Here is a 230,686-nt window from a genome sequence, read left to right on the forward strand (position 1 = left end):
GCTGCTGCTTGTTTTTCCATAGTAATTGTAGGTCTTTGCTTAAAGCCAAGTTTTTTTGAGCCAACCCCAATCGCACCTGAAGTAACCAATACAACTTCTTTTCCTTGATTTTTCAAATCAGCTAAAACCCAAGCTAACTTATTAATTAATCCTAAGTTTAAATTACCATTTTCATAAGTTAGAGTTGATGTGCCAACTTTGATTACAATTCTTTTGCTATCTTTTAAATTAATTTTTAAATTCTCATTCATATTTTCCCCTTATTTAGAAGAATATTAAATACTTTAAATTAATGCTTAAATATAAAAATTACAAATGAGAATTTAAAATGATTAGAATATAAAATAATAATATTTTACCCCTAATATTAGGGGTAAATTTTAGTAAAATATTATATGAACTTTTTGACTTCCATGAACTCCAAAAACGGTTACAAGCTCAATATCAGATGTTCTACTAGGACCTGCAATATATAAAATATTAGTAGGTAAAATCTCATTTTCAGCCTTTATTCTAGCAAGACCACTAGCAAGTGAAGGCTCAATTTTTGTTTTATCAAGTAGCATAATGCAAAGCATTGGAGCAAGGCTTAACATTCTTGGTTGATTTGCACTTGATTTTACACAAGCAACCCCATGTGAGCTAATAGCAAATTCTACATCAATCACTGAAAAATCACTATGAAAAACTTCACTTCTTAATTCTTCTACGCTTTTATCAAAACAAACTTTTTTACTTGCATTTATTTTTTCTACATCAGCACTTAGGCTTTTTGGATAAATTAAAGATGAATATCCATAAGAGCTTGTGATTTTGTTTATTTCATCATAAACATTCTCTAAGCCACTAACTTCATGAACTTCAAATTTGTTTTCACTCATTTTGGTTTTAGTTTCTTCTAAAGGATTATCGCTTTGTTTTATATGCACACTTGGGTCTATACTTTTATCATTTAACTCATGTCTTACACCACATTCAATTGCGTTTAAAATCTGATTTCTTGAGCGATTGCTTATCTCTTCAATTCTCTTATTCATAAGAAACTCCTTCTAAGTTTTCTAATTCTTTATAAATATTTCCTTTAAGTTCAGGTAAGTCTTTATAAGTAGCCCAATTTTTAAGCACAGGTAGGCTTGTTCCTAGACTTTGTAATAGCCAGTTAAACTTACTTGCGTTACCAATAGCAACTCTCCACATTTTTGGACTTGTAGCAATATCAGCAAACTTAGCAAATCCATAGCTTTCCATTGCACTATGCTCTAATTCATTTGCACCTAGTGGAGCATTGTCCCCAGCTTCGCCTATCTTATCACGGCGTAATTTTCTAATCATACTATCAAGTGGGATTTTTACAGGGCAAACTTCAGAGCAACGACCACATAAAGAACATAAACTTAAAATATCTCCATGCTCTTTCATACCGAATAATTGCGGAGATATAACTTCTCCAATTGGCCCAGGATAAACAGCATCATAACTATGACCGCCGATTTTATCATATACAGGACAAAAGTTCATACAAGCACCACATCTAATGCAGCGTAATGCTTCATAATAATCTTCGTTACTTAAAATATTTGTTCTATGGTTGTTAAATAATATTATATGCACTTCTTTAGGACCATCTAGCTCATCAGCTTTTCTAGGGCCTGTAATAATATTATTATACGCAGGGATAAATTGTCCTGTAGCAGATGGAGTTAATAATGTATCAGTTGTAGCTGCATCAGTAAAACTCTCTACTATTTTTTCAATTCCACAAATTGCTACATGAATAGTTGGAGCAGTTGTACACATTCTACCATTGCCTTCGTTTTCAATCAGCCAAATAGCACCTTCACTTGAAATTGCAAAATTTACCCCGCTAATTCCCATCTCTAAACCTTCAAATTCATTTCTTAAATGAGTTCTAGCAATTGCATTTAATTTTTCAGGCTCACTTTCTTTAGCTACGCCTAATTTTTCGCTAAATAATTCTCCTATTTCATAACGATTTTTATGAATTGCAGGAACAACTATATGAACAGGAGTTTCATTACCTAATTGTAAAATCAGCTCTCCTAAATCAGTCTCAATTGCATTTAAGCCTTTGTGTTCTAAATAGTGATTTAAGCCTATTTCTTCACTAGCCATTGATTTGCCTTTTAAGACTTTACTGATTTTCTTTTCCATCATTAGCTCATAAATTATCTCACAAGCATCTTCTTTAGTATTTGCAAAATGCACTTTCATTCCATTTTTTGTGGCATTTTTTTCAAATTCTAATACCCTATCTTTTAAGGTATATAAAGCATTATTTTTAGCTTTTTGTGCTTTTGTTCTAAGCCCTTGCCAATCTTGAAATTTTGCATTTATTAGGTTTTTTCTTCTATCTTGTAAGGCGTGCATTGCAGAGCTTACATTTTCTCTCATTTGTTTATCAGCTAATTTAGTTTTAATTAATTCACTATGATTTTTCATATCTTTTCTCCTTGCATTCTAGCAGCTAAAAAGTCATATAAATGATAAGTTTTGATATCAAGACCCATTTTTGCAATAGTTCCACGAATGTTTAATAAACACCCACCATCAGCTGAAATTATAACCTTTGCTCCACTTTCAACTATATCATTTACTTTTGCAGTTGCCATAGCGTTTGAGATTTCAGGCTCTTTTACACTAAAAGTCCCACCAAATCCGCAACATTCTTCTTCATATTTAAGCTCAACTAATTCAACATTTTTAAGACTTCTTAATAAATTTTTAGAAGCTTCAATGCTTTTTTGCACTCTTAAAGCATGGCAATTGCTATGCCAAGTAACCTTAATAGGCTCTCCTTTATCTTCTATCTTAAATCCGATTTGTTCTAAATATTGACTAAGTTCTATTACTTTTGAGCTAAATTTTTTAATTTTTTCATAATTTGCGTCATCTTTAAAAAGCTCAACATAATCATGGCTCATCATACCACCGCAACTTCCACTAGGAATTACTACTGGTAAATCTTCACTAAATAATTCGGCATTATATAAAGCTACTTTTTTAGTATCTTTAAAATATCCTGTGTTATAACTTGGCTGACCGCAACAGGTTTGATCTTTTTTAAAAATCACTTCAACTCCAGCACTTCTTAAAAGCTTAATAGAGTTTAAAATAGTATTCTGCATAGCAGCACTTGCTAGACAGGTCGCATAAAAATATACTTTTTTTTGCATTTTTAACCCTTTTTAATAAAATGATAATTTATTATATAACTTTAAAAATATTAAAGGGTTAAAATGGTTTTTTATGCGATTATTTTTTTAAATGTGTTGATTTATTTACTTGAATTTTTATTTGGTAAATCTGTATTTATAAATAACTTTGCACTTTATTATGGAAGTGATTTTTATACATTTTTTACCTACTCGTTTTTGCACGGAGATTTTGAGCATATTTTTATGAATATGGTAATGCTTTTTATGCTATCTCAAATTCTTAGATTTTTAAATATCAAACACTTACTAATTGTATATTTTGTAGGTGCAATTATTTCATCTTTGGGGTATTATTATTTAATGATAAATATGGGATATTATAATTTCATTTTACTTGGAGCTAGTGGAGCTATTAGTGCTTTGATGGGTTATGCTGCAATTATTTTAAGACAAAATGGATTTTTAATAGCTATTGTAGTAACTAGTATAATTTCTGCTGTGATTTTTCAAAATATTGCTTGGCAGGCTCATATTTTTGGTGCTATTTTTGGCATAATCTATGCTTATGGAATTTATTTTTTTAAGGAGATAGAATGAAAAATTTTTTAAAAGGTTTTAGCTTATGCTTTAGTTTATTTATATTCTTTATATTAGGATTAATATCTACTAAAATTTATGAGTATTTAATAAATAAAGATGAAATTGTTATTGAGCAAACAATAGAAGTAGAAAAAAGATTAAATTATGATTCTTATATTTCAAATCCAAAATTTACTATGACAAAACAACTTAGTGTAAAAGAAAATCTAAATGAAAATGAAAAGAATGAAATAGAAGAATTATTCTCTAAGGTATTAGAAAGAGTAAAAGAAAGTAATTTATGTGAAGGTGGAAGCTATATATTACAACCTAATATAGCCTATCAAGATGGAATGAATATTCCAAATGGTTATAAATTTGATTCTGCTTTAAGATGCGAGTTTAAAAAAGAAGAATATCAAAACTATAAGAATTTATTAAAAGATATAGATAACATACTAGCTAATAATGAGTATATTACAATTAATTCTCCTGCCTTAAATCTATCAGTTAGTAAAGAAGAAATAAGCATAATAAAACAAGAATTGTATGATGAAATATTTAAAAAAGCTATAAGTATAAAAGATAAATATTCTAATCTTACAAATAAAATTTGTGAAATAAAATCAATAAAACATTATGAATTAGCACAAAATCAAATATTAGGTGCTGATTATAAATACGATGATACACCAATAGAAAAAGATAGTGATTTTAAATTAAACGCTACTTTAGAATTAACTTGCAAATAAGGAAAAAATATGAGTGAAATTATAACTAAAGGCTTTGCAGCTTATGACGAAAATGCTAATTTTAAGCCAATTACTTTTAAAAGAAGTGCTTTAAGAGATGATGAGATATTGATTAAAACTATGTATTGTGGGATTTGCCATAGTGATATTCACGCTGCTAAAAACGAATGGAAAGCTACAAAATATCCTATAGTTCCAGGTCATGAAATAGTTGGCTTAGTAGTTGAAATCGGTAAAAATGTAAAAGAATTTGAAATAGGAAATTACGCAGGAATTGGTTGTTTGATTAATTCTTGTGGTGAATGTGATGCTTGTTTAAACTCAAATGAGCAATTTTGTCAAAAAGGTGCTGTTTGGACTTATAATAGCGTTGATTATTTTAATAATTCAGAAATTACTAAAGGCGGATATTCAAATTATATAAAAGTTCATAAAAACTATGCAATTAAAGTTCCTAATAATGCTCCACTAAAACTAATTGCTCCACTTTTTTGTGCAGGAATTACTACTTATTCTCCACTTAAATTCTCTAAAGTTAGTAAAGGTATGGATGTAGCAATCGCAGGATTTGGAGGCTTGGGTGTAATGGCTTTTAAATACGCAAAAGCAATGGGTGCAAATGTTAGTGTAATAGCTAGAAACGATACTAAAAAAGAAGCAGCTATTAAACTTGGAGCAAGTAATTATTATAATGATATTAATAAGGTTGATAAAAAATTTGATGTAATAATTAGCACAATTCCAAGTAAATACGATGTCTTAGCGTATGCAAGAACTTTAAAATACGGCGGAGAAATGGCAATCGTTGGCTTACCACCAATAAACGAGCAAGTATCAATTAGTCTAAATGCCTTAATTAGAGTAAGTCATAAGAAAATTTATGGCTCATTAATAGGTGGCATTAAAGAAACTAAAGAAATGCTTGAATTTTCATTAAAACACTCAATTTATCCAGAAGTTAAAATTATAAAACCTAATGAAATCAATAAAGCTTATGATGATTTATTGAATAATTCAAATTCTTTTAGATATGTAATTGATTTTAATGAATAAAAATCTAATTTTAAGCCTAATATCTTTAGGCTTAATATCATTTTTAAGCGTATTAATTGAAACTTCTTTAAATGTTACTTTTGCTTATTTAATACAAACTTTTAATATTGATATTAATAAAGCTTCTTTACTTACTTCTATGTTTTTACTAGCAATCACACTTACAATGCCACTAAGCTCATATTTAGTAAATCAAATAAATACTAAAAAACTTTTTATTTTTACTAATTTATTATTTTTAATAAGCCTAATAATTTGCTCAAGTGCAGGTAAGTTTTATATTTTAGTTTTTGCTAGATTTTTACAAGGAATTGCTGCAGGTATTGCTCTACCACTTATGTTTAATATGGTAATTTTTAAAGCTAGTGAAAAATACTTCGGATTTTTGATGGGATTTTGTATATTTTTAGTAGCGACTGCACCTGGTTTTGGACCAATTTATGGTGGATTTATTATGAAATATTTTAAGTTTAAAGATATTTTTATATTTTTAATACCTTTTTTGGTTTTTGCCTTTGTTTTAGGAATTAAAAATATTCCAAATCTTGCTACAAAATACAAATTAAACTTAAAAGAATATATATTAATTGTATTGCTAGTAATTAGTGTTTCTATAAGTATTAAATATATTTATATTGTATTTTTTAGTATTTTAATTATTTTTATGCTAAATAAAAGCAAAATTATTGCAAGTGCTAAGAATTTACAATTTTTCTCATCTACTTTAATTGTATTTTTAATGCAGTTTTTTGCTTTAAGCTACTCATTAATACTACCGAATTATTTAATTATGAGTAAAAATTATGATAATTTTGAAGCTAGTAAAGTAATGCTTTTAGGCTCATTAATTGCTGCTATTTTATCTCCAATAAGCGGATATTTAAGCGATAAATTTGGCTCTTTTAAATTAAGTTTGCTAGGTATTTTTATCATAATAATTGCAAATATTTTATTATTAAATATTGAAGAAAAAACTTTATTAAATCTTTCAATATGTTATTTAATTTATGCTTTCGCACAAGGCTTATCTATGAGTGCTTTAATTTCTTACTCTATAAAAATTTCTAAAGATAAAACAAATGCAAATAATTATATAAATACTTTTCAACAAAGTTTTGGAAGCTATGCTGTGATGATAATATCTATAATTTTTAATAATAATTACGAAATTGGCTTTTTAAATTCTATAAAATTAATATTATTTTTAGCATTTTTACAATTAATCTTAATTTATTTTGCTTTTAGAAAAAAAATCTAGCAATGGGTTTTTAATCATTGCTAGATTTTTTATTATATAAACTTATATAAAGAATGTAAGTGATATAAAATAAGTTGAAAGCTTTATGTGCTCGTTATTTAAGCTTGATTTTTGTAAAATGTAAGTGCTTTACAAAGTGCATAAAATAAGAGTTTTTGCTTTACATTTTATAAAATACTTTCAAAAAACCTTTACAACATACTTTACAAAATCTTTATAAAAGCCCATTAAATCGGCTTTAAAATACTTTATAAAATCTTTTTAAATAAATATATGCAAAAAATATTGCGGGGACATTTGGGGGATATTTTGTCCCCCATAAATAAAATTATAGCAACATTTTAAGCCAATTTTTTATATTAATCTTGACCATTTCTAACGAATGCAGGTTCGTTAAAATCTCTAGTTTTATAATCTACTTTTATTGTTCCACCACTTACTTTTTGCATTTCAGGTTGAACTATTTTATAGCTTAACTCTTCTTCACGCTTTTTGCTCTCTTGCTCAATTTTAGCTTTTTGTGCTCTTGTTTCATCAAAACCTGTAGCTATAATAGTAACTTCAACAGCATCAGCTGGCAAGCTAGTATCTAATACATGTCCGCAGAATACATTTAAATCTTCGTTACTAGAATTTGAAATCTCTTCCATTGTCTCAACAAGTTGGAAGAAAGGAATATTTTCACCATAGCTAAAAAATACTATCATAGCTTTAGCATCTTGTAGGTTAGTTGTATAATTTTCTAATAATGGAGAATCAATTGCATTTGCATACGCTTCTTTAATAGCATTTTCACCTTCAGCTCTTCCCATTCCCATAAGTGCTGTTCCACGATGGCTCATAACAGAAGTAACATCTGCAAAATCTATATTAGTATCAGCTTCAATTAATAACATTTTAATTATGCCGGTTACAGCATTTACTAAAACATCATTAGCAAATTTGTTAGCTTCTCTAGTATTTAAAGTTTTTGGAACTACTAATTTTAACTTATCATTTTGGATTAATATAACGCAATCGCTTTCTTTTTTTAGCTCTTCTAATCCTTTTTCAGCAGCTTTAATTCTAGCTTTTTCATAGCTAAATGGGAATGTAGCAACAGAAACAACAAGTATGCCTAAAGATTTTGCAATTTTAGCAATTACTGGACCTGCACCAGTGCCAGTTCCACCACCTAGACCTTCGGCGATAAATAATAATTCTGTTCCTGCTAAGCGTTCTTTAATTTCATCTTCAACTTCTTCAGCTGAAATTCTACCTATTTCAGGATTTGCACCAGCTCCACGACCATTTGTCTTCTTTGGTCCTAATTGTATTTTAATGTTTGCTTTTGACCTATTTATATCTTGAATATCAGTATTTGCAATCATAATATCTACATTAGAAATATCAACTTTTAAAGAACTAGCACAAGTTTCTACAATATGATTTATCATATTTCCACCTGCTCCACCAACACCAATTACTTTTATCTTAACGCCGCAATCCATTTCACTCTCCATTACTTTAAAATCTATATTATCACCTAAAATATCAAAATCCATTTCTTAAAATATCCTTTCTATATAAGCACAAACTTTCTTCCAAGATTTAGCAAAAACGCCTTCAGATTTTTCTTCATTAGAACTAATCTTTAATGACTCTAATACTTCATCTTTGTCATTTTTTTCAACCTTAAGCAATTTTTGTTCCTTAACATCTATATTTGTGTAATAAGAAGTATTATTTTTAGTTTCTATTTCTTTATCTACCGAAAAATCTATGATTTTTTCTAATTCTGTGGTTTTTTGTCTAGTTAATAAAACACCACTAGAATTAAGCTCATATTTAGTATGAAAACCACAAGAATACATACATAGGCCTAATAAACATGTATATTCAGGCATAGTAAAAATCTCATTATCCCCATAAAATACGCTATTTTTTTCTATAACGGTTCTTACGGCTTTATTGTTAAATTTAGGAGTTGCTCTTTCAGCCATATTGTCTATTTTAAAACAACCTCCAGTTAAAACTACTCTTGAGAAAAATTTCTCATAAGGACTATCATCTATGCTAGCATATATACATTCAAGCATTTCTGTAAGTCTCATATTTACACACTTTGAAACTGATTCAACAGATACTCTATCAAGAGTTTGAGAACCGGTTTTGTAATATTCTACATGGGTGCTATTTTCTTCATCTTTAAATAAAGAAAATTGTAATTTAATCTTATCTGCAACCTCATTGCTAGCGGTAAGATATTTAGCAATATCGCTTGTAATATGCCAAGAACCAAAAGGAAAATAATACATCCATATAATTGAATTATAAGCATATATTGCAATATCGCATACTTGCGAACCACAATCAATGATAGCAACACCATTTTCTCTTTCATCGTTATTTAAACAATAAATTGAATTAGCATATATAGAAGATACTAAAACATAGTTTTTTATATCAGCATTTGATAATATTTGCTTTATATTTTCATAATCATTTTTATTCATAGTAATAATATTAGCTTCCAATCTAAAGCTTGAAGCCATCATACCAAGTGGATCTTCAATATTATCAGTATTATTCGCTCTAAATCTATAAGGTAGTATATGAATTGGAATTTGATCGCTATGAATATCTGCAGATGTTCTAGCAGCATTAATTGCTTTTTCTATATCCTTAATCGTAATTGCCGAGCCATTAGCATCTAGCCTTATGTCAGCATATCCAGTTACAGAATTTGTATAAGCCCCACTAACAGAAACAGCAATTTTATCTATATTAATACTTAAATTTTCCTTAACCTTATTTACTGCTTTTTTAATGGAATTACTTGCGTCATTAATGCTTGTAATTTTTCCAGATTTAATTCCGTAAGTTTGTGCATTAGCAACACTAACTACTTTGATACCTTCCCCATCAAAACTAACAATAGCTACTTTTATTAAACTAGAACCAAGATCAATAGCTAAAATATTCAAAATTCACTACCTTTATAATAATTTTTAATTTCATAACGCTTATCTAATTCTTTTATTAAATCATCAAGCATAAGAGTAAAATTAATATTTTTCAACTCATTACTTAAATCAGTATTATTCTTTTCACTTGTATTATCAACTAATTTTTGAGAAAGTATTTCATATACTAATACTTTATCATTTAAAAGCACATAAGATTTTTTAGTATTTTTTAAAAATAACTCGCTCACAAATGTAAAAAATTCTGTATCTGTTAAATCGGTATTATTTTTAGAAACTTTAGATATAAAACCTATATTTTTTCCATTAATTTTATCTTTTTTTAATTCTTCTTCACCTGTATTTGACAATAATTCTTTAAATTTTAATTCTCTTAAATCTTCTTCTACCATCATTTTAGCTTTTTCAAATTCTAAAGCAGTTGGCTGATTTATTTTATCAAGTCTTACTATGTAATATTTATTATCCATAATAAAAGGCTTACTCATTTCACCTATTTTTAAATCTTTATTTTGTAAAACTAATTCAGAATAAGCATTTTGATTTGTAGTTGATTGGAATTTAATTTCATTATTTTTTAACTTAATGTAATCAAGTTTAGCTTCTTTTTCTAACAAACTTAAAGCAAAATCTATCTTAACATCATTTAATGCTAGTTCATATTCTTTAATTTTGCCTTCTTCATCTTTATAATTAAATTTATTATTTTCCCAATAAGCTTTCATATCACTTTCAATTAAATTGTCTAAATTAGGATTTAATGTATATACAGAATAATCATATGATAGTTCAGTTTTGTATTCATCTTTATGTTCTTGCCAATAAGACTTTAATTCATCTTCGCTTAATTTGATTTTATCTTCTTCTTTAGACAAATCTATAATTTTTAAATTTATCTCATCTTGCATATTTAAACTAGCATTTGCGATTTCTAATTCTTCTTTATTTGCTGGAACTGCTAGCAATTTTAATAATTTAGAAATTTCTAATTTATTTTTGATTTGATTAGCAAAATCTGCTTCACTCATTCTTAAATTTTTCAAATATGTTAAATATTTACTTTTATCAAATGTTTTATCTTCTTCACTTTTATTAAATAACTCATAGCTAGCTATTGTTTTTACAACTTCTTCTTCACTAGCATAAAATCCCAAATCATAAGCATAATTTAATAATAATTTTTCTCTTATTAATTCCACTAATGCTTGTTTATCCAGTCCTAATTTTAACGCTTGTTCTTCTGTTAATTCACCATTAGATAATTGATTTTGAATATAAAATAATTCGCTATATTTATCATTAAATTCTTTATGTGTTACGCCTAAATTTCCTACTTTTGCTACATATTTGCTTCTTGAACTATTTAAATCTACACTACCCCAACCAACAGTTCCTGCACCAACAAATGCTATAACGCTAATCCAAATTGTAACAACTAAATATTTTTTATGACGCTGCATCCAAGTAATCATTATTTATCCTAATTTCAAGTGTTTTTAAAGAAAAATCCTATCTTATAAGCATTAACAAAGATTTAATTTATAAAGAAATTTTAGCCTGTAAATCTATGTCAAAAATTTTAGAAAATAAACCATTAAAATCTCTATCAAAAATCAATAATCCAAAATTCTTTATCATTAAAAAATTAGATTTATTTTTTCTTAATTTATCTATTAAAACATTCATATCTTGCAAAATTAATTCATTTTCTATAAAAATATTTTGATTTTGATATTTCAAACTTGAACCATTGCATATTTTCATTATATCTTTAGTGCAAACTACAGCTATAACTTTAGCTTGTGAAAAAGAATTATATATTTTTGAATGTAATTTTGCATATTTGCAAGCATTATATTGTTTATAATTTTCATTTAATAATAATTTAATAAAGAATGAATTATCATCATTAAATATTGTATTTTTGTTTATTAAAAACGCATTATCTTCAAATCTTGAAGATATAGAACCATTAAGTCCATATATAAAATCTTTTTCATACATTATTTTTGCATATTTTTTGATTTCAGCAAACATTATTATATCCTTGTTAAAAAGTTTTATTTATTATATATACAATATTAAATTACAAGGTAAGCATTTGCAAATTCATATTCCCGTTTTAAAAGATGAAGTAGTTAAATTATTTAAAGATTTAGATAATGGTTATTATCTTGACGCGACTTTGGGCTATGCAGGACATGCTAGTGCTATATTAAAAAATAATAATAAACTAAATCTAATAGCGTGCGACCAAGATATAGAAGCCATCAATTATTCTAAAGAAAAATTAAAAGAATTTAATGTAGATATTCAAATTCATAAAACAAATTATGAAAATATATTTTCTTTCATTAATAACAAAAATGAAATTAGAGGTGTATTAGCAGATATTGGAGTATCTAGTTTGCAACTAGATAAAGATGATAGGGGTTTTTCTTTTGATTCTAGTGAATTAGATATGAGAATGGATAAAAATAAAGATTTTGATGCAAAAACTCTAATTAATACCTATACTAATAAACAACTAAGTGAAATTTTAAAAAATTACGCAGAATTACCAGAAAAACTAGCTTCTGATATAGCTTCAAATATTATCAAAAATAGACCTATTAACTCTTGCAAAGAACTTAGTAAAATAATAGGAAATGCAAAGTTAAACAATCGTAGTGTAAGCCTAAAAACTTTAATATTTCAAGCAATTAGAATTGAAGTAAATGATGAATTAGGAGTGCTTAAAAGATTTTTAGAGCAACTGAAAGAATTTAAAAATTGTCTAATTTGTATAATTACTTTTCATTCTTTAGAAGATAAAATAGTAAAAGACACTTTTAAAAAATGGGCAAACAATTGCATTTGTGATGAATTTGCAATTAGATGTGAATGTGGTAATAACCATTCCTTAGGAAAAATTATTACTAAAAAACCAATTGAACCTAGCAAAGAAGAAATAAAATATAATTCTAGGTCAAGTTGTGCAAAACTTAGAGCGTTTTATTTAAAATAATGAAAAACATAAGAACAAGTACAGAAGAAAAAGAAGAATTACTAATAAATAAATACCAAGATTATTCTATTTTAAGTTTTAACAAAAGGCTAATATTATTATTTTTTATAATAATGATTATATCAATTAGCTTAGTTTGGGTTAGACTTCAACTCTATGAATCAAGTAAAGTTTATGCTCAATTAAAAGATAAAAGAGAAGTATTAAGCGAAGAAAATAAAGAGCTTAAAAGAAAAATAGAAGCTTTACAATTTAAAAATAAAATTACAAATTATTTTGAAGTGCAATATGGAACTAAATAAACAATATTTTATTAATTCGTATCAAAAATTAAAAGTGTATTTTCATAAATACGACCCTAGTAATTTTTCATTACTATACGCTATGAAAGCTTGCGTTGGACTTGCTATTTGCTTAATCATAAGCTATTTTACAATTCACGAAAACTATACTATTTTTAGTGTTTTATCTTGTGTTTTTATATTTTATATGAACAATTTTAATGCAGTTGGAACTAAGAAAATATTATATTTGCTAGCTTTTACTTTTTTTGGTTGTTTTTTTGCTCTAGTAGTTCCTTATTTAATAAAACTTGATTTTTTTATGGCAATTCCTAGTTTTATTTGGATTTTCGCTGTTATTTTTGCAGGTGCAATTTCACAAGACGCACTAAAAGTTGGCATATATGCAACCTTACTTGTTATGGCTATGTTAATTAGTGCTAGTCTAAATAATTTTGATTCTTTAGAAGTATTTTATGCGACATTAATTGGCTCTTGCGTAGCAACTATTTTTAGAACTTTTGCATTTTATACTTATGGTGGATTTACTAGAAGAAGTTTTATAATGCTTTTAAATGATTTGATTTATATGAGTGAAAATATGACAAATAGCAAATATGAAATGTGGCAAAATTTATTCGTAACAAGGATAAATGAATTTAAAAGACTTTTTGAAAGTAAATCAGTAAATATAAAAGACTCAAGCCTTATAAGACACCAAGAAATGGCTATGTTTTATTTGCTAAAGTGTGAAGAAATAGCACTTGCTTTATTTTCACTAAGGACATTTTTTAAACAAAATTCAAAAAATGCTCATATAAAAAATATTCAAAATGAAATTATTTTTAATCTTGAAGAATTAAAAAAGATATTTAAAGATGAAAAAGTCAATCTCAAATCATTTTGTCTTGATAGATTAAAACAATTAAATACCTTACCAATATTATGCACCTTAGTAGAGGTTCTTTATTACAAGCTTGAATTATTTAAACAAGGTGGAGCAAAACAATTAACCTTAAAACCAAAAGATAAAAAAATCACAATTAAAACTATTTTAGAAAAGTTTCATTTTGATAATAAGTATTTTAAATTCTCAATAAAAGTTGCATTAGCAACTTCGTTTTCATTATTTTTAGCATTATTTTTCAAAATTGACCACGGAATTTGGATAGCGATGGGTGTTTTTACAATGTTTAAAGAAACCATCAATTCAACTACAATTAATAATAAAGAAACCATTTATGCAGCACTCATAGGCTTTGCATTAGGACTTTTAATTATTTTTTCAATACATTCAAAATTAATTTTTGTAGTGCTATTTTTATCATATTTTGCTTGTATATATTTTAAGCATTTTCCATATTTTATAGCAACTATTTTTATTATGTTAAATCTTGCTATTTTATTTGCGAGTTTAGGACTTGATTATGAAAGATTACTTGTATATAGATTGATTGATTTTATTGTAGCATTTTTTATAGTTTATACCTTTTCGTATCTTTGGCCTAGCAAAAGCGAAGATGATATAAAACCTACTTTAAAAGACGCAATAAATAATCTTAAAAACTTCTTAAGTGCTGTTATTAAAAAAGAAGATTATTTAAATTATGAAAATAAAATTTTATTAAATATTAAAAGCCTTAAAAACCTTTTATACGAAAGCAGAAACAAACATAATAAAATTGAGCAAATTAGACTACTAGAAGCAGTTTTGGAAATGAATAACTTATGTATATCATTAAATGAGTATTTATATTCAAAATATAATAAAATTCAATTAAAAGAACAATCAGATATTGGAATTTTAATCACTAGATTTAAAATGATGGAAAATATAAGCAATGACTTGCCTTATTATTTTTATGATGAAATAGATGATAAAATTCTAACAAACGATGAGAGAATTAAGTATTTTATAAACCAAATCTCAAAACGCCAAGATATAGTATATAAATATCTAATTGATAACTAAAATCACTCTAATTCAACTTGCTCTAATAATAATTCATCGCCACTTTTAATCTCAACATTATTGCTAGAGCAATTTTTGCAACAAAACTCATTTTTATTTTGAATAAAACTACAATTACAATCTTTGCAAAAAAGTTCAAGTTCTTTTAAAACTACTTCTAATTTAGCATTGAAATAGCTTGAATTATTATCGCTAGTAAAAGCATTGAAAGCTTCTTTAAAATAATGCTCTTCAACCCCACTAAGCCTACCTATACTAACTCTTACTCTAGTAATTTTTGTAGCTTTATTATTGATTCTAATTCTTTCACACTCATCTAAAAGATTATTAACAATTGCCATTTCATGCATTAGCAAATCCTTGGCAATAATTCGCCTTTTGGCATTTGTAAAATCCTACTTCCACCATAGCTATTATTAAGCTTTACTGATGGGCTTTTTGACTTATGCACTACACCTATTATATTTGCAAAATCATTGTATTTTTTTAATTCTTTTAATACATTTTGTGCATCTTCTTTAGAACAAATACAAACAAATGTTCCTTCATTAGCTAATTCTAAAGCATCAAATCCTAATAATTCACAAAGCCCTAAAACCCCATCGCTTATACTAATATCACTTTCATTGATTATAAATTCCAAGCCACTTGATTTTGCTAATTCATTTAACACGCTAGATAAACCACCACGAGTAGCGTCTCTTAGACATTTTATATCGTATTTTAAAATATCTCTTACTTCACTATATAAACATTTCGCATCACTCATAATATCGTAGTTAAAACCAAATCTAGCAGCCATTACACAAGCTCCATGCCTTCCTAAATCACCACTTACTATAATAGCGTCGCCTTCTTTAATACTTTTTGTGCTAATTTTATTATTATTAATAAATCCATTTGCATCGCCTATACAAGTTGTATTTATATATATCTTATCAGCCTTACCTTTAGGAACTACCTTCAAATCCCCACACTTAATTCCTACTTCAAATTCTTTTGCAGTATTTGATAAATCATTTAATATTTTTGCTAAATCATCAAGTAAAAAACCTTCTTCTAAAATAAGACCTAAAGTAAGATATTTAGGCTTTGCTCCCATCATCAAAACATCATTTATAGAACCACAAGCTGCGATTTTACCTATATTTGCACCATTGATAAAAATTGGGTCAAGCACAAAAGAATCAGTTGAAAAAGCGATTTTAGAAAAACCATCACAAACAGCAGCATCTTCGCTAAGTCCTTGAGAATTATCAGCTTGAATATGTTTTAAAATAAAATTATTTAAAAACTCATTCATCTCATCTCCGCCACCACCATAGCTTAATAAAACTTGCTTTTGCATAATACTTCCTTTAATTTCCTATTGTGTAATCTCTTACTAATCTAATTTTTGCTACTTTTGATAAAGCTTCTCCTGTCTCAACACTAATTCTTGCTAAAACGGTGTTTTTATCAAATTTTAACGCTTTAGAACTATCAACTTTTGTATATTCTATTGTGATTAAATATTTTCTATCACTATTACTAGGGTAATAGTAATTCTCGGTTATTTTTGCGTTTGACATAATACCTGAATTAACTATAGGATCGCCTGATTCAAACCATCTACTTAATGCCTTTGCTCTAGCCCCGTCCATTATAAGTTCAACCTGCTCTTTAAGATAAGCTCTAGCTGCAAATGACACGGTGCTTTTTGATGATTGTAGGGTTAAAACTCCAACAACGCTTACTAAAATAATAAATATAATAGCAGTTATCATACTAAAACCTGATTTTTTCATATTATTACCCCACTTTTGCAAACTTTAAGGCTTGTCTTTTTAGTAATAAAACTACCTGGCAAATCATTTACTTCTAAGCATAATTTAATTTTAGTAACGCCGTTATTATTACTAATAATAAAATCACTAACATTATTTACAAGTGTTACTTTATCAATGGTATTTGTTGCGAAATTTGGTTTTTTATCTTTAAAATCATAACTATAATATTTTAATTCACTATCTTCAAACTTAATACCTTCAATCTTATCAACTAATACATATACATTACTAATTGTAAAAATCTTATCACTTAGTTTTAGTTCAATTTTTGCATAATCTTCTTTCTTACCACTACCAACATTTCTTTCAGCTATTTCTAAATCATACAAATCTTTTTCCATAAAAGAAGTTGAAGTTGCTATATTATCCCCTAAAAAATATACGCCTAACTTATCTCCTAAAGAATACGAATTAATAATTTTAGTATTAATACCTTTTTGCTTATGAGAAAAACAATTAAAATAATTTGTTCCATCATAGCAACTTGCTTTATCATTTACAGCTGCATGAACAACACTTTTAGTTTCGTTAAGCCCGTCCCATTTATTATGCTTTTTATCAATAATAGCAATCCTAGCCCATTCAAAAATCTTAAAATCATTCTTTAAAGAATCATCTTCAATATTAAAAACAAACTTACAATCAGTTACAGAATTTACACATTCAGAATTTTCAGCTTTTTTAAGTCTAAAGCTATTTTTAATGGCATTGTTTAGGTGTGTTGTTAAAAAGTCCATAGTAGCTTGAGATTTAAGCTCAAGTTCATTTAATGCTCTAACTCTTTGTTCGTTATCGTAAGAAAATTTAATAATCTCTATTCCAAGCCCTGCAATTATTCCTAAAATAACAATAACAACAATTAATTCTATTATCGTAAAAGCCTTTTTCATCTACTTCCTTATAAACTTAAATAATTTTTTAATTTTGCTTCATTAGTGCTATCCCAAGTGGTATCACTAGTCTTCATTGCATATTGGCTATAAATACTATCTAATCTTCCAAATTTATTAAAAAATACATCAAATGATACAACAGGATTAGCTCCATCTAAAATCTGCATTTGACCTACATACATTGTGCTAGTCCCGCCTATATCTCCACATATACTATTTGTTGATATAGCACAATCAGTAGGGATTTTAAAACCAAATTTATAAGATGAATCTATTTTTGAATACTTACCATATATATAATTTATCTTTTGACCTAAAACATTAGAAAAGCTTACATTTTTTTGATTATTTATAGAAATATTATTGATATTTGCAGCACTTCCTGATGGAGTAGCATAATATCTTGAATTAATATTAATTTGATTTAGCTCATCAACTTTATAAGTTATCTTACCTTGTAAAGCAGGAGTTAATATATATTGAGATAATAAGCTATTGATTTTGTATTCATCATAAGCTATATTAGAATTATCATAAGGTAGATTTCTAATAAGTCCATAAAGTTCTTTTACTACATAAAAATATTCTTGTTTATAACCTACCTCATCGCCTTCTAAACTAGCATTAACTATTTTTGGAATAGCTGCTAAGCTAATTCCAATTACAACCATAGAAAATATAAGCTCAATTAATGAAAAGCCTTTTTTCATCCACGAACCCTTTCGTATTCTTTCATATATTCGCCTAAAATTTTAACTTTTTCTAAACTAGCACTATTGTAAATACTAGCTCTTAATCCGCCAAGTTTTTTATGACCTTTTAAACCTAGCATATTGTGTTCTTTAGCAGCTTTACTCCAAAATTCTAAGTCTAATTCATCATTTCCTGTAGTAAAGCAAACATTCATAACTGATCTATCATCATTATTTACATAAGCTTTGTAAAAATTACTATTATCAATAATATCATAAAGATATTTAGCTTTTATTTCATTTTCTTGATTAATTGCATCAAGTCCGCCTTTAGCTTTAATCCATTTCATAATTTTTGCATATACATAAATAGCAAATGTAGGCGGAGTATTAAATAAAGAATTATTATCTGCATAAGTGTTGTAATTAAACATTTTAGGCATAGTTTTATTTTTACTACGTTCTAATAAGTCTTTTCTAATAATCAAACACGCAAATCCTGCTATACCAGCATTTTTTTGAACTCCACCATATAAAACACCTATATTTGAAAAGTCTAATTTCTTAGAAAAAAAGTCCGAACTAGCATCAACAATCAAAGGAGAATTTGAAATAGGAAGTTGCTTATATTGAGTTCCATGCACCGTGTTATTTGAACAAATATAAGTATAAGAACTATCATTATTTAAAGCAATTTTTGGAATATAATTATATTTACTATCTTTTGAACTAGCTACGATTTTTGCATTTACTCCAGCTAAGATAGCTTCTTCGCAAGCTTTTTGCGTCCATACATCAGTATCAATGTATTCACAAGGCTTATTATCTAGGCTAAAATTCATAGCCAATAAGCTAAATTGCATAGTAGCACCACCTTGAACGAAAATTACTTCATAATCATCATTTATTCCATAAAGCTCTTTTGCATCTTTAATAGCGTCATTGTGCATTTGCTCATAATAACTTGAGCGATGACTAATTTCCATAATAGAAAAGCCGTTATTTTTATAACTTAATAATTCTTCTTGAATTTCTTTTAAAACCTCTAATGGTAATTCAGATGGTCCTGCACTAAAATTGTATTGTCTCATTTTTACTCCTTTATAATCTTTGCTATTTTTACACAATCAATTGATTTTAGCGTGATTTCATCACCTTCTTTTAAAGCACTAAGTTTTATGCCTTTATTATCTTTCATAACTCTAGCATACTCTTTAATGCTTTCTAAGAATGATTGATGAGTGCTTAAAATCTTTTGATAATTGTTTATTTTTACATATTTTTCTTTAAATTTAGGTTTAAAGCTGTTATTTAATAATATTTTTTGATTTTCTAGTTTGTCTTTTGCTAGTTTTATTTTAAAATCAATGATGTTTTTACTCTTTATAAAATCATTTAAAGATTGATTTTTATTTAAAATAGCCTTACTAAATGATTGCTTTGCTAGTTTTTCATATTGATTTAGACTAAATTGCATACTTGAAATATTGCTTTTAAGCTTTGTGATATTTATCTTATTTTCATAAATATTATAAAGCCTTTCTTTATTTTCTAAGGCTTTATGAAAATTATTATTTAAAATAGTTTTTTGATTATTTAAAATTAGCTCATTTTGTTTTAAGATATTTTTTAGCTTATTTTGAAATAAAGTCTTTTTATTTAAAAGATTATTTTTATATGAATTAAATTTAAAATTCACTTCTTTTTTAGAAAATTTACTTGCTAAATATAAATAATTTTGCTCTTTTTTATCCAAATGTTTTTTAATAGTTGAATTAAAATAATTTTGCAAATTATCTAAATCTAGCATTCTATCAAACTTATTATAAACCAAGCTTTGCATAGCCGCAGTTGGGGTTGCATAATACTTACTAGCTGCTAAATCGCTTAAATGAGTATCTATTTCGTGTCCTAAACCTGTAATTATTGGGATTTTAGATGCTACGATTTGTCTTACTAAAGCTTCATCGTTAAAGCAAAATAAATCTTCTTTACTACCACCGCCACGAGCTATTAATATAATATCAAAATCAAATTCATTAGCCTTTTTAATACACTCAATTACTCTTTTACTAGCATTTTCTCCTTGCATTAAACTATCAAAAAACACTAATTTTATTAAATAAGCTTCGTTGTTTTCATAAACTCTTAAAATATCTTTAGCAGCAGCTGAATTAATAGCTGTAATTACTGCAATTTTTTTAATATTTTTTGGAATTTGTTTTTTATAAATATCTAAAAACAAGCCTTCATCTTTTAATTTCTTATAAAGCTCATTAAAAGCTGCTTGTAATTTACCCAATCCATCGGCTAATTCATAATCAGTGCAGTTTAGTTGATACTTTCCACTAGCAGGATATATGGTAAGTTTTCCAATGGCTATTATTTTATTGCCTACTATTAAATTAGCCTTACCTTTGTTATAGCTTGAAAACATAGTGCAATCAAGGCTTGATAACTCATCTTTAATAGTAAAATACCAATGCCCTGAAGTATGATTTGTAATCTTGCTAACTTCTCCTTGAATTGCGATATTTAAAAAAGTGCTTTCTAAATTATTTTTAGCAAGATTATTGATTTCGCTTACACTAAAATATGTTTTTTCTAGTTTATTTGCTAACATTTTTACTCGCTATAAACAATGAACTAACTCCAAAACTATAAGTTTTGAAAAGTTTTAAATCAAAATTATGCTCTTTTAATTTATCTTTAAATTCATCATTTGAGTAAAAATCATCAATAGAATTAGGTAAATATTCATAAGCTGCTTTGTTTTTGCTTAAAATTCCACCTATTATAGGTAATATTTTTTTTAGATAAAAATCACGGAAAAATCCTATTATACCACCCTTTTCTCTTTTGAAAAACTCTAATACCAAAAGCGTTCCATTAGGCTTTAGCACTCTTTTAAATTCTTCCAATGCTTCATCTTTTTCAACCACATTTCTAAAACCATAACTAATAGTAATTAAATCTACGCTTTCATTATCTAATGGTAAATTATTTGCATAGCCTAATTTAAAGTCAATTTCTAAATGACGCTTTTTAGCCACTTCTAGCATTCCACTGCTTGGGTCAATCCCTACAACCTTTGCATTTGGAATTTTACTTAGCAAAACACACATATCGCCTGTCCCACAAGCAATATCAGCTATATTTAAATTAGAATTTAAATTAAGAAAATCTTTAACCTTACTAATCGCATCAAATCTCCATTTTGCATCGATACCAAAACTTAAAACCTTATTAGCTTTATCATAGCTTGGAGCTATTTCATTAAACATTTCTACTATTTTTTCTTGTTTTTGCATATTTATCCTAAATAATAAGTTCTAGCTATTTTACTAATTTTTCTAGCTATTTTTTTAACGCTTTTATTTTTTGCTAATTTTTCTTGAAAATCTAATTTTTTATGAGTTTTAAAAAAGCTTAAAAATTCAAGCAATATTATTAATTTTTCGCAACTTTCATTAAATCTTAATACTTTTATAGCTTCTTTTCTTAAAACTTTTGAAAAGATTTTTACAAAATTGACCTTAGCACAATTTGTGGTATAAAAATTATTTTCATCTAAAATAATACAAGATAAATTATCATAAAAATTATCATTTTTATTGATAGTTTTTATTATATTTTCTTCGTAAATAAAAGAGAATAAATTAAGAATTTCTTTTATTATCTCTTGCTTAGAATTAATACTCAAATAAAACAAATATATCCTTAAAGCAAGTCCTATGCTAATGCTTAAATCCCTTGATTTAAGCCCATAAGTTAAAAATATTTTTAATCTTTCATATTCACTAAAACTAAGTCCATCTTGAGAATTTTCATCAAATAAAGTGCAGATATAAAAATTATTAAATTGCTCTATCATCTTGCCTTGAGTGATGGCTCTTTTGTATTTTAAACTTTTGCTTTTTACTTCATTTAAACTAAGCTCACTCGTATGATATTCTATGTCAGCTCTTGATAAATTAGCTTTTAAAAAATGTAAATTGCTATCAATTATATCAAGTTTATAAAGACTATTTTCAAATAAACAAAAACTATCTTTAAGCTTTTTAAACTCTAAATTACTCTCTAAGGTAAAAAAGAGAAAGTGTTTTAAAATACTCACCTAAACTCCTTTTTTATCTTATTTTAACTTATATTATTTGCAATTTGAACAAGTAGCCAAAAACGCTGTAATTTTAATACTTTCTATAGGATTATCTAACTTAGTTTGTAAAGTTTGTTGATATTTATCAAGCCCAGCCTTAACTTTATCTAAATCAAAAACACTTTTACAATTATTACAAACCAAATGAATATGTTCGTATTCATATATATCGTATTTTGATTTATCATTAGGGATTGAAATCTCAACTACTAAACCCTCATCAATCATAGTGCTAAGATTTTTATAAACAGTAGCAAGTGAAATTGCAGGATATTCAACCTTTATTTGCTCGTATAATTCATCAATACTAGGGTGTTCGTGTTTTGATAAAACTTTTAAAATGCTTATTCTTTGTGGAGTTGCTTTTAGCTTTCTATCCTTTAAAATCTCTAAAAACTTCATATTTACCTTTACCAAATAATATTTTTTATTAAATGCGAAAGAATACTATAAATAACTTAATATTTCTAGTCATTAATTAAGTTATTTTAAATTTGTAATATTTTTGTAAGGAGAAAAAATGAAAGCGAAAATCATTTATTGTAATGCTTGAAAATATGAACCACAAGCTGCAAGGGTTGCAGATGAATTAATTGGTGAATTTCAAGGAATAGAAGTAGAATTTGAAATAGGAAGTAAAGGCGATTTTATAGTTATTTGTGATAATGAGAAAATATATTCAAAAAATGAATTAATAGGTTGTGATAGCAAAAGATTTCCACATATTAATGAGATTAATTCACTTATTAAAGCCTATAGATAATTAAAGAATTTAATTTTAAATTCTTTAATTACAAATCAATTCTTACTAATTTATAATCAGGGTCAAACCTAAATGATAATAAATTTTCATATATTCCAAAAAGTATCATAAAGGTTACAAAAGAGCTTCCACCATAGCTAAAAAACGGCAGTGGCACTCCAACAACAGGAGCAAACCCTATAGTCATAGATACATTAACCCCAACATAAATAAATATTAATATGGATAGAGCTGATGTAAAAGTTTTAGCAAAATAATCTTTTTTAAGCTTTTTATTAAAACTTAGCAAATGCAAAATCAGTAATAAATATAATCCTAAAAGCAAGCAAGCACCTAAAAATCCGTATCTTTCAATAGTATATGCAAAAATAAAATCACTCGTGCTAATTGGTAAGAATTTAAAATGAGTTTGAGTAGCATCATCTTTGCTTTTACCATTTATTCCACCACTTCCTATTGCTATCATACTTTGTCTTACTTGATAACTTGGTTTTTCACTTAAAAAATCAGTAATTCTTTTTTTTTGGTAATCATTTAAATTATCATAGACAATAGGAGCTATTGGCATACAAATTCCAAGCAATAATGCCCCTGTTAGAATAATTTTATGATGAATGCCCACTAAAAACAATGTAACATAGCCAACTATTAAAATAATTAAAGCAGAACCTAAATCAGGCTCACTTTTAATAAGAACAAAAGGTAAAATTATATAAAAACTAATTTTGCAAAAATCTTTAAATCTATATCCATCATCAGGTGGAGGATTGTGTCTAATTAAATAAGCAAGCATTAATAAAAATGCAGGTTTAAAAATCTCACTAGGCTGAATCGTAAATCTTGTAAAAGGAATTTCAAGCCATCTAGTAGCTCCTAATTTAGTAGCCCCTAAAACATCAACTAATAATAATAAACCTATGCAAAACCAGTAAAAAAAAGGAATAAGCCATTCAATTTTTTTAATGGGTAATAAAAAAAATATAAAAAAAGCAAAAAACCCTACAATCACATATATAATTTGTTTATGCGCTAAAACTTCATTCGCCTCATTCATTAATAAAAATGAAAAAATTATTATTGGAAATACGAGCAATGGCAATATAAAATCAAAGTGGGTTAAAATTTTACCATCTAGTTTTATCAATTTACAACCTTTTGCTAAATTTGTTTATGAATATGATTTAAAAAGGTTAATATTGAGTAAGATTGTAGCAAGTGAAATTGAAAGAATTGATATATATTTAGCTAAAGTTTTAGGACAAAGTCGCTCACAAATTTCTAATCTAATAAAAAATCAAAATGTATTAGTAAATAATAAAGTAATTAAAAGCTCATATAAACTAAATATAAATGATGAAATAGAGATTAATTACCCTGATATAAAAGATATAAATATTAAATATGAAGCTAATTTTGATGTAGAAATTCTGTATGAAGATGAGTATATGCTAGTAGTAAATAAGCCAAATAATGTAGCAACTCACGGCTGCTCTTCTTTAAAAGAAGCATCACTAGTAGAATGGCTACTTGAGAGAAATTATAAACTAGCTGATATCAACGGCAAAATAAGAGCAGGAATAGTGCATAGACTTGATAAAGATACTAGCGGAGTTATGCTAGTAGCTAAAAGCAATGAAGCATATTTTAGCTTAGCAAATCAGATTAAAAATAGAGAAGTAAATAGAATTTATCTAGCAGTTACAAACCACGCAATAAATCAAAATCATATAGAAAAATATATAAAAAGAAATGAGAATAATAGATTAAAAATGCAATCTTTAAGCAAAGATGAATGTATTAAAAAATACGGCTTAAATGAAGATAGATGGGGCAAATGGGCTAGAACTCATTTTATAAATCTTGCAAATACAAATGATAAAGCTTTAATTTCAGCAAAATTAGAAAGCGGTAGAACTCATCAAATAAGAACCCATCTAGCAAGTGTAAATAGATATATTTTAGGAGATAGTATTTATGCTGATGAGAGCAGTAAAAATAAAGCAAATAGATTAATGCTACATTCATTTTATATAAATTACACTCATCCAATAACAAATAATTTTATGGAATTTTATTCAAGTAATTGTTTGAGTTTTAATGAAGCTATTAAAGATTTTAAAGATATAAAACTTGACTTAAATCTAGCTCATAATTTATTAAATCAATTTAGTAATAATTTGGAATAGGATATGCTTATAAATCATTATTCATACTTAGTATAATTAAATCTTTACACGAAAGGCAAAATATGAAGAAAATTATTAAAATAAGTTTATTTACAGCTTTTATTATAGGTTTTAATGCGTGCTCTAGCACAACAAGTCTTAGTGAAATTGCTCCGATTGATAATCTTACTATGGTAAATAATATAAGAACTCTTCAAGGTATGAGAGAAATAGGATTTGAGTGGGACCCTATATATGATCAAAATATAGATGGTTATAAGATTTATAGAAAAGAGCTAAATGATGAAAATGCAAAAGACAAACTAATCGCTACTATAAATGATAGATATGCAACTCATTATTCTGATAATAATTTAAATCCTGATACTAGCTATGCTTATACTTTCGTAACTTTTAATAAAGAAGGTAATTCAAAACTATCTACTATAAATGTAAAAACTATAGGAAAAATTGAACCAGTTACATTCATTCAAGCAATAGCAGGACTTCCTAATAAAATCAAAATAATTTGGAGACCGCATACTGATTCAAGAGTTGTAAAATATAATATTTATAAACAAGACGCTAATTCTGATAAGTGGTATAAAGTAGCAACTATTAATAATCGCTTAAGTGCTGAATATTTAGACGAAGTTAAAGCAAATCTATATGCTAAATACAAAGTAACTGCACTAACTTATAACGGAGTTGAAAGTGATGCTAGTGCTGAAGTTGAAGCAATTAGTAAAGTTTTACCACCACAAATTGTAAATATCAATGTAACTACAAACCTACCTAAAAAAATAATTCTTACTTGGGACGCTCCTAAATATGAAGATTTTTCTCATTATAAAATATATTATTCAAAAGCATCTTTATTACCATTTTTTGAGCTAGCTACAACTACAGAAAATAGCTATGAGGATAATATAGGAGATGATGGAGTAAGCAGATATTATTATGTAACTATGATAGATAAAGACGGACTTGAGAGTGCAAAAACTGGCGTAAATGTAGTTGGAATGAGCCTTGATAAACCTAAAACTCCTGCTCTTACAGGATTTGAATTACAAAATGAAAATACACTAAAAATAAAATGGATTAGCACGGATAATCGTATAAGAACCTATAAACTTATTAAAAATTCAACAGAAGTTGCAAACGGAATACAAAATGATTATTATGTAGATACTACATATGTGCCTGGAGATGTTTATCAAATAATTGGCGTTGATGAATTTGGAATAGAATCAAAACCTAGTTCAAAATTGAGTGTTAAATAATGCCAAATTTTAAAGCAAAATATATAAAGAATTTAACCTTGCCAATTTGTGTTGGGGAGGTTGAATTTAAATTTAAAACAAAAACACAATTAGGCAAAACTTTAGTTTATACTAATATTAATAATTCTAGTTTTTTTATAGAACTTAACGAAAAAAATAACGAATTTGTAGTAAAAATTGATAAATTAACAAAAATTACCGACTTAGCCTTAATGCAAAAAGCCTTAGAAGCATTTGAAAAAACATTTTGTGATGAAATCATATCAAAAGCATATCATTATAATAAATTTAAAGAATTAGCAAGTAATGTCATATCATCTCCTAAGGACTTTAAAGAATTAATTAATTCATTAGATAATGCTTACTTAGAGATAGGTTTTGGTTCAGGAAGACATTTGCTATATCAAGCAAAAAATAATCCTCAAAATACTTATATTGGAATAGAAATTCATAAACCTAGTCTTATTCAAGTAAGTAAATTAGCTAAAGATTTAAAGAATATATATTTATTAGATTTTGATGCAAGAATAGCTATAAAAGAATTAAATAATAGTTGTTTAAATGGAATATATTTGCATTTTCCTGTGCCTTGGGACGACGCTCCTTATAGAAGAGTTGTATCAAATGAATTTAAAAACGAGTGCGAAAGAGTATTAAAAGAAAATGGATTTTTTGAATTAAGAAGCGATAGTTTAATGTATGCAGAATATACAAAAAATATTTTTTCTGATTTAGACTATGATTATTTTAAAAATAAAGACGCAAGGATAATAAGCAAATACGAAAGCCGTTGGCTTAAGATGAATAAAGATATATATGATTTTGTTTGCTATGTGAGAAATAAAAAGAATTTAAATCAAGAAATCATAAATCAAAAAATTAATTTCAAAATTGATTTTAATAAACTTAATTTTATAAAACATATTGATGAAGATTTTTTCTTAAAAATATCAAGAATTTATGAATGTGATAATGCAAAAATCATTCAAATAGCTTATGGTGGATTTGACACACCAAGTAGCTCTTATTTATTATGTAAAGAAAATGAAGAATTTGAGTTTTTGTTTCACGACTTTTGCCCAAATACTTTAAATTTAAAAGCATTTATTAAATTAAAAGAGTTTTTACAATGAAAAGCAATGCTACTTTAATAAATGCCAATAATTTAACTCTAGCCTACAATAATGAAATAGTATTGCATAATATAAATTTTAGTGCTAATGAAGGTGATTTTATATTTATCACCGGTAAAAGTGGTAGCGGGAAAACAACATTGCTTAAAAGTTTTTTTGGAGAATTTAGCGAATTTAGTGGGGATTTGCATGTTTTGTTTAAAAATATGGGAAATATTAGCAATGCTGAATTGTTAAAACTTAGAAGAAAATTAGGAATAATTTTTCAAGATTATAAGCTAATTAACGAGCTAAATGTAAGCGATAATATAGCATTACCTTTAAAAATAGCTGGCGTTAAAAATGAACAAATCAGCAAGCATGTAGATGTGTTATTAAAATACACAAAACTTCAGCATAAAGCTAAAAAAATGCCTTTAGAATTAAGTGGCGGAGAGCAGCAAAGAATAGCCCTTGCAAGAGCAATCATACACAATCCTAAAATAATAATTTGTGATGAGCCAACAGGAAATCTTGATATTCATTCAGCTGATATTATTTGGCAATTACTAAACGCTGCTAGAAATACATTCAATGCTTGCATTATCGCAGTAACTCATCAAATTCCACCTAGAATTGATTTTAATTATAGGCATTTAAATATAGAAAATGGGGTTTTGAATGAATTTATTTAAAACACATATTAGTTTTATTTTTCCACTTTTTATTATATGTTTTTGTTTTCAATTTGCCTTTTTTATTGATGAATTGATAAAAGATTATGAAACCAAATTAAATAAAGATTACAGCGTAGTATTAGTAAGCGAGCTAGAAATTCAAGCAGTTGATTTAGCTAATATTGAGTATTTTTCAAGTATTAATGAATTAGACCCTAGTGAAATTCTTAATAAATTAAAAAAAGATATAACAAATGCTAATTTAAATACCTTAAAATCAAAACTCCCAAAATTTTATAATATTAGCTTTACTAAATTTATTAATGAAAACGAAATAAATCAAATCAAAAAACAACTATTAAAAATACCGAATGTTTTAAAAGTAGAAACATTCTCAAAAACACACATTAAAATATATAAATTATTAAATATTATAAAACTAATCTCTTATATATGTTTAATTTGCATAAGCATATTATCTATTGCTTTATTTATAAAACAAATAAAAATTTTTAAATACGAGCACGAAAATAGAATTTATATTCTTAATTTATTTGGGGCAAATTTCTTCCAAAGAGCTGCACCAATGCTTAAGATTGTATTTGTAGATAATATAATTTGTTTTGCTTTATTATTTGCGTTTTTTATTAATTTTAATAATATCTCTTATATAAAAGAATTTTTAGCAAAACTTGATATAGATTTACCGCAAATTGATTTTTTACCTAGCTTAATTGAAGTAAGCTCTTATTCTTTACTAGCTTCATTACTATGTATAATGATTGTAATGTTTAAGGTAAAAAGACAATGAAAAAACTTCTAATAGTTTTGTTTAGCTTAAGTTTATTTGCAAATCAAATAGAAAACAACACAAAAAAACTAGAGCAAACTCAAAATGAAAAAGAACAAATATCAAAAAAATTAGAAGATTTGGCAAGTGAAATAATTGAAGGGGAACAAAAATTAAAAGAAATAAATGAAAAAGTTAAAAAAACTTCAAATATAACGGCAGAATTACAAGAACTTGTAAATGCTCAAAATGGAGAATTAAATACATTTATCACACAAAATAAAGAGCTAATGAAAGATAAAGAGAAATTAGGTGCTAAATTAGTTGAAATAATTGCTAAGGATTTTTCGTATGATTTAATAGCACCAAAAGATTTAATTGATAGCTCAATGAGTATAGTTTCTATTGAAGTATTAAACACACTTTCTGAAGTTTTGAATAATGAGCTTTATAAAATTTCAAAAGATTATGCAAGAACGCAACAGCAAATTGATTATAAGCAAAAAAAAATTAGTGAAATGAATGTAAATATTGATAATTATAAAAAACAAGCAAAAGAATTAAGCGAACTTAAAAAACGCCAAGAGAATTTAATTTCTAAACAAAAACAAGATGAAAAAATATATAAACAACGCCTAACAAATTTACAAAAACAACAAGATGAAATTAGAGCAACTTTGGCTAAGTTAAAAATCATAGAAAATGAAAAATCAAATAAAAAATCAAGTCAAACTACACAAGTAAAACATTCTGATACCTTAAGTTATGATGGAAAGGTAGCAAAATATACAGGAGCAAAAACTATAGCACCTTTGGTTGATTTTAGTGTAAAACAAAAATTTGGAGATTACATAGACCCTATATATAAATTAAAAATATTTAATGAAAATGTAGTGCTACGCTCAAATACGCCTGATGCCAATGTAAGAGTAGTATTTGATGGAAAAGTAGTTTTTGCAAATGATACTGCAGTCCTTGATAAGGTTGTAATTGTTGAACACGCAAATGGAATTCACACAATATACGCTCACTTATCAAAATTTAGCAAACTTGCAAAGGTTGGAGAAGTATTAAAAAAAGGAAACATTGTTGGAAAAGTTGAAAGGGATTTAACTTTTGAAGTTACACAAAAAAACTACCACATAAATCCGTTAGAACTAATCAACAATTAAATTATAGTTATACTTTTAAGTATTTATACGCAAATAACATTAGTAATGCTAAAAATAATACAAAAAATCCTTGCATACTAAAATACAATTCATAACTAATATTATCAATATATTTTACGATAATTCCTTCAATTCCTTGTGCGGCACCAGAACATAAAAACCAAATTCCCATAGTGCTTGAATTAAATCCACTTGGAGTTAATTTTGATACTATGCTAAGTCCTAAAACCCCTATACTTGTTTGAGAAATACCCAACATAAAATAAGTAATTAATATATAAAATGGATTAATAAAATCATCTTTGCTAAGCATTCCTAAAACAATAAATGAACTAGCAGCAATAATCATAGCAGCTGGTATAATTAATGCTTCATTAATTGAGCTTTTTTTACTTATAAAACTTAAAAGCATACTTGTAAAAATACTGACTAAAAACATAAAAGCTAAATACCAACTAGCTGGAATTTGATAATTTAAAATGCTAAAAGAAACCTTACTTTTAATTAAAATATTTAAAGTATTAAAGCTTTGAAAAATCAACATATAAAAAAACACAGCAGCTATTAAATAAAAAGCTAATTTTTTAAAATTATTTTTTGTTGGTATTTTTCTATAAATAAAAATATAAAAAATTATTAAAATTAAAATTGAAAAAATACTTATAATTTTACTAACCACCAAAAGTTCTTGAGTAGCTAAGAATGCAATAAATAAAAATATCAACATAAGCATAGCTATATTATTTTTAAAAAAATCATATTTTATAGGTTCGCTAGATATATATTTTGAATTATAAAAAAATACTAAAATAGCACAAAATACACTAAAAAATGATATGAAAAATGCTAAATTATAAGAATGTAGTATTAAAAGACCAGCACTAATTTGACCCAAAAAACATCCTATATTTACAAAAATATAAAACATACTAAATACATACTCGCTATCATTAGGATAACTTTTAGATAACAAACTTGTAATATTTGACTTGATTAATACACTACCAAAAATAATGCAAAAAAGAGATATTGTTAATAAATCAAAAGTTAAACATAAATACCCTAAAGTAAGAAAAATAATTCCTAAAATTACACATCTTTTTGCACCTAAGCAAAAATCACTTAAATATGCTCCAAATATACCAAAAGCATAAATGGCAGCACCCAAACTTGCACTTATTGCACTTGCTTCACCTTTAGAAAAAGAAAATGTATCCATTAAATAAAATACAAAAATACCTAAAAAGCCTAAAAAGGCAAATCTTTCTAGGGCTTCTATGTAACATATTGGTAATAGTGGTTTTAACTTATTTTTTGACATCGTTTTCTCCTAAAGAAAATCTTGAAGCCTAAGAAAGATTTAATTCTATTAAATTTAAAGGAGGTGGTGGATTTACCAGGACTCGAACCTGGGACCAACCGGTTATGAGCCGGTTGCTCTAACCAACTGAGCTATAAATCCTCCGTGATTAAAAGCTGTTATTATATATTTAAAAACTTAAAAATTACTTAAACAATAAAATTTTTATCTTTTTTATAGGCTTTTATTGAATATTACAAAATAACCCATAAAAACCTATAGGCATTTATAAAAAATATAAATGCCTAATCATATTACATAGCAATGAAATTCTTAGGATTAAAATACTCAAGATTAAAGGCATTTGCCACACCTTCGTGAGTGCAGTGTCCTTTATGTGTATTTAAACCATATCTTAAACTTTCAAAACAAGTTATAGCACCAATTACTCCAAGGTTTGCTATTTTAATTCCATAAGGAGTTGTAGCGTTTAATAGTGCTAAAGTAGCTGTTTTTGCAACTGCTCCTGGCATATTACCAACTGCATAATGAATTATCCCATCAACTTCATAAATAGGGTTTGTATGAGTTGTTGCACGACTTGTCTCAAAACAACCGCCTTGATCAATCGCAACATCAACTATAACAGCACCTTTTTTCATATGCTTTAAATGTTTTCTAGATAATAATTTAGGAGTTTTTGCTCCTGGAACTAACGCAGCTCCAATTACTACATCAGCATCTTTTATACTATCTAATATATTTGAAATATTACTATATAAAGTAGTAATCTTACCATTAAATACATGGTCAATATAATCTAGTCTATTAGCATCACGACCTAAAATCACAACTTCAGCTCCCATACCAAAAGCAAGTTGAGCAGCATTAAGCCCTACCATACCACTACCTAAAATTACAACTTTTCCTTTTTTAACACCAGTTAGACCACTAAGCAGCATTCCATTACCACCATAAGTTTTTTCCAAATACTTACAACCTTGAATTACCGCTAAACGACCAGCAATAGCACTCATAGGAGCTAAACAAGGAAGATTTTTACCTTCTTGAATTGTCTCATAAGCAAATGCTGATATTTCTTTATCTATTAACATTTTTGTAAGTTTTTCATCTGCTGCTAAATGTAAATATGTATATAAAATCTGTCCTTTTTTAAAATACTTATATTCACTTTCAATTGGTTCTTTTACTTTGATAATCATTCCAGCTTTTTCAAAAATTTCTTCTTTAGTTAAAATCTTTGCTCCGGCTTTTATATATTCTTCATCACTTATATCAATACCAGCACCGGCTTTACTTTCTACTAAAACTTCATGTCCATGATTTATATATTCAATAACATCTAAAGGCGTTAAGCCAACTCTATATTCTTGGTCTTTAATTTCTTTTAAACAACCTATAATCATTTATACTCCTTTTGTGATAAAGGAGTATGATATAAAAAAAATAAAAACTTCAAAAGATTTTTTTGAAAAAATTATAAAAAGTGTTACGAATTTACAAGTTATATGTTTTCTAACATATGAACTATTACAATTTTAAACGCCAAAAATAAAAGTAGCAAGCTTCCTATTGGTTGTAAAATTTTTTTATTAACTTTCATTTTACTTATAAATAAACTAGAAAAACACATAAAAAATGTAATTAAAGCTATTAATAAAGAAGAAATAAATAAATTATATTCCAAAGAAAATATCATAAGTCCTGCACCTAGTGCATCAATACTAGTCGCTATGCTAAGCAAAAATAATGAACCATAACTTATATTAATATTCTCATTTTCATTATCTAAGAATTCCTTAAATAATTTATATGCTAAAAATACAAAAATTGCAAAAATCACATAATGATCAATTGCTTGAATTAACTTCATATACCTTACATTTAATAAATAAGTTACATAATATCCTAAAATAGGCATTAAAACTTGAAAACAAGCAGATAATGCACTAAAAACCAATAACTTTTTTAAAGATTGTTTTTGTAGCACTAAGCAAATACTTAATGCTACAAAAAATGCGTCAATTGCTAAAGAGAAAGCTAAAATAACAATATCAATTATCATCAAATAAGCCATTCTCTTCTTCTAAATTTTCTTCTTCGTCTTCTTCCTTAGGGCATTTTGCAATGCTTACAACCTCATCGCTACCAACATTTACAACAATTACTCCACTTGTATTTCTACCAGCTTTTCTAATGCTTTGCATATCAGTTCTAATCATCTTGCCACTACTTGTAAGTGCCATTAAATCCATAGTATCATCAACAATTACAATGCCTACTAAATCTTTTGTCTTTTGAGTAAGTTTCATACAAATTACGCCCTTACCACCACGACTTTGTAAGCGATATTCTCCTGCATCAGTTCTTTTTGCGATACCTTTTTGGCTAACACTTAAAATTTCTTGCTCATTACTTTCAATAACCACTGCACCTATTACATAATCTTGCTCTTCTTTAAAGCGAATAGCAGTTACTCCACGAGCTACACGACCAATTTGACGAACTTTTGTAAGTGGGAATTTAATACACATACCCTTTTTAGTAGCTACAAAAATCATAGTTCCACTAACTTGCTCTTCTTGATTATCTTGGTTTTCATCTAAAGAATTTTCTTCTTCAACAATTTGAATATTATCATCTTCAATAATTTCACTATTTTCATCAACCAAATCAATATTTTCACTATCATCATTTTGTGCTATTAAAACACTTACTAATTCATCGTTTTCATCAAGATTAATAGCTCTTACACCAACTGAACGGATATTACTATATTCACTTAAATTCGTGCGTTTAATAAGACCATTTTTAGTAAAGAATGCAAGTGATTTTGTCTTAGCAAAATCAGTTGTTGGAATTATTGCCATAATTTTTTCATCTGGTAAAAGATTGATTAGATTTACAACAGCTTTTCCTTTAGCAGTTCTGCTACCTTCAGGAATTTTATAAACTTTTAACCAATATAGTTGTCCTTTATTAGTAACAAACATTAGCGTATCGTGAGAATTTGCAGTAAAGAAACTCTCTATAAAATCATCATCATAAGTAGTAACTGCAACTTTACCTTTACCACCACGCTTTTGTTTTTCATATGATTTTGTAGGAACTCTTTTGATATATCCACGATGAGTAATTGTAATTACCATTGGCTCATTTGGTATTAAATCTTCTACATCAATTTCATCATAATCATCTACTATTTCAGTAATTCTTGGAACTTTAAATTTATTTTTAATTTCTAATAATTCATCGTGAATTATTTCTTCTATTTTTTCTTCGCTTTTTAAAATTGCATTTAGTTCTTCAATTTTTGCTAAAAGCTCTCTTAATTCATCTTCTAATTTATCTCTTTCAAGTCCTGTAAGACGGCTAAGTCTCATTTCTAAAATAGCATTAGCTTGTAATTCAGTTAAGCTAAATTTTTCTACTAAAGCATCTCTTGCACTTGCAGTATCTGCACTTGATTTAATTAATGCAATTACTTCATCTATATTATCTAGTGCAATTTTAAGACCTTCTAAGATATGTGCTCTTGCTTTTGCTTTTTCAAGTTCAAAAATAGTTCTTCTAATAATTACGGTTTTTCTATGATTTAAGAATAAATCTAATAGCTCAATTAAAGAAAATACCTTAGGTTCTTTATTGTGAATTGCTAACATTATCACACCAAATGTTGTCTCCATTGTGGTGCTTTTAAATAAATTATTTAGCACAATTTCACTCATAGCATCACGCTTAAGCTCAATTACAAGGCGAATTCCATCTCTATCACTCTCATCTCTTGTCTCGCTTATACCTTCTATTTGCTTTTCTTTTACAAGCTCTGCAATTTGCTCGTGAAGTCTTGCTTTATTTACTTGATAAGGCAACTCATCAATTACTATTAGCTCTTTATTTCCTTTTTGTTCTATATGAGTTTTTGCTCTTACTTTAATTCTACCGCGACCTGTTTTATAAGCTTCTATAATGCCTTTTTTACCAAAAATTATCCCACCAGTTGGAAAATCAGGACCTTTTATAAACTGCATTATTTCTTCTAAACTAGCGTTTTTATTCTCAAGTAAATATAAAAGTCCATCTACTAATTCATCTAAACTATGTGGCGGAATATTAGTTGCCATACCAACAGCAATACCACTTGAGCCGTTTAACAATAAATTAGGCACTCTTGAAGGTAAAACATCAGGCTCACTCATACTATCATCATAGTTTGGAACAAAATCAACGGTGTCTTTATCTAAATCTTTTAACAATTCTTCAGCCAAAATTGTCATTCTAGCTTCAGTATAACGCATAGCTGCAGCACCATCTCCATCAACTGAGCCAAAGTTTCCTTGACCATCAATACTTGGGTATCTCATTGAAAAGCTTTGTGCCATTCTTACTAAAGCATCATAAACAGCAGTATCTCCGTGCGGATGGTATTTACCGATTACATCACCCACTATACGAGCTGATTTTTTATAAGCACTTTTTGAACCTACTCCTAAATCATTCATTGCATAAAGAATTCTTCTATGAACCGGCTTTAATCCATCTCTTGCATCAGGTAAGGCACGGCCTATAATTACTGACATAGAATAATCAAGATAGCTTGTTTTTATACTATCTTCAATATCTACAATAGTAATTTCACTATTATCAAATAAATTCATTGTTTTCCTTTAAGTAAAGATTTTTTTATACTAGCAAACTAAACTTTCGCATCGGCTAATACGACCGCAAAAAGAACCTTAATTTTAGCTTTTTTAAGCACTAAATTCGCTTGTTTTAAAGACTCACCTGAAGTGATAATATCATCTACTAAAATTACAGGTAAATCCAAGGTCTTTTGCAATTCATATTTTCTTTTATTTTTCTTTCTAAATGAAAGGCTTTTACCTTTATAAATAATCTTATTTTTTGCTTTAATTGCGTTATATAATGGGATAATATTTTTTGATTTCATATTTTTAATAAGTATTGCCGTATGAGAATACCCGCTAGAACAATCATCATCTAAGCCTATAGCATAAGCTAATTCATTATCAAAATGAAATCTTTTATAAGAATAAGATGCGAGTTTATTTAATATAAAATATCCACTAATAAAATGCTTGTGATTTAATAGTTTTTTAATTTTAGAATATTTATAAAAGCTAATTACTTCTAAACCATCATCTAAAATTCTTCTTTTACATTCAAGTAATTTAAATTCTTTTTCACAAGTTTTACAAAAAATCTTAAATGTAGGCTTAGAGCAATTATAACATAGCATAAAGATTTTATTCTTTATCTTTTAGACGCTTTTTAACCGATTTTACCTTATATTTTAGATTATCATTTCTACTTTTGTGAATGTCAAATTTGGCTACTAAATAAACTCTATCTTTATTAATTAATTTATTTGCTTTATTTAAAATTTTTAAAGCACTTTTTAAATCATCAGTTTCTACGCTAGTTCCCATTGCACCTAATTTGTGTTTTATATTTTTCTTTCTTAAATACTCAATAATTGGTGCTATTTCTTCACTTTTACTATCATCGCTCATAGAAAAAATACAAAAATCCATTGTAACACTCATTTTTTCTCCTTTAAATAAATTTAATTATTTCTTCATTACTTGCTCTTGTAGTTTTAAAATCATTTACATTATCGCTACTTTTTTTACCTATTGCAATGCCACATATAATTTTGCCTTCAACCCCATTTTCTCTAATAGTATCGCAATATTCAGCAATACTACCTAAAACACAAGTGCTAAATCCTAAATATGTAGCCGCATTCAAAAAATTAGCTAGAAAAATACCACAATCTAACAAAGAGCCTTCGTTTAAACCATTATCAATATGTAAAATTGCTAGATTTTTAGCATTAAAGAATTTAAAATTCTTATGCCATTGCTCTAGCCTTTTTTCTTTCTCATCTCGCTTTATATTAAGTGCTTCATAAAGCCTAATTCCTGTCTGAAATCTTCTGCTCTTATAAGGTTCAAACCAAATATCAGGATATAATTTTATATCTTGGCTTTTTAAATTATTTTTTACAGCATTTAATAAATCATCGCTTAATTTAGCAAGACTTTTACCACTAAAAAAGCTTAGTTTTGCTGGTTGCATATTTGTTGCACTAGGGCTTAATTTTGCAAGTTCTACTATATTAATTAATTCATCTTTACTTAATTCATAGTCAATAAAATCTCTACAAGAAAATCTATTATCCAAACATTCCTTAAAAGTCATAAAATCTCCTTAAAACAAGCATAATCGCAAAATATTCTAAAATAAAAGCAGAAATTATATTAATAATCTTTAGCACTTTTACACTAAATAAATTTGTATATTTATATACAAAAAACGAAAGCGAAAATATCCAAATAAGTATGCTAACGCTAAGTCCTAAAAATAAATATATAGGATTTTGTTTAGTGCTTAGCATAGTTGCAACGCTAAGCCAAAATGTGATTACATAAGGATTTGCTAGATTTAGTAAAAATCCTTTAATAAAATTACTAAATATATTTGTATTTTCTAAATTCTTATGAAGATTTATATCTTTTACTGGCTTTAGCATTAAAAATGCTAAATAACTTAAAAATATAAAGCCAAAAATACTTAAAATATTTAAAAATAAATCATTTTTAATAAATTCTAAAACGCTAAAGCTTAATAATGATAAATAAAGCAAATCAGCAACAAAAGCACCAAAACCTAAAGAAAAAGCATTCTTAAAAGATTTTAGTGCATAACTTAAAATTAGAATATTAACAGGACCAAAAGGAACGCAAACTCCAAGTCCTAATAATATCCCATCAAATAAATCATTCATCTGCTAAACTAAGTCCTACTTTTCCATCTTTAATTTCACTAACTATTACTTCTAGCGTTTCGCCCTCATTAAAGCTTTTACCCTTGATTTTATTAGAATGTAATAATCCATCAATGCCGTCTTGTAAGGTTACAAATACTCCAAAATTAGCTACTTTTTTAACAACGCCACTAAATCTAGTTCCTATTTCAAATTCTACTTTAGGAGCTTGTTTTTTGCCTTTAGATTTTGGTTTTAACACTTCATTTAATATATATTCTTTAGCTTCTTTTACTAATTTTCCACTAATTTTTACTTCATTTTTATCTCTATCTAAATCTATGCTAACGCCAAATTTATCTATGATTTCTTTAATAGTTTTACCACCTTGACCAATAATTTCTGGAATATCATTAGCACTTACGCTAAATATTTCTAATTTAGGTAAAATTTCTTCATTAATAACAATTTTAGAATTTGCTTCTTCCATTAAATTAAGAATATGAATTCTTCCTTTTCTAGCAGCTTCTAAAGCTTGGGTTAATATTTCAGTGCTAACCCCACCTAATTTTATATCCATTTGCATAGCAGTTATTCCATCAACACTACCTGCTACTTTAAAATCCATATCCCCATCGTGATCTTCTAAGCCCATAATATCAGTTAATACAGCATATTCATTATCTTCAATTATAAGTCCCATAGCAACTCCAGCTACTAGTTTTTTACTAGGCACTGCTGCAGCACGAAGAGCTAATGAGCCACCACAAACACTAGCCATTGAGCTACTTCCATTACTTTCTAATATTTCTGAAACTATTCTAATAGTATGAGCATAATCTTTACTAACTGAAGAACTTAAAGCTCTTTTTGCTAGATTTCCGTGTCCTAATTCTCTTCTTGAAGGTGCTTTTAAAGGACTTGCTTCGCCTACACAAAAACCAGGAAAATTATAATTAAACATAAATCTTTCATAGGTAGTTGATTTATTATTTAATAATTCAATTGCTTGAGCGTCATTGTCGCTACCTAAAGTACAAACCACTAATGCTTGAGTTTGACCCCTTGTAAATAAACAAGATCCGTGCGCATTTGGTAAAATATTAGTCAATATACTAATAGGACGAACCTCATCTAAAGCTCTCCCATCAGCTCTTCTTCTTTCTTTTAAGATTTGCTTTCTTACTATGTGTTTTTTAATACGATTTAATTCATAATCAAGTTCAGCTTCACTCCAATTATTATTTATAAATTCTTCATCTAAAACAACTTTTTTTGCAATAGCTTTAAGCTCACTTGCTCTTTCGCTTTTAGCCATTTTATTAATTGCAAATTTTATATCTTCTAAATAGTTTTTTTCTAAATATTCATATACTGCTAGATTTTCACTATCAGCTTTGTAATTAAACTCATAAGATTTTTTATATTCTTTAAAAGTATTATAAAAATCATTACTTATATTTAAAATACTACCTTTTGCAAATTCTAAAGCTTGTAATAACTCACTCTCACTCATCTCATTCATTGAATTATTAGTCTCATTTGCTTTCATTTCTATCATTAATAATTCATCTTTAAGACCACTTACAAACAAATCAAGACTTGAAAGTTCTAAAGAATTTAAATCAGGATTTAGAACAAAACCATTTTCATCCTTAGCAACCCTAACCCCAACTGCTGGATATACAATTTCAATATCACTTAAAAATAAAGCCGCACTTGCTGCATAAAGTGCAAGTGGCTGAATATCAACATTTTCTTCAACCGAAAGAAGCATAACTACAATATGAGTTGGGTGTAAATAACCCTTAGGAAATAATGGGCGTAATGTTCTATCAATTATTCTTGAAGTTAAAGTCTCATAATCACTTGGTTTTGTTTCTCTTTTCACAAAACCGCCTGGAATTTTACCTGCTGCATAAGTTTTTTCTACATAACTAACGGTTAATGGTAAAAAATCTTCACTAACACACTCATCTTCTCTAGCAACACTTGCTAACATAACCGTTTTACCACAAGTCATTAAAACACTTGCATTTGCTTGTTTGGCAACTAAATCAAGTTCAAATACTAATTCTTTATCGTTAATCTTAATTATTTTTTTCATTTATCTCCTTTTGATATGGCAAATAATAATTGCTCGTTTCTAAAATCTCACACGCATATTCACTTGATATTTCAAGTGGTTGCTTGTAGTAATAATCTTTATCTATAAAATGTTCTATTTTTTCTAAATAATAAACTTTATCAAATAAATCATTATAATAATTATAAGCATCAGCAGCTACTAAAGCACTTGCATATTTTATACTTCTAACGCCTAAACCCAATAAACTTTTATGACATACATTAATAGTTAAACCGCTGTTTGAACCTTGGTCTAACAATAAGATATCCTTACCTTTAAGATTGCTAAGTGGTAAAGACTTTCTATATTTTGCAATTTTACCCATAATTGATTCATCATAAAGCACAGTACTCATTGATAAAATATATTCTTGAGTTATGGAAAAAGCTTCAATTAATTCTTGAATACATACTATATCTCTTGTTTCACTAATTTTTGCTATCTGACATTCATTATTTGGGGCATATATGCCTTTGTTAAAAAGCATATCATAATATAAATTAAGTTCACTTGCAATAGTCTCAATAAAAGGAATATTTTTAATACTATTTCCTATAATTATATGCCCTTCTAATTCTTTATATTGCAATAATTTTTCACTAAATTTATTAGCAGCTTGTAAAGGATTGTCAAAAATCATAAGTATCATCACCTCTTAAAGCAAAATTATATCTTACACCGCCTATTGGATAAAGATTGAATTTCAAATAAACCCCCCTATCTCTTACAGATTTTACACCCATTTGAGTAAGTTTAGCTGTTGTGCTTTCTTTAAATTCTAAAGAATAATTTATACATCTTTTTTTATGAGTAAAACCTATACTATAGTTTTCAAATTTCTTACTATTTAAATTAAACCAAGCTTGAGAATATATTATATTATAAGGCATAAATTCATATTGAAATTTACTAGTTAAAAATCTATCATAAGGCTTATTTTTCACAAGAAGCTCATCAATTTTATTATAATAAAATCCAGAACTTATTTTAAATGGCTGGGTTGTATATACTCCTTCTATAAAAAATCTATCAATATTAGAATTTTTAAACGAATACTCCGTAGTATTATTAATATTAAAATTATTATTAAAATAATACTTAAACTGATTGCTTAAAATATTAAACTTAGAATCTTCTGTCCTAAGCGTTAAAGAATGCTTAAGTTTTTTATCATTATCACTAAAAATTATTTGAGATAACTCAATATTAAAGGTTAAATCATCATAAGTATTTGGTATGAAAAATTCATTTTCTATTTCTTTTGAACCAGTCCTAAGACTAGCACCAAAACCAAAATTAATATTATGCAATATATAATCATACTTTCTAAATAAATTAGTATATATAAAAGCACTATGAGTAGAATTAAAATTATAATCATCTCTTCTACTATAATTGTTATAAAAGTTAAGTCCTAATTCAAATTCTTCATTTAAAACAAAGTTAATATAATCATTAAATAAGCTTTTATTAAACTCAATTGGAACATAAAAATGAAATCTATTTAATGTGCTACCTTCTCTTCTATAAAAATTGCTATATGAAAAATCTGCTTTATAGTTAATATGATTATCAAATAAAGTATCATAAAATCTATGATAATGTAGATTTGGAATTTCTTGTAAAGTATAATCTTGATTAATACTTGAAGTGTCTTGATAATATTTAGCATATAAACCGAAATAATCTTTATTATCTGTATAAAAATAATTAAATTTTGAAGTTATTATAGCTTCATCATTATTATCTAAAAAACTAGATAAATTCAAATAATCAATATCACTAATTCTTAAAAAGTCTAAATATAATCCTTCTTGATTTTTGTTATTTGTATTAAAGATTTTATCTCTTTCATAGTGCATATTAAATCCATAATGCTCGCCAAATTTCAATTCTTCTTTATTAAAATAACTATTAAATTCTTTAAAATACCCAACTCCTATATTTCCTTTAGAATAAGGGCTATCAACAAAACGAAAATTAGAATAAATTCCATAACCCCTATTTGTTCTAATTTGTGGTCTTAATTCTAAATCCATTCTATGATTAATCGCCCAAAAAAATGGTTGCTCATAATGAATAGCTTCTTTGCTTTTTATTGATAATTTAGGAACCAAAAAACCAGTTTTTCTACTATCATCTGTATTAATAGCAAAATATGGCATATAAAAAATTGGTATATTTTTAAATCTTAAAACCATACCTTTTAATACTAAATCTTGAGTTTTAGTATTATAAATGCCTTCCTTAAAATCAATACTCCATTCAGGATTTGCAACATCACAAGAACTAACACTTGCATTTTTTACAATAAAATCACCATTTATATAAGAACTATTCTTACTTTTTAACCATACTTCAATAAAAGAATCGCTTATAAAAAAATTATCAAAATTTGCACAAGAATTACCTAAATTAATTTTTGCATAATTTGATATAGTAGTTTGATTATTGTTTATTAAAAATACATCTCCAAATAATTCTAATTCTTTTGTATCTTGATTATATTTACCACTATTTGCTCTTGCAAAATAATTTTCTTTAAACAACAATATATCTTTATTTGAGATTATATAATTATCTTTTTTTATAAACTCATCTGATTGAATTTCAATTTGATTTGAATAAAGTAAGCCAATAAGCAATATCAAATAAGATATTTTTTTAATCAACTTTAATCACCATAGATTTGCTGGCAATATCAGCAAAGTTTCTTCTTGTCTTATTAAAGAATATAGATACAAACAATACCCCATTTATAAAAAATTCACACAATACAAACACTAAAGCTCTATTTAAAGATTCTGTAAAATTAGGAGTATCAAAATGTTCGCAATTTACAATTTTTGTCTTTGTAATCATATTGCCAAAAGTTGCACCATACATATAAAAAAATATAAGAACATAAAAGAATTTAATAATAAAATATGCTTTTACATAGCTAAATAACAATATATTTAAATTGATATAATCTTCGTTATTTATTAAGGTTCTTATTTTAATTATTTCTTCATCGTTTATAAAATATATCATTAAAATAAAGATAAGAATATAGCAAATTATAAAATCAGCCACAAAAGCAATAAACCTAGCAACAATATCGGCTAGTTGTTTATCTTCTTTTTCAAGCTTTTCTAATATTTTATCATCCATTTAAAACCCTAAACATAAATCCCCAAACAAGCGTTAAATTTCAAGGTCTTGTAACCTAAAAAATAGTGGAAGAAAAGCATTAAAGGCTGCAATTCACAATTACTTGCATCACAGAACACGGTTGCTTAAACTTAATCACATAAAAAAATCTGTTAGACCGAATATATTAAACCCGCGTTGTCTAGGGTAGTGTAATTTTACATAAAAAGCTTAATGAATTTTTACTTACCCAAGCAAAACTCAGAAAACATTGCATCAAACAATTCATCGCTTCCTGTTTTTTTACCAAAAAGAGATAGTTTATTTAAACTTTCGTTTAAATAATAAGCACAAATTTCAAGCTCATTAAAATTATCTATAGCTAAATAAATATTCTCACTAGCACTATAAAACGCACTTATTAAATCAGTATTTGTTAAAACCAATTCATTGTCTAATTGAGAATTTAAATAATTTTTTAATTCAAATTCTAAAGCTTTTATATCATTATTTAATGCTGATATTTTAATACCTTCTAAAGTATTTACTTGAGCTAAGTCGCTTTTATTTTGAACTATAAAATATTTTTTACCACTATTTTTAATGTATTCTAAAAGTTTTAATTCATCTTCTAAGCATTCTTTTGATGAATCAATTAAAAACAATACTATATCAGCTTTATTAATAGCCTCATAGCTTCTTTTAATGCCTAATTCTTCTATCAAATCATCACTTTGTCTAATTCCTGCAGTATCAACTAATTTTATTAAATGTCCGTGATAGTTTAAATACTCTTCAATACTATCTCTTGTAGTTCCTGCAATATCACTAACTATTGCTCTATTAAATGATAATAAAGCATTTAATAAAGAGCTTTTACCTACATTTGGTTTTCCAATAATTGCTAGGTTAAATCCTTCTATTAAGCCTCTTTTTTTCTCACTTCTAATTGCAATTGTTTCTAATTCTTTAGCGTTATTAAGTAGTTTTGCTTTAGCATTTTCTAAAATATCTTCAGGCAAATCATCATCAGCATAATCAATTGCGGTTTCTAAATAAGCTAAAGTTTTAATTAACTCATCTTGGGTGTTAGTGATTAATTCTTTAAAAGCTCCATCTATATTCTTAGATATTATTTTTCTTGCATTTTCACTCTTTGCAGCAATTAATTCATTTATTAAAAGTGCTTTTTCTAAACTCATTTTATTGTTTAAACAAGCTCTTTTGCTAAATTCCCCTGCTCTTGCAAATCTAGCACCTAATTTATTTAAAATCATAAGTATATTTTGTGCGTTTGTAAAACCGCCGTGAATTTGAAACTCTACGCAATCTTCACCAGTAAAAGAAAAAGGGGCTTTAAAATAAATTATAATGCCTTCATCAACAAATTCATTTTCGTAAAATAGTTTAAAAAAGTGAGCATAGCGGGGATTATTTTTTAATTTTTCTGCGTTTTTTTGACTTAATAATTTTGATGCTATTTCTAAAGCTTTTTCCCCACTTAATCTAATAATACTAATAGCACCATTTCCACTAGCACTAGCAAGTGCTACTATTGTGCTATTCATTGTTTTTTAAATTCTCCATAAATTGCAATGTATCTTCCTAAAGAACTATCTTTTATAACTATATTTTTATGAGAAAATTCTTTTAGTAATTCTTCATATACTAGATTTAATAAACTTGTTTCTAATGGTCTTGTTTGGGCCTTACCTACTTCATCAATTTTTGTCTTTACTTCGCTTAAATGCTTTTCAAGATTTTCTCTTAACTTAGCAAGAACACCACAAATCTCAACTCTTGCGTGAAGATTGTATTTAATGTTTATTAGATGATTTACAATAGTATCTAGTGCTTTGTATTTATGTGCGTCTTTTCCTATTAAACTTTCATAAGAATTTGCAATAAATTCTACATTTACACTATTTTCATTAGCTGGAGTTACCACAACATCTCTTACATCAAAATATTCACTACAAAATAAATTTTTTAAATCTTTTGCAATATCTTCAATAATATTAATTTCAATTTTTTTCTTAACTTTTACTTCAATTATTGCATCTTTTTTAAAAAAACCTAAAAAACCAGCTTTTGGCAATTGAATTATTTCATACTCTAATTCTCTAATAGAGCAATTAGTTTCCTTAATTGCTCTATCAATAGCACCTTCTAGTGTTTTATCAACTATTTGCATTTTTTCCTTCTTTATTAGCAAAAATTTTATTTACAAACCATTGTTGAGCTAGTGAAAATGTATTATTTACACACCAATACAATGTAAGACCTGCTGGGAAATTTATAAAAAATATCACAAATACTAAAGGTAAGAATTTCATAATCTTAGCTTGTGTAGGGTCTTGTATAGTCATAGGAGTTATAACTTGTTGTAAAAACATAGTAGCACCCATATAAATTGGTAAAATATAATAAGGATCATGTATTGCTAAGTCATTAATCCATAAAGCCCAAGGAGCAGCCTTAAGCTCAATAGCATTTAATAATACCCTATAAATTGCAAAAAATATTGGAATTTGAATTAATATTGGTAAACATCCGCCTAATGGATTTGCCTTATGTTTTTTATAAAGCTCCATCATATGCATTTGCATTTTTTGTGGATTACCTTTATATTTTTCTTGAATTTCTTTAATTTTTGGAGCTAAAACTTTTAATTTTTGCATAGAAACCATACTTTTATAAGTTGGATATGTAAGACAAATTCTAACAACTATCGTAAGAATAACAATAGACCAACCCCAATTGCCTACATGTGAATATATAAAACTTAAAAATGCGAACATTGGTTTAGCAATAAAAGTAAACCAACCATATTCAACCACATTTGTAAGTTTTTCATTAACAGCTTCTAAAATTTTATGCTCTTTTGGACCAATATAAGCATTAAATGTATCATTTCCGCTAGCTACAACATAACCAACTGATAAATCTTTGTGATTTTTAACAACTACCTTAAATGGCTTTTCAAAATTATAAAATGTGCTTGTGTAGTATCTATCAGAAAATGCAGCTATTATAGAATCAGTTTCAACTCTTTCATCATTTGATTTTATATCTCCATCTTCATAATCTACTTTAGTATCATCATTTTTGTAAATCATAGCACCATGAACTGTTAAAGTATCTGCTAAAACATTCGGACGCTCACCTGGAGTAATAACATAATCTCTTAATTTATTATCGCTAAAAGTAATTTTTACTTGATAAAAACCATTTTCTTTGAATGTTATAATTTTATTAACAATTACACCATTTACATCTTTACTTAAAACTAGCTCTTCACCAATATTTACACTACTTTTATTTGCTTTAAAAGTTGTATTATTAAATTCTTTATTAAATTCACTATCATAAAAAACCATAGATAAAGGATATAAAGTAGTATTTTTATCAACTAAATTAATAGCTTCATTTGTTTCATTTAAAAATCTTTCATCTTTTAAAATAAAACTACTAATTTCTCCATTTTCATTGATTTGAACATCAAAATGCTCATTATTAACACTAGCAATAATATTATTTGTTTTTATTGCTTTAATATCTCCAATATTTTGAGTTTTTGTTTGTATATTACTAACTTCTTGCTTTTGAATTTGTTGAGTATTAGTAACAACTGGTTTAGGGATTAAAAAATCATAACCTATAAAAAAAACCATAGATAAAACTACAGCAATTATAATCCTTTTTTGTTGAGACATATTATCAAACATATTTTTCCTTTATTTGAATATTACTTTTACTATATAATAAAATTGTTTATCTTTTGGAACAAAAATCATTTTAAGTTTTTTTATCTTATTTTGATGTGTAAAAAGCATAATAGGTTTATGTTTAATTTTAATTATAGGATAATCAAAACCACCTACAAATAATTGATTACATTTTAAAATTCTTAAAGCTGTTAAAAAAAGTGCTTTAAAAAAATTATTATATTGAAGTTGAATAATCGCATATTGAGAGCAAGTTGGATAATATCTACAAGATTTAGGCTTTAAAGGACTTAAAAAATATCTATAAAATTCAACTAATTTAACAGCTAAATACCTAAACATTTTATTCCTTTAAACACCCCAACCTTTTAAGACTCCACTTAATATTCTTTTCTAATTCAAAATAACCTAAATCACTAAAACCTTTTTTTGCTACAAATATGTAATAACCGCTACTTATATTTGGATAAAGCTGTAAAAAAATAGCTCTTATTAATCTTTTAGTTCTATTTCTTACAACAGCACATCCTACTTTTTTACTTGCGATTACTGCAATTTTTTTAACTTCGCTTGGTTCGTGATAAATAACGCAGTTTTTAGCAAACCATTTTGAACCAATTTTATAAAGTCTAGCAAAATCTTTAGAATCATTTATGCTAGAAAATTCCTTTAGATTGCTAATCTTCTTCTACCTTTTGCGCGTCTTGCATTGATTACTTTACGACCATTTTTAGTCTTCATTCTTACACGAAATCCGTGAGTTCTCTTGCGAGGTGTATTGTGTGGTTGATAAGTTCTTTTTGGCATTTTTCTTCCTTAAATAAAAAAATTAAACGCATATTCTATCACAAATAACTTAATTATTTTTAAGTATTTTTGATATAAAATAAATTTTATGGATAAAAATACATATTTACATTACTTAAAATTATTCGGATTTTCCTTTTACAACGATAAGTTAAGCGTTAATAAAAACTACAATATAAAAGATATAAAAAATTGCAAATTATGCAATTTATACAAAAGTAAAAATAATTTTTATACAAATAAAGTAATTAAATCAAATATTTTCATACTAAGCGATATTGGTTTTAATGACAATGATGCTGAATATTTTAATAGTATTTTAAGCAAGAATTTAAATCTTAATTTAAATAATGTATATATTACAAATATAGTAAAATGCTCAAATCAATATAAACAAGAAAATATTTTAAAGTGCTATCAGTATTTTTTAAATGAACTTTTAGAAAGTGAAGCAAATATTATAATTTTATTAGGAGAAAATTTAAAAAATATATTACAATTATCAAATTTTAATATTGGAGATATTATTTTTTATGACTTTTATGGTAAAAAAAGAAAAGTTTTGCTAAATTACAGCTTTAGCTTTATTAAAAAAAATCCAAGTTATGAAAATGATTTTATAAATAACTTAAAAAAAATAAAGGAATAATTATGAAAAAATTATTAACAACAATGTTAATATGCTCAAATCTTATTGCTGCCAAACAAGAATTAGTCAAAATTGAGCCAGCAAAGGTTTTTTATGTTAATTACGAAAAAGAAAAATGCTCTGATGAATGTCTAAAAGACTTATTATACAAAGGTCTTTACATAAGCTATATAACAAGATTTAATTCTAATGATGAAAAACTAAATAACATTTATGTAAAACTTCTTAATGGAATTGAATATATTGATTTACCTAAAAAACAACAATTAAACACAATTAAAATAGCTTTAGTTATACCAGAAAAAGTTGTAAAATCTTATTCTAGTAATATAATTTCTCCTGCACTTGCATATCTTATGAAACAAAATGATAATGTATATATGAAAGTATATTTTACAGGAGATGAAAGTGAAGCTAATATAGCTCCTATCATAAGCCAATTACACGATTATTCACTAATTATTACAGGATTTCAAAAAAACGGCATTAATGTATTAAACAAAAGCATTACAAATATTGCAGTATTTAATCCATTAGCAAAATCTAGTGATTTTGATAATGTAAATTCTAATTTTACATTTGGTAGCATAGATTATCAAGAGCAAGTTGCAAAACTAATAAATATTTCAAATAATAAAATAGCTGTATTTAAAGATGATAGTTTACTAGCAAGTAAAATAACTGATAATATAAGAGAACAAAGCAATATAATTTCTCTTAAAACTATTGAAAAGAAAAATCTAAATGTAAATTCGGCTTTAAGTGATGCTTGGAAATTAAATAATTCTAGCGTATTTTTTAATATACCATTAGTGAAAACAACTCTTTTGGCAACACAAATAAGAGCTTTAAGTATTAGACCAAATAAATATTTAAGCACTCAAATTAATTATCATCCAATGTTTTTAAACCTAAGCCAAGAAAACGAAAGGTCTATGTTTTATTTTGCTAATTCAATAGGCGAAATTGATGAAGAAATAGAGTATATAAATGATTTATTAGGGCAAAAAATAGCTTATAACTGGATAGCTTATTCAACTAGCGTTGGATTAGATTACTACTATCACGAGCTATATTCAAACAAAAAAGATAGATTATTTAAAGATAATTTTATAGGTAATTCAATACATTTTAATGTAAGAATTATGAATGCTAAACAATCAAAATTTAGCGAACAAAAATAAAACTAAGAATTTAAATTCTTAGTTTTAAGTAATTTTATAAAGATAATAAAGCAATTCTTACTGCGTTAGTTGCTGCTCCAACACGAATTTGATCAGCTACACACCATAAATGTAAAATCTTAGGATTATTTAAATCAACTCTAATTCTACCAACATAAGTTTCATTTGTATTGCTTGTAAATAAAGGCATTGGATAGCGTAACTCTTCATTTTCACTATCTTCATTATGTGCTTTTGTATTTGGATTATCCATCAATACAACGCTTGGAGCTTTACTTAAAATCTCTCTTACTTTTGTTAAATCTACATTATTTTTAAAAGTAATTGTAATACTTTCGCTATGACTTCTAAGTACTGGCACTCTAACGCAAGTAGCACTAATTTGCATTTTTTTATTCATAATTTTTTGAGTTTCATTTACCATTTTTAGCTCTTCTTTTGTATAACCACTATCAGTAAATACATCAATTTGTGGAATTAGATTTAATGCTAGTTGATAAGTAAATTTTGATGGTTTAATTTCTTCAAAAGCAAATACTTTTTGAAGACCTTCCATAAGCTCACTCATACCTAAATTCCCTGCTCCACTTGCCGCTTGATAAGTGCTAACATCAACTCTTTCTATATCAAATACATCATCAAGTGGTTTTAATACTTGCACCATTTGAATGGTTGAGCAATTTGGATTTGCAATTATTCCTTTATGTTTTTCAAAATCACCAGGATTACATTCAGGCACTATTAAAGGTACATCATTCATCATTCTAAAATAACTTGTATTATCAATAACCAAAGCACCTTTATTTGCTGCAATTTTTGCATATTTTTCACTTATACTTCCACCCGCACAAAAGAATGCTATATCAACATCTTCTTCATCAAAACTATGCTCATCTAATTCTTCTATAACATAAGTTTCATCACGCCATACAATCTCTTTACCAGCACTATTTTTACTAGCTAATAATCTTAGTTCTTTTACTGGAAAATTGTATTCATTTAATACATTTAATATTTCTTCGCCTACAGCACCTGTTGCACCAATGATTGCAATATTTTTCATTTCACTCTCCTAAATTGTATTTTTGCATTTTTTCTCTAAAAACTTTTTCGCTCATTGAAATTAATTTAGAAGCTGCTTTTATATCCTTTTCTTGCTTTAAAGCTTCTTTAATTAATTCAAATTCTAAGTCATTTATATTATTTTTATTATTATTAGTAAAATTAAGCCTTAAATCACTATCTTTTACTATATTTTCATCGCTTAAAATTGCAGCACTTTCAACAATAGAAATCAATTCTCTTATATTTCCAGGATAATTATAATCATTTAATACTTTTATAGCTTCTTTGCTAAAAGTTTTTTCCCCTAAATCATACTCATTACAAATTCTATTTAAAGTAGCATTAGCAATTTCTATTATTTCATCTTTTCTTTGTCTTAAAGGCAAAATATCTAGCATAATTGTATTTAATCTATAAAATAAATCTGCTCTAAATTTATTATTTTTAATATTATCTTGTATGTTTATATTACTAGCACTTATAATTCTTACATCTATATTAATTAATTTTGTGCCACCTAATCTTTGTATAGTTTTTTCTTGTAAAACTCTTAATAACTTAGCTTGAATACTAGCACTCATTTCACCTATTTCATCAAGAAATAAAGTGCCTTCATTAGCTAACTCAAATAAGCCTAATTTATTAGAATTAGCGTCTGTAAAAGCTCCTTTTTCATATCCAAACAATTCACTCTCTATTAAATTTTCAGGAATAGCAGCCATATTAATAGCTATAAAAGGCTTATTTGCTCTTTTACTATTTTCGTGAATAAATTTTGCAAATACTTCCTTACCAACTCCACTTTCACCGCTTAAAAATACACTGACATTTGTTTTAGCTGCTTTTAAAGCTATTGTTTTTAAATTCTCAAGTTCTTTTGATGAACCTAAAAATCCATTTTGTTTTACTGGAATTTCTTTTTTAATTTTATTAGCTTTTTTTTCTCTAATAATTTTTGCTCTATTTATTGCTTCATATAATTTATCCAAATCAAATGGCTTTGTTAAAAAATCTTTTACTCCAAGTCTTAGTGCTTCAATTGCTTTATTTAAAGTTGCATTTCCTGTAATAATTATAAACTCAGCACTAATTTTTTGTTCTAAAGCTGTTTTTACAAACTCAAGCCCGTCCATTTTAGGCATATTAATATCACTTATTATTAAGTCAAAACTATCATCTAATTCTTTTAAAGCATCAATTGGATTTTTATAAGTTTTTAATTCATAATCATCACTTAATGATAATTCTAAGGATTTTCTCATATTAATATCATCTTCAACTATGGCTATTTTCATACCTTATCCTTTGTGTAAATCAATATTTTACCTTGAGCAAGTTCTGCTTTAAAATAAATTGGCAATAATCTTAAATGAGTTTTTATACTTGCTTTAAAATTATTGACATCAACATATTCACTCACTATCGCTTTATTAACACAATCTATTAAATTTGTTTGTTGGTCTTTTAAACTATCATAAATATTAGACTTTGTAGCATTAATCTCACAAACATAAGTATATCTTGCTTTTTTATCAATACTCATTGCTCTACTTAAGTGAAATTCTTCGTTAGTTAGGACTAGATTAGTAGTACTTAATCTAGCCCAGAATATATAATCAGGATTTGTAGCGTTTAATAATCCTAAAAAGCTAATTAATATGAGAACAATTCGTTCCATTTATATTTATCAATTTTTAGTTCTAACTCAACCGTATAAAGACCATCTTTAAATCCTTCTCCGGTAATGTTTGCATTTTTAATAAGTCCATTAACATATGTTGTAATTAACGAGCTTCTAAGCATTGCATCTTTTACATTTTCTCTAGAATTTACTCTAACCCCATAAAGTTTGCCAGCTAATTGACGATAAGCATCAGCTAATGCTGCTCTTTTTGCAAGTGCTAATGCTTGAGCTTGCGAAACTGTGTTTTGAGGTGGAATTCCCTCTCCTACCGAACTAAAAATCATAAGTCTTACTGCTTCTTCTTCAGGACTTAAAACAGGCTCTTGATAACTTGCTTTTTTATAAGCTGTTTTTTGAGTGTTATTTTCTACTTGAACTGTTGTTTCTTTTTTTTGTGGAACACAAGCACAAATAAATATAGCTAAAGCGATGGTGCCTAATCTTTTCACGATTTTTCCTTTAAATAATTATTTAATTGCTTCAAAGCAATTATTATTCCTTTTCTTTAAATAGCTTGTTATAATATGAAAAATAATCTGTTGTTTTGCTTAATTGCTTAGAAATATTTGAATAAAAATTTATTTCATCAATTTGATTATATTCTAAATTATTATCCAATTCAGCTATTTTCTTTAAAGAAGAACATTCATATAAATATAAGTTATTTTTTAATACAACCATCACACTACCAATAGCCCAAGTTCTACAAAATTCTCTTAAATCATTTCTATTTGGAGTTAGTTGTTTTTTAGCGTATAAATTCGCTGCTAAAACATTAGTATCAAAATATATAAAATTGTTATATTTATTTTTAATACTATCATATATTTTTTGACTAGGAGCTATTAATAATGTATGCTCAATATAATTATTAAAAATTACTCTATCGCCTATTTGTGGAGTTAATATAGGTAATGGTAAAGCATCTTGTTTTAAATCAGAAAATGTATATAGCTCTAATTTAATATTATTGTTCTCATTATTTACAAAACTAGCTCTAGCAACAATTATAGAATATTCTCCGATATCTTTAATAACAATAGCGCCATTTTTTAAATTATTTTCATCATATTTTGCATCAACTATATGAGCATAAGCATAGCCATTATCAATCTTATCAATAACAGCATTTATAAATTGATTAGCAAATGCAAAAACCGAAAAGCATATTAAAATAAAAGTTTTCTTAAACATATTATCCCTTTAAAATTAAATTACTAAATTATAAGCAAAAAAAAGTAAAATGTCTGCCTTATTTTGGAAATTTTATCATATTTTAAAGGAAAATAATGCGAAAAATCATATTAGTTTTATCTATTTTTTTAAGTTTAAATTTATTCTCAAAAGAATTAAAAATGGAAGAATTAATATGGGAAAGAGGCGAGAGTTTTTTATTTTTCTTACAAAAAAATCAAATTCCATTAAGCATATATCATAATCTTGATAAAGAAGATAAAGAACTAACAGCAGAAATCATAGCTGGGGTTAAATATCAAATATTAAGAGATGAAAATGATAATATAGAGCAAATTTTAATACCAATAAGCGAAACTTTACAAATACAAATATATAAGGATTTAGAAGATAAATATGCTATAACATTTACTCCCATTACTTATAAAGTTGAAGAAACAAGTTTAACATTTAAAATAAATAAATCAGTATATCAAGATATTATAGACAACACTCAAAACTCTAGATTAGCAAGCGCTCTACTTAGAGCATATGCAGGAACGATTAATTATACAGGAATGAAAAAAGATGATAGAGTAGTAATCGTTTATTCTCAAAAAAGAAGATTAGGTAGAATTTATGGAGATGCAAATATAAAATCAGCTATGATTGAAGTTAATAAAAAACCTTATTATATATTTAAATATGGAGATAATGACTTTTACGATGAAAACGGAAAACAATTAGAAACATATACTTTTATATTGCCTGTTGGAAATGTTAGAATTAGTTCTCCATTTAACCCAGGAAGATTTCATCCTATTTTAAAAAAATATAGAGCCCATCTAGGAATAGATTATGCAGCACCAACAGGAACGCCAGTAAAAGCAGCAGGTGCTGGAAAAATAATGTTTAGAGGAGTAAAAGGCGGATATGGAAATGTAGTTCAAGTAAATCACTCAAGTGGCTATATGACTTTATACGCACATTTAAGCAAATTTGGTAAATATAAAATAGGAGATAGTGTAAAACAAGGTCAAGTAATTGGCTATGTAGGAACCACAGGTCTTAGCACAGGGCCGCACTTACATTTTGGTATGTATAAAAACAATGCAGCAATTAACCCAGCAACAGTTGTTAGAGTTGCAAAAGATGGTCTAGTAGGCAAAGAAAAACAAAAATTTGATTTAACAACTAAAGAATATATAAGTGAAATTAAGCATATATTAGAAAGTAAAATAACTCCTATAAAAGAAGAGAATTTTGAAAATATTGTGGAGCTTAATTAAAATATGAAAAATACAGCAGTAGCTTTTGAAATAATACAAGATTTTTTAGATGAAAAAGATGTTAGCTATGCTGAATTATTAGAAGCTCTAAAAATAATAAAAAATGATGATTATGAAGCTTATGAAAACATAATTAAAAGTCTTGATGATGAAGACTTAGGAAATATCGCAACACTAATGCCTGAACATATGTTAAGCGATGTTTTGAAATTATCTTCAAGCAAAAAATTAGCTTTAGCATTAGGCGAATTAGAAAGCGATGATGCAACTGATTTAATGCAAAGCATTGAAGAAATTGATGATGAAAAAGCAAATAGAATTTTTTCAAATCTTAGTAAAGACGAACAAGATGATATTTTATTCTTAAAACGCTACGATGATGAAAAAGCTGGTGCTTATATGCAAACAGAGATTTTTACCGCAAAGCTTAGTGATACTCTAGAAAGTGCTATTAGCAAATATAAAGAGCTTAAAAAAAGCGAAGAAATAGAACATATAATCCAACTTTTTATAACCGATGAGAATGAAAAATTAATTTATAGTTTGCATGTAGGAGATTTAATTTTATATGAATTTAAAGATACTTTTCAGCAAATTCTAGATAAAAATGAAGATTTAGCAAAAGATTTACATTTTATTAGAGATTACGACACTATAAATGATGCTATCTCTATGGTTCAAGACTATGATTTAAGCGTAATTGCTGTAGTTGATAATAATAATAAATTATTAGGAAGAATAACTTATGATGATATACACGACTTAATCCAAGACTATGCAACAGAGCAAATGTATAACTTTGCAGGGGTTGGAGATATTGATAGCGAAGATGAAAATACCATAAAAGCAGCTAAAAGTAGAGCTAAATGGCTTATTGTAAATCTAATTACTTCGTTAATTTCAGCCCATGTTATCGCAATGTTTTCTGATGCAATAGAAAAGTTAGTAGCACTTGCAGCTTTAATGCCAATAGTTGCATCAATGGGTGGAAATACTGGCTCACAAGCACTTGCCGTAACTATTAGAAAACTTGCTTTAGGTGAATTAAGTTATGAGAATTCAAAACATATATTATTAAGAGAAATTGCTATTTCGTTTTCAAACGCAACGATTTTTGCCATTGTTTTAGGAGTTGTTGCGTATTTTTGGTTTTCAATCCCAATGTTAAGCCTTGTGATATTTATATCAATGATTTTAAATTTAGGTTTTGCAGGTTTAATTGGCTCATTAATACCTTTGGTATTAAAAAAATGTGGATTTGACCCTGCACTAGGTAGTGCAGTTTTACTAACAGCAACCACCGATGCTTTAGGGTTTTTTAGCTTTTTATTACTTGCTAAGGTAATATTGTTATAATTTAATCTACTTTTAACAAAATTATGTTTAAATTAATGATTTAATTTTCAATGAAAAAGGAGATGAAATGAAAATTTCAACAAAACTTTCGTTATGTATACTGATTAGTTTGTGTATCTTAGGCATTAGCCTAATATTTATTTCTAACAAAGGAATGCAAGAAATTGACGATGTAACAACTAAAACGGTAGAAGAATTAGCAGTAAAAGATGCTAGAAGTGCTGCAAAAAGCATTGTATTTGGATTTTATAATTTTTCTGAAAAATTATATAAAGACTTTGTAAAAGCTGGAGATGGACCTGAAGATGCACTTGAAAGCACAATTGAATATCTTCAAGGTATGAATTTAGATAGCACAAATATTAGATTTTTTGCTGTTAATTCAGATGGAACTTATTTAGTTCATTATCAACCAGAAAAAATAGGAAAGAATTTAAAAGCAGATTTAGATGTTAAAGGCGAAAGCTATGTAGAAAAATTTGTTAAGAATGGCTTAGCAGGCGGTGGTTTTACAGAGGTTACATTCTTTGATAAGGTAACTAGTAAAGATAGAAATATCATTACCTATACTAAAAAAGATAAAAATATGGATATTATCTATGGTTGCACAATAGATATGGATATAACAAATCAAGAAATCGCTGAAGTAGGTAAAATAATTGATGAAGTTATTAGTAGCTCAAATTACAAATTTACATTAGCAGCAGTTGTTATAGCGGCTATAATTTTAATATTAATGATTATCTTCGTAAAATTCCAAATCACTCGCCCACTAAACAACCTAACAGCTAAATCAAACGAACTTAGCAGTGGAGATGGAGATTTAACTAAAAAGCTAGATGATAAAGGTAATGATGAAATAGCTCAAGCTTGTAAAGCTATTAATATATTCTTAGAAAAAGTAAGAATTCTAATAGCACAAGCAAAAGATATCTCAAATGAAAACGCTTCAATAGCAAATGAATTAAGCCACACAAGTCTTCAAACAGGTAAGCGTGCAGAAGAAGGTAGCGTAATAGTTACAGAAGTAGCTAATAAAGGAACTAATACTAAAGCAAACCTTGATAAAGGTGTAATTGGTGCAGCTAAAGGTAAAGATGAATTAAGTAATGCAAGTAAGTTTATAAAATCAGCAAACGATGCTATTAATTCATTAACTAATCAAATAAATCATAGTGCTGATATAGAAAGTGCTTTAGCTAGTAAGATTGAGCAATTAAGCCGTGATGCTGATAATGTTAAATCTATTTTAGAAATAATTAATGATGTAGCAGACCAGACTAACTTACTTGCACTAAATGCTGCAATAGAAGCAGCACGTGCAGGAGAGCATGGTAGAGGATTTGCCGTAGTAGCTGATGAAGTAAGAAGCCTAGCAGAAAGAACTCAAAAAAGCCTTAGTGAAATAAATGCAACAATAAGCGTTATAGTTCAAGGTATTAAAGATGCAAGCGAACAAATGAGCACTAATTCAGCAGAAATTAGTAAATTAACTCAAGTAGCAAGTAATACCCAAGATACAATTAATGAAATGGGTAAAGTAATGAGTGAAGCTGTAAAAATTAGTGAAGCAACTGTAAATGATTATATAAGCACAAGCAAAGATATGAGCGAGATATTAAGTGGAGTAAATAATATGAATACTATCACTAATGAAAACGCAAGAAGCGTAGAAGAAATAGCAGGAGCAGCAAATCATCTAAGTGAGATGACAGAACAACTAAACAAAAAGCTAAATGAATTTAGAACTTGATTTATTAGCTTAAAAATAAACTTATTATTAGGAATTAGTATGCTAGTTCCTAATAATATTTTAAAATATTTAAATAATTTAAATTCACTACTAGTTTTTCCACTTTATATTTTTTTACTTAATCGTATTTGTTTTGTATTACTATGTTACATCATTACTTTCTAGCATTATTGTGTTAGAAATTAGGTTTGCAATTCTAAACCATCATCGTTTAAGTCGTTTAGTTCTTGGTTTCAAACCATGTTGTGATAGAATTAGGTTTGCAATTAAAAGAAATGACAAAGCTAAACAAACTAGCTTGATGTTTCAAACCATGTTGTGATAGAATTAGGTTTGCAATATTGTTCTAAATATTTGTTCTATTATTTTACTTTGGTTTCAAACCGTGTTGTGGTAGAATTAGGTTTGCAATAAAATATCAATTATGGCTCATTGAGAAATTATATTACGTTTCAAACCGTGTTGTGGTAGAATTAGGTTTGCAATTTATGATTGGTTTTTCTACTATCTGTATAAAAATTATGTTTCAAACCGTGTTGTGATAGAATTAGGTTTGCAATATCACAAGCAACGCCAACAGAATTTCCTAAGTTACTGTTTCAAACCGTGTTGTGATAGAATTAGGTTTGCAATCAGCCACACACAAAAGCAATTTTTAACGAGTTTGGGTTTCAAACCGTGTTGTGATAGAATTAGGTTTGCAATAAGAAATTGATATAGATGCAGGAGAAGCAGTAAAGTTTCAAACCGTGTTGTGATAGAATTAGGTTTGCAATATTCATTACCATTTGCAAGGTTTGACATTGTTTCAAAGTTTCAAACCGTGTTGTGATAGAATTAGGTTTGCAATGTATAGAAGACAAAAAGCCACCAAGAGAAAAACTTGTTTCAAACCATGTTGTGATAGAATTAGGTTTGCAATCCAAACAAACAAAACATACAACCCGTTCTCTCGCATTGTTTCAAACCATGTTGTGATAGAATTAGGTTTGCAATTTCGTTCTAGCGGTAGTGGAATAATCCAACAAACGTTTCAAACCATGTTGTGATAGAATTAGGTTTGCAATTTAACGAATGATAACCTTCGACACCCGATAATAAGTTTCAAACCATGTTGTGATAGAATTAGGTTTGCAATTTAAGAGATAATTAAGAAATATCTAATATATTAAAAGTTTCAAACCATGTTGTGATAGAATTAGGTTTGCAATAGCAAGGAAAACTTGCTTATATATCAAGTATTTGAGAGTTTTTAAAAAGTAGTGATTTTTCCACTTTTAAAATTCTTTCAAATTTTAGCACTTTAGTGGAAAAATTAAACCTGTGTTTAGTTTGTATCACTAAAATTAAAAAGCAAATCTAATTCTATCACAACGAGCGTTTGAAATCATAATTAGGTAGAAATACCGAAAAGTTAGTAAAATATCGGGCAACTGGCTTAGCCACCCCGATAAACTTTAACACAAACATACTAAATTTATTCCCTATCATCACAATAGTTAAAAAATTCACATTGATTACAAGCATTAAGACTAGCGCTACTATTTGGAAAAACTCCATTATCTAAAAGATTTTTCATATCTTTTACAACTCTTTTTAGCCTAGCAAAATCATTCGGAAAAATATTAAAAACCTTATGTTTTAGATGATTTGATGAGCATAAAATCACTCTTTTGCAAGGCTTAGCATAAATTTTACTAGCCATTTTTGCGTATGCTATTAGTTGCATTTTCGCCCCGTTACTAAGATTTAGATTATTACTTTGTTTAAACTCAAGTACCACCACCACATCAACCCCAACAAATAGCATATCACAAACCCCACACAGCTCATCATCTTCTAAATATTGATTTTTATAGGCTTTATATTCGCTTAGCCCAAGTTTAACAAATGTGCGACTTTTGAAAAGCTCATCTTGCTTTTTATGAAAATCATTGCCAAAATCTACATGCTTAGGATACTTTGGTGTAATATCACAAAAATTATAAAAATAAAATATCCTAGGACAAAACACAAACTGCCTAATCAAACTCGCCTTCAAAAGTTCCATGAAATTCCTATTTCAAATTATTTAAAATTCTCATTGTTTTGGTTAAAATATACACAAGTTACTAAATACTATCAAAACTAAGTTGCTCTAAATCAGCCTTTTTATAGCCGTGCGTATAGTCTAAATCTATCTCACACCTACACAAAAACGCCTTATCCCCATCACCACAAAGCTTTTTAAAAAGCTCTTTTACCACCTTTATCTCGCTTTTGCTAAGCTCTCCATAAAAGACTGATTTTTGGATATTTAAAAGTCCTAAATCCTTTAGCTCTTCAAAAAGCTTTATTCGTGATTTGTTATCTTCTATATCGTAGCTTACAATATACACGCTCACCACCTAAACACATAAGAATGATAATTATTCGCACCGCACAAAAACCCACTAAGCTTATAAACTTGTCTTTGTATGATGCTTTCAAGACTTAGTTTAGAGTGATTATATGGCAACTTTTTAGCAAGTGAGCTAAAAATCTCATTTGAAATTAGCTTTTTACACTCATTAAAATCGCCCTTTAGCTGATGCCTTAGCTTGATAATATTTCTATCAACTAAAAAACTTCTATACTCCTCCATAATGTCCAAAACTAACGATGGCTTAGCACTTCTTAAGCTATGAAGCACTCCAAAATATGGGTTTAACCCTGCGTTTATCACGCTTTTATAAATTATGTTTAAAAGTATTGCGTAGCCGTAATTTAGGGCTTTATTTACATTATCATCTGCAAATCTGCCCGTGCGATTTACAAACTCATCCCCTAAAAGCCTTGTTTGTTTAAGATAATCAAAATAAACTTTTGCCGCACTTCCTTCAATGCCAAAAATGCTATCTTTTGTCATTTTATAAGTTTTTAGCTCGTTAATAAATGTTTTTAATTGCTCGGTGGTTTTTTGTTTTAGCAAATCATCTTGCAAATACCTTGAAAAGTATAAAATCGTGGAGCGTTGGTTTTTGATTTTACCTATGATTAGCTCTTTTGCTAAGGCTAGGTCTTTGCCGTTTTGTTCGCTTAAAATCTGATGTTTTATCACATTTACGCTTTTATGCTCGTGTAAAGTGTGTAAAGCTAAATGAGATTTAAAATCATTAAAAAATATCTTAACCCCACGCACTCCACAAGCATAGGCTAAGTCACTACTTAGTCCTACACCACGAGATTTTATACTTATGGTTTTTAGGTTTTTAAGTGGATATTCTTTGATTAACTCTCCATCTTTTTTAACTACTAATCTAGCCGATTTTAGCCCCAAATACACCCCGTAAGAATTCACTACGAGATGTTTTAGCATATATTATCTTTCATAATTTGTCTATTTGCTTTTGAGGTTTGATTTGTTGTGTATTTTAGCCCTAAAACTTCAAAATTATCACAAATTATACTAGCTTTATAATCCCTTGGCTTACCTAAAAACTCAACTAATTCAACATTTAAACACTCATCACAAAACTTCACCCATTTATCATTTTTATCATTTAATGCACCCTTAAAAATACCTAAATCATATCCTAATTTTGCCTTGTTAAAATGCACTTGCACCGTATGTCTAGCAGCTTCACCAACTATAAAATCAAGCTTTGAGATTTTTTCTGGTAAGTTGTTTTTAATGCTTATTTTATAAATTTCTTTAGCATTTTCGCTAAGGTTTAAAATATCTAAAATATCAGCTATTTTAAGTGGTAAAACATTCTTGCTATGATATTTTATACCTACAATTCTATCTTTATCAAAATAATTTTTTGTAGCTATGTTTTCATTTGCTAAACCTTCATAGCCAGTATTTCTACGCACCACAAAACTAGCTGCACTTACAACACTTAGCGAGTATGTAACACGGCGTTTATTTCTAGCTCTTTTTATATCTTTTTGATTACCTGTGTAGAAATTATTTATATAAAGCTTATGGATTTTTTCTACTTCGTTTTTAGTTTTTACTTCATTTTTTACTAGGATTGCATAGAACTTTTCTATATTTGCACCATTATCTTTAGGCTTGATTAACTCGTTACTTTTAGTATCAAAAAATATATCTAAAACATCTTTTCTCACACTTGATACCAAAAACTTATCTAAAAATTTAATTTTTTCTAGTGTTTTTATATCTTTTGCCTCAAAACTTGCAAAGATTAAATCAAAAACTTTTTTGGTATCTATATGAAATCTTACCGATTTAAGTTTTTTAACTTCCATTAATAAATCAAATTCTTTTAAAATATTTAAATGCTTATCACTTAAATTTTTAGCATTTTCATATCTAAGTGAGTAAATCGTATCTTTAAATAATTGCTTTCTTGAAATTTTATCTTGACTTAATTCTAAGTACTTTTGGCTTTGTATATTTTTTATCTCACTTTCTTTTAGATAAATCTTACTGAATTTAAACTTTGGTTCAAACTTCACATTCTCATTTATAGATACCACCTTTTTATCATTAATAGCACTAGCTATATAAAATACAACACTAGCATCTATACAATGGCTATGGCTTGATTGAATTTTTTCTTTTGCTATTTCTGGTAAATCAAGACTTAGCTCACGCCTAATAGCACTTGTTAGCTTACTATCAATAAAATTTACATTAATATCTAAATCTTTATTCTTTGTTAGAGCTTTTTGAACTATTAGTTTAGCAAGGCGTTTTTGAGTGCCGTTTGTTGTGGTTTTTAATTTATCTTGTTCTAATAATTCCAATGCTTTAGCATAAAAGTTTTCTTTAGGCATAAAAAGTGCATGTCTAAAGGCAATTTGCTCATGATATTTTAGATTTTTATAATTTGTATATTTATCGGTATCAATACCTTTTAAAGTATTATTTATAAAGATTTTTAACTCATTTTCGTTTGCTACACCACACTTTTTGTATATATCATTTTTATATTCTTCTTTTAAATCAGTAAAATAAATATACCCATCACTTTTTCTAAGATTTTCGTATGATTTTACGGGAATTAAATTCGCTTCTGAGTTATACTTACATTTACTTCTTGGCAAGATATGATCATACTCAGCATTTTTGAGATTTAAAGACTCCCCACTATAAGGGCATATTACAAAATGCTCTTTAGGCTTTCTTTTTACTTTAGTTTTTGTAAGCTCTTTTGCTGCTGTTTCAAAAGCAAAGGCATTTTGCTCTATATTTATACTTAATTCTTTAGTATTACTTAAATCCAAATCTTTTATAATCTCATAAGCAAGTCTATCAATATACATTTCAACCCTACCATTTATAAGCCTTGCACTATCAGAGCCAAATACCGAACACATAGCTTTTTCACCACTTGTTCTTAGTAAAGTTTGCAATGAGTGTTCCTTGCAAAGTTTATTAAAACCCTTAGTATCATCTAAGATTATATTTGCACTCTGAAGCAGCTGATTTATCATAGTTTTTAGCTTGTCGCTCTTAGCTACATTTATAAATATTTCTTGGCTAGTTATTAACTCATAGGCTTTTTTATATTGCTCTAAAATCTTTTTTAATTCCTTATCATTTGTAGCCTTGTTATCTAATAAAGCCTTTTCGTCTTCTAAAGCTTTGTAAAAGGCGTTTTGATAAGATTTAGCCATTTCGCTAAGATTAGTTAAAAAACCATTTAAGGTAGTATTACCCTTAACTTTATTTTCTTTTTTATTTATAAATTCCATAAAAATATTGACATCATTTTCACTAAATCCATCAGGCTTAGCCCATAAAATACTAAGATGAGTATGTTTAAGGTTATTTTTATAAGGAGTATGACACCCACAAGGCTTTAAAAGTTTATTTGATAATACACCTTTTTTAGCCAGCAGCAATTCATCATAATATTTATTTGCAAAGTCTTGTAAGGCATCAAAATCACTATCATTTAAACATATCGTATCTTTAAAATATTTTGCATATTTATCAAAACTTCTAGGATAAAGCTTGGTATCTTCTAAATACCCATTAGATATATCTAAAAATCTTTGAAAAACCACTTTTAACTCATTTTCATCTAATTCATCGTATTCTTTTATAACGCCGTTCTCGTCTATAGTAAGGCTTGAAAAATTAGGATTTTCTAAAATATGTTTTAGGCAAGTTTTTAGCTTATTACCAAGCTTGTCTTTTAAGACTAATACATTGCAAGTTTGTGGGTTTTTATTATTCATTCTCTCATAAGGTGGAATGCTTATTATTGGGTCATTTTTACATAGATATTCATAGCTTGAATTTTCTAGGTTTTCTAACATTGTGCGTTTATTTTCTAACTCTTTTTCGCCTTGAAAGGTAAGAAATTTTATATTTCTTATGCTTTGTTTTCTTAATTTTTCATCATCAAAAACATCATCAAATTTGTTATTAAAATACCTTCTTAAAACCCTTGTTTGATAATTTGAAATATTACCAATAAGGTTGGCTAACTCATCGGCATTTATATTTAATTTTGAAATTACGCTTTCAAATTCCACACTTTTGCAAAGTTCTTTTATATCTTTTATATATTTTTCTCTATGCTTGTTATTTTTAAGCATTTCATTTCTAAGGGCTTCAAACATATCTGTAATAGCATTTCTATCACTTGCTTTTATATTATAAACAAATTTATCATTATCATATTTTTGCATTATTAGGCTAGTTTGCTTAGCTAAAAACTCGCAGAATTCATCAGTATCATACTCGTTTGCAAATTTTGAAAGCCTTAATTCATAGTCGTTTTTACTAATGCAGTTTTTAAACTCATAGCTATCAATTTCGTTTAATATTTCTAAACTCTCATCGCTAATGTCATTTTCAAATTCTATATTTATATAATTAAACCCACGATTTTTAAGTAGTCCATATATTAGCTCAAGTTCGCTTTGGCTTAAATCTTTGATTTTGATTTTATTTAACAATTCATCTAAAAGCCTTCTAGCAAATTTTGACCTTTTTATACCCCTTTTTTGGTGTCTTTTGGAAGTTCTATCTTTTTTCAAAAAATTTATAAAAGATGGGTCAAAAATATAGTTCATAGCCGTTTTATATACAATCTTTCCATCTTTTGTATGTGTTATAAATACTCCATTATTTTTTGCTCCCATATCTATGCCAATATAAGTTTTCATTCGTGTTCCTTTAAATTCATTTGTGTGAGTATATATAAAATATTATAATTTATAAATGTTATGGAATAAATAATAAAATATCGGAGTTATAAAATAATTATCCGATATTTTTCTACTCTTATTAGTGATTTTAAAATCAAAAGTTTTAAAACTAACATTTACCTATACATAAAATATCATGAGTTGAATTAATTTTACTGAAGGGTTATCGGGGTGGCTAAGCCAGTTGCCCGATATTTTACTAACTTTAAAATGATTTCAAACTCTAATATATTGTGATAGAATTAGATTTGCTTTTTAATTTTAGTGATACAAACTAAACACAGGTTTAATTTTTCCACTAAAGTGCTAAAATTTGAAAGAATTTTAAAAGTGGAAAAATCACTACTTTTTAAAAACTCTCAAATACTTAACATACAAACAAGTTTTCCTTGCTCAATTGCAAACCTAATTCTATCACAACACGGTTTGAAACTTAGAATTAAAAAGTGAAAAACAAACTAAAATAGGCAAAATTGCAAACCTAATTCTATCACAACACGGTTTGAAACCCAAACTCGTTAAAAATTGCTTTTATGTGTGGCTGATTGCAAACCTAATTCTATCACAACTAGAATTTATAACTCTGTTTTTTTACATGTTTAGAGCTAAAATGCCTATTTTTTCTAGCAATTTAATATTTATTGATTGCTAGAAGTTTTTTTAGTAAAATGTATTTTTTTATTATTTTAAGGACAAAAAAAGGGACAAAATGCTGTATGATAAAAAAATCAAATTGCTAAAACCTGGTGCGAAGAGAATTCGCAAATGCGATGGCGATGGTTTGTATATTATTATAGAACCTTCTGGAAGAAAATATTTTGTTTATGAATATAAATATGAAAATAAAATCAAGCGTAAAACTTTAGGTGATTTTTTAATTGATTTAAATGTTAAAGAAGCAAGAGAAGTTGCAAATAATTTTAAAAAAACAATTTTAGAAAACGAAAAACAATATTATAGCTTTGATTTTTTAGTAGATAAATACTTAAAATATCAAAGTAAAATTCTAAAACCATTAACTTTTCATTTAAAAGAAAATTTTACCAAAAAGTATATATTACAATATTTTAAAAATAAATATATTCATGAAATTAATAGACAAGATATATTAAATTTTTTAAAAAGTATCGAATCTCTTAATACTAAAACATATGTTAAAAAAGCATATAATATATTAAATCAAATTTTTAATTTTTGTTATATGGAATGTGAAATAAATCCTTGCTCTTCAATAAAAATTAGTTTTATTGCTAAAAAATATAAAGTAGAACATCATCCGGTAATCTCTAAAGATAGTGATATTGCAAAATTAATTCAAGATATAAATAATGCAAAAGAAAATAATATAATTTTACATTATGCTATAAAATTTATGTTACTTACTGCTTTACGCAGCAATAATGTATGTAAGTTGGAATGGAGAGAAATTGATTTAGATGATAATACTATTGAAATCAAAGCATTTAAAATGAAAAATAATAGAGATTTTAAACTGCCTTTATCAAAACAAGCAAAAAATATTTTATTAGAAATAAAGCAATTAAAAAATTATAATTCTGATAAATTTGTTTTTTATAGAATTAAATCTACAACTCCTATATATACACAAGATGTAAGTAGATTTTTGCAACGATTAGGATATACAAATATTATGCGACCACACTCGTTTAGAACATTATTTAGCACTATATGTAATGAAAATAGAAGAGAACATAAAATATTTTATGATGTAATAGAAAAATGCTTAGCACATTATAAACATGATATTAGAGCTGTATATAATAGAGCTGATAATTTTGAAGATATGCGTTTTTTAACGCAGTGGTATGCTGATTACTTAGACAAAATTGAAAATTTTTATAATGAATGAAGGGTTTTTAAAAAAACATGATATTATCTAATTATATTTTTTTAAAATAAAAGAAAACATTATAGGTTATAGTGTAATCCTACTTGCAACTAAAAGTTGCAAAAAAGTTTTCGCTAACTATTTAATGATATTTAGTTAGAAAAAACACTACAATTAAATAAACAAAGCCATCTCCAATTACTTTTAAGGAGTTTCAAATGGCTGAAAAAAAAGTTAGTTATCTTGAAAATATGATAGCAAACAAAAAAGATTTTATTGAGCGTAATCCAAACGCTCAAATAGTAGCATTATCTTCTAATGCTATTTCTAGTATCTTAGATGATTTAAGATACCTTGATGCTCAAGATAGCACAATTAAATCTCATCTCGGTGTTGAAGTTGAGTTTAAAGATGCTGAAATTTGGGTATCAGAACTAGAAAAAATAAAAGAAAATATAACAAAAATAAAGAATAAAGGCAATGAAATAATTGCCAAAAAAATTAAGACAAGAAATATTTCTTATCGCCTACTAAGGCAAGATATTTCTAAATTAAAAAACAAAACACAAGCATAAAAATATAATTTTTGCGAGATGGCTTTGTTTATTTAATACCTCCTAAAAACAATCACAATATAAGTTTAAATAAGCCAAACAAAGGGCTAGTAGTAATATTTTGCCCTATGTGGCGTATTCTCTACTTTGCTTGTGTTTTGTCTTATTTAAACTTATAAAAAGTTTAAATAAAAAATTAAAAGGAGAAAGATATGAGTAATTTAATCACTACTCAACAACCCCAAAATGGGGATTTAATTACTTTTAGTGAGGCTGATTTAGACCTCATTAAGAGGCAATTCTTCCCACAAGGGGGAAATGAAACAGATATGGCTTATTGCTTATCTGTGGCAAGAAAAATGGGGCTTGACCCCATAAAAAAGGAGATTTTTTTCATCCCAAGAGCCACACAGATAAATGGGCAATGGGTTGAGAAAATTGAACCACTAGCGGGAAGAGATTCCTTTTTGAAAATGGCGAGAGCCAGTGGGAAGCTAGACGGATTTAAAACCACTTATGAGTTTAAATCCGTTCCTGTTAGGAGGAATGGAAAGTGGGAAAAAATAGAAGATGTGGTAGCAAAATGTTCTGTCTATCACAAGGACTATAGATATCCCATTGAAGTAGAGGTGGCTTACAATGAATATGTAGGCTTAAAAAAAGATGGCACACCAACAAAGTTTTGGGCTGAAAAGCCTATAACGATGATAGAAAAGGTGGCAGAAAGCCAAGCTTTAAGAAAAGCTTTTGGTTATTTTGCACTTTATACTTTTGAAGAGTTGGGTGCTGATGAAGTAAACAACTTCGCTGAAGTTAGCCATACAGGTGGCGTAGCTTTAAGTGAAGTTGAAGCAATAGAAGAAGCTCAGATTATTGAAGAGCCAATAAGTCGTGAAGACTTAATAGATGCTCTTGATGATTTAGGTTTAGGGTTAGAGATTAAACCTAATGCTCAAGGCGTTGAATTTGGCAAAGTTGTGGGTAATACTTACAACAAAACCGACACGCTCAAGGCTTTAGGTTTTAAGTATAAACCAGATACACAAGTTTGGTTTATACAACTTTAAACACTCTAAAGGTTGGAAATTAAAAAATTGCCAAAAGAAACGGCAATCCTACATTGTGTTTTGTATTTTTGTTCTAGTTGCCTCTAGGGGCTAAAGAACTCGCAAGAGTATTTTAACCCCTTTTTTGGGGTAATTAAAAATTAAAAAAAGGATAAGATATGAATAAAGTTATTTTAATTGGTCGTTTAGTAAGAGATGTTGAGATAAAAACCATTAGCAATACCGGAAATGCAGTAGTAAATAATGCAATAGCTGTTAGTAGATATAAAACTTCAAACACTGGCGAAAGAATAGAAGAAACTTTATTTTTAGATGTAGTTTTTTACAATAGATTAGCAGAAGTTGTAGGGCAATATTTAAGAAAAGGTTCAAAATTGATGGCTGAGGGTTATTTACAACAACAAACTTGGGTAGATACAGCAACCAATCAAAATCGTTCAAAAATTCAACTTGTAGTTGAAAATATGGAAATGTTAGACAACAAACCTGATGAAATGCAAAACAATAACGCACCTAAAAATAATTCACAAGAATATTCTTGTGAGGATAGTGATATTCCCTTTTAATTTCTAAACAAAACCCACAAGGGTAGCTCTTATACCCTTTGTGGGTGTAATCTATCCTTTTGTGGGTTTGATTTAGCAATTAGCTAAATAAATTAAACAAGCTCTTTACATAGACAAGCCTAAGTTTGTGTAAATATAGAGCAAGAAAGGATTTAAAATGGCACAAGTTAAATTTATCATTGAGGATAATTTAGAGAATATTGTTGAAAAAAATTTCAATACATTAAAAGATACCCAAAGTGGTATTAATAGGGGCTATACTAAAGAAAGTAAAGAGAACATTGTTAAATATTTAACAATGTATTATACTGAAAGGTATTGTAAAAAAGAACCATACGAAGAGAATATTCCTATGAGTATTCTTGATGATATGGAGTATGGTTTTGACTTTGCTTTAGGCTTTGAAAAAGCCAAAGAAATTATGAGTAATTATTTTCACTCAGAATTATGGAAGTATCTTGAAGATATAGCTTTAGATGAGCTAGAGAATAAAGGTATTTCAATAACAGAAGAAAACATAGAAAAAACCATAGAGGAATATATTCAAGCAGGAGCTTCATTAGATGAAGACTTCATTGAGTATATCAACGGGTTTTCTACTGAACATGTGGAAATTATTAATTACGATAAAGACAAAAAAGAAGAAGTTTTTGTCGTAATTAGAACTTCTTATTAAAAACAAATTATTCTCCAAACGGAGTAGTTTCTCCGTTAGTGGGGAATACTACCCTTTGGAGTTTTATTATTAAAATTTACAAAGGAAAAAAATGAAAATTATAAAGACAATGATTTTAGATGATGATTGTAAAAAAGAATTAAAAGAGCTAGGGTTTGAATTAAGTAACTTTCATTTAGAAAATGAAGAATTAGAAATTATTTTTTTTAATAAGGCTAATGATACTAAAAAAAGTGAAGCATTGATTTTTTTTAATGCTAATTATTTATATGAAAGAGTTATTTATCAAACAAGGGCTGTATTTGGAAGTGAGAACAAAAAAGAAATTAAAAAACAATCTATAAGCTTAAGAAGTGAGCTAAAAGATTTTAGACAATACAAAGAGCTGAGTTTTTATAAATTTAGAAAAAATTTAAACGAGGCGAAAAAAGACTTGCTAGAACTAGCAAGAGCTTATAGTAAAGTATTTTTAAAAACAAAAATCAAAAATATAGGAGTTTCTAATGCAAGTAACTAAAAAAGAATTTTGTAATTTTTATAAAATGTATGAGAAACAAATCATCAATATAACCGAATTAAGTTTTGATGAAATAAAACAAATTGGAATACTAGATGAAAACGGGTTTCACTCAAGTAATTTAATAAAAATTTGTTTTGTCTATAACAAAACAAATGGGTCAGTAACCCATAGGTTGTATCAATTGAGTGGAAAATTATATGCCATACAAAAAGTAAGACACGATTTTCTTTATTAAAATAAATGTTCTCCATAGGAGCAAATACTCCTATGGGGTATATTGTCCTTTGGAGTTTTATTATTAAAATTTACAAAGGAAAAAAATGAAAACAACAAATAAATTTCAAAATTTTTTAAGCAATAATTTTTTTTATTGTTTAGAAGAAAAAAATAATTTTTTATATTATAAAAAAAATAATATAAAAATTGTTTTGAATTGTTTTGAAAATGAATTTTTTGCAATCTTCGTTAAAGATGCAAAATTACAAAACAATTTATTAATAAATAAAAAAAATACACTCAAAAATTATACTTTTGAGTGTATGGGTAAAAGCTACTATGTAGCTGTATTTGCCAATCTTGAAGATGCCGAAATATATCTTCAAAACATGTTTGAAAAAAATAAGGAAGTGGCATAATGCTCACTTTAAATTTTTTGGTTACATAATTTATGGCGATAGCCACGAATTATATGCTTACAGATTAAACTAAAAAGAGAGTGGCTTTGCCCTCTCCCCTTAAATTTACTTATGACAAGAGTAATGTTTTTACAAATGATTACTTATTAAGTAAGTATTTTTTAAGAATGGGAGCAAGTCATTCTACTATTGTTAAAAAAAGCCCACTTAGGGGATATGAAACAAGTATATTCCCTAATGGGGCTAATACTACTCTTTTTATATCTCCTTTTTACTTTTACAAGTGGGTTTTTTCTAGCAATAGCTAAATAAAATTTTAAGGAGAACTCATGGAAAGAGTTATAAAGATTAATGCTTGGTTTGAAGAAAACCTTGCAAAAGTTATGGCAGAAGATACCACTTCAAGCTTAGGCGATAGAAGTAAGTATATAGGTGCTTCAGACATCGGTGGGTGTCTGAGAGCTAGTTACCTCAACAAGATAGAACCCAAAGAAATAGACACTAAGCAAAACTTAGTGTTCTTAAGGGGACATTTGGCTGAGGGGATTTTAAAAAAAGCTTTCAGTGGTTTAAATCTTCAACCACAAGTTGAAGTGGAGTATGAGCCATTAAGCTTGAAAGCACATATTGACTATGTGTTAGAGAGCCCAAAAGAGGCAATAATCTTTGAGTGTAAGTCAGTTAATGGCTTACCTGAAAACCCATACGAAAGCTGGATACTTCAAGTTCAGCTACAAATGTGGCTTTTGGCTCAAAAAATAAATAAGCCAATTTCTGCTTTTGTGTTTTGCATTGATGTCAATAATGGAGAGTATCGTTTCTTTGAAATAAAAGAAAACAAAGCTCTCTTGAAATTGGCACTTGACAGAGTGCAAGAGTTGAAAGGTGCTTTAGAAAACAAAGTTGAGCCACACCCTACACTACAAGGGTATTGTGGTAAGTGTCCTCATAAAAACACTTGCCCACTTGTAAATAGCGGGGACACAAGTTTAGTAGGTAATGAGCTTATGCTCAGAGCTGAAAAACTTGTGGCTCAAGTGAAGAGCCTAAAAGAGCAAGAAAAAGCTCTTGATGGCGAAAAAGAAGAGCTTAAGAACGCTCTTGAAACGCTAGGTGTTAAAAAACTTAGTGTGGAGAGCGGTAATCTTTTAGTTACGGCTGAAAGCACACGAAAATCTTTTGATAGTAAGAGTTTTGGCAATGATTACCCAGAACTTTTAGAAAAATATCAAAAAGAAAGTGTTGTAAAAGGTTCTTTGAAAATAAGCTAAATTAGTAATTACTCCCTATGGGAATAATATTCCCATTATGGGTGTTATTTTTCCTTTTGGGGTTGGTTTTTAATGTTTTAATTAATTTTAAAAAGGATATAATATGAAGAAGAGAACTGCAGAAAATGCCTCTAAAACCTTTTGGGATATAGGAAAGCTTTCTTTTGTAGGAGGTATAATTGCACCTACTTTTTTTCAAAAAGAAGAGGTTCAATGGGGTTTAGTATTAGGTGCAACAATAGTTGCTATAATATTCTTTGCTTTAGCTTATTATCTTGATGAGCTATACGATTAAAGGGGAAAATTATGGAAAACTTATTAATATTTACTCCACACATTATAGGAGTAAGTTGTGCTGTAGGTTTTGTATTATTTGCAAAATATAGCAAAATGAAAGAAGACCAAAAACAAAAATGAAACTACGCACCCCTAAGTTGGGAGTAAATAATATTCCTAACTTTAGGATACTTATTTATTCCTTTTGTTATTTATTTTTTATCAAAAAGGATTTTAATGCTTACTTTAATTTTAGGAACTATGCGTTCCGGTAAATCAACAGAATTAGTTAGAAGAATGGTGCAACTACACCAAAATAATTCTAACTATCTTTTTGTTAGAAATAGCATTGATAATAGAAAATTTATAGCTAGAGGGCTTAAATTAGAGCTTGATAGTTATAAAATAGTAAGTGAATCTGAACTTTTAAAAGATTATAAGGGTTATACTTTATTAATTGATGAGGTTCAGTTTTTAGATGAAAGCCTAGTGCAAAGAGTTATTGAGCTATCGCTTGATAACGAAATAATTTGTGCTGGGCTTTCTAGTATGGCAGGATCAAACAAATTATGGGATAGTGTAGCAACGCTTATTCCTTTCGCAGATAGTATAACAAAATTAAATGCTATGTGTGAATGCTGTGGTAAAACTGCCGTAATTCATAAACACTTAGGTGGAGCAATAGTTGGCGACAACTATAAGGTTCTTTGTCTTAAGTGTTTTAGTGTTGAAAAGGAATTATAAATGAACTTAGAAAAAATGATTGAAATCAAAAAAAGGCTAAATGAATGGTCTAATAAAAACAAATTAGATATAGTTTGGCAAAGGCAAACATATTTAACCGATATGCTAGATAAGATACATAAATACTATTTGAATAACGGCGAATATGAGCAAATAAATAGTTTATGTGAAATGGCTATTTTAACCCTATGTGTGATTGAAGATAGGGATATAAATGAAGAGTTAGTAGAAAACTACGAACATAGCTTTATTTTTAAAGTTAATGGTGTTTTAGGAAATCTACAAGCTATTGCATTTTATAACCAAAAAAATACTAATTATTCTTGCTATTTAAATGAATATCGTTCAATACTAATATCAGTATTAAACGAGTTAGATAGTTTGAATATGGATTACATTAAATGCCTAGAAGAAAGAATAAAATGAAAATAATTTATTCAAAGAAACGCAAAAAAATAATGGAAAATTATTTAATAAACTTCCATTATTCAAAATATATAAATAAATAATAATATTCCCTTTTAATTTAATTTCTAAACAAAACCCATTTGGGGGTAATCTCTACCCCTTATGGGTATTGTATTACTCCTTTCTAGTGGGTTTGATTTAGCAATTAGCTAAATAAATTAAACAAGCTTACTTGCAGTTGCCAAGCAAGACCAAGCGAGAAAGGACAAATTATGGCAATTTTTAATTTATTTTCAAAAAATATAGTGCAAAGGCAACAAGCTAAAGTTGATTTAGCTAAAAGTCTTTGTAGGCTAGTAGGTTGGGAAATTGAAACTCCAACTAAACTTCAAAAGCTAGTATTTTTAATAGCTGCTCCATATATCGTGAAAAACGACACTTGGAGCTTTGTATCGTTTTTCCCAAGTCATTGCACTAAGTTTTTAATTAGTCGTAATGACTATATAAAAAGTGAATACTATAAATTCACTGACTTCATGGATTCTCAAATCCAAGAAGATGAACTTACGATAATTACAATAAATGAGAACTTATAAACCACTTTACTTTATTGTCTAGTGTTATATAAATAAAACAGTGTAGTGGCGTATATTGTTTTGTTTATGGGTTCTCTAGTGCCATTTTTATTACCTAATGCTTTAAGGAGGCGAAAATGGGTAAATATGACCTTAGGTCAATAAAAAATATACCTATCGCTGAGGTTATTGAAGCGTTAGGTGGTATAAACGCTAAAGGTGGTCGTATGTTTCACTGCCCTAATCATAAATTCCACAATAATAGCGATAACAACGCTAGTATGGGAATTAAGCAAAATACTAACACTTGTAAGTGTTTTGCTTGTGGTTTAGGTGGAGATAGCATAGACCTAGCTAAAGAAATTCTAGGCACTGATTTTAAAGGTGCTGTGGAATGGCTAGGCTCTACCTTTGGTATTTTAGAAAAAAGTTGCTCAGTGGCATTTATAAAGCCGCAAAGAGTTAAAAAAGCTGTAAAGCTAATGACTTTTAACTATAAAAAGTCATTTATAAACATATTGTTAAAAGACTATATTAGTCAATATGACAAGATGGAAAAAAGCCAAAAGTATAGATTTATTTTAACCTTTATTTATAGGTTTAGTTTGACTACAAATCAAGCTATGAAAAATGACTATTATAAAGGTCGTGGGATTGATAACCCTATGATAAATCAAATTGGCTTTATAGGTAAAAAAGATAAACCTCAACTAATCAAATTGTTGAGTAGGTATTTTCCGAAAGATGATTTGATAGAGTTTAAGATTTTAAACTCAAAAGGCGAATTTGTTCATTATCACAATGTTTGTGTAGTGCCATTTTTTGGTTTATATACAAATATTATAGATGGGCTTATGTTTAGAGCAACGCATAAAGGAGCTAAGATTAAGGAAATGAACCTTAGTAATAGCGACTTAGCGTTAGCTTTGCCTTTTGGATTAAATAGAAACCTTATTACTAAGGCTAAAGAGGTATTTATTTGTGAGGGGCATATTGACGCTCTTTGTTTAAAAGATAAATACGCAATCGGTCTTAGCGGTTGTTGGGGTTTTAAAGAAAGTTTTATTGGGCTTTTAAAAGGCAAAAAGGTTTATTTATGTCTTGATGAAGATGATGCTGGTCGCAAGGCTAGTGATAATCTTTATGACATGCTTAGAAAACACGGCGTATTTGTAAAAATCGTTCGTTGGAATGCTGAGTATGGCAAGGATATAAATGATATTATGCTTAATGGTAAGCTTGATGAAGTTTTAGGAGCTTTATAGCTTTAAAAAAACAAATTGTTCTCCAAACGGAGTAGTTTAATCTCCGTTTGGAGAACTACCCTTTGGAGTTTAAAAAAATTACAAAGGATAAATTATGAAAAAAATAACTTTTACAATAGAAGAATATGTAGAATTAGCAATAAGAGAATATAAGCAACATAACGCATATATTCCTGAAAATGAAGTGCTAAAGCACTTCTTTACAACATTGATTAGCAAGTTGCAAAAAGATAAAAAATTTAACCCATTAGAATTTATTCAATGTATCGAATTTAACGACTTTATTACTTTCAATGGGCATAAAAAATTTAGAAATTTTTTAGAAGAATATAGACAAGAAGAAGCAAAATATGACTATAAGCTATTGCAACATTATACAGGCGTATTAGAAAATCAAAAAAAATCAATCACATATCTAAAAAAAATACTCAATGATTTTCGGAAAGAATATCCTACTAAATATGTAGGATATACAATTAGAGAAGAATATGGAATAAAAAAAGAAATAATATTTTATTTATTTCATGGTCCTGTAGATTGATTGTTAAACAAAGCCTATTTTGGGGTAAAACTTTACCCCTTTGTGGGTATTGTATTACTCCTTTCTAGTGGGTTTGATTTAGCAATTAGCTAAATAAATCAAAAAGCTTTTGCAAGAACAAGCCTAAGTTCAAGCATATAAGGGTAGAAAGGATACAAAATGGCACAAGTTAAAATAAATAAAAAAGCAGCAAAAGTTGCAAAAATCATTAAATTAACAAATGGTGTAGAATTAATACCATTTGGCAATATTGATGGCGGTATTGAAAATATTGAAAAATATTTCAACAAAAATACTAAGAGTAATAGTTTGACAGATGAACGATTTATAAATACAACCGAAGACTTTTTTAAGCCTGAGGTAGATTTATATAAAATAAAGGATAATAACAATGAATTATTTAATAATATTGTTGTAATGCCTTTTGGTAGTGGAAATAAATATAAATTTGCTTTCTGCGAAGGTTTGGGTTTAAATAGAAAAATAAAAACCATTTTTGAATTATTTAAAGATGGCTTTAAATATAACTCTATTTTTTACTCAGAGTTAGAAGATATTTTAGCCAAAACTAAGCTCTTAGCTGAACCAAATACTTATGGTTTGGTAATGGATTTAGAAGAAACAATAGCTATTGCTAATCGTAGTGATAGCTATGATAACTTCTTAGACAAAGTTGCCGAAAGGCTAGATGAAAGTAACTATGCAAACATTGAGTTTGACATAGATAACTTAAAAAAAGAAGTAGTTGAAAAACTACAAAAAACCTACGAGCTAAGCGAAGAAGACATAGAATTTATAGAAGAATATGTTCTTGAAAATGCTGAGCATATAGGTATTCAAAAATATCAAGTAGCAGAGGTGTTGTCTTATCAAAATCTCAACTATGAAGATATATTTACAGGCATTCCTAATAAAGAGAATGCCGAGTTTTTAAAAAATGATTATTGCTCTTCCGAGTTAGACCTTGAACTACTAAGATTGATTGTTAGCAAAACAAAACCTGAGCGTTTTGTGGAGCAAATGAAACTCTTAGCTGAATACGGCTTAGGCTTGGGAGAGTTTGAATTTGAAGAATTGTATAAGGATTATTGCTTTGATTCTACCATTCATAAAAACATTTCTTTGCATGATGCCAAAGAGATTATTCTTTACGAAAAATATGTAAGGAATAGTCTTGAATGGTATGGGTGTGGAGAAACAAAAGATTTCTTTTTACTTAGCGATTGTCTAAGTGAAAAGGAAAAAGACCAGATAAGGTCTATGTAAAAAATCTAGGGTGCTTTTAGCCCCTATCTTTTTATTTATTTAAGATACTTTTAAAGTGTTTTTAATAAGTAAAAAAATAAAGGAATTATTAATATTGATAATTCCTTTAATCCTTAAAAATCCATACCAAATTTAAGTTGTTCTTCTGGATTATTTTCCACAATCTTTTCACTTTTCTGTTCTGTTTCAAAATATTCTTCTGCTTTATAAAGATTATTTTGATTGGTTTTTGTCTTTTTATCTACTTTTAAACTTGGCTTTTTTAACAAATCTTCAAGACTATTACAATTTTGAAAAAAAATATCTAATTTACCTTCATTCTCTAAAATTTTAGCATATTCTATAATTGCTTGTTCTATATAAATTCGTTTATGTTTGCCTAATTTTTTTGCTATATTAATAGCGTTTTCACTTTTTAGCGTTATTTGTATTATAATACTCATAGTAACCTCTTACATTTGCAAATTCGTAAGGTAATTCACTAAAATCAGCTGTTTTTACCAATTCTTTTATTAATTCTTTATCTAAAAAATAAGCTCCGCCACCGCTAAAAATCACTAAATTAGCTTCGTATAATATATCTTTTCTTGAAGATAATAAGTTAATTAAATATTCAGTATAATTACTCTTTAATGTTTCAATTTCATCTGCGAAACTTATTTCTTCTCCTGCAATTTCTATTTTTTTAGAATTAAAAATTTCTTTTGCTTTTTGTTCAGTAAAGTTAATTTCATCAAATTTATTTTCTAATATATTTTTCATATCTTGAATGATTTTATTAGCTCCTTGCTCATTTGCAAAGCAATCCGATGGTATAGGTTCTCCATCCTTATAAGCTAAAATATCAAGCGTGTTATATCCTACATCAACTACATAGACTAAACCTTTTTTATTACCTTGATAACTATCAAAAATGCCTCTACCTTGTGGTCTAATTTTTACTCTTCCCTCAAAATCAACAAGTTCATCATTTATATAAAATTTATTAAGTATTTTCCCAAAGTCATTTGTGTATTTAAAATTAAATACAGATAAACCCGTAACTAAGGTTCTTTTCTTGCCATCATTTAAATCAATATTTGCTAGTTTTAGTGCGTGATAGACTAATAAAGGTGCATAACTTAAAAGATATTGTATATTTCTTGTATTCATCGCATTGTTGATTTTTTTATCAACTAAGTATTTTTTTCCATTATAAAGATATTCATTTTTAGGGGGAACATTATCGGATAATAGTTTGTATTTTTCTATCTCAACACCTTTCAAACAAATAGCATTTGGAAACTTAAATTCTTTTCCATTTGCTAAGACTTTTACATCTCCATAGCCAATATCGATTGCAATAATCTCCATCGTTTTAATCCTTTCAATTTTTATTTTTTCTAGCTTTTCTAGATTATGAAGTATTATACAATCATTTTTTAATAAATGCAATACTATTGTATAAACATTGAATAAAAAATGTTAAAAAATTGAATAATTTTATTTTTTACAATAAAACATACTTTTTTATATGTTTATTCAATTAACTATAAATGTTTTATAATTGTTTAATCAATTAATATCAATTTTTTAATAACTATATAAATAAGGAAAATATTAAATCTATTTTATTAGTATTATTTAATTAACAATATTTTTTTAGATTTATTTGTATGTAAATATTGATAAGAATTTTTTAAAATCAAGTGATATTAAAATTCAAATTATATATAACCACTATAAGTTTTCTTTTATCGTTTAATTTAAAAATTTTATATTTAAATTTATTTAATTTGTTTTTTGGCTATATTAGTGTGCTTTTTCTTCCCCCAATAAAAAAACCCACAATCATCTATATATAATATAGATTATATATGTATTTTATCCCTTTATTTTTGTTAAAAAAGGACTTTTACTCCTAGTATATTAGTATATTTTTTCTTCCCCCAATAAAAAAACCCACAATATATTAGTATATTTTTTCTTCCCCTTATACAAAATTAATTATTTAATCAATTGTAAGTATTGCTGATTTTTAAGCTATATTTTTTTTAAAAAAATAGGAGTTTTTATGAATAAAAAATATAATGAAATGGCTTTTAGTTGGTATAAAAAAGCTTATACGAAAAAACTATTAAATAATAAACCTGTTACTAAAAAAGAATTCTCTTCTTTTATGAAAGCTACTATTTTTTCTCAAGTATCAGATGAGTATTCAAATCAAGTTAATGTTATTATCCATAAAACTTTCAATTATGCAAAAGATAGAGTAAAGAAAAAAGTAGCACAAATAGATAAGAGTAATGCTATACAAAAAATAAAAATAGAATTACCAAACCTAGAATTAAATAAAGCCTTAAAATTTGCGATTTTAAATGACTTAATAAGTTGCAATAATACAGATAGTGAAAGAATGACTAATTTTTTAAAAATACTAGATAACGATAACAATCAAAATAAAAAACAAGGGGATAAAAATGAATAAATATAAACTCGTGTTAAGTTTATTTCTTTGCTCTTTTTTAATGGCGAATGATAATTCTGATAAAAATATATTTAATAAAAAATATCAACAAGCAGATAATAATGTAGTAATACTTAAAAATGATACTTATAATATAAATGATTTAAAAAATCAAAATCTAAAAGAAAATATTGATTTAACTATAGACAATAACTTTATAATTCAGAATAAAAACAACGACATTATTAATTCAACACAACAACTCAACAATATTATCAATAATGAAAATTATAAAAACAATTTCATTAATGCAAAAAAAGATTTACTATACGATTTAAATAGTAATGCAAGTAGTGAGTTAATTCAAAAATTGCAAAGTTATAATGACAATACAAACAATCTTTTATTAAAAAACGAGAGAATATTTATTGTTCTTAGCTCTTCTTTATCAAAAGAATTAATTAAAAACTATTTTATTTCAGTAAGCAAATCTCCCCAAGATTTCGCATTTGTTTTGCGAGGCGTTATAGGAAATGATTTAAAAAAACTTGTTCCTACAATAAATTATTTTAAAGATTTAAATACTATCTCAAAGCAAGGTTTTGATTTATCAATAAATCCAAAAATTATTCAAGCATATAACATCACTAAAGTTCCTGCTATTGTGTATATTAAAAACTATAACAATATACTAGAACAACACGAACAATATGAAGATAAGCAAATTAATTCTAGCGATGATAATGTTTTTATTTTTTATGGGGATATGGCTTTAGAATATGCGTTAGAACAAATAAACAAAAAAGCTAATTCCCAATCATTACAAACTTTGATTAAAAAATTGCAAGTAAGCGAGTTTTATAAATGAAGAATATACTATTTCATACAATTATATTAAGCACAATAATATCAAATAGCTTATTTTCATTAGATAATTTTTATGATGATAAAAAGCGTGGTTGGTTTTACTATGAAAAAATGCCTATTCAAAAAGAAAAAAAGAAAAAAGAAGAAAAAAAACCTAAAGAACCTATTGTTTTCACACAAATTAGCCAAATACCTTTAAACTCTTTAAACTCTCTTACAGCACAAGAGTTTAGACAAGCTTTTGAATTAGCTAAAGATACAGCTGTAATGAACCCTACCCAAGAAAATGTATTAGCTGTGCAAATAATGAATAATTTTATGAGTAATAATGCTAGTGAATTTACTTCTAGTTGGCAAAAAAACCTACTTGATAAAAACAATCTCATCATAGCAGATACTCCAACGACAACTTTTGAAAGCAATCAAATCAAAAAAGAAAAAAAAGCTAAAGAAAAAGCATTTTTTGAAAACTCTGAATTAAACTACTTTGTATTCTATGATAAAGTAGATGATAAGTTATTAAATATAAAACGACTAATATCAACTATGCCTTATCAAGTTCCAACTAAATATATCAACATTCTTGAATATCCAAATATGAAAAAAGAATATAATTTAGAACACTTTCCAAGTATATATGCAATTACTCCAACGCAAAAAAAGAGAATATCTAATGGAAATTTGCTAACACAAGACTTAATTATATATTTCACTATGTTTCAGCTAGATAAGGATAAAAAGGAAATTAATAATGAATAAATATTTTTATTTTTAAAGGCTTACAATGAAAAAAACTACAAGTGCTGATATTATTTATGGTAAAGGTAATAACGATGAGTGCTACACACCAGCATACGCCGTATATCCCATACTAGAGTATTTAAAAGGCAATGAAGTAATTTGGTGTCCTTTTGATACAGAAAAAAGCAATTTTGTTAAGATTTTTAAAGATAAAGGACATAAAGTAATATATTCTCATATTTCTAAGGGTCAAGATTTTTTAAGATATGAACCGAAAGAACAATGGGATATTATCATATCTAATCACCATTCACGAATAAAAAACTTATGTTTGAAAGAGCATTAAGCTTTAATAAGCCATTTGCTTTAATTATGTCAAATGCGTGGCTTAATGATTCAGCACCAAAATATCTATTTAAGCATAAAGATTTAGAACTTCTTATGTTTGATAAAAGAATTGAGTTTTTAAATCAAAACTATGAACAAATAGGTAATCGTGTGTCTTTTAGTTCATCTTATTATTGCTACAAGCTTTTACCAAAACAAATAGTTATTAAAAACTTACAAGTAAGCAAAGAACATTTGGTTTATGATGAAAACAATTTGTTTAAAGGACTAATATGATAAAAATACAAAAAAACTTATAGTAAAGGCTTATAATATAATGTTTAAACAACGCTTATGCCAAATAAAAATAAGAAATCAAAAAAAAATATATTTTCTACTCTTTGATAAAGAACTCAGCTTAATTACGCTAAATGAAGATTTTAAACATCCTAAGTGGGAAAAATTTAGCTTGTTGGTATATGACTATAAAAACTATGTTGGTTTTCTTAACATAAAGGATTTTATAGAATTAATTATTGACACAATTAAACACCTACTTAATATCAATATAACAAATAAAGATATTGATTTTATATTTATAAAAAATGAAAAGGAATTTGTAATCAACTTATTTAAAAACAACATACAAATCCAAGAAAAACAATATTCTTTTTTTAGTAGATTTAGACATTTTTTCGCAAGTATTAAAAATAGAGATTTACCTCATCGTTTAATTAATAAAATGAATTATGAAAGATTTGACAATAATCAATATTCCTATGAAAGCAATCTAATAGATACAATTAGCAAAATAAATAAAATAATACTAAAAATATAGTATATTTAATATTAAATTAAGTATTATATACTATAATTTTAGTATAAAATAACAAAAAAGGAAAATTTATGAAAAATAAATCAATTAAAGTATATGGGTCTGATAGAGTTATAGGTAGTGAAGTATTAAAAATTACTGATTTTATAAAATTGCTTGAAAAAGCAAAAGAAGAATTTGGCGAAGATTGTTATATCGTAAGTCAATTTAAAGATGGTGGTGGCGATTATGATGGATATTATGCGATTAATGGATTTGAAATTGTTAAAGAAGATGGTAATACATTATTAAATTTTGATTTTTGTCTAGGCTTGTCTAATTATGACAATACAAGAACATTAAACTCATATCTTGATAAAAAATAATTTTAAGGAGTAAAAATGATTTTAAAAACAATAAAAGATTTTGATAGTTTAGTTGCTAAAAAAGTATTTGAATATATTAAAAAAAATATCAAAGAAAAAGATTTAACCAAACAAACTATGAAGTTTTTTTACGCTTATCAAAACTCTAAAAACCAAATACATTTATATGATTTAGAAATATTAAGTGAGTTTGCATTAAGTAAAGTAATTGAAGAACTTGAGCTTAAAAACAAAGGTTATTATAGAGTATATATTGCATTAGGTTGTTTGACAGACCCTAACGAATATGAATTAGATGATGATTTTTTAAAAGATTACAACTTTATCATTTCTTTTTTAAAGGATAAGGACATTAGGATATTAGAGTTAGAAGAGATACTTAAAGAAAATCAGCTTGAAAAAACCATTCAAGAATATATTGAGCAAAATAAAAACACAAAAAAGGATTTAAGATGAATAAAGAGAATTATTTTGAAAAAGGTGCAGTTGAAAAAGTGCAAGGGTTAAAAAGCTTTTTGTTTAATTATAGAATATATCTACATAGCGAACAAGTAGAACAGACTTATTATAGTGGCTGCAGTTGTATAAATTCCACTATTACAGAATATAGGGGAGATTTATTTGGCAAAATGGGAAACATTAGATTTTCAACAAATTATCACGATAAAAAATTCAATGCAAGTTCAATACATATAATATATAAGCGTAATGTTAGCGATATTACAAAAAGAAAACTAGAGCTAGTTTTGAATGATTTAGGAAAAAAGCTAACTGAAAATCTAACAGAAGAAGATAAAAAATGGAGCAATGCTTATGCTAAAAAAGGTGCAGGTTATCTTGATTATTTAGAAATTAAGTTTTTTACACGCTACCACGATATAAACGAATTAGGGCAGATGTTTATGGAAACATTTAGCAAGTTTTTTAGATTAAACGATAAAAAGGATAAAAGATGAGTAAAAAGTATTATTTTGAAAAAGGTTCGCTAGATACAATAGGACTAACTGATTTTTTAAAAAAATACGGACTAGAGTTACATAAAGAAACACAAGGGCAAAGATATGAAAAAAGGATTTCTAAAGAGTTTGTTAATTTTATTGAAACAAGCGTTGTTTATGCAAACCTTGATACCTTAGGCTATACTGAAAAAATAGAGTTTATAAGTATTTATAGTAATGATTTTGATGATTGTGATTGTAGCAAAATACAAGTAACGCTTTCATACAATATTGACGCAAATAAAAAGGCGAAATACAACTATCTTTTACAAGAGTTATATCAAACATTATACAAACAAAAACCAAACAATTATGGAAAAATTAACCGCAAAGAAGAGCGTATTATAAAAAATTGTTATGTTATAAATGATGAAATCAGTGTATTTTCTGAACATCACAGAATAGATGAAATAATTAATGTTTTTATGGATTTATTTAAAAAATATTTTAATTAAGGAGCATAAAGAGTATAAATGATTTATATGTTATTTACATTGAAGAAAAAGAATATTAAGGAGTAAAAAATGAGAAGACAAGTTGTAGAACTAATAAAAAAAGAGCGTATAGAAAAAGTAATAAGACACGCAGTAGAAAGACTAGACATTTACAAAGATAAATATCAACAATTTAGCATACTTGAAAGTGGAGAATATGATTTTGTTTTAGGGAACTTAGCCTTTAATAGATTGTATAAAATGAGTTCTAGTGGTAGGGTGAGTGGAAAAGTTGAATTTTATTTTTATTTAAATAAAGAAAATAAGAAAATTAAAATTAAGCTATCTTATGAAGATGAAAGTGAAAAGAAATATTGTGATTGCAATATTATAAGTTTTAATAAAAATGAAAACTATATGCAAAAAGCAGTAGAAGAAGTGATTAAATCAGTAGAAGAAATTAACAAAAATCAAGATTTAGTAGAACTAAGGTGGAAAGGAAATAAAAATGAAAGATAGTATAGAGCTTATCCAAAAACAAATAAACTTAATTATTAAAGCTCAAGGCAAATTATTATCTAATTCAATATCAAGCAATACTAAATTAGATTTTCTTGTAATACTTAATAAAATGGTGTTTTTACTAAAAGATAAAAATATTAATGGCTTTATAAAATACTTTGAAGAAAGCAAAAAAGAATTTATGGATTGTAATGATGAGGTGGTAAGTGCATTTTTTATATCTTTAGAAGTTAGTGTATATTTATTAAAAACTCTAATAAGCAATGAAAACACTAAAGAAGAAAACTCACAAACAATAAAAACTAATTTTAGCAATGCTTGATATTAAAGATATGTGCTTTGTAATGAATGCTTTTGCAAATGGAGAAAATATCGCGTATAGACTAAGAAGTGAAAAAGAAAAAGAAATATTGGTAGTTTTGGGATAAGGAGATTTTAATGGGATTAATAGATAGTATTAGTTTTTTATGGGCTAACAATGGTAGCTTTTTAGTATTACTTTTTTATGGGGCTTTATTCTTAATAATTGTATTTATTGCTTTTTCTTTGATATCTACTGAACCTGCTTTTTTGGTTTTTAGTTTGCTTTCTAGTCTTGCTGCTTTTTTGTTTAGTCTTCTAATAACTAAGGAAGCAAATCTGATAATTGAAAAGCAAGAAAAAGAAAAGCAAGAACAAATTGAAAAAAATAAGCAACTTGAAATAAGTAAAATGTGTTTTAAGCTTGATACAAGCATTGAGTCAGACTTAAAAAAAGATGAACTACAAGAAAAACCAATATATGCTTTATATGAATTATCTAATAATTATTATTTTGATTTAGAAAAAATGCAAAATGCTTATTACGAAAAAAATCAGAATTCAAATGGCTTTAGTGATAATAAAGAGCTAATTAAAAAATATTCATTCGGCTATAAAAATCTCTTAGAAATACAAAAAGAAATAGGCACTCGTAGAGTGTATTGTTTTAAAAACTATTGTGGGGATATATATTATAAAAGTGAGCTAGATAATATCGATTCTATGTTGAAATATTATATAAAATTAAAATGTAAAAAGGAGTTATAAAATGAATTTAGAAAAAATGCTAGAGATTAAAAAAAGACTAAATGCGTGGTCTTGTAAGAATAAGTTATATGTGATCAAACAAAGGCAAACATATATAGCTGATGTTTTAGATAAAGTCCATAAATGCTATTCAACAAATAATGACTATGAGCTTATTAGTAATTTATGTGATATTGCTATTTATACACTAAATATTTTAGAAGATGCAGATATTAGCAAAGAATCAGAATATAATTTGTTTTTCTATACTGACTGTGAATGCAATTACAACAACGACAATACTGAAACTCTTCTGCAAAAGATTACAACATACGAATTTTTTGATGACAGATTAAACTTTAAAGATAAAACCATAACAGCTCAAAGATTAATTTCTTTGTGTATGTTAAAAATTAAACTTTTAGGTAAAGACCCTTTCAAATGCCTAGAAGAGAAAATAAAAGAATATGAAACATACTCATATAATAGCATATCAAAACAAAGGGAGTTAGGTGCATATACTTTAAGTGAAGCTAAGCAACAAGCAAGAATATATTTTTCTAATGATAATTGGACTAAGTTATATACTGATGATGTTAAAGAAACCGAAGAATACTATATATTTAATGTAACTTATGAAACTGCTGATTACAAATTAATACCTTTTTATATGCGTGGAGATTTGGAACAATATACAAATAGCGAGTTTAAAGTCAAAAAATGGTATTTCGCTAGGCTTTTAAATTGTGAGCCAAAGGATTAAAATAATGTTAGAAACATTAGCCTTGATATTTTTTTCTTCACTTGTAGTAGGAATTGGCTTTATAGTGTTTTATAAATTATACGAATTTTTATGGTGGTTAGAAATTTATCAATATCGTAAAATCAAATATAAACACTATATAAGATTAAGTGATGATCAGAAAAAAGAATTAAATTTAATGGTGGTTCTTAAAAAAAATGAAGAAGAGCAAAAAGAGAGAAAAAAAAGAAAAAACAAATGGGGATTTTAAGTAAGGAGAAATTAATGAAATTAGAAAACATAAAAATCGGAGCTAGTCCAATAAGTAATCGTATTTATGTAGGAGAATTGAATAAAAATCAAACTGAATGGAAAAACAAAGTAGATGTTACAGATGATGTGGTTTTAGCAATGATTACCTATTTAAAAAACAACAATAACAATATTAAAGGCTCATTTTGCAGTGGCAATACTAAAGTTGATTTTAAATTAACTTTAGATTTAAAAGAAAGCGAAATTAAATAATGAATATGTTAGAAATAATCAAATTTATAGATGAGCTTATTAGAAAAGAATATAAAGGAAATGAAGAAATATCTTCTTTTTACTTAATATCGCTTATTACAAAAGCTGTTATGAATGATAATGAAAAAAATAAAACAGATTTACATAATTATATTATTAAAAAATTTGATTATTTAGAACAAAAGACATGTAGCTATATGATTTCCATTATAGACATATATATTACATTAGCTACGATGTATTTTAAAAAAGAGTGTGAAAACTTAAAAAATACTAACAACTAAAAAACTAATAGGAGTAAAAATGAAAAAAGAAAGCTTATTAGAACAATTGTTCTTTAGACAAGATTATATGTTAGATTTACTACAAGAACTTACGCCATATTTTAAATCCAAAAAAATCAAAATTATTGATGATATAGATGAGGTAAAGAATAAACTTAGCTACTTAAAAAATAAAAATGATTTGCAAAGCTTAGTGGTTAGCTTTGATATAACCATTAAAAATCAAAACGACCTTAGCATTAAATTTAAAAAGAGCTATGAACAAATAATTGAAACAGATATTTTTAATGATAGTATATTGCAAAAAGTAATTGTTTTAAAATTTGAAACTTTAAATCCTATTGAAATTGAAAATATCAATATTGAGAACCAAAGTATTTTTATTCAATATGTTAAAAAATCAACTTATGATTGTGGCATTTCATATTCGTATTCTTTTTACAATGTTGCTTTGAATGATATTAAAAAGGTTGTTGAATATTTATTATTATAATAATTATTACTTTTTATTATATATTTAAGTAAATATTTAGGTTAAAACTATATAATTTTGGTGTAAATTAAATAGATAAGGATTTATTATGATTATAAAAAACCAAAATGAAATTCAAACATTTATAGATTTAATGTCAGAAAAAAATGATGTTAATGTAGTTAGTTTTCAAGATATAAAAAACCCATATCACATTAATTATGAAATTGATTTTTATGACCTTGATTTAGGGAATATTTGTGAAAACAAAGACCTAGTTAAGAGTTTAGAAAATTCTAATTTGCCAATACTAAATTTTGGCGATGAGTTATTAAAAGCAATGTATAAATATGATGTTGATATTGAAAAACTTAAACTTACAGAGTGTGCAAAATCTAGCTTATTCCAAACAGAAGTTTTAACCCCAAAAGAAAAATATCATTTTTTCAAGAAAATAAAAAGTTTTGATGATTTTAGCTATATTGTATCAAGCATATATATGAATGAAGAAGATGGTAGTAATGAAGTTTTTGATTTATCAATGGTTGAACTTAGCGATACTAAATTTCAAAACTTTGCTAGGTGGGAAACTACTTTTTGTTTTTCTATGTCAGAAAATCTAAAAACATTTTACGAATTGTTTGAAAATATATCTGAAGAAAGATTAGAAAAAATATTTAATATTTGGAATAGTTTCTTTAGTATCTTTACAGTGTATCAGCTAACTGAATATTATAAAGCAATTCATTATTTAGAAAATCCACACTTGTTACCAAAGCAGCTACAACCAAATTTCTTAAAAAGTGCGGCTATGAATCAAGAGTTTTCTTTTTTAAAGGAAGAATTTAATAAGGAAAGCGAACATAAAATGGGCTTTTTCCTAGAAAAAATAGAAACAGATTTTGATGAAAAAAAGCAAGAGCAATATAAAAAAATATATTATGCTTTTGAAATGCAATATGCAATAGATAATTGTTTTTAAAGGAGTAGATATGGTTTATAAATGAATTGAGTATAAAGCTATAAAATGTGATTGTGGTTATGAATATATAAAGCATTTTTGCAAGACTATATTAGATAGATTAATACAAACAAATTGATAGATTGTTTTTGGAGTGTTAGTATATGTATATAAAGAAAAAAATAGCTCTTGCGATTATTATAGCTAGTATCATTATGAATATTACTTGCATAATTATTTTATCATTACCAAATGTTTTTCCAAAAGCAAGTGATCCACAATTTCAGCAAGAGTATATTGTAGGTATTTTTTACCTAGCTTTGTAGGTATATTTTTGCTTTTAAGTATGAAAAAATATTGGAGATAATTTATGAATGAAATTATGAATATTACAAACTTTAAAATACCAAACAAAACAAGAAACATTATAGTATTTCTTATGTTTTTAAGTGGAATTTGGTTTTGGTTTGATAAAACTTTTGGGTGGGTTGGTGTTGTTTTTTTAGGTTTATCGGCATGGTATTTTGCTTATTGTTTTGACCCTAGTGGTCCTCTATTTAATTACAGAATAGAAGAAGAATATAAGCAAAAGACTTTGCTTATAATTGAAAATTTTTTAGTTTTTGTCAAAAATAATAAAGATTTTTTACCTCAACAAACTTATGAAGAAATTATGCAAAAAACTACTAATTTTTTTGCAATAGACTATAAAACAGAACAAGATAAGAGCGATAGTGAGATAAGCCTAACAAAAAAAGAGTTTAAAAATGAATATAACAATTTCATATTCAGAATAAATGCTACAGCTAGATTTAGTCCTATTTTCTTTAATAAACAATCGTTAGATAGCTTAATAAATAGACTTTTAGAACTTGAAAAAACAATAGTTATTGAAGAAGAAAGGTGTTGATTTTGGTTTATAATGGCTTTGAATATCAAATAAAATTAGTGCAAAAAGAGAAACTTTTATTTTATAGAGTTTATGTTGCTACTTATTTTTATCCACATTTATTCAATGTGAAAAGCTTTTTAAAACTTAGACTGAGTATGCTAAAGAAAAAATCACGCAATGTTGTAGATATTTACTATAGTAGCTTTATAAAAGATGATGTTTTGTTTATATCTTCTTTAGAACTTAAATTAAATAACCACGCTAATTTTATTTATAGCTTTGATATAAAATCTACGAGAAAAGATAACATGATGGATAAAATAGAAGAATTGATAAAATATCTTATTGATAATGTAGAAGTAAAACAAATTAAGCCTTTAGAAGAAAAATATCTTCGTTTAAGCGATATTCTTAGCGAAGAGGATATTAACAAGAAGATTAATGCTGTTACCAGTGTTTTGCCTATTACAAAAAAAGCTTTGGTTGAGCATTTGGGTTATACTGAGAATTTTTTATATCAATCTAGTGCAAAAGAAAAATATTCTGATAAATTTATTAAGGCTCTAAATGGATATATTGAACTAGAAAAAATTAAGCATAAATATTAGAGTTATTATTCATAAATATTCATATTTAAGTAAATATTTAGGTTAAAACTATATAATTTTGGTGTAAATTAAATAGATAAGGATTTATTATGAAAAATATTTTTGAAGATTTTTTAAATAATATGGAATTAGATTTTGAGTATTCAATAGCTAAGCATAATGATAATGAGATAAGTTTATTTATAAATAACGAATATGAAGAAGATAGCTTTTGCTTAGATTTAGATTTTAAAAATAAAAAAGCTGTAGTTTATCCCTACGGACACCCAGATAGTTCTTTTAATGAAGATTTTTTTAATCGTATTAAACCACTTGTGAGTTACTTTGATGGGAGAAATATTGAATGCTTTGATTATTATGTGATTTGTTCAGTAATTAATCAAATAGTATTTCATATCAATAATGGAGTTTATTATCCTAAAGAGATACAAAAACAAGGAAAAAAGCGTATTAAAGATGAGGTAGATAATCTAAACGATGCTTTTGAAAAAGCTAAAACTCAATTAGAGTCTAGCGAATATATTTATAGTGTTAATGAGTATGAAAATGAATATGCTTTTACAATAAAAGATAAAATTGCTTGTGGCGAAAGATATATTGTTGTAAAAAGAATGGTAGATACTCACAATTAAAAGAATACTAAATGATTTTAGAAAGTATTCTATACCACGCTATTTATAAGTTCAATCTCAATAATAAAGACCAAGAAATATATAATTATTATATTTATGATGATGAGGTTATTTTATATCATAAACATTTTTATAATAAATATTCAAGCTACTATATATGTAGAAGTTTAGAAGATATAGATGATATTTTGCGTGGTTGCTTAAGTTTTGCATATTATTATAAATAAAAATAGGATTAGTATGACTACTCAAGATATAGAAAAAGCAGTAGAATTAACTTTGAAAAATCTATCTTTAGATAAAACAAACAATATTGATACTATTTACATAGCTAATCAATTAGGTTATTGTGTTTACGAGGCTAATTTTAGTAGCAAAGAAGAGATTTTAAGTATTTTAAATAAAAATAAAAAAAACTATTCATATTAATAAATATGAAAATATTATCACAAAACGCTTTTTAATAGCTCGTAGTATAGCACATATCATATTGCATGATAAAATAGAGCATATATATTTTAAAAATAACTATAAAAATGATAGTAAAGATTATGAAGCAGATGTTTTTGCATCTATATTGCTTATTCCTAAAAAAAGAATTGAACAAGCTTGGCAACTTGCAGACTATAATATAGAAAAACTAGCTCAAATTTTAAATAATTTTCCCAAAAAAGTGATTTTAATGCGATTGTTATCATTGGAAATAATAGTTTAAACAATAAACCATTTAGTAATATTTTTTATTCATATTGTAAGGATTATTAAAAAAAGGTGTATAGTTTTATCACACATATAAATTAACCTTAATATGTGTAGTTAAAGATATTAACTCTTGACAAACATACTCCTTTCATACAAAAAAGTATGTAGATAAACATTTGTTTCTCATGTTTACAAAAAACTAAACTTTCTTAATTATACTATTTTTTTAGTATAATTAAGTTTATTTTCATTTTAATATACTATAATATTAGAATAAAAAACAGGAATTAAAGGAATTATATGGGAAATAGATGTTATGTAGCACAAGTAGATAAAGAAAACAAAAAAATTGAAATGTTTTACAATCATTGGAATGGTGCGTGGGATAGCATAGAACCTACGCTTGATTTAGCAAGACATTTAAATACTGATTTTAAAGGCTTAGCTAAGATTAATGAATTAGCTTTTAATTATGGCAAATTGCGTGAAGAACCATATTTAATTGAAGATAGTTTCAATATTGCTAATTTTTGTAAAGATTTCGATCTAGGAGATAATGGTGTTTATTTTATAAATAAAAACTTTGAACTAAAATATCACTATCAAAAAATTGGTCTTACTGAAGATATTGTGCACGATTATGATGGAATACTAGAGCATATCATAAAAGAAAACAAGTTAAATATAAATATAAAAGATGTAAAAAGACATAATCTTTTTGAAAATAAAACTAATATTGATGAGGTAACAAGTAAAATCCTTAAAGCTTTAGAAAAGCAATATGGCAAATTAGAGCTATATTTTACAAATGCTATGAGCGAACTTATCCAAAAAGAATTATCTAATATAAATCAAAACAAAATATACATATCTAATACCCAAAATATAGATTTTAATATTAGTTGTGAAACTGATTATGATAGCGTGGATACTGAGTTTTGGTTTTATTTAGAAGAGTCTGAAATGATTGATAATCTAAGAAAAAGATTAGGTTATTTTAAAAAAAGAAATATTTATTTTAAATTAAATCCAATTGATACTAAAACATTTTTAGAGTTATTTTAATAAATTAAAAAGGTATAAATTATGGCAAAAAGTAACATTAAAACTATCTATATGATTAGTGTAATCGCTACGGCGTTTGTTGTTTTAATTTTGAGTGGTTATACAATGGGTGCAGGTAATATTGTTCTTGCTTGGTTGAAATCAAAAGAGGCATTTTGGGTAGCTGCTATTGGATTATGTGTCGTAAGCTTTTATTGTTATTTAACCGAAAAGTTTGCTTGGGCTTTTGGCTCACTAATAGTAATTGTGCTATTGGCATTTAATTGCTTTGTTTTTGTAGGTGCATAAATGAGTCATTATGTTTCTATTTCAAATATTAGGTAAGGATAAACAATGTCGGTAAGTATAAATTTATTACCATTGGTGGAAATACTATTGCATATTTTAATATCTTTTGCTTTATTGTTTAATTATTTGATAATTTTTATAATTTTATTTGACATGAAAACAAGCAAATATTTTTATTTCTTTAAAAAAAGCTGTTTAATGTGTGTTGGTATTGTGGTATATACTATATTAGAACTCTATATATCTAATAATCCTACATTTTTAGTAATTTTTTTAGCTTGTTTCTTTATTAGTGGTGATATATTTGATGGATTATTTGTTTTTGTGCTTGAAAAATCAAAATATCCTAGTAGAATTTTTTTGCTTATATATACAATTATCCCATTTTGCTTATTTGCTACTCTTCTAATTTTAGACCCTACTTTATTGGAAGATAAAATTGTGTTTAGCATGTGTGTAATTTTATTTATCATAACTATATATCAAATATCTCATTGTGAGGACATTTTTGAATATATTTGTGGAACAAAGGAAACAAGCAATGAAGAAAAATAAAATATTACTGATAATTATTGTGTTTAGCATGGTGGCAATTTATTCTATTTACAAGTTATTTTCTAATCATATTAATAATTCAATACAAAATGGCATTTTAACTAAAAAAATACAAGATGTGAAAGAAAAGTCTTGTGTTGATGTTGTAGGTTATCAATTAGATAACAAAACCTTAACAAAAATTAAAAACAGCTCACAATACTCATTAGGCTCTATGTTTGATAATATACAAGAAAAAGCAAGAAAAGAACTGAAACAAAAATATATAGAGTTATCTAAAAAATCAGATTCATATTTCATTATTGAAGATGAAAATCTAATTAGCGATATTAGAACGCTTGAAGAAATCAAAGAGGAGATGAAGACTAGATTTAGTGCTTGTTGCGAACACATAGATGATGGTAACGGGTTTAGTCATCTTGAAAATAATTGTAGCTTTTTTTATTTTTTTAATTGTGGAGAAAGTATTCGTAGTTCTAGTTATAGTAATTATGAAATGGAAATTTATAAAGATTACTACTATTGTGGCAAAAATACCACAAGGAGAAAGCAATGAAAAACGCAATGTTTTATGCTAAACAAGTGATTAAATATTGCCATGAAAATAATCATAAAATCACTAATTTGCAACTACAGAAAATTTTATATTTTCTACAAGCTCAAAATATAAAATTTCATAATGAGCCATTATTTGAAGATGATTTTGAAGCTTTTCAATATGGGGCAATTATATATGAAGTATATAACAATTATAGTCGCTATGCTGCTCATGCGATAGCAGATGACATTACGGATAGACTAGAATTGTCATATAAGCAAAAATCACTGATTGAAAATTGTATGAACTTAAACCCATTTAAATTAGTGGATATAAATACTCAAGTTGGTGGGGCTTGGTATAAAACTTTTAATAATGGTGTAGGAATAGGAGAAATAATTCCTAAAAAGCATATTCTTTTAGAGGTTAAGGAGCTTATTAATGAGTAATCAAATTAAGTTTAAGAATAATTATGAAGTTTTAGAGCCAAACAAAACACATATCTTAGAAGTAATTACATTAGAAAATCGTTGCGATAGCAGATATTATATAGATGATAAATATTATAATAGCTATCTATTGACTTTAAAAAGAAGTATTGCGAAAGGTATGTTATATACAACTTTAGATTTAAAAAATCAATATGATATGAAGTGTGTAAATCAAAAAGAATATGAAAAATTAAAAGAAGAATATAATCAAGAGAATAACGATAATGTATTATTTACAAATGAAGCTATAGAAAATGCCAATGTATTATTTGCAAATGAAATATATAAAAAAACCTCAAAGTTTTATTTTGGTAAAATTTATGAAAAACTTGATTATGCCCAACAATATCATAAATATTATAATATCATTAATACACAAAATAAAAGTAGTTTTGATATTATCAAATATATCAAACAATGCAAAAAAATTATAGTTCATTTTTTAGAAAATAGCGAAAAAGAACAAAACAAATCCTATGGATTAAAAAATAAAGAGCTAAGATTTTATATAGTTCTTGATGATGAATGCAAGGATAAGTATGAAAAATACCTATTAAGTAGAAATCTTGCAGGAGATTTTAACGCAAAACAAGTATCTGAATATTTTATATCTACTTTTAAAGATACTTTTAAAAAGTATGATTTTATGGTTTCGGAAGATAAGCTAAAAAATACTACTAAAGAATATTTACAAGAAGATAATTATTTAGTTGGATATTTTTTTAGGATTGTTGTTATGCCTGATATAAGTTATGCACCTAAAGACATTCAAGAAATATACAAAGGTATTCCACAAGAAGAAGTAATTTCAAAAAAATATAATAAGAAAGTTGGTTTTTTAATATGTGAGTTTGGTTATTATCAATCTAATAATATTGTAACTGATTATTACACAAATATAGAAGTTTTAAAAAGTAATATGCCTATTACTAATCAAGAATATTATACTTTTGATAATGTTGATTTTGTGAGTATTAAGAACAATTATACTATTGAAAAAATATTAGGCACTAAATCTGATAATACTAAAAAAACAATACCAAGCAAAAAAAATAATTTATTTGCTCATATAATATGTGCATTAGGGATATTATGGTTTTTTTGGGTTCTTTTTATATTTTTTAAACAATAAGGATTATTAATGGAAAACACAAGAAAAAAACCAATTAGCTTATGGTGGATTATAATCGCACTTATTTTGTTAGATTATATGGTTGATGAGGTTATATTAAGTGAAAGCTTTTTAGTGCATTTAACTAAAATGTTTAATTTTTTAGGTTTAAAAGCTATATTTATTATACCTACCTTGCTTTTAGTGGTATTTTTGGCTATACCATTTTTCTATAAGCCTAAAGGCGTAATGGAATACATTCAGTATTTTGAAGAGAAAGTGCAAAATAGGTTTATTATTTGTTTAGCAGTATTTTTTGGATTGTTTTATTTAGCATCAAAAACAAATGATTATAGGAACATAACTCATATTGTATATTCATATCAAGAAAATAATCAAGATTATGTATGCAGCTACAATATAAAAACCCAAGATTTTGAAAATAAAAACGATAGCAACAAATGTGAAACTGCATTAGTTGATAGTATAAAAAAACTACAAAAAGAAATCAAAAGAACTGATAATACTGATAACTTTTTACATTTGGTTATTGACTATGCAAGACAAGGAAAAATTGAGTTTTTTAGCTATACTGAAAATGATATGGAGTGGGAAAACGATATTTATGTAAAAGACCCTAAAGATTTTTCATGGCTTATTATAAAATCTTTAAGAAAGGATAAAGAATGAAAGAAAATAAACCTAATTTTAACGAAATTGAAAGGATTAAAAAATGACTAAAGAACAATTTGATAAGCTTATAAAAAGCTCAAGAAAACTAAAAGATTTTAAAATATCTACAAGTCTTGGAGAAAACTATACACTAAATGCTTTTAATCAAGCTTATATGTATAGCATATTAAGATATTTAAGCGATTTGGCTTTGGAAAGCAATAATGAAGAAGAAAAAGCTTTGATTTTTGGTTCTATCGCCTTATGTTGCATTTCTTTATATGAAGAAAACACTAAAACAGATATAGTGTATGAGGAATGTATTAATCAATTTGGCGATTTCTTTGCATTAATGGATTTAGTTGCTAAAGTTTTTAGCCCACATAACCTAGAGCCATTTCCGAGCAAATATTTAAACAATAACTTGATAGTTGAAATAGTTAATCAATGTTGCTTTATGGCTAGTCAATATAAAGATGATAATGTTGATAATATTGATTTAGCTGAGTTGGTGGTTAATTATATAGATAGAGTATGTATTAATGCTAATATTGATGAGGTAGCAAAACATACAAATTCACAAAATTTTAATACCAAGTATTTAAAAAATTGCATTTATATAGAAATGCCAAATCAAAATATTGAGCTATGCTTAGAAAATTATTCATTACTCACAATATATTTTATTAAAAGCGTAGTCAATAAGGAATTATGTGGATTAAATGCCTATAAAAAAGAGTATCCTAGTATAATGTCTATATATGAACATATACAAAACCAAAAAGAGCTTGAATTAAAACATACGATAGAACAAAAAAACTATGTGAGTGTTTTTGGTAATTATGCTAGTTCTGACATACACGCTATATCTGTAAATATTAAAGATACTAGCTTTAATCTCAGCTATTTTTTAACATTTTTAGAACAAAAAGATTTAGAGTTTGATATTAAAGGAAAATAAGGATATTTAAAATGGCAAGATATTTAACCCACGCATTTGTTATAGATAAGAAAAAACAAAATGTATTTTGTGCAGTGATTGACTTGCAATATACATTTATAAGACCAAGTTTTGTAGTAAATAGCGAAAAAATGAAATTATTAAATATAAATGAAGAAATAGAAAATAACTTCTTTAATTTTTTAATAGGTGTAAATAAAAATTCACTTGAATGCTATGAAGACTTTTTGGATAAAGATATGAAAATAGCTTTATTTGAAAGACTTATGGTTGATATAGATATGTCAAGTGATAATTTTTTAAAAAGCATTATGCTAGATTATTTAAATAAATCATACGAAAATTATTTAGCTAATGATAGAAGAAAAATGGCTACTATGAGCTATATAATAATAGACCACGCATTTATCTATGAATATGATTCGGATAAAAAAATAATTGCACCTACTCATTATAAGCATTTTGATATAAAAGAGTATATGGAGTTAATCATTGATAAAGGCATAGATAAAATAAATGAAATATTGCTAGAAAAAAGCAAAGATAAAGATAAGGTAAGAGAGAACATAGAGCATAAAAATAACTTTATCTCTCATTGGAAAAATAATATAACAAACAACTTGCAAAATAATCTAGTTCGCTTATATAAAACTAGAGATGCTAAGCAAAATGAAAGCAATGAACAATATGAATATATGAAAAAGAACTTTAAATATAATTATGTAGGTTCAGAAGAAGATATTCAAATATGCAAAGATATTGAAAAATACTATAAAGAAAATCACTTTAAAGATGAAATTATAAAAACTATTGATAAAAATGTCCCAAAAAGTATAGAGGATTATTTATTTAATACTATGCACAATCCGTTTAGAGCTTTTTCAAAACCAAAAGATTTACATTATTTAATTAACAAAGCTTACGAAATAACAATTGAAAATATTAAAAATATAAGCGATAAGGATATTATTAAAGAGCGTAAAAGAATATATTCTCAATTTGGTGTTTGTATTAAGCATTTTAGAGAAAGTCTTTATTTTAATAATCAAGATATTTATTTTAGCATGAGAGATGAATTAGACTTTCAAGATAAAAACTATTGGTTTCACTTACGAAATGGCTTTTTAGAAACACTAAATCTTAATGAAGCTAAATCGGAAAAAGACTTTCGCTTTCTTAATGGTTTTATAGATAGCTTTTATGATAATTATTGTGTTGATAAAGAGAATAGGAGTAGTAAATGCTAAATACAATAAAATGAAGTTGCCAATATGTAATATATATCATTATTAAAATTAAGGAAAAACAGAAATGATTATAGATTTAAATAATTTAGATGAACACAGCAAAAAACAAATATCTAGATTAGAACAAATAAAAGATATTGCTGTGATGGAAGTGGCATTAGGCGGATACAATGTTATGATTTGGACTGATGAAGTAAAAGAGCCAAAATATGTAACTATAAAAGATTTAGATATTATAAAAGAATATATTTTAGTATATCCAATTGATCCAGAAAGTTGTGGCGATGTTGATGGTTATTCGTTTTATTCATTAGCATATTTTATAAAAGAATTTAATGAAAAAATACCTAACAATAAAATTGTGCCATTTCTAAAAGAAAAACTAAAGCTTTATAGATTTGAAGATTTAGAAAACGAATATAATTACGGATTAGCAATAATGGTTTTATGTGAAGATTTTATTAGAATTGGACACCCTTTAAAGGAAGAATTAGAAAATTATAAAAAACATTTAAAAGATGAAGACAACAAATGGATAAAGAATAATTTGAAACTATTTTAATAACTATTAGAATTATGCGACTAATAAATAATATGAAAGATGATTTTATAAAAAAAAGATGAGGTATTAATATGAAAAAAATTATATTATCTAGCCTTGTAGCTTTATCACTACAAGCAGCTACTATTGTTCAAATGGGTAATGTGTATGATTTTGCTGAAGAAGATTTATTGGTATTAATAAGCAAAAAAGCACAAGAAAAAAAGAAATTTTTAGAACAAAACCAAGATAAAATTACTGAAGAATTTAAAGAAGCATTAAAGAACTACAGACCAAAAAATCTTGCGAAATTACCACCTGCAAAAAAAACGCAAACTAGACTTGTAGATATTACATACACGCTTGATAAAGATATTATTGCAAATAATAAAATATATTATAAAAAAGGATATAAAATTAATCCACTAAAACACATCCCATTACCAAATAAATATATTGTATTTAATGCAAATGATAAAAATGAGCTGCAATATGTAAAGGATAACTTTAAAGGTAATTTAGAATATGAGTTTATCTTGTCCGACGGAGATTATAATAAAGCAAATAAAGAACTTGATACTTGGGTTTATTATTTACCTCAACTAATGAAAGATAGATTTCAAATAAAAAGCACTATTAGTATAATTAGTCAAGACAACGAATTTATAAAGATAGAAGAAATAAGTATTAATGAAAAAAATATTAAATGAAATTATAAGGAAAAATTTATGGAAATATTAAGGAAAATTAAAGATATACAATCTGAGCAAGATTTACAGATAAAAATAAATAAAGTGCTAGATTATTTTAATCTATCATTAAAAGATTTATCAAGCATAATAAAATACTCGCCTAATTATATTTCTGCTTGTAAGCAAAATCAATTTAAAATAAACGATAGATTTATTGCAGCAATTGATTTATTTGTTAAAACAAAAGAATTAGAACATTTATTAGAAATAGAAAAATTTAAAAATAATTATAAATAGATCCCACGCAAAAGTGGGATTATAATTTAAGCTACTATTTTTTTAAATAAATCTAACTCCACATTTGTATTTTTGTCTAAATCACTAATTGCATTCAATAAATTCTCATCATCATATATTGCAAGTAATTCATTATATTTAATATCTTCTCTTAATAAGATATGTTTTAATAACATATTATTATTCTTTTGAAAATCATAAGCATCAAAATTTTCTTTTCTATATTCTTCAAGAAAAATTTGGGCCTCTAGGCTTAATGTATTATATTGTTTGCCATTTAATTCTTTCGCTATTTCTTTTGAAATAGTGTTTAAAAACTCATTTAGTTTCATGTGTAAATCCTTTCTGATAAAAATACTTATATTTTAGTATAATTTTATTAATTTAAACTTAAATATACTAAAAAATTAGTATATAAAAAATTATATTCATATTGTAAGGATTATTAAAAAAAAGTGTATATTTACACAAGGCTAATTAAAGAAAATATTTTTTGGATATTAAATAAGCTTAAAAAACTCATTTTAAATAACTTGCGGTAATTAGTCTTTTTATTTATAAACAAAAGTAAGACTATGTAACAAACTCTGTGATAAAAATTTTTTTCATTTAATAATAAATAATATCCAAAAAATGCAAGTTATACTAATTTTTTAGTATATTTAAGTTTAAATTAATAAAATTATACTAATATTTTAGAAAAGGATTATTATGTTATGTGTTAATATTGAAAAAATGTATATTAGTTATCAACCAAAAAATAAATACGAAAATATTTATAAAGATTTTTTATTTAACGATATAAGAAATAAAATATCTGATTATGTATCAAATAATAGTTTTGAAAGTATTAGCTCTAATAATAAAATACTTTTTATTGCTTTTCCTTTAAAAAGAGATTGTGATATTCATAAATTAAAAAAAATTATTAGTGAATATAACGAAAAAAGTAAAGAGTTAAGTATAAATGAGTAATAGTTTAGCCGTATCAAAGTATTTTTTACACTTGGCTTATATTGAAAATGCGGGGGAAACTTTTTCTGCACATAGAATGCAAGAGCTTTTATTTATGACTCAAGGTTTTAGTTTTGTGATTAATGATAAACCATTATTTGAAGAAAATTTTATATTTTTATCAAATAAAAAAATTGCTATACTTAGTAACTTCTGTCATTATTTTGAAAAATATGGAGCTAATGGTATTAACTTTAAAGAACTTAGTAATTTTAATATTGATGAGGTTAATATTAAATCAGTAGATGTAATTCAAAAGACTTATGTATTTTATAACTTACTAGATAATTACAATCAAATTAGAAGTATTATTTATAACAAGTTTTTTCAATTTAATAATAGTAAAATAGATGTGCCAATTAATAATCACGATATTAAAATATTTTTTACTGAAATACTACCAAATATAATAAAAAAAGAAAATAAAGAGTATCAAAAATCATTACTACGAAAATATTTAAAAAACCCAAATAAATGCTATCACATTTTTTATAAGGATATTTAAAAATGAGCGAAAATAAAGCTTATCTAAGCGAACAAATTATTACTTATCTAGGAAATAAACGCTCTTTACTTGATTTTATAGCAATGGGCGTTGAGTATGCTAAGATTGAGCTTAAAAAAGATAAATTAAGCTCGGTTGATTTATTTAGTGGAAGTGGAATAGTTGCAAGGTTTTTAAAACAACATTCATCATATCTAATAGCAAATGATTTAGAAAGTTATAGCAAAGCAATTAATGAATGCTATTTATTAAATATAAATGATGATTTTTATAAAGAACTCTTAAATGAATACAATATTTTAAGTCAAGAAATCATAAATAATTTAGATAATGCAGGTTTTATTAAAGAGCTTTACTCTCCTAAAGATGAGCTTAATATAAGCCCTAACGATAGAGTTTTTTATACAAATTATAATGCTAGTTATATTGATACAGCTAGAAAGCTTTTAGAACATAATAAATACAAAAAATATTTTTTAGCTCCACTTTTATATGAAGCTAGTGTTAAAGTTAATACAAGTGGAGTTTTTAAGGGCTTTTATAAAAACAAAAATGGTATTGGTCAATTTGGTGGCGAGGGTCAAAACGCCCTAAGTAGAATAAAAGCAAATATAAACTTACAAATGCCTGTGTTTTCAGCTTATAATGTGCCGTTTGAAGTCTTTAAAATGGACGCAAATAATCTAGCAAAAGAGCTTGATTGTGATTTATGCTATATTGACCCACCTTACAATCAGCACCCTTATGGCTCGAATTATTTTATGCTAAATCTAATTACAAATTATATAAAACCGAGTGATATTTCAAAAGTTTCTGGCATTGCTAAAGGTTGGAATAAAAGTGCTTACAACTATAAAGCAACAGCTTTGGAAAGCTTTACTGAGTTGATTTCTAATTTAAAAGCAAAAATAGTTTTAATTTCTTATAACAATGAGGGCATTATTGAAGAAAATGAACTTATGAATATGTTAAAACAATTTGGTCAAGTGCAAATGTTAGAGCAAAAATATAACACTTTTAGAGCAAGTAGAAATCTAAACAATAGAGCTTTATATGTTAGTGAAAAGCTTTATATTTTAAAAAATAATAAGGAATAACAAATGGAGAATTCAACAATACTAACCCATATTAAAATTATGAAAGAAAGATTGCAAAAAATACAAAAAGATATAAAGAGTAATGATATTGACCAAGAAACTTTGCGTTTAAGGTTTATGGATTTGCAAAATGATATTGAATTTTTAATTTTTTATATAGAAAAGGATAAAAAATGAGCAAAATGGTTAAAATAATAGGACAACACGAGTTATCAAATATTGATGAAACTTTATTAAAAATGGGAAAAACACTTGATTTTATGAAGCAAGTAACTTCAGAAATTAAAACAAATCAAACACTGATTTTACAAGTTCAAAATATTAATGAAGATACTAATAATTTCATTGAAAATGAAATAAAGAAAAGAATCGATACATACCAAAATAAAATTGAAGATATACAAGAACACTTAATGTATTTAGAAAAAGAAATTAAAGACTTGCAAGATAAAGTAAATGCTAAAGAAATTGAAAACGCACAAGTAATACCTAATCATTTTTTTAAAAAATATAACTATCTTACTGATACAATATTTTCAACACATAAATTCTATAAGAATATAAATATTGATGAATGCACTTTTGAAGTTACAGGAACTCAACAATATACAACTCTATTTATAGAAACACCATTAAAACTTATAAGTTCTTATACAGAATTTGATAAAAAAGTATTTTTAGCTTTATTTTACTTACTTAGAAATTATGATGAGAAAGAATCAAAATACAAAACAGACTTGCTTGATATAGAAACAAGCACGCAAGAAATAGTTAATTTATTAGACTTAGACATTGATGAGGATATTCATAATAAAATAGCTAAATCTATTAGCAAAATAAAAGATACAAGAATATATGATAAAAACAATATGGACATTAAAGTAAATTTAATGTTAGTAACAGGTGCTATTGGAGTAGGCAATCATAGTTCTAACGAGCTTATTAGAATTATAATGGAGCGTAAGGTATTTGATATTATTATGAGAGCGAGAAATCTACATGATTAATTTATTTATAGATTATATTATCGCTATATGGCAAGACCCTTTAGTTGATTTTGAAACATTATTAATTTCTGCAACATTAGGGGCAATACCATTTGTTTGTGCGTGTATATTCACTTTGCATAATCTATCAAGAGTATCTGAAAAAATTGTATTAGCTTTAGCAAGTATATTCACATTAATGTTTGCTTTAACATATATACACAAACTGATAATTCTAGTAACAAATGGCTATAGCCATGTTGATTTATTAAAGTTTTTTGCATATCTATCAGGTAGCATATCATCAATAATAATTGCTATTGCTTATGCAAAAAAAACTTCACGAAAAACAATCCATTTTCATAAAAACGGCATTACTAAAGAGTATAAAATTAAAAGAAAAAATGGAAATAACAATGATTACTGAAGAAATTTTATGGGTATTTTTTTATGGTATGTTTGTTGGAGTTATTGTATGTTTTGTTGTAACAGCTGCTAATGTTGGATATTTTAAAGTCAAAAGATATTACAAAATATCTTTTATAGAGTATTTTATATTAGATAATGATACTCAAAAAGCATTTACAGAAAATGCCAATCATAAATTACATACAAAAATACTAGAAAGAACCGAAAAAGCTAAAGGAGAAAAACATGAATGAATTAATAAACGCTATAAAAATAGTATCACAAACACACACTAATGAAAGCTTACTTATATTAATGTTTGCTATACATATAATTTATGGTATGTGGCTTTTATATTTTAAAATCAATGAATTAAATCCTAGTGATATATACACAAATAAAAACATAGTTTTTTTGTGCTTACTACAAATAATTTTCGTATCTTTTTGTTTCCTTTCTTATAGAATGCTTAATGACTGTATTGAACAGCCTACAGAACAAATAGCAAATTTTTGGTTTAGTATCGTATTTATAATTAGTCTTGGAGGGATTGCAATAGCTAATACACACAGAATAATACATATTATAAACTATCTCATAAAGGAAAGAAAAAATGCAAAATGAAATACTTGAAATAACACTACCAATATTTGATGATTTAATAGAAATCATCAAACACGAGCAAATGATAGATGCTATTTATAAAAGCAATAGGCAAGTTGCAGTAGATTTATCTTTTAATAATAATAAATACATTGCTATATTTAAAGCCATAATGAAAAAAGATTCTATAGCTGTCCTGTTAGACACTTTTCAACCACAACTATATAGAATGTGGGCTACTAGCTTCAATTTAAACAAGCTTTCTAGCTCTATTGACATAGCACTATTAATTTATCAAAACGCATATATGTTTTCAGAACGCCCAGAAGCTCTTGAGTATCATTTTGATGAACAAGAATTATTTAAAGCATATATAAAATGCTTAGAAACAAAAGAATATAGTGAAAACCCTGCATTTTTATTTTCATCAATACGCTATGTATTTGAACAAACAACCAATGTTTGGGCGAAAAAGCTATTAAATGAAGAATTAGAAATTACCAAAAAACTAAGTATAGAAGAGCTTTTTGATGAACTTTATAAATTAGAAGAGCCATTATGCAAAAAGATATTATTAAATGTTTTAAATAGCTTAATTAAAACCAATAAAAACGATGAGGTTGTTAAATGATAAGTAAGATAGATAAATACTTTAGCTACTTCCTAAAGGAGCTTGAATTAACAAATAAAAGTATCAACACTATTACTAGCTATAAAACTACAATAAATAGTTTTAAAGCATTTTTAGAAAGCTATGAAAAGCATATTACTACAAGTAATATTAAGAAAATTGATATTTTGGCGTTTTTAGATTATAAAAATGATATGTTAGAAAAACAAAGTGAGCTAAAAAATAGCTCTAAGCAGCTATATATAACTCACTTAAAAACATTTTTTACATTTATCAATGAAAACTTTGAAACAGAAATTAATATTAAAGAGATTTTTAACTTTAAAATTCAAAACCCTAAAAGAACGCCTAAAGGAATTGAAGAAGAAGATATGGTTAAAGTAAAGAACTACCTAAACACACTAGATATAGATAACTTTTTAGATTTAAGACGCTCTATGATATTAAAAATATTAATTTTTAGTGGTTGTAGGCGTGGGGAATTACAAGAAATAACAATTGATGATTTTAACCTCATCAATGATGAGCTTTATAGTATTAGTGTTATTGGTAAAGGCTCTAAAGAAAGAACATTATATATCCCTAAGCAGCAAATACAAAAAGAACTTGAATTATATAAACAAATGGGCTTTAAGTATATCGCAACCTCAAGCGGTAAAAAACGACTAAATGGCTCACAGATTTATAAGCTTTTAAATACTATTTTTAAACAACTTAATCTTCATTGTAGCGGTGTTCATATACTAAGACATACATTCGCTAAAAATATGATTAATAAAGGCCTCAATATTACTATGGTAAAAGAGCTTATGGGTCATTCATCAATTACAACAACATCAATATATACAAACCCTAGTAAAAATGAGATTGAAAGGTCTTATATGGGCGTTAGTAATATTTAAAAAAAGGATAAAATATGAAAGATATTGATATAGCAAAGTATATAATATATACAATGCACCAAAAAGGTTGTCCTATTAGTAATTTACAATTACAAAAAATATTGTATTTTGCACATGTTGAAAGCAATGCAACATTATTAAAAGAAAAATTTGAAGCATGGAAAAATGGTCCGGTCTTAAGAAATATATATAATGAATTTCGCCATTATAGTGCTGAAAAAATTGTGAATATCACTACTTTAGAAGTATTGCCAAATAAAGAAGAAAAAGAAATATTAGATAATGTAATTCAAGCTTTTATAAAACTAGGTGCTTGGAATATAGTATTACTTGCACATTCTGAGCAATTAGCCTGGAGAAAAACAACTAATGATTTTATTAACAATGATGGCTCTTGGAATGAAAAAAAATATAAAGAAAATTTTATAAAAAATGGTTGTCTTTATATAGATAATAAATTAATCAAAAAAGATAAAAATAAAATTTATAAAAATCAGTTTCAAGGTGATCTATGAAAGCTATAGATGTAGCAAAGCATATCATAGATATGGCTCAACAAGAAAGCCAATCAATAAGCCACTTAAAATTGCAAAAAATTTTATATTTTATTAATTTAGAATACCTTAAAAATAACAATTGTATGCTTATAGATGATACATTTCAAGCATGGGAGTATGGAGCTGTTATTTCTAGTATTTATGAGTTATTTAAATTTAATGCTGCTTACGATTGTAAGCTTGATAATTATGAAATAAAAAATAAAGATAACTTAGAAATACTAGCTACTCTAGATGGTCGTATTAAAGAATTGCTAAAAATGAAGCCATATGATTTAGCAAAGCTATCACGCAGAGAAGTTGGTGCTTGGTATAAAAATTATGAAAAAGGTAAAAATAACACAATACCTTTAAAAGATATTTTAGAAGAAGCTAGAAACATTGATAAGGATAATAAATGTTTTCACATATAGCCTTACCAATACAAGAGATTAAAAAACTAAAACAAGCTTGTGATGAGGTAATTAAGCTTGACATTAATAAGGAACAAAAAAACTTAGTATGTGTTTTTCGTAGATATTTGATTGATAGGATACAAAACCATATAGTTGGTCTTAGCGATGAATTAAGACTTGATTCTGAGTTTATAAATGATATGTTTTTTACAATAGATAAAATTTATATTTTAAATCCGAATATTAGTGGCGTAATAAAATTACTATCATTTTTTAAAAAACATAAAATAGATAAGCAATATGAATTTTAATTAGGTAAAAAAATGAATTATGTAAATTATGAGTTAAGTTGGTTGAATAATAATTGCAATATATATAATCTTAAAAAACAACCTATCAATGAAAATTTTAAAAATGATGTTGTTAATTATTTTAATAAGGTAAATATAGATTTTAATTATATTGATACAAAAAACATACAGCGAGTTAATAATGCTCAATTTAAAGCTTTATATTATCAAGGTAATATAGGGCTTTTGAAACAAAAATACATAATATCAATTATAGGCACAAGAAAACCAACACATAACGGATTAAATAGAACAACTAAATTGGTAAAAGAATTATCATATAATATCAAGCCTACTTTTATGTCTGGTCTTGCAAAAGGTATTGATACTTGTGTTATGCAAACAGCTTTAAAATGCAATTCTAATTTTATTGGAGTTATAGGAACGCCTTTAAATAGATATTATCCATTAGAAAATAAAAATTTTCAAATAATGTTAGCTAAGCAGCAATTAATTTTAAGTCATGTTCCTTTTTATAAATATTCAAAACAACCATTAAGCGAACAAAGTAGATATTTTTTAGAGCGTAACTATGTAATGGCTATCTTGTCTAATGCTACAATAATAACAGAAGCTTTTGAAAACAGCGGGACATTTCACCAAGCTTTAGCTTGTTTGCAAAATAGACGCAAAGTATTTATCTTAAATTCTTGTTATGAAAGTAATTTTAAATGGGTTAAAAAACTTGATAAAATAGGTGCTATAAAAGTTAAAAAAATAGAAGATATTTTAGATAATTTATAATGATAAGTAAAGCAGCAATTAATAAGATTAATCATTTATTAATCATTTTTTATTCAGTGAACAATCAATGATTATTCAATTATAATTAAAGGCTAAAGTTAAAAAAAATTCAATATTATTTTGTTTTAAATAAGCTTAATTTTTTAATTTTTATACTAAAAATATAGTATATTTAATATTATTTTAAGCTAAAAATAATATAATATTGTTAAATTTTTAAATAAAGGGTAAAAAATGTTAGTAAGCAAAATTGAATTAGCTTTATTAGAAAACGATAATGAACTAAGCGAGTATATAAGTAGTGGATTTTTATTTGATAAAAAAATTCATCACATAAAAACTGATTTAGCTAGTCAAGATGATTTTAATTTAGACTACGATGACATAGATGAGTATGATTTAAAACATTTTTGTGATGGTGTTGATATAGGTTATTATTTACTTAGTGATATTATCAGTGAATATGATACCAATTTGGATACTTTTTTAAGTAATGTTTATAGAATTAAAAATAAAGAACTATTAAAGAAAGTTAAAAATATATTAGATAGTTTTAAGTTAGGGAGTTGAAGAAATTTGATGTTTATTAATAAAAAAATAGCAATAGGTATAATTATAGTTCTAACAATAATGAACTTAATTTGCATTGCTATTTTATCTTTACCAAATATTTTTATAAAAGTAACAGAGATAAAAATACAAAAAGATTATATTTATTTGATATTATTACCTAGTATATTGTCAATAATAATGTTGTTTGAAATGCGAAAATATTGGAGATAATATGAATATTAAAAATGATTTATATACTTTATTGGATTTTAAAGTTCCAAATAAACTAAGAAACTATATGTTTTTTACTTTATTTTTAATGAGTATTTATGGTTATTTGAAAGGTGCTAGTATTATTGTTGCTATTTGTTTTTTTGTTAGCATCTGGTATTTTTGCTATTGTTTTGACCCTAGTGGTCCTCAATATGCTTATAAAATGAAAAAACAAAGTGAAGAAAGGCAAAAATATATTTTAAAAAAGGAGAGTAATGATATATAGTAATTTTTCATTTGATATAAAAACAAATAATGAAATTTATGAAAACGAAAAAGAAGAGTATTATATAATATATTTTCTATTAAACTACTCTGATACTTTAAGAGAAGAGATTAATTCATTAAAATATCCATTAAAATTTAAAAAAATAAAGAATGTAAATTTTGTAGGCTTTACATATGAAAATGCCGAATTATTAAATAAGCTTGATTTAGATACAACAAATCAAGGTAACTATATAATATCTTATACTACAAAAGAACTTCAAAACAAAAGAAATAATAGAGCTTTATTAATTAATTTAGCATATTTTGTAATAGATACCATTAAAAAGAAGTATATAGATAATAAAAATAATATTTTAATATTACAAGATATATTAAAAATAGAAGATGCTGACATGAAAGTTAGTGAATTATCAAATTTTCTATCCTTGCCCAAGAAAAAAATTTTAGATAGCTTAGGCTATACAGAAGATTTTTTATATCAATGTAGAATTAAAAAAGTGTATTCTAAAAAATTTTTAATTGCATTGGATTTATATATTGAAAATATATTGTTGAAAAAGCAAGATACATATAAAAACTCAATATAATAGGATTTTGCTTGTATAATCCAGGTCGCTAAAACGATACATTTTAGTTTATACTAATTGTATCTACCTAGCATACTTTTATAGCTTGATTTAATCAGCTTTTTATTTTGTTTATTTAAAACTAATTTTGATATTTTTTAAACTTATTGAAATAATAAATAAATTTCATGATAGTATCTTTTTAGATATGGTATTTTTTAAAAAAATTATAAACAAGTAGTAGATGAAGCTATTTTTTCTAGTATTAAAAAATACATTATTTATATTCCATTAAAATTAAAGGATTTTCAATGAAAAATATATACATAAAACTATACTCAAATGACCACGATATTTCTACATTTGGTGATGGTTATCATATTAAATTAGAAAAGATATATACTCCTATTGAAGATATACAAGTTAATATTAACAATAAAGAGATTGTTGATGAGATATTAAAAAAATATCATAGCCTCTCAAACAAATGGGCTAGATTTATGGGAACTTATAAAGAAAATAATAAAAATTTTTTCTCAAATGACATATACATTGGTGTTAATGAGTTTTTAGAGTTATTTAAAGATACGCAAACATTAAAACACATCAAAAATCATATAAACCTAGAGCATTATGCAAAAACAGACAAATTAATATGTATAGCTTTTCCATTACCAAGTAAAACATTTGTAGAAGTTAGACTTTCAATAATAAAAGACACTATGCAAGTAGATAATATTGTTTATCCTATCTATTGCCCAACAGAATATATATATAAAACACCAGATAATGAAAACAAAGGTAAAGAATTGATTTCTATATGTAAGAATAATAGTAAATTAGTTCATTCTACCACATCTATTGTAATGTATAATTTTATAGATTACGAAGTAATATCATTTGAATACAATAATTTTATAAAAGTATTTAGTAGTTATAGTGATTTTAAAACTTTATGCGAAAATATTAAATTAAAAGACTATGAAAATAAACAAGAACTTATTAGTGTTGATTTTATGATAGCGAAATAGTGAATATATTATTTATATTTTAATATAAATTATAATTTAGTATGCTATTATTATAATAAAGGAGTGTCTATGTCAATTGCTAATGTTAAAGTAGAACCTAGAACTTTATTGTCAGATTTAGATTTATCTTGTTTGTATTATGGTTTTTGCAATTTTCTTGATGAGATTGTAGCCTATTTTAGGCGTAAGTTAATATTATCAAACATGAAAAATATGGTTATACTATTAGATCTATCATTTAAAATTTATAGGCATAAAGATTTTATAATAGAAGATGATATAAAAAATGATTGTTTGCAAATAATAAAAGTATTAAAAGAAGTTATTGAAATAACAGAACAACGCTTAAACGAAGCAAAGCAAATTAAAAGAGAGTATGCGATAGAGTTTAAGGAATACTATGAAAAAATCTTATATTATGCAAACGCTGTATGTTATATATTAGATTTAAAAATAAATAAAGATTTATCAAATAGCATAGGAGATAATTTTTTTAACTATATTAACTCAGATACTTTTAGCATATATGAATTTGGTAAAGGGCTATATGAGGGTTCAAAGGTTGAACTATAATGGATAAAGATTTAGGAGGACTTTTAGCAGTTGAAAACCAAGTAAAAGCATTTAGAGATAAATCAACTAAAGATAGAATACAAAAAGTTTTATGTATGTTTTATATCAATAAAATAGCAAGTATAAAGCACCATATTAAATTGAAAAATTTACCTGGTAAGAATCATATTGAATATCTTGCGAATATATTTTCGGTAAGTTATGAATATATGGAAACAATATTAAGCACAATATTAAAAACATATAATGCAAAAACACTCAAAAGCGATGCTCTTAGATGTGATTGTTACGAGGATAAAACAATACTGCAAAATATATCAGAGTATGAAGATTATATAAAAAATTAAAAGACAATTTTCAGACACAATTAAGCTAATTAAAGTAAAATATAATTTCCTTTCTGCCCTTTAGGGCTTAGTTAAATTTATTTAGCTATTGAGTGTCTTTTTGACACTCATTTTAATATTATATTTTTATGATATTCGTTTATTATTTTATAGCAAATAGTATCTTCAATTGTTTTTATATTGTTTATACTACCAAACTCACATATATAAAGTTTTTCCCCTTTAAAAAAATAAGGCAAAGAAAATACTGCGTATTTGTCTTTTAATGTCGCTAACTCTTTATTTGAAATTTTTATAGTATTAAAACTAAAACTTTGTGTTTGTTTTGTATCATTATTAACAAATAAAAATATTTCTTTATTTGTGTTGGAATTTAAATAATTTAAAGTCATTAAAAACAATAAATAAAAAAATATAAAAATAGCCAAATAATTAATCATAAATAATCGTTGAGGTTGTTTTTCCATAAATTTATTCCTTTTTATTATTAATCAAAATACACATTTTAATTCTATAAAGACTTGCAACTTAACTTCAATAAACCCCATTTTAAATCTCCTTTTTTTATAAAATTACCAAAATTTCTTGTTTAAAATTAGTGGTTTTGTAAATATGCTCCAAATTAAATAAAATCGCATTCTCTTCTTGAAATTCACAATTAGAAAAGCTTAAGCCTAAATAATCATTGTTTTTCAAGGAATGGCTTTTTAGATGATGATAAGTTAAACTATAATTAACCTTGTAAAAACTTTCATATTTTGAGAAAAATAATTTCAAGTCTTTTTCGTGGATATGGTAATAAAAATCAGCAAGGTGAATGAAATTTCTTATCATTCTTTCAAAATCTTTACCTTTTTCTTTGATTCTTTTTTTTATTTCTTCCCACTCTTTTTGCAATTCTTGATTTTCGCTACCAATACGCCACGCTTTATTAAAAAATGTATAAATATTAAATAATGTGCAATCATATTGTTTTTGCAATATGGCTTGAGCTTTTGCTCTTTCGTAATATTCTTCAAATTGTTCTTTAGATAGTATTTTAAAAAATCTATCTCCTTGATTTTCTTCGTTAAATATTTTGTCATTAGTAAGATTATCATATTCATTAGTTTTTTCTTCAATAACACAATTAGGAAATATATAATCTAATGCTTTAAAGCTTAGATAGTCCATTTCTTTATCATATTCAATAATTTGTGGGTATTTTTTAGATAATGATTTTAAATAATCGCTATTTAGTCTTTTGTCTTTTAAATCATTATAAAGTTCTTTTGGAACTTTAATTAAGTATCTGTAATGGCTCATTTGTTTTCTCCTAATAAGTTGTTATTTACTAAAATACATAAATCATTATCAATGTTTTTTAGCTCTATGAATTGCCCTACATTTTCAATAGAAGAAAACATACTTTGCTGATAATAAAACACTACTTTATAATCTTCTTTAAATTCTTTTAAATGCTTTATTAGATATTTTATCTCATCTAAGGCTACTCCATAAATCAACTCTTTATTATCGCTATAAATAAGCTGAATTTCTTTAAGCTTATAGTTTTGTGCGATTTTGAATATAGAGCCTTTGCATTTTTCAGAGCAAACTAGCAAATTAGCATTCTTATCTATATTTTTATGGTTAATTATGAAATCTATAAAATCTTTATTTTTCATTGTTTATTCTCTTCAAATACAAACTCAAAGAAATCTTGTTCTTTATTTAATTTTTCAATGCTTTTTATAATGAAATCAAAATCATCTTTTTTGGTAGTATCTATTTCATAAAAGCACAATGCTCTACTTCTTAAGCTAATCTTATTATCGCTTTTAAAAAACTCTATATTTATATAGTCATAATTGTTTATTGATTCTATATCAAAATAAGTGTAAATCTTTTGTTTTTTTATAAGTTGTAATGTAAAAGTTTCATAGCCTTTTTCATAAAGCTTTACAAGTTTATAATTTAAGTCTAAAGCTTTTTTTATTTCTTCTTTGCTTAGTAGTATTATTCTCTCTTTGGTCACAAATAAGCAATTTATACGCACTTTTTCTAGTGCCTCTTTTCTAATCTGTTCTTGCTCAGTATCTTTAAGCTCTATAAATTTTTTTACTTTTAATTCGGTTGGAAGATACTCATACTCTTTTGAGTAATTAAATAATACTCCGTTAATTACTGATATAAGTTTTTTATCCTTTATAAAATCTAATGCTCTAATAAACATTTCGCCTTTCGCAAGGCATAAAAACTCATAAGCATTTTTTCTATTTTGAATAGATTCTAATGCTACAAGGTTCATTGTTATCATTTTTTATCTCCTTTTATTAAATCACATATTTAATTCATCAAAAAGGCTACTTTCTCCTTTTTGTTGTATATATCTAAGCACTTTATCCATACCCATTCGCTCACACATATATTTATATTGTTTTGGGTGGGTTTGCTTTAATCTGTCAAATCTTTGGGGGTCTTGTTTTAGTCCAAAAAGACAAAACATACAACCTGTTCGTTCGCATTTAGTAGTTTTGTATTTTTTAGAATATTCATCAAAAATAACTTCGCCATAACATTTTGCTATGGGTAGCTTATTTATATAGATATATTCTAAAATATTTTGATTAGTCCAAATGCTAAGTGGCTTTGAGATTATGCGTTTAGCATTAAAGCTATTGCAACCATTTTGAAGCCAATTCTGAGTTCTTAGTAAGCTTTCTTCAGCTAAAGTGCCAACGATAGGCTTTTTGCCAGTTATTTTTTCATACTCTTTAAATGGTGCTTTTTTCATCACATCACAGCACTTTGCACTGATTTTAAAAGGTGCGTTTAACAAATACTTGTGCTTTTCGCTTATTTTAAAACGCCCCTTGCTATCGCCGTTCAAACGATATTCTTTTGTCTTTTCACTTTTTGCATTTCTATATTGTTCTATATATTGTGCTTGTTCTTTTGATACAACCGGATAGCCGTGCTTTTCAACAACCTTATTAAAAGCTATTTTAGGTTTTATAATTTCTACATTACCAAAGCTTTTTACGAACTCAACAACTTCTGGATATTCAAGACCTGTGTTGCAAAATACACTAACAATGCCTTTAAAGTTACTATCTACTATGTGTTTTAAAACACTACTATCTTTTCCGCCACTAAAACTTAAATAAACTTGCTTTTCATTCTTACAGATAAAATCATTTAATCTTTGTATCGTAAAGCTAATTTTAAAATCTAACGGCATTGATTGTAGATAATTTAGTCTATCAATCCTACTCATACTAATCCTTTATCCACCCTAAAAACTCAATCATTTTCAGCAAATCAATTTTTCTAACAACAAACAACTCAGCAGTCGTTTCAATATCTTCATTGCTTTTAACCCATACACTTTTTAATCTATCAATAGGCATTAACAAACACAATGCAAATATATTTGCTCTTGTTTCTATTTTATTTGCCACTTCTTTTGTTAGTAAATTGCGATAGTAATATCGTGGCATATCAGTAGAGCTAACTTGACATTCATAATCTAAAATCCAATGACTAATAGCATTGCAAGTAGCGAATTTTTGTGTCAGAAGACCATCGTTTTCATTGATGTAAATTCTTTTTTGTTGTGGATCAAAAATACTTGACACATTATTATTAGATTCGTTATATGTAAAAACACTAAAGCCTAGATTATTTGCTACATCAACAGAATTAATAGGAAAATATTTGCTATACTTATTTCTAATTTCATCTGCTTTTTTTATAACATATTCTTTTGAAAATTTATTTATATCAGTATTCATAATGTTCTTGCTCTAATATATATTCAACTATTTTTCTATTTATGTTACTTTCTTCATAATTGTTAGTTTCAAAACAATTTTCAATTAATTCATCTATACAATCATTAGCATATTTTTGAGCTTCATCTAATCTTGAACATCCAAATTTTCTTTCTTCTATGCTTAAAGCTCTTAAATTGTGTTCTTCAAAATAATCTTCTATAAAGTCTTCATAAAAATTATCAGCAACTAATTCATATAGTTCATTTTTATATTTTTTGTATTTAAGTTTTGCAAAGTTAAATTCTTTAGAATTCATAACATATCCTATTTAATTTAAATAATTTTTAACTATTATATATTTAAAATATATATAAATCAAGTATATTTTATTTAAATTAAATAATTTAAAAAAATTAAGCAGTTTTTAAACCACATATATCATCTAAAATTTGATAATATTGATCTGCTAATACTTTTATATGCTTTACATCAGTGTTGATAATTAAAAATATTTTATTTTTTTCTTTTTGCATAGTAACATTGTAAGAATTTAAAAAAGAATTAGCATTTATAGAAACTTTTTTTAAATCTTTAACATCTCTTATTTGTTTAAAATCACATTCATTGTAAATAAAATAACATTTATCATCATAAATCTCAATAATTTTATTGTTATTAGAATCTTTTATATTGATACAGCTTACACCTAAAATTAGTTTATCTATTTCTTTTTTAGATAAAAACATATATGTCTCCTTGTTATAAAATATAAAATATTTTATTTAATTTTTTAATAATCCTTACAAATCATAAAAAATATTTTTTTAAATTATAAATTAATATAAAAATAATATTTTATTAACTATATAATTAAGGACAATAAAGAATTTAAAATAAAATTTAAATTTATAAAATTAAGTTTTTTTCAAAAAAAATCAAAATAAAAAATTCTTTAAATCTCATTGCTATAGGCAGATAATTATTTATTGGCGTATTTTTAAAATTTGTCGGAAAAGTATCAAAATAATATTGAAATTTGTCGGAACTAAAAAAATTTTTTTATGATTTGTAAGGATTGCTATTTTTTTTGCAAAACTATCAAGAAAAAAATATGAGGTTTTAATTTGTTTAAAGTTTTAGATTTATTTTGTGGTGCTGGTGGATTTTCTAACGGCTTAGAGCAAATAGATGATTTTACTTGCGTTTTAGGTGTAGATTTTAATAAACACGCACTTGAAACATTTGAGTATAATCACAAAAATGCACAAGCTTTGTTTTGTGATATATCACAAGATAAAAACAAAAAACAAATCATAAGCCTTGCTAAAGAATTATGTGTTAATACAATTATCGGTGGTCCTCCGTGTCAAGGTTTTTCATTACAAGGTAAAAGATTAGGGCTTAATGACCCTAGAAACTATCTTTTTAAAGACTTTTTAGAAGTTGTAAAAGGGATTAATCCTAAACTCGTAATAATTGAGAATGTAAAAACATTAGTTTCTACCTCATCAGGTTATTTTTTTAATGAAATAATTAACACACTTAGAAAATTAGGTTATTCTAGCGATTATAGAGTATTAAATGCTAAAGATTTTGGTATTCCACAAAATCGTGAAAGACTTTTTATAGTAGCAACAAAAGGCTTTAATTTTACTTTTTTCAAACTTTATCAAACCGCTAAAGATGTTAATATAGAAGAAGCTATTAGCGATTTGTCTTTTTTAAATAGCAATGAAGGTAGTTTTGAACAAGATAGATTATATGAAACCAAAAGCGAATATCAAAAACTTTTAGCAAATTGCGAGAAATTATATAATCATAAATCAGCAAAACATACTGAAAAATCAATTTATAAAATGTCTTTAATAAAGCAAAATGATAATGGTTTAAAAATACTACCAAGTGATCTAAAAACAAAAACAAAATTTATTGGTGCATGGTGCAGATTAAAAAATAATGATATTAGCGGCACCATTGATACTCGTTTTGATGCACCAAGTGGTGGAAGATATATACACCCAACTCTCAATCGCACAATAACACCAAGAGAGGCGGCAAGAATTCAAAGTTTTTCTGATAATTTTATTTTTTTAGGAAGTCAAACGGAAGTTAGAAAACAAATAGGCAATGCTGTTCCACCTTTACTTGCAAAAGCAATCGCACAATCAATAACGGAGCAAGTTAATGAATAAAATTTTTAATGATGATTGCATAAAATTTGATATTGAAAAATGCCTTAATGGTAAATTGCTTGACGCAATCATAACTGACCCTCCATATAACATTTCAAAAGAAAACCGTTTTATCTCTTTGGGTCGCAAAGGGGTAGATTTTGGGGAGTGGGATAAGAATTTTAATTCAAAAGATTGGATTATTAAATATGCTCCTTTTGTAAAAAATGGTGGGTCAGTTATAGTTTTTTGTGCTTGGCGACAAATAAGTGAAATTATTATTACATTTGAAGAATTAGACTTTGAGTTTAAGGATACTATTAGATGGATAAAAACAAATCCTATGCCAAGAAACCCAGAGCGTAGATATGTATCAGATATTGAAACGGCTGTTTGGCTTGTTAAAAATGGTGCGAAATGGACATTTAATAAACAGAATGAAACTCCATATTTAAGACCAGAATTTACAACGCCAAAACTTTCTGGTTTAGAAAGAACAGAACACCCAACGCAAAAACCCTTATCGTTAATATCTCAAATAATACAAATTCATACAAATGAAAACGATATTGTATTAGATCCTTTTGTAGGCAGTGGAACTATTGCTTTAGCAAGTTTGATTAATAATAGAAAATTTATTGCAATTGAAAAAGAAAAAAACTATTACGAATTAGCTAAAAATCGTATAGAAAAAGAACAATTTGAAAATCTTTTTTTAGGTATTGAAGCATGATAAATATAGCTACTTGCTTTAGCGGAATAGGTGCATTTGAATGGGCAATAAAGCGAATGAAAATACCACATAAAATAGTCTTTGCTTGTGATAATGGTGGTATAGATATAAGCGATAAGATAAACTATGATGATACTTTTCATTATATAAAAAAATTGAACAAAAAACAAAAAGCAAAAGAGCAAAAAAACATATATAAAGAAAATTCAAGAAAAACTAATTTTATAGAAAAAAGTTATAAGGCTAATTATGAAATCAAAGAAGAAGACTTTTATTACGATATAAAATTATTAGATGCACTTGATTATAAAGGAGAAGTTGATATTTTAGTTGGTGGTTCGCCTTGTCAAAGTTTTTCCTTAATAGGAAAACAAGGTGGCTTTGAAGACACTAGAGGGACTTTATTTTTTGAGTTTGCAAGGATTTTAAAAGAATGTGAAGCTAAAGTATTTATATATGAGAATGTTAAAAATCTTATATATCACGATAAGGGAAAAACTTTTCAAATAATTAAAAATACATTTAAAGAATTGAATTATCACATAAAATATGGAGTATTAAATTCTAAGGACTTTGGTATTCCACAAAATAGAAATAGAATTTTTATCATAGGTTTTAAAGAAGAAAAATTTTGCAATAAGTTTTTATTTCCTACACCAAAACTATTTAGCAATTTAACAATGCAAGATTTTTTAATTGATAATTGCGATGAAGGTTGTTTTACAATATCAAAACATAATAGTTCAATTTGTATAAAAAAGCAAAAAGGCGACCCTTTTAAGATTGATAGCAAAGCATATTTAAGCGATAAGCTAATAAAGTTTGTTTTATCAGCTCCTACGAAAAAATTTCAAGGTAGAGAAAAATACAATACAATAAACACAGAAATAGCAAAAACACTAATATCTTCTCAAAGTCATACGAAAAGAGCATTTTTAGGTAATTATGTTACTACAAACAATCGCTTACGATCGCTTTGCCATAGAGAATTTTTAAGATTGATGGGCTTTACAGATGAGTTTAATATTGTTGTATCAAGAACACAAAGTCTTGAACAAAGTGGTAATTCAATAGTTGTAGATGTATTAATTGAATTGTTTCAAAAAATATTGGACACAAATGTGTTTTATAACGATATTATTACAACCCTCAAGGTTGCAAGATGACAAAAGTATTAAAAGCAACAACAACAAATCTAGCAGGTATAGATACTATAAGAAGTATTATTCCAACATACACATTAGAAAAATTTTTAACAAAACACAATATTAGTGTAAAGCAAAAAGTTCCTAAAAATATAAAAGAATTTGCTTTTAAGGAGTTGAAAAATAATGAGCAATATACTTTTGCATATTTAGACAATCAAAGTGTTATGATAATTTGTAATAAAAATAAAGAACTAGATGAGTTATGTGTTAAACGAAAAAAACGCTACACATACTATTCTTATGTAATAATCACAAGCTTACACCAACCACAAAGAAGTTTAAGTAAAGTGAAATATAAAATAGCAAGTTTATTTATTAAAAGATTTAAATTAATAAATTGTGATATTGCACTAGATTATAAGACTAAAAGTTTTGATATTAATACTGCTAAAAAAATATTTTATAGTTTTTGCAAACCAAAAAACATAAATATATATAAAGGAACTATTTATGTTAATCAATATTTAAAACAGATAAAAAAAATTATTTTATATGATAAGTATAAAAAAGAAACGGAATATCATAATAAAAAATTATCTTTAGAAGATGAAGGTTGGAAAAGGCTTGAAACAACAATAGCAATTAATACAAAGTTGAAAAAAATGAAATTTAATCAAGTATTTTTTCTTATGTCTAATATATTAAATGCTTTGGAAAATCGTTCGAAACGATGGGGTATAAATTTATTATTTTTTAAAAAACAACTTGGCTATTTTTTTGACAATAGAAGAAGTCTAAAAATTAATTTTAAAATAAGGAGTTATATATGAAAAAAATCATTTTTTTTCTTGGTTGTGGTTGGGGTTTTTTAATTTCAATCTATTTTTTATTTTCTTTTAGTGTAACTATTATTTTTAATATAGGTATGCTAAGTATGTTAAGTATATGTATTAACTTGAGCATTATTATCTTTAGCCTTTCTTTAATCTATGTTCTTTTAAATTTTATAAAACAATATAAAGTAAAAACTAATGAAAAATAAAAACCCAATTAATATGCAAAAAACTTGTGTTGTAAATTGTATTGAAGCAAATGTTATGTATGAGTTATTAATTAAGGCAAATAATGTCTTTAATAAAAGAAATGATAATAATTTAGAAAAAATGATTACAGATTCTAAAAAATTTTATAAAAAACTTATAGCATTAGATGAAGAGCTTGAAAGAATTGCTAAATCAAATAATCTTAAATATCGTAAAGGAATATTGCTGAATACGATTAAAAATAGCTATTTTGGAGAAGACAAATGCTAACAAACGAGCAAGTTGCAATTATAAATGCTAATTTTGAAGATATTTTGGTTGTTGAAGCCTATGCTGGTTGTGGTAAAACTAGCACATTGATTGAATTTTGTAAAAAAAGAGCAAATAATAAAATATTATATCTTGCTTATAATTCATCTATGGCTGCTGAGGCAAAATCTAAATTTAAAAATCTTTCTAATGTAGAAGTAATGACAATGCACTCTTTGGCTTATAAACATATTGGTTATAAGTATAAAGATCGTTTTGGTAATTTAAAAGCAAACTTTATATTGTATTTTGATACTATTAGGCAAGTAAATGAAAAAGAAAAATATAAAATTTGCAATCTAGCATTACAATTATTTCGTAAATTTTGTAATAGCAATTCACAAGATTTAAAAACATTTTTCAATAACGCAAAAAAAAGAGATAGTTCTATTACTGATGAAGTATTTTCCACTTTATTAGAGTTACAAGATAGAACTAAAAACGATAATGATTTAATTTATGAACACGATTTTTATTTAAAAGAATATCAATTATCTAATCCTAAGCTAGATTATGATTATATTTTAGTAGATGAAGCACAAGACATAAATGAATGTGTTACAGATATAGTTTTGCAACAAAATAATTCTAAAAAAGTTTTTATCGGTGATTCATTTCAGAGCATTTACTCTTTTAGAGGAGCAAGTAATTCTTTAAAAAAATTAGTAAAACAAAATAATGCAAAAATACTTATGCTAACTAATTCCTTTAGATGTAGTGAAAAAATAGCTGAAATAGCTAATGATTATTTAAAACTTGTTGGTTCCAAGAATGATTTTATAGGTTTAAATAAAAAATTTGAAGATACAAAGCAAAAAGCATATATATCAAGAACGAATGCTAAATTATTTGAAATAGCAATAAATAATTTAGATAAAAAAATTTTTTTTGTTGGTGGTTTATCTTCGTATAATTTTAATGATTTAATTGATATTTTAAATTTAATGCTTAAAGGCAGTAAAAAATATGAAAATTTTAATGATTTTAAAAAATATTTAAATGAACTTGAAGAGGCTAATCAACAAAATAATATATTGAATATTTTAGAAAACAACAACTTAATTTTTAATGATTTTAATGAACTTTTAGCATATATAAACTCTTTACAAGAAAGTGATGGATTAAATATTTTAAATATTATATCAAGCAATATAGTAACTATAAAAAATCCATTTTACGCACACTTTAAAGACTTTAAACAGCTTCAAGATTATATTAGCACAAACGAAGATATAGAGGTTCAATCTAAAATTAATATGGTATTAAAAAATATAAATAAAAACATTTATAAATTAATAAAACAAATAAAAAATCAAACTACAAATAATATCAACAAAGCTGAGATTATACTTAGCACGGCACATAAATCAAAAGGATTAGAATTTTTAAATGTTGAACTTACAGATGATTTTATAGATGTTAAAGATTGCATAGCAAATTCTAAGCCCATAGAAAGAGAAGAAATACATTTATTATATGTAGCAATTACTAGGGCAAAACAAGAGCTTATTTGTGATAAAAAATATATATTAGATTAAAAAAAGGAAAAAAAATGAATATTCAAGAAGAATTTTTGACTTATAAAATTTTTGGAGAATATAAGAATATTAAATTTTATTTTGAAAATTTTGGTATTTATGCTTTGTTAGATTTAGAAATCAACAACAAATGTTATATAGAAAATACTACAATAAAGGCTTATAGGGTTAATAAAAAGAGCAAAACTACAATATTTTCTTATAACTTAGATGAAGATAAAATAGCAAATATTGAGGCTTGTATTAAGCTTTATATAGATACATTATTAAATGATTTGCAAAAGGTTTCGTAATGCCTTTAAATAAAGCATATTTAACTTGTGATACAACAACTAACGGAGATGAGGTTTATACACCTTTGTATGCAGTAGAACCATTACTTGATTTTATACCTAAAAGTAAAACAATATGGTGTCCTTTTGATAAGGAATGGTCAGCATTCGTTCAATTATTAAACAAAAATGGGAATAAAGTAATCTATTCGCATATAGATGACGGATATGACTTTTTTGAATATGAGCCAAATGAACATTATGACCTCATCATATCAAATCCTCCATTTAGTAAAAAAGATAAGATTTTAAAGCGTTGTTATGAGTTAAATAAACCTTTCGGTTTATTATTACCTGTCAATTCATTGCAAAGTAAATTTAGAACAGATTTATTCATTACATACGGACTAGAACTTCTAGTTTTTGATTTAAGAATTGATTACCATGCAAGAAATAATTTAAAAACAACTATTAAAGGTAATCATTTTGGTAGTGCTTATTTTTGTCATAGACTATTAAATAAACCATTAATATTCAAAACTCTAAATAAATATGAAAAAGAACTTATTTAATATATTGTATAATTAATATTATCTAATATTTTTTTATCTTATATATGTAAAAATTAATGAAAAAGATTCTATAATAATATTTAGAACACTAGGGTTTAGTGTAAGGTTTTGTTTTATTAATAAATTAGGTTGCGAATTTAATTAAAGATATTAACAATTAATAGTAACCAACCTAATAAAGTCATATAGAAGTTGCGTGTTCTAAAAAACATTGAAGATAAAATGGACAAATTAATACTCTGTTGTTTTGAAAATTTGATAAAAAATCCTTTAATAAATCTGAACCCTAAAACGCAATTTCAAAAATTTAAAAAAAATTATATTCATATTGTAAGGATTATTAAAAAAAACTATATATTTATTACAAAGCTAAAAGATATTGAAGTATAGGAGAAATTTTTGTGCATTATGCCCTTAGTAAAGTAATAAAAAAAATAGTTGCATTACTTTTAGTTTTATTAAATACATTCTTATTAGTTTTTTATGTGCTTCAGTATAATGCAACTAAAGAGTTATTAGAAAAGCAGATGCAAACAACTCAAGAATTAGAATATAAAATAGATTTACTTAAAGAAGAAAATAAGCAACAGAAATTATTTGTTGAAAAGTATAAATTGCAATATTTAAAAATTAAAGCTCATAATGAATATTTAGATAAGCAAATTGTAAATAAAGAAAAATATGAATTGGAAGAACAAGCAATTCAAGAACAAATAAAATATATGCAAATGAATGAACTCACATTAAATTAAAAAGGATAGATATGCAAAAAATAGATTTTTATAATAAATATAAAATGAAACCACAATTGCTAGATGAAACAACAAAAGTAGTTTTATTTAATGAAGATGAAAGTTTGGGGTATTATAAAATAGCATATAAACCTTTTGAAATTTTAGAATTAGAACAAAATGCAATTGCTGGTTTAATGCTTTTAGAACTAGAAATTAATAACAAAATACCTTATTATTTAAAATCTAAAGAAAAAATCAATTCATTAGTATTTAATAATATGGATAAAATTACATTATTAGTATTTGATTCTAGGGAAAATGAAAATTATTCTAACTTTAGTTTTACTATAATGATACATGACATAAAAGACTTTTATACTGCAAAACAACAAGAAGAAAGTGTTTTTGCAATAGTTGATAACTATATTCAAGAGATTGTTAATATATAAAAAATATGATAAAGCAAAGCATTATAGACTATATTAAAAAATATAAAATTGAAGATTTCAGCACACTGAAAAAACATCAAAATAAGTATGCAAAAAGCATTAAATTTAATTTATTAGATTTAGAGAATGCAAGAGAAGATTTATTAAATTTGTTTATAGAGCTAAAAGATGATTTTTTAGCTTATGAAAAAAATCAAAATACATATAATTTTCAAGAGCAATATATTTTATTTATATGTGTAGCTGTAATGCTTACATTGTTTTCTTTCTTTAGTAATTTTATTAATAACATATATTCAATATTTTGTTTTTCATTATTAGTTTGGGCTTTTGGCTATTACATAGTTGAAAAAGATAAATCCTACAAAACAATATCAAAAAACGAACTTCATAATAAAATAGATTTAGTAGCTTATAAAATTAATAATAATTTATTAGATTAATTTTTTAAAAATATTCTCCTGTTTAAGATTACAAAAAAATACAAAAAATAAGCATTTTTACAGCTTATATATAGTCATTTTTAATATTTTTATTAAAACTGAACTATTATATCTATAATAGTTCATCAAAATAAGCGTTTTTTTATTTAATAAATGTATATTTGTATGTTAAATGTCTAAATTTTTGTTTTATATTTAAGTTAAAATTAAGTTTATATTTTTACTCTTTAACAAGTCGTTATAATATTATATTGTTTTAATTTATTAAATAATATTTTGTTATTAAAACTATTTAGTTATTATATTTATAACTGTTCCCTAAGAACCTCTTATTCTAATGTGCAACCCTTAGGGACTTTTCATATTTCAAATAAAGTAATATTGTAAAATTATCTTCTTTGCCATATAAAACATAATTTAATTATTTTTTTATTTAAAAAATTATATAATATATTAATTTTTAATCTTTTAATACTTTATTTATACTAATTTTTTAGTATAATTAAGCTTATATTAAGTATAAAATTTTATTATTGTGAAAGAAATAGCATTGAGCTATATAATATTTTAAAAAAGGAAGTAAAATGAAAAAAACAATTTTATTATCAAGTGTTGCACTGATGTTCTGTGCTTGTGGAAAATATGGTGGGGTTTATAATATTCCTGAAATACCACAACCTACTAATAATCAAAGTTTTTCGGAATATTTAAATAATTATGAGTATCCAAATCCTTGCTTTGGACATGGTCCTCACTCATATTGCACTAAAAAACCTATAAGAACTATTTATTCTAAAGGCAATGAAGTATTATTACAATATGACAACCTTATTCTTAATGACCAATCGCTAAATTTATATCATCATGCTTACAGATATTGTCAAGGAATTGGTGGTAAAAGTGTAATTAAAAAAGAAGTTTTTAGCTCTATGTTAAGACATAATCCGGCATTATTTAATGATGATAAGCCACAAGTTGATGAGTTTGTAAAAATAAAGGATAATTATTCGCCTTATGAGATTTCTGATGGATATTTTGAATGTCAAGCAGGGGATAAATCATTTGAAATTACAAATAAATTTGGAGAATATTCTTTTATAGATGATAGTGATAGATTTATTGGCGAGTATAGAAAAGAAATTACTGCCTTATTTGTAATTAAATTCCACACTCCACAAAACGCTCCTTATGTAAATGGAGATGATTATTATCTTTACGGAGATGAAAGAGATAATAAAGTAGCTTGGGTAAAAAGAGATGCAGGTATTGACAGAAAAACAAATGATAAGAGATTTTATTATAGAATTTTACCACTATACCATATTTGCAAAGCTAGATATAATGGGACTCCTTATATTGTAGGAGATACTACTGAAAATAAAGTAATGCTTTTAGGAGATTATTTATTAGAAAGTGTTAAATATGGCAAAGGTATAAGCGAGTTCGGGGATTATACTATATCGTGTGTTTCTAATACTAAGCCATTTACTTTTAAAAAGACATTTAATGGGGAATTAGAAAGATATGTAAATGATCCTAAAAATTCATATTCAACTTATAACAATATGCCTTCTGCTTATTATGAAGTAGTTAGTAAATCTGAAGATTTAAGTCAATATGAAAAAATTCCGTTTGAGCAAAGGGCTTATGTAAATAAACTAATACATGAAGCATATCCTAAAAACTACGCACTAACAAGTAGTCTTTATCATAATATATCTGCTTATATATTAAGAACTCCTAATCATTCTAATGGATATATAGGAATTAAATATTTTTCTAAAGTAAATAATGAGTTTGATGCTTTACATACTTATAAAATAGAAAATAACGAAAAGCGTTATATAGGTATGGTTAATACAGAAGATATAAAAAAGGCAAAAGATTTGGTTGAAAAAAATTCAGATACCATACTTAAAAACTGCTCTTTAAAATTAGAAGATTTTAAAATAGGTGCATACACATTAAATTGCAAAAATGATATTATCCTTGTAAGAAAAGGGGATAAAATCCATTTTATAAGTGAGATAAAAAAATAATTGATATAAACATTGTATAAAAAGCTCTAAATTCTTTTAGATTTAGAGCTTAGATAAACATATTGAACATAAAGCTAAACAATGTATCATTATAAAAAATTATAAAGAACTTATTTTTGGTCTTTAGGGAGTTTAATTGCTATTAACATAGCTACTAGAAATATACATCCTACAATTAAATTAGTTAGTATTTCCATTTTTCTCTCCTTTTTCTAATTTATCAAATTCTTTAAATTGCTCTTTTGCAATCTGTGTAGTTTTAGATACTACATATAAGCTTATAGGCACAACTAATATAACACCCCATAATGATATTATATTCTGTGTAAAATACATAACTACTGGTGCAATAATTCCAAAATTAATTATGTTTTTACTTATATCTAAGTAATATTTACCTAACTCTTTTTTATATTCTTTCATATTTTTCCTTTACGAAATTATATATTCTAAAACATTAAAAATCAACCCCAAAAGGAAAATAACATACATAATATATTATATAGTTTATTTTATTGTATATATAATACATAATTTATAATATATATTTTTGCAATAAAAATATTTTTATATATCAAAAATATCAAAGATAATCTATACAGATATAAAACAAAGACACCTATTTATCAGAAATAAAATTAAGAAGTAGAACCACATATTAGCTATTATGTAGTTCAAGGTTAGAAACCTTTATTCTTTCCAAGTAATATAATTATATACATAAAAGGTAAATATATTTTTGTAGATAAAAAAGCTGATTAAATCAAGCTATAAAAGTATGCTAGGTAGATACAATTAGCATAAAGCTAATGTATCTTTGATACCTAGCCAAAAAAGAAACTTATTTTTGTTCTTGTTTTTTTGTTTTTAGATAGTCTAATGAATAATAAATTCCAATTAATCCTATAATGCTTATAAAACCCATAATTACATATGCGTTAATCATTGTATATCCTTTCTTATGTTATCTATAACAATTCCTAAGATAAACATTATCATACTTCCTGTTATTGAAAAGCATATTGTATAAAGATTAAATGCAGAATCTGACCTAAATACAAATGCAACAATAATTGCTATCATAAAAGCTACACTAAAACCATAGCAACTTCTTGATATATTTTCTAAAACAAATTTGTTTGAAAAAATATACTTTTTTAAAATTTTTTTCATGATTATATCCTTTTAAAAGTTAATTAAAACATTAAAAACCAACCCCAAAAGGAAAAATAACACCCATAATGGGAATATTATTCCCATAGGGGCAACAATTTCAGACCTAAACCACGCCGTTATCGTGGAACACAGGTGTCTGACCTACCTTTTTTGTGTTTAAAAAGCTAGTGCTATACACCAACTACAAAACTTAGCAAACGCTAATCCAGTAGCTAGTGTTACGACACTAACTTTAAAGCAAAAATACAAAATTTCATTTGCCATTTTTTTCTCCTTAAAAATAAATTTAAATAAACTCATTTTTAGGAGAATAATTACCCATTGGGGTTTTTCTCCCCAAATGGGCTTATTTAAATTTATACCCAACACAACCGAAGTCGTGTGAGTAAAAAACTCCACTATACAAGCATTGACAATACTAAAAAAAGATTGAAAATAATATTTGTAAGTGGAGAAATATTTGTTAATTTAAGAGCCATTTAGCTAGGTCTGAACCTAGCCAAATTAAAAGACCACAAAGTGGCAAGAAAAAAGGTTCTTGCCAAAATTTTACTTTTATCTTAACCTCTTTTTCTTCTACCACTTTTTGTGGAGCAATATAAGGCACTAACGCCTTATTGGTAGGTATGTGAGAACATACCCCATGACTATCAACTAGCCATGTTTTTGCCCTTTTTTGGGCTTTTTTCTTTTTTAACTCGTTTAATTCCTCACGAGTTAAAACTTTTACTTTTGCCATTTTTAAATCCTTTCTAGTTCCGAAAGGGGTGGCAAATATACAATATCCCTAGAGGATAAAGTATCCCCTAAGGAACTAAAATAAATAAATGGTTTTTGTTTATAGATATAGTAATACCTATACGGCAAGGTTGAACCATTAAACCTAACTCAAAATAGTGAGTTGCCATTTTTTTAAAAAAATTAAATTATTATATCATATATTAAATAACTATTGTTTAAAAAACAAATGCTTATTTTATTTTAAGTAAATTTATACTATAATTATAGTATGAAAATAATTTTATGGAGTAAAATATATGTTGAAAATTATAAAAAAAGAATTTGCAATGATTTTAGAATTTTGGTTACTTATTCCCATTATATTGATTTTAATTTCATTAATTATAGCTATTCCAATAGGTGCAATGGCACATTACAAAATAATAAATGAACCACAAGAATTAATTAAACTAATATATTTATATCAACTAGGGGTATGTTTTATAATTTATTTGTTTTTTTCATTAGGGTATCTAATATCAAAAAAAATAAGAAATATATATGATGACAAAATAACTCTAGTCAAAGAAAATACTACCAACTATAATGGTATTAATAGTAATAACGATCTTGTAAATTGTTCTTGTAATTTTCATGATTCTTCTAGTATTATTAAACATAATAATTATCGTTCAAACAATACTGATTTTTCTACATTGGCAGAGTATAACAATGGTTATTCTAGCCTATCTCTTGATTTATCAAAAAATTTATTTGATAGGTAAATGTTTATAATGAGCTTTATTATCTAATAAGGTAGATATAACTACCTTATTATTTCAAATTAATCTCTATCTAAAAAATTTATTAGCTACATTTGAAAGCCAAGAACCACCATCGCTATTCCTTTTCATTAATTCATAGTTAGTTTGTTGAACTTTAAAAGAATCATTTAAAGTTTGCTCAACACTTTTAGTTCTATATCCTTTTTGTAGCATTTCGTAATCACTTACTACTTTATATTTTTCCCCATTCAATGTAATTTGCCCTTTATTATCAAGAGTTAAATCGCCTACACGCTTTGCAAGTTCTTCTTTTGAGGCAATTATATTGCCATCTTTTGCGCTTCTTAAATTACCTTCTTTATCTTTTATTGCATCAACTCTAAATTTTTCTTGTGGAGTGTTTGAAATTTCTTGCTCATTTATAAATGACCTTGTTTCATTTACGCTGCTTTGAGCATTTTCAAAATTATGTTTAAATTTGTCATAACCTGTATAATTGCTAACTCCATCTTGTGGTGCATTGATTCCTAATCCTAAAGCGTTAGAAATTTCTTTAGTATCAGTCATACCGGCTGTCATATTTCCTATTTTTGAAGCTTGATCAATATTAAATTTGATTCTGTCTTCAATGCTCATCGCACCATGTTGATTTTCATATTCTTGCAATGTAGCATTCATATAAGATGCCACTGCATTTTGGCTAATATTTCTATTTTGTGCATTTTCTGTCCCATAACTATTACCGTGTGTATAGTTTTGAACTTTTGAATGGACACCACTTTTTAAAGTAGTTATCGAGGTGTTATATGTGCTAGTATCTGTTTTTTGTTGAGTATTAGAATGAGCATCTGTTTGGTTTTCTGAATTATCTGCTTTAGTGATTGCACCAGACTTAAATGCTTTTTGAACCATATTTTGTATATTTGTCCCTTGACTATCAGACGCTTGAGCACCTGAGCTAGTAGAACTTGATACTTGAACACTAGCATTTGCACCTTTACTTATATTTTCACTTTTGCCTACATTAGCATTTGCACCTGCTCCTGCTCCAAAACTTGCTTTTGTGTCTTCACTAAAATATTGTTTAAAGTCTGCACTTGTATTATAACCTGCATTATTTAGTTTTTGTAGTGCTTCTTCAAATGATTTTGATTCAGTCATTATTTTAGCTACTTGTTCAGTCATTTGTTTTTGCTCAGAATCAGAATATTGTTTTGAAGTAGAGCCTGTATCAATTTTACTAAATCCTTCTTGAGAACCTGTTGTGATATTAGTATTATTTGCTTTATTAAACCCTTGTTTTACACTATTTGTTAGCGTTTCTCCAACAGCTAGGTTGCTAAAGCTACCATCAAGCGTATGACCTGTATTTCCATATTTTTGATGGAAATTAGTTCCTTTTACTTCTAATTCTTGCATAGTATCAGTATTACCATATCTCATCGCATAATCAACTTTTTGTCCATTAGCTACATCAGTAAAGTTTCTAGTAACACCTGTTCCATCTTTAGTATATGTGCTACTACCATCTCTAATACTTTGTGAGCCTTGCGTTGCCATACTGGTTACTTGTCTTGCACCCATCATACTTGCGCTTGAGAATTGTTGTCCTAAGCTAGTTGCAAGTTGTGTAAATGCGTATGCTGAACCTGTTGCTATTGCCATTGCTAATAATGGCACTAACCACCATAGTGTGCCTTCAAATGCAATATAATCTAATATTACGCCATCTAAATAATTTGAACCTATAACACTGAAAGGAGATATACCTTGCGAATTTAAATATTCAACTATTTTTTCTACTTTATCAGTAATCATAAAGTTAATTATTGCAATTATTGGATTCCATAACACTATCCACAAATGTAATGTTACGAAAGTTTTTGCAAACATAGCGTTCATAAACAATATTGCAAATAGCATTAATAAAGGGCTTAATGCTACAACTATAACATGAACCATAGCTTTTAATTCAGGTAAATGCGTAATTGCCATTTGAGTAGATATTGTAAATTGCTCTTTTGAGTGCATTTGAGCTGTTGCTAAGCCAAAAACACTAGCTTTTGCACTAACTCCTAGCGTTTCAGCTCTATTTACAAAGCTAGTATTTAATGTATTTAGTAAAACATTGTGCTTTAATATTTCATTACTATCATCAATACCATTACTCCATAATTTTACAAAGCTATTCAATTTATTTAAAGCTTTATCTTTTGAAAGATTATCTACAAAAATAGTTTTATATTTAGCATATAATTCTTTATCTAATTTTATATTTTTAAAATCATTTTTAATTTTTTCGTATAGTGTCTTACAAGTAACAATTCTAATTTCATTATCTTTTGTTATATAATTTACTAAAAATCCTTGATAAACACCACTTAATTTCATATTATCAATTAAGTTATTCCCCATTTGTTGATGCAAACCATTTGCTCTGCTTAAGTTTTGAAATGTTGTTCCGCCCCAAAGTAAATTATCAAGATAATTACTTGAGCTATCTATACCACCATAACGAATTAGGCATTCATTTAAATATGTGCCTACATTATTTTGGAAAGGAGTATTGTTGTATTGTATATCATTGTAAAGCATTTTTGCCTTTAAAGGAAAAATAAATCCATTCTTAGAAAATCTATCTACCTCATCATTGACATTTTGCAAAGCTTGTTCCATGACATCTGTCATTATTCTTTCAAATGTAGTGCTAATTTCAAGCATTTTTCCTAATCCTATAGGGATATGCGATACATTTTTTACAACATTATTTGTTTCATCTTTTATAATATAGCTATATTCTTTACCTGGTCCTGCACGAAAAAAAATCATTACTACAATTATTGAAATAACAAAAGATTTTACTATATTTACTAATATATTGGATTTTGGGTTTAATACACTCTTTATTATTGTTACTGCTAATCCAACAACTAAACTAGCTTGAATAATTTTATTAAAGCTAGTTGTATAAAATAGCGATATGTTTTTTAGCATTTCTGCTAATGTATCAGCATAACCATAAACATAAATCACATTATCTTTTGCATAAATAAAACTAGAAAACAATGCAAATAAAATAATCTTTCTAATCATTTTTTACCTCCATTGTTGGTTACTATTCCTTGTTGGCTTTGCTCTTGTTTTTTAAGTGCTTCTTGAATGCTTTCAACACTTTTTGTATATTCTTCTTGAAATTGAATTCTTAATGCTTCACTTTGTTCTTCTAATTTAGATATTGCATTTTTAACTAATTCTAAGTATTTTGAATCTATCATTTCAGCAAAACCTTCTTTTTTATCAACAGAAATACCTTTATCATTTTGTAGTTCTAATAAAAACAACTGAAATTCATTTAATTTTTCTAATAAATCATTTGAAATAATTTTTAAAGCAATGCTTTTTATTAATTTATTGATTTGATTATTTAAGTTATCACATAAAAAGTTCTTTTTTACATTTTGACAAGCAGAATAGGATAAAGTAGTTTTTGAGTCTATATTTTTTAATACTGAATTATCATATACAATCGCATTAAAAAACTCTTTTGGTAACATAGGATAATTATTTAAAACATTTATTGAATCTGTTCCTAGCTCGTATTTAGTTGTCATATCGTTTAGTAGAGTAAATACATTATCGCTAAGCTCTTTATATACTTTACCTATATCTTTATATATGTTTATGCTCTTATCTACCATCTCAACAGTATTCTTGCCTGTTGTATCTTGTTTTAATAGATAAATAGGTATTTTTATAGTTTGTGTGTCATCTTTGCTAAATATAATTTCAAAAATTTTTTTCATTTTATTTGAAGCATCATCTTGTATTTCAAAAGATGAATATTTTGCTTCTATTGGGACTAAATTTGTTGTTATATTTGCTTCAGTTTGCTTACGAACAATATCTACACCAATAAGCCAAGATATTATTGCTTGATATTTTTGGTCTTCACTTGTATATTCTGATTTTTTATTAACTTTTTTAATAGACCAAAAAATAACGCTACCTAAATTCTTAACATAGTTTGCCTTATCTTCTTTAGAAATATTTCCATTACCAAAAAAATCTCCTACTTTTCCTATTTTATCTACAACTGCATTTGTGTAAGTATTTAAAGTTGAAGGAAAATCTTTTTCGGTTTCTTCTTTACTATTTTTATAATCTTTATTATTTCCATTATCGGTAAGAAAACCACTAATTTCATTTGCTAAGTAACCAACACCATTTGCAGCAATTGCACAAGAATCAAAGTTTAAGCTATTAATTGCATTTGATATTTGCTCTAGGCTAGATAAAATAGCATCACATTCTTTACAAAGTGTTGAAATCGCTAATTTAAAAGCGTAACCTTGAGCGTTTTGCATAATTGTCTTTAATTTATCTTTTAACTCATCAAAAGAAATAAAACTAAGACCACCTAAACCAATATCAATACCATTACAACCAGCTTTTATATGTGGTGGCTCTACATTCATTAAACTAAAAGTATCTCTTTTAAATTTTGCTACGAATCCGCCTCCGTTAAAAAAACCATTCCTTGCATAAGCATGGTCTGCTTGATACATATTATGCGTAACACTAATATCGTGCCAAGTTAAAGCATAGGCAGATGATAAAAAAACAAAAATAAAAGTTAGTTTTTTCATAATATATCTCCTTAAAAAACTTCATTTCTAACTATTTGTGTCTTATCAATAAAACCAAAGTAGCGACTATCGTAACTCATTAAATGAGTTCCCATTGCGAAAAATTTATTCTTAGGTATAGCTCCATTAAAAACAAAATTTTTAATCTCTTTCCCTTTGCTATTTGTATTTTGTGCAAAACCTAAATAAACATCATTGCAAAAATACTCTTTTTCTTTAGTAACTTTTAAAATATCGCCTTCAACACATTTAATATATTTAGCAATGTGCTTAAAGTGTTTGTTAGAATAAGGAGTTGTTTTTTCAATGATTACTATTTTGTTTTTTAGGTCTTTTAATTCTAAATTTTTATCAGTGATTTGGGTTAGAATTATTTTCTTGCCTATACTATTGCTAGTAATTAGCGTAAAAGATTTATTTAATTTTGTATTAATAAAAAAGGCTAAAAACAATATAAAAATAATGCAAAAAATTATATTTATAATAAATATAATTCTAATATTTTTCTTGCTAAGAAGTTTGTTAATCAATGTATTAAATTGCATTTTTATAAACTTTCTCAACTGCTTCTATTATGGTAAAGCCATTTTTAACATAATTATCTATATCTTTTTCGTATTGGATTAAAAGATTTATAGACTCGTGTGTATTTACATTAAATATATCTGCAATAGTTTTTAATCTTACTTTATCATTCATATTAGTAGTGGTTACATAATAAAAATATCTATCCATTACAAGTCTTAATGCAAATTTAAAACCCTCTGGATTAATTAATACAAATTCAGAATAATTATCCTTATACATTTTGACATCTCTTAATAATTGCACTTCATGATTTGATAAAGCAAATTTGTTAGACTCTACTAACAATGCAACCGATTCTTCATTTTGCCTCATAAAAAATTTCCACGGCGAGTTAGAAATAATAGTTTCCCCAGCTCTTGATACTTCGCCTTTTGAATTGCAAATATCTCCAAAACTTTGTGTAGCAATAATTATTGAAGCTCCATATTTCCTTGCTCTTCTATATGCGTTGTCTATAAAATCATCCATTCTTGGATTTTTGCCTAAAAATCTATGAGCCTCATCAAAAATAATTTGAATATTATTTTTTCTATCATCGTTGTTATACATCATTTGCTTCATGTGATATGTAAGCAACATAATAAGTGAATCTCTTAAATCGGTTTGGTCTTCTACTCCTTTAAACTCAACAGCGATTAATTCTTTTTCAACATTAAATTGACATCTACCTGAAAAGAATTTTTCATAAACACCACCCTTACAATAGTTTCTTAAAGATTCTGCAAAATATATTAATTTTGGTTCATTTGTGCTTTTTAGCTTATCTCTTATGTTTGTTATTTCTAAGTTGCTACCCAAACTATTATATAAAGCTCTTACGCTTTCTATAATTTTACTTTTTATATATTTTTCTTCTTTTTCAGCTTCTTCTTTATTATTTGAACACCCTAAAGCATAAATGAATGAGCTTAAATATTCTTCTTCATCAATTAAATCTTTAAGTGTTTGAATGTCCGAGAACGGATTAAAACTTATAGGGTTTTCTAAGCTTAAATTGATATATTGACCACCCAAGATTTCAACAATCCTTCTAAAAGAGTTATCGTAATCTAAAATAAAAACTCTATCGCCTTTACAATATGTATTAAAAACTAAATTATTAAGTAAAACAGATTTACCACCACCAGAACTCGCAACAATATATCCATTATAAGAAGTTTCGCTATCCTTAAATAAATCTATCCCTACGATATTACCTCTTCTTGAAGTAAAAATTAAATTTGGATTTCCACCACTCCAATCTGATTCCAGTGGTAAAAATTGTGTTATTTGATTTGGGAAAAATGAAAAATATTTGTCTGCTAGGTCAAACATATATTCTTCATTGACATTTAATGGTAAAGAGTTTAAAAATACTAATTGATGAATAGAGTTACATTCGCTCAATACGATTTTACTATCTCCTGAGTTCCACATTTTTTTAACAATTTCAACACTTTCTTTCGTGCTTTTTAAATCATTACCATAAACACAAACATTTAAGTCAAACGCATAAAGCGTTTCATTGTTATTATCAATTCTCTCAAGAATACCCTCGCTTTCTTCTCTAACTTTTAAAAATTTTCTAAAAATAGGAAATGCCTTTTGTGATAAAATCATAGTGTGATTTCTTTTTGCTGCCTTTGTTCTACCTTCTGGTAGTTTTGTAATATTTGCCGTAATTAAAAAATTATCTCTAAACTGATTATTGTTTATTGAACTACCAATTGTGTTTCCTAACTTTTCTCCAAAATCGCTCAAAAAAGCTTCACTTGGATATGATATAGGAGTGAGTGTGATAATATTTTTATTGTCAATATTTAAATATTCATCATGAATTTTAATTTCAGTTGTTGTATTTATTAATTGCTTATTAATAAGCTGTTCTTTATTGTATTTAGGTGTATGTTTTAGTGTTCCATCGCTATCATATATCGCATTGGGATTTAATAGCTCATATATATATGTTTTTAATTTTTGTGGTTCTAAAAAAGTAGGATGGAATGAATCGCTTAATAAAGAATTATATATATTTTCTTTAAATTCCATAATTTTATCTAAACTCTTAGATTTTATAGAAAACAATAATACATTTTTCTTAAAAGTTGTAGGCATATTCATACATATAGGCTCTTTTGTTTTTCTATAATAAAATTTCGCCATCGATTCTATTGTGTTGTTGCACAATTCACTATTTAAACCTACGCTATTATTAGATCTTCTTTTGTGTTCTTGTTGCCAAAAATCAATAGTATCTTTTATATTCTTTAAGCCTAACATACTTACTTGCAAGAACATATCATTTGGTAATATTTTTATTATATTTTCTATTGTTTGAGAAGTCTTTATACTTGCTTTTATTCTAGTAGAGCATTCTAATATAACTCCAAAAGTATCATCATTGTTATAATATATATTATTTTCAAAGTCATAAAAAGAATAGTTTAGAAAATCGCTAAATTTATATCTTTTATAAATCTTATTAAACTCGTGTGTTGGCAAACTTGTATATTCTTTATGCATGTAATTTCCTTCTTGTTTTTTTTGAATTCATTAATATAAATCTTTGTCTTTGTATGTATATTGGGCAATTGATATATAGCTTTATTGTCTTATTTATTAATGTAAGTTCTTCTGCATTAAAGATTTTGTTTTTGATTATAGATTTTGCAAATTTTTTATCTTGAATAAATCTAAGAAATAATTCATAATTACATACTAAAACAAATAAATAAAAGGCTTTATTTACATTTTTATCTAAATCGTTTTGTATGTTTTTTATATTATTATCTTTAAAAATTTTATTAACAAGCATTATGGTTAATTGATAACCATAATATTTGTTAAATTTCTTTATATAAAACTGCATTGGAATTAATAAATCTTTTGCTAATTCACAACTATTTTTTAAGCCATACTTTTCTATAATTTCTTCAAAATCTTTATTTGAATTATTTTGTAAAACTTCTAAATTATTAAAATTGGTTTTATATAAATATTCAATATTTACTAATCTTTCATTTGTGTTTTGTGGATAATTTAAAATATAAGAACACAATAATATATATTCTTTATAATTATTTTTGCTAAAGATTTCGGTCATTTTTTATTTTTCCCTTTATTTTTTAAATTTCCATTTTGATTAAGCACAAAATCGCCTTCTTGAACTTTTATCCAAACCCTCTCATATTCATGATAAATTCCATCATCACTTACATAAGGAAAAATTGTAATTACTGCAAATTGTGGGTTTTTATAAAGTGGTTTTTCATTATTTGTTTTGTAATTTTCATATAATGATTGTTTTAAATGTTGTTCTGAATAATGCTCATTATTTTTTAGCATTTCTTTTTTATATTTTTCAACTTCCACATTTTTTTCAATAATTTCTCTTTTTATCTCATCGCTTTGTATAGCTACTTCTTGTTTATGCGAACAAGCACTAAAGCTTAAAATTGCAAAAACACTTAAAACACATATTTTTATATTATTCATCATTACCTCCTAAAATTTTGTCAATTTTGCTTTTTGTCTTATTTTCTTCTTTTGTATATTTGACTTCTTTAGCATTTACCCATTCATTTTCATTTATTTTTAAATAAATATCATTGTTATTTATTGCTTTTTGAGTATATCTCACATAATCATCTTTGCTATTGTCAATAGTTTTAACAATTTGTGCTTTTTGTGTTGGCTTATTTAAAATATTTAAATTAGTTTTAGTTTCAATAAAACCTTTTTCATTTTCAAGAATTATCATTTCATCTTTACAAACTTCATTCATATTGCTAGATAGTCTACTTTTTTCTTGATTTTCTGGAGAAACACTTTTAGTTTGATTATTTATATTATATTTTTTTACAATATCTTTATTATAATTTTTGGCTTGGTTAATATTATTGATATTGTATTTTTTATTATTGCCTTTTTTACTTTTGTTACAAGAACATTGTTCATTAAGCTTTTTTTGTTCATACATAAAGCGTTCAAAATCGCTTAAAATAGATATATTTACACTTTTTAAAGCTAATTCTAAATCATGAACTCTTTGTGCTAACAATAAATTGTCGTTCTTTAATTTCTCGTATGATATTATTAAATCAGTTAGTGTTTCTTTTTTTACAAAATCAGCACTATTAATAGAATTCTTTTCATAGAAATTGTCGCTACTTTTTACGCTTTCTTTCAACTTTGTATGTTTGTAGTCATTTTTAATATTTATTTTTGTTTCTTCAAAATGATTTTTTATACCATTTGCATTTAACATACATACACATATAATACTACCTAATAAAACCTTTTTAATCATTGATTAACTCCTTCTTTATTGTCTAAATAGTTGTTTTCAATTAAAATCACTTTCTTATCACTTCTTAATCTTTCAATTTCCTTACTTTGTATTACGAGTTTTAAATCTTTGTTTTCTTTTATTAAATCAAGACTATTGTTATTTGTGTTTAAAGATTGATTTTCATATTTTATTAATTCTTTTTGATTTTCTAGATCTTTTCTATGTTCATATACATTAGTAACACTTGCACAATAACTTACATTACTGCCACCTGAACACTTAAATTCATTGTGATAAGGATTAATAATTGAACAAGCATTGAATGATAATGTAAAAATAACTATGCTACTATATAATAAATATTTATTCATTGTTTAACTCCTTATTATTCAATAGTTTCTTTTAATATTTCTGATTTGTTTAAATCAACTATCATATTTTTTGTAAGAATAATTTCAACTTCACGATTAGCTGAAATTTCAATTACCGGACTTATTTGGTCTGCCATTTTTAAGTAAAAGTCAGCAAGTTTGTTTGCGGCATTAGATACACCTTTTCCAAGACTTTGATTTACTATATCTTTCGTTGTAAGTTCTCCATTAAAACCACTAATTTGAGAACCATCAGTATTTGTAGTTGTAATAAGTCCTCTGCTACCAAATGCTTCTCCTATACCACTTAAAAAACCAGCAATAATTGAACGACCTAAGACAGCTCCTTTTTTATCAACTACACGGCCTCTAAGTCCATTCTTGCCATCTTCTCCACTAACATAACCAGCAATATCACTTATCACAGCTTTATTATCGCTATTTATACAAGTAAGCGTATTTGTTCTAATATACGCTCTTTCACTTGATAAGTCGCCATAGCCTTCAGCTACTATAAAACAATCTTTTACATCTTGAGAAAAATTGTTAGCAGCTATTGTAAAATCTGTAACTTTTAATAAAATTGGTGCAGGGTTTGTTTTTGCTTGGGCTAAAGTTGGTGCATCGAATCCACTAAGCAAAACTGCTTTAATAATTGAACCTGTTGGGATTAAAAAATTATTGCTTAATGGTTCTACTTTTTCTTCTTTATCTTCTTTCAATACTTCTTCTGTATCTACTATTTTTCTACTTTCTAAAGCATTGTCTAAGTTTGTATAAATAATATTTGATTTATATGTAGGGTCTAATAAGCTTTCTTTCCTTATTGGTCTGCTTTGTGTGGCAATATTATCTATATTGGTTATTCTTGAAGTGTCTGCAACTTCTTTCGGTGTAGGTGCTTGAAAATCTGTTTTAAAAGCATTATCTTTATTTGTTTCATATTGATATTTATTTTGATTCAACTTTTCTTTTAAATCTGCAATCTCTTTTTGTAACTTATCAGTCATTGATTGTTGCTTTTCTAGTTCTTGCTTTTGTTTATGCAAATCATCTACAGCCTCAGCAGCCCATCTATCTCTAGCAATATTTTTAGTAGTATTGTCTTTAAATACACTATCGTTTTGCAATCTTTGTGGTATTTTTATTTCTTTTGTATTACTTGATAAAGTAATATAAATAATTAAAAAAGCAACAATTCCTATAATCACAAGAGTTAATTTTCTTTTTGATTGTAACTCATTAGGATCTGTTTCATTTGAAAATATTTTCTTTAACATATCTAGTATCTTCATTGATTAGCCTTTGTGATTACGACAATTTTTGCTATTGAATGTGGCAAAAATTCATTAAACTCATTTTGGAAATAAACACTAATTGCTAATGCAGGATTTTCTACATATTTAAAAAATTCTTTTTCATCAATTGCTCTACTAACTGAAGTATTATTTTTTACTTCAAATAGATATGCTTTATATAAAGCACCTTCTTGCACCTGTTTTAGAGTTATTGTTTTTATGTGGTCTTTACTTACTACTTTATTAAATTCTTGAATCTTAAAGCCTTTTGGAGAATTACCCAAATAAACTTTTTTTATCATATCCGACATTATTGCAGTATAGTTATTGCTAGTTTCATATTTTAAGGCAACTTTTTTATCTTTAACATAATCATTTATTATAATAGTTTGGGTTTTTATGTCCTTAGGTATCAAAGAAAAAGAGTATGTTTTTCCACTTGTTATAAAAAATACTTCTGCAGGTTTTGCCCTTGAATAGATTATTTGGCTTTGTATAGGGGTATTTCTTCTATCGTTTGGGTCATTTGCATATATGTCTTTTTGTATAGGCACATATTTTATAAATGCTTGATTTTCATTTATATTCACAATTAAGCCTTTTTCTTTTGAATACGCTAAATCTTTTATTTTATATGGCAATACAATTCTATTTACGCTCCTATTTGAAACAGCAATTGCTTCTCCATCACTAGGGCTTTCAATTATTGTAACTGCATAAGAACTGCAAATTGAAAATACTGCAATTAATATTTTCTTAATCATTTATAATTCCTTTCCTATTTATTTTTTTCTTCATAGTTTGCATTTAAATCAGTTATGTAGAATCGTCCATTATCGATTCTATAATCTATATCAAGTAACGACTTCTCATGTGAAGCTACTTTATTTCCGATAAAGGATTTCAATATACCCTCAACTTGAATATGATTGTTAGATAAATTAATCTTATTAATAAAAAAAGTTCTTGAAATGTTGTTTAATTTAATATAATCATATTGTTCTTGCAATTTTTTCTTAGTTTGATAATATGCTCTTGAATCAACTAGTGCTAATATATTTAGAGCATTATTGTTTGCTAATTCAGTAGTTGTGTTAAAAAGATTATAGGTAATAAAAGAGGCTATTTCTTCTAAATACTCTTTTGATAACTTATCGCCAGTAATACTAATTTCTTTACTAATTACTTTTGGTGGTAGAAAAATAATTCTTTCAGAACTAGATTTTGAGACAATTAAATGTGATTGATATACAATAACTAATAATAGCATAAAAATCACTATTTTAATGGTTTGATTTTCTTTTTTAAATCTATCTAAAATACTTTTATAATGTCTGCTATTCATTATTAAGCTCCTATGAAATATCTTTGGTAAAAAGGTATATTTTTCTTTGTTTTTACAATACCAAACGAATATAGTATGTGCTTAAAAAAACCTCTGACAAGTTTATCTTTAGTTTTAACATGTAGTTTTGTTAAAAAAACACCAAAAATAACAAAAAGCATTTGGTGTAAGAAATCTTGAATAAAAAGCCCAGCAATTGCTAGACTTCCCATTAAAATTAAAAAACTATCGGTTTCTAGATTGCCCACCATAGGCTTTGTATCAATAAATTTATTGATTTTGATTGGTTGTAATTCTTCACTCACATCAATACTCCATTTGCTGCACCAGCATTACCAACAGCTTTTTCAATCAAAACATCCATTTTTTTGTAACCAAAACCGATAGCAATGAAAACTGCACCTGCTATAAAACCAGTAAGTCCTCCATATTTGTAAAGAGCAACAAATGCACCTATAAAAAGACCAAGAAAAATTAAAGATACAATTCCATTGTTCAAAAATAGAGCTATTACATCTTCATAAATATCTTTAAAAGCATCTCCCATTCCTGCTCCAAAACAACTTATACTAAAAAGTGCTATAAAACTAAAAACTAAAAGAAATTTTTTATACATCCTTTATCCTTTCTGATTTATTTTTGTAAGTTGAAAAAAATTTTCACAATTAATTCTTAAATCTTTTAGTTTGTAATCTTCAAACTTTTGATTATTAGGAATATAAAAACAATATTTATCATTATTTGTTATTAAAATTTTTATATATGCTTGTGGCACAGCTATCTTTGTTTTACTTATAGTTTTATAAAAGTCATTAAATTTTATTAAATTTAGCACTTCAACTTCATTGTTATTAATAGCTAATAATCTTTCAAATTTTTCTGCTTTTAAAAAAACTTTTCTATTGATTTCAGGCACTTGTGGAGTTATATTACTCATTAAAAAGGTGCTTCTTTGAGCACCTTTTGTAGCATTCATACTTTGATTGCTTAAAATATGACCTCTGTCATAACCAGAATGTAAATAATCACTCCATCTTGTTCTGTGCTTTTTTGGTAATTCAAAATCTTCTTCAAATTTGGGTCTTTTTTTAATATGTGTTTCTAAATTTTCTTTTTTTAACTTATATGCTACTGCTATACTGCTTTTTAACTTATAGTTATAGCAATTTACATAATAGTATTTATCTAGTAATTGATCACAATTTCTAAAAAAAGGTTTAAATTTATCATTTATCACATATTGTTCATAATTAGCATTGCCATTTGCATATAGAAAAGAATTAACAACTAATAATGTAATTAAAGTTTTCTTTAACATTTCTTCTCCTTACAACAAGTTATTTTGTCAGAAAATTTGGATTTACCTTCATACACATAAAAAAATATTTTTTTAAATGCTATGAAGGTAATCTTGTTTTTTAAGCTATATTTGTTTAGAAAAAGTTTTTTAAAGGATAAAAATGAAAACTATTAACATTGCTTTATCAATAGTTTTGATTAATTCGTTTTTATATGCAAATAACCAATATGATATTTTAAAAAATATTGCAAAAAGCAATCCTAATATTTCTGAATTAGTAAAATCTGCAAATAAGGAATTATCAGATTTTAATAAAAATGGTATTTTAAATTTTGATACTAATGCAATCAATAATAGTAATGCTGAAATTTTCGGTGGTCAAATAAAAGATAAAAACAACAAATTAACACGAACAAGCAATGGTTTATATAATTCTAAAGAAAAAAAAGAGTTTATAACAATTTCTCTTTTTAGCAATAATCAAGGTTTAAGTATAAATATAAAAACTGCTAATAAAAATTTAAATTTTTCTGAAATTAAAGCAGTTTGTAGCAATAAGAGTAAGATAGAATCTAAAAATAATTATCTTGAGCAATATAGTAATAATACTATTTTACAACTTGCTAAAAATTATAAAATTAAAAATGTAGAAATTGATGACTATTTAAAAAGCGTAATAGCTAATAAATGTTCTAATTACAATAGATATTTAAAAAAATGCTCTGGTGATGGAGAGCATACCGAAAGAGTATGTTTAAATAGTTATTTTGAACATTTAAATAAATGCGTTATTAACGAATGTAATAATATTAGCTCTTATACAAAGTCAATAGTTAGATTAAAAGATAAATACTCTATTTATAAACCTGAGCCTTATTATTTATCTTGCTATGAAAATAAAAAAGTATATGATACTTTAGATATAGATTTTGATAATTTAGGTAATATAAAAACAAGTCAAACTTATAATTACAATGCTACTGGTTGCATTTGCACAAGTAGTGAATGTAATTCAAATTATAATTTAGAGCAAGTAAAAAACTTTATAAAAGACTCTGTTATAGCAAGTATTTCTTCAAAAATTATAGTAAGCGATATAAAAGATAATAATAATTCTTTTTCTATTTTTAGTATTAGTAATAATATGAACAATAATAACTATCAAGTAAATAAATACAATATTAATTCTTCAAGCAAAAATACTGATATAAATAATGCTATTGCTAATGAAATAACACAAAGTGAAGATTACAAAGATTTTGCTTTAACTACTACAAAATTAGAATATGACAATAACGAAGAAGAACAAGTTAGTAAAATACTAAATACTTCTAATAATGAAGAAATTATAAAAACCACTAAAATTGTAGATAATAAAGTTAATTTTTTCAATTTAGGTATTAAAAATGAAGTTCAAATACATACTGAAAAAATAATTGAACCACAAAAATGTCTTGTATCATACGAACAGAGTAATAAGCAAGTCATACAAGATGAAAACAATAAAACACAAGCTGTTAAAAATCTTAATTCCGATTCTACAATTTTAAAAACTAAAGCTTGTAAATATGAAGACAATAAACATATTTGCGAACTTGAGCCTAATGAAAAGCTTATAACTGATTGCAATTCTAATATTGATAGTGTTTCTTTAGCGAAAATATATGCAACGAATGAAGTATTTTCACAAATCAAAAACTCAAATAATAAAAATATATCTGATAATATTAGAATTTTCAAAGGCGATAAGTTTTTTATAACTGAAAAACAAATAGATAAATGTCCAGCTAAATCTGTAAAAGATGTTAAGACACATTCTCAAGGTTGGGCTCAAATTTTTTTTGGTGTTCCTAGCCCATATGATGGTAAATTGATTTCTTTATTAGATGAAACAAGATATTTAGCTTTAGTTACAAGTATGACTGCATTACCACCACAATGTTTATTAGATACTATATTTGAAGATTTTTTTGGAAAATTAAATTTTTTAGTATCTAAAGAAACTGCAAAATCTATTAAATACGACAAGGGCTTAGATATGTATCAACAAAGAATTTGTTGTAATATACAATTTAAAAAACAAGATATAGAATTTCCTGAAGTTCTTGAGTTTAAAAATTCAGATGAAAGTAAAGCGTTTTGTGATGCTAAAACTAGCTATATAAAATCAAAATATAATTCTACTTGCGCTGATTATATACATAATGCAAGAGCCACACAAAGAATTATGAATGTCGCTGGTAGTGGTTGCAATATTACCTATGCGTATGATGGAGAAAAAGTATTTAAAAAAGATAAATCAGCACATATTGAAGCTATCGATGCAGGTTCAGCTTTAGCTTATAAATTGTCTGGACTTAGTGGTTTTGCTGGTATTGCAAATCCACAAACAGGACTTAGTAGATGTAAGCAAGACTTAAATAACAATCAAAGTGGTTTTGTTTCTCGTGTGTCTGATGGTGCTTGTAAATATATTAATCACGAAAGAGAAGTTATTTATTATAATAGCACACCCAAACTTTATGGTTATAATTTACGATTTAGTGGTTTTAAAATAAAAAAAGATAAGAAGTATTCTTATATTTCATATCCATCATACACTAAGCATACATACAATTTTTGTTGTCAAAAATCAAAAATATCAAAAATAATAATGGAAGAAGCTGAAAAACAAGCAAAAACTAACAAAGATTTAGGAGCAATTGATTTTTGTGAAGGTCTTACATTGCAACAATTTAAGCTATTAGATTTTAATAAAATGAATTTTGATGAATTAGCAAGTGATTTTGGAATAAAAGCTAGTGCTAATTTAGAGAAAATAGATTTTGATGAGTTAAAAAATAAAGCAAATAACATAAAAGATAATACACATATTGATATTTCTAATATAGATAGCTTTAAAGGAAATAAATAATGCTTTTTGATAGTTTTAAAGAGCTTGAAGTTATTTATAATATTGAAAAAATTGAAATAATTAGCTTATTATTAGAAGTTATTAAAGAAGAATTAAATTTAAAATACGATGTATTTTTAGAATTAGATGAAAATAATTCAAAGATACATTTTTTAGAAAACAATGTCAATAATACACAAAGAAGTTTTAGAATTACAAAAAGTAGATATAAGCAAATAAAAAAAGAGCTTAAAAATAAGCTACATTACTATTCTGTATTAAAGCAAAATATATATTTTAAAGAAAAAATATTAAATAATGTTCTAGTAGGAGAAGTAATTTCTAAGTATAAAGGTGGCTATTTAATAAAAACTGCTTATGGAACTTGCAAATTACCTTACAATCAAATACCATTGGAAAAATTAAAATATCCACTTGAAAAACATAAAAAAATGTATTTTTATGTATATAAAATTGTTAATTATAAGAATATCAAAAATGAAATATTTTTACAAAACTATAACAAAAAAATTATAAAGCACATTTTAAACGAAAATATAGACAAAAAAAATCTTATAAAAATCATTTATAAAAATAAAGATTCTGAAATTCTAGTATTGCTTAAAAATGATATTAGCAATATTGAAAAATCAATAATTATTAATGATCTAATAAATTACAAAATTAATTTTTCTTTAATAAAAAATAAGGCATAAAATGGCGAAACATACTTTATTACCAGCAAACACAGATGAACCTTATGTAGTTAATGAAAAAGGTGGATACACTAAACCAAGAACAATAGTAAATGCTTTAAGTGAAATCCAACGCTTTTATGTTATTGAAAGCAAAAGTGAATTACCTAAGGAATTTTTTACAATTGAACAAGTCTTAGATTTTGTTCGTTTAGGTTTTTTTGCAGGTTTTTTAGAAAGCTTTTTATTCATTATTTTATTTGCATTAATACAATTAATATATCCCCCATTAAAAGAAGTGATTTTTTATTCAAAGATAAATTATTTTGAATCTTTCTTATTGGAATTTAGCTCATATTTACCTATGATAATTTCTTCATTTTTTATGTTTTATGTTTCTTCTTACTATCGTGGAAAATTTACAAAAAGGGCAATTTTATCACTGCTTAATGGTAGAAGTTTAAGTTTTTTATTAAAAGCATTAATTATTGCTATTTTCTTTGATTTTTTATTATATATATCATATTACGACAAAAACAAACTTTTTTCAATTTTTGATTTTACCCTTGATTTAGTTCGTATTTTTTACAATGTAAATACATACTCAATTCTAAATTTTTATTATGAATATATATTGCCCTCACTTGACAGAATATCTATAAATTTAATTATGACAATGATATTTGCTGCAATCATACCATATACGCTGATTTTTTGGAGAATATGTAAAAAAATAATTGAAGAAGAAAGAATTAAAAAGGAGTTAAATGAATGAAGTATGAAAATATAAATAAAAGCACTATTGATTTTATAAATAATATATTATTAACACATAAAATTTTATCGCCACAGGTTTATTTAAAAATGAAACATACAGGCGATTTAGCTATTCAGTTAGCAGAAAATTTTAATTTGTTAGATGATGATTTTTATATTGCTTCTTATTTGTCAAACATAGGTTTATTATCGCTTATGAATATATTAGAAAAGGATAATTTTATACATGACAAAGAATATGCACAAATAAAAAGACACCCCATTTTATCTGCGGAAGTAGTTAAACAATTAGGCTTTGAAAAAGCTTCATTGTTAATATATTATCATCACGAAAATCCTAAATACTTAGGTTACTTTAAAGCAGATAATTATCCTATTGAAGCAAATTTTATAAATATTGCTGATACTTTTCATGGTTGTGTTTGTCAAAAAGGTTTTAGACCACCACTGACTTTTAATGAAGCAATAGAAGAAACATTAAAACATTATAAAGATACTTCTTTTGAAAATATACATTCTATTAATGAAATATCTAACATATTAAAAAAATATCATAGTAACTTTTTTTAAAGAGATATTTTTATGGCTAATATATTTAAAAGATTTGATTTCAAAAAAAAGTTAAAGAGAACTGCTAAAGATGAGTTTATCGGAAAAGGTTTTTCATTAGAAGACAGACACGAAGAAGAGCCACTAGATATTTTTACAAAATTTGAGAATAGAATTAATCATACTTTCGTTTTCGGCTCTACTGGTGTTGGTAAAACTAGACTACTTGAATTGATGATTGAGCAAGATATTAAAAGAGGTGAAAATGTTGTTATAATTGATCCTAAGGGGGATACAGATTTATTTGCAAAAACTATTTATTTAGCACAACAAGCAGGTAGAGTTAATGACTTGCTGTATTTAGGGCCTCTGTTTCCTGAGTATTCAATTTCAATAAATCCACTCAAACAATATTACATTAAAGAAGAAGTTATTGGACATATTATGAGTTGTGTAGATTGTGATGACCCTTTTTTTTATTCAGTAGCACACGAAACAACAATTTTAATTGTAACTACTCTTTTATTGGCTAGACAAAAGGATAAGAGTAAAAAACCTTTGACACTTGATGAGATTGCTCGTTATACGAGCAAAGATGGTATTTCAAACTTATATGAAACATATTTTAGCAATGATAGATTGATAAATAAATTCGCAAATGAATTAGCAAAAACTTCTAAAACTATTAAAGAAGCAGAATATTATGAGAAAGAAATTGCTAAATTGCGTGATTCTTATATAAAAGTTGTAAAAGCTCCAAACGGATATTTTGAAAAAGTTTCAAATACGCTAAGTGTAACTCTTACAAAACTTACCAGTGGTAATTTAGGTCGTTTAATTGCAACAGAAGAAGATAATAAATTTATATCACAATTAGAAAATCAAAAAGGTTGCATTTTTTTTGTTCAAACTGCTTCTATGCTTACTAAAGATGTAAGTGATGCAATAGGTAAAATAGTATTATCTATGATAATTGCTCTTGTAGGTCGCCTAAATGGTTCAAATAAAAAATTTGATAAAAGATTAAATATTTATATTGATGAAATGTCAAGAAGTTTATTCGATGGAATAGAAACTCTTTTTCAACAAGCAAGAAGTGCTGGTGTTTGTGTCATTGGTTTAACACAATCTTGGGCAGATATTATAAAAAAATTAGGCAAAGATTCTGCTAGAACAATATTTGATAATACATCAACCAAAATAATTATGAAAATGAACGATTTAGAAAGTGCTGAAACAGTTTCTAAAATGGGTGGAACTCATAAAGTGCATACAACATTTTTGAATGATGCAGGTAAAATTACTTCTCGTGAAACCGAAGAAGATATTATTAAACCTGTTGATGTATTAAATCTTAATAAGCGTGAATTTTATTATTTTGGTTTTGAAGGGCGTTTCAAAGGAAAAACTGCTGATGTATCTGAAAGTTATTTAAGATTAAAACTACCTGAAATTACAACTAAGGAATAAATATATGTTTATAAATATTTTAAGATTTTTTATAAGAATTTTTTTAATTTCTCCTATGATATTTAGTGTAATTATACTTACTTCTTTATTTTATTATGTTTTTGCAGTTATTTTTATATATATTAAAACACATAAAAATTATTTAGATGTTACTTTTATTTTTCATAAGGACACAATTCTTTATATATTTAACTATTTTGAAGAACAATTTAAATTATTTGCTTTATTGATTGCTTTTGCTGTGCTTGTGCATTATTTATTATTAATTTTAAAACAAGCAAAAAAAGAAAAACAATATTATGAAGTTCATTTGGCTGATATTTCAAAAATTTGGGTTAATCAAAATCGTAAAATAAATATAAAACAAGAAGAATTTAAATACTTATGTTTATCAACAAGTATTACTTCTGTTGAGGTTTTTATCAATGGTATTTTAAGACCTGCTGTTCAAGAAAAAGATATATCATACGCTGATGCTTTAATGATTGATACAATACTATTTGCTTACATACAAGTTGGAGCTAATAATATTCCAAGCGTTGAAGGAGTGCAAAAGGACAAAGGCTATGGGACTACCTCACAATCCAATAAATCACTAAGTAGATATGATATTTTAAAAAATATACAATTAATTGACCATGTAATAAATGTTGTTTGGGAAATATATGAGAAAAAAGATTTAATAGATGATTTAGGAACTTGCATAATAGCTGCATTAACTCACGATATTGGAAAAATACCTTTGAAAGAATTGAAAAAAGTATATAATAATGCAGAAAATCTTGAAGGTATTTATACACGCTCTCATGAAGAGCGTGGCTCAGTATTATTAGATTTTATTTTAGAAAATTCAAAAGAGAGAGAATTAAAACTCTCAAATTATGATAATTTAAAAATAGTTAAGTTTGTAATTGAAAATCATCATGCAGATAGATTAGATAGTATTAAAAACAATGTTCCTGAAGAATATTTTGAAGTATTAGAAAAGGTCGTTGAAGCTGATAGAGAAGCAAGAATAAAAGAAGAAAAAAATTGGATTAAAGACTCATCTAAACAATTACATAATGCAATTAGCAATAGTGAAAAAGAAAAAATTACAATAACAAATAAACCTAATTCAATGAACGATTCTTCAATAGAGCAAATAGATTATTCTAAAGCGATAATAATAGATACTAACGCTAATATAGAAGAAGATAATATAAGTGATAATGATAATGAAACATATATAAATAACAACACAAATAATGAGGACTTGCAAATAAATAATCAAAATAATAAAAATGAAAACGATAGTTTAAAGCAAGAATACCCTTTTTTACAAGAAATTGATTTAAATAATAAATCAAGAACAAAAATATTAATAGCAAGAATTAGTATTGAAGAAATTGACAATGAGGAACTTAAGAAAAAAATTAATTATTTTGATGATTTTTTATGTTGTTATGCTGTTTTTAATGATAGTATAAAAAACAATATATATGTTAAATATTTTAAGAATAATAAAATCAAATGTATTGTATTTAAAATATCAGAGTATAGCAACTTTAAAGATTTGATTGAAGATTTTAATTTTTGGTATAAAAATGAAGATAGATTATATGTAGAACATTCAAGAAATACACTAGAAAAAGTCAATATTGAAATTCCTTCAAATACAAATACTTATAGAGAATTTGAATATGAAGATTGTATAAATTTAATTATTGCAAAAATGAAAAAAATGCTTAATACAGAAGATGCTATATATTCAAATGATGAAAGACTATATTTTATAAAATATGATGCAATTGTAAAAATGATAACAACTTTATTAAAAAATAATGATAAGTATATTGAAGATGATTATATTTTACTATCTAACTATTTTATAAAAAGACTAAATGAAGAAAAAAATACAAAATATATAAATACATCAAAAGATTATTATTATACTAATCAATTTAATTTGGTTCAAAATAATGCTAGATTTAATTGTAATTTTGTTCCAATACTGCCATATTTTTTTAAATTAAGTCATACAGAGTGCAATAATAATCATAAAAATAGCAATAATAGATTTTTAAAAATAGAAAGGATAAGTAATGAAAACAATTAAGATATTATCAATTTATATTTTGATGTTATTTAATATAAATGCTTTTGCTGTTTGTAATGCAAATAATGTAGCACCACTATACACTAGATTGGATTTGGTTTGCTATCAGTGTATGATGCCAATAAAAATGGGTGGAGTTGCTTTGTCCAGTGGCTTTATGCCTGAAGGTTTTGCAAGAGTTAATAACCCTATATGCAAATGTCCAGGTAAAATTTTTGGTTATCCACAAGTAGGAACACCTGTAGGATATTATGCACCAGACAGACTAATAGATATAGTCCAAGATTCAATGTGTTTTCCAAGCATTGCCAGTGATTTAAGTAAAAATAATATAGAGCTTAATTTGAAATTAGGTGGAACAAAAACAAAAGAAGATAATCAGAGTGGTATTACTTTTTATCAAGCACACGAGATATATTTTGCTGCAAGTGCAATTTTGGAGCTTTTTACAGATGTTTTATGTTTAACTTCAAACTCTTCAATTCTTGACATTGGGTATATTACAGAATTTGATCCGGTCTGGCAAAAAAGTAGCTTAAGTGCTATTTTAAGTCCTGAAGCGATTTTATTTAATAATCCTGTAACAAATTTAGCTTGTGTTCCTGATTCTATATCTTCTCAAGCAAATTTACCACTAGACCCATTATTTTGGTGTAAGGGTTCATGGGGTAATACCTATCCATTAAGTGGCTATGTGAGTAAAAAAGCATTAGTAGAAGATGCGGCAAGTGTTGCTGCAACATTTATTTTTAAAATGCACAGAGAATTACTAACTTGGAATTCATCTGGTCCTTCAGCGTTATGTTTTGCACATCCACTTCCAATTTGGATAAAGTCTTCAAACAGACTACAGCTTATACATCCTATACCAAACCCATTTGCGAGTTCCATAGGTCAAAGTGCAATGATTTGGGGAATTGCTAAAAATCCGCCGTTTGTGGGAGATAGTTTTGGATTTTTATGGTTTAGGAAACATGATTGTTGTTTTTTATAATATTTAATCTCTACAAAAAAAGTAGAGATTAATTTTTTAATAAATTTTTATAAGCTCTTTTTCAACACTACTTAAATAATTTAATATTGAATTGCCGTCTGCTTTTCCCTTAATTTCAGGTATTTTAACCTGTGGTTTTTTTGGATCTAAAATAAAAGTAGTTGGTGTTACTTCAATATTAAAAACATTTGTAAAAATGTCAAGATTATTTTTGATTTCTAAGATCACTACATCGTATTTATTTGACATAATATCCATAGTTCCACTTTCATTTAGCTTAGCTAAAAAATCATGACAATGATGACAAGTGTCAGAAACTGCAATAACAACTAATAATTTATTATTTTTTTCTGCGTGAGCTAGAGCTGTATCTGCATTATAAAATACATCTGCAAAACACAAATTCGCAAAAAGACTAAAAATAAACAATGCTTTCTTCATTGATAACTCCTAAAAAATAGTTTTTAAAAATATAGCTTAAAAAATGCAGTAACCCTCATAATTTTTTCAAAAATATTGATTTTTTAATAATTTATACTATAATAATTTACGAATTTGTCGGAAGAAAGGAAATATTTATGTCAAGAGCTACGAAAAGTAGCTCTAAACATAATAAACAGAGTATTAATTTATTTGAGTCAGATAATCTAGTTCCTGTGCGAACTTTTTCTGAAATTGCAAAGATTATGAATATTTCAACAAACTTAGTTGAAATTACTTTTTATAGATCTATTGCAAAGATAAGAAAGCGATTGAAATATTATGACTATTAATTCCGTATCGTGTAAAAAAAGGACAAAATAACGGACAAATTAAAAAAATAATATAATTTGTTGTTTTTTTAAATCCTTATTAACACGATATTTAATGGAATTTGAAAAAATAAATTCTAATTCTATCACAACACGGTTTGAAACAGTAACTTAGGAAATTCTGTTGGCGTTGCTTGTGATATTGCAAACCTAATTCTATCACAACACGGTTTGAAACGGAATTCCAGTAATAAAAGAAATAGACACTACTTATATTGCAAACCTAATTCTATCACAACACGGTTTGAAACGATATTTCTTTTAAAATATCAGGTTTTACTTCTTTATTGCAAACCTAATTCTATCACAACACGGTTTGAAACTTTTTTATATAGTAGTCGTTAATATTGCTCTCTTTTGATTGCAAACCTAATTCTATCACAACACGGTTTGAAACTCAAACATTGGAAATGCAATTAATGTGGCTTGTGAATTGCAAACCTAATTCTATCACAACACGGTTTGAAACTTGTAAAAAGGGCTTAGTAAACATTCAAACTTTTAAAATTGCAAACCTAATTCTACCACAACACGGTTTGAAACTTAAAAACAAAAATAAAAAACTTATCGTAATTTTTTATTATAAGCCCAATTCTAATAAAATTTAAATAGAAAAATAAAAACCTATTATTACCAAAATTTTTATTAATGCTTTTTTGCAAGACCTGCTTTTATATCTAAATTATTAAGCTTATTTATGCTTTTTGTTAGCTTGTCCATCTTGTCTGTACTAAGCTTTGCAATTTTACCTAGCTTTTCTAGTCTTTCTTGCTGTGTTTTTAGCTTATCAAATCCACCTAAGGCTAACTTTAGCTGCATATCCATTAAGCTCTCCTTAATATTGTTTATTTATAATGCCCCTGCGATGAGTTAGATGGCTACTAACTCGGGTAAAGGGGTTAAACTGCACTGATATCGCTACTTTGCAGAAAGCCTTAAGCATTAGCCAATGCCGTTTATTCGTTGGTTCCCCAAACGCCACCATTTATTCCCACTTTCTTTCCTGTGTAATAGATGTAACAATAGCTTCATTCTTGCTAGTCTTTTTAATAGCTAAGCGATAATAAGTGCTTAAACGACTAACTACTACTTCAGCCTGTGAATGTGCTTTTGAAAGTGTTTTACTTTTAATGTTTTTTAACATTTGCAGTATCATTGCATAATCATAAGCTGTTATATGTTTTCTATGCTTATGAATAAAAACATTTTCCAAGCTTAAAAATAATGGCAAGTCTTGTCCTAAAATATCACAATTACCTACTTTTAAAAGTTTTCCTTTATATTTTTGCTCTTTATCATCATTAAATACCTTTTTTATAGTGTTATAATTGTTTCTAACTTCTCTTATTTGCATTAAGCTTTCTTTTATCCTAGTATTAACTGCTTTATGTACCTCGTGAGGTAAGCCTTTTACTTGCTCGTTTAAATACTCTGTTAAGTTTTGGATTTTTTGCTCGTATGATTTTATACCATTTTTAAAGCCATCATCAGGGATATTTAAAAGCGGTGCAAGAGTACCAGTGTATCCTAACGCCTCTGTATCTTCTTCACTTAACGCTTGGATTTTACACCTACAACCCCAGCCATTAGGCGGGTAATTGTTACGCCAAAAAGAATGCTCCTTAGGTAAAATAAGTCCGTGAAAGGCTTTGTGGCTATCCCTAACCCTATTATCCATAATTGCTACATATCTTAAGTAAGGCTTATCGCTAATTAGTTGTTTTTCATATCTTGCAAAGCTATATACTTGTCTTAGGTTTTGATTAAAAACAACTTTTAAATGATTTTTATGTAAACCACTAGCGTTTTTAAGCTCTTCTACACAATCTTTAAAGCTTGTGCCATCCAAGTAAGCTTTTTTAAGTATGCTATGCATTCTTTTAAGTGTTTCAATTTCATTTATCCCACTTATTAAGAATGTTCTATTATAAGCACTAAAGCGTAATTTATCTAAATCATAATCTTTAGGTAATTTATCATCAAAGTATTTAATTACGTCTAAAGGACTTAGATTAGATGAATAAGCATGATTTATTCTTCTGTATCAATTACAACAGTCCGCTAAGCACTGCGTGGATTTCGGTAGCTAATTAATCAGGTTTTGAATTTGTTTTATGACAATATACGAAAATTTTAGCGAAATCGCTATAAATGAGATTAAAGAAGAAACAAAAGACCTTTTAGAAAATCATCTTAAAAGCGATTTAAAAGGTATTTAAAGCTAACATTATTTGACAAATAAGTTTAAATGAGTTAAAATGCCATACAAGAAATGTTATGTGTTTATGGTATCATCGTTATGGGGGCAACGGGTCATTGGCTGTAAACACTCAGCCCCTTTTTCTTACTTCTTATAAATTTGACAAGTAATGCAAAATCTACTAAAATATCACAATAACTACTATCAAGTATGAGACCAAAGACAAATGCGGCGAGTCGTCTTTACCTCGTTACTGAGCCGCTAGTAGTTATAAAAAAAGACAGTTAATGTTATTTAGGCAACCTGTATAGATGGCACATAATAGCTTGGCGTAACCAAGTGAAAACTCGGGGCTCAACTTCTTAAATAACTAAGCCATCTCTATCTTTTTTTATAAATCACTTTACCTATATTTAATTGGTGTTTAAAATACTCTTCATCTTCACTTAAAAACATAGTTTTATTATTTATCACATCGCCTTTTTGATTTACCACCATTACTAAAGCTTTTTTTATATTATCATCATAAAACCATTTTATATATGTTTTTTAATTACTGACTTATCAAATCTAGGGTCTAATTCTTGACTTAGTCTAATCTCATCAGGGTCATTTAATAATTTTGGAAAATAATCAATGTATAAATGACGATTGTTCTTTTTAATTTTTGGAGCATTTTTCTTTTTATCCATAAAAAACATATCATCAAGCCTTATTACATCACCTATCTTGTCAACTAACAACTCTCTTTTTTAGCATTAAATCTTTCATAAACTTTATTTAAAGCCTCTTCATCGCTAAGATTTTCATAGCTTGGATTTTTTGGTAATTTATCAAGACTTGAACTAAGCTCTAAATTTACATTATTACTTACACCAATCCTTTTATCATACGCAAATTGCTCGCTTGCAATATTTGGTGGGTTTATCATTATTTTATATTTTCTTGCTTCTTTTTCACTAATTGGTATTACATAACATTTGCAATTATAATCATTAGGTGGGTAATTTATCAGCCACCAAGCATCATCTTTGTGGATTGCAACATTATGCATTTTAGAATGGCTACTTCTACTTGTGGCTAAGTTTTGCTGATTTGTAAAGCCAATATGTTTTATAAGTGTAGTTCATTATCACTTTTGCAAGGCTTAGGTTATAAGCTCTTTGCATATTTGTTGTATAGATTGTTTTAAGTCTTGATGAACTTATATTTATACTTCTTACTTCGCCTGTGAGTGGATTTACAATGTCTTTTTGAGCGTACCAGCCTTTATCACTTAAAGTAGCCTTTAAGCCCTTTTTAAATTCATTAAATCCTACGCCATCTTTTTCATATTACCTTAATGATGTTTTCATATGAGATTATGGCTTACGTCTAAATATTATTCTAATATTGATTTAACTTTAACTACCTAAAAAAACAATTAATCACCTAAGCTTATTAAATACATAATTCTTTAAACATATAAAGCTACTTAAATTAAATAAGCATACTCATATAAATACTTTAAACATATAACTTATAAATACTTCTAGCATATACTAAAACTACTTAAAGCAAATAAAAAAAACCTATATAAAAAGTAAGAGCTATATTGTATAAGTATCATTTAAAATATCTATTTTTATAATCTCATACTAAAAAATATAATTAAGCAAATTATTTAAAGTAAAGGTTTTAAAAACCCAAACAAAGCTAAAAAAGAAAGCAACAATAAAAACTTACCTTTTAGCCCTATCCCGTTTCTACAATTAAAAAAATATAATAAAAAAATTAAATCTAAAAATATGTATATAAAAATCAATTATTATTAAAAAGAAAGGAGTTAAAAAAGATTTTAACAAGTCCGCAACGAGCTACTTTCCCCATGCCAGTAAGGCGTAGTATCATCACCCACAATGTGCTTAGCTTCTTGGTTCGGGATGGGACAAGGCGTTACCACATTTGTATAATCACGGACATTGTTATTTAAATCTATTAGTATTTAATAAACTTAAATAACAATGTTAAAAGCAAGTAATTTAAACTCTTAAACTTACTAAAGTAATAAACCTTAGCAAGGAAGTAATGCTTATTTAAAGTAAGCGGACGGTCTATTAGTATTGGTCAGCTAAATGGCTTTCACCACTTACACACCCAACCTATCAAGCAGCTAGTCTTGCTGCGACCTTAAGAGAAGATTCATCTTAGAGTTGGCTTCGAGCTTAGATGCTTTCAGCTCTTATCACATCCGAACTTAGCTACGCTGCGATGCTCTTGGCAGAACAACAGCTACACCAGTGGTTCGTTCAACCCGGTCCTCTCGTACTAGGGTCAAATCTCTTCAATCTTCTTACGCCCACGGCAGATAGGGACCGAACTGTCTCACGACGTTCTGAACCCAGCTCGCGTACCGCTTTAAATGGCGAACAGCCATACCCTTGGGACCTGCTCCAGCCCCAGGATGCGATGAGCCGACATCGAGGTGCCAAACCTCCCCGTCGATGTGAGCTCTTGGGGGAGATCAGCCTGTTATCCCCGGGGTACCTTTTATCCTTTGAGCGATGGCCCTTCCACACAGAACCACCGGATCACTAAGACCGACTTTCGTCTCTGCTTGACGTGTTTGTCTTGCAGTTAAGCTGGTTTATGCCTTTATACTCTACAAACGATTTCCAACCGTTTTGAACCAACCTTTGTAAGCCTCCGTTATTTTTTGGGAGGCGACCGCCCCAGTCAAACTACCCACCAGACATTGTCCTACGTGAGGATAACTCACGCTAGTTAGCTACCCGAATAAGAAAGAGTGGTATCTCAACGATGGCTCATTATAAACTGGCGTCTATAACTCAAAGCCTCCCACCTATCCTGCACATTCTTATCCAAGTAGCAGTGTCAAGCTGTAGTAAAGGTCCACGGGGTCTTTCCGTCTTGCCGCGGGTAGGAGGAATTTTCACCTCCACTACAATTTCACTGGATCCCTCTTTGAGACAGCTCCCATCTCGTTACGCCATTCATGCAGGTCGGTATTTAACCGACAAGGAATTTCGCTACCTTAGGACCGTTATAGTTACGGCCGCCGTTTACTCGGGCTTCGATCAAGAGCTTCGCATTGCTGCTGACCCCATCAATTAACCTTCGAGCACCGGGCAGGCGTCACACCCTATACATCCACTTACGTGTTAGCAGAGTGCTGTGTTTTTGGTAAACAGTCGGGAGGGACTCTTTGTTGTAAGTTTCCTTGCCTTCGGAGTAAATCCTAATACAAGGCTAACCACACCTTATACCGAAGATACGGTGCTATTTTGCAGAGTTCCTTAAAGAGAGTTCTTCCACGCGCCTTAGAATACTCATCCCACCCACCTGTGTCGGTTTACGGTACGGGCAACATTATCTAAACTTAGAAACTTTTCTTGGCTCGACGGCATCAGCAATTCTTCCTTCCATCCGAAGACTTCAGAAAGCCTTTCAGTTCTCGGTCTAATGTTATACGGATTTGCCTGTATAACAACCTACTACCTTAGACTAGCACTTCCATCCGCTAGCTTGCTTAGCCCTAAGCGTCCTTCCATCGCACAATAATGTTGGTATTGGAATATTAACCAATTTTCCATCGCATACCCCTTTCGGACTTTGCTTAGGACCCGACTAACCCTACGATGACGAGCATCGCGTAGGAAACCTTGGGTTTACGGCGTTAATGATTCTCACATTAATTATCGCTACTCATGCCTGCATGCTCACTTCTATACGCTCCAACGCTCCTTACCGGTACATCTTCAACGCCTATAGAACGCTCTCCTACCACCCAAGCTAGGCTTGGGTCTACAGCTTCGGTACTTATTTTAGCCCCGTTATATTTTCCGCGCAAAATCACTAGACCAGTGAGCTATTACGCTTTCTTTAAAGGATGGCTGCTTCTAAGCCAACCTCCTGGTTGTTAAAGTAACTTCACATCGTTTTCCACTCAAATAAGATTTAGGGACCTTAGCTGGTAGTCTGGGTTGTTCCCCTCTCGACGACGGATTTTATCACTCGCCGCCTGACTGCTGTGATTACACTATAAGTATTCGGAGTTTGATAGGGTTTGGTACATTGGTGTATGCCCTAGCCCATTCAGTGCTCTACCCCTTATAGCTACTACACAACGCTATACCTAAATATATTTCGGAGAGAACCAGCTATCACGAAGTTTGATTGGCCTTTCACCCCTATCCACAAGTCATCCGGAGCCGTTTCAATGGCCGTCGGTTGGGTCCTCCACTAGTTCTTACACTAGCTTCAACCTGCTCATGGATAGATCACTTCGTTTCGGGTCTGCAGCATCTGACTTATCGCCCTATTAAGACTCGCTTTCGCTACGGCTTCACGTTAGCTTAACCTTGCCAGACACCACAACTCGCAGGCTCATTATGCAAAAGGCAGTCCATCACCCTGTATTGCTACATAGGGCTCTGAATGATTGTAAGCAAATGGTTTCAGGTTCTATTTCACTCTGATCACCTCAGTTCTTTTCACCTTTCCCTCACGGTACTTGTACACTATCGGTCAGACATTAGTATTTAGGGTTGGATCGTGGTCGACCCAGCTTCAGACAAGATTTCACGTGTCTCGCCCTACTCAGGATACTGCTAAGTAAAGTAAAGATTTTATGTACGGGAGTATCACCCTCTACGCTCAAGCTTTCCAACTTGTTCTACTATCTTTGCTTAGTCTTTGTTGCAGTCCTACAACCCCACTAGTAAACTAGTGGTTTGCCCTCTTACGCTTTCGCTCGCCGCTACTAGCGTAATCTCTATTGATTTCTTTTCCTGTTGGTACTAAGATGTTTCAATTCCCAACGTTCGCTCCATATATGGTAATACATATCTCTATGTATTGGGTTGCCCCATTCGGAAATCTACGAATTAATGCCCCTTGACGGCTCCTCGTAGCTTATCGCAGTCTAGTACGTCCTTCATCGCCTTTGTCTGCCAAGGCATCCACCATTTGCTCTTATTAGCTTACCTTTGTTAATAATGTTATTAATATTTTTACAATTAATAGTATTAATTGAAATATATTTGCATGCATTATTGTTATTGTTTTTAGTATTACTAAAACGCATTACTTCCTTGCTAAAGTTTTTATGTAATTATTAATCTTAATCTTCAAGACGGAAAGCGTCTAAGCTGTGATGCTTAAAAACTTTTTCTTATATATACTTAATATATGTAATAAGAAAGAGATTAAGTATAACTACCTTTAACAAGCTTATGAAATTGTTTTATATTACTTGCTTGTGACTCTTAACATTGATAAATAAAATAACACTAGGTTAGAAACTATATATAACATAGAATTAAATTAAATAAAACCTAGAAAGAACATTTAGCTTAAATGCTCTGTTTAAGTTTTGATTTGTGAAATAAAGCTCGTATTCTATCTCTTTAAGCTTAAATTATTCTTAAAGTTTGAAAAAAATAAATTTACATTGCTTTTTTTGTTTTTAGCAATGTAAATTAACTATTTTTAAATACTAGCTAGGCGTTTTGAAGTGCTAATAACGCTATCAGGATTAAGTGACATTGAGCTAATGCCTTTTTGCTTTAGCCAAACAGCTAAATCTATATGATCACTTGGACCTTGACCACAAATTCCTACATATTTATTTGCTTTTTTACAAGCTGTAATTGCTCTTTCTAACATAAATAAAACCGCTTCATCTCTTTCATCAAAATCAGCTACTAAAATATCCATTCCACTATCTCTATCAAGTCCTAAAGTAAGCTGGGTTAAATCATTGCTGCCTATACTAAAACCATCAAAATATTCTAAAAACTCATCGCATAAAATAGCATTACTAGGCACTTCGCACATCATAATCACTCTTAAGCCATTTACACCACGCTTTAAGCCATTTTTCGCTAATAAATTTATAACTGAATTTGCTTGTGATAAAGTCCTTACAAAAGGCACCATAATTTCAATATTATTTAGCCCCATTTCATCTCTTGCTATTTTTAAAGCTTCACATTCAAGCTTAAAGCATTCCGCAAAATTAGGAGCTAAATACCTACTTGCACCTCTAAATCCTAGCATAGGGTTTTCTTCGTGCATTTCGTAAAATTCTCCGCCTAATAATTTTCTATATTCATTAGTCTTAAAATCACTAAGTCTAATAATCACAGGCTTAGGATAAAAAGCAGCTGCAATTGTAGCTATACCTTCGGCTAATTTTGATACAAAAAATTCTCTTGCATTAGAATAGCCTTTGCTAGCTTCATTTATTTTATTTCTTAAATCATCATTTATATTGTCGTAATCTAAAATAGCATTGGGATGAATGCCTATATGATTATTTATAATAAACTCAAGTCTAGCAAGTCCTACACCATCATTTGGCATTTGTGCGAATTTGAATGCTAATGCAGGATTTCCCACATTCATCATTATTTTTACACCGCAATTTTGCATTTCAAATTCTTCATTTTCAATTACTTCGTATTTTAATGCCCCTTCATAAACCCTACCTTCATCTCCATGAACACAACTAACGCTTACTAAATCTCCATCTTTTAATATAGTTGTAGCATTGCTAGTGCCAACAACTGCACCAATTCCTAGCTCTCTTGCAATAATTGCTGCATGACAAGTCCTACCACCCCTATTTGTAACTATTGCTGCGGCTTTTTTCATAACAGGCTCCCAGTTTGGATCTGTCATATCAGTAACTATTACATCTCCAGCATTTACACGAGAAATCTCACTAATATCATTTATAACCTTAACTACCCCAACGCTTATTTTTTGTCCTATTGCTCTACCTGTTATTAGGACTTTTGATTCTTCTTTTAATTTATAGCTTATATCTTTTTTCTTTTGAGATTGAACGGTTTCAGGTCTTGCTTGAAGTATATAAATCTTACCATCTAATCCATCTAATCCCCATTCAATATCCATAGGTCTTTTATAATGCTCTTCTATAATTAAAGCATATCTTGCAAGTTCGTTTATTTGCTCATCATTTAGGCTAAATTTATCTTGCATATTTTTAGCTACATCTACTACTTTTACAGCGTTTTCTCCTGCTTTTCTTTCTTCTTTAAACTCCATTTTGATTAGCTTTGAGCCGATTTTTCTTGAGATTATTGCTTTATTATTGTTTTTTAGGCAAGTTTTTGATACATAAAACTCATCAGGATTCACCGAGCCTTGAACCACACATTCGCCTAATCCATAAGATGAAGTGATAAATACAACATCTTTAAATCCACTTTCAGTATCAAGGCTAAACATAACCCCGCTACTTCCTTTATCGCTTCTTACCATACGCTGAATACCAGCACTAAGCGATACTTCAAAATGCGAAAAACCCTTATGCACTCTATAAGAAATCGCCCTATCATTATAAAGTGATGCAAAAACCAAACGGATTTTATCCAATATATCATCAATTCCACTAACATTTAAAAAAGTTTCTTGCTGACCAGCAAAAGAAGCATCAGGCAAGTCTTCTGCGGTAGCTGATGAACGAACAGCAAAAGTGCCTAACCCATCGCTATCTAATTCTTTATAAAACTTAATGATTTGCTCTAAAAATAAAGGCTGAAAATTAGCTTTAGTTATTAAGCTTCTAATTTTTGCACCACACTTAGCAAGTGCATCTAAATCATCAGGATTTAAATTCTTTAACTCATTAGTAATTATTTCATCTAAATTATTGTATTTTAAAAAATCTCTAAAAGCTTGTGCTGTAGTTGCAAAACCATCAGGCACTCTAACCCCACTACTAGCAAGATTTGAAATCATCTCGCCTAAACTAGCATTTTTACCACCAACTATTTCTACATCGCTCATTCTAAGTTTTGAAAAAGCTAAAACATATTCCATTTTCACACTCCTTTTTGATAGAATTATTTTATTTTAACAAGCAAGGATAACTTAAATGAAACAATTAAATAAAAAAATTGTGTTTTTTATAAGTGATGGAACAGGAATAACCGCTGAAACATTTGCTCACTCGGTATTAGCTCAATTTGAAGATGAATATGTTTTCACACAAATTAGAGAACCTTTTATAAATACTGAAGAAAAGGCGATTAAGGTTGCAAATAAAATTAATGAATTAGCAAAAACTGATATTCCGCTAGCATTTAGCACTTTAATTAATGTAAATATTGCTAATCATATTAAGAATTCTAATTGTGTTTTTATAGATTTATTAGAGCCTTTTGTTAGCTTAATTTCAAATAAATTAAATGTAAAACCTAGCATAAAACAAGGTCTATCCCACTCAAACACTCATAATAAAAATTATCAAAATAGAATAGAAGCTATTAATTTTACTTTAGAACACGATGATGGGCAATTCATCTACGCACTTGATAATGCTCAAATAATTTTAATAGGGGTTTCAAGATCAGCAAAAACACCAACTAGCCTTTATCTTGCTATGCAATATGGAATTAAGGTAGCAAATTATCCACTAACTCCTGATGATTTTAAGGCTTGTGCTTTGCCTAATGCTTTAAAGCCTTATAAAAACAAGCTTTTTGGTCTTAGCATAGACCCATATCGCCTAAGTGAAATACGCAACGAAAGGCTGCCTAATTCTGAATACGCAAGTATAATTAATTGTAAAAATGAAGTAAAAAATGCAGAATTTTTAATGAAGATAAACAATATCCCATTTTTAAATATCACAAATAAAAGTATAGAAGAAGTAACTTCTACTTTATTAGATATATTTGATATACATAATTAATTATTACTTAAAAATAATTATTAATTATTAATATTTATCTTATAAGATTTTTTATATTTATATTAAGGAGATAAAAATGAAAAATCTTATAAAAATTAGTGTCGCAACAACTCTTTCAATTAGTTTGTATGCTAACAATATAAATGAAGAAATTGCTGCAAAAGAATATGATGCTCAAAAACTAGCAGATATTATTGTAAAGTTGAATGTTATGGGAGATAAAAGCAAAAAACCAAATCATCATAAGGGTTTTTGCGTAAGTGGAGTTTTTAAGCCAGATAGTAATATTAATGAATATTTTAACATTGAGCTATTTAAACAAAAAAGCATACCTGTAAATGGAAGAGTTTCTTTAGGTGGTGGTGAATTAAATGATAAAAGTAAAGCAAGGGGTTTAGCTATTAAGCTAGAAGGAGATAATGATAATTGGACTATGGTAATGCTAAGCAATCCAATTAATTTTGCAAAAACTCTAAAAGAATTTGGATATTTTCACGAAATGCAATTACCTGATGAAAATGGTAATGTAAATAAAGAAAAAATAAAACAAGCTTTTAGCGAAGTTCAATCTTTTAAAAATTTTGCAGAATATACTAAAAATATAGGGTTTTCAAAAAGCGTTGCTAATACTCAATTTTACAGCGTTCATACTTTTTTCTTTGATGATAAAAACAATAACAAATTTCCAGCTAGATGGACTTTTAAACCAAAAGATGGAGTTAAATTTTTAAGCGAAGAAGAAATAAAAACAACAAGTAATGATTATTTAGCAAAAGATTTTCAAGAAAAAATAAAAAATGCTCCTATTGAATATGAATTATTTTTTACATTACCAAATGAAAATGATGAATTGTATTCAACAAATGCTTTATGGCAAGGAGAACACAAGCAAATTTTTGCGGGGACTTTGCAACTTACACAATATAATGGCTTAGATTGCAATCTTGATGTATATTTTCCTTGGGATATGGCAAAAGGAGTATATGAGCCAAAAGATGAACTTTTTATACCAAGAAACGAAGCTTATATAATAACTTTTGGTTATAGACAATAAACTAAAGGGGTTTTAGAATTTGAAATATTAATTTCAAATTCTAATTATTTTAAGAGTTTATATATTTCATTAAAGTTACATAGCACAAATACGCCATAGCAATGGTAATTAACCAACCTATTAAAGCTAGTAATTTAGAGTGTTTATAATCTCCTACTATGTTTTTCTTATAAGCTGCAATTAATATCACACATAAAGCAATAGGCAATATAAAACCATTTAAAGTCCCTACCAAAATTAATACTGCAGTTGGTTTTCCTATAGTTGAAAATACTAAAGTAGAAAATATAATAAAGGCTATTATTATATTGTTTTCATTCTTTTTAAGCCAAGGACTAAAGCTTGATATAAAACTAACTGATGTATAAGCACAGCCAACTACTGAAGTAATAGAAGCAGCCCAAATTACAATACCAAAAACAACACTACCAAAATTACCCAAAATATATTCAAAAGGAGTAAGAGCTGGATTGTTAGGATTTAAACTAACGCCTAAAGAAATAACCCCTAAAACTGCTAAAAATAAAAATACCCTAATAATACTAGCTATAATTATTCCTGAAACCGAACTTTTACTAACTTCTTTTAGATTTTCAACACCACAAATCCCCGCATCAAGTAAGCGATGAGCACCTGAAAAAGTAATATATCCGCCAACCGTTCCGCCTATTAAAGTAACTAAGCTTAAAGCATCAAATTTTGATGGAGCAAATGTCTCAATAGCCACTTCTTTTAAAGGTGGATTTGATTTAAACACAATATAAATTATTATAAGTATTAATATAGCACCTAAAATCTTAGCAAATCTATCCATATGTGCACCTGCGTCTTTATTAATGAAAATACCTATAGCAATTACTGCACTAATACAAGCTCCTAAAATAGGATTTATCCCAAAAATAGTCTCAAATCCAAGTCCAGCACCTGCAATATTACCTATATTAAATGCAAGTCCACCTAAAATTATCAAAAATGATAATAAATATCCTACACCTGGAAAGACCTTATTAGCAATATCTTGAGCTTTTAATTTACTAACTGCAATAATTCTCCATACATTAAATTGAACCCCAATATCCATTAAAACCGACATTAAAATAATAAAAGCAAAACTAGCCCCTAAGCTTTGCGTAAAGCTAGCAGTTTGAGTTAAAAATCCAGGTCCAACTGCTGAAGTAGCCATTAAAAATGCAGCACCTAATATAGCTTTATTATTTTTCATTAATTACTCCTTATGCTTATATTGTTTTCTTCTAAAGTTTTTTTGATTTTTTGTGCAAATAAAAGTGCTTTTTTGCTATCTCCATGAACGCATAAACTATCAGCTTTTATATTAATTTTTTTACCATTTTCACTGATTACATATGAATGTTTTATCATATTTAATACTTGATTTATTGCTTCATCTTCATTTTCAATTAAAGCATTTTCTTTAGTTCTTGATACCAACAAACCATCATCTGTATATCTTCTATCAGCAAAAACTTCACTAATACTATTAATACCTATATCATTTGCTGCACTAATTAAACAAGAATTGCTAAGCCCCATTAATGCTATATCTTTGCCTAATTTTGCAACTTCTATTGCAATATTTTTTGCTAAGTCTAAATCAACACAAGCCATATTATATAAAGCTCCGTGTGGTTTAACATAGCTTAATTTTACCCCTACTAATTCGCACATTTGTTTAATCGCACCAAATTGATAAGCAAGTAGTGCTTGTAATAATTCTTTATTTAAATTCTCATTAGTTCTTCCAAAATTTGCCCTATCATTAAAGCTTGGGTGAGCTCCTATTCTTAGCTTATATTTTTTAGCTTTAATTAAAGTATTATATATTTCTTTATATCCACCAGCGTGAAGCCCACAGCATACATTAACAGAGCTTATTAAAGCTAATATCTCATCATCATTTTGCATACCTTCAGCTAAATCTGAATTAAAATCAATTCTCACTTGCATACTCCTTTATTTGATTTATATGTGAAATTCTTTCTTTTTTTGCCATTAGAGCTTCTTCAATACTTACTAATTCAAAACTAATCTTAGAATTAATTCTACTTTGAGCAAAAAGCCCTAAATCAGCTTCAATTACTTGAGCAATTTTTGGATAACCGCCTGTTGTTTGTGCGTCTTTTAATAAAACTATAGGCTCTCCACTACTTGGCACTTGAATAGTTCCTGCACTAACTCCGTGAGATGGCAAGCTTAATTCATTGATTAAATTAAGTTTAAAATCACTATTTAGCCTATATCCCATTCTATTACTTGAGCTTGATATATTAAATTCTTGATTTAATAAATTATGCTTTGCTTCATCACTAAAAAGCTCCCATTCAGCACCTTTAATTATTCTTATTTTATCTCTTGGTTTTATCCTAGATACTGCTATTTGAGATAAATTCATTCTTGAACCTATGCTTAATTCATCGCCTACTTTTAATGCTCTACCATTAAATCCACCAAAAGATGCGCTAAGATTTGTAGAAGCTGAATTAAGAACAAAATCAGCACTAAAACCACCATAAGCACAAATATAAGCACACATTCCTGACATAGCTCTTATTAATCTAAGAGTTTTTCCTGCTTCAATTCTAATTCTATAATTATTATGAATTGGCTTTTCATCTATGAATGCTTCATAATTTGCCCCTGTGATACAAAAAGTCATTGCCTTATTACAATATATTTCTATCCCACCTAAAATCACTTCAATTGCAGGTGCATTTAAGTCATTTCCTAATAAAGCATTACCTAACATAAAGCTCCATTTATCTAAAGCCCCACTCTCATTTACCCCATAACTTTTATACGAAAACCTACCTAAATCTTGAATAGTTGCAATTGATGATATTTTTGTAATTTTCATAATCTCTCCTTAATGCTATTGATTACAAATTTTAATCTATCACCTGCTTTTAAAAGGCTCGGATTTTCGCTATTTACATCAAATAATTTTGCCTTTGTATTTCCTATGATATTCCATCCACCTGGACTTTGATAAGGATATATTCCTGTTTGAGCTCCACCTATACCAACCGAACCTGCTGGAATTTTAAGTCTTGGGGTGCTAAGCCTTGGAGTGTGTAAAATCTCATTTAATCCACCCAAATATGCAAATCCTGGTTGAAAACCTATAAAATAAACATCATAAATAGGCTCGGCGTGTAATTTAGCAAACTCACTCATACTCATACCTTTAGCCTTTGCAATTACCTTTAAAACAAGTCCTAAATCCCCACCATAATCAACAGGAATTTCAATCAATCTTCCTGATAGCTCTAGTGGTTTAGTGCTAGTAATTAACTCATTTAATTTACTTTGTAAATCTAATAAATCTTTATAATTTAAATCACTTGTTAAGACATAAAGAGTATTCATTCCGACCACTACTTCTTTTATATAAGGCATATCTTTAATTACTAAATTAAGTGCATAGCATAGGCGTTGTTTTTCTATGCTTATTGGAGGCTCAAGATATAAAAGCAATGAAGTTTCGCTTGTAATTTTAAATTTGTTATACATAATCATCCTTTAAATTTATTTTTTTTAATACTAAAACACACTATATTCGCTATCTTTTCTATCCGTTACAAACATATATCCAGGAGAATGAGTTATCATAATATCAGGCTTACTAGTAAGTGCTATGCTTTGCGGAGTTACCCCACAAGCCCAAAATACACATTCTTCATCAGGATAAATAGTAGATGCGTCTCCAAAATCAGGATTATTAATATCTTTAATACCTATTACACTAGGATTTCCTATATGAACAGGTGCTCCATGCACGCTAGGATAAAGAGCTGTTGCGGTTGTAGCTTTGATTAAATCTTTATGTTTAATTGGTCGCATTGAAACAACCATTTTTCCATAAAACTTACCAGCACTTGCACAATCAATATTTGTAATATACATAGGCACATTATGATCTTCTTCAATATGTCTTAAAGGTATATTGTGATTTAATAAAGCTGCTTCAAATGAAAACGAACAACCTATTAAAAAACTCACATAATCATCTTTAAAATGATTGATAATATTGCTTGTCTCTTCTACTAATTCGCCTTTTTTATATATTCTATATTTAGGAATACTCGTTCTAATATCTGCATTATTTGCACTTGTTTTTGTAAGATATTCTCCCGCGTCTAAGACTTCAATTAAAGGACAAGGTTTAGGGTTTCTTTGACAAAATAATAAAAAATCATAAGCATCACTTTTAGGCAAAATCGCAAGATTAGCTTGAACATAACCTTTACAAACCCCTGCTGTAGGTTTGCTAAATTCATTTTTAGAAATTAAAGCTCTTAACTCTTCTGGTCTCATTTTTTCTCCTTTTTGAAATTGTAGTGTGAAAAAATGTGAAGAAAAGTAAAAATATAAAAAACTTAACTAAAATTGTTACAAAATTACACAATTAATTATATGTAAAATAAGTATTAAATATATTGATTATTTATATTAAAAATTAAGAAATTATTGCAATATAACAAATAATTATTGTAATATTTTATATATCTATTTCATAACTAATTTTAATTAGAATAATGATTTTAGGGGAGCGAAAGCTGAGAGTAGGCGTAATAGTCTTGACCCTTTGAACCTGTTTGGGTAATGCCAGCGTAGGGAGATGCAAAATTTTTCTAATCCTTTCTTAGCATTCCCATAAATTGATTTTATGGAGAGTTGTATGAGTAATTTTTTCTTGTGGCTTGGAGCTAGTATTTCGCTAGCTGAAATTGAAGCCGGTAGTTTATTTTCAGGTCTTATTTTAAGTGATTCTTTATTTGCTATATTTTTTGGACATTTTTTAGGTGGAATTTTATTTTTTGCTATGATGTATATTAGCACTAAACTAAAATGCAATGCTATGGGTAGTCTTAAATATTTTTACTCACAAAATGGCAAAATATTCTTTTCATTTTGCAATTTTCTAGCTTTAATTTGCTGGAGTGCAGTTATGATTATGAGTGCAGCAATACTACTAAATGGACTATATCCAAATATAAATTTTAACTTAGTAGTAATTTTGTTATCATCACTTTTAATAATATGGCTATTCTTAAAACAAAATTTATTAATGTCAATAAATAATTTTATAGTTTGCATACTTTTTTTGATAGTAATTTATATTTTTTATAACTTAATTAATCTTAATTTAAACCAAATAGAAGTTAATAAAATAAACTTGATAAATGCTATTGAACTAAGTATTGCTATGCCAATTTCTTGGCTTGCATTAGTTGGTGATTATACAAAATATTTTAAAAATCCAATAAAAGATAGTTTAGTAGCTTCAGTCGCGTATTTTCTAGGAAGTTCACTTATGTATATAATTGGATATTTAACTATGAAATACTATAGCGACCTTTCTAGTTTTTTAATCACTTTAAAATTATCAATGTTAATAATATTTTTGATTATTTTTTCAACAATAACAACAACATATTTAGACATTTTTTCAGCTAATGAAAGTATTAAAAATATAAATAATAAATTTGGTAATAAAATTACAATTTTATTAATAATCTTTATTGCTTTATTAATAGCTATTTTTATACCTTTTTCTTTATATGAAAATTTTTTATATACATTAAGTTCAGTATTTTTACCTATGGCATCGGTTATAGTATGTGTATATTGTTTTAAACTAAAAAATTCAGCTAAATTAAATTTTTTAATTTGGTTTATTGGATTTTTAATTTATCAAATACTGATTTATTTTGATTTTTTAGCATCAATTTTAACTTTTTTAATCATTTTAATTTTAACCTTAGGAGGAGAATATGTATCAAAACATTATGCAAAAAACAAGAAATCATAAAACTTTAGTAGAAAGTATTACAAATTATGTAACGATAAATGACTCAGCTAACGCTATTTTAGCTGTTGGTGGCTCACCTATTATGGGAGATTTTTATGAAGAAGTTGGTGAAATTGTTACAATTAGTAATGCGGTTTTGCTAAATATCGGGCAGTTAAACGAAAATCTAATAAAAGCCCATAAAAACGCAGCCTTAAAGGCAAATGAATTAAATATTCCTATTGTTTTTGACCCCGTTGCAGCAGGAGTTAGTAATGCAAGAAATAATTTATGTAAATATTTAATGCAAAATATAAAGTTTTGTGTAATTAAAGGCAATGCAAGCGAGATAAATTATCTAGTAAATAAGACATTAAATACAAGTGGCTGCGATAGTAGTGATGAAATAAATCAAAATGATTTAGAAAAATACATTGATTTTGCTAAAAAACATAAAACTATTTTGGTAATCACAGGTAAAAATGATTTTATCATCAATAAAACAAATGTTTTTATGCTAAGCAATGGTTCGGCAATGCAAACAAAAATCACAGGTGCAGGTTGTATGCTAGGCAATATCTTAGCCGTTTTTGTAGGGGCAAATGATGATAAATTAAATTCTGTAATCACAGGTATAAGTGCATTTAACATAAGTGCTGAAATAGCCGAAACTAAAGCAAATGGCACTATGTCGTTTAAAATGCACTTAATTGATGAGTTAAGCAAAATTGATGGAACTACCATAAAAGAAAGGATAAAAATTGAAAAACTTAGATGAAATTTTAAGATTTTATGCAATTAGTGATGATATATACACTAAAGAAGATGAATTATTAGATATTTGTGAGATTTTATTTGATTATGTAACTTGCTTTCAAGTAAGAAATAAAGCGAACAATTATAGCCTTAATACACTTTTAAAATTAAAAAATCTTTGTGAAATAAAAAAAGTAGCTTTAATAATAAACGATGATTTAGAACTTGCAATTAAGCTAAATGCTGATGGTATTCATCTAGGACAAAGTGATATAAACAAAAATCTAAAAATACCAAAAAATATGTTTTTAGGAATAAGTGCAAGTAATTATGAAGAAGCGTTAAAGGGCTTAAAATTAGGAGCAAATTATCTAGGCATTGGAGCAATTTATGAGAGCAATACTAAAAAAGATGCAAAAATGCTAAGCAAAAATGACCTAATAAAAATAGTGCAAGAAATAAACATTCCTAAAGTGGCAATAGGAGGATTAAATTATCAAAATATAGACAATTTAAAAGAATTTAAAATAAAAAATATAGCTTGTATAAGTGCGATTTATGAAAATCAAAATTATAAAGCAAATTGCGAAAAATTATGGAAAAAGATTTCTCTTTTATAATTGACCTTGATGGCGTAATCATTGATAGCGTTGGCTTTTGGCAAGAATTAGCTAATGGATATAATTTAGATGATTTAAGTTTTTATGATGGGCTTAAAAAAATTGATGAATTAAACAAAACTAAATTAAGTAAAAAAATCATTAAAACTTGCATTGATTTTTATAGCAAAGAAGCTAATTTATGTATAGGTGTAAATGAGTTTTTAGCCAAATTTAAAGCTTATAAAAAGTGTATTTATACAGCTAGTCCATTTGCAAAACTTGTTTTAAAAAGATTTGATATTTTAGATAAATTTGTTTTCATTCAAGATGAAAGAAAATATTTAAAAACTACTCAAATAGCTTTAAAAACTTGTATGAATAAGCTAAATACTAATAAATTTATTTTAATTGATGATAGCTCTAAAATAATTGATTTAGCTAATAAAAACGACATTTTTAGCGTTGGAATAAATTGCGAAAATGCAAAAATAAATATTAAAAACATAGGAGAATTAAATGAAAAAGATATTAAGCATAGCTGGAAGTGACCCATCTGGTGGGGCTGGGTTGCAAGCTGATATAAAGACAATTCAAGCTCATAAAATGTATGCAATGAGTGTAATTACAGCCTTAACTGCTCAAAATACTAGCGGAGTTTTTGGCGTTTTAAGGGTTGATACAGATTTTATAAAAGCTCAAATAAAAGCTTGTTTTGATGAATGCGAAATAGATTTTATAAAAATCGGAATGCTTTATAATGAAGAAATTATAAATTGTGTTAAAAATACTCTAAATGGATATAGTAAAATCGTATTAGATCCAGTAATGGTATCTACAAGTGGTGCAAGATTGCTTGATGAAAGGGCGATTAATACTATAAAAGATTTTGCAAAAAATGTTTATTTGATTACTCCAAATTTATATGAAGCTGAAGTTTTGTTGGGCGAAAAAATCACAAATGAAAAAGATGCAATAAATGCAGCAAAAAGTCTAGAAAAAACTCTAAATTGTAAGGTTTTGTTAAAAGGTGGACACTTAAAAGCAAGTGATTTTTTAAGCGAAAATGGTGAAATTACGATTTTTAAAGGCAAAAAAATAAAAAATATTGTAACTCACGGCACGGGTTGTACTCTAAGCTCTGCAATTGCTTGTAATTTAGCTTTAAACGAAAATATTAAAACAGCTTGTAAAAATGCAAAAGATTATGTAAGTAATGCTTTAAAAAATAGCTTTAATTTTAATTACAAAGTAAAATTATTAAATCATTTTTAGCATTATAGTTTTAAGCTTTAATTTTAAAATATGTTTTTTGAAATTAAAGCTCTTAACTCTTCTGGTCTCATTTTTTCTCCTTTTTGAAAATGTAGTGTGAAAAAATGTGAAAAAAAGTAAAAATATAAAAACTTAACTAAAATTGTTACAAAATTACACAATTAATTATATGTAAAATAAGTATAAGGTTTTTATTATTAATTTATAAAAGATAAAAGTAGTAAAAATGTAATATTTAAAGCTTTAAAAGAATTTGAAATTCCTTAAAACTTTAAATATATATAAAATTATTTAACTTTTTCTACTGCATCAAGTATTGTTTTTTGAGATTTTATATCGTTTATATCAGTTTTAAAATATAATTCAACTCTATTATTTTTTGCAGATTCTAAACTATTATTATCAAATCTAGGATTGTTTGCTCCATAGCTTTTGATACTAAGTTTTGATGAATCAACCCCGCTTTTAATAAGTATCTCAAGGACTTCTCTAGCTCTTGCAGTCGCTAAATCAAAACTTGTTAAATAACTATCATCATTATCGCTAAATCCACGAATTTCAAGCTGAACCCCATCTCCTAAGCCTTGCATAATCATTTTAATTCTTTTAAGATATAAAATATCATCACTATTTGCAACTCTAGTTTCATCTTTATTAAATAACAATATTGAAGGAAGTTCCATATAAAATTGGTTTTCTCTTTGATCTAAGATAGCTTTTAGTTTTTCTATACTTTCTTGCTGATTTATATTTTGAGCTTGTAAAGCACGAGATTCTTCGTTATTTGATGGACTATGTTTGCCATCTGTTTTACTCTCTTTTTCTACCACCTGCGTGCTTGGAAAATCAAAAATCTTTACAAATTCTTTAGTTAAAGCCTTTGCTTTATCAGTATTTACCGAAGCAATAGCGTAAAGTGCGATAAATAACGCTAGTAATAATGAGAAAAAGTCTGCTAAAGGAACAGCCCATTTCTCGCATGCTGGTATTGGTGGGCACTTTTTTTTCTTAGACATTATTATTCACCAAATTGTGATTTAGGTACTAAACCATGTGGGAAATATAAAAATAGCTTTTGCTCTAAATCTCTTGGATTTGCACCTTCTGCTATACCAACTACCCCAGCCATCATAAGCTCTTTTTCTACTATTAAATCATGTCCGTTACCTTTGATTTTGTTTCCCCAAGGCACAAACACTCCATAACAACAATAAATCCCTGTAACCGTAGCCGTAAATGCACCCGCAATACCCATCGCCATTGCTTGCGGATTATCAAGTAATTGAAGTGCTAGCATAAGACCGCACACCGCTCCAACAAGTCCGAATGTAGGACAAGACTCACCTACACGACAAAAGAATTCCCTACACTCATCATAATAAGTTTCTGAATGAGAAATATCAAGCTCCATACTTTCTTTTATTTCTTCAACATCTTTACCATCAACCATCATCATCATTGCTGATTTTAAGTAGTGATTATCTATTTCAGCTACTTTTGGTTCAAGTGCTAAAAGCCCATCTTTTCTAGCAATAGAAGCAAATTCTATTAACTGATCGGTTCTTGCTTGAAAATTAACCCCACTACCTTTAAAAACTATTTTAAGCTCTTTAAAAGCTCCTTTTATAAAATATTTATTCGTTCCAACCATAGTAGAGAAAAATGCTGTTGGTAAAACGATTAAAACCGATGAAATATGAATAAGGTGTAATGGGTTACCACCTTCTAAAATATCCCCTACGCAAATAGATGTAAGAGCTAAAACCATTCCTAAGACCGTTGTTAAATCCACATTTTTTCCTTTATTTAAATCTTAAAATATTACATTCATTTAGTTAAAATTTCTTCATTATATACTTTTATGCAATTTTTGCCAGCATTTTTAGCAGCATACACTGCTAAATCGGTTTTTTTCATAAAATCATTAGAATTTGTAATAGTAGTCGGCAAAATTGTAGCCACTCCTATACTAATACTACTTTTCCATCTATCATCTAACTTATTTCCTACTTGAATATTTAAACTTCTAGTAACATTTAAAAGTGTTTTTGCTAGCAACATAGCACCATCAATATCTGTATTTGGTAGTAAAACAAAAAACTCATCTCCACCAAGTCTTGCTAAAACATCATCAGTTCTAATAGTTTCTTTGATTGTTTGCGAAAATTCTCTTAATACCTTATCGCCCATTTCGTGTCCATAAGTGTCATTTACTTCTTTAAAATTATCTAAATCAATCATTAAACCACTTGTAATTAATGAATTTTCTTTAGCTTCATTTAAAATAACTTCTAAAACTTCAAATAAATGTCTTCTATTTGGCAAATTTGTTAATACATCTGTTAAAGCTATACTTCTTAAAGTTTGATTTGTTGCTGCTAATTCTCTTGTTTTCTCTTTCACTTTTAATTCAAGATTTCTTTTAAGTTCTAATAATTCGCTATTTTTCTTAACTACAACATTTAAAAGATTACTAAGAGCTTTTACTAAAGGTGCTGTTTGCTTATTTTCATTTTGAACTACTATCTCATAAGCTTCTTTAGCTTCAAGACCTTGATTAATTAATTCTATTTGTTTTGCCATATTTTGGTCAATCCCTAAAATATGAAAAGCAAGCCAAGAAATCAAAAACTCTAACAAACTCTTAACAGCTTCTTTATTAGTGCCATCTCCAACATCATCATATAATTGCTTAGTTTGTTCTATAAACATTTTATGACTTAATTTATGCTCTTGAAAAAAATCACTATAAATATTTACATTTTGCATTAGCATTTCTTCTTCTGAAAAATGCTCTTTAGCATAGTTTAAAATACCATTAAAAGCTTCATCTAATTCGTTTTTATTTAAATTCTTTTCGCTTAATTTTAAAGCTAGTTCATTTATTAATTGCACTAAATAATAATGCTGCTTATCAACATTATCAATATTTGTTTCATAGTCTTTATTCCAAGCAAATATTATTTCCATAACCTTTCCCTTTATTTTAATTTATCCCAACTTTTCCCAACACTCAAACTCGTTTTTAGTTTAACTTTTAAACCATAAGCATTTTCCATTATATTTTGAGCTATTTTTGAAAATTCCAATACATATTCATCTTTTACTTCAAAAATTAACTCATCGTGAATTTGCAATATCAATTTTGCATTTTCACTCAAATATGGATAAATCTTAATCATAGCTAATTTAATTAAATCTGCTGCCGAACCTTGCAAAATGCTATTTATACATTCTCTATCGTTTGCATTATTTATCTTAATATCATTTGTATATTTGAAAAATCTTTTCCTACCTAAAAGCGTTTTGATATAACCTAAATCTTTTGTTTGTTTTTTTGTATTTTCAAAATATTCTTTAATCAAACTAAAAGAAGCAAAATATTTTTTAATATAATCACTTGCATCACTATATGGTATTTTTAACTCTTCACTAAGTCTTCTAGCACCCATTCCATAAATTAGACCAAAATTTATGCTTTTTGCATAATTTCTTTTATCTTTATCGCTCGTGCCAAAAATCTCAATAGCAGTTCTTGTATGAATGTCTTCATCAAATAAAAATGCTTTTAATAAATTTTCATCTTGGCTAAAATGAGCCAACATTCTAAGCTCAATTTGAGAATAATCAAGACTAATAAATGAATAGCCAGTTTGCGGGATAAAAGCTTCTTTTAGAAAACTTGCGTATTTGCTTCTAGCAGGGATATTTTGTAGATTTGGATTATTTGAGCTAAGTCTTCCTGTTGCTGTGCCTGTTTGTAAAAAGTTTGAACGCACTTTGAAATTCTCTTGATTATCTACATTTAACTCAAGCAATGGTAAAACATAAGTGCTAAGGACTTTGCTAGCGGTTCTATATTCTAAAATCAATTCAGCAATAGGATGCTCTATGCTTTGCAAGGCTGCTTCATTGGTTGAGCCTTTATGATTATCAGGTAGTTTTAATTTATCATATAAAATCTCTTTAAGTTGCTTTGGAGAATTTAAATTAAAGCTTAAGCCAACCATATTAAATATCTGATTTTCTAATTCTTTCAAATTAAGCTCTAATATATTTTGAAGATTTAATAATTTTTCTTTATTTAGTGTAATTCCATTATTTTCTAAAGAAATTAAAACTTTAATAAACTCACATTCAAAATCAAATTCTTTTTTACGTTCATCATCTAAGTTTTTAAAAGCGTGTTCATAAATTGCTTTAGTTATAAACGCATCTTCACTTGCATATTCACAAGCTAATTTGGTATCAATATCGCTAAAATTTTCGCCCTTTTTAACTACTTCTTCATAAGCTAAACAAGTATAATCAAAATACTCCTTAGCAAGATAATCAAGTGAGTATTTAGAACTTGAATCAAGTAGCCAAGCAGCTATCATACTATCTTTAAATTTCTTTGGATATGAAATACCTAAGTCATTTTTCAGCATTTTTAAATCAAATTTTAAATTATGACCTATTATTACTTTTTCAAATATCTTATTTATAGCTTTTATAGCATCTTCTTTAGCAATATTTTTTGCATTTTTATGTAGTATTGGAACATAATAGCTTTTATCTTGATTGCAAAACGAAAATCCAACTATCTTATCATCATAATTAAGCCCTGTTGTTTCGGTGTCAAACCCAACCTCATCACCTAAATTGTCTATAATCTTAAATAATTCTTCTTTATCATCTAATAAGGTTTTTGTATATTTTAAGCTTACTTGTTTTTCTTCTTTTATCTCATTTTGTTTATCTATAAATTTTAAGAATTTAAATAATTCAAATTCTCTTAATTCATCTTCAATATTATTAAATATATTAATACTTGGCTTACTAGCCTTGCTTAGAAAATCTCCTAAAGGCAAATCATCAACTAATTTTGCTAATTTTTTAGATAAAACTGCATCATCTTTATGTTCGGCTAATTTTTTTTGAGAACTTTTATTGCCTAATACATTTAGATTTTTATATACATTATCAAGGCTATCGTATTCGTTTAATAGTTTTTTAGCAGCAACTGGTCCAATACCAGGAATACCTTTAAAATTATCAGCACTATCGCCTACTAAGGTTAAATAATCAAGCATTTGATAAGGCTTAACTCCAAATTTCTCAATACAAGCTAACTCGTTTATAATCTCATAATTCTTACCAATTAACTCGGTATTATTGTCATCAAGCAATTGATAAAGGTCTTTATCGGTTGAATAAATGCTAGTAAATAAGCCTTGTTGCTTAGCAAACTTACTAACACTAGCAATAATATCATCAGCTTCATAATTAGGCATTTCTATTGATAAAAATCCTGATTTTTTAATAAGTTCAATACATACTGGAATTTGCTCTTTTAATTCAGGCTCTAATTCTTTTCTATTAGCCTTATAATCAGGTAAAAGCTCTTTTCTAAATGACCCGCCCGAGCTATCTAGTGCAAAAACTACATAATCACATTCAATTTCTTCAACAATTTTTAACATAAAATTTAATAAACCAAATATCATTCCTATTGGTTTTTCATCTTTTGCACTTTTTAAATTCCTCATCGCATAATAAGAGCGAAATAGCACATTTAAAGTATCTACTACTATTATTTTTTTCATATTTTCTACCTTTGATTTTGCCTTTATGTTATCAAAAGAATAATTAATAAAACTAATAAAAAACTAATTTTCATTTTTAATTTACTTTAAAGTTTAATTTAATAAATTTCGTGTTTTTTAAAGGAGATTTTATGAAAAAAATTAGCGATTTTATTTCAAAAAATTTAGCTATTTTGGTTTTAGTTTGCACTGCTTTTGCTTTGTTTTATCCAAGTATTTCTAATATTATTAAGACAAGTTATGTTAATTATTTGCTTGGAATTATTATGTTTGGAATGGGGCTTAGTGTTAGAGCTAGTGATTTTAAGGAATTATTTTTAAGACCTAAAGATGTGATTATAGGTATTTTTGCACAATTTATAATAATGCCTTTTATAGCTTTTGTTTTGATTTTTGTTTTCAAACTTGATAGTGCTTTAGCAATAGGTGTTGCTTTAGTTGGTGCTTGTCCTGGTGGCACTAGCTCAAATGTGATTAGCTACCTAGCAAAAGCTGATGTTGCTTTATCAGTTAGTATTACAAGCTGCACTACGATTTTAGCTCCGATAATTACTCCATTTATTACTTATTTATTAGTTGGAAAAAGCATTGATATTAACGCTATTTCAATGTTTGTTAGCATTATTCAAGTGATAATTATTCCTATTTTATTAGGTGTTTTAGCTCATAAGTTTTTACCTAAAATTACTGAAAAATTACAAGATATTTTGCCACTTATTTCAACCTTTGGAATTGTAGCTATAGTAATGAGCGTAGTTGGTGCGAACGCAACAAAAATCTTAGATAATTTAGGCATTATTTTAATAGTTGTAATGCTTCATAATGTCTTAGGCTATCTTTTAGGCTTTTTTGCTGGAAAAATCTTTAAATTAGAATTAGCAAAACAAAAAACTCTAGCAATAGAAGTAGGAATGCAAAACTCAGGCTTAGCTGCTTCACTAGCAACTACTCATTTTGCTGCTTATCCTTTAGCTGCTGTTGTGGCTGCTTTATTTAGCGTGTGGCACAATATTTCAGGTGGGATTTTAGCAACAATTTTTAGAAGATTTTAATATTTATAATTCCTATTTTAATTTTAAAATAGGAATTATTTTAAATTAATTTGTAAAACTAAACTAGCTTCTTTTAAATAATCAACAACTTTTTTTAATCGTTTTAAATTCTTCTTCGCTTTTTGGCTTTTCGCCTGTTTTTTCACATTCAGCTAAGTATTTTTCATAGCTTTGAGTTTTTGTTTTAAAAAATGCTTTAAGCTTTTTAAACATTGCTTGTCCTTAATCTTGTATAAGCAAACTTGCTTCTTAATTAACCTCAAGCACAATTAGAATTTAAACGCTCTTTCTCACGCTTTAAAAATTCTTCTTTGCTTAAAGGCTCTTCATTTGGGTATTTTTCCTTATGCTCTTTTAAATAAGCTTCATAATCAGGAATACCACAAGCTGCTTTGAGTTTATCAAAAAATCCCATAGCTTTCTCCTTAAGTTAAAATAAAATCTAAAGATAACATAAAAGATTTGCTAATCAATCTCTTTTATGCTCTAATCTAAATTCTCTTGGATTTTGTGGATTTTTACCTTGCCATAATCCTAATTTATTGGCTCTTGCGTATTTTTCATCATCTAAATATTTTTTCGTATAGTTTTGATACGACCACGCACAACCATTTCTTACCATTGCTTTATTTATATCTTCGCCATTAGCATAGACAATACCTACAACCCGTCCATATTTATCTTTGTCTTTAATCTCTAACTTAATATCTTTATTTTTAAGAAAATCACTTAGCATATTTTTACAAAATTGCCCGTATTCTTGAGCGCTTTCAGGTGCGTCTATGCCATAAAATCTCACTTTGATTTTTTCTCCTTTGCTAAGCAAAACTATAGTATCTCCATCACTTACTTTTTCTAGTGAATACTCTTTAGTAAAAGAAGTAAAATAAGAAAAATTTGCAACTACTAAAAAAACAATTAAAGCAATTATTTGATATTTAAATGGTAATTTTTTAATTAATTGCATTTGTGCTTTTGTTGGTTTTTTCATATTAATCCTTAAAATTATTTTTTTATATAATATTATTTTTAAAAGGATTTTACAATGGTTTTTATAAAAGGTTTTATATTAATATTATCATTAATTGTTGCTATCGGAGCTCAAAATATGTTTGTAATAAAACAAGCAATATTAAAAAATCATATAATTTTAATATGCAGTATTTGTTTTATTTGCGATGCTATTTTACTTGCTTGTGGAGTATTTGGAGTTGGTAAAGTATTATTAAAAAATGAAACAATGAGTTTAATAGTTACAATTTTAGGTATGTTATTTTTAATCACTTATGCGATGATTTCACTAAAATCAGCCTTTATGAACACTAATTGTGATTTTCAAAATGATAATGAAAAATTAAGTGTAAAAAAAGCAATAACTTTAACCTTAGCAATTACTTTACTAAACCCACATGTTTATTTAGATACCATATTTTTAGTTGGAGCAAACGCTATAAATATTCAACAAAATGAAAGGATATTATTTTTCTTAGGTGGTGTATGTGCTTCTTTTTTGTGGTTTTTTTCTTTAGGATTAGGAGTTAGTAAAATTAGTAAAATACTTTTAAATAAAAAAATATATTTTTTTATAGAAATATTAACTAGCCTAATAATGATTTATATAGCTTATGATTTATTAAAAATTTTAATCAATTAGCCGTAAAATAGCTTTTTCGTTATTATTTTACGCTTTCTAATTTTAACTTTTTGATGATTTTAAATTCTAGTATTTAAAACACTAGTCTAATCTTAGAATTTTAATTTTTATTTATACATTAAGCTTTGTTATAAAAATAACAGAGCTTAATGTTTTTATAACTTTAAGATAAAAATATTAAATCAGTTTTGTGTTTTATTTTTATTCTTAGCTTTTTGCATAAAATATAATGCTATTAACGCTATTACAAATCCTAAGATAAAAGTTAAACCATAAGAAGCATATAGTTCTAATGCTAAACGTTCTTGCGATATAAATTTATCAAATTCCCCTACACTTTTTACTAAGTTAATTGTTGCTTCAATATTTTTCAACGAGTTATAAGGGTTATTAGGATTCTTTAAATACAACATAAAAGTAAATACCTTAGTGCTAAATAAACTAGCAGCTATTAAACCTACAATAACACCAATACCGATATTTTTCTTTTTTTTCATTTTTTTCCTTTAATTTTATTTTCTTTATTTTTAATTTTAAAATGGATTAAAGGCAAAATATAGGCAAAATAACTTTGCAATATTTAACCTTACAAATTATTTAGCTTTTAATAATTCTGTTCTTTGCTATTATCTTTTGCACTAATTTTGCCGTTATTTGGTATTGAAAACCAATTATTACTTAGCCTATAGCTTGTAAAATTTTTTGATAATTACTTTGTTGAATTGCTTTATATACAAAATAAATATCTATTAAAACATAAATATATAAAGCCCATAAAATAAATATCCCTATAAAAAGAAATACACTAATTAAGCCTATTAAAAATATTCCTAATTTTAAAAAACCTAAAGACCTATTACCTTGATAAAACCTATCAATACCTAATATCCCGAAGAAAAACCCTAAATTCATTGCCAATATAGGGTGTTTGTAATTAATACAAGAAAGATTTTTAAATTTTTCTTCACTTAAGCTGTCAAGTTTATTGCTTAGCATAAACTTTTGCTCGCTTGATATTTTATTATCAAGCAACATTAAATAAGAACTTTTGTCCATAATGACTCCTTTGATTAAATAAAAGAGCTATTGTAATACCCCCCCCCCGCTAACAAGAAGTTAATGGATTAAAATTATTTAATAATTATTCAAGATTTTTAAAAATAAAATTATAAAAAAAAGATAAAAATATGTGCTAATAAAGATAATTTGTATTAGCTAACTAGCTACTTAAATTTATCAGCATTTTGTTTTACGCTTGCTTGTTTGTTCTATGAAAAACTCCTTTTTAGTTAAAGGAGTTTTATCAGGGTGCATTTTCTTAAAATGCTCTAAATATTTTTCATAATCAGGTGCTCCAAGCATTGCGTAAAAAAACTCACGAAGCTGCTTTTTCATAAACCACTTCTTTAAGTGGAATGCTAAACCTATTAGAATAACTTTCTTTCCAAATTAGAACGAATTTAATTCCAACTATTATGGTAACTAATAAGAAGAAAATCGTTAAAATAGCATTTACTACATTAGAATGTGCCACTTGTTTAGCTTTATTAAATTCTTTTAAAGTCGCTTCACTATTATCTCCTGCATTAATTTTTACTAATAATTCATCAGCTTTAGCAAAATTAATTTGAGCTGTTGCTACGTGAGAAATTGAGTTTGCGATTTTGCTTTCACTTTGTGGTAATACCTTTGCAATACCTGCTGTAAATGTAGTTGAGATTACAAAAAGCGCAGGTAAAACAATAGCTAAGATATACTTTCTTTTTCCCATTTTAATAAATACAGAGCCACATAAAAACATAGCAACTACTGCTAAAAGTTGATTTGATACGCCAAAAAGCGACCAAAGTGAATAAATTCCACCAAGTGGGTCAATAGCACCACCATATAAGAACCAACCCCATCCGGCAACACAAATTAAAGTAGCGAATATATTTGCTCCTAAATTACTTGTGTTTGCAAGTGGCTTATAAACATTTCCTAACATATCTTGAACCATAAATCTACAAGTTCTAGTTCCCGCATCAACTGCTGTTAAGATAAATAATGCTTCAAATAAAATAGCGAAGTGATACCAAAATGCCATCATTTCCTTTCCACCGATTAGCTCGTGAATAATTAATGATAAGCCTATTGCAAATGTAGGTGCTCCACCTGTTCTACTTAATATAGTGCTCTCACCTATATCATTAGCAAGTGTTTGAATATCAGCAGGAGTTACGCTAAATCCCCAAGCACTAATAGCTGCACTAGCACTCTCAAGTGTCGTGCCTATAATTGCTGGTGCTGAATTTATTGCAAAATATACTCCAGGTTGAAGTATACAAGCAGCAATTAAAGCCATAATAGCAACCGCACTCTCCATTAACATTGAACCATAGCCTACCATTTTTGCTTGTGTTTCATTTTCTAGCATTTTTGGACTTGTTCCACTAGAAATTAATGCGTGAAAGCCTGAAATCGCCCCACAAGCAATATTTATGAATAAAAATGGAAATAATCCACCTGCAAAAACAGGGCCTGTGCCATCTATAAAATGTGTAACTTTTGCCATTTTAATTTCAGGAGAAACTAAAACAACACAAATAGCCATTATCAAAATTACACCAATTTTTAAAAATGTTGAAAGATAATCTCTTGGTGCAAGTAAAAACCAAACTGGTAAAATCGCAGCTATCATTCCATAGCCCATCATTATAAAGCTAAGTTCAAGAACGCTAAAATCAAAATGTCTTGCTAAATCAGGGTCGTTTGATACAACTTTTCCTAAATATAAAGCTATCATAAGTAAAACAAAGCCAATTATACTAGCTTCTCCGACTGCACCTGGGCGAATAAATCTCATATAAATTCCCATAAAAATAGCAATAGGAATTGTTGAAGCTATTGTAAATGTCCCCCAAGGAGAATGTGCTAAAGCTTTTACAACAACCATAGCTAAAATAGCAATGATAATTAGCATAATAAGAAAAATTCCTATCATAGAAACAACACCAACGAAATTCCCCATCTCGTCTTTAATCATTTCGCCAAGACTTTTTCCACCGCGTCTGCTTGATACAAAAAGCACAACAAAATCATGCACGCTACCAACTAAAACGCCACCAATTAATATCCATAATACACTAGGTAAATATCCCATTTGAGCTGCTAGGATTGGTCCAACAAGTGGTCCTGCACCTGCAATTGCAGCAAAGTGATGGCCAAATAAAACATATTTGTTTGTAGGAACAAAGTCTTTTCCATCATTAAGTGCTACAGCAGGAGTAATCTTAGTAGCATCAACGCCGCAAAGCTTAGTTTCTATAAACAAAGCATAAAATCTATAGCCGATTGTATAAATACAAACAGCAGCTACAACTATCCAAGCAGCATTTATTGTTTCGCCATTATTTAAAGCAATAACGCCCATACAAAACGCTCCAAGAATAGCAACAACTATCCATAAAAGCTTATTCATAGCTTCTCCTTAAAAATAAATTAATTTTTTAATCTAATTAAAAATGTGAGTAAGTATTATAATCTAAAATTATAATACTTATAAGAATTTTATATTAAAAGATAAAAATATAAAAAAATTACGAGTTAAATTATTAATATTTATTATAAATGTTTCCATAATACTCAATATTCTCTGCATTGCCTAAAGCATTTACTTTATCTGCTATTTTTTGAGCGTTAATTTCTAAATCAAATTCACTAGCTTCACTAAAAGCCATATTAACATCTATAACACTATCTAATCGCTTAATGGCATTAAAAGTTGCTAAAGTATTGTCAAAATCACTAGCTTCAATTAAAACGATAAATTTTTTATCAATTACTTGCTCTATGTTGGCATCTTTTATATTTTTTATTTCGTTTTCAAATTCTTCATTTGCAATAACTACTAAAGATGAAATCATTAAAAATCCTTTTTGTATAAAATTTTTGAATAAGCATTGAGCTTTAATGTATTTTTATCAAATAATATTGAATTAAGATATAAATTACCTATATTTATTTTATCCTTACCTATACAAATATTATTTTCTAAATCGCAAGAATAAGCAAAATTTAAATTATCACTTAAAGCGCAATTATAAACTAAATTATCACTTTCTATATTAGTAATTTCATTTAATTTATCATCATTAATTATAACTTTTCTATCAGTTGAGCAAGAAATAATATTATCTTTTTTATAATCTACATTATAAATATTATCTTTATGAACTTCCTTGCTTATAAAATCATTAGAATTTAAATCATAAACAACTATTTTTCCACTTTCAAATCCTAAAGCAATTTTTGCCTTTTCTTTATTAATACTTGCAGCATTTATGCTTGCATTTGAAAAATGAACTTTTTTTATTAAGTTAAATGATAAATCTCTTATGATTAGTTCGCTTCCTAAAGAAGTAAGAATTATTTTATCTTTGTATAAAAATGCCTTATTAATATCGCTTGAGATTTTAAATTTCAATAATTTATTATCTTTATAAATGTTTAAAGTCTTTAATCCATCTTTTGAGCTAATTGCTAAAATGCTACTATCGTAATCATCAATAAAAATAATATTATCATCAAGGCTTAAAACCTTATCATTATTTTTATAAATATCATTGCCACACGCTACAAATTCATTATTAATATAGTTTATATAACAATCATATTCTAAATATTCTAATTCATTTAGGTTTAGCTCACTTGCTAAACCTAAACTAGCTATAAATAATAGCAATTTTTTCACTTTAATCCTTCATTTATTACATCAAGTAAATTTGAACGATGTCTGCCTAATTCATCATTTCTAAAATCAGGCTTAAATGTGTTTTTGATTCCACTATCAATATTTGCTTGTGGTGCGTGGCATTGAACGCAGTTATATCTTGCTTGAGATATAGAATCAAGTTTTTTCTCATTTCTTAAATCATAATAATGGCTTGCTGGCATAGGAGTTGCTTCTTCAATACTAAGCTTTACACGCTCATTATCAGCACCTAAATCATGACAGCTAAGACACATATTATTATCTTGAGTAATTGGTAAAAAATCTTCTACATTGTGTGGAATTTGTGGTGGAGCATTTAAATAAGCTCTTTCAAAACGCTCTGCTTCTCCAGCTTCTTTTTCAGAGTATGTAAAATTCTTGATTTCTAATTTTGTTTCATCGTTTAGTGAATGTTTTCTTAAACCAATTTCAGTATCACTCACACTAGCAGCAATCAACAAACTACTAGCAGCTAAACTTAAAAATATTTTTTTCATTTTTTTCCTTTCAAAAAATTAATTAAATTAAAATTAAGTGCATCATCATCGCATACTTCAATACATCTAGCACACTTAATGCACTCACTATTGCTAACATTACCACTATATTTTGTAATAAGTGATAATACTTGAGCTTCTGGACAAATCATTTTGCATTTCATACATTTAGTGCATTTATTTAAATCATAACTTACTTTTAACATAGCAAATTTTGAAATTAAACTATAAAAAGCACCTAATGGACAAAGATGCGAACAAACTAAATTCCTTTGCACAAATAAATCAAGTAAAAATATAATAATTGCAACAAATATAGCCGAAGTTTGCATAAAAATTATTCCCCTAGTAATTATTCCTATATGAGAATATTTTTCAAATACTGGCTCATTTGCTATCAAACACAAAATCAAAATACTAAATAATATAAAATATCTAGTGTTTTGTTTAAAATTAGTCAGCTTAGAGCTTTTAAAACTTGTGTTTTGCTTGATAAAATCTGCTAAATTTGTAATCAAATTAACAGGACAAACAAAAGAACAAAATGCACGACCCAAAAACAAAGCATAAATAATAAAAACTAAAAATGCAGATATAAATAATCCCACATTAAGAGTAAAAGTTGCTAAAAATATTTGTAAATACGCAAAAGGGTCGCTTAAGCTAATACTATTAAATAATAGCGAAGAGCTAAGATTTCCTTTTAAAATAAAATCAGCACTAGGTAATATAAATAAAGCTAAAAGTCCTAATTGGATAAATCTTCTTAAAATCAAATATTTATTTTTTAATATCTTCATTAAAATTCTCCATCATTTAGGTAATTTATAGCTTTTTTCTCATCGTGTTTTTTGCTAGTATCTATGTGTTTTAATCTTTCATCATCACCACTAACCCAGCCTTTAACATAATTATCATTTCTTTCACCCAATATAAAACTAGTAGGCAAAATAACAATAGCTGGCTTTTTAGTAATACAAACTTTTTCACATAAACCACAACCCACACAATAATCATAATCAACCTTAGGCACTAACATTGCATGTTTTTTAGTTCGTTCATTTCTTTTATATTCAAGCTTTAAAGCTTTATCTATAAAAGGACACGCCCTATAGCAAGCATCACATTGAATTCCAAAATGGGCTACACAAGAGCTTTCATCTACTATTGCACGACCAATATTTACTAAAGAAATTTTATCAATACTTTTATCTAGCGCATCTGTCGGACAAGCCTTAATACAAGGCAAATCATCGCATAAATAACAAGGAATTTCATTTGCACTAAATTTAGGAGTTCCTAAACTAGCAAATTCCCCTATCTTAGCTAAACTTAAAGTATTATAAGGGCAAGCTTTTACACATTTAGCACAACGAATGCAATTAGCCAAAAAATGTTTTTCACTAACAACTCCTGGTGGGCGTAGAAAAAAACTCTTTTTAAGTTCAATTTTGCTTTCACTTTTTGGTGTATCGTTTAGTTTGAATATGCTAAAAGTTCCAACACCAACTGCTAAAATCTTTATAGTATTTGTAAAAAATTGCCTTCTCATAAATATTACGCCTTAGTTATTTTTACTGCACACTTTTTAAAATCAGTTTGTTTTGAAATTGGACAAGTTGCATCTAATGTAACTTTATTAATATAAACATTCTCATCAAACCAAGGAACATAAACAAGACCTCTTGGTGGTTTATTTCTTCCACGCATATCAATACGAGCTTTAACTTTTCCACGGCGAGATTCTATCCATACTAATTCTCTTTGCTCAATTCCTAAAGCTTTAGCATCTTCTGGGTGAATATAACACATAGCTTCAGGAACTGCACGGAATAATTCAGGAACTCTCATTGTCATTGTTCCACTATGCCAATGCTCTAAAACCCTACCAGTACATAACCAGAATGGATATTCTTCAGATGGTCTTTCAGGTGCTTTCATAAATGGTCTAAAGAAAATCTTAGCTTTATTTGTAATTGCTGTTGCTTCTTCGCTTGTTGGTTTTACTAAATCACCACTTTTAATTGATTTATCAAAATCCCCATAGAATGCAAAATCACCTTCAGGATTTGCTTTTTTAGCATATACATCGTATTTTGTATTAAATCTCCATTGAGTTTCTTTACCATCAACAACAGGCCATCTTAAGCCCCTTACCTTATGATAAGTTTCAAAACTAGCTAAATCGTGTCCGTGACCAGCTCCGAATTTTCTATATTCTTCCCATAAATATTTTTGAATAAAGAAATTATAGCCTTTAAATACATTGCCATCACTACCTTTTACATTTCTACTATCGCCTTTAACTTCACTATTTAACCAATCTTTTAAGCTTTCACTATCATCTAATGAAATTTCTTTACATTCTTTATTAGCAAATAAAACATCATATAAAGTATCATCTTCTTTATATCCCATTTCTTTAGCTTTTTCTAATACGCTTGGTAATGTTGTCTTTTCATCAATTTTTACTTCATTCCAAACTTCGCTTAATTTAAAGCGTTTGCTAAGCTCTAATAATTGCCATAAATCACTCATAGCTTCGCCAACTGGCAATACTTGTTGTCTCCAATGTTGAGTTCTTCTTTCTGCGTTTCCGTAAGCTCCCCATTTTTCATAAATCATAGCTGTAGGTAAAATTAAATCCGCAACTTTTGCACTAATTCCAGGATAGCAATCACTTACTACTATAAAATTATCTTTTTCTCTAGCAGCTTTTATCCAGTGATTTGCATTTGCAGTATTTTGCCAAGGATTATTTACCATCACCCATGCGAATTTTTGTTTTCCATCTTCAAGATTTCTCATCATTTGCATAAAGTGATTTCCTTGAACACCATTAATTGTTCCTTCAGGAACTTTCCAAAGTTCTTCACTTTTAGCTCTATGTTTAGGATTTGCTACAACCCAATCAGCAGGTAAGCGGTGTGCAAAAGTTCCAACTTCTCTTGCTGTTCCACAAGCACTTGGCTGACCTGTTAAAGAGAATGCTCCATCACCTGGTTTTGCTTGTTTTCCTACTAATAAATGCACAGTGTATGCAAGTTCATTTACCCAACTACCACGAGTATGTTGGTTAAAGCCCATAGTCCAAAAGCTTACTACCTTTCTGCTTTTTTCAATATATAAATCAGCTAATGCTTTTAATTTTTTCTTAAATTCTTCTATATCTTCATCAGGATTTCCTTTAGCTACGCTTGCAACATAATCTAATGTATAAGGTTCAAGTGCTTTTTTGAAATCTTCAAATTGAATTTGCCAGTTAAGTGCTGCTTGAGCTTGATGTTTCATTTCAAATTTTTCGCCATCTTTTACACCTAAATGACTTAATGCTATTGCTTCATCTTTATCTAAAGTGATTGCATTTTCTTTAGCTACGGTATCTTTTTCAGCTTCGCTAAAGCTTGGATGATTTGGATTATTTCTCATTCCATATCCAATATCAGCAAATCCTGTTGTAAATACACAATGATTTTTTACAAATTCCCAATCAATTGCTTTTGGATTGTTATATACAATTTCTCTAGCAATATAATTCCATATTGCAATATCAGAACTTGGAGTAAATATAAGTTCCATATCAGCAATATCGCTAGTTCTTGTTGTATAGGTTGAAAGATTTACAATTTTTACTTTTTCAGGGTCTCTTAATTTTCTATCACTTACACGGCTCCATAAAATTGGGTGCATTTCAGCCATATTTGAACCCCAACAAATAATAGTATCAGTAAGTTCAATATCATCATAGCAACCTGCAGGCTCATCAATACCAAATGTTTGCATAAAGCCAATAACAGCACTTGCCATACAATGTCTAGCATTTGGGTCTATATTATTGCTTCTAAAACCAGCTTTAAATAATTTTGAAGCAGCATATCCTTCTTGAATAGTATGCTGACCACTTGCAAACATTCCTATACCATTTACACCTTGTTCTTTTAAAGCTTTTTTCATATGTTTTTCCATCTCATCAAAAGCTCTTTTCCAAGATACTGGAGCAAATTTTCCGTTCTTATCAAATTCACCCTTAGCATTTACTCTTAATAAAGGCGTTACAAGTCTGTCTTCTCCATACATAATTTTTGCATTAAAATATCCTTTAATACAATTTAAACCACGATTTACAGGTGCTTCAGGGTCGCCCTTAGTAGCTACAATTTTGCCATTTTTAGTAGCAACCATAATACCACAGCCAGTTCCACAAAATCTACAAACTGCTTTATCCCAAGTCCATTCACTTGTTTCGTCTTTTGCTAAAGCAATAGTAGGATTTATGCAAGCTGCTGCACTTGCAACTGCTGTGCTCTTTAAAAAATCTCGTCTTTGCATTTATTCTCCTTATAATAATAATGTAAAAATAGATTAGATTATTTGCTTTAAAATCTTATTGATTAAGATTAATATTTTTTTTAAAGTAAAGCGCATAAATATTATCAACATTAAATTAACTTAAAATTCTTAATTCAATAAAAATTGAAAAAACATTCATAAAATAATATAAAATATTTAAAAATTAAATTAAATTGAAAAAAATATATTAATTACCATCAATTATTTTTAAGCTTTTTTATATTAAAGTAGTGTTTCAAATTTTCACAAGGTGTATAAATGAAAAAACCAACAAACAAACTTTTATTAGCCCTTTGCATAGTAATTGGGATTTTTATTGGTGGTGGAATTTATACTTTTATAATAGCAGATGGCTTTTTAATGATGACTTCTAAACCTGAAGCCTGTAGCAAATGTCATATTATGACAGATGTTTATGATAGCTGGGCAAAAGGTGAGCATTCAAGCAATGCAGGTTGCGTAGATTGTCATTTACCTCAAGGTGATGTGGTAGCTTATTGGACTAAAAAAGCTTATCACGGATTAAAACACGGCTATTATTTTACAGTAGGAGGAAATCCACCTAATTTAGAACCTACCGAAATGACACATGAAGATGTTAATCGCAATTGTGCGACTTGTCATAAAGACTACGCACATAATGCAATCAATGCAACGACAAAATTAAATAGCGAGCCACTTGATTGCCTTAGCTGTCATAGAACAATAGGTCATTTACATAATTAAAAGGAGAAAATATGTCAAAATCAGTTTATGTTGCGGCTATTGTGGTAGCTGCTTTAGGTGGTGCAGGCTTATTTGCACTTAATACAAACATTGCAGAACATAAAGGTGAAAGTAAAACTCAACCATTAAAAACTTTTGAAATTAGTGATGAAGAACCAGATTTTGCAAAATGGGGTAGAAATTTCCCAGCTCAATTAGATGGTTATTTACAAATGAAAGATGAGTATATTGAAACACCATTTGGTGGAAGCTTACCTTATAGTAAGATTATTCGCTGGCCGGCTGCAACAACATTTTGGAATGGATATGCTTTTGCGGTTGATTATTCTAAACCAAGAACTCACTATTACTCACAAATTGACCAAATGGAAACAAAAAGAAACAATAAAGAATATCTAAATGCTCACGGATTACCTGCATTTAAAGGTCAGCCTGGTGCTTGTGTAAATTGCCATACTGGTTACTTAACTGCTATTTATAAAAGTGATAAATTAAGCCCAAGTTTTATGCTAGGTAAAACTGAAGTAATGGGTGCAAAGAAAATGGGATTTTTTGATGTATTTGGCGATAAAGGTGAAGCTATGAAAGAAGCTTGGACAAATATGAATAAAATGCCTTATTTTGATGTTATGAAAAAAGTAGAAGAAAAATACGGAGATGGAATTCACGGCTCTCATATGGGATCAACCTGTGCAGATTGTCATAACCAAGATGATATGAGCCTTCGTGTAACTCGCCCTGCTTTTGTTAATGCTATGGTTTTAAGAGGCTATGAAGCAGACGCTAAAAGTGGTATCAAAGCTAGTAGAAAAGAAATGAGAAATTATGTTTGTATGCAATGCCATGTTGAGTATTATTTTGAAGGTAAAGATAGCACTTTAACATTCCCATGGACAAAATGGAAAAAAGATGAAGCATTTAAAATAGAGAATTTTGATGAATACTATGATGAAAAATTTGCAAATGGCGAATTCCCATATGATTACATTCAAAAAGATACAAAAACAAAAATAATTAAAATGCAACACCCAGAAGCTGAAATGTATTCAAGCTCTTTACATTATAGAAGTGGTGTAACTTGTGCAGATTGTCATATGCCATACAAAAGAGATGGAGCAAACAAAGTAACTAATCACAATATACTATCTCCATTAGCTGATATAAATGCAGCTTGTAAAACTTGCCATCCACAAAGCGAACAAGTATTAAAAGATAGAATTAGCTTTATTCAAAATCGCCACGCTTATGAGCTTAGAGGTTGTGAAAATAACTTATTAGCATTAATTGCTGATATAAAAACAGCTCGTGAAGAATTAGCAAAACTTCCTGAATTTGCAAGTCTTGAAGATAAAGCAAGAGATGATGCTATTTCAAAAGTTATAGAAAAAGCACAATATGCTCATAGAAAAGCACATATTAGATGGGACGTATCATTTAGTGAAAATAGCTATGGCTTCCACTCACCACAAGAATTTATGAGAATTATAGGTCAATGTAAAGAAGTAGCTAGAGAAGGACAAGCAGAGTTAGCAAATGCGTTAGCTCCTTATGGAATTAAAATTGAATTAACAAAAACAGCAACAATTCCAGCAGCACCTCTAAAGCTAGATCACAAACCACCAACAGGTTCTCTACCAACAGAAGCTATGAAAAAAGTTGATGAGGATGTAAAAAATCTAAACTTTAAATAAAAAATTGCGAGATTTTCTCGCAATTTACTCATTAATTAAAGCCCAATTTTAATAGCATAAAAATTAAAACATTATATAATTGAAAATAAGAATTTAGTTTAAATATATTTTAATTAGTGTTAAAGCTAACTAATTTAATTGCTAAAATAATGTAATCTTAAATTATCAAAAAAAGGCTTATATTATGCAAAATGATAAAGAAATAATTCTGATAGTAAATCTTAAAAAAAGCTTATTGTTTTCTATATATAAATCACTATTTTTATTATTTCCTAATGTTATTGTATGCTTGTTTATCATTTTAATTTTTGCTTGTTCTTTGTATTTTAATGATGGTTATTTAGTGATATTGCTATTTGTTTTATTTGCCCTTCCTCACCATTTTCGTTTTATGCTTTTTCCACTTATGATAAGAAAAATTATCTGTTATGATGAGTATTTTGAAATCATTAGGCTTTTTAGTAAAACAAGGATATATTATGATAATTTAAAAGAATATTATTTCGAATATTTAAAAACTAGATTTTCATCACACAAAATTTTACATCTATCTTATAAAAACAAATTCTTTAGCAGCATTATAAACACCGAATTGCTTAATCCAGATGATTTAGAAAAATTCATAGAATTATTAAATGCAAAGAGTATTAATAAAAAAGTTTCAATCATAGATGATAAAATATTTTATAATGTTTTTAGTATTGTAGATAAAATCTTTAAAATTTAAATCTAAGTTATTAAGAGTTTTAAAGGTATTACAGCTAATAAAAGTAACATAAATATAATCTGTATTAAAAATCAAATTCCTCATTTTAAATTCTAAATTTTAAAACTAAACTTATTTATAAAATCTAAAATATTAGAATTTAAAACATACGCAATTAATAGTATTTTAAATAGCTTTTATTAGTAATTTTTCATATTAAATTATGGAATTTAAATTATAAATTTCAAATACAAATTCTTATTTTAAATTCCATAATATTTAACATTAAAATAAATGAAATAACAACTAGAATATAAAAACTGCTGTTAAGAAACCTACCTTGATTTTTATAAATATAAGTAAGTATAAAGGTTAGAAAAACCTAGATTATGTTAAACAAAGATAATGACTAATTATGTAATAAGGATACGAGAATAACTAAATGAAGTTTGTATCCATCCCCTTCTAAGTAAAAATAAATCAGAATAAGTTTTTGAATAGAAAAAATCTATTAATTTTTAAATTTATTAAATGAAAACAGAAAAAATTACAAAGCAAATATTTGCCTTGTAAATCAATATTCTTAACCATTGCAACATTTTAAAATTGTGATAACAAAAACTTACTATTAGCTTTAAATTATAGATAAAAATATTTAAAGCCAAGAACTTTTTTTACTCGCTAAAGTTAGATGAATTTTTATGGAATATATTGCTTAAGCTTGACTTAATATTATTTTTAAAAACTCAAACTACATAAAATATCATTAAAATATGATTTTAAGGCCTTAATAAGATTAATTTAATTTTACCTATTTTGTAAAATTAATAACGATTATATATATTACAAGTATATAATTTTGTGCATTAGTTTTTATACTTTAAAAGCTCTTTAAATTCCATTATAAAACTTTAAGTGATTTTAAAAATTCGCCACATTTTGTATATGATATATATTTACTACTTACATTTTTTAATGTTATTTTTACAAATTTAATTATAATTTTATTTGCTTTGCTAACAAAAATACTTAAAACTCTAATCTTTTATATTTTTAAAATTAGTTTAAAATTTAATAAAATATATATCTTAACTTAAAAACTATGGAATTTAAAATAAAAGTTTATTTTTTAAATCTAATTTTAGCCAAACTACTATTTTATACTCTAAATAAATCTATCTATAAATACCATAAAATCTAAAAAATTGAAATAAGAATTTCAAAAACTTAATATAAATTATAAAGAATAAATAAGATACCAATTATAAATAAGTAAAATTATTGAAATTCTTTTGATAAGTTATTTATATTAGTTATAAAAAATCATTTTAAGCTTAAATTTTATTTTGACTTTCATAATTTAAATTAGTATTTGCAAATTCCAATTTGCTTAAGATATATTTAGCAAAATCTTCACTATCATTTGGACATTTACACACATTATAATCACCTTTATACTGATGTCTATATTCAATATCTAATTCTAAAATAGTTTCAGAACAATCAATACAAAATGATAATGGATATATTAAAACACTTTTATTGCCTAATTTATCTAATTCATCACTAAGTGCAGGTTCTAACCATTTTACAGGTCCTAATTTTGACTGATAAGCTAATTTAATTTCTTTAAAATCGTTTTGTAATTTATCCTTTAATATAGCAAAATGTTCTTTTATATGCTCTTCGTAAATATCACCCTTTTCTATAGTTTTTATCGGTAAAGAATGTGCTGATATTATCAAACAATCAATATTTTTATATTTTTGTATCTCATTTAAAATAATATTATTATAAAGCTCATCTTGGTAAAAATAAGGTATTTCTTTTATATTGATTTTTTTATCAAAATTTTTATAAAAATCTTGTAAAGATGATGTAGTAGTGGTTATAGAATGATGTGGATATAAAGGAAATAGTATTATTTCATCATTATCTTTAAAATCATATTTAGCTAAGACTTCTTTAGCAAAAGGCGGAACATAAGTTGATATAAAATCAAAATGAAAATCTTTTTGCAAAGAATTTAATTTATCACAAAGAGATTTTTGGATTTTAGTTAAAGGACTTTTACCACCTATTTTATTATAATTTTCTTTCATAGATTTAATACGAAATTTTCTTATCATAAACGCTACAAGACTTCTTAAAAAATCTGATTTTATTCCCAAAATATTTGGGTCATTAAACATATTTTTTAAAAATACTTCACATTCATCAATTTGATTTACACCACCCATATTGAGTAAAAAAACATATTTCATATACAAACCTAAAATTATCCAAGTAAGATACTTGGATAAATATTATTTGTCTTCATTAAAAGAACCCAATTTGAGAATTTTTTGCATTCTTTTTGCAACCAATTCATCAAGATTTAATGGTTTTAGTTCTTCTATTTTTTCTAAAACATAATTTTGTATATTATTTGCAGTAATCTCTTTGTTTCTATGAGCAATGCCTTCTTCTATAATATCATCTATTAATCCTTGCTCATATAAATCATCAGCACTTATTTTCATAGCCTTTGTTGCAGCTTCACTTTTACTTGGGTCATTCCATAATATAGCAGCACAACCTTCAGGAGATATTACAGAAAACACTGAATTTTTAAGCATAGCTAATTTATCAGCTACACCTAAAGCTAAAGCTCCGCCACTTCCGCCTTCTCCAATTACTATAGAAATAATTATTGTTTTTAAAGCGCTTAATTCATATAAATTTGTAGCAATTGCCTCACTTTGACCACGCTCTTCAGCTCCTACTCCAGGATAAGCACCTGGAGTATCTACTAAAAATACAATAGGTATTTTAAATTTTTCAGCCATTTTAGCAAATCTTAAAACCTTACGATAACCCTCTGGATGTGGCATACCGAAATTTCTATGTAATTTATATTTTGTTCCACGACCTTTTTGTTCGCCTATTAACATTACTTTTTGCTCGCCAATATAACCAGCAAAACAAACTATAGCAGGGTCATCTCTAAATGCCCTATCTCCATGTAATTCATGGGCATTTTTTAAAATTATTCTCACATAATCAAGAGAATATGGTCTATCAGGATGTCTTGCTAGCTGTAGCTTTTGAAAATCACTTAAGTTTTTATAGGTTTTTGTTAATTCTTTTTCTAAATTCTTTTTTAAAATCTTAACTGCTTCTATATCGCCTTTAATATTAGCATTAATAATATCTTCATCTAATTGTTGAATATTTTTCTCAAAATCTAAATAAGCTGCCATCTTAATTAATCCAATTTTCTAAAAATCACTGAAGCATTCGTTCCACCAAAACCAAACGAATTACTCATAGCTGTTTTAATTGTATGCTTTCTAGCCACATTAGGCACATAATCTAAATCACAATCAGGGTCAGGGTTTTTATAATTTATTGTAGGTGGAACTATACTATCTCTCATAGCCATTAGACAAATTACTGCTTCAATAGCACCAGCAGCACCTAAACAATGTCCTGTTTGACCTTTTGTAGAACTTACTAAAGGCATATCATCTTTAAACAATTCTTTCATTGCTGCTGTTTCATTTTTATCATTAGCTGGAGTTGATGTTCCGTGTGCATTAATATAATCAATTTTAATTTTATTAGCAGAGCAATCAAATCCCTTTGCCATACATAAAGCTTTTTTCATAGCTCTTAATGGGCCATCTAAAGCTGGAGAAGTTATATGATTTGCATCTGCACTTTCACCAAACCCTATAACTTCAGCATATATTCTAGCACCTCTTTTTTTAGCATCTTCATAATCTTCTAAAACAAGAGCAGCTGCACCTTCTCCCATAACAAAGCCATCTCTACTAGCATCAAATGGACTACTAGCTGTTTCTGGAGTATCATTTTTAGTAGATAAAGCTTTCATTGAAGCAAATCCACCTATACCTACTGCACAAATAGCTGATTCAGCTCCAATTACTAACATTTTATTTGCTTGATTACAAACTATTGTTTTATAAGCTTCGCCAATTGCATGAGTTCCTGCTGCACAAGCAGTTACACAAGATAAATTTGGACCTTTCAATTTATAATCAATTGAAGCCATTCCCCCTAGCATATTAACTAGAGCTGAAGGTATGAAAAAAGGCGAAATCCTGCTTGCGCCCTTTTGCAAACATACATTAGAATTTTTCTCAATATTAGGTAAGCCACCAATTCCTGCTGCACTTACTACTCCAAATTCATCTAAATCAACTTCACTAATCACGCCATCAACCATTTTAAAATTAGCATCACTTATAGCTTCTTTTGCAGCGTGTAATCCAAGTTGAATAAATCTATCAGCTTTTTTAACATCTTTTGCATTTAATACTGTTAAAGGATCGAAATCCTTAACTTCTGCGGCAATTTTAACACTTAAATCACTGGTATCAAAAAGAGTAATTTCTCCAACACCGCTTTTTCCATCACAAATCGCCTTAAACGAACTTTCTTTATCAAGCCCAAGGGCATTTATCATTCCAATGCCAGTTACTACTACTCTTCTCAATTTAAATCCTTATTGTTTTTTTGCTTCTATGTATTTTACTATATCATTAACTGTTGCGATTTTTTGACCATCTTCATCAGGAATAGAAATATCAAATTTTTCTTCTAAAGCCATAATTAATTCAACTACATCAAGTGAATCTGCACCTAAATCTTCAATAATTTTAGCATCAGGTGTAATACTAGCTTCATCAGCTCCTAATTCTTCTACAATAACTTTTTTAACATCTTCAAAAATAGACATTTTTTTCTCCTAAAATAAAATTAAACTCGTATTCTTACAAAAAAGTGTAAATAAATTACACATACATTCCGCCATTAACTTTTAAAATCTCACCTGTAATATAACTAGAATAATCACTTAACAAAAACGCAACTGCATTTGCAACTTCGCTAGGTTTACCAAATCTAGCAAGTGGAATTGCTTTATAATAAGTTTGTTTAATTTCATCACTTAATACATCTGTCATATCACTTTCTATAAATCCTGGAGTAATTGCGTTATAACGAACTTCTCTACTAGCTGCTTCTTTAGCAAAAGACTTAGTCATAGCAATAACTCCACCTTTACTAGCAGAATAATTTACTTGACCTGCATTTCCCATCTCACCAACAACTGAACTAATATTTACAACACTACCAAAACGCTTTTTACTCATTACTTTAAATGCTTCTTTACAACCTATAAAAGTTGAATTTAAATTAGCCTTTATAACATCATCAAAATCAGCTTCGCTCATTCTTAAAACTAATTTGTCTTTTGTAATTCCTGCATTATTTACTAAATAACTTAATTCTCCATCGCAATCAATTATTGTTTTAATAGCATTTGTAAAATCACTTTCACAACTTGCATCAAAACAAATAATTGCTGCTTTACCACCATTTTTTTCAATTTCTTGTTTTAAATTCTCTGCAAGTTCAGGTTTTGAACGATAATTAATCCATACTTTTAGACCAAATCCTGCTAAAACTCTAGCTATTTCAGCACCAATGCCTTTAGATGCACCTGTAATTAATACATTTTTTCCACTAAATTTCATATTTTCTCCTAGTCTTTAATGATAATATCCGAGTGATTTTTTTCTAAAAAATTATCTTCATAATCTTTTAAATCTTTTTTAAAATCTTTTGATTTTCTCATAACAAAAGCATAATACAATATTAAAGAAAACAAAATTATCCCCGCACATATTTCATAAATCCTAGAATGCCCGTAACTAGGCTCAATCAAACCTAACAAATAAGGACTAATACCCATTCCAACATCTAAAGCTATAAAAAATGTTGAATTTGCTAAGCCCATTTTCTCTTTAGGAGATAATTTTATAGCAAGTGATTGAAGACTTGAAGTGGCATTTCCATATCCTAAAGCACAAAAAATAGCCGATAAATACATCATTAAAGAATTGTTTGTATAAGCTAAAATTATTAAACTTGCTACATAAAACAAAATAGAAGGAACTATTACATAATCTGCACCTATTTTATCAAATACTTTACCTGAAATTGGTCTTGAAAACACACTAATACAAGCATAAAATACAAAAAATAATGAACCTGCTTCAATTAAATTAAGCTCTTTTGAATAAGAACTTATAAAAGCAATAATTGCTCCATAAACAAAACCCATACAAAATACAACATAAGCAACACCCAAAACCGATTTTTCAATATAATTAAAAATTGAAAAAGATTTTTTAACATGATTTATCTTATGTTTTCTAAATCTTTTAACTTTTATTACTACACTTGAAATTAATGCTATTAATATACTAATTAAAGAAATTATAAAACATAAATTAAAATTATTTTTACCCACTAAATATACTGCTAAAAATGGTCCAATAGCAGAACTTAATACAACACTAACCGCATAATATCCTATACCAATTCCTCTTTTATTGCTAGGCACTAGTCTAGCTACTGCAGCACCACAAGCACAAGAGCATGCACCATAGCACATACCAGCAAGCAATCTTGATAATATTAATTCAAAATTAGTTGATAAAAACAAGTAATATAAATTAGGTATAAAATACAAAACTAAACTAATAATCATAACTTTTTTTATGTTTATATTATCAATAATTGAGCCAAAATAAAGTCTTGATAATAGTGCTCCAATTACAAAAATACCATTAGCAAGACCTGCTATTGCTGTGCTAGATTGTAATATAGTTTTTGCAAAATCTGTAGAAGCAATCGTAGTGATAAAAAACACTAAACAAATAACAAAATTAATAATAAAAACACAAATAAAATTCTTATTCCAAATATTATACTTTTTGGATAATCCCATAAAAACTCCTTATAATTTTTTATTGATTTTATCAAGCATATTAATGAATAATCCAAATTCAGCATAGTCTAAATCATCACAAATTTGCTTTTCGTAATTAGAAATTAAAATATTTGCATCAAAAAACAATTCCTTGCCTTTTAAACTAAGTGAAATGATTTTTTCTCTTTTATCATTTGAGCTTGAAATTTCTAAATAATTTGCTTTTTCTAGTTTCTTACAAATCCTAGACGCAATAGCCTTATCCATCTGATAAAACTCACAAATCTCACTTAAACTAGCACTTTTTGTTGAGCTAAGATAATAAAACACTCTCCAATCAGTCGCATTAATATTAAATGGCTTTAAAATTTCATTTACTTTACTGATTATTTTTCTATTTGCATAGGTAATTTTTTTAAAAAACATGTTATTCCTAATAGTTGATAAAGTCAATTAAATTAGATTTTATAATTAAATTTGTAAATTGTCAATAAATTAGCTTTATTTTGCTAAGCTTAAAATAAAAAAAGGATACAAATGATTATATTTTTTGATTTAGATGGAACTTTAATCGATTCTACCCAGCCAATAATTACTAGTCTTAGAAAAGCCTTAGAAAGTTATAATTTTAATTTAAGTGATGAATATATAAAAACATTAATTGGAATGTCTACTGAAGGAATGTTTGAAACAATAGGAGTGCCAAAAGAGCAAGTTGCTGATATAGTTAAATTATATAGACAAAATTATAAAATATATTATAAAGACGGAACTAGTCTTTTAAATGGGGCAAAAGAAGCAGTAAAACTTGCTAGTAAAAATGCTAAAGTAGGATTAGTAACTACAAAATCTGTTTATTTTGCTAAAGAAATTTTAAAAGATTTTGACATTTTAGATGATTTTAGCGTAGTTGTGGGTGGTGATGAAGTAAAATACTGCAAACCAAATCCAGAACCAATTTATAAAGCACTAAGTCGTTTAAAAGGCTCTGAAATGCTTGAAATTAACGAACTTAAAAAAGAATTTGACTTTAGTAAAATTTATATGATAGGAGATACTTTAAACGATACAGAAGCTGCTAAAGCTGCTGGAGTGAATGCTTATGTAACTTTATTTGAATACACAGATATAAATACTCTCAAGCAAAGTTGCGATAAAATATTTACAACCCCACTTGAATGCGTTCAAGATATTTTAAAAAAATAAATATTATAAAGTAAAACTAATTTAATAAAAAATTAGTTTTACTTATATCAATAAATTAGAATGGAATTTAAAAAACTAATAAATATATTTATTTTAATTTTAACTATATAAAATATTTATTATTACCACTTAATTAAACCTATTTTTCAATAGGGACTATTATATCTGTATAATATATAATATTTTGATATTTATAATATATTTTAGTGCAATTAAGTATCCATACATACATTAAAAATACTATAAAAATTACTGCTATAATTAATTAAGATAATAATTACTAATTAAATTAATTGATATTAAAATAAATTATTATACTCCTTGTCTATAAAACACACAATCTATTTAATACTTTTAATTAAAAAACATATAGAAATTATTGTCTTTTAAAAATTGCTTTAAAATTTTTATCACTTAATTGATAAGAATCAAGTAATTCAAGAGATTTTACCATATGCAATGTGCCTTTTTTATATTTTTGAAAATGTTCGGAATTAATATGTTTATTATAAGATTCTTGGTCTTTATAAATTTCTAAAATATTAATTATATTATTATTTTTTACAAGCATCATTGGATAAATAGATATTACACCCTTTTCTTTTTCAATTGAAGCTTCAGCAACTTCTTTTGCAATAACAAGGTATTCATCAAGATACTCTGGATAAACTTCAACAACAGAAATTCTAACCAACATTTTATTATTAATATTATCATCAGCATAAATATTAGAAGATAATCCAAATAGCGATAAAATTAAAGCTAATATTTTTTTCATTTTTCAACCTTTCAATTTTTTAAACCAAACAATATACTATAAATACATAAACTATTCCCCCACCATAAACCACTAATCCATTAAATACTAAAAACACCCATTAACCCCCCCCCAACCACTCTAAACAACATAAACAATACTTTAAATTAAAAACTAAAAAGCAATTAAAATCTCATTCTAAAACAACCTTCACTAACTACTAAAAACAATTAAAAACACACACCATAATAAAACAATCTCAAACATAATCACTAAACATAAAAAGCTATTTTTATTAAAAGAATTTAAAACTTATAAATACTTTATAAAAACATTAATTATATTAACTCTTAAAAATACAACTAATATTTTATTTAATAGTAAAAACATAATTATCACTTATAATTTAAATTACTTATTACTATAAGAGTTATTTTAAAAAGATAATATATATGCTATCAAATATCACACCACTTTAATAAGTATTATAATTTATATAAAAATAGCTTTAAACATAACTACAAGCTAAATAAGTAAAAATAAGTATTTTTAAATAAATTCAAATATCATTAAAAATATAAATATTATTTATAAGTTTTAATCTAAAATAAATACACAAGTAAAACCTAAAATAATACTAAAAACTACATATATTAAAAAGATTTAAAAAAATAATTTAAAAGATAGATAAAAAGAATAAAAATGGTGGGCCTAACAAGACTTGAACTTGTGACCTCACCCTTATCAGGGGTGCACTCTAACCAGCTGAGCTATAGGCCCTTAAGAAGTAGAATTATTGTTATCTTATTTCATTTCAACCTTTGATATCCAAACAAGCTCTCAAGAGCTCTTGAAATATTTATTATTACTCTTTAGTGTGAGTTAAAGAGTATGTACTCTAGAAAGGAGGTGATCCAACCGCAGGTTCTCCTACGGTTACCTTGTTACGACTTCACCCCAGTCGCTGATTTTGCTGTGGGCGGTAACTAGTTTAGTATTCCGACTTAAAGCACAATCAACTCCCATGGTGTGACGGGCGGTGAGTACAAGACCCGGGAACGTATTCACCGTAACATAGCTGATTTACGATTACTAGCGATTCCGGCTTCATGCTCTCGAGTTGCAGAGAACAATCCGAACTAAGACATATTTTATAGATTTGCTCCACCTCGCGGTATTGCTTCTCATTGTATATGCCATTGTAGCACGTGTGTAGCCCTGGGCATAAGGGCCATGATGACTTGACGTCGTCCACACCTTCCTCCTCCTTGCGAAGGCAGTCTATTTAGAGTGCTCAGCCGAACTGTTAGCAACTAAATACGTGGGTTGCGCTCGTTGCGGGACTTAACCCAACATCTCACGACACGAGCTGACGACAGCCGTGCAGCACCTGTCTCTAAGTTCTAGCAAGCTAGCACCCTCGTATCTCTACAAGGTTCTTAGGATATCAAGCCCAGGTAAGGTTCTTCGCGTATCTTCGAATTAAACCACATGCTCCACCGCTTGTGCGGGTCCCCGTCTATTCCTTTGAGTTTTAATCTTGCGACCGTACTCCCCAGGCGGTATGCTTAATCCGTTAGGTGCATTACTGAAATGACTAGCATTCCAACAACTAGCATACATCGTTTAGGGCGTGGACTACCAGGGTATCTAATCCTGTTTGCTCCCCACGCTTTCGCGCCTTAGCGTCAGTTAAGTTCTAGCAGATCGCTTTCGCAATTGGCATTCTTAGTAATATCTACGGATTTTACCCCTACACTACTAATTCCATCTGCCTCTCCCTTACTCTAGAATAGCAGTTTTGAATGCAGTTTAATGGTTAAGCCATTAGATTTCACATCCAACTTACTACTCCGCCTACGCGCCCTTTACGCCCAGTGATTCCGAGTAACGCTTGCACCCTCCGTATTACCGCGGCTGCTGGCACGGAGTTAGCCGGTGCTTATTCTTACAATACAGTCAGTATTCTTCTTGTAAAAAAGGAGTTTACGCTCCGAAAAGTGTCATCCTCCACGCGGCGTTGCTGCTTCAGGGTTTCCCCCATTGAGCAATATTCCCCACTGCTGCCTCCCGTAGGAGTCTGGACCGTGTCTCAGTTCCAGTGTGTCTGATCATCCTCTAAGACCAGATATGCGTCATAGCCTTGGTAAGCCATTACCTTACCAACTAGCTGATACAATATAGCCCTATCCCTTACCGAAAAACTTTCCCACCCTAACTTATGTTAGAGCGGAGTATAGAGTATTAGCACTCATTTCTAAGTGTTGTCCTCTTGTAAGGGGCAAGTTAGCTATACATTACTCACCCGTGCGCCACTAATCCGTCTAGCAAGCTAGACTTCATCGTTCGACTTGCATGTGTTAGGCACGCCGCCAGCGTTCACTCTGAGCCAGGATCAAACTCTCCATAATTTAAATGATTATTTTTTAATCTATGAAAAATTAAAAAATAAATAAAATAATGAAGTGAATGATTTAAAACTTATATATAAGAAAGTTTTAAATGGCTCTTGATCACTTGTTTAGATATCAAAGATTGACGTTGAAATAATTGATATATTTAAAATTAACAATAAAACTATTTAAAATAACGATTTGCTAGAAGCAAATAAAAAGCTTGAATTATATGTTATTAAACTTAAAAAACACTTAAACATAAAAATATTTTTGGAATTTAGGGATTAAAATTTTTTTTATGTGCTAATTTACCTTGATTTTTGATAAGTAAAACCTCACTTAAAATACTAAACGCAATTTCTCTTGGCTCCTGATTTGCAATGTCTAAACCTATTGGAGCATAAATTTTATTAAATAATTCGGTACTAAAATTATCTTTAATCAGCTCATCTTTAATGAATTTATGTTTAGTTTTACTTCCAATAACACCAACATATTTTGCATTTTTATCTATTACATTTTTTAAGCATTTATAATCATCTAAATGAGATTTTGTAACAATAATTACATAAGTATTATCATCAATATCTAAAAAACTCAAATCTTCATAATTGCTGAAATATTCTTCATTTGCTAAACCTTGCAAATAATCTTGCCTATCATCAATTAAAATGGAATAAAAACCTAAATATTTTGATAAAAATAATATTTCTTTACCAATATGTCCTGCTCCACATATTATTAATTTTGCTTTTTGATTAATAATTTTTATATAACCACTTGCAAGCCCGCCGCACTGCATTTTTAAATCTCCATTCGGTGTTAATTCGTGATTAAAAATTTTACTTTTATTATTTTCTAAACATTCTTTAGCTTCTTTTAAAACTTCAAATTCTAATTTACCACCACCTATACTTCCAATGCTTGTGCCATCGCTAAATAAAGCCATCATAGAACCTGCATTTCTAGGAGTGCTGCCACTTGATTTGGTAAGAGTTATTAATGCAATTTTTTCATTTTTCTCACATCTTTTATATATTTCTTTTATTATCAATTCATCCATTTTTATTCCTATTTTCAAAATACATCAAAGCTTCAAGAACCCCACCACCTATGCTCCTAGCCTTATCTGAAATACTAAAGCAATTTTCATATTCACTAATTCTTGGGTCAATATCTGCAATTTTAAGACCCTTTACTACTTCAAAATTATCATTAATAATACCTCTTAAAAGCCCACTTATACTAGCTTTAACAGGTGTATTATCAATATATGCAATAATTTCTTCTTCTTTTACAATATCACCTATTTTAGCAATAGCTTTAAAGATTCCATTATCGTTTGCATAGATTACTCTTTTTGCTCCAATTCCTTTTACTTCAGCAGGAATTCCTGTATTTTCTTCAGTAAAACCACTTAAAATAACCTTGCCTAAATTATGGCCGCGATTACTCTCGATTACAGCGTGAGCGTCAATTCCAGCACAAAACCCAGGTCCAATAGCAATCACAACAGGAGCCATATTAATATTTGTTCCTAAATTCCTTTTAGCTAAAATTGAATCAATTAAAGCCCTTGGTTTTATATAATTTAAAATATCTAAATTCTCATCAATTATAATAGGAATAAAATCTTTACAATCTAAAATCTCATCTTTATTAACTAACTTCGCTTTTATACCTTCTATTTCACAAGTTTTATCGTAAACTGCTTGAGAAAAACAAACTTTTGTTCTAATTGAACTTGGTTTTAAACATTCTAATAAAAGTATCTTAAAACCTGCTCTAAAAAGCCTAGCAGCAATACCACTAGCAATATCACCCGCTCCTCTAATAATTACAAATTCACTCATCAATCAACCTTAAATCTTCTTTAGTATCTATATCTTTTCCTTCTAATTCATCATATAAATCAACAAAAATTACTTTATCTTTATATTTTTGAATTAGCACTCTTCCACCGCTATCATTATCTAATTCGCACAATTCTTTAAAATATTTTTTATCAAAAATAGTAGGCAAGGAATTAATATTATTAAATCTAGGAACAACAATATAATTTTCTTTATATTTTGAAATGATAGTTTTTATTGAATTAGTTTTTAAAAATATTTGATCAATCGGTAAAAATATTGCGTAATCATAATCTAAAACATTATTTAAAGCTATTTTTATACTTGTATTTTGACCCTTATTAAAGGCATTTAAAACCACATTAAAATCTTTATAATTTGTCTTTAAATACTCGTAATTGTTCTCATTAGCAACTATTTTAATATCCATATTAAGCTCTAAAGTTTTTTGAATAATCAAATCAATAAAATAAGTATTTTTATATTTTAAAAATGATTTATTTAAACCAAGCCTTCTTGAATATCCAGCTGCTAAGATAATACAAATTCCTTTCAAAAATTAAGCCTTATATATTTTTCTTCTTTTAAAAAACCAGCTAATAATCTAAAATTTTTTAATCTTTTTGCAAGTTCATTTAATACTTTTAAATCATCGCATCTATTAAAAAAAATAAAATTATCAGAATTTAAACTAATATTTTCAAACATTTTTAAACAAATTTTTTCTATTAAATCAATACTTAAAACATCACTTTTACTCACTTCAAATACTTTCAAAAAATCATCAAACCTATGAATGAAATTCTCATTTAATTGATAATTTAATAAATGAAGTGGAATAATTCCTATTATTTTATTGGTATTTTCTAAAATAACAGGCTCATTATTTTTCCAAACTTTATAAGGCAATTCCTTAGCTCCATCAGCTTCATATATAAACAAATCACAATTTTTATAAAAATCACTAAAATCATCTAAAGCATTTACTTTATTGTCAATAATTTTTCCACATAAATTAACGCCTTTTTTAAGATTTGTAATACTTGTTTGATTATATAGATTATTAAAATTTATATCTTTTACTTCATACATTTTTGTACTTGTTGTAAGAATTGTGATTTTATCTTGATTTTGTTTAGCTAGATTATAAGCAAAAGTAGTCTTCCCACCAGAGCCTATAATCGCAATTTTGTCTTTATATTTAATATCTAAAGCTTCATTTAGCATTATTTGCAGTATCTTCTATGGCTTGAAAGATTTTTTTATATCCTGTGCAACGACATAGATTACCAGACACACCTCGCCTTATTTCAAACTTAGTAGGCATTTTATTTTTACTAAGCAAAGCAGTTGATGAAATAATAAACCCAGGAGTGCAAAATCCACACTGAACAGCACCATTTTTTACAAAATTTTCTTGTAAAAGACTTAAGCCATCAAAAGGGGTTAAACCTTCTATAGTAGTTATTTTTTTACCATCAGCCCAAGCTGCTAAATAAATACAGCTATTTACATTTTTACCATCAACTAAAACAGCACAAGCTCCACATTCACCAACACTACAGCCTTCTTTAGTTCCACTTAGTTGCAATACATTTCTTATTAATTCAAGCAATGACATTCTAGGGTCAATGTGTAATTCATAAAATTTATCATTTATATAAGTTTTAATTTTCATAATTTTTTCCTATTAATTCATAAATAGCTCTTTTTGTAAGCGTTGTTAAAAGATTATTTCTAAAATCTTTAGAAGCTCTCCAAGAATCTCTTGCCTTTGTTTCATTTAAAATATTATTAGCAATTTTTTCAATATTATCTTTAGTTAATTTTAAACCTTTTGCTAATTTTTCACTTTCTTTAGCTCTAATAGGAGTAGGAGCAGCAACTCCATAAGCTAATTTTAAATCAATTATCTCATCATTATTAGTTTTTAACATAACACTAACTCCAATTGTAGCTATATCCATAGCATTTCTTTGAGCAAATTTTATATATTTACTAACATAACCATTAAAAGATTTTTTAGGAATTTTAATACTTGTTAAAATATCTCCTTTTTCTAATTTAACAACACCAGAACTAATATAAAAATCATTTATAGCAATTTCTTTGCGTGTGTCTTCGTTGTAAATAACTAAAATCGCATCAAGAGTAAAAAGACTTGAAGCACTATCAGCAGAAGTTGCACCATTGCAAATATTTCCACCTATTGTAGCCATATTTCTAATTTGCGGGCCACCAACTAGAGCAGCTGCTTGTTTGAGATTTGTTAAATTATTTTTTATAATTTCATTATTTTCTATATCATCAAAAGTGCATAATGCACCTATATGAATAAACTCATCATCAATTGTTATAGTTTTTAATTCTTTTAAAGTATTAATTCCTATTAAATGCTTATTTGCGTATTTTTTATCCAAACTTCTAAGTTTAATTAAAATATCAGTTCCGCCTGCAATTAATACCGAATCATCTATAGTTTTTAATAACCTACTAGCTTCATTAACGCTTTTTGCTTCCGTGTAATTACTTAAATAATACATTCTTTATCCTTAGCTTGAAAAAATCTTTCTGGTGTTATTGGAATTTGATTAAACTCTATATTTGTAGCATCAAGCACTGCATTTCTAATAGCAGGTGCAGGAGAACACATAGGAGGTTCACCTAAAGACTTATTACCAAATGGACCATAAGGGTCATAATTATCAACAAAACTAACATCTAAATCAGGAACATCAAGTGCAGTTGGAACTTTATAATCTAAAAGATTATTGTTTAAAATCTTACCTGTTTTTTTGTCATATTTTAATTCTTCTAATAAAGCATAAGGAATTGCCATTCCCATTCCGCCTTCTACTTGAGAACTTGCTAAAAGTGGATTTAATACCTTACCAGCATCATGAACATTTAAAATATCTAATATCTCTATTTTTCCTGTATTCATATCAACTTCAACCATAGCCATAGTAATACCATAACTATAAGAATTTGTATGGCAATTTACACTTGCAAATGCCGATAAACTTTTAGCCTTTTGCCAATCATAAGTAGTGTGTAAAGCAAAATCAGCCAAACTCATTAAAACTTCTTTATTCTTAAAAACAATATTTGCATTTTCTAAATCAAGATTTGCAAAATCAACATCTTTTAATCTCGCTGCTGTTTTTAATATTTTTGTTTTTAATTTTAAAGCAGCTTCTTTTACTGCAAGCCCTGTTACATAGCTTTGTCTTGAAGCATAAGCTCCTGTATCAAATGGAGCCGTATCTGTATCAGTATTCGCATCAACTATAACCCAATCATAAGGAATACTTAAAACTTCTGCTGCCATTTGAGCTAAAACCGTATCAGAACCTTGTCCGATTTCAGTTGAACCTAGCATTAGTTTAATATGTGCATCTTGATTTAGTATTACTCTAGCTGCTGCTGTTTCTAAGCCCTTTGGATAAACACCTGTTGTATAAGTAAAGGTTGCAAGCCCTACCCCACGCTTTTTATAAGAGTGTTTAAATTCTTTACAGGCTTTTTGTTTTTCATAGTAATTAAATTTATCTTTAGCAACCTTAATACATTCTTTTAATTTAGCTGATTTTTGAATAACTTGATTTAGTGGATTTAAAACATCATTTCCTACTATATTTTTTTCTCTAAAACTAATAGAATCAAAACCCATTTTTCTAGCTACATTTTCCATAAAACTTTCTATAAAAAACATAACCTGTGGAACTCCATATCCTCTCATAGCCCCAGCTGTTGCTATATTTGTATGAACGGTTTTAATGTCATATCTAAAGTTAGGAATATTATATAAAGATAATAAAACTCCACCACCTTTAATACCAACCGAATGAGTATGAGATGCGTAAGCTCCTTTATTTGATAATACTTCTATATCTAAAGCATTTATAAAGCCATCTTTACTAATACCCATTTTTGCTTTATATTCCATTTCGTGTCTTGTTCTTGTATATGCGATACTTTCTTCTCTATCAAGTGCAATTTGAACAATTTCTCCACCCATAGCCATAGATAAAGCAACGCAAAGTGGCTCTATTGTTACTTCTTGTTTATTACCAAAACCACCACCAACAAAAGGTTTTATGACTCTAAAATAACTCCAATGTTTTTCAAAAACTTCGCCTAAAATTCTTCTTAAAATATGTGGAATTTGAGTTGAACTTACTACCACATAACGATTATCTTGGTCTTTATAAGCATAAGCAATCTGATTTTCCATATGGCAATGTTGTTGTAAAGGAACTTTAAATGTATCACTAAAAACATAATCGCTATTAGCTAAAGCCGATTCTACATCTCCAACTTTACTAATAGTATGAGCCATTATATTGCTATCTAAATCCTCATGAATTTTCGCAGCCCCTTCTTGCATTGCTTCTTGTGGGGTTAGATAAAAAGGAAGCTCATCATATTCAACCTTTACCTTACTTACAGCAATTTTTGCAGCTAAATCAGTGGTTGCAATAATAGCTGCTATTTCATCTCCAAATAATCTAACATGCTCTGTTAAAATGGTTCTATCATACCTATCTCTAGTCTTTGGGTCTAGTCCAAATGGATGACCTGCGGTTGCAAACTTAGTTTTTGGCATATCTTTATAAGTTAAAATTTTAATAACCCCATCAACCTTTAAAGCTTCGCTAAAATCAAAACTTTTAACATATCCATGTGCTATGCTAGATCTTACTATTCTTGCATAAAACTTTTTCTTAGTAGGAATATCAGCAGTATAAATTGCTTTACCTGTAACTTTAGCGTAAGCATCCCATCTTGTTTCACTTTTACCTATCGTTTTAAATTCTTCTTTCATACTCACCCTTATTTATCTTTTGCAAAAAATAAAGAAGCTATCATAGAAATTACACAAACTCCTACTATGCTATCTTTAAAAACCCAACTTATATAACCTGGCAAATTACTAGTAATTTCAGGATGGACTCCAAACCCATACCCAAGACCAAAAGTAATACCTAATATCATTACATTTTTGTTGCTAAATCCAGCATAAGCTACAATCTTAATACCATTTATCAAAATCATAGCAAAAATCATAATAACTGCACCCCCTAAAACACTATCTGGAATAGTCCTAAAAACAGCTCCTAATTTAGGAATAAAAGCTGATACTATAATAAAAAAAGCACCTAAAGCTATGCAATATTTATTTATAATTTTTGTCATTGCTATTATTCCTGCATTTTGACCATAAGCTGTATTAGGTAAAGCATTTAACAAACTAGCCACCATACAACCAACACCATCTGCTAAAATAGCTCCACTGATTTCTTTTTCTTTAGCACACCTATTAAAAGCTGCTACGGTAATTCCATTAACATTTCCAATAGTTTCTAAACTTGTGATTATATAAACGATAATGGCACTTACAATAGGGGCTAGTTCAAAATGAAATTCATTAATTAAAATAATTGGAATAGGCAAGCTAAACCAACTTGCTTCACTAATAATACTAGTATCTACTCTACCTACCATATAAGCTAAAAAATATCCCACAACAAGACCTATTAAAATAGCTGAAACTTTAAAGATACCCTTTGCAAATCGTTGAATAGCAATAATGATTGCAAAAGTGCTAAAAGATAAACATAAATTAATAATATCCCCATAAGTTCCCATTTTTTTAGCAGCTAAACCACCCGCACAATAATTAACACCCACATCTAATAAATTAATGCCGATTGCAATTAATACAACACCTATTACTAATTCAGATAAAATCTTTGTGATATATTTGTAAGCAAAACCAATAAATATAGTGATTATACTGCCTATAAGAGAAGAAGCTAAAATTGCACTAAAACCATAAGTATTTGCAACACTTATAGCTGTTGGCACAAAAGCAAATGTAGTCCCCATAACTATTGGAAGATTAGCACCTATTTGGATATTTTTATATTTGATTGGATAAAGTTGCAGAAGAGTTACTATGCCAGAAGCTAGCATAGCTGATTGGATTAAACTGATACTTTCTTGCGTGGATATTACAATACTCGTACTATTTAAGACCCCTATAATTATCAAAATGGGGGCTAAATTTCCTGTAAACATAGCAAGAACATGCTGCATTCCCAAAGGAAGTGCTACAAAAAACGGGGGTTTTCCTTCTAGTTGGTAAATTAAATTCTTATTTTTCATCACACACTTTCATTTTAGATAAAAGTGATTATATAAAATCTTACTTAAAATCATCTTGATATTTATTGATAATGCTAAAACATAAGTAGAATTAAATTCCTAAGTTAAATAATAAAAATATATTTATACTAAAAAAATAATCATCATAAAATCTCATATATAAATATTAATTTATAACAAGGCTAAAATAAATCATATTAAAATATAAAACCGAAAAATTAATTCCGATTTTATATTTAAATTCCTAAATATTTTTTGCGAATATTATCATCATTTGCAAGGTCAATTCCTTTGCCTTCTAAAACGATTTTACCATTTTCTAAAACATAAGCCCTATCGCTTATTTTTAATGCTTGTTGGGCGTTTTGCTCTACTAATAAAATAGTAATTCCTTCATTTTTTAAAACCTTAATTATCTCAAAAACTTCTCCTACAATCTTAGGTGCAAGTCCTAGACTTGGTTCATCTAACATAAGTAATTTTGGCTCTCCCATTAAAGCTCTTGAGATTGCTAACATTTGTGCTTCTCCACCACTTAAATTCCTTGCTAAGGTATTATTTTTTTGCTTTAAGCGTGGGAATAATCTATACATTTGCTCTTTTAAATGCTCGTAATTATCAGCATTATAAAACGCTCCCATTTTAAGATTATCTTCTATGCTAAGATTTGCAAAAACTCTTCTTCCTTCTGGCACAAGGCTAATTCCTTTTTGAACTAGAGTATGAGTTTTATGCCTTTCTATTTCATAACCTAAAAAATTAATCTCCCCACTACGCTTAGGAATATTCAAAATCGCATTTAAAGTGCTAGTTTTACCAGCCCCGTTACTACCTACAATACTTACGATTTCTCCTGAGTTTATATGAAAACTAATATCATCAACAGCTTTAATCAAACCATAATGAACGCTTAAGTTTTTAACCTTTAACATTAAAAATCTCCTAAATATGCTTTAATTACTTCATTATTATTAACTGCTTCTTTTGGTGAGCCTAAGAAAATACTCTTACCATAATCAAGCACTAAAACCCTATCACATAAGCTATTTACAAACTTCATATCATGCTCAATCAACACTATACTAAGCTCTTTTTTAAGAGTAGTTATAATATCTGCTAATTCATTGCTCTCAGTCCCATTCATTCCTGCTACAGGCTCATCAAGTAATAATAATTTTGGCTTTAGTGCTAATGCTCTTGCTATTTCTAATTTTCTTTGTTCTCCATAACTTAATTCGGTTGATTTTGCATTAGCTAAATGAGAGATTTTAAGAGTATTTAGTATTTTTATTGCTTCTTCTCTTGCTTGTTTTTCAGCCTTTTTATATCTTGCAATATGCAAAAACGCTTCAAAAATATTGTAATTAATACTACAATTTAGCCCTATTAAAACATTCTCAAGCACACTCATAGATGAAAATAATCTAATATTTTGAAAAGTCCTTGCAATGCCTAATTTTGTGATTTCTAATTGATTTAGATTTGTAATGTTTTTATTATCAAAAATAATCTCACCCGAACTTGGTTTATAAGCTCCTGAAATTATATTAAATAAAGTAGTTTTCCCTGCTCCATTAGGTCCAATAAGTCCAAAAACTTCACCTTTTTTAACGCTAAGATTTGCATTATTTATAGCCTTTACTCCACCAAAATTCTTATCAATATTCTTAAGCTCTAAAATCATTTTTTAAACCTTTTAAAAATAATATCGCTTAGCTCCTTATCGCCAAAAATCCCACGCCTTGCAAATAGCATTACTAAAATTAATATGATAGAAAACACAAGCATTCTAAGTCCTGGCAAACCTTTTGTCTCATAACCAAAAATGCTCATAGGTTCATCTAAAAATCTAAGCCACTCACTTCCACCAATTACTAAAATAGCTCCAATAATTGCTCCTGTAGTGCTTCCTAACCCACCTAAAACTATGATAATTAATAATTGGAATGTAAATAAAAAGTCAAATTGTTCAGGCGTAACACTTGTGATATAACAAGCTAAAAGCCCACCTGCTACACCTTCTAAAAAAGCACTAGTCCCAAAAGCTAAAGTCTTAATCCTAAAAGTATTAATCCCCATAGCTAAAGCTGCATCTTCATCATCTCTTACAGCCTTCATTGCTCTGCCGTATTTTGAATAAATGATATTAAGTATTAAAATAACGCTAATAATAGTAATAATTCCAACTATATATAAAAAATTATTCGGTTTTGGAATTTCATTTAACCCTTGCACTCCGTTTGTAAAAGCTGCGAAATTAAGTGCAATTAATTTAATAATTATCCCAAATCCAAGCGTAACGATAGCTAAATAATCTCCCCTTACACGAAAAACAGCAAAGCTTAAGATTAAAGATAAAGCCAAAGCACCAAAACCACCCGCTAATAAAGCTATAAAAAAGCTATCAGTATGAAATGATAAAATAAATGGATGCGGGTCTAATAAGCTAAATTGATCTTGCTTAGCTTCAATATCAAGCAATAATAAAGCCGTAATATAAGCACCAACTGCAACAAAACCATTAGGCTCTAGGCTAAATTGCCCTGTTACACCATTGATTAGATTATAAGATACTGCCAAGATTATAAAAATACTAATATTTATAAAAGTTCTTAAAGCATAATCACTCAAGCAATATTGAGCCGCAAAAATGCTTAAAACTGCTAAGATTAAAATGATTATTGAAAATATATTTTTCATTAAAATCTACTCCTTTCATAATCTTGTCCCATAATTCCTGTTGGTTTAAACAATAAAACAAATACTAAAAATATAAATGCAAAACCATCTTTAAACCCTGCTAAATCAGGCACAAAAGCTACTATTAAAACTTCGCAAAATCCAATTATAAGCCCACCAAGAACAGCTCCGCCAACGCTACCAATACCACCTAAAACAGCAGCTCCAAAAGCCTTAAGCCCTATTAAAACTCCCATATTAGGGTCAATTTGTGGATATTTACACGCCCAAAAAATCCCGCCAATACAAGCTAACATTGAGCCTAGTGCAAATACAAAAGCTATAATTTTATTAGCATCAATTCCCATTAAAGCAACGGTTGAAATATCAAAAGCAAGTGCACGAATAGCAATTCCATATTTGCTTTTATACAAAATCAATAAAACAGCTATTAAAATAATAATAGTTAAAGTTGGAATTATCAAATCAAGCAAAGACATTCTAATATCAAATAAATTAATAGGATTTATCAAAATACTCGGTGCATTAAATGGTTGTGGTGTACTTGTAAATAATACATTTATTAGATTTTCTAAGAAAAACGAAACTCCAATAGCAGTGATTAATAGTGAAATTCTAGGAGAATTTCTAAGTGGCTTATAAGCAATCTTATCAATGCTAATTCCAAGTGCAATACAAATTAATATAGCAAAACCAAAAGCAGGTATAAACGGAAAAGCAAAAAAATTAAGTGCAAATAAACAAGCATACGAGCCTATCATCATAATATCGCCGTGAGCAAAATTGATAAGCCTTAAAACTCCATAAACCATAGTATATCCAATAGCAATTAGTGCATACATTGAGCCTAGTGAAAAGCCATTGAAAATCTGTTGAATAAGTAGCGTCGAACTCATTAAAAACCTTTTTTGAAAATAAAAAGAAATATTAATAAACTAAGCTTAATTTCATAATAATTTTTAAGATTAATTATAAGAATTTGTAAATTCGTAACACTTTTTTACAAAATTACAAAAATTATATTTAATCTTTTAAATATTATTTATAAAAATCCTTAGGAAAAGGCTTTAATATACTATTGCTTAATTCTTTAGCCATTAAGCTTTCAAATTCTAAATCCTTGCATACTTTTTTGCTCTCAATTACCTTGCCTTTATCAAGGACTAAAACTTCATCACAAAATAATTTTATAATCCTTAAATCATGAGTTATTACGATATAGCTTAAATCCTTTTGAAGATTTTTTAAAGTCTTTAAAATCTTTGCTTGAATTAATACATCTAATGAACTTGTAGCTTCATCTAAAATAAGTATTTTTGGCTTAATTGAAATAGCTCTTGCTATGCTTAGCCTTTGTAATTGTCCCCCACTTAGCATTGAGCATTTTTTATCTAATAAGTCTTGATTTAATTCTAATAATTCTAAGCATTCTAAAGCTCTTTTTTTAATCTCGCTTTTACTAAAATTAGTAAGATTTTCTAAAGGTTCAATCAAGGCTTCATAAACGCTAAAATCAGGGTTAAAAGATGCTCTTGAATCTTGAAATACTATTTGAATTAATTTTTTATACTCTTTATTATCTTGTATTTTTACATTGTTTAAAAATACATTTCCAGAATTTGCTTTGTAAATATTAGCAATGATTTTTGCTAAAGTGCTTTTGCCACTTCCACTAATTCCTAAAATACCTAAAGAATTATTCTCATCTAAATTAAAGCTAACTCCATTTAAAACTTGAGTATATTTATCGCTAAATAAATTTGAGTTTTTATATGAATATGAGATATTTTCTACCTTAAGCATTGCTAACTCCATATAATGATAAATGTGAATTAATTAATTCTTTTGTTATATTTGCTTGTGGGTTTTTAAATATATCAATACAAGTTGCTTCTTCAACAATCCTTGCATTATCCATAACATAAACATAATCAGCAAGTCTTGCAACCACTCCAAAATCATGAGTTATTAACAATATCCCTATTTTGCTTGATATTTCTTCTAATATATCTAAAACTGCAGCTTGAGAAATCAAATCCAAATCACTCGTAGGCTCATCAGCTATTATAAATTTTGCACGAGATACTAAGGCTAAAGCTATCATAATTCTTTGAAGCATTCCGCCACTGCATTCGTGTGGATAAAGATTTAAAACGCTTTCGTTCAATTTAACTTTATTTAAAATCTCTTTTATATATTCATTATCAATTTTTAAATTCCTTGCCTTTAAAGTCTCATAAAAGCAGTTTTTGATACTAAATAAAGGATTAAAAGCTGTTCTTGGATTTTGCATAATACAAGCAATATTTTGCTTTGAATTATCATCTAAACAAATACTCCCGCTAAGCTTTAAATTATTTGCTACATATCCCATAATAGCTGTTGCTATTAGGCTTTTTCCACTTCCACTAAGCCCTAATAAAGCCGTGATTTTTCCACTTTGTATATTCATACTAACATTATTTACTAAGGCTGTATCTTTATAAAATATATTTAAATTTTTTACTATTATTTTATCCATGACTTTCAACTTGTATTAAATTTTCAAATTTATCTCTTAAAATATCGCCTAATAAATTAAAAGCAATAATTACAATTAACATAGCAATTCCAGGATATAAAATAAGCTCATAATGAGTTAAAATATAATCTTTTGTTTCAGCTATCATTATCCCCCATTCAGCCTGTGGTGCTTTTACCCCAAGCCCAAGCAAACTAAGACCTGAAATATGCAGCATTATATGCCCCAAATCAAGTGTGCTTAATACCAGTAGCTGCATACAAATAGGCTTTGCAAAATGCTTTTTAAAAATCTTAAAATTACTAGCTCCACAAGTTTTGCTAATTAATACATATTCAGTATTTTTTAACTTTAAAACAATGCTTCTAATAATCCTTGCATACCAAGCCCAGTGAGTTAAAGCAATGGCTATAATTATATTTAATAAACCAGTTCCTAAAATCCCTACGAAAAATAAAGCCAAAACAATAGTAGGAAAGCATAAAAATATATCACAAATTCTCATTAAAAAATTATCAATTTTATTATTTGAAAATCCAGCTATAAAACCTACACTAACGCCTAAAACTATTATTATAATAATGGTTGAAAAGGTAGCTAGAATTGAAATATAAGCACCTTCTAAAATCCTTGAGAAAATATCTCGCCCTAAATGATCAGTCCCAAAAATATGCAATAATGAATTACTAGCAAATTTATTCGCTAAATTAATCTCATTTGCACTATAAGGTGCATAATATTTACCAAATAAAGCAAGTAAGATTATAAAAGCACATAAAAAATACACGAAATATTCATAAATTTTCTTACTCATATCTAATCCTTGGGTCAATTATCGCATATAAAATATCAGTGATTAAATTAATTAAAATAAACACAAAACACATCATCATACTAAAAGCTTGAATTACAGGATAATCACTATAATAAATAGCACTTACAGCATAACGACCAACTCCAGGATAAGCAAAAATATTTTCAATCACCAAAGCCCCACCAAAAAGTTCAGCTATATGCATACCAAAAGCAGTTATTAAAGGTAGTAAAGAATTAAATAAAATATGTTTTGAATATATCTTATACTTTCCTACGCCACGCATTTTTGCATAAGCTATAAATCTTTCATTACAAGCTTGTAAAAAATTAATCCTAATAAATCTAGCATTAATTGCAATTGACATAAAAGATATTGCTAATGCAGGCATTATTAAATGATTAATCCCACCTATGCCAAAAGGAGGCAATAAATTAAGCTCAACAGAAAAAAATAAAATAAATAATAAACCAAGCCAAAAACTAGGAGTGCTAACACCTAAAAATGAAAAAATCCTTACAAAATAATCAAAAAAATGATTTTTATAAATTGCAGAAAACACCCCAAAAGGAATAGAGATTACAAACGTTATAAGCAAGGCAAATGATGTTAGCTTTAAAGTATTTCCTAAGTATTCAAACAAATCAGGTGCGATTTTACGATTAGTAAAATATGATGTCCCAAAATCTAATTGCAAGGCGTTTTTTATCCAAACTATATATTGAGTAATTATTGGCTCATTTAAGCCTAACATAATTCTTGTATGCTCTATCGCTTCATTAGTCGGTGCTATCCCACTAACTTGCAAATAATTCATAACTGCATCAGTTCCATTCAGCCTAATTAATAAAAAAATAAAAATTGATGCTAAAAACAAGCAAATAATGGCATATAAAGTTCTTTTTAATATGAATTTTTTCATACTACTCCTTAATTTCTATATCATCAAAAGGAATTTCATATTTTAAAATACTCGTTTTAACTCCTTTTAATTTAGGACTTGCAACGCATATATTTGTATGATATACAATAGGAATATATACCGCTTCATCGTGTAAGATTGTAAGTATTTCTTTAGCTAGTTTAGATTTTTCATCTTTATTCATTGTTTTAGATAATTTTTCTATATTTTCATCAATTAGTGGTTTTTGCTTTAATCCAATTTGAGCCATATAATCAGCGTGAGCTGGTGCAACCATAGAAGCCATAAAAATTTCAGGCTCATAAGGAGCTCCCCAAGTAGCATTAAAGATTAATTCAAATTCCCCATTTCTATGTCTTTTATAAAATATAGTGCTTTCATTAGCTTGTAAGATTAGATTAATTCCTATTTCTTTTAAATTCGCTTGTAATACTTCTGATATAGCCTTTTGCTCTGCGTTAATGCCTATATAAGAAATCACTATATCTAATCTTTTGCCATCTTTTTCTAAAAAGCCATTTTTAAATTCCCAACCATTATCAAGTAATAATTGCTTAGCTTTTTTAGGATTATATTCGTATGCACTTCTATCAATTTTGCCATTTGGCACATTATCATCATAGAAAAAATCAGCCTTTGGTCTTGTCCCATAGAAAACATATTTGCTAATTTCATCTTTATTAATAGCCATATTAATAGCCTTTCTTACATTAATATCATTTGTTGGATATTTTGCTGTATTTTGCGCTATTAAAATAGTGCTAAGTGGCTTTGAGATTAGCGTTTGATAATCGCTTTTTTGCAAGTTTATAAAATCTTCTAAGCTAATTTCTCCATCAGTATAAATATAATCAATTTCTTTTGTTTTTAGAGCTATTACTTTTGAGCTTGGATCAGGAATTATTTTACATACTATGCTATCAATTTTAGCTTTTTCGCCCCAATAATTTTCGTTTTTAACAAACTTATCATAAACGCCTAATTTAGTATCAACGAATTTCCATTTACCTGTGCCAATTGGTGCTTTTATACCATCTTTTGTATTATTGTCAATCATAGCACTTGGAGCTATAAATCTAAAAGGACGAATAAGACTAAGTTCTCTTAAAGTAGGTTCATAAATATGTTTTAAATGTAGCTTTACTTCATAATCATTAACCACTTCAAGATAATCAAAAGCTCTTACAAGTGCAAAAGAAATATGCCTTTGTTTATTAGCAAAAATTGCATCAAAATTAAGCTTTACTGCATTTGCATTAAAGTCTTCTCCATTAGAAAACTTAACTCCTTTTCTAAGATAAAAAGTATATACCAAACCATCTTCGCTAATCTCCCATGAAGTTGCTAGGCTAGGTATTATTTGATTATCTTGCGAGTATGAGACAAATCCTTCATAAACCATATTTTGAGCAAACATTTCATTTGGAGAATACAAATGTGGATTTAGTTCTCCTACATTTTTAGAAGTAGCTACTTTTAGCTCACTTGAATTTAAAAAACTAATTAATAAAATAAATACAAAAAATAATTTTTTCATTTTAATCCTTTATATTGTTTCTGGCTGAATAGTAATATGATGTATATTAAACTCATTCTTAAGTAAAGCATTAAGCTTTTGTAAAACACTTTTAAACTCATTTAAATCATCTAAGATTATATGAGCTGTTAGTATATGATAATCTTGAGATATTGAATGAATGTGTATATCGTGAATATCTTTTATATTTAAATCTTGCTTTAATATAAATTCTTTTACTTCACTAATCTCAATAAATGAGCTCTCAAGTAAAATATCTAAGCTTTGTTTAAATAATGATATAGACCACTTAGCAATTACTAAAGCTATTATTAAAGCTAGTATTGAATCAATAAAATAAAAATCAGTGTAATAAACAATAATCCCACCAATAATAATTGCAACAGAACTAAGTAAATCACTTAGCATATGAATTAGACTTGATTTAATATTTAAATTACTTGTATCAGCTTTCATTAATAATAAAGCACTAATTATATTTGCTACAAGTCCAAAGCAAGATACTATAAGCATAGTCTTTATATCTATTTTACTTGGGTTTAATAGTTTTTCAATAGCTTCATAGATAATAAATATAGTAAATATAGCTATCATAATAGCATTTATAAAAGCAGCTATTATTTCACTTCTATAATATCCATAAGTTTTTTTACTATCTTGTTTATTAATAAATATTAGTGCAATAAAACTTATTATCAATGCAAAAGCGTGTGTTATCATATGAAGTGCATCACTAATTAATGCTAAAGAATTAGCCAAATACCCATAAATTAATTCAGCAAACATTACTACAAAAGTTACTATAAAGCTTAATAATAATGCTTTTTTATTCTTAGTAAAATCATAAGAATGAGTATGAGAATGGTCGTGATGTTCTTGTGAGTGATTAGAATTATGGTGTGAATGATTATGGGAGTGGTTATGGTGTGAGTGATTGCAAGAATGATTGTTTGAATGTTGTTTTATTGGTTTATGAATTAAATCTTGATAGGTGCAAGTCATTGTTTTTCCTTTAAATTTAGTTTAAACAAATAAATAACAAATGTAACATTTATTTCTTAATTTAAAATAAACTTAAAAAATATATTTGAATTAAAATTAAAATATTTTATAATTTTAGGAGCTAAAAAGCTCCTATTTTTAGCCGTTGAATTTAGTATTGTAATCAAGATAAACAACATGAGTTGCAAGGTATTCATAAAGTCCGTGCTTACCATCAGCACCACCTATGCCACTCTTTCTAAATCCTGCGTGAAAGCCTTGCATAGCTTCAAAATTCTCACGATTGATATAAGTTTCGCCAAATTTAATCTCACGGCAAGCTCTCATAGCTGTGTTTAGATTTTCTGTATAAATACTACTTGTAAGCCCATATTCACAATCATTTGCCATATCAATTGCTTCATCTAGTGTATCAAAACTTGTAACTGGTAAAATTGGTGCAAAGATTTCTTTTTGCATAATATCACTCTTATGGTCTGCATTGCTAAGTAGTGTAGCTGGGTAGAAATATCCACTAGTATCAGTTATCTTGCCACCAACTTCTAATTTTGCACCTTGCTCAAGTGCGCGTTTTAGCATTGCATCAGCATTTTTAACACCAGCTTCATTTACAAGTGGCCCCATATCAAAATTACCTTTTGCAGTATTTCCGAATGTAATTTTGCTAAACTCATCAGCCATTTTATTAATAAACTCATCATATCTTGATTTATGCACATAAACACGCTCAGCACAATTGCAAACTTGCCCGTTATTACAAATTCTACTTGCTTTAATTGCAGGAATTACTAAATCCATATTTGCATCTTTACATACTATTGCAGGTGCTTTTCCACCAAGCTCAAGATTTACTTTTATAACATTTTTTGCAGCTGCTTGCATAACTCTAACTCCAGCTTCTACGCTACCTGTTACACTTACCATTCCAATAAGTGGGTTTGAGCTTAGCTCATCTCCAACCTCACTTCCTTTTCCGCTAACAAGTGAGAAAACTCCCTTAGGAACTCCAGCTTCGTGAGCTAATTTTGCAAATTCAAATGCGTTGTTTGGAGTTTCGCTACTTGGCTTAATTACTATTGTATTTCCTGTTACAAACGCAGGTGCAAGTTTTCTAACTATTAAGAAAAACGGGAAATTCCAAGGTAAAATTCCTGTCGTAACACCAATTGCAGTTCTAAATAAAAATATATTTTCATTTGCCCTATCACTTTGAATAATTTCGCCTTCATAAGTTCTTGCAAATCCTGCCATATAATCTAAATAATCAGCCGCAAAATCAATCTCAACTTCAGCTAAACCTCTAACCTTGCCTTGCTCTTCTTGTAAAATATCAGCTAGTTTTACTCTATCTCTACGAATTAATTGTGCGATTTTTTTAAGATATGCCGCACGCTCAATAGCTGGAAGTGCTTCCCAGTTTTTACCCGCTCTTTTTGCAGCTTCAAGCGCTCTTTTAGCATCATCTCTTGTGCCTAGTGGATATTCACTAACTTGCTCTTTTGTAGCAGGATTATAAACAGGTGCCATTTCTCTTTTTTCAGTAACAAACTCACCATCAATATACATTTGATAACTCTTCATAACTTCTCCTTTTTTAAATGATTTTGAAATATCTTATCAAGGAATATTAATTATTTTTGTATATTCAAAAAAAATTATAATTTTTTTACGAGAATGTGAAAAAAAGTAACACTTTAGTATTTTTAAAAAAAGAATTTGAAATAAGTATTTCAAATTCTGTAAAAGTTATTTTCTATAACCCATTGTAAATATTTCATTTGAGCTATCATCTAAAAGATTTAAATACCTTTCGTAATGCTTTAAAATATCTACTATTATTTCTTTTTCATTTAAATATTTTATATCATAACCTAGTCTATCATCGCCAAAAAATGTTATAGGTCTATATTCAAATTCCTTTGATAAATTAGGCAAATTCTCATCATCTAATAAGGTTTTATTTACTTCGTGTTTTTCTATTTTTACCCCGTAAATAAAATCTTTTGATAAGTCTTTTTTAATCACTAAACTAATTTTATTTTTTTCTTCTTTTATTAGTGCTTTTAATCCACGCTCACTTAATTTATTGCAAATCTTTTGCATAGCAGGTTTTACAAGCTCGTTTAAAAACTCTTGCATATCTTTTATTTGAGATTGTTTTAAGATTAAATCAAGCCTTTGCTCCCAAAAATCCCCACTCCAATAAACACTAGCCTTACTAACTCTTGTATTAAAATATCTACTATCAACTATTAAGCCTTTAAGTAGTGATGCACACATAATTACAAGCATTAAAGCAAACGGAAGTGCGACTATCATAGTAACGCTTAAAATAGTATCAAGACCACCAGAATACGATAAAGATATTGCAATAGCAATTAAACTAATGCCCCATAAAATACTTTGCCATTTATAAGGTTTTTCTTTACCACCACTTGCTAAAGAATTTAAAACAAATATCCCACTATCAGCGGAAGTTATAAAAAATAAAACTAAAACTACTAGAGCTAAAATAGTGCTAATTTGTGAAAATGGTAAAAGATTTAAAAACTCAAATAATAATTTTTCAGAACTTTGAGAAAAATTACTTAAAATTTCATTATATTTTAAAGCAGAATTTCCAAATACACTAAACCATAAAACATTAAAAGAAGTAGGAACAATCAAAACTCCAAATATAAATTCTCTAATAGTTCTACCACGAGAAATCTTTGCTATAAAAAAGCCAACAAAAGGCGCCCAACTAAGCCACCAAGCCCAATAAAAAATAGTCCAAGAATTAAACCAGCTAATATAATCTTTATTATATGTATAGGTTTTAAAACTAAACTCAACTATATTTGAAAAATACAGCCCTAAATTAGAACTAAAATCAGATAATAGCTCAACCAAATCACCACTAACTAATACAAAAATCATTAGTAAAAATGCTAAAAGCAAATTAATCTCGCTTAATATTTTAAGCCCTTTATTAACTCCACTAATAGCTGAAATAGTAGATAAACTAACAACTATTAATATAATAATTGCTTGTTCGCTAAATGAAATATCACTAAGCCAAGCAATATTAACAAGTCCTGCATTTAAAGAACTTGCAGAATATCCAAGTGTTGTGCTAATTCCAAAAACGGTTACAATTAATGCCAAAATATCAATAACATTGCCCCAAAATCCATAAATTTTATCTTTTAAAAAAGGATAAAAAGCACTTCTTAAAGTTAAAGGCATTTTATAACGAAAACCAAAATAAGCCATAGCTAAAGCACAAACCCCATAAATAGCCCAAGGATGAATTCCCCAGTGAAATAGAGTATGAATTAAAGCTTCTTTATCATCTATATTTAATGATTTTTTATGGATTATAGGCTCAGCCACACCAAAATACATAAGCCCAACACCCATTCCAGTAGCAAACAACATAGAAAGCCACGAAAAAAAACTAAAACTAGGCTCATCATCATCTTTACCTAATTTTATATCTCCAAATTTAGATAAAGCTAATAAGACCATAAATCCTACAAAAAAACTAACACTAAGTATAAAAAACCAAGAAAAATTAGTAAAAACTGAAGTTTTAATATTATTTAAAATACTACTTGTAAATTCTGGTAAAAATATACTTAGTAAAACTAAAATTACAATAAATACTATGCTTGGAACAAACACAGCGGGTAAAAAACTCGTTTTTATCTTCATATTTTCTCCTTGCGTTTTCAGTCTAACAAGGCTTAGTTAATGAGATTTGCAAGATTTAGATGATAATTACATAATTTGTCTATATAAAAGAAAAATTAGCCATTAACCTAAAAAATTTTTTATATCAATTTCTTCAAAAAAAATTATATAATTTTTAATAAATTTTTTATAAATATATATGTAATAATTATAAAAGATAATAATAAAAAATAAAAATTATAATATGCAAATACACTTAAAAAATCTAAAATTAAAATATTATAAGATTTTAAAAAAGATTTATATATCAGCATATTTAGAATTAAAATAGCTAATATAAATAACTTAATAAGTAAAGATTTTTGACTTGTATTAGTGTTTATATTAGTATTAAGATTTGCAAAAATCATTATAAATAAAAACAACAATAAAAATATAAAATTAAACCCTAAAAATAAAACTTCACTTTTTAATAAATAATAATTTATAAAAGGATAAGATAAAAATAAAATCAATAAAATATTTTTATATACTTTCTTAACCCTATAAACCAAGCTAATGCCTAGAATATAAAGAAAAATAAATACAAAAGATATATTTAAAATTTGAAAAACATATTCAAATAATATATAAAAAAACAAAAAATATACCTAGTAAAGATAGGAATTTAAAATAAAGTTTTTTAGATAAATCTATATGAAAATTCAATAAAAATATATTTAGCAAAATCTCTTTAATTTCTTTCATTTTCAATACTCTTTTGTATATTATCTAGCTTATTTATAAAATAATCAAGCTCATTTTCATCTTTAAAAACACTTAGAATTTTATCTAACATAATATTGTCTATTTTGGTGCAAATTAGTGCTAATTCTTTGGCTTTTTTTGTAGGACTTAAAATAAAGGCTCTTTTATCATTTTGATTAGTTTTTCTAATAACTAAGTCTTTTAAAACAAGCTTATCAACTATTGCTTTTATTGTGTTTTGGTCTTTTTGGGTAAGTTCTGAAAGCTCTTTTTGTGAGATTTTTGGGCTTTTACATAAAGCATTTAAGACTATCCATTGTTCAGGTGTAATGTCTAAGTCTAAAAATGATTTATGTAAATGCTGATAAATAATCCTAGCAGTCGCACAGATTTTAATACCTATATTCATATTATCTCCTTGCAACTGCTATTTTAACTATTAATTGTTATCTAATTTTGCTTTTATATGTCCTTTGTATTCTTTATACCAAGCATCTATGCCTTCTTTTCCTATGATATATGGATGGGTTTTGAAATTATTATTATAAATGTTTTCTAATTTTTCATATCCATTATTTCTAAATAAATGTGATTCTAGCTTTGCTACTACATTGTTTTTATCAAGCTCTTTTTTAAACTCATCTAAAGATTTATCATAAGCAATTTGTAGATTTTTATCTTTTGAAATTCCATTACCGCCCCATAAAAATACATTAAATTTCTTACCATTAAACGAGCTTTCAAAGATAATTGAAGTAGTTCCTATGGTATGCCCTGGGGTTAAGAAAGTTTTGATTTCTTTATTACCGAGCTTTATTATTTCTTTATCTTTTAGTAAATGATTAATCGTTGGCTTAGGATATTTTGGGTCATTTGGGCCTTCGTTGTATGAATACATAAAATCCTTATCAATAGCACTCATCATAACTTTTGCGTTATATTTATCTTGAAAATACTTAGCCCCACCATAATGATCGCCATGTCCATGAGTAATTAAGACAATTTTTACATCTTTTGGGTCTAAATTATAAGCTTTTAACCCATTTTCAATCACTTTTGCATCATCATTATCCCACATAGCATCAATTAAAATTATGCCTTCGCTAGTTGTTATTGCGTATGCTACAACGCTTTTTGTCCCAAGACAATAAACATCATCAAAAACCTTAGTAGGCTTTAATGGAGTATGGTCGTGTAATAATTGTAAAAGCTCCTTAGGAGGCGTGTCATCATTAGCTAATAAATTAGCACCTAAAATACTAAATGCACAAAATAAAATCGTTGCAAATCTTTTCATACTAGACCTTTCTTTAAAAATTAATATGTATGCGTATTAAATTTACACCATAAAAATTAATAACAAACTTAAAACCTATTAATTATTTCTATTTCGCTTTGTTTAAAGTCTAGCGTTTGGGCTTTATTATTTAAATTAAGCTCTATATAAACAACATCACTTAAGCTAGATAAAATCAATACATCTTTTAATACATAATTTCCATCGCTTAATTTACAGATATTTTTCTCCCCTTTTTTAATAT

The 230,686-nt window shown here is 27.1% G+C and carries 259 protein-coding genes, 2 tRNA genes, 3 rRNA genes, 2 pseudogenes, 2 CRISPR repeat arrays and 1 riboswitch (2 of these 269 only partly in view); of the genes and pseudogenes, 128 read left to right on the forward strand and 138 right to left on the reverse strand.

Features of this window, described 5'->3' with window-relative positions; genetic code table 11:
• From proB to AVBRAN_RS06095, 4 genes are all read right to left on the reverse strand, one after another.
• Window positions 1–251, reverse strand: the beginning of a protein-coding gene (gene proB / locus AVBRAN_RS06080; RefSeq protein WP_239802749.1) for a glutamate 5-kinase. The gene continues 550 nt to the left of window position 1, outside the view; 251 of the gene's 801 nt are visible here — the first part of the coding sequence; its start codon is at window positions 249–251; its stop codon lies beyond the left edge, outside the window.
• 129 nt (window positions 252–380) lie between these two features.
• On the reverse strand, window positions 381–1,037 hold the full coding sequence (locus tag AVBRAN_RS06085) for a lactate utilization protein C (RefSeq protein WP_239802750.1): 657 nt from the start codon (window positions 1,035–1,037) through the stop codon (window positions 381–383).
• The gene (locus AVBRAN_RS06090) at window positions 1,030–2,460 is read right to left on the reverse strand and encodes a LutB/LldF family L-lactate oxidation iron-sulfur protein (protein ID WP_239802751.1); all 1,431 of its coding nucleotides are present in this window, start codon (window positions 2,458–2,460) and stop codon (window positions 1,030–1,032) included. The genes AVBRAN_RS06085 and AVBRAN_RS06090 overlap by 8 nt, the downstream gene beginning before the upstream one ends.
• Window positions 2,457–3,194, reverse strand: coding sequence for a (Fe-S)-binding protein (locus AVBRAN_RS06095; protein ID WP_214116599.1), 738 nt, complete (start codon window positions 3,192–3,194; stop codon window positions 2,457–2,459). Before AVBRAN_RS06095 ends, AVBRAN_RS06090 begins: the two co-directional genes overlap by 4 nt.
• A gap of 63 nt (window positions 3,195–3,257) precedes the next feature.
• Between AVBRAN_RS06095 and AVBRAN_RS06100 the strand changes: the two genes are divergently transcribed.
• Genes AVBRAN_RS06100 through AVBRAN_RS06115 form a run of 4 tightly spaced genes read left to right on the forward strand, consistent with a single transcriptional unit; the run spans window position 3,258 to window position 6,818 of the window.
• Window positions 3,258–3,773 (forward strand): rhomboid family intramembrane serine protease, encoded by a 516-nt coding sequence (locus tag AVBRAN_RS06100; RefSeq protein ID WP_239802752.1) that lies wholly within the window; start codon window positions 3,258–3,260, stop codon window positions 3,771–3,773.
• Window positions 3,770–4,507 (forward strand): hypothetical protein, encoded by a 738-nt coding sequence (locus AVBRAN_RS06105; RefSeq protein ID WP_239802753.1) that lies wholly within the window; start codon window positions 3,770–3,772, stop codon window positions 4,505–4,507. Before AVBRAN_RS06100 ends, AVBRAN_RS06105 begins: the two co-directional genes overlap by 4 nt.
• A 9-nt stretch (window positions 4,508–4,516) precedes the next feature.
• Window positions 4,517–5,560: an NAD(P)-dependent alcohol dehydrogenase gene (locus AVBRAN_RS06110; protein ID WP_239802754.1), complete on the forward strand. Its 1,044-nt coding sequence runs from the start codon at window positions 4,517–4,519 to the stop codon at window positions 5,558–5,560.
• The gene (locus tag AVBRAN_RS06115) at window positions 5,553–6,818 is read left to right on the forward strand and encodes an MFS transporter (RefSeq protein ID WP_239802755.1); all 1,266 of its coding nucleotides are present in this window, start codon (window positions 5,553–5,555) and stop codon (window positions 6,816–6,818) included. The genes AVBRAN_RS06110 and AVBRAN_RS06115 overlap by 8 nt, the downstream gene beginning before the upstream one ends.
• Before the next feature lie 359 nt (window positions 6,819–7,177).
• Here AVBRAN_RS06115 and ftsZ read toward each other — a convergent pair whose 3' ends face one another.
• From ftsZ to AVBRAN_RS06135, 4 genes are all read right to left on the reverse strand, one after another.
• On the reverse strand, window positions 7,178–8,362 hold the full coding sequence (gene ftsZ, locus AVBRAN_RS06120; protein WP_214116589.1) for a cell division protein FtsZ: 1,185 nt from the start codon (window positions 8,360–8,362) through the stop codon (window positions 7,178–7,180).
• A 3-nt stretch (window positions 8,363–8,365) separates the two neighbouring features.
• The gene (gene ftsA, locus AVBRAN_RS06125) at window positions 8,366–9,784 is read right to left on the reverse strand and encodes a cell division protein FtsA (RefSeq protein ID WP_239802756.1); all 1,419 of its coding nucleotides are present in this window, start codon (window positions 9,782–9,784) and stop codon (window positions 8,366–8,368) included.
• Window positions 9,781–11,256, reverse strand: coding sequence for a peptidylprolyl isomerase (locus AVBRAN_RS06130; RefSeq protein WP_239802757.1), 1,476 nt, complete (start codon window positions 11,254–11,256; stop codon window positions 9,781–9,783). The genes ftsA and AVBRAN_RS06130 overlap by 4 nt, the downstream gene beginning before the upstream one ends.
• Window positions 11,257–11,323: 67 nt before the next feature.
• Window positions 11,324–11,821, reverse strand: a complete 498-nt coding sequence (locus tag AVBRAN_RS06135) for a hypothetical protein (RefSeq protein ID WP_239802758.1) — start codon at window positions 11,819–11,821, stop codon at window positions 11,324–11,326.
• 64 nt (window positions 11,822–11,885) lie between these two features.
• On the opposite strand from AVBRAN_RS06135, the gene rsmH reads away from it, so the two are divergent.
• Genes rsmH through AVBRAN_RS06150 form a run of 3 tightly spaced genes read left to right on the forward strand, consistent with a single transcriptional unit; the run spans window position 11,886 to window position 15,044 of the window.
• Window positions 11,886–12,791, forward strand: coding sequence for a 16S rRNA (cytosine(1402)-N(4))-methyltransferase RsmH (rsmH, locus tag AVBRAN_RS06140; protein ID WP_239802759.1), 906 nt, complete (start codon window positions 11,886–11,888; stop codon window positions 12,789–12,791).
• Window positions 12,791–13,093, forward strand: a complete 303-nt coding sequence (locus tag AVBRAN_RS06145; RefSeq protein ID WP_239802760.1) for a hypothetical protein — start codon at window positions 12,791–12,793, stop codon at window positions 13,091–13,093. Before rsmH ends, AVBRAN_RS06145 begins: the two co-directional genes overlap by 1 nt.
• On the forward strand, window positions 13,080–15,044 hold the full coding sequence (locus AVBRAN_RS06150) for an FUSC family protein (RefSeq protein ID WP_239802761.1): 1,965 nt from the start codon (window positions 13,080–13,082) through the stop codon (window positions 15,042–15,044). Before AVBRAN_RS06145 ends, AVBRAN_RS06150 begins: the two co-directional genes overlap by 14 nt.
• A gap of 2 nt (window positions 15,045–15,046) precedes the next feature.
• Here the strand turns inward: AVBRAN_RS06150 and AVBRAN_RS06155 are convergent, their stop codons facing one another.
• The 10 genes from AVBRAN_RS06155 to AVBRAN_RS06200 are packed head-to-tail and all read right to left on the reverse strand — an operon-like array spanning window position 15,047 to window position 23,019.
• Window positions 15,047–15,394: a hydrogenase maturation nickel metallochaperone HypA gene (locus tag AVBRAN_RS06155; protein WP_214116574.1), complete on the reverse strand. Its 348-nt coding sequence runs from the start codon at window positions 15,392–15,394 to the stop codon at window positions 15,047–15,049.
• Window positions 15,394–16,392, reverse strand: coding sequence for a hydrogenase expression/formation protein HypE (gene hypE / locus AVBRAN_RS06160; RefSeq protein ID WP_239802762.1), 999 nt, complete (start codon window positions 16,390–16,392; stop codon window positions 15,394–15,396). Before hypE ends, AVBRAN_RS06155 begins: the two co-directional genes overlap by 1 nt.
• 10 nt (window positions 16,393–16,402) lie before the next feature.
• A complete protein-coding gene (locus AVBRAN_RS06165) occupies window positions 16,403–16,831 on the reverse strand; it encodes a hypothetical protein (protein WP_214150038.1) in 429 nt (142 codons plus the stop codon).
• The gene (locus AVBRAN_RS06170; RefSeq protein ID WP_239802763.1) at window positions 16,828–17,763 is read right to left on the reverse strand and encodes a prepilin-type N-terminal cleavage/methylation domain-containing protein; all 936 of its coding nucleotides are present in this window, start codon (window positions 17,761–17,763) and stop codon (window positions 16,828–16,830) included. The genes AVBRAN_RS06165 and AVBRAN_RS06170 overlap by 4 nt, the downstream gene beginning before the upstream one ends.
• 8 nt (window positions 17,764–17,771) lie before the next feature.
• Window positions 17,772–18,476: a prepilin-type N-terminal cleavage/methylation domain-containing protein gene (locus AVBRAN_RS06175; RefSeq protein WP_239802764.1), complete on the reverse strand. Its 705-nt coding sequence runs from the start codon at window positions 18,474–18,476 to the stop codon at window positions 17,772–17,774.
• A complete protein-coding gene (gene serC, locus AVBRAN_RS06180) occupies window positions 18,473–19,549 on the reverse strand; it encodes a 3-phosphoserine/phosphohydroxythreonine transaminase (RefSeq protein ID WP_214116563.1) in 1,077 nt (358 codons plus the stop codon). Before serC ends, AVBRAN_RS06175 begins: the two co-directional genes overlap by 4 nt.
• A 2-nt stretch (window positions 19,550–19,551) precedes the next feature.
• Window positions 19,552–21,081, reverse strand: coding sequence for an exodeoxyribonuclease VII large subunit (xseA, locus tag AVBRAN_RS06185; RefSeq protein WP_239802765.1), 1,530 nt, complete (start codon window positions 21,079–21,081; stop codon window positions 19,552–19,554).
• Window positions 21,068–21,769, reverse strand: coding sequence for a bifunctional demethylmenaquinone methyltransferase/2-methoxy-6-polyprenyl-1,4-benzoquinol methylase UbiE (gene ubiE, locus AVBRAN_RS06190; RefSeq protein ID WP_214116559.1), 702 nt, complete (start codon window positions 21,767–21,769; stop codon window positions 21,068–21,070). Before ubiE ends, xseA begins: the two co-directional genes overlap by 14 nt.
• A 2-nt stretch (window positions 21,770–21,771) precedes the next feature.
• Window positions 21,772–22,575, reverse strand: a complete 804-nt coding sequence (locus tag AVBRAN_RS06195) for a hypothetical protein (RefSeq protein WP_214116557.1) — start codon at window positions 22,573–22,575, stop codon at window positions 21,772–21,774.
• 33 nt (window positions 22,576–22,608) lie between these two features.
• Window positions 22,609–23,019, reverse strand: a complete 411-nt coding sequence (locus tag AVBRAN_RS06200) for a Fur family transcriptional regulator (protein WP_214116554.1) — start codon at window positions 23,017–23,019, stop codon at window positions 22,609–22,611.
• Between the two features lie 163 nt (window positions 23,020–23,182).
• On the opposite strand from AVBRAN_RS06200, the pseudogene AVBRAN_RS11055 reads away from it, so the two are divergent.
• Window positions 23,183–23,380 (forward strand): annotated as a pseudogene (locus tag AVBRAN_RS11055) (Rdx family protein); the annotation flags it as partial.
• A 28-nt stretch (window positions 23,381–23,408) separates the two neighbouring features.
• On the opposite strand, the gene AVBRAN_RS06205 reads toward AVBRAN_RS11055, so the two are convergent.
• Window positions 23,409–24,524, reverse strand: coding sequence for an FtsW/RodA/SpoVE family cell cycle protein (locus tag AVBRAN_RS06205; protein WP_214116552.1), 1,116 nt, complete (start codon window positions 24,522–24,524; stop codon window positions 23,409–23,411).
• 52 nt (window positions 24,525–24,576) lie between these two features.
• On the opposite strand from AVBRAN_RS06205, the gene AVBRAN_RS06210 reads away from it, so the two are divergent.
• The 6 genes from AVBRAN_RS06210 to AVBRAN_RS06235 all read left to right on the forward strand — a co-directional run bounded on the left by AVBRAN_RS06210 (window position 24,577) and on the right by AVBRAN_RS06235 (window position 30,579).
• A complete protein-coding gene (locus tag AVBRAN_RS06210; protein ID WP_239802766.1) occupies window positions 24,577–25,566 on the forward strand; it encodes an RluA family pseudouridine synthase in 990 nt (329 codons plus the stop codon).
• A gap of 62 nt (window positions 25,567–25,628) precedes the next feature.
• Window positions 25,629–26,828: a ferrous iron transporter A gene (locus AVBRAN_RS06215; RefSeq protein WP_214120131.1), complete on the forward strand. Its 1,200-nt coding sequence runs from the start codon at window positions 25,629–25,631 to the stop codon at window positions 26,826–26,828.
• Entirely contained in the window at window positions 26,828–27,961 is a 1,134-nt protein-coding gene (trmB, locus tag AVBRAN_RS06220) for a tRNA (guanosine(46)-N7)-methyltransferase TrmB (RefSeq protein ID WP_239802767.1), read from the forward strand. Before AVBRAN_RS06215 ends, trmB begins: the two co-directional genes overlap by 1 nt.
• Window positions 27,958–28,635, forward strand: coding sequence for an ATP-binding cassette domain-containing protein (locus AVBRAN_RS06225; protein ID WP_214120129.1), 678 nt, complete (start codon window positions 27,958–27,960; stop codon window positions 28,633–28,635). The genes trmB and AVBRAN_RS06225 overlap by 4 nt, the downstream gene beginning before the upstream one ends.
• A complete protein-coding gene (locus tag AVBRAN_RS06230; protein WP_214116540.1) occupies window positions 28,622–29,428 on the forward strand; it encodes an ABC transporter permease in 807 nt (268 codons plus the stop codon). The genes AVBRAN_RS06225 and AVBRAN_RS06230 overlap by 14 nt, the downstream gene beginning before the upstream one ends.
• Entirely contained in the window at window positions 29,425–30,579 is a 1,155-nt protein-coding gene (locus AVBRAN_RS06235) for a peptidoglycan DD-metalloendopeptidase family protein (RefSeq protein ID WP_214116538.1), read from the forward strand. The genes AVBRAN_RS06230 and AVBRAN_RS06235 overlap by 4 nt, the downstream gene beginning before the upstream one ends.
• A 7-nt stretch (window positions 30,580–30,586) precedes the next feature.
• Here AVBRAN_RS06235 and AVBRAN_RS06240 read toward each other — a convergent pair whose 3' ends face one another.
• The 19 genes from AVBRAN_RS06240 to rpmH form a co-directional block, all read right to left on the reverse strand.
• Complete coding sequence (locus AVBRAN_RS06240; protein ID WP_239802768.1) at window positions 30,587–31,900, reverse strand: MFS transporter; 1,314 nt, start codon at window positions 31,898–31,900, stop codon at window positions 30,587–30,589.
• Between the two features lie 64 nt (window positions 31,901–31,964).
• Window positions 31,965–32,041 (reverse strand) — tRNA-Ile (locus tag AVBRAN_RS06245).
• Window positions 32,042–32,193: 152 nt separating this feature from the next.
• A complete protein-coding gene (ald, locus tag AVBRAN_RS06250; protein ID WP_214116534.1) occupies window positions 32,194–33,306 on the reverse strand; it encodes an alanine dehydrogenase in 1,113 nt (370 codons plus the stop codon).
• A gap of 98 nt (window positions 33,307–33,404) precedes the next feature.
• Window positions 33,405–33,977 (reverse strand): manganese efflux pump, encoded by a 573-nt coding sequence (locus tag AVBRAN_RS06255; RefSeq protein ID WP_214120127.1) that lies wholly within the window; start codon window positions 33,975–33,977, stop codon window positions 33,405–33,407.
• Window positions 33,955–36,558 (reverse strand): DNA gyrase subunit A, encoded by a 2,604-nt coding sequence (gene gyrA / locus AVBRAN_RS06260; RefSeq protein WP_214116530.1) that lies wholly within the window; start codon window positions 36,556–36,558, stop codon window positions 33,955–33,957. The genes AVBRAN_RS06255 and gyrA overlap by 23 nt, the downstream gene beginning before the upstream one ends.
• A gap of 38 nt (window positions 36,559–36,596) precedes the next feature.
• Window positions 36,597–37,160 (reverse strand): ComF family protein, encoded by a 564-nt coding sequence (locus tag AVBRAN_RS06265; protein WP_239802769.1) that lies wholly within the window; start codon window positions 37,158–37,160, stop codon window positions 36,597–36,599.
• A 7-nt stretch (window positions 37,161–37,167) separates the two neighbouring features.
• Entirely contained in the window at window positions 37,168–37,467 is a 300-nt protein-coding gene (locus tag AVBRAN_RS06270) for a thiamine-binding protein (RefSeq protein ID WP_214116528.1), read from the reverse strand.
• A gap of 10 nt (window positions 37,468–37,477) precedes the next feature.
• Window positions 37,478–38,125, reverse strand: a complete 648-nt coding sequence (locus AVBRAN_RS06275; protein ID WP_239802770.1) for a nitroreductase family protein — start codon at window positions 38,123–38,125, stop codon at window positions 37,478–37,480.
• On the reverse strand, window positions 38,115–38,711 hold the full coding sequence (locus AVBRAN_RS06280) for a LysE family transporter (protein WP_239802771.1): 597 nt from the start codon (window positions 38,709–38,711) through the stop codon (window positions 38,115–38,117). The genes AVBRAN_RS06275 and AVBRAN_RS06280 overlap by 11 nt, the downstream gene beginning before the upstream one ends.
• Window positions 38,704–40,797 carry a polyribonucleotide nucleotidyltransferase gene (locus AVBRAN_RS06285; RefSeq protein WP_214120586.1) on the reverse strand — a complete coding sequence of 698 codons (2,094 nt, stop codon included), beginning with the start codon at window positions 40,795–40,797 and terminating at the stop codon, window positions 38,704–38,706. The genes AVBRAN_RS06280 and AVBRAN_RS06285 overlap by 8 nt, the downstream gene beginning before the upstream one ends.
• The gene (locus AVBRAN_RS06290) at window positions 40,781–41,458 is read right to left on the reverse strand and encodes a sodium:proton antiporter (protein WP_214116520.1); all 678 of its coding nucleotides are present in this window, start codon (window positions 41,456–41,458) and stop codon (window positions 40,781–40,783) included. Before AVBRAN_RS06290 ends, AVBRAN_RS06285 begins: the two co-directional genes overlap by 17 nt.
• On the reverse strand, window positions 41,448–43,490 hold the full coding sequence (locus tag AVBRAN_RS06295; protein ID WP_239802772.1) for an LPS assembly protein LptD: 2,043 nt from the start codon (window positions 43,488–43,490) through the stop codon (window positions 41,448–41,450). Before AVBRAN_RS06295 ends, AVBRAN_RS06290 begins: the two co-directional genes overlap by 11 nt.
• Window positions 43,483–43,971, reverse strand: a complete 489-nt coding sequence (locus AVBRAN_RS06300) for an RDD family protein (protein ID WP_239802773.1) — start codon at window positions 43,969–43,971, stop codon at window positions 43,483–43,485. Before AVBRAN_RS06300 ends, AVBRAN_RS06295 begins: the two co-directional genes overlap by 8 nt.
• 221 nt (window positions 43,972–44,192) lie before the next feature.
• Complete coding sequence (mnmE, locus tag AVBRAN_RS06305; protein ID WP_214120381.1) at window positions 44,193–45,518, reverse strand: tRNA uridine-5-carboxymethylaminomethyl(34) synthesis GTPase MnmE; 1,326 nt, start codon at window positions 45,516–45,518, stop codon at window positions 44,193–44,195.
• Window positions 45,515–46,144 (reverse strand): Jag N-terminal domain-containing protein, encoded by a 630-nt coding sequence (locus tag AVBRAN_RS06310; protein ID WP_214116505.1) that lies wholly within the window; start codon window positions 46,142–46,144, stop codon window positions 45,515–45,517. Before AVBRAN_RS06310 ends, mnmE begins: the two co-directional genes overlap by 4 nt.
• Window positions 46,131–47,678 carry a membrane protein insertase YidC gene (yidC, locus tag AVBRAN_RS06315; RefSeq protein WP_214120382.1) on the reverse strand — a complete coding sequence of 516 codons (1,548 nt, stop codon included), beginning with the start codon at window positions 47,676–47,678 and terminating at the stop codon, window positions 46,131–46,133. Before yidC ends, AVBRAN_RS06310 begins: the two co-directional genes overlap by 14 nt.
• A 9-nt stretch (window positions 47,679–47,687) precedes the next feature.
• Window positions 47,688–48,020: a membrane protein insertion efficiency factor YidD gene (gene yidD / locus AVBRAN_RS06320; RefSeq protein ID WP_214116501.1), complete on the reverse strand. Its 333-nt coding sequence runs from the start codon at window positions 48,018–48,020 to the stop codon at window positions 47,688–47,690.
• A gap of 1 nt (window position 48,021) precedes the next feature.
• Complete coding sequence (gene rnpA / locus AVBRAN_RS06325; protein WP_275592001.1) at window positions 48,022–48,360, reverse strand: ribonuclease P protein component; 339 nt, start codon at window positions 48,358–48,360, stop codon at window positions 48,022–48,024.
• On the reverse strand, window positions 48,348–48,485 hold the full coding sequence (rpmH, locus tag AVBRAN_RS06330; RefSeq protein WP_214116499.1) for a 50S ribosomal protein L34: 138 nt from the start codon (window positions 48,483–48,485) through the stop codon (window positions 48,348–48,350). The genes rnpA and rpmH overlap by 13 nt, the downstream gene beginning before the upstream one ends.
• An 88-nt stretch (window positions 48,486–48,573) precedes the next feature.
• Between rpmH and AVBRAN_RS06335 the strand changes: the two genes are divergently transcribed.
• Together AVBRAN_RS06335 and AVBRAN_RS06340 are read left to right on the forward strand one after the other, a co-directional pair.
• Window positions 48,574–49,134 (forward strand): uracil-DNA glycosylase family protein, encoded by a 561-nt coding sequence (locus AVBRAN_RS06335; RefSeq protein WP_214116498.1) that lies wholly within the window; start codon window positions 48,574–48,576, stop codon window positions 49,132–49,134.
• A gap of 2 nt (window positions 49,135–49,136) precedes the next feature.
• Window positions 49,137–50,318 carry a hypothetical protein gene (locus AVBRAN_RS06340; RefSeq protein ID WP_214116496.1) on the forward strand — a complete coding sequence of 394 codons (1,182 nt, stop codon included), beginning with the start codon at window positions 49,137–49,139 and terminating at the stop codon, window positions 50,316–50,318.
• Window positions 50,319–50,352: 34 nt separating this feature from the next.
• Here the strand turns inward: AVBRAN_RS06340 and AVBRAN_RS06345 are convergent, their stop codons facing one another.
• Genes AVBRAN_RS06345 through AVBRAN_RS06365 form a run of 5 tightly spaced genes read right to left on the reverse strand, consistent with a single transcriptional unit; the run spans window position 50,353 to window position 54,261 of the window.
• On the reverse strand, window positions 50,353–51,381 hold the full coding sequence (locus AVBRAN_RS06345) for an aspartate-semialdehyde dehydrogenase (protein ID WP_214116494.1): 1,029 nt from the start codon (window positions 51,379–51,381) through the stop codon (window positions 50,353–50,355).
• 1 nt (window position 51,382) lies between these two features.
• Complete coding sequence (locus AVBRAN_RS06350) at window positions 51,383–52,678, reverse strand: sigma-54 dependent transcriptional regulator (protein ID WP_239802774.1); 1,296 nt, start codon at window positions 52,676–52,678, stop codon at window positions 51,383–51,385.
• The gene (locus tag AVBRAN_RS06355; protein WP_214120386.1) at window positions 52,675–53,061 is read right to left on the reverse strand and encodes a hypothetical protein; all 387 of its coding nucleotides are present in this window, start codon (window positions 53,059–53,061) and stop codon (window positions 52,675–52,677) included. The genes AVBRAN_RS06350 and AVBRAN_RS06355 overlap by 4 nt, the downstream gene beginning before the upstream one ends.
• Complete coding sequence (locus tag AVBRAN_RS06360; RefSeq protein WP_336607694.1) at window positions 53,037–53,516, reverse strand: lipoprotein required for motility; 480 nt, start codon at window positions 53,514–53,516, stop codon at window positions 53,037–53,039. Before AVBRAN_RS06360 ends, AVBRAN_RS06355 begins: the two co-directional genes overlap by 25 nt.
• 43 nt (window positions 53,517–53,559) lie before the next feature.
• On the reverse strand, window positions 53,560–54,261 hold the full coding sequence (locus AVBRAN_RS06365) for a plasminogen-binding N-terminal domain-containing protein (RefSeq protein ID WP_239802775.1): 702 nt from the start codon (window positions 54,259–54,261) through the stop codon (window positions 53,560–53,562).
• Window positions 54,262–54,356: 95 nt separating this feature from the next.
• On the opposite strand from AVBRAN_RS06365, the gene AVBRAN_RS06370 reads away from it, so the two are divergent.
• The 3 genes from AVBRAN_RS06370 (at window position 54,357) to AVBRAN_RS06380 (ending at window position 58,638) form a co-directional block, all read left to right on the forward strand.
• Window positions 54,357–55,529: a peptidoglycan DD-metalloendopeptidase family protein gene (locus AVBRAN_RS06370; RefSeq protein ID WP_239802776.1), complete on the forward strand. Its 1,173-nt coding sequence runs from the start codon at window positions 54,357–54,359 to the stop codon at window positions 55,527–55,529.
• A gap of 3 nt (window positions 55,530–55,532) precedes the next feature.
• Window positions 55,533–56,885: a magnesium transporter gene (locus tag AVBRAN_RS06375; protein ID WP_239802777.1), complete on the forward strand. Its 1,353-nt coding sequence runs from the start codon at window positions 55,533–55,535 to the stop codon at window positions 56,883–56,885.
• Between the two features lie 67 nt (window positions 56,886–56,952).
• The gene (locus AVBRAN_RS06380) at window positions 56,953–58,638 is read left to right on the forward strand and encodes a methyl-accepting chemotaxis protein (protein ID WP_239802778.1); all 1,686 of its coding nucleotides are present in this window, start codon (window positions 56,953–56,955) and stop codon (window positions 58,636–58,638) included.
• A 169-nt stretch (window positions 58,639–58,807) separates the two neighbouring features.
• A CRISPR array of direct repeats spans window positions 58,808–59,849; the repeat unit is 26 nt; unit sequence TGTTGTGATAGAATTAGGTTTGCAAT.
• A 266-nt stretch (window positions 59,850–60,115) separates the two neighbouring features.
• Here the strand turns inward: AVBRAN_RS06380 and cas4 are convergent.
• The 4 genes from cas4 to AVBRAN_RS06400 form a co-directional block, all read right to left on the reverse strand.
• A complete protein-coding gene (cas4, locus tag AVBRAN_RS06385; protein WP_239802779.1) occupies window positions 60,116–60,688 on the reverse strand; it encodes a CRISPR-associated protein Cas4 in 573 nt (190 codons plus the stop codon).
• 61 nt (window positions 60,689–60,749) lie between these two features.
• Window positions 60,750–61,016: a CRISPR-associated endonuclease Cas2 gene (gene cas2, locus AVBRAN_RS06390; RefSeq protein WP_239802780.1), complete on the reverse strand. Its 267-nt coding sequence runs from the start codon at window positions 61,014–61,016 to the stop codon at window positions 60,750–60,752.
• A gap of 2 nt (window positions 61,017–61,018) precedes the next feature.
• Window positions 61,019–61,975, reverse strand: coding sequence for a CRISPR-associated endonuclease Cas1 (gene cas1, locus AVBRAN_RS06395; protein ID WP_239802781.1), 957 nt, complete (start codon window positions 61,973–61,975; stop codon window positions 61,019–61,021).
• Entirely contained in the window at window positions 61,969–65,751 is a 3,783-nt protein-coding gene (locus tag AVBRAN_RS06400; RefSeq protein ID WP_239802782.1) for an HNH endonuclease domain-containing protein, read from the reverse strand. The genes cas1 and AVBRAN_RS06400 overlap by 7 nt, the downstream gene beginning before the upstream one ends.
• Before the next feature lie 751 nt (window positions 65,752–66,502).
• Between AVBRAN_RS06400 and AVBRAN_RS06405 the strand changes: the two genes are divergently transcribed.
• The 16 genes from AVBRAN_RS06405 (at window position 66,503) to AVBRAN_RS06480 (ending at window position 78,006) form a co-directional block, all read left to right on the forward strand.
• A complete protein-coding gene (locus AVBRAN_RS06405; RefSeq protein WP_239802783.1) occupies window positions 66,503–67,663 on the forward strand; it encodes a site-specific integrase in 1,161 nt (386 codons plus the stop codon).
• A 197-nt stretch (window positions 67,664–67,860) separates the two neighbouring features.
• Window positions 67,861–68,217, forward strand: a complete 357-nt coding sequence (locus AVBRAN_RS06410; protein WP_239802784.1) for a hypothetical protein — start codon at window positions 67,861–67,863, stop codon at window positions 68,215–68,217.
• Window positions 68,218–68,408: 191 nt separating this feature from the next.
• Window positions 68,409–69,263, forward strand: coding sequence for a phage recombination protein Bet (bet, locus tag AVBRAN_RS06415; RefSeq protein ID WP_239802785.1), 855 nt, complete (start codon window positions 68,409–68,411; stop codon window positions 69,261–69,263).
• A gap of 158 nt (window positions 69,264–69,421) precedes the next feature.
• Window positions 69,422–69,829, forward strand: coding sequence for a single-stranded DNA-binding protein (ssb, locus tag AVBRAN_RS06420; protein WP_239802786.1), 408 nt, complete (start codon window positions 69,422–69,424; stop codon window positions 69,827–69,829).
• 157 nt (window positions 69,830–69,986) lie between these two features.
• Complete coding sequence (locus AVBRAN_RS06425) at window positions 69,987–70,505, forward strand: hypothetical protein (RefSeq protein WP_239802787.1); 519 nt, start codon at window positions 69,987–69,989, stop codon at window positions 70,503–70,505.
• Between the two features lie 91 nt (window positions 70,506–70,596).
• Window positions 70,597–71,022, forward strand: a complete 426-nt coding sequence (locus AVBRAN_RS06430) for a hypothetical protein (protein ID WP_239802788.1) — start codon at window positions 70,597–70,599, stop codon at window positions 71,020–71,022.
• Entirely contained in the window at window positions 71,009–71,260 is a 252-nt protein-coding gene (locus AVBRAN_RS06435) for a hypothetical protein (protein WP_239802789.1), read from the forward strand. The genes AVBRAN_RS06430 and AVBRAN_RS06435 overlap by 14 nt, the downstream gene beginning before the upstream one ends.
• Before the next feature lie 85 nt (window positions 71,261–71,345).
• A complete protein-coding gene (locus tag AVBRAN_RS06440) occupies window positions 71,346–71,660 on the forward strand; it encodes a hypothetical protein (RefSeq protein WP_239802790.1) in 315 nt (104 codons plus the stop codon).
• 329 nt (window positions 71,661–71,989) lie between these two features.
• Window positions 71,990–72,931 carry a PD-(D/E)XK nuclease family protein gene (locus AVBRAN_RS06445; protein WP_239802791.1) on the forward strand — a complete coding sequence of 314 codons (942 nt, stop codon included), beginning with the start codon at window positions 71,990–71,992 and terminating at the stop codon, window positions 72,929–72,931.
• Between the two features lie 103 nt (window positions 72,932–73,034).
• Entirely contained in the window at window positions 73,035–73,226 is a 192-nt protein-coding gene (locus tag AVBRAN_RS06450) for a DUF6722 family protein (RefSeq protein WP_239802792.1), read from the forward strand.
• A gap of 218 nt (window positions 73,227–73,444) precedes the next feature.
• Window positions 73,445–73,951 (forward strand): hypothetical protein, encoded by a 507-nt coding sequence (locus AVBRAN_RS06455; protein ID WP_239802793.1) that lies wholly within the window; start codon window positions 73,445–73,447, stop codon window positions 73,949–73,951.
• Window positions 73,952–74,377: a hypothetical protein gene (locus tag AVBRAN_RS06460; protein WP_239802794.1), complete on the forward strand. Its 426-nt coding sequence runs from the start codon at window positions 73,952–73,954 to the stop codon at window positions 74,375–74,377. It begins immediately after the preceding gene.
• 254 nt (window positions 74,378–74,631) lie between these two features.
• A complete protein-coding gene (locus AVBRAN_RS06465; RefSeq protein ID WP_239802795.1) occupies window positions 74,632–74,955 on the forward strand; it encodes a hypothetical protein in 324 nt (107 codons plus the stop codon).
• Between the two features lie 116 nt (window positions 74,956–75,071).
• Window positions 75,072–76,199, forward strand: coding sequence for a toprim domain-containing protein (locus tag AVBRAN_RS06470; RefSeq protein ID WP_239802796.1), 1,128 nt, complete (start codon window positions 75,072–75,074; stop codon window positions 76,197–76,199).
• A 94-nt stretch (window positions 76,200–76,293) separates the two neighbouring features.
• Window positions 76,294–76,740, forward strand: coding sequence for a hypothetical protein (locus AVBRAN_RS06475; protein ID WP_239802797.1), 447 nt, complete (start codon window positions 76,294–76,296; stop codon window positions 76,738–76,740).
• A gap of 159 nt (window positions 76,741–76,899) precedes the next feature.
• On the forward strand, window positions 76,900–78,006 hold the full coding sequence (locus AVBRAN_RS06480; protein ID WP_239802798.1) for a hypothetical protein: 1,107 nt from the start codon (window positions 76,900–76,902) through the stop codon (window positions 78,004–78,006).
• 113 nt (window positions 78,007–78,119) lie between these two features.
• Here AVBRAN_RS06480 and AVBRAN_RS06485 read toward each other — a convergent pair whose 3' ends face one another.
• Together AVBRAN_RS06485 and AVBRAN_RS06490 are read right to left on the reverse strand one after the other, a co-directional pair.
• On the reverse strand, window positions 78,120–78,449 hold the full coding sequence (locus tag AVBRAN_RS06485; RefSeq protein WP_239802799.1) for a hypothetical protein: 330 nt from the start codon (window positions 78,447–78,449) through the stop codon (window positions 78,120–78,122).
• A complete protein-coding gene (locus tag AVBRAN_RS06490; RefSeq protein ID WP_239802800.1) occupies window positions 78,415–79,359 on the reverse strand; it encodes a ParM/StbA family protein in 945 nt (314 codons plus the stop codon). The genes AVBRAN_RS06485 and AVBRAN_RS06490 overlap by 35 nt, the downstream gene beginning before the upstream one ends.
• A gap of 700 nt (window positions 79,360–80,059) precedes the next feature.
• On the opposite strand from AVBRAN_RS06490, the gene AVBRAN_RS06495 reads away from it, so the two are divergent.
• From AVBRAN_RS06495 to AVBRAN_RS06680, 38 genes are all read left to right on the forward strand, one after another.
• Window positions 80,060–80,473, forward strand: coding sequence for a hypothetical protein (locus AVBRAN_RS06495; RefSeq protein ID WP_239802801.1), 414 nt, complete (start codon window positions 80,060–80,062; stop codon window positions 80,471–80,473).
• A complete protein-coding gene (locus AVBRAN_RS06500; RefSeq protein WP_239802802.1) occupies window positions 80,466–81,320 on the forward strand; it encodes a TrbC family F-type conjugative pilus assembly protein in 855 nt (284 codons plus the stop codon). Before AVBRAN_RS06495 ends, AVBRAN_RS06500 begins: the two co-directional genes overlap by 8 nt.
• A complete protein-coding gene (gene traF, locus AVBRAN_RS06505; protein ID WP_239802803.1) occupies window positions 81,317–82,078 on the forward strand; it encodes a conjugal transfer protein TraF in 762 nt (253 codons plus the stop codon). Before AVBRAN_RS06500 ends, traF begins: the two co-directional genes overlap by 4 nt.
• A gap of 25 nt (window positions 82,079–82,103) precedes the next feature.
• Window positions 82,104–82,406, forward strand: a complete 303-nt coding sequence (locus tag AVBRAN_RS06510) for a hypothetical protein (protein ID WP_239802804.1) — start codon at window positions 82,104–82,106, stop codon at window positions 82,404–82,406.
• Window positions 82,407–82,432: 26 nt separating this feature from the next.
• A complete protein-coding gene (locus tag AVBRAN_RS06515; protein WP_239802805.1) occupies window positions 82,433–82,684 on the forward strand; it encodes a hypothetical protein in 252 nt (83 codons plus the stop codon).
• A 172-nt stretch (window positions 82,685–82,856) separates the two neighbouring features.
• Complete coding sequence (locus AVBRAN_RS06520) at window positions 82,857–83,225, forward strand: hypothetical protein (protein WP_239802806.1); 369 nt, start codon at window positions 82,857–82,859, stop codon at window positions 83,223–83,225.
• A gap of 68 nt (window positions 83,226–83,293) precedes the next feature.
• Window positions 83,294–83,587 (forward strand): hypothetical protein, encoded by a 294-nt coding sequence (locus AVBRAN_RS06525; protein WP_239802807.1) that lies wholly within the window; start codon window positions 83,294–83,296, stop codon window positions 83,585–83,587.
• Window positions 83,588–83,602: 15 nt separating this feature from the next.
• The gene (locus tag AVBRAN_RS06530) at window positions 83,603–84,043 is read left to right on the forward strand and encodes a hypothetical protein (protein ID WP_239802808.1); all 441 of its coding nucleotides are present in this window, start codon (window positions 83,603–83,605) and stop codon (window positions 84,041–84,043) included.
• Window positions 84,040–84,543, forward strand: coding sequence for a hypothetical protein (locus AVBRAN_RS06535; protein WP_239802809.1), 504 nt, complete (start codon window positions 84,040–84,042; stop codon window positions 84,541–84,543). The genes AVBRAN_RS06530 and AVBRAN_RS06535 overlap by 4 nt, the downstream gene beginning before the upstream one ends.
• Window positions 84,540–85,040, forward strand: a complete 501-nt coding sequence (locus AVBRAN_RS06540; RefSeq protein ID WP_239802810.1) for a hypothetical protein — start codon at window positions 84,540–84,542, stop codon at window positions 85,038–85,040. The genes AVBRAN_RS06535 and AVBRAN_RS06540 overlap by 4 nt, the downstream gene beginning before the upstream one ends.
• Window positions 85,041–85,109: 69 nt before the next feature.
• Window positions 85,110–85,538: a hypothetical protein gene (locus AVBRAN_RS06545; protein WP_239802811.1), complete on the forward strand. Its 429-nt coding sequence runs from the start codon at window positions 85,110–85,112 to the stop codon at window positions 85,536–85,538.
• Window positions 85,528–85,863: a hypothetical protein gene (locus tag AVBRAN_RS06550; RefSeq protein WP_239802812.1), complete on the forward strand. Its 336-nt coding sequence runs from the start codon at window positions 85,528–85,530 to the stop codon at window positions 85,861–85,863. Before AVBRAN_RS06545 ends, AVBRAN_RS06550 begins: the two co-directional genes overlap by 11 nt.
• A gap of 116 nt (window positions 85,864–85,979) precedes the next feature.
• Window positions 85,980–86,609, forward strand: coding sequence for a hypothetical protein (locus AVBRAN_RS06555; RefSeq protein WP_239802813.1), 630 nt, complete (start codon window positions 85,980–85,982; stop codon window positions 86,607–86,609).
• 1 nt (window position 86,610) lies between these two features.
• On the forward strand, window positions 86,611–87,351 hold the full coding sequence (locus AVBRAN_RS06560) for a hypothetical protein (protein ID WP_239802814.1): 741 nt from the start codon (window positions 86,611–86,613) through the stop codon (window positions 87,349–87,351).
• Between the two features lie 4 nt (window positions 87,352–87,355).
• On the forward strand, window positions 87,356–87,601 hold the full coding sequence (locus AVBRAN_RS06565; protein WP_239802815.1) for a hypothetical protein: 246 nt from the start codon (window positions 87,356–87,358) through the stop codon (window positions 87,599–87,601).
• A gap of 14 nt (window positions 87,602–87,615) precedes the next feature.
• On the forward strand, window positions 87,616–87,855 hold the full coding sequence (locus AVBRAN_RS06570) for a hypothetical protein (protein ID WP_239802816.1): 240 nt from the start codon (window positions 87,616–87,618) through the stop codon (window positions 87,853–87,855).
• Window positions 87,855–88,139, forward strand: coding sequence for a hypothetical protein (locus AVBRAN_RS06575; protein ID WP_239802817.1), 285 nt, complete (start codon window positions 87,855–87,857; stop codon window positions 88,137–88,139). The genes AVBRAN_RS06570 and AVBRAN_RS06575 overlap by 1 nt, the downstream gene beginning before the upstream one ends.
• A 19-nt stretch (window positions 88,140–88,158) precedes the next feature.
• On the forward strand, window positions 88,159–88,632 hold the full coding sequence (locus AVBRAN_RS06580) for a hypothetical protein (protein WP_239802818.1): 474 nt from the start codon (window positions 88,159–88,161) through the stop codon (window positions 88,630–88,632).
• A gap of 88 nt (window positions 88,633–88,720) precedes the next feature.
• A complete protein-coding gene (locus AVBRAN_RS06585) occupies window positions 88,721–89,593 on the forward strand; it encodes a hypothetical protein (protein WP_239802819.1) in 873 nt (290 codons plus the stop codon).
• Window positions 89,594–89,736: 143 nt separating this feature from the next.
• Window positions 89,737–89,898, forward strand: a complete 162-nt coding sequence (locus AVBRAN_RS06590; protein WP_239802820.1) for a hypothetical protein — start codon at window positions 89,737–89,739, stop codon at window positions 89,896–89,898.
• Window positions 89,899–89,942: 44 nt separating this feature from the next.
• Window positions 89,943–90,482, forward strand: a complete 540-nt coding sequence (locus AVBRAN_RS06595) for a hypothetical protein (protein ID WP_239802821.1) — start codon at window positions 89,943–89,945, stop codon at window positions 90,480–90,482.
• Window positions 90,483–90,484: 2 nt separating this feature from the next.
• Window positions 90,485–91,072 (forward strand): hypothetical protein, encoded by a 588-nt coding sequence (locus tag AVBRAN_RS06600; RefSeq protein WP_239802822.1) that lies wholly within the window; start codon window positions 90,485–90,487, stop codon window positions 91,070–91,072.
• Between the two features lie 89 nt (window positions 91,073–91,161).
• Complete coding sequence (locus AVBRAN_RS06605) at window positions 91,162–91,704, forward strand: hypothetical protein (RefSeq protein ID WP_239802823.1); 543 nt, start codon at window positions 91,162–91,164, stop codon at window positions 91,702–91,704.
• A gap of 11 nt (window positions 91,705–91,715) precedes the next feature.
• Entirely contained in the window at window positions 91,716–91,931 is a 216-nt protein-coding gene (locus tag AVBRAN_RS06610; RefSeq protein ID WP_239802824.1) for a hypothetical protein, read from the forward strand.
• A gap of 13 nt (window positions 91,932–91,944) precedes the next feature.
• Window positions 91,945–92,133 (forward strand): hypothetical protein, encoded by a 189-nt coding sequence (locus tag AVBRAN_RS06615; RefSeq protein ID WP_239802825.1) that lies wholly within the window; start codon window positions 91,945–91,947, stop codon window positions 92,131–92,133.
• A gap of 34 nt (window positions 92,134–92,167) precedes the next feature.
• The gene (locus AVBRAN_RS06620) at window positions 92,168–92,419 is read left to right on the forward strand and encodes an ImmA/IrrE family metallo-endopeptidase (protein ID WP_239803728.1); all 252 of its coding nucleotides are present in this window, start codon (window positions 92,168–92,170) and stop codon (window positions 92,417–92,419) included.
• Window positions 92,420–92,706: 287 nt separating this feature from the next.
• A complete protein-coding gene (locus AVBRAN_RS06625; protein ID WP_239802826.1) occupies window positions 92,707–93,471 on the forward strand; it encodes a hypothetical protein in 765 nt (254 codons plus the stop codon).
• A 21-nt stretch (window positions 93,472–93,492) separates the two neighbouring features.
• Window positions 93,493–93,759 carry a hypothetical protein gene (locus AVBRAN_RS06630; protein ID WP_239802827.1) on the forward strand — a complete coding sequence of 89 codons (267 nt, stop codon included), beginning with the start codon at window positions 93,493–93,495 and terminating at the stop codon, window positions 93,757–93,759.
• A gap of 45 nt (window positions 93,760–93,804) precedes the next feature.
• Entirely contained in the window at window positions 93,805–94,314 is a 510-nt protein-coding gene (locus AVBRAN_RS06635) for a hypothetical protein (protein ID WP_239802828.1), read from the forward strand.
• A gap of 19 nt (window positions 94,315–94,333) precedes the next feature.
• Window positions 94,334–94,870 (forward strand): hypothetical protein, encoded by a 537-nt coding sequence (locus tag AVBRAN_RS06640; protein ID WP_239802829.1) that lies wholly within the window; start codon window positions 94,334–94,336, stop codon window positions 94,868–94,870.
• The gene (locus AVBRAN_RS06645) at window positions 94,867–95,301 is read left to right on the forward strand and encodes a type II toxin-antitoxin system antitoxin SocA domain-containing protein (protein WP_239802830.1); all 435 of its coding nucleotides are present in this window, start codon (window positions 94,867–94,869) and stop codon (window positions 95,299–95,301) included. Before AVBRAN_RS06640 ends, AVBRAN_RS06645 begins: the two co-directional genes overlap by 4 nt.
• Window positions 95,294–96,475 (forward strand): hypothetical protein, encoded by a 1,182-nt coding sequence (locus AVBRAN_RS06650; RefSeq protein WP_239802831.1) that lies wholly within the window; start codon window positions 95,294–95,296, stop codon window positions 96,473–96,475. The genes AVBRAN_RS06645 and AVBRAN_RS06650 overlap by 8 nt, the downstream gene beginning before the upstream one ends.
• 9 nt (window positions 96,476–96,484) lie before the next feature.
• Complete coding sequence (locus AVBRAN_RS06655) at window positions 96,485–97,144, forward strand: hypothetical protein (protein WP_239802832.1); 660 nt, start codon at window positions 96,485–96,487, stop codon at window positions 97,142–97,144.
• Window positions 97,145–97,187: 43 nt separating this feature from the next.
• Window positions 97,188–98,087 carry a hypothetical protein gene (locus AVBRAN_RS06660; RefSeq protein WP_239802833.1) on the forward strand — a complete coding sequence of 300 codons (900 nt, stop codon included), beginning with the start codon at window positions 97,188–97,190 and terminating at the stop codon, window positions 98,085–98,087.
• Window positions 98,088–98,098: 11 nt separating this feature from the next.
• A complete protein-coding gene (locus AVBRAN_RS06665; RefSeq protein ID WP_239802834.1) occupies window positions 98,099–99,334 on the forward strand; it encodes a hypothetical protein in 1,236 nt (411 codons plus the stop codon).
• A 64-nt stretch (window positions 99,335–99,398) separates the two neighbouring features.
• Complete coding sequence (locus AVBRAN_RS06670; protein ID WP_239802835.1) at window positions 99,399–99,896, forward strand: hypothetical protein; 498 nt, start codon at window positions 99,399–99,401, stop codon at window positions 99,894–99,896.
• A gap of 71 nt (window positions 99,897–99,967) precedes the next feature.
• A complete protein-coding gene (locus AVBRAN_RS06675) occupies window positions 99,968–100,585 on the forward strand; it encodes a hypothetical protein (protein WP_239802836.1) in 618 nt (205 codons plus the stop codon).
• Window positions 100,586–100,603: 18 nt separating this feature from the next.
• Window positions 100,604–100,864, forward strand: a complete 261-nt coding sequence (locus AVBRAN_RS06680) for a hypothetical protein (protein WP_239802837.1) — start codon at window positions 100,604–100,606, stop codon at window positions 100,862–100,864.
• Between the two features lie 26 nt (window positions 100,865–100,890).
• Here the strand turns inward: AVBRAN_RS06680 and AVBRAN_RS06685 are convergent, their stop codons facing one another.
• A complete protein-coding gene (locus AVBRAN_RS06685) occupies window positions 100,891–101,196 on the reverse strand; it encodes a hypothetical protein (RefSeq protein WP_239802838.1) in 306 nt (101 codons plus the stop codon).
• Window positions 101,197–101,575: 379 nt separating this feature from the next.
• Here AVBRAN_RS06685 and AVBRAN_RS06690 point away from each other — a divergent pair, with 379 nt between their 5' ends.
• The 21 genes from AVBRAN_RS06690 to AVBRAN_RS06790 all read left to right on the forward strand — a co-directional run bounded on the left by AVBRAN_RS06690 (window position 101,576) and on the right by AVBRAN_RS06790 (window position 112,629).
• On the forward strand, window positions 101,576–101,839 hold the full coding sequence (locus AVBRAN_RS06690) for a hypothetical protein (RefSeq protein ID WP_239802839.1): 264 nt from the start codon (window positions 101,576–101,578) through the stop codon (window positions 101,837–101,839).
• Complete coding sequence (locus AVBRAN_RS06695; RefSeq protein WP_239802840.1) at window positions 101,832–102,383, forward strand: hypothetical protein; 552 nt, start codon at window positions 101,832–101,834, stop codon at window positions 102,381–102,383. Before AVBRAN_RS06690 ends, AVBRAN_RS06695 begins: the two co-directional genes overlap by 8 nt.
• Window positions 102,384–102,385: 2 nt before the next feature.
• Window positions 102,386–103,480 (forward strand): DNA adenine methylase, encoded by a 1,095-nt coding sequence (locus tag AVBRAN_RS06700; RefSeq protein WP_239802841.1) that lies wholly within the window; start codon window positions 102,386–102,388, stop codon window positions 103,478–103,480.
• A gap of 3 nt (window positions 103,481–103,483) precedes the next feature.
• The gene (locus AVBRAN_RS06705; RefSeq protein ID WP_239802842.1) at window positions 103,484–103,657 is read left to right on the forward strand and encodes a hypothetical protein; all 174 of its coding nucleotides are present in this window, start codon (window positions 103,484–103,486) and stop codon (window positions 103,655–103,657) included.
• On the forward strand, window positions 103,654–104,487 hold the full coding sequence (locus tag AVBRAN_RS06710; RefSeq protein WP_239802843.1) for a hypothetical protein: 834 nt from the start codon (window positions 103,654–103,656) through the stop codon (window positions 104,485–104,487). Before AVBRAN_RS06705 ends, AVBRAN_RS06710 begins: the two co-directional genes overlap by 4 nt.
• Window positions 104,480–104,893, forward strand: coding sequence for a hypothetical protein (locus tag AVBRAN_RS06715; protein ID WP_239802844.1), 414 nt, complete (start codon window positions 104,480–104,482; stop codon window positions 104,891–104,893). Before AVBRAN_RS06710 ends, AVBRAN_RS06715 begins: the two co-directional genes overlap by 8 nt.
• Window positions 104,883–105,128: a hypothetical protein gene (locus AVBRAN_RS06720; RefSeq protein WP_239802845.1), complete on the forward strand. Its 246-nt coding sequence runs from the start codon at window positions 104,883–104,885 to the stop codon at window positions 105,126–105,128. Before AVBRAN_RS06715 ends, AVBRAN_RS06720 begins: the two co-directional genes overlap by 11 nt.
• Window positions 105,121–105,498 (forward strand): hypothetical protein, encoded by a 378-nt coding sequence (locus AVBRAN_RS06725; RefSeq protein ID WP_239802846.1) that lies wholly within the window; start codon window positions 105,121–105,123, stop codon window positions 105,496–105,498. The genes AVBRAN_RS06720 and AVBRAN_RS06725 overlap by 8 nt, the downstream gene beginning before the upstream one ends.
• On the forward strand, window positions 105,488–106,108 hold the full coding sequence (locus AVBRAN_RS06730) for a hypothetical protein (protein ID WP_239802847.1): 621 nt from the start codon (window positions 105,488–105,490) through the stop codon (window positions 106,106–106,108). Before AVBRAN_RS06725 ends, AVBRAN_RS06730 begins: the two co-directional genes overlap by 11 nt.
• Window positions 106,105–107,010 (forward strand): tyrosine-type recombinase/integrase, encoded by a 906-nt coding sequence (locus tag AVBRAN_RS06735; protein WP_239802848.1) that lies wholly within the window; start codon window positions 106,105–106,107, stop codon window positions 107,008–107,010. The genes AVBRAN_RS06730 and AVBRAN_RS06735 overlap by 4 nt, the downstream gene beginning before the upstream one ends.
• Window positions 107,011–107,024: 14 nt before the next feature.
• Window positions 107,025–107,525 (forward strand): type II toxin-antitoxin system antitoxin SocA domain-containing protein, encoded by a 501-nt coding sequence (locus AVBRAN_RS06740; protein WP_239802849.1) that lies wholly within the window; start codon window positions 107,025–107,027, stop codon window positions 107,523–107,525.
• A complete protein-coding gene (locus AVBRAN_RS06745) occupies window positions 107,522–107,980 on the forward strand; it encodes a Panacea domain-containing protein (RefSeq protein WP_239802850.1) in 459 nt (152 codons plus the stop codon). Before AVBRAN_RS06740 ends, AVBRAN_RS06745 begins: the two co-directional genes overlap by 4 nt.
• Window positions 107,965–108,273 (forward strand): hypothetical protein, encoded by a 309-nt coding sequence (locus AVBRAN_RS06750; protein ID WP_239802851.1) that lies wholly within the window; start codon window positions 107,965–107,967, stop codon window positions 108,271–108,273. Before AVBRAN_RS06745 ends, AVBRAN_RS06750 begins: the two co-directional genes overlap by 16 nt.
• A gap of 12 nt (window positions 108,274–108,285) precedes the next feature.
• Entirely contained in the window at window positions 108,286–109,056 is a 771-nt protein-coding gene (locus tag AVBRAN_RS06755) for a DNA-processing protein DprA (protein WP_239802852.1), read from the forward strand.
• Window positions 109,057–109,290: 234 nt separating this feature from the next.
• Window positions 109,291–109,626 (forward strand): hypothetical protein, encoded by a 336-nt coding sequence (locus tag AVBRAN_RS06760; protein WP_239802853.1) that lies wholly within the window; start codon window positions 109,291–109,293, stop codon window positions 109,624–109,626.
• Window positions 109,627–109,635: 9 nt separating this feature from the next.
• Window positions 109,636–109,839 carry a hypothetical protein gene (locus tag AVBRAN_RS06765; RefSeq protein ID WP_239802854.1) on the forward strand — a complete coding sequence of 68 codons (204 nt, stop codon included), beginning with the start codon at window positions 109,636–109,638 and terminating at the stop codon, window positions 109,837–109,839.
• A 1-nt stretch (window position 109,840) separates the two neighbouring features.
• Window positions 109,841–110,107, forward strand: coding sequence for a hypothetical protein (locus tag AVBRAN_RS06770; RefSeq protein WP_239802855.1), 267 nt, complete (start codon window positions 109,841–109,843; stop codon window positions 110,105–110,107).
• Window positions 110,097–110,699 carry a hypothetical protein gene (locus tag AVBRAN_RS06775; protein WP_239802856.1) on the forward strand — a complete coding sequence of 201 codons (603 nt, stop codon included), beginning with the start codon at window positions 110,097–110,099 and terminating at the stop codon, window positions 110,697–110,699. Before AVBRAN_RS06770 ends, AVBRAN_RS06775 begins: the two co-directional genes overlap by 11 nt.
• Window positions 110,700–110,989: 290 nt before the next feature.
• Window positions 110,990–111,709 (forward strand): hypothetical protein, encoded by a 720-nt coding sequence (locus AVBRAN_RS06780; protein ID WP_239802857.1) that lies wholly within the window; start codon window positions 110,990–110,992, stop codon window positions 111,707–111,709.
• 69 nt (window positions 111,710–111,778) lie between these two features.
• A complete protein-coding gene (locus AVBRAN_RS06785) occupies window positions 111,779–112,282 on the forward strand; it encodes a hypothetical protein (RefSeq protein WP_239802858.1) in 504 nt (167 codons plus the stop codon).
• Entirely contained in the window at window positions 112,282–112,629 is a 348-nt protein-coding gene (locus AVBRAN_RS06790) for a hypothetical protein (protein ID WP_239802859.1), read from the forward strand. The genes AVBRAN_RS06785 and AVBRAN_RS06790 overlap by 1 nt, the downstream gene beginning before the upstream one ends.
• Before the next feature lie 107 nt (window positions 112,630–112,736).
• Here AVBRAN_RS06790 and AVBRAN_RS06795 read toward each other — a convergent pair whose 3' ends face one another.
• From AVBRAN_RS06795 to AVBRAN_RS06830, 8 genes are all read right to left on the reverse strand, one after another.
• Complete coding sequence (locus AVBRAN_RS06795) at window positions 112,737–113,096, reverse strand: hypothetical protein (RefSeq protein ID WP_239802860.1); 360 nt, start codon at window positions 113,094–113,096, stop codon at window positions 112,737–112,739.
• Between the two features lie 97 nt (window positions 113,097–113,193).
• Entirely contained in the window at window positions 113,194–113,934 is a 741-nt protein-coding gene (locus tag AVBRAN_RS06800; protein ID WP_239802861.1) for a hypothetical protein, read from the reverse strand.
• Window positions 113,931–114,296, reverse strand: a complete 366-nt coding sequence (locus tag AVBRAN_RS06805) for a hypothetical protein (RefSeq protein WP_239802862.1) — start codon at window positions 114,294–114,296, stop codon at window positions 113,931–113,933. The genes AVBRAN_RS06800 and AVBRAN_RS06805 overlap by 4 nt, the downstream gene beginning before the upstream one ends.
• The gene (locus AVBRAN_RS06810; RefSeq protein WP_239802863.1) at window positions 114,293–114,928 is read right to left on the reverse strand and encodes a hypothetical protein; all 636 of its coding nucleotides are present in this window, start codon (window positions 114,926–114,928) and stop codon (window positions 114,293–114,295) included. The genes AVBRAN_RS06805 and AVBRAN_RS06810 overlap by 4 nt, the downstream gene beginning before the upstream one ends.
• A gap of 21 nt (window positions 114,929–114,949) precedes the next feature.
• Window positions 114,950–115,888 carry a phosphoadenosine phosphosulfate reductase family protein gene (locus tag AVBRAN_RS06815; RefSeq protein WP_239802864.1) on the reverse strand — a complete coding sequence of 313 codons (939 nt, stop codon included), beginning with the start codon at window positions 115,886–115,888 and terminating at the stop codon, window positions 114,950–114,952.
• Between the two features lies 1 nt (window position 115,889).
• Window positions 115,890–116,405 (reverse strand): ImmA/IrrE family metallo-endopeptidase, encoded by a 516-nt coding sequence (locus AVBRAN_RS06820; protein WP_239802865.1) that lies wholly within the window; start codon window positions 116,403–116,405, stop codon window positions 115,890–115,892.
• Window positions 116,395–116,703 carry a hypothetical protein gene (locus tag AVBRAN_RS06825; RefSeq protein ID WP_239802866.1) on the reverse strand — a complete coding sequence of 103 codons (309 nt, stop codon included), beginning with the start codon at window positions 116,701–116,703 and terminating at the stop codon, window positions 116,395–116,397. The genes AVBRAN_RS06820 and AVBRAN_RS06825 overlap by 11 nt, the downstream gene beginning before the upstream one ends.
• 97 nt (window positions 116,704–116,800) lie before the next feature.
• Entirely contained in the window at window positions 116,801–117,133 is a 333-nt protein-coding gene (locus tag AVBRAN_RS06830) for a hypothetical protein (protein WP_239802867.1), read from the reverse strand.
• Window positions 117,134–117,511: 378 nt separating this feature from the next.
• Between AVBRAN_RS06830 and AVBRAN_RS06835 the strand changes: the two genes are divergently transcribed.
• The 13 genes from AVBRAN_RS06835 to AVBRAN_RS06895 all read left to right on the forward strand — a co-directional run bounded on the left by AVBRAN_RS06835 (window position 117,512) and on the right by AVBRAN_RS06895 (window position 127,838).
• Window positions 117,512–118,579, forward strand: a complete 1,068-nt coding sequence (locus tag AVBRAN_RS06835; RefSeq protein WP_239802868.1) for a DNA cytosine methyltransferase — start codon at window positions 117,512–117,514, stop codon at window positions 118,577–118,579.
• Window positions 118,572–119,291 (forward strand): site-specific DNA-methyltransferase, encoded by a 720-nt coding sequence (locus AVBRAN_RS06840; RefSeq protein ID WP_239802869.1) that lies wholly within the window; start codon window positions 118,572–118,574, stop codon window positions 119,289–119,291. The genes AVBRAN_RS06835 and AVBRAN_RS06840 overlap by 8 nt, the downstream gene beginning before the upstream one ends.
• Complete coding sequence (gene dcm, locus AVBRAN_RS06845) at window positions 119,288–120,457, forward strand: DNA (cytosine-5-)-methyltransferase (protein ID WP_239802870.1); 1,170 nt, start codon at window positions 119,288–119,290, stop codon at window positions 120,455–120,457. The genes AVBRAN_RS06840 and dcm overlap by 4 nt, the downstream gene beginning before the upstream one ends.
• On the forward strand, window positions 120,454–121,269 hold the full coding sequence (locus AVBRAN_RS06850) for a hypothetical protein (RefSeq protein WP_239802871.1): 816 nt from the start codon (window positions 120,454–120,456) through the stop codon (window positions 121,267–121,269). Before dcm ends, AVBRAN_RS06850 begins: the two co-directional genes overlap by 4 nt.
• A complete protein-coding gene (locus AVBRAN_RS06855; RefSeq protein ID WP_239802872.1) occupies window positions 121,266–121,481 on the forward strand; it encodes a hypothetical protein in 216 nt (71 codons plus the stop codon). Before AVBRAN_RS06850 ends, AVBRAN_RS06855 begins: the two co-directional genes overlap by 4 nt.
• Window positions 121,471–121,752: a hypothetical protein gene (locus tag AVBRAN_RS06860; RefSeq protein ID WP_239802873.1), complete on the forward strand. Its 282-nt coding sequence runs from the start codon at window positions 121,471–121,473 to the stop codon at window positions 121,750–121,752. The genes AVBRAN_RS06855 and AVBRAN_RS06860 overlap by 11 nt, the downstream gene beginning before the upstream one ends.
• Entirely contained in the window at window positions 121,746–123,329 is a 1,584-nt protein-coding gene (locus AVBRAN_RS06865; RefSeq protein ID WP_239802874.1) for a UvrD-helicase domain-containing protein, read from the forward strand. Before AVBRAN_RS06860 ends, AVBRAN_RS06865 begins: the two co-directional genes overlap by 7 nt.
• Window positions 123,330–123,343: 14 nt before the next feature.
• Window positions 123,344–123,622: a hypothetical protein gene (locus tag AVBRAN_RS06870; protein ID WP_239802875.1), complete on the forward strand. Its 279-nt coding sequence runs from the start codon at window positions 123,344–123,346 to the stop codon at window positions 123,620–123,622.
• Entirely contained in the window at window positions 123,622–124,173 is a 552-nt protein-coding gene (locus tag AVBRAN_RS06875) for a sugar-phosphate nucleotidyltransferase (protein WP_239802876.1), read from the forward strand. The genes AVBRAN_RS06870 and AVBRAN_RS06875 overlap by 1 nt, the downstream gene beginning before the upstream one ends.
• A 401-nt stretch (window positions 124,174–124,574) precedes the next feature.
• A complete protein-coding gene (locus AVBRAN_RS06880; RefSeq protein ID WP_239802877.1) occupies window positions 124,575–124,925 on the forward strand; it encodes a hypothetical protein in 351 nt (116 codons plus the stop codon).
• Between the two features lie 11 nt (window positions 124,926–124,936).
• A complete protein-coding gene (locus tag AVBRAN_RS06885) occupies window positions 124,937–125,356 on the forward strand; it encodes a hypothetical protein (protein WP_239802878.1) in 420 nt (139 codons plus the stop codon).
• 5 nt (window positions 125,357–125,361) lie between these two features.
• Window positions 125,362–125,799 carry a hypothetical protein gene (locus AVBRAN_RS06890; RefSeq protein ID WP_239802879.1) on the forward strand — a complete coding sequence of 146 codons (438 nt, stop codon included), beginning with the start codon at window positions 125,362–125,364 and terminating at the stop codon, window positions 125,797–125,799.
• A 584-nt stretch (window positions 125,800–126,383) separates the two neighbouring features.
• A complete protein-coding gene (locus AVBRAN_RS06895) occupies window positions 126,384–127,838 on the forward strand; it encodes a hypothetical protein (protein ID WP_239802880.1) in 1,455 nt (484 codons plus the stop codon).
• A gap of 180 nt (window positions 127,839–128,018) precedes the next feature.
• Here the strand turns inward: AVBRAN_RS06895 and AVBRAN_RS06900 are convergent, their stop codons facing one another.
• The 3 genes from AVBRAN_RS06900 to AVBRAN_RS06910 form a co-directional block, all read right to left on the reverse strand.
• Window positions 128,019–128,261: a hypothetical protein gene (locus AVBRAN_RS06900; protein WP_239802881.1), complete on the reverse strand. Its 243-nt coding sequence runs from the start codon at window positions 128,259–128,261 to the stop codon at window positions 128,019–128,021.
• Window positions 128,262–128,780: 519 nt separating this feature from the next.
• Window positions 128,781–129,011, reverse strand: a complete 231-nt coding sequence (locus tag AVBRAN_RS06905) for a hypothetical protein (RefSeq protein WP_214120440.1) — start codon at window positions 129,009–129,011, stop codon at window positions 128,781–128,783.
• 466 nt (window positions 129,012–129,477) lie between these two features.
• Entirely contained in the window at window positions 129,478–129,753 is a 276-nt protein-coding gene (locus AVBRAN_RS06910; protein ID WP_239802882.1) for a hypothetical protein, read from the reverse strand.
• 298 nt (window positions 129,754–130,051) lie between these two features.
• Between AVBRAN_RS06910 and AVBRAN_RS06915 the strand changes: the two genes are divergently transcribed.
• The gene (locus tag AVBRAN_RS06915; RefSeq protein ID WP_239802883.1) at window positions 130,052–130,519 is read left to right on the forward strand and encodes a hypothetical protein; all 468 of its coding nucleotides are present in this window, start codon (window positions 130,052–130,054) and stop codon (window positions 130,517–130,519) included.
• Between the two features lie 66 nt (window positions 130,520–130,585).
• Here the strand turns inward: AVBRAN_RS06915 and AVBRAN_RS06920 are convergent, their stop codons facing one another.
• Genes AVBRAN_RS06920 through AVBRAN_RS06985 form a run of 14 tightly spaced genes read right to left on the reverse strand, consistent with a single transcriptional unit; the run spans window position 130,586 to window position 144,355 of the window.
• Window positions 130,586–133,612 (reverse strand): conjugal transfer protein TraG N-terminal domain-containing protein, encoded by a 3,027-nt coding sequence (locus AVBRAN_RS06920; RefSeq protein WP_239802884.1) that lies wholly within the window; start codon window positions 133,610–133,612, stop codon window positions 130,586–130,588.
• Complete coding sequence (locus tag AVBRAN_RS06925; protein WP_239802885.1) at window positions 133,609–135,165, reverse strand: conjugal transfer protein TraH; 1,557 nt, start codon at window positions 135,163–135,165, stop codon at window positions 133,609–133,611. The genes AVBRAN_RS06920 and AVBRAN_RS06925 overlap by 4 nt, the downstream gene beginning before the upstream one ends.
• 11 nt (window positions 135,166–135,176) lie before the next feature.
• A complete protein-coding gene (locus tag AVBRAN_RS06930) occupies window positions 135,177–135,710 on the reverse strand; it encodes a S26 family signal peptidase (RefSeq protein ID WP_239802886.1) in 534 nt (177 codons plus the stop codon).
• Window positions 135,700–138,255, reverse strand: a complete 2,556-nt coding sequence (locus AVBRAN_RS06935) for a TraC family protein (RefSeq protein WP_239802887.1) — start codon at window positions 138,253–138,255, stop codon at window positions 135,700–135,702. Before AVBRAN_RS06935 ends, AVBRAN_RS06930 begins: the two co-directional genes overlap by 11 nt.
• Complete coding sequence (locus AVBRAN_RS06940) at window positions 138,248–138,835, reverse strand: hypothetical protein (protein WP_239802888.1); 588 nt, start codon at window positions 138,833–138,835, stop codon at window positions 138,248–138,250. Before AVBRAN_RS06940 ends, AVBRAN_RS06935 begins: the two co-directional genes overlap by 8 nt.
• Window positions 138,832–139,227: a TraV family lipoprotein gene (locus AVBRAN_RS06945; protein ID WP_239802889.1), complete on the reverse strand. Its 396-nt coding sequence runs from the start codon at window positions 139,225–139,227 to the stop codon at window positions 138,832–138,834. Before AVBRAN_RS06945 ends, AVBRAN_RS06940 begins: the two co-directional genes overlap by 4 nt.
• Window positions 139,220–140,041 carry a hypothetical protein gene (locus AVBRAN_RS06950; RefSeq protein ID WP_239802890.1) on the reverse strand — a complete coding sequence of 274 codons (822 nt, stop codon included), beginning with the start codon at window positions 140,039–140,041 and terminating at the stop codon, window positions 139,220–139,222. Before AVBRAN_RS06950 ends, AVBRAN_RS06945 begins: the two co-directional genes overlap by 8 nt.
• Window positions 140,038–140,394: a hypothetical protein gene (locus AVBRAN_RS06955; RefSeq protein WP_239802891.1), complete on the reverse strand. Its 357-nt coding sequence runs from the start codon at window positions 140,392–140,394 to the stop codon at window positions 140,038–140,040. Before AVBRAN_RS06955 ends, AVBRAN_RS06950 begins: the two co-directional genes overlap by 4 nt.
• Before the next feature lie 14 nt (window positions 140,395–140,408).
• The gene (locus AVBRAN_RS06960) at window positions 140,409–141,689 is read right to left on the reverse strand and encodes a TrbI/VirB10 family protein (protein WP_239802892.1); all 1,281 of its coding nucleotides are present in this window, start codon (window positions 141,687–141,689) and stop codon (window positions 140,409–140,411) included.
• Entirely contained in the window at window positions 141,686–142,456 is a 771-nt protein-coding gene (locus AVBRAN_RS06965) for a type-F conjugative transfer system secretin TraK (RefSeq protein WP_239802893.1), read from the reverse strand. The genes AVBRAN_RS06960 and AVBRAN_RS06965 overlap by 4 nt, the downstream gene beginning before the upstream one ends.
• A gap of 14 nt (window positions 142,457–142,470) precedes the next feature.
• The gene (locus tag AVBRAN_RS06970) at window positions 142,471–143,037 is read right to left on the reverse strand and encodes a type IV conjugative transfer system protein TraE (RefSeq protein ID WP_239802894.1); all 567 of its coding nucleotides are present in this window, start codon (window positions 143,035–143,037) and stop codon (window positions 142,471–142,473) included.
• 2 nt (window positions 143,038–143,039) lie between these two features.
• Window positions 143,040–143,342: a type IV conjugative transfer system protein TraL gene (locus AVBRAN_RS06975; protein ID WP_239802895.1), complete on the reverse strand. Its 303-nt coding sequence runs from the start codon at window positions 143,340–143,342 to the stop codon at window positions 143,040–143,042.
• Window positions 143,339–143,653, reverse strand: coding sequence for a hypothetical protein (locus tag AVBRAN_RS06980; RefSeq protein ID WP_239802896.1), 315 nt, complete (start codon window positions 143,651–143,653; stop codon window positions 143,339–143,341). The genes AVBRAN_RS06975 and AVBRAN_RS06980 overlap by 4 nt, the downstream gene beginning before the upstream one ends.
• Before the next feature lie 3 nt (window positions 143,654–143,656).
• Window positions 143,657–144,355, reverse strand: a complete 699-nt coding sequence (locus tag AVBRAN_RS06985; RefSeq protein ID WP_239802897.1) for a DNA/RNA non-specific endonuclease — start codon at window positions 144,353–144,355, stop codon at window positions 143,657–143,659.
• 142 nt (window positions 144,356–144,497) lie between these two features.
• Here AVBRAN_RS06985 and AVBRAN_RS06990 point away from each other — a divergent pair, with 142 nt between their 5' ends.
• The 7 genes from AVBRAN_RS06990 to AVBRAN_RS07020 are packed head-to-tail and all read left to right on the forward strand — an operon-like array spanning window position 144,498 to window position 153,813.
• Window positions 144,498–147,251, forward strand: a complete 2,754-nt coding sequence (locus tag AVBRAN_RS06990) for a hypothetical protein (RefSeq protein WP_239802898.1) — start codon at window positions 144,498–144,500, stop codon at window positions 147,249–147,251.
• Window positions 147,251–147,946: a hypothetical protein gene (locus tag AVBRAN_RS06995; RefSeq protein ID WP_239802899.1), complete on the forward strand. Its 696-nt coding sequence runs from the start codon at window positions 147,251–147,253 to the stop codon at window positions 147,944–147,946. The genes AVBRAN_RS06990 and AVBRAN_RS06995 overlap by 1 nt, the downstream gene beginning before the upstream one ends.
• Window position 147,947: 1 nt before the next feature.
• On the forward strand, window positions 147,948–148,700 hold the full coding sequence (locus AVBRAN_RS07000) for a hypothetical protein (protein WP_239802900.1): 753 nt from the start codon (window positions 147,948–147,950) through the stop codon (window positions 148,698–148,700).
• Window positions 148,697–149,272, forward strand: coding sequence for an HD domain-containing phosphohydrolase (locus tag AVBRAN_RS07005; RefSeq protein WP_239802901.1), 576 nt, complete (start codon window positions 148,697–148,699; stop codon window positions 149,270–149,272). Before AVBRAN_RS07000 ends, AVBRAN_RS07005 begins: the two co-directional genes overlap by 4 nt.
• Before the next feature lie 12 nt (window positions 149,273–149,284).
• On the forward strand, window positions 149,285–150,721 hold the full coding sequence (locus AVBRAN_RS07010; protein ID WP_239802902.1) for a type IV secretion system DNA-binding domain-containing protein: 1,437 nt from the start codon (window positions 149,285–149,287) through the stop codon (window positions 150,719–150,721).
• A gap of 4 nt (window positions 150,722–150,725) precedes the next feature.
• Window positions 150,726–152,819 (forward strand): hypothetical protein, encoded by a 2,094-nt coding sequence (locus tag AVBRAN_RS07015; protein ID WP_239802903.1) that lies wholly within the window; start codon window positions 150,726–150,728, stop codon window positions 152,817–152,819.
• Window positions 152,806–153,813 (forward strand): TraU family protein, encoded by a 1,008-nt coding sequence (locus AVBRAN_RS07020; protein ID WP_239802904.1) that lies wholly within the window; start codon window positions 152,806–152,808, stop codon window positions 153,811–153,813. The genes AVBRAN_RS07015 and AVBRAN_RS07020 overlap by 14 nt, the downstream gene beginning before the upstream one ends.
• A gap of 36 nt (window positions 153,814–153,849) precedes the next feature.
• Here AVBRAN_RS07020 and AVBRAN_RS07025 read toward each other — a convergent pair whose 3' ends face one another.
• From AVBRAN_RS07025 to ppsA, 8 genes are all read right to left on the reverse strand, one after another.
• Window positions 153,850–154,254 (reverse strand): thioredoxin family protein, encoded by a 405-nt coding sequence (locus AVBRAN_RS07025; RefSeq protein ID WP_239802905.1) that lies wholly within the window; start codon window positions 154,252–154,254, stop codon window positions 153,850–153,852.
• Between the two features lie 439 nt (window positions 154,255–154,693).
• A CRISPR array of direct repeats spans window positions 154,694–155,168; the repeat unit is 37 nt; unit sequence ATTGCAAACCTAATTCTATCACAACACGGTTTGAAAC.
• Between the two features lie 102 nt (window positions 155,169–155,270).
• A complete protein-coding gene (locus AVBRAN_RS07030; RefSeq protein ID WP_239802906.1) occupies window positions 155,271–155,450 on the reverse strand; it encodes a hypothetical protein in 180 nt (59 codons plus the stop codon).
• A gap of 160 nt (window positions 155,451–155,610) precedes the next feature.
• Entirely contained in the window at window positions 155,611–156,501 is an 891-nt protein-coding gene (locus AVBRAN_RS07035; protein WP_239802907.1) for a phage minor head protein, read from the reverse strand.
• An 860-nt stretch (window positions 156,502–157,361) separates the two neighbouring features.
• On the reverse strand, window positions 157,362–157,568 hold the full coding sequence (locus AVBRAN_RS07040; protein ID WP_239802908.1) for a PBECR2 nuclease fold domain-containing protein: 207 nt from the start codon (window positions 157,566–157,568) through the stop codon (window positions 157,362–157,364).
• A complete protein-coding gene (locus tag AVBRAN_RS07045; protein ID WP_239802909.1) occupies window positions 157,562–157,879 on the reverse strand; it encodes a hypothetical protein in 318 nt (105 codons plus the stop codon). Before AVBRAN_RS07045 ends, AVBRAN_RS07040 begins: the two co-directional genes overlap by 7 nt.
• Before the next feature lie 789 nt (window positions 157,880–158,668).
• Window positions 158,669–158,785 (reverse strand): 5S ribosomal RNA (gene rrf / locus AVBRAN_RS07050).
• 116 nt (window positions 158,786–158,901) lie between these two features.
• Window positions 158,902–161,813: ribosomal RNA gene (locus AVBRAN_RS07055) — 23S ribosomal RNA — on the reverse strand.
• Between the two features lie 502 nt (window positions 161,814–162,315).
• Entirely contained in the window at window positions 162,316–164,676 is a 2,361-nt protein-coding gene (gene ppsA, locus AVBRAN_RS07060; RefSeq protein WP_239802910.1) for a phosphoenolpyruvate synthase, read from the reverse strand.
• 55 nt (window positions 164,677–164,731) lie between these two features.
• Here ppsA and AVBRAN_RS07065 point away from each other — a divergent pair, with 55 nt between their 5' ends.
• Entirely contained in the window at window positions 164,732–165,550 is an 819-nt protein-coding gene (locus AVBRAN_RS07065; RefSeq protein WP_214120410.1) for a pyruvate, water dikinase regulatory protein, read from the forward strand.
• A gap of 76 nt (window positions 165,551–165,626) precedes the next feature.
• A complete protein-coding gene (locus AVBRAN_RS07070; RefSeq protein ID WP_239802911.1) occupies window positions 165,627–166,604 on the forward strand; it encodes a catalase in 978 nt (325 codons plus the stop codon).
• 49 nt (window positions 166,605–166,653) lie between these two features.
• Here the strand turns inward: AVBRAN_RS07070 and AVBRAN_RS07075 are convergent, their stop codons facing one another.
• From AVBRAN_RS07075 to AVBRAN_RS07095, 5 genes and pseudogenes are all read right to left on the reverse strand, one after another.
• Entirely contained in the window at window positions 166,654–167,826 is a 1,173-nt protein-coding gene (locus AVBRAN_RS07075) for an NRAMP family divalent metal transporter (protein WP_214118343.1), read from the reverse strand.
• Window positions 167,826–168,563, reverse strand: coding sequence for a 5-oxoprolinase subunit PxpA (locus AVBRAN_RS07080; RefSeq protein WP_239802912.1), 738 nt, complete (start codon window positions 168,561–168,563; stop codon window positions 167,826–167,828). Before AVBRAN_RS07080 ends, AVBRAN_RS07075 begins: the two co-directional genes overlap by 1 nt.
• The gene (locus tag AVBRAN_RS07085) at window positions 168,553–169,476 is read right to left on the reverse strand and encodes a biotin-dependent carboxyltransferase family protein (RefSeq protein ID WP_214118339.1); all 924 of its coding nucleotides are present in this window, start codon (window positions 169,474–169,476) and stop codon (window positions 168,553–168,555) included. The genes AVBRAN_RS07080 and AVBRAN_RS07085 overlap by 11 nt, the downstream gene beginning before the upstream one ends.
• Window positions 169,473–170,132, reverse strand: coding sequence for a 5-oxoprolinase subunit PxpB (pxpB, locus tag AVBRAN_RS07090; RefSeq protein ID WP_239802913.1), 660 nt, complete (start codon window positions 170,130–170,132; stop codon window positions 169,473–169,475). Before pxpB ends, AVBRAN_RS07085 begins: the two co-directional genes overlap by 4 nt.
• A gap of 30 nt (window positions 170,133–170,162) precedes the next feature.
• Window positions 170,163–170,939 (reverse strand): annotated as a pseudogene (locus tag AVBRAN_RS07095) (putative hydro-lyase); the annotation flags it as partial.
• Between the two features lie 216 nt (window positions 170,940–171,155).
• A riboswitch (TPP riboswitch) is annotated at window positions 171,156–171,256 on the forward strand.
• 44 nt (window positions 171,257–171,300) lie between these two features.
• Between AVBRAN_RS07095 and AVBRAN_RS07100 the strand changes: the two are divergent.
• From AVBRAN_RS07100 to thiD, 5 genes are read left to right on the forward strand one after another with little or no spacing between them, the layout of a single operon-like run.
• The gene (locus AVBRAN_RS07100; protein ID WP_239802915.1) at window positions 171,301–172,434 is read left to right on the forward strand and encodes a cytosine permease; all 1,134 of its coding nucleotides are present in this window, start codon (window positions 171,301–171,303) and stop codon (window positions 172,432–172,434) included.
• The gene (thiM, locus tag AVBRAN_RS07105) at window positions 172,412–173,191 is read left to right on the forward strand and encodes a hydroxyethylthiazole kinase (RefSeq protein WP_239802916.1); all 780 of its coding nucleotides are present in this window, start codon (window positions 172,412–172,414) and stop codon (window positions 173,189–173,191) included. Before AVBRAN_RS07100 ends, thiM begins: the two co-directional genes overlap by 23 nt.
• On the forward strand, window positions 173,175–173,789 hold the full coding sequence (locus AVBRAN_RS07110; RefSeq protein WP_214150602.1) for a thiamine phosphate synthase: 615 nt from the start codon (window positions 173,175–173,177) through the stop codon (window positions 173,787–173,789). The genes thiM and AVBRAN_RS07110 overlap by 17 nt, the downstream gene beginning before the upstream one ends.
• Window positions 173,765–174,319, forward strand: a complete 555-nt coding sequence (locus tag AVBRAN_RS07115) for a hypothetical protein (RefSeq protein ID WP_239802917.1) — start codon at window positions 173,765–173,767, stop codon at window positions 174,317–174,319. Before AVBRAN_RS07110 ends, AVBRAN_RS07115 begins: the two co-directional genes overlap by 25 nt.
• Window positions 174,288–175,043 carry a bifunctional hydroxymethylpyrimidine kinase/phosphomethylpyrimidine kinase gene (thiD, locus tag AVBRAN_RS07120; RefSeq protein WP_239802918.1) on the forward strand — a complete coding sequence of 252 codons (756 nt, stop codon included), beginning with the start codon at window positions 174,288–174,290 and terminating at the stop codon, window positions 175,041–175,043. The genes AVBRAN_RS07115 and thiD overlap by 32 nt, the downstream gene beginning before the upstream one ends.
• Window positions 175,044–175,330: 287 nt before the next feature.
• Here thiD and motB read toward each other — a convergent pair whose 3' ends face one another.
• Genes motB through polA form a run of 4 tightly spaced genes read right to left on the reverse strand, consistent with a single transcriptional unit; the run spans window position 175,331 to window position 180,631 of the window.
• On the reverse strand, window positions 175,331–176,059 hold the full coding sequence (gene motB / locus AVBRAN_RS07125; protein WP_214118322.1) for a flagellar motor protein MotB: 729 nt from the start codon (window positions 176,057–176,059) through the stop codon (window positions 175,331–175,333).
• 2 nt (window positions 176,060–176,061) lie between these two features.
• Window positions 176,062–176,835: a flagellar motor stator protein MotA gene (gene motA, locus AVBRAN_RS07130; protein ID WP_214118320.1), complete on the reverse strand. Its 774-nt coding sequence runs from the start codon at window positions 176,833–176,835 to the stop codon at window positions 176,062–176,064.
• Window positions 176,836–176,870: 35 nt separating this feature from the next.
• On the reverse strand, window positions 176,871–178,013 hold the full coding sequence (locus AVBRAN_RS07135) for a GGDEF domain-containing protein (protein ID WP_214120526.1): 1,143 nt from the start codon (window positions 178,011–178,013) through the stop codon (window positions 176,871–176,873).
• 11 nt (window positions 178,014–178,024) lie between these two features.
• A complete protein-coding gene (gene polA / locus AVBRAN_RS07140) occupies window positions 178,025–180,631 on the reverse strand; it encodes a DNA polymerase I (RefSeq protein ID WP_239802919.1) in 2,607 nt (868 codons plus the stop codon).
• Window positions 180,632–180,762: 131 nt separating this feature from the next.
• Between polA and AVBRAN_RS07145 the strand changes: the two genes are divergently transcribed.
• Window positions 180,763–181,683 carry a bile acid:sodium symporter family protein gene (locus AVBRAN_RS07145; RefSeq protein WP_239802920.1) on the forward strand — a complete coding sequence of 307 codons (921 nt, stop codon included), beginning with the start codon at window positions 180,763–180,765 and terminating at the stop codon, window positions 181,681–181,683.
• A gap of 81 nt (window positions 181,684–181,764) precedes the next feature.
• On the opposite strand, the gene AVBRAN_RS11060 is transcribed toward AVBRAN_RS07145, so the two are convergent.
• The 3 genes from AVBRAN_RS11060 to AVBRAN_RS07155 are packed head-to-tail and all read right to left on the reverse strand — an operon-like array spanning window position 181,765 to window position 182,674.
• Entirely contained in the window at window positions 181,765–181,896 is a 132-nt protein-coding gene (locus AVBRAN_RS11060; protein WP_275591981.1) for a hypothetical protein, read from the reverse strand.
• 46 nt (window positions 181,897–181,942) lie between these two features.
• Entirely contained in the window at window positions 181,943–182,098 is a 156-nt protein-coding gene (locus tag AVBRAN_RS07150) for a CstA-like transporter-associated (seleno)protein (RefSeq protein WP_214120529.1), read from the reverse strand.
• Between the two features lie 54 nt (window positions 182,099–182,152).
• Complete coding sequence (locus AVBRAN_RS07155; protein ID WP_239802921.1) at window positions 182,153–182,674, reverse strand: thermonuclease family protein; 522 nt, start codon at window positions 182,672–182,674, stop codon at window positions 182,153–182,155.
• Window positions 182,675–182,728: 54 nt separating this feature from the next.
• On the opposite strand from AVBRAN_RS07155, the gene AVBRAN_RS07160 reads away from it, so the two are divergent.
• Window positions 182,729–183,337 (forward strand): LysE family transporter, encoded by a 609-nt coding sequence (locus tag AVBRAN_RS07160; protein ID WP_239802922.1) that lies wholly within the window; start codon window positions 182,729–182,731, stop codon window positions 183,335–183,337.
• Window positions 183,338–183,519: 182 nt separating this feature from the next.
• Here the strand turns inward: AVBRAN_RS07160 and AVBRAN_RS07165 are convergent, their stop codons facing one another.
• The 10 genes from AVBRAN_RS07165 to napA form a co-directional block, all read right to left on the reverse strand.
• Window positions 183,520–183,834 carry a hypothetical protein gene (locus AVBRAN_RS07165; RefSeq protein ID WP_239802923.1) on the reverse strand — a complete coding sequence of 105 codons (315 nt, stop codon included), beginning with the start codon at window positions 183,832–183,834 and terminating at the stop codon, window positions 183,520–183,522.
• Between the two features lie 181 nt (window positions 183,835–184,015).
• The gene (locus AVBRAN_RS07170; RefSeq protein WP_214118308.1) at window positions 184,016–184,393 is read right to left on the reverse strand and encodes a TM2 domain-containing protein; all 378 of its coding nucleotides are present in this window, start codon (window positions 184,391–184,393) and stop codon (window positions 184,016–184,018) included.
• Window positions 184,394–184,573: 180 nt separating this feature from the next.
• Window positions 184,574–184,732 carry a YbdD/YjiX family protein gene (locus tag AVBRAN_RS07175; protein ID WP_214118306.1) on the reverse strand — a complete coding sequence of 53 codons (159 nt, stop codon included), beginning with the start codon at window positions 184,730–184,732 and terminating at the stop codon, window positions 184,574–184,576.
• Window positions 184,713–186,797 (reverse strand): carbon starvation CstA family protein, encoded by a 2,085-nt coding sequence (locus AVBRAN_RS07180; protein ID WP_214118304.1) that lies wholly within the window; start codon window positions 186,795–186,797, stop codon window positions 184,713–184,715. The genes AVBRAN_RS07175 and AVBRAN_RS07180 overlap by 20 nt, the downstream gene beginning before the upstream one ends.
• A 133-nt stretch (window positions 186,798–186,930) precedes the next feature.
• On the reverse strand, window positions 186,931–187,242 hold the full coding sequence (locus tag AVBRAN_RS07185; RefSeq protein WP_214118302.1) for a chaperone NapD: 312 nt from the start codon (window positions 187,240–187,242) through the stop codon (window positions 186,931–186,933).
• A complete protein-coding gene (locus tag AVBRAN_RS07190; protein WP_214118300.1) occupies window positions 187,242–188,069 on the reverse strand; it encodes a hypothetical protein in 828 nt (275 codons plus the stop codon). Before AVBRAN_RS07190 ends, AVBRAN_RS07185 begins: the two co-directional genes overlap by 1 nt.
• Window positions 188,066–188,587 (reverse strand): nitrate reductase cytochrome c-type subunit, encoded by a 522-nt coding sequence (locus AVBRAN_RS07195; protein WP_214150317.1) that lies wholly within the window; start codon window positions 188,585–188,587, stop codon window positions 188,066–188,068. Before AVBRAN_RS07195 ends, AVBRAN_RS07190 begins: the two co-directional genes overlap by 4 nt.
• Complete coding sequence (gene napH / locus AVBRAN_RS07200) at window positions 188,584–189,387, reverse strand: quinol dehydrogenase ferredoxin subunit NapH (protein ID WP_214118290.1); 804 nt, start codon at window positions 189,385–189,387, stop codon at window positions 188,584–188,586. Before napH ends, AVBRAN_RS07195 begins: the two co-directional genes overlap by 4 nt.
• A complete protein-coding gene (napG, locus tag AVBRAN_RS07205) occupies window positions 189,387–190,139 on the reverse strand; it encodes a ferredoxin-type protein NapG (protein WP_239802924.1) in 753 nt (250 codons plus the stop codon). Before napG ends, napH begins: the two co-directional genes overlap by 1 nt.
• 5 nt (window positions 190,140–190,144) lie before the next feature.
• A complete protein-coding gene (gene napA, locus AVBRAN_RS07210; RefSeq protein WP_239802925.1) occupies window positions 190,145–192,916 on the reverse strand; it encodes a periplasmic nitrate reductase subunit alpha in 2,772 nt (923 codons plus the stop codon).
• A 279-nt stretch (window positions 192,917–193,195) separates the two neighbouring features.
• Between napA and nrfH the strand changes: the two genes are divergently transcribed.
• From nrfH to AVBRAN_RS07225, 3 genes are all read left to right on the forward strand, one after another.
• Window positions 193,196–193,663, forward strand: a complete 468-nt coding sequence (gene nrfH, locus AVBRAN_RS07215; protein WP_214118286.1) for a cytochrome c nitrite reductase small subunit — start codon at window positions 193,196–193,198, stop codon at window positions 193,661–193,663.
• Between the two features lie 11 nt (window positions 193,664–193,674).
• Entirely contained in the window at window positions 193,675–195,354 is a 1,680-nt protein-coding gene (locus AVBRAN_RS07220) for an ammonia-forming cytochrome c nitrite reductase subunit c552 (RefSeq protein WP_239802926.1), read from the forward strand.
• Window positions 195,355–195,538: 184 nt separating this feature from the next.
• Entirely contained in the window at window positions 195,539–196,081 is a 543-nt protein-coding gene (locus AVBRAN_RS07225; RefSeq protein ID WP_239802927.1) for a hypothetical protein, read from the forward strand.
• 1,313 nt (window positions 196,082–197,394) lie between these two features.
• Here the strand turns inward: AVBRAN_RS07225 and hemH are convergent.
• Genes hemH through AVBRAN_RS07260 form a run of 7 tightly spaced genes read right to left on the reverse strand, consistent with a single transcriptional unit; the run spans window position 197,395 to window position 203,270 of the window.
• Entirely contained in the window at window positions 197,395–198,324 is a 930-nt protein-coding gene (gene hemH / locus AVBRAN_RS07230) for a ferrochelatase (RefSeq protein ID WP_214118279.1), read from the reverse strand.
• Between the two features lie 42 nt (window positions 198,325–198,366).
• A complete protein-coding gene (locus AVBRAN_RS07235) occupies window positions 198,367–199,302 on the reverse strand; it encodes an acetyl-CoA carboxylase carboxyltransferase subunit alpha (protein ID WP_214118277.1) in 936 nt (311 codons plus the stop codon).
• Between the two features lie 5 nt (window positions 199,303–199,307).
• The gene (locus AVBRAN_RS07240) at window positions 199,308–200,561 is read right to left on the reverse strand and encodes a beta-ketoacyl-ACP synthase II (RefSeq protein WP_214118274.1); all 1,254 of its coding nucleotides are present in this window, start codon (window positions 200,559–200,561) and stop codon (window positions 199,308–199,310) included.
• 9 nt (window positions 200,562–200,570) lie between these two features.
• Window positions 200,571–200,804 (reverse strand): acyl carrier protein, encoded by a 234-nt coding sequence (gene acpP / locus AVBRAN_RS07245; protein ID WP_214118272.1) that lies wholly within the window; start codon window positions 200,802–200,804, stop codon window positions 200,571–200,573.
• A gap of 55 nt (window positions 200,805–200,859) precedes the next feature.
• On the reverse strand, window positions 200,860–201,603 hold the full coding sequence (gene fabG, locus AVBRAN_RS07250) for a 3-oxoacyl-ACP reductase FabG (protein WP_214118270.1): 744 nt from the start codon (window positions 201,601–201,603) through the stop codon (window positions 200,860–200,862).
• A gap of 8 nt (window positions 201,604–201,611) precedes the next feature.
• A complete protein-coding gene (locus AVBRAN_RS07255) occupies window positions 201,612–202,862 on the reverse strand; it encodes an MFS transporter (protein WP_214118268.1) in 1,251 nt (416 codons plus the stop codon).
• Window positions 202,863–202,871: 9 nt separating this feature from the next.
• Window positions 202,872–203,270 (reverse strand): MarR family transcriptional regulator, encoded by a 399-nt coding sequence (locus AVBRAN_RS07260; protein WP_214118266.1) that lies wholly within the window; start codon window positions 203,268–203,270, stop codon window positions 202,872–202,874.
• A gap of 111 nt (window positions 203,271–203,381) precedes the next feature.
• Between AVBRAN_RS07260 and AVBRAN_RS07265 the strand changes: the two genes are divergently transcribed.
• Window positions 203,382–204,050 (forward strand): HAD family hydrolase, encoded by a 669-nt coding sequence (locus AVBRAN_RS07265; RefSeq protein WP_239802928.1) that lies wholly within the window; start codon window positions 203,382–203,384, stop codon window positions 204,048–204,050.
• Between the two features lie 376 nt (window positions 204,051–204,426).
• Here the strand turns inward: AVBRAN_RS07265 and AVBRAN_RS07270 are convergent, their stop codons facing one another.
• The 26 genes from AVBRAN_RS07270 to AVBRAN_RS07395 form a co-directional block, all read right to left on the reverse strand.
• A complete protein-coding gene (locus AVBRAN_RS07270) occupies window positions 204,427–204,828 on the reverse strand; it encodes an antibiotic biosynthesis monooxygenase (RefSeq protein ID WP_214150678.1) in 402 nt (133 codons plus the stop codon).
• Window positions 204,829–205,510: 682 nt separating this feature from the next.
• Window positions 205,511–205,587 (reverse strand) — tRNA-Ile (locus AVBRAN_RS07275).
• A 122-nt stretch (window positions 205,588–205,709) separates the two neighbouring features.
• Window positions 205,710–207,218, reverse strand: a 16S ribosomal RNA gene (locus tag AVBRAN_RS07280).
• 262 nt (window positions 207,219–207,480) lie between these two features.
• Window positions 207,481–208,266, reverse strand: coding sequence for an XdhC/CoxI family protein (locus tag AVBRAN_RS07285; RefSeq protein WP_239802929.1), 786 nt, complete (start codon window positions 208,264–208,266; stop codon window positions 207,481–207,483).
• A complete protein-coding gene (gene yqeB, locus AVBRAN_RS07290; RefSeq protein WP_239802930.1) occupies window positions 208,259–209,056 on the reverse strand; it encodes a selenium-dependent molybdenum cofactor biosynthesis protein YqeB in 798 nt (265 codons plus the stop codon). The genes AVBRAN_RS07285 and yqeB overlap by 8 nt, the downstream gene beginning before the upstream one ends.
• Window positions 209,049–209,612: an NTP transferase domain-containing protein gene (locus tag AVBRAN_RS07295; protein WP_214150225.1), complete on the reverse strand. Its 564-nt coding sequence runs from the start codon at window positions 209,610–209,612 to the stop codon at window positions 209,049–209,051. Before AVBRAN_RS07295 ends, yqeB begins: the two co-directional genes overlap by 8 nt.
• Complete coding sequence (yqeC, locus tag AVBRAN_RS07300) at window positions 209,609–210,283, reverse strand: selenium cofactor biosynthesis protein YqeC (protein ID WP_214150224.1); 675 nt, start codon at window positions 210,281–210,283, stop codon at window positions 209,609–209,611. Before yqeC ends, AVBRAN_RS07295 begins: the two co-directional genes overlap by 4 nt.
• Window positions 210,273–210,734 (reverse strand): (2Fe-2S)-binding protein, encoded by a 462-nt coding sequence (locus AVBRAN_RS07305; RefSeq protein WP_214118859.1) that lies wholly within the window; start codon window positions 210,732–210,734, stop codon window positions 210,273–210,275. Before AVBRAN_RS07305 ends, yqeC begins: the two co-directional genes overlap by 11 nt.
• Window positions 210,724–211,599 carry a xanthine dehydrogenase subunit XdhB gene (xdhB, locus tag AVBRAN_RS07310; protein WP_239802931.1) on the reverse strand — a complete coding sequence of 292 codons (876 nt, stop codon included), beginning with the start codon at window positions 211,597–211,599 and terminating at the stop codon, window positions 210,724–210,726. The genes AVBRAN_RS07305 and xdhB overlap by 11 nt, the downstream gene beginning before the upstream one ends.
• The gene (xdhA, locus tag AVBRAN_RS07315) at window positions 211,587–213,884 is read right to left on the reverse strand and encodes a xanthine dehydrogenase subunit XdhA (protein WP_239802932.1); all 2,298 of its coding nucleotides are present in this window, start codon (window positions 213,882–213,884) and stop codon (window positions 211,587–211,589) included. The genes xdhB and xdhA overlap by 13 nt, the downstream gene beginning before the upstream one ends.
• Before the next feature lie 8 nt (window positions 213,885–213,892).
• Window positions 213,893–215,227: a solute carrier family 23 protein gene (locus AVBRAN_RS07320; protein WP_239802933.1), complete on the reverse strand. Its 1,335-nt coding sequence runs from the start codon at window positions 215,225–215,227 to the stop codon at window positions 213,893–213,895.
• A gap of 236 nt (window positions 215,228–215,463) precedes the next feature.
• A complete protein-coding gene (locus AVBRAN_RS07325; protein ID WP_214118851.1) occupies window positions 215,464–216,159 on the reverse strand; it encodes an ABC transporter ATP-binding protein in 696 nt (231 codons plus the stop codon).
• Window positions 216,159–216,911 (reverse strand): ABC transporter ATP-binding protein, encoded by a 753-nt coding sequence (locus tag AVBRAN_RS07330; protein WP_214118849.1) that lies wholly within the window; start codon window positions 216,909–216,911, stop codon window positions 216,159–216,161. The genes AVBRAN_RS07325 and AVBRAN_RS07330 overlap by 1 nt, the downstream gene beginning before the upstream one ends.
• Entirely contained in the window at window positions 216,908–217,933 is a 1,026-nt protein-coding gene (locus tag AVBRAN_RS07335) for a branched-chain amino acid ABC transporter permease (RefSeq protein WP_239803729.1), read from the reverse strand. Before AVBRAN_RS07335 ends, AVBRAN_RS07330 begins: the two co-directional genes overlap by 4 nt.
• On the reverse strand, window positions 217,927–218,823 hold the full coding sequence (locus AVBRAN_RS07340) for a branched-chain amino acid ABC transporter permease (RefSeq protein ID WP_214118846.1): 897 nt from the start codon (window positions 218,821–218,823) through the stop codon (window positions 217,927–217,929). The genes AVBRAN_RS07335 and AVBRAN_RS07340 overlap by 7 nt, the downstream gene beginning before the upstream one ends.
• A gap of 142 nt (window positions 218,824–218,965) precedes the next feature.
• A complete protein-coding gene (locus tag AVBRAN_RS07345) occupies window positions 218,966–219,730 on the reverse strand; it encodes a dipeptide/oligopeptide/nickel ABC transporter ATP-binding protein (RefSeq protein ID WP_239802934.1) in 765 nt (254 codons plus the stop codon).
• Window positions 219,723–220,448 carry an ABC transporter ATP-binding protein gene (locus AVBRAN_RS07350; RefSeq protein WP_214118843.1) on the reverse strand — a complete coding sequence of 242 codons (726 nt, stop codon included), beginning with the start codon at window positions 220,446–220,448 and terminating at the stop codon, window positions 219,723–219,725. Before AVBRAN_RS07350 ends, AVBRAN_RS07345 begins: the two co-directional genes overlap by 8 nt.
• Complete coding sequence (gene nikC / locus AVBRAN_RS07355) at window positions 220,441–221,262, reverse strand: nickel ABC transporter permease subunit NikC (protein WP_214118841.1); 822 nt, start codon at window positions 221,260–221,262, stop codon at window positions 220,441–220,443. Before nikC ends, AVBRAN_RS07350 begins: the two co-directional genes overlap by 8 nt.
• Window positions 221,255–222,184, reverse strand: coding sequence for an ABC transporter permease subunit (locus AVBRAN_RS07360; RefSeq protein WP_239802935.1), 930 nt, complete (start codon window positions 222,182–222,184; stop codon window positions 221,255–221,257). The genes nikC and AVBRAN_RS07360 overlap by 8 nt, the downstream gene beginning before the upstream one ends.
• A gap of 1 nt (window position 222,185) precedes the next feature.
• Window positions 222,186–223,721, reverse strand: a complete 1,536-nt coding sequence (gene nikA / locus AVBRAN_RS07365) for a nickel ABC transporter substrate-binding protein (protein ID WP_239802936.1) — start codon at window positions 223,719–223,721, stop codon at window positions 222,186–222,188.
• A 9-nt stretch (window positions 223,722–223,730) separates the two neighbouring features.
• Window positions 223,731–224,723 (reverse strand): cation diffusion facilitator family transporter, encoded by a 993-nt coding sequence (locus AVBRAN_RS07370; protein WP_239802937.1) that lies wholly within the window; start codon window positions 224,721–224,723, stop codon window positions 223,731–223,733.
• Window positions 224,724–224,861: 138 nt separating this feature from the next.
• On the reverse strand, window positions 224,862–226,304 hold the full coding sequence (gene aldA, locus AVBRAN_RS07375; protein WP_239802938.1) for an aldehyde dehydrogenase: 1,443 nt from the start codon (window positions 226,302–226,304) through the stop codon (window positions 224,862–224,864).
• A 165-nt stretch (window positions 226,305–226,469) separates the two neighbouring features.
• Complete coding sequence (locus AVBRAN_RS07380; protein WP_239802939.1) at window positions 226,470–228,419, reverse strand: BCCT family transporter; 1,950 nt, start codon at window positions 228,417–228,419, stop codon at window positions 226,470–226,472.
• Between the two features lie 712 nt (window positions 228,420–229,131).
• Entirely contained in the window at window positions 229,132–229,554 is a 423-nt protein-coding gene (locus tag AVBRAN_RS07385; RefSeq protein WP_239802940.1) for a MarR family winged helix-turn-helix transcriptional regulator, read from the reverse strand.
• Window positions 229,555–229,584: 30 nt separating this feature from the next.
• On the reverse strand, window positions 229,585–230,442 hold the full coding sequence (gene bla, locus AVBRAN_RS07390; protein WP_239802941.1) for a metallo-beta-lactamase: 858 nt from the start codon (window positions 230,440–230,442) through the stop codon (window positions 229,585–229,587).
• Between the two features lie 68 nt (window positions 230,443–230,510).
• Window positions 230,511–230,686, reverse strand: partial view of a hypothetical protein gene (locus AVBRAN_RS07395; RefSeq protein WP_239802942.1) — the 3' portion only. 748 nt of this gene lie beyond the right edge of the window; the window shows 176 of its 924 coding nt (coding positions 749–924); its start codon lies off the right edge, out of view; the stop codon is at window positions 230,511–230,513.

It is taken from the genome of Campylobacter sp. RM12651 (assembly GCF_022369475.1).
Lineage (GTDB): Bacteria > Campylobacterota > Campylobacteria > Campylobacterales > Campylobacteraceae > Campylobacter_E.

Bases quoted from the DNA above. Each gene is read 5' to 3' on its own strand.
- AVBRAN_RS06085 (WP_239802750.1), bottom strand. From the start codon at position 1,037: ATGAATAAGAGAATTGAAGAGATAAGCAATCGCTCAAGAAATCAGATT.
- AVBRAN_RS06090 (WP_239802751.1), bottom strand. From the start codon at position 2,460: ATGAAAAATCATAGTGAATTAATTAAAACTAAATTAGCTGATAAACAA.
- AVBRAN_RS06095 (WP_214116599.1), bottom strand. From the start codon at position 3,194: ATGCAAAAAAAAGTATATTTTTATGCGACCTGTCTAGCAAGTGCTGCT.
- AVBRAN_RS06100 (WP_239802752.1), top strand. From the start codon at position 3,258: ATGGTTTTTTATGCGATTATTTTTTTAAATGTGTTGATTTATTTACTT.
- AVBRAN_RS06105 (WP_239802753.1), top strand. From the start codon at position 3,770: ATGAAAAATTTTTTAAAAGGTTTTAGCTTATGCTTTAGTTTATTTATA.
- AVBRAN_RS06110 (WP_239802754.1), top strand. From the start codon at position 4,517: ATGAGTGAAATTATAACTAAAGGCTTTGCAGCTTATGACGAAAATGCT.
- AVBRAN_RS06115 (WP_239802755.1), top strand. From the start codon at position 5,553: ATGAATAAAAATCTAATTTTAAGCCTAATATCTTTAGGCTTAATATCA.
- ftsZ (WP_214116589.1), bottom strand. From the start codon at position 8,362: ATGGATTTTGATATTTTAGGTGATAATATAGATTTTAAAGTAATGGAG.
- AVBRAN_RS06130 (WP_239802757.1), bottom strand. From the start codon at position 11,256: ATGATTACTTGGATGCAGCGTCATAAAAAATATTTAGTTGTTACAATT.
- AVBRAN_RS06135 (WP_239802758.1), bottom strand. From the start codon at position 11,821: ATGTTTGCTGAAATCAAAAAATATGCAAAAATAATGTATGAAAAAGAT.
- AVBRAN_RS06145 (WP_239802760.1), top strand. From the start codon at position 12,791: ATGAAAAACATAAGAACAAGTACAGAAGAAAAAGAAGAATTACTAATA.
- AVBRAN_RS06150 (WP_239802761.1), top strand. From the start codon at position 13,080: ATGGAACTAAATAAACAATATTTTATTAATTCGTATCAAAAATTAAAA.
- AVBRAN_RS06155 (WP_214116574.1), bottom strand. From the start codon at position 15,394: ATGCATGAAATGGCAATTGTTAATAATCTTTTAGATGAGTGTGAAAGA.
- hypE (WP_239802762.1), bottom strand. From the start codon at position 16,392: ATGCAAAAGCAAGTTTTATTAAGCTATGGTGGTGGCGGAGATGAGATG.
- AVBRAN_RS06165 (WP_214150038.1), bottom strand. From the start codon at position 16,831: ATGAAAAAATCAGGTTTTAGTATGATAACTGCTATTATATTTATTATT.
- AVBRAN_RS06170 (WP_239802763.1), bottom strand. From the start codon at position 17,763: ATGAAAAAGGCTTTTACGATAATAGAATTAATTGTTGTTATTGTTATT.
- AVBRAN_RS06175 (WP_239802764.1), bottom strand. From the start codon at position 18,476: ATGAAAAAAGGCTTTTCATTAATTGAGCTTATATTTTCTATGGTTGTA.
- serC (WP_214116563.1), bottom strand. From the start codon at position 19,549: ATGAGACAATACAATTTTAGTGCAGGACCATCTGAATTACCATTAGAG.
- xseA (WP_239802765.1), bottom strand. From the start codon at position 21,081: ATGTTAGCAAATAAACTAGAAAAAACATATTTTAGTGTAAGCGAAATC.
- ubiE (WP_214116559.1), bottom strand. From the start codon at position 21,769: ATGCAAAAACAAGAAAAAATAGTAGAAATGTTTAATGAAATAGCTCCA.
- AVBRAN_RS06200 (WP_214116554.1), bottom strand. From the start codon at position 23,019: ATGAAGTTTTTAGAGATTTTAAAGGATAGAAAGCTAAAAGCAACTCCA.
- AVBRAN_RS06215 (WP_214120131.1), top strand. From the start codon at position 25,629: ATGAAGAAAATTATTAAAATAAGTTTATTTACAGCTTTTATTATAGGT.
- trmB (WP_239802767.1), top strand. From the start codon at position 26,828: ATGCCAAATTTTAAAGCAAAATATATAAAGAATTTAACCTTGCCAATT.
- AVBRAN_RS06225 (WP_214120129.1), top strand. From the start codon at position 27,958: ATGAAAAGCAATGCTACTTTAATAAATGCCAATAATTTAACTCTAGCC.
- AVBRAN_RS06230 (WP_214116540.1), top strand. From the start codon at position 28,622: ATGAATTTATTTAAAACACATATTAGTTTTATTTTTCCACTTTTTATT.
- AVBRAN_RS06235 (WP_214116538.1), top strand. From the start codon at position 29,425: ATGAAAAAACTTCTAATAGTTTTGTTTAGCTTAAGTTTATTTGCAAAT.
- AVBRAN_RS06240 (WP_239802768.1), bottom strand. From the start codon at position 31,900: ATGTCAAAAAATAAGTTAAAACCACTATTACCAATATGTTACATAGAA.
- ald (WP_214116534.1), bottom strand. From the start codon at position 33,306: ATGATTATAGGTTGTTTAAAAGAAATTAAAGACCAAGAATATAGAGTT.
- AVBRAN_RS06255 (WP_214120127.1), bottom strand. From the start codon at position 33,977: ATGGCTTATTTGATGATAATTGATATTGTTATTTTAGCTTTCTCTTTA.
- gyrA (WP_214116530.1), bottom strand. From the start codon at position 36,558: ATGAATTTATTTGATAATAGTGAAATTACTATTGTAGATATTGAAGAT.
- AVBRAN_RS06265 (WP_239802769.1), bottom strand. From the start codon at position 37,160: ATGCTATGTTATAATTGCTCTAAGCCTACATTTAAGATTTTTTGTAAA.
- AVBRAN_RS06270 (WP_214116528.1), bottom strand. From the start codon at position 37,467: ATGAGTGTTACAATGGATTTTTGTATTTTTTCTATGAGCGATGATAGT.
- AVBRAN_RS06275 (WP_239802770.1), bottom strand. From the start codon at position 38,125: ATGACTTTTAAGGAATGTTTGGATAATAGATTTTCTTGTAGAGATTTT.
- AVBRAN_RS06280 (WP_239802771.1), bottom strand. From the start codon at position 38,711: ATGAATGATTTATTTGATGGGATATTATTAGGACTTGGAGTTTGCGTT.
- AVBRAN_RS06285 (WP_214120586.1), bottom strand. From the start codon at position 40,797: ATGAAAAAAATAATTAAGATTAACGATAAAGAATTAGTATTTGAACTT.
- AVBRAN_RS06290 (WP_214116520.1), bottom strand. From the start codon at position 41,458: ATGATTTTTGACAATCCTTTACAAGCTGCTAATAAATTTAGTGAAAAA.
- AVBRAN_RS06300 (WP_239802773.1), bottom strand. From the start codon at position 43,971: ATGGATGATAAAATATTAGAAAAGCTTGAAAAAGAAGATAAACAACTA.
- mnmE (WP_214120381.1), bottom strand. From the start codon at position 45,518: ATGAATAGCACAATAGTAGCACTTGCTAGTGCTAGTGGAAATGGTGCT.
- AVBRAN_RS06310 (WP_214116505.1), bottom strand. From the start codon at position 46,144: ATGCAAATAGTTGATAAAACACTAGAAGGTGCTATTGATAGAGCAATT.
- yidC (WP_214120382.1), bottom strand. From the start codon at position 47,678: ATGTTTGATAATATGTCTCAACAAAAAAGGATTATAATTGCTGTAGTT.
- yidD (WP_214116501.1), bottom strand. From the start codon at position 48,020: ATGTTTAGGTATTTAGCTGTTAAATTAGTTGAATTTTATAGATATTTT.
- rpmH (WP_214116499.1), bottom strand. From the start codon at position 48,485: ATGCCAAAAAGAACTTATCAACCACACAATACACCTCGCAAGAGAACT.
- AVBRAN_RS06335 (WP_214116498.1), top strand. From the start codon at position 48,574: ATGGATAAAAATACATATTTACATTACTTAAAATTATTCGGATTTTCC.
- AVBRAN_RS06340 (WP_214116496.1), top strand. From the start codon at position 49,137: ATGAAAAAATTATTAACAACAATGTTAATATGCTCAAATCTTATTGCT.
- AVBRAN_RS06345 (WP_214116494.1), bottom strand. From the start codon at position 51,381: ATGAAAAATATTGCAATCATTGGTGCAACAGGTGCTGTAGGCGAAGAA.
- AVBRAN_RS06350 (WP_239802774.1), bottom strand. From the start codon at position 52,678: ATGAAAATAGCCATAGTTGAAGATGATATTAATATGAGAAAATCCTTA.
- AVBRAN_RS06355 (WP_214120386.1), bottom strand. From the start codon at position 53,061: ATGGAACGAATTGTTCTCATATTAATTAGCTTTTTAGGATTATTAAAC.
- AVBRAN_RS06365 (WP_239802775.1), bottom strand. From the start codon at position 54,261: ATGTTTAAGAAAACTTTTATTTTAATATGCTTTTCGGTTTTTGCATTT.
- AVBRAN_RS06370 (WP_239802776.1), top strand. From the start codon at position 54,357: ATGCGAAAAATCATATTAGTTTTATCTATTTTTTTAAGTTTAAATTTA.
- AVBRAN_RS06375 (WP_239802777.1), top strand. From the start codon at position 55,533: ATGAAAAATACAGCAGTAGCTTTTGAAATAATACAAGATTTTTTAGAT.
- AVBRAN_RS06380 (WP_239802778.1), top strand. From the start codon at position 56,953: ATGAAAATTTCAACAAAACTTTCGTTATGTATACTGATTAGTTTGTGT.
- cas4 (WP_239802779.1), bottom strand. From the start codon at position 60,688: ATGGAACTTTTGAAGGCGAGTTTGATTAGGCAGTTTGTGTTTTGTCCT.
- cas1 (WP_239802781.1), bottom strand. From the start codon at position 61,975: ATGCTAAAACATCTCGTAGTGAATTCTTACGGGGTGTATTTGGGGCTA.
- AVBRAN_RS06400 (WP_239802782.1), bottom strand. From the start codon at position 65,751: ATGAAAACTTATATTGGCATAGATATGGGAGCAAAAAATAATGGAGTA.
- AVBRAN_RS06405 (WP_239802783.1), top strand. From the start codon at position 66,503: ATGCTGTATGATAAAAAAATCAAATTGCTAAAACCTGGTGCGAAGAGA.
- AVBRAN_RS06410 (WP_239802784.1), top strand. From the start codon at position 67,861: ATGGCTGAAAAAAAAGTTAGTTATCTTGAAAATATGATAGCAAACAAA.
- bet (WP_239802785.1), top strand. From the start codon at position 68,409: ATGAGTAATTTAATCACTACTCAACAACCCCAAAATGGGGATTTAATT.
- ssb (WP_239802786.1), top strand. From the start codon at position 69,422: ATGAATAAAGTTATTTTAATTGGTCGTTTAGTAAGAGATGTTGAGATA.
- AVBRAN_RS06425 (WP_239802787.1), top strand. From the start codon at position 69,987: ATGGCACAAGTTAAATTTATCATTGAGGATAATTTAGAGAATATTGTT.
- AVBRAN_RS06430 (WP_239802788.1), top strand. From the start codon at position 70,597: ATGAAAATTATAAAGACAATGATTTTAGATGATGATTGTAAAAAAGAA.
- AVBRAN_RS06435 (WP_239802789.1), top strand. From the start codon at position 71,009: ATGCAAGTAACTAAAAAAGAATTTTGTAATTTTTATAAAATGTATGAG.
- AVBRAN_RS06440 (WP_239802790.1), top strand. From the start codon at position 71,346: ATGAAAACAACAAATAAATTTCAAAATTTTTTAAGCAATAATTTTTTT.
- AVBRAN_RS06445 (WP_239802791.1), top strand. From the start codon at position 71,990: ATGGAAAGAGTTATAAAGATTAATGCTTGGTTTGAAGAAAACCTTGCA.
- AVBRAN_RS06450 (WP_239802792.1), top strand. From the start codon at position 73,035: ATGAAGAAGAGAACTGCAGAAAATGCCTCTAAAACCTTTTGGGATATA.
- AVBRAN_RS06455 (WP_239802793.1), top strand. From the start codon at position 73,445: ATGCTTACTTTAATTTTAGGAACTATGCGTTCCGGTAAATCAACAGAA.
- AVBRAN_RS06460 (WP_239802794.1), top strand. From the start codon at position 73,952: ATGAACTTAGAAAAAATGATTGAAATCAAAAAAAGGCTAAATGAATGG.
- AVBRAN_RS06465 (WP_239802795.1), top strand. From the start codon at position 74,632: ATGGCAATTTTTAATTTATTTTCAAAAAATATAGTGCAAAGGCAACAA.
- AVBRAN_RS06470 (WP_239802796.1), top strand. From the start codon at position 75,072: ATGGGTAAATATGACCTTAGGTCAATAAAAAATATACCTATCGCTGAG.
- AVBRAN_RS06475 (WP_239802797.1), top strand. From the start codon at position 76,294: ATGAAAAAAATAACTTTTACAATAGAAGAATATGTAGAATTAGCAATA.
- AVBRAN_RS06480 (WP_239802798.1), top strand. From the start codon at position 76,900: ATGGCACAAGTTAAAATAAATAAAAAAGCAGCAAAAGTTGCAAAAATC.
- AVBRAN_RS06485 (WP_239802799.1), bottom strand. From the start codon at position 78,449: ATGAGTATTATAATACAAATAACGCTAAAAAGTGAAAACGCTATTAAT.
- AVBRAN_RS06490 (WP_239802800.1), bottom strand. From the start codon at position 79,359: ATGGAGATTATTGCAATCGATATTGGCTATGGAGATGTAAAAGTCTTA.
- AVBRAN_RS06495 (WP_239802801.1), top strand. From the start codon at position 80,060: ATGAATAAAAAATATAATGAAATGGCTTTTAGTTGGTATAAAAAAGCT.
- AVBRAN_RS06500 (WP_239802802.1), top strand. From the start codon at position 80,466: ATGAATAAATATAAACTCGTGTTAAGTTTATTTCTTTGCTCTTTTTTA.
- traF (WP_239802803.1), top strand. From the start codon at position 81,317: ATGAAGAATATACTATTTCATACAATTATATTAAGCACAATAATATCA.
- AVBRAN_RS06510 (WP_239802804.1), top strand. From the start codon at position 82,104: ATGAAAAAAACTACAAGTGCTGATATTATTTATGGTAAAGGTAATAAC.
- AVBRAN_RS06515 (WP_239802805.1), top strand. From the start codon at position 82,433: ATGTCAAATGCGTGGCTTAATGATTCAGCACCAAAATATCTATTTAAG.
- AVBRAN_RS06525 (WP_239802807.1), top strand. From the start codon at position 83,294: ATGAAAAATAAATCAATTAAAGTATATGGGTCTGATAGAGTTATAGGT.
- AVBRAN_RS06530 (WP_239802808.1), top strand. From the start codon at position 83,603: ATGATTTTAAAAACAATAAAAGATTTTGATAGTTTAGTTGCTAAAAAA.
- AVBRAN_RS06535 (WP_239802809.1), top strand. From the start codon at position 84,040: ATGAATAAAGAGAATTATTTTGAAAAAGGTGCAGTTGAAAAAGTGCAA.
- AVBRAN_RS06540 (WP_239802810.1), top strand. From the start codon at position 84,540: ATGAGTAAAAAGTATTATTTTGAAAAAGGTTCGCTAGATACAATAGGA.
- AVBRAN_RS06545 (WP_239802811.1), top strand. From the start codon at position 85,110: ATGAGAAGACAAGTTGTAGAACTAATAAAAAAAGAGCGTATAGAAAAA.
- AVBRAN_RS06550 (WP_239802812.1), top strand. From the start codon at position 85,528: ATGAAAGATAGTATAGAGCTTATCCAAAAACAAATAAACTTAATTATT.
- AVBRAN_RS06555 (WP_239802813.1), top strand. From the start codon at position 85,980: ATGGGATTAATAGATAGTATTAGTTTTTTATGGGCTAACAATGGTAGC.
- AVBRAN_RS06560 (WP_239802814.1), top strand. From the start codon at position 86,611: ATGAATTTAGAAAAAATGCTAGAGATTAAAAAAAGACTAAATGCGTGG.
- AVBRAN_RS06565 (WP_239802815.1), top strand. From the start codon at position 87,356: ATGTTAGAAACATTAGCCTTGATATTTTTTTCTTCACTTGTAGTAGGA.
- AVBRAN_RS06570 (WP_239802816.1), top strand. From the start codon at position 87,616: ATGAAATTAGAAAACATAAAAATCGGAGCTAGTCCAATAAGTAATCGT.
- AVBRAN_RS06575 (WP_239802817.1), top strand. From the start codon at position 87,855: ATGAATATGTTAGAAATAATCAAATTTATAGATGAGCTTATTAGAAAA.
- AVBRAN_RS06580 (WP_239802818.1), top strand. From the start codon at position 88,159: ATGAAAAAAGAAAGCTTATTAGAACAATTGTTCTTTAGACAAGATTAT.
- AVBRAN_RS06585 (WP_239802819.1), top strand. From the start codon at position 88,721: ATGATTATAAAAAACCAAAATGAAATTCAAACATTTATAGATTTAATG.
- AVBRAN_RS06590 (WP_239802820.1), top strand. From the start codon at position 89,737: ATGTATATAAAGAAAAAAATAGCTCTTGCGATTATTATAGCTAGTATC.
- AVBRAN_RS06595 (WP_239802821.1), top strand. From the start codon at position 89,943: ATGAATGAAATTATGAATATTACAAACTTTAAAATACCAAACAAAACA.
- AVBRAN_RS06605 (WP_239802823.1), top strand. From the start codon at position 91,162: ATGAAAAATATTTTTGAAGATTTTTTAAATAATATGGAATTAGATTTT.
- AVBRAN_RS06610 (WP_239802824.1), top strand. From the start codon at position 91,716: ATGATTTTAGAAAGTATTCTATACCACGCTATTTATAAGTTCAATCTC.
- AVBRAN_RS06615 (WP_239802825.1), top strand. From the start codon at position 91,945: ATGACTACTCAAGATATAGAAAAAGCAGTAGAATTAACTTTGAAAAAT.
- AVBRAN_RS06625 (WP_239802826.1), top strand. From the start codon at position 92,707: ATGGGAAATAGATGTTATGTAGCACAAGTAGATAAAGAAAACAAAAAA.
- AVBRAN_RS06630 (WP_239802827.1), top strand. From the start codon at position 93,493: ATGGCAAAAAGTAACATTAAAACTATCTATATGATTAGTGTAATCGCT.
- AVBRAN_RS06635 (WP_239802828.1), top strand. From the start codon at position 93,805: ATGTCGGTAAGTATAAATTTATTACCATTGGTGGAAATACTATTGCAT.
- AVBRAN_RS06645 (WP_239802830.1), top strand. From the start codon at position 94,867: ATGAAAAACGCAATGTTTTATGCTAAACAAGTGATTAAATATTGCCAT.
- AVBRAN_RS06650 (WP_239802831.1), top strand. From the start codon at position 95,294: ATGAGTAATCAAATTAAGTTTAAGAATAATTATGAAGTTTTAGAGCCA.
- AVBRAN_RS06655 (WP_239802832.1), top strand. From the start codon at position 96,485: ATGGAAAACACAAGAAAAAAACCAATTAGCTTATGGTGGATTATAATC.
- AVBRAN_RS06660 (WP_239802833.1), top strand. From the start codon at position 97,188: ATGACTAAAGAACAATTTGATAAGCTTATAAAAAGCTCAAGAAAACTA.
- AVBRAN_RS06665 (WP_239802834.1), top strand. From the start codon at position 98,099: ATGGCAAGATATTTAACCCACGCATTTGTTATAGATAAGAAAAAACAA.
- AVBRAN_RS06670 (WP_239802835.1), top strand. From the start codon at position 99,399: ATGATTATAGATTTAAATAATTTAGATGAACACAGCAAAAAACAAATA.
- AVBRAN_RS06675 (WP_239802836.1), top strand. From the start codon at position 99,968: ATGAAAAAAATTATATTATCTAGCCTTGTAGCTTTATCACTACAAGCA.
- AVBRAN_RS06680 (WP_239802837.1), top strand. From the start codon at position 100,604: ATGGAAATATTAAGGAAAATTAAAGATATACAATCTGAGCAAGATTTA.
- AVBRAN_RS06685 (WP_239802838.1), bottom strand. From the start codon at position 101,196: ATGAAACTAAATGAGTTTTTAAACACTATTTCAAAAGAAATAGCGAAA.
- AVBRAN_RS06690 (WP_239802839.1), top strand. From the start codon at position 101,576: ATGTTATGTGTTAATATTGAAAAAATGTATATTAGTTATCAACCAAAA.
- AVBRAN_RS06695 (WP_239802840.1), top strand. From the start codon at position 101,832: ATGAGTAATAGTTTAGCCGTATCAAAGTATTTTTTACACTTGGCTTAT.
- AVBRAN_RS06700 (WP_239802841.1), top strand. From the start codon at position 102,386: ATGAGCGAAAATAAAGCTTATCTAAGCGAACAAATTATTACTTATCTA.
- AVBRAN_RS06705 (WP_239802842.1), top strand. From the start codon at position 103,484: ATGGAGAATTCAACAATACTAACCCATATTAAAATTATGAAAGAAAGA.
- AVBRAN_RS06710 (WP_239802843.1), top strand. From the start codon at position 103,654: ATGAGCAAAATGGTTAAAATAATAGGACAACACGAGTTATCAAATATT.
- AVBRAN_RS06715 (WP_239802844.1), top strand. From the start codon at position 104,480: ATGATTAATTTATTTATAGATTATATTATCGCTATATGGCAAGACCCT.
- AVBRAN_RS06720 (WP_239802845.1), top strand. From the start codon at position 104,883: ATGATTACTGAAGAAATTTTATGGGTATTTTTTTATGGTATGTTTGTT.
- AVBRAN_RS06725 (WP_239802846.1), top strand. From the start codon at position 105,121: ATGAATGAATTAATAAACGCTATAAAAATAGTATCACAAACACACACT.
- AVBRAN_RS06730 (WP_239802847.1), top strand. From the start codon at position 105,488: ATGCAAAATGAAATACTTGAAATAACACTACCAATATTTGATGATTTA.
- AVBRAN_RS06735 (WP_239802848.1), top strand. From the start codon at position 106,105: ATGATAAGTAAGATAGATAAATACTTTAGCTACTTCCTAAAGGAGCTT.
- AVBRAN_RS06740 (WP_239802849.1), top strand. From the start codon at position 107,025: ATGAAAGATATTGATATAGCAAAGTATATAATATATACAATGCACCAA.
- AVBRAN_RS06745 (WP_239802850.1), top strand. From the start codon at position 107,522: ATGAAAGCTATAGATGTAGCAAAGCATATCATAGATATGGCTCAACAA.
- AVBRAN_RS06750 (WP_239802851.1), top strand. From the start codon at position 107,965: ATGTTTTCACATATAGCCTTACCAATACAAGAGATTAAAAAACTAAAA.
- AVBRAN_RS06755 (WP_239802852.1), top strand. From the start codon at position 108,286: ATGAATTATGTAAATTATGAGTTAAGTTGGTTGAATAATAATTGCAAT.
- AVBRAN_RS06760 (WP_239802853.1), top strand. From the start codon at position 109,291: ATGTTAGTAAGCAAAATTGAATTAGCTTTATTAGAAAACGATAATGAA.
- AVBRAN_RS06765 (WP_239802854.1), top strand. From the start codon at position 109,636: ATGTTTATTAATAAAAAAATAGCAATAGGTATAATTATAGTTCTAACA.
- AVBRAN_RS06770 (WP_239802855.1), top strand. From the start codon at position 109,841: ATGAATATTAAAAATGATTTATATACTTTATTGGATTTTAAAGTTCCA.
- AVBRAN_RS06775 (WP_239802856.1), top strand. From the start codon at position 110,097: ATGATATATAGTAATTTTTCATTTGATATAAAAACAAATAATGAAATT.
- AVBRAN_RS06780 (WP_239802857.1), top strand. From the start codon at position 110,990: ATGAAAAATATATACATAAAACTATACTCAAATGACCACGATATTTCT.
- AVBRAN_RS06785 (WP_239802858.1), top strand. From the start codon at position 111,779: ATGTCAATTGCTAATGTTAAAGTAGAACCTAGAACTTTATTGTCAGAT.
- AVBRAN_RS06790 (WP_239802859.1), top strand. From the start codon at position 112,282: ATGGATAAAGATTTAGGAGGACTTTTAGCAGTTGAAAACCAAGTAAAA.
- AVBRAN_RS06795 (WP_239802860.1), bottom strand. From the start codon at position 113,096: ATGGAAAAACAACCTCAACGATTATTTATGATTAATTATTTGGCTATT.
- AVBRAN_RS06800 (WP_239802861.1), bottom strand. From the start codon at position 113,934: ATGAGCCATTACAGATACTTAATTAAAGTTCCAAAAGAACTTTATAAT.
- AVBRAN_RS06805 (WP_239802862.1), bottom strand. From the start codon at position 114,296: ATGAAAAATAAAGATTTTATAGATTTCATAATTAACCATAAAAATATA.
- AVBRAN_RS06810 (WP_239802863.1), bottom strand. From the start codon at position 114,928: ATGATAACAATGAACCTTGTAGCATTAGAATCTATTCAAAATAGAAAA.
- AVBRAN_RS06815 (WP_239802864.1), bottom strand. From the start codon at position 115,888: ATGAGTAGGATTGATAGACTAAATTATCTACAATCAATGCCGTTAGAT.
- AVBRAN_RS06820 (WP_239802865.1), bottom strand. From the start codon at position 116,405: ATGAATACTGATATAAATAAATTTTCAAAAGAATATGTTATAAAAAAA.
- AVBRAN_RS06825 (WP_239802866.1), bottom strand. From the start codon at position 116,703: ATGAATTCTAAAGAATTTAACTTTGCAAAACTTAAATACAAAAAATAT.
- AVBRAN_RS06830 (WP_239802867.1), bottom strand. From the start codon at position 117,133: ATGTTTTTATCTAAAAAAGAAATAGATAAACTAATTTTAGGTGTAAGC.
- AVBRAN_RS06840 (WP_239802869.1), top strand. From the start codon at position 118,572: ATGAATAAAATTTTTAATGATGATTGCATAAAATTTGATATTGAAAAA.
- dcm (WP_239802870.1), top strand. From the start codon at position 119,288: ATGATAAATATAGCTACTTGCTTTAGCGGAATAGGTGCATTTGAATGG.
- AVBRAN_RS06850 (WP_239802871.1), top strand. From the start codon at position 120,454: ATGACAAAAGTATTAAAAGCAACAACAACAAATCTAGCAGGTATAGAT.
- AVBRAN_RS06855 (WP_239802872.1), top strand. From the start codon at position 121,266: ATGAAAAAAATCATTTTTTTTCTTGGTTGTGGTTGGGGTTTTTTAATT.
- AVBRAN_RS06860 (WP_239802873.1), top strand. From the start codon at position 121,471: ATGAAAAATAAAAACCCAATTAATATGCAAAAAACTTGTGTTGTAAAT.
- AVBRAN_RS06865 (WP_239802874.1), top strand. From the start codon at position 121,746: ATGCTAACAAACGAGCAAGTTGCAATTATAAATGCTAATTTTGAAGAT.
- AVBRAN_RS06870 (WP_239802875.1), top strand. From the start codon at position 123,344: ATGAATATTCAAGAAGAATTTTTGACTTATAAAATTTTTGGAGAATAT.
- AVBRAN_RS06875 (WP_239802876.1), top strand. From the start codon at position 123,622: ATGCCTTTAAATAAAGCATATTTAACTTGTGATACAACAACTAACGGA.
- AVBRAN_RS06885 (WP_239802878.1), top strand. From the start codon at position 124,937: ATGCAAAAAATAGATTTTTATAATAAATATAAAATGAAACCACAATTG.
- AVBRAN_RS06890 (WP_239802879.1), top strand. From the start codon at position 125,362: ATGATAAAGCAAAGCATTATAGACTATATTAAAAAATATAAAATTGAA.
- AVBRAN_RS06895 (WP_239802880.1), top strand. From the start codon at position 126,384: ATGAAAAAAACAATTTTATTATCAAGTGTTGCACTGATGTTCTGTGCT.
- AVBRAN_RS06900 (WP_239802881.1), bottom strand. From the start codon at position 128,261: ATGAAAGAATATAAAAAAGAGTTAGGTAAATATTACTTAGATATAAGT.
- AVBRAN_RS06905 (WP_214120440.1), bottom strand. From the start codon at position 129,011: ATGAAAAAAATTTTAAAAAAGTATATTTTTTCAAACAAATTTGTTTTA.
- AVBRAN_RS06910 (WP_239802882.1), bottom strand. From the start codon at position 129,753: ATGGCAAAAGTAAAAGTTTTAACTCGTGAGGAATTAAACGAGTTAAAA.
- AVBRAN_RS06915 (WP_239802883.1), top strand. From the start codon at position 130,052: ATGTTGAAAATTATAAAAAAAGAATTTGCAATGATTTTAGAATTTTGG.
- AVBRAN_RS06920 (WP_239802884.1), bottom strand. From the start codon at position 133,612: ATGATTAGAAAGATTATTTTATTTGCATTGTTTTCTAGTTTTATTTAT.
- AVBRAN_RS06925 (WP_239802885.1), bottom strand. From the start codon at position 135,165: ATGAAAAAACTAACTTTTATTTTTGTTTTTTTATCATCTGCCTATGCT.
- AVBRAN_RS06930 (WP_239802886.1), bottom strand. From the start codon at position 135,710: ATGCAATTTAATACATTGATTAACAAACTTCTTAGCAAGAAAAATATT.
- AVBRAN_RS06935 (WP_239802887.1), bottom strand. From the start codon at position 138,255: ATGCATAAAGAATATACAAGTTTGCCAACACACGAGTTTAATAAGATT.
- AVBRAN_RS06940 (WP_239802888.1), bottom strand. From the start codon at position 138,835: ATGACCGAAATCTTTAGCAAAAATAATTATAAAGAATATATATTATTG.
- AVBRAN_RS06945 (WP_239802889.1), bottom strand. From the start codon at position 139,227: ATGAATAATATAAAAATATGTGTTTTAAGTGTTTTTGCAATTTTAAGC.
- AVBRAN_RS06950 (WP_239802890.1), bottom strand. From the start codon at position 140,041: ATGATTAAAAAGGTTTTATTAGGTAGTATTATATGTGTATGTATGTTA.
- AVBRAN_RS06955 (WP_239802891.1), bottom strand. From the start codon at position 140,394: ATGAATAAATATTTATTATATAGTAGCATAGTTATTTTTACATTATCA.
- AVBRAN_RS06960 (WP_239802892.1), bottom strand. From the start codon at position 141,689: ATGAAGATACTAGATATGTTAAAGAAAATATTTTCAAATGAAACAGAT.
- AVBRAN_RS06965 (WP_239802893.1), bottom strand. From the start codon at position 142,456: ATGATTAAGAAAATATTAATTGCAGTATTTTCAATTTGCAGTTCTTAT.
- AVBRAN_RS06970 (WP_239802894.1), bottom strand. From the start codon at position 143,037: ATGAATAGCAGACATTATAAAAGTATTTTAGATAGATTTAAAAAAGAA.
- AVBRAN_RS06980 (WP_239802896.1), bottom strand. From the start codon at position 143,653: ATGTATAAAAAATTTCTTTTAGTTTTTAGTTTTATAGCACTTTTTAGT.
- AVBRAN_RS06985 (WP_239802897.1), bottom strand. From the start codon at position 144,355: ATGTTAAAGAAAACTTTAATTACATTATTAGTTGTTAATTCTTTTCTA.
- AVBRAN_RS06990 (WP_239802898.1), top strand. From the start codon at position 144,498: ATGAAAACTATTAACATTGCTTTATCAATAGTTTTGATTAATTCGTTT.
- AVBRAN_RS06995 (WP_239802899.1), top strand. From the start codon at position 147,251: ATGCTTTTTGATAGTTTTAAAGAGCTTGAAGTTATTTATAATATTGAA.
- AVBRAN_RS07000 (WP_239802900.1), top strand. From the start codon at position 147,948: ATGGCGAAACATACTTTATTACCAGCAAACACAGATGAACCTTATGTA.
- AVBRAN_RS07005 (WP_239802901.1), top strand. From the start codon at position 148,697: ATGAAGTATGAAAATATAAATAAAAGCACTATTGATTTTATAAATAAT.
- AVBRAN_RS07010 (WP_239802902.1), top strand. From the start codon at position 149,285: ATGGCTAATATATTTAAAAGATTTGATTTCAAAAAAAAGTTAAAGAGA.
- AVBRAN_RS07015 (WP_239802903.1), top strand. From the start codon at position 150,726: ATGTTTATAAATATTTTAAGATTTTTTATAAGAATTTTTTTAATTTCT.
- AVBRAN_RS07020 (WP_239802904.1), top strand. From the start codon at position 152,806: ATGAAAACAATTAAGATATTATCAATTTATATTTTGATGTTATTTAAT.
- AVBRAN_RS07025 (WP_239802905.1), bottom strand. From the start codon at position 154,254: ATGAAGAAAGCATTGTTTATTTTTAGTCTTTTTGCGAATTTGTGTTTT.
- AVBRAN_RS07030 (WP_239802906.1), bottom strand. From the start codon at position 155,450: ATGGATATGCAGCTAAAGTTAGCCTTAGGTGGATTTGATAAGCTAAAA.
- AVBRAN_RS07035 (WP_239802907.1), bottom strand. From the start codon at position 156,501: ATGCATAGCATACTTAAAAAAGCTTACTTGGATGGCACAAGCTTTAAA.
- AVBRAN_RS07045 (WP_239802909.1), bottom strand. From the start codon at position 157,879: ATGCATAATGTTGCAATCCACAAAGATGATGCTTGGTGGCTGATAAAT.
- ppsA (WP_239802910.1), bottom strand. From the start codon at position 164,676: ATGGAATATGTTTTAGCTTTTTCAAAACTTAGAATGAGCGATGTAGAA.
- AVBRAN_RS07065 (WP_214120410.1), top strand. From the start codon at position 164,732: ATGAAACAATTAAATAAAAAAATTGTGTTTTTTATAAGTGATGGAACA.
- AVBRAN_RS07070 (WP_239802911.1), top strand. From the start codon at position 165,627: ATGAAAAATCTTATAAAAATTAGTGTCGCAACAACTCTTTCAATTAGT.
- AVBRAN_RS07075 (WP_214118343.1), bottom strand. From the start codon at position 167,826: ATGAAAAATAATAAAGCTATATTAGGTGCTGCATTTTTAATGGCTACT.
- AVBRAN_RS07085 (WP_214118339.1), bottom strand. From the start codon at position 169,476: ATGAAAATTACAAAAATATCATCAATTGCAACTATTCAAGATTTAGGT.
- pxpB (WP_239802913.1), bottom strand. From the start codon at position 170,132: ATGTATAACAAATTTAAAATTACAAGCGAAACTTCATTGCTTTTATAT.
- AVBRAN_RS07100 (WP_239802915.1), top strand. From the start codon at position 171,301: ATGAGTAATTTTTTCTTGTGGCTTGGAGCTAGTATTTCGCTAGCTGAA.
- thiM (WP_239802916.1), top strand. From the start codon at position 172,412: ATGCAAAAAACAAGAAATCATAAAACTTTAGTAGAAAGTATTACAAAT.
- AVBRAN_RS07115 (WP_239802917.1), top strand. From the start codon at position 173,765: ATGGAAAAAGATTTCTCTTTTATAATTGACCTTGATGGCGTAATCATT.
- thiD (WP_239802918.1), top strand. From the start codon at position 174,288: ATGAAAAAGATATTAAGCATAGCTGGAAGTGACCCATCTGGTGGGGCT.
- motB (WP_214118322.1), bottom strand. From the start codon at position 176,059: ATGTCTAAGAAAAAAAAGTGCCCACCAATACCAGCATGCGAGAAATGG.
- AVBRAN_RS07135 (WP_214120526.1), bottom strand. From the start codon at position 178,013: ATGGAAATAATATTTGCTTGGAATAAAGACTATGAAACAAATATTGAT.
- polA (WP_239802919.1), bottom strand. From the start codon at position 180,631: ATGAAAAAAATAATAGTAGTAGATACTTTAAATGTGCTATTTCGCTCT.
- AVBRAN_RS07145 (WP_239802920.1), top strand. From the start codon at position 180,763: ATGAAAAAAATTAGCGATTTTATTTCAAAAAATTTAGCTATTTTGGTT.
- AVBRAN_RS11060 (WP_275591981.1), bottom strand. From the start codon at position 181,896: ATGTTTAAAAAGCTTAAAGCATTTTTTAAAACAAAAACTCAAAGCTAT.
- AVBRAN_RS07150 (WP_214120529.1), bottom strand. From the start codon at position 182,098: ATGGGATTTTTTGATAAACTCAAAGCAGCTTGTGGTATTCCTGATTAT.
- AVBRAN_RS07155 (WP_239802921.1), bottom strand. From the start codon at position 182,674: ATGAAAAAACCAACAAAAGCACAAATGCAATTAATTAAAAAATTACCA.
- AVBRAN_RS07160 (WP_239802922.1), top strand. From the start codon at position 182,729: ATGGTTTTTATAAAAGGTTTTATATTAATATTATCATTAATTGTTGCT.
- AVBRAN_RS07165 (WP_239802923.1), bottom strand. From the start codon at position 183,834: ATGAAAAAAAAGAAAAATATCGGTATTGGTGTTATTGTAGGTTTAATA.
- AVBRAN_RS07170 (WP_214118308.1), bottom strand. From the start codon at position 184,393: ATGGACAAAAGTTCTTATTTAATGTTGCTTGATAATAAAATATCAAGC.
- AVBRAN_RS07175 (WP_214118306.1), bottom strand. From the start codon at position 184,732: ATGAAAAAGCAGCTTCGTGAGTTTTTTTACGCAATGCTTGGAGCACCT.
- AVBRAN_RS07180 (WP_214118304.1), bottom strand. From the start codon at position 186,797: ATGAATAAGCTTTTATGGATAGTTGTTGCTATTCTTGGAGCGTTTTGT.
- AVBRAN_RS07185 (WP_214118302.1), bottom strand. From the start codon at position 187,242: ATGATTTCATCTTTAGTAGTTATTGCAAATGAAGAATTTGAAAACGAA.
- AVBRAN_RS07195 (WP_214150317.1), bottom strand. From the start codon at position 188,587: ATGAAAAAAATATTTTTAAGTTTAGCTGCTAGTAGTTTGTTGATTGCT.
- napH (WP_214118290.1), bottom strand. From the start codon at position 189,387: ATGAAGATATTAAAAAATAAATATTTGATTTTAAGAAGATTTATCCAA.
- napG (WP_239802924.1), bottom strand. From the start codon at position 190,139: ATGAGAAGGCAATTTTTTACAAATACTATAAAGATTTTAGCAGTTGGT.
- napA (WP_239802925.1), bottom strand. From the start codon at position 192,916: ATGCAAAGACGAGATTTTTTAAAGAGCACAGCAGTTGCAAGTGCAGCA.
- nrfH (WP_214118286.1), top strand. From the start codon at position 193,196: ATGAAAAAACCAACAAACAAACTTTTATTAGCCCTTTGCATAGTAATT.
- AVBRAN_RS07220 (WP_239802926.1), top strand. From the start codon at position 193,675: ATGTCAAAATCAGTTTATGTTGCGGCTATTGTGGTAGCTGCTTTAGGT.
- AVBRAN_RS07225 (WP_239802927.1), top strand. From the start codon at position 195,539: ATGCAAAATGATAAAGAAATAATTCTGATAGTAAATCTTAAAAAAAGC.
- hemH (WP_214118279.1), bottom strand. From the start codon at position 198,324: ATGAAATATGTTTTTTTACTCAATATGGGTGGTGTAAATCAAATTGAT.
- AVBRAN_RS07235 (WP_214118277.1), bottom strand. From the start codon at position 199,302: ATGGCAGCTTATTTAGATTTTGAGAAAAATATTCAACAATTAGATGAA.
- acpP (WP_214118272.1), bottom strand. From the start codon at position 200,804: ATGTCTATTTTTGAAGATGTTAAAAAAGTTATTGTAGAAGAATTAGGA.
- fabG (WP_214118270.1), bottom strand. From the start codon at position 201,603: ATGAAATTTAGTGGAAAAAATGTATTAATTACAGGTGCATCTAAAGGC.
- AVBRAN_RS07255 (WP_214118268.1), bottom strand. From the start codon at position 202,862: ATGGGATTATCCAAAAAGTATAATATTTGGAATAAGAATTTTATTTGT.
- AVBRAN_RS07260 (WP_214118266.1), bottom strand. From the start codon at position 203,270: ATGTTTTTTAAAAAAATTACCTATGCAAATAGAAAAATAATCAGTAAA.
- AVBRAN_RS07265 (WP_239802928.1), top strand. From the start codon at position 203,382: ATGATTATATTTTTTGATTTAGATGGAACTTTAATCGATTCTACCCAG.
- AVBRAN_RS07270 (WP_214150678.1), bottom strand. From the start codon at position 204,828: ATGAAAAAAATATTAGCTTTAATTTTATCGCTATTTGGATTATCTTCT.
- AVBRAN_RS07285 (WP_239802929.1), bottom strand. From the start codon at position 208,266: ATGGATGAATTGATAATAAAAGAAATATATAAAAGATGTGAGAAAAAT.
- yqeB (WP_239802930.1), bottom strand. From the start codon at position 209,056: ATGAGTGAATTTGTAATTATTAGAGGAGCGGGTGATATTGCTAGTGGT.
- yqeC (WP_214150224.1), bottom strand. From the start codon at position 210,283: ATGCTAAATGAAGCTTTAGATATTAAATATAAAGACAAAATTGCGATT.
- AVBRAN_RS07305 (WP_214118859.1), bottom strand. From the start codon at position 210,734: ATGAAAATTAAAACTTATATAAATGATAAATTTTATGAATTACACATT.
- xdhB (WP_239802931.1), bottom strand. From the start codon at position 211,599: ATGTATTATTTAAGTAATTACACGGAAGCAAAAAGCGTTAATGAAGCT.
- xdhA (WP_239802932.1), bottom strand. From the start codon at position 213,884: ATGAAAGAAGAATTTAAAACGATAGGTAAAAGTGAAACAAGATGGGAT.
- AVBRAN_RS07320 (WP_239802933.1), bottom strand. From the start codon at position 215,227: ATGAAAAATAAGAATTTAATTTACCAACTAGAAGGAAAACCCCCGTTT.
- AVBRAN_RS07325 (WP_214118851.1), bottom strand. From the start codon at position 216,159: ATGTTAAAGGTTAAAAACTTAAGCGTTCATTATGGTTTGATTAAAGCT.
- AVBRAN_RS07330 (WP_214118849.1), bottom strand. From the start codon at position 216,911: ATGATTTTAGAGCTTAAGAATATTGATAAGAATTTTGGTGGAGTAAAG.
- AVBRAN_RS07340 (WP_214118846.1), bottom strand. From the start codon at position 218,823: ATGAGTTCGACGCTACTTATTCAACAGATTTTCAATGGCTTTTCACTA.
- AVBRAN_RS07345 (WP_239802934.1), bottom strand. From the start codon at position 219,730: ATGCTTAAGGTAGAAAATATCTCATATTCATATAAAAACTCAAATTTA.
- AVBRAN_RS07350 (WP_214118843.1), bottom strand. From the start codon at position 220,448: ATGGATAAAATAATAGTAAAAAATTTAAATATATTTTATAAAGATACA.
- nikC (WP_214118841.1), bottom strand. From the start codon at position 221,262: ATGAGTAAGAAAATTTATGAATATTTCGTGTATTTTTTATGTGCTTTT.
- AVBRAN_RS07360 (WP_239802935.1), bottom strand. From the start codon at position 222,184: ATGAAAAAATTCATATTAAAAAGAACTTTATATGCCATTATTTGCTTG.
- nikA (WP_239802936.1), bottom strand. From the start codon at position 223,721: ATGAAAAAATTATTTTTTGTATTTATTTTATTAATTAGTTTTTTAAAT.
- AVBRAN_RS07370 (WP_239802937.1), bottom strand. From the start codon at position 224,723: ATGACTTGCACCTATCAAGATTTAATTCATAAACCAATAAAACAACAT.
- aldA (WP_239802938.1), bottom strand. From the start codon at position 226,304: ATGAAGAGTTATCAAATGTATATTGATGGTGAGTTTGTTACTGAAAAA.
- AVBRAN_RS07380 (WP_239802939.1), bottom strand. From the start codon at position 228,419: ATGAAGATAAAAACGAGTTTTTTACCCGCTGTGTTTGTTCCAAGCATA.
- AVBRAN_RS07385 (WP_239802940.1), bottom strand. From the start codon at position 229,554: ATGAATATAGGTATTAAAATCTGTGCGACTGCTAGGATTATTTATCAG.
- bla (WP_239802941.1), bottom strand. From the start codon at position 230,442: ATGAAAAGATTTGCAACGATTTTATTTTGTGCATTTAGTATTTTAGGT.